This window comes from Novosphingobium profundi (assembly GCF_018491765.1).
Lineage (GTDB): Bacteria > Pseudomonadota > Alphaproteobacteria > Sphingomonadales > Sphingomonadaceae > Novosphingobium > Novosphingobium profundi.
Window position 1 is genome coordinate 1 of record NZ_JABWCU010000010.1, and the last position, 230,686, is coordinate 230,686.

Genomic DNA, 230,686 nt, shown 5'->3' on the forward strand with positions numbered 1-230,686 from the left:
GGGAATGCGCGCTCAAGCACCCCGAACAGGGCGCGGCGCAAGGGGCACCCTTCATCGCGAACCACATCATCCGCGTCACCGACAAGGCCTTCGACGACTTTGCCGGGAGCGGCTCGGACCGCGCGCTGAACGCCCGCCTCATGGGGATCGGGGCATGAGCGGCCCCGCACTGACCCGGCGCGATTTCGCCGGCGGCGCGGCGCTGCTTGCGCTCGCGCTCGGCCTTCCGGCGGCGGGCGTCGCGCTCACCGACCTCGATGCCGCCGACCTTTCCGGCGAGCGCCAGCGTCGCCTGATGGACGTGGTGTGCGAGCGCGTCATTCCCAGGACCGATACGCCCGGCGGCGCAGCCACGCACACCGGCGACTTCGTGCTGCTGGCGTTGGCGCACGGGCTGGCCGGTACGCGAACGCCGCTGGCGAGCGCCGCGGTTACGCCCGCGCTCGCGCCGCACCTTCGTGCCGACGGTTCGCTGCGCCACGCCGACTGGCTCGAACAGGCGCTCGACCGCGCGGCAGGAGGCGATTTCCTGCGCCGCGCGGCCGACGAGCAGACGCGCATCCTCACCCGGATCGACGCCGCCGCTTTCGCCAAGGGCGCGCCCTTCTCGCCCTGGACGGCGATCAAGGGGCTGATCCTCACCGGATACTACACCAGCGAGGCGGGCGGTTCGGTGGAGCTACGCTACGAACTCGATCCCGGCCACTGGAACGGCAACGTGCCGATCGCGCCGGGCGATCGGGCCTTTTCCAGCGACTGGACCGCAGTGGACTTCGGATAATGACAGATCAAAGCAACATGTTCGACGCGATCGTCGTGGGATCGGGCATCACCGGCGGCCTCGCCGCCAAGCAATTGACCGAGGCCGGTCTCACCGTGCTGATGATCGAGCGGGGCCGCAAGATCGAGCACCAGGTCGATTACGAGACCGAGCTCAAGGCCCCCTGGGAAATGCCGTTCCGGGGGCAGGGCGATGCGGCCGAGTACCGGCGCGACTACCCGGTGCAGATGCTCAACCGGCATTTCAACGAGTTCACCCAGAACCATTTCGTCAACGATGCCGAGCAGCCCTACCAGAAGGCGCCGGGCAGCGAGTTCGACTGGTTCCGCTCGTACCAGCTGGGCGGGCGATCGCTGACCTGGGGGCGCCAGTGCTACCGCTGGTCGGACTACGACTTCGGCGCGAACAAGCGCGACGGGTTCGGCACCGACTGGCCGATCCGCTACGCCGACCTTGCCCCGTGGTACGACCTGGCTGAGGAGATCGTCGGCGTTTCGGGAGCGAAGGAGGGGCTGCCCCAGCTTCCCGACGGGCGGTTCCTGCCGCCGATGGAACTCAACGCCGTCGAGCAGGCGATGCGCGAGCGCATCCTGGCGAGCTATCCCGGGCGCGTGGTCACCATCGGGCGCACCGCGAACCTGACCGAGGCGCGCGACGAGCAGGGCCGCGCGCATTGCCAGTATCGCAACATCTGCGCGCGCGGCTGTTCGTACGGCGCCTATTTCTCGACCCAGTCGACCACCTTGCCCGCCGCGATGAAGACCGGGCGCCTCAAGGTCGTCACCGACGCGCAGGTCTCGCGGCTCGAATACGATCCGCAGAGCAAGCGCGTCACCGCGGTCCACTGGATCGACACCAGGACCGGCGAACATGCGCGGGCCGCCTCGCGCGTGGTCTTCCTCAACGCGGGCGCGTTCAACTCGGTCCACGTGCTGCTCAATTCGGCGAGCGAGGCGATGCCGAACGGGCTCGCCAATTCGAGCGGCGTGCTCGGCACCCACATCATGGACCATGCCAACACCCTGGCGGGCCTCGCCGTGGTTCCCGGCTTCGAGGATCGCACCACCTCGGGCAACCGCCCGACCGGGATCGTCGTGCCGCGCTTCCGCAACCTCGACACGCTCGACGGGGAGGGCTTCACGCGCGGCTATTCGTTCCAGGGCGGGGCCTTGCAGGGCACCTGGACGCGCGGCAAGCGCATGGCGGGCATCGGCGCGGCGTTCAAGGACGAGCTGCACCGGATCGGGCCCTGGACGATGGTGCTGACGGTCTTTGCCGACTGCATGCCGCGCGCCACCAACCGCCTGACCCTTTCGAACCAGACCGATCCGCGCGGGGTTCGCCAGCTGGCCGTCGAATTCGCCTTCGGCAAGGAAGAGCACGCCGCGCTCGCCGATGCCAAACGCGAGGCGGCGGCGATGCTCACCGCAGGTGGCGGGCACGTGGTCATGGGCTTCGACCAGCCCGGCCATGGCGGCACTTCGATCCACGAGATGGGCGGGGCGCGCATGGGCCACGATCCGGCGACCTCGGTGCTCGACAAGTGGAGCCGCGCCCACGACGTGCCCAACCTCTTCGTCACCGATGGCGCGCAGATGAGTTCGTCGGCCTGCCAGAACCCCTCGCTCACCTACATGGCCCTGACGGCGCGCGCCTGCGACCATGCCGTCTCGTTGCTCAAGGAGCACAAGCTCTGACACAAGCTGCGTCCCCGGCGCTTCCGGGGGATTCCATCACACCGGCCCCGCTGACCGAGCGGGCCAAGCTGCTCGCCTACCTGACCCTGATCATCGCGCTCGTGCTCGAGATCGTCGACGTCACCATCGTCAACACCGCGCTGCCGGTGATCCGGCGCGATTTCGGGGCGGCGGCGGTCCAGGCGCAGTGGGTGGCGGCGGGCTATTCGCTGGCCTTCGCGCTGTTCCTGATGCTGGGCGGACGGCTGGGCGACCGGTTCGGCTACAAGCGCCTGTTCCTTGGCGGCGTGGCGGGCTTCACGCTGGCTTCGCTCCTTTGCGGGCTATCCGGCACTCCCGCGCAGCTCATCGCCGCGCGCGTGGTGCAGGGCGCGACAGGCGCGATGATGGCGCCCCAGGTCATGGCGCTGGTGCAGGTCCTGTTCGCGCCGCTCGAGCGCGTGGCGAAACTGGCCTGGGTGGGCGTGATCGGCGGGCTCTCCGCAATCTGCGGCCCGATCCTGGGCGGCCTGCTGATCCACGCCGACGTGGCGGGGCTGGGCTGGCGCAGCGTGTTCCTGATCAACGCCCCGGTGGGTCTCTTCGCGATCGTGGTCGGCTGGCGACTGCTGCCCGACGCGCGCTCGCAGCACGTGCGCGGCCTCGACCTCGTGGCGACGGTGCTGTTCTCGGCGGCCGTCGCGGCCTTGCTGGTGCCGCTGGTGCGCGGTGCGGACCTGGGCTGGCAGGCCTGGCATTTCGCGCTGCTCGCGGCCTCGCCGCTGCTCTTCGTGGCGGTCTGGCGGCGCACCCGCGCGCGCGCCGCGGCGGGTGCGGCCACGCTGTTCGCACCCGAACTCTTCGCGCAAGGCCAGTTCACGCTGGGCCTTGCCATCGCGCTGCTGTTCGGGGCGGCGACCGGAGGTTTCCTTTTCGTCTTCGCCTTCGGCGCGCAGAGCCTGCTGGGCTATTCCGCGCTGGAGACGGGCCTGCTGCACATCCCCTTCAGCGCGGGCGTGATGCTGGGCATCGCGTTTCTCGGGCGCAAGCTGGTGGTCGCGCGCGGCAAGGGTGTGCTCGTGCTGGGCATCGCCGTCCTGGCGCTGTTCGCGGCGGGCACGCTGGGGTGGATCGCAAGCGGCACGGGCTGGCTGCTGGCGCTGCCCGTGCTGGCCCTTGCCGGGACAGGGATGGGTACCACCAACGGTCCGCTCACTCCGATCATTCTCGCACGGGTGGACACGGCCCATGCCGGCGCGGCCAGCGGGCTGGTCAAGACCGTGCAGGAACTGGGCATGGCGCTGGGTATCGCGCTGGTGGGCACGGCCTTCTTCGCCGGCGCGCCGCGTGGAGAGGTCGGCAATGTCTGGGCCGCGACCGGCGTGATCGAGGGCCTGCTCGCGCTCTGCCTGGTGTGCGCGGCGTGGATGCCGGCAAGCCTTTTTCCCGAACGGGCGGCCTAGTCCGCCGCCGTTTCGCAGAGCCGGCGCGCGCAAATCCCGGCGGCGATCGAGCTTGCGGCAAACCGGCGGAAGGCGCGAGCTTTCCGCCGGTGGTTCCGTGTCAGTCGAGGCGCACCGTCTTCTCGTCGCTGTTGATCGAGGGGAAGGGCAGGTAGGAGACGCGAAGCTGCTCGCGCAGCGAGAGCGCGTGTTCGCCCTTGGGGAAGCCGCCCGGATAGTCGACGAGGATCGTCGCGGGCGCGCCGAAGGGCCAGCGCCGATCGTAGGCGGTCTCCATCTCGTCAAGCGTCAGGGGGGGCAGTTCCCCTGCGCCGCAGGTCTCGTCGAAGCGCACCGCCTCGCGCGCAAGGGCCTCGCCGTCGATGGCGATGTCGAGCTTTTCGATCATCGAGAGGCCGAGGCCGCGATAGTAGCCGAGCTTGGCCTCGAAGGCGAAGCCGGTGGGGGCGTCGGCCGGGCCGGTGTTGCGCAGCGAGGCGGCATCGATCAGGTACTTGTCGAACATCAAACGGTCTCCAGCCCGGCTTCGGCCTTGGCGATCAGGGTCTTGAACATCTCGTGCTGGCGGCGGACCTGCTCGCGGCTGTCGACCTCCATCACGTCCTGGATCCAGCGGTTGCCCTCGTATTCGCTCGAGAGCGTGCCTTCCCAGCCGCACTTGACGAGCTCGGGGATGACCTCGTCGTAGGCGATGGTGGGGTCCTCACAGTCCTGGGTCATGCCATAGAACTTGGCCTGGATGTGGCGGAAATAGGGCGCGAAGTCCTTGAGCCGCTTCGGATTGGCGTAAGGCGCGTGGCGCAGTGTCTCGGCCATTGCGATCTCGGCCTTGTTGCCGCCCATCTTCACCGCGACTTCGTAGATCGTGTATTCGCACATGATCTTCTGCTCGTGCTGGTCGACGATGAACTGCGCCACTTCAGGGCGCGCGCCCTGGCGTTCGAAGCGAGCGCGGAATTCGGGTGGGTAGTGCTTCATGAAGATGCCCATGTCGGGCAGCACGCCCAGGTGCCTGGTGCCCAGACGATCGGCCACCTCGATGGTGCGCAGGATCCAGGCGTGCTCGAGATGCCAGGGGGCGTGGACCTCGACGCCCATGTGGACGTCCATCTTCTCGGCGAAGGGCACGCATTTTTCGAGGATGTCGGGGCGCACGAAGATGAGCACGCGCATGTTTTGGATGCCCAGCCGATTGCACAACGCGAGGTCGCGCTGGATGCTGGCGACCTGCTCCTCGTCGCTCATCAGCTCGCCCTTGCGCAGCTTGGTGTCGAGGAACATGTCGTAGCAGGTGAAGTGCGCGCCGTGGCGGGCGAGCATGTCCTGCCATTCGCCCACTTGCGCATCGGTGATGTTGGGGAAGGTGGGCATGTTCTGCTCGGGCAGGATCTCCACGCCGGGGGCGCCGATCGAGGCGCCGAAGGCCACGCAATCCTCGACCGACATCTGGCCGAGGAACATTTCCTCCTGGAAACTGTAAAGGCTTACGCCGCGACGTATCTTGGACATGTGATCTCCCTTGCGGACAGGCGTGCCAATTCGTGGGCCCGCCCGGATTGAAACGTGAAGTGCGAAACTAGAGCGCGTTGCGCCGCGCGATCGCGCCCAGCACCCGCGCGCTGGGCTTGGGGGTGCGTTCGAAGGTGGTCCGGTCGAGCGAATGGAGGCCGAACTTGGGTCCGTAGCCGAAGACCCATTCGTAGTTGTCGATCAGCGACCAGTGGATGTAGCCGAGCACGGGCACGCCATCTTCCATCGCCAGCTTGAGGCCCGCGAGCGCGGCGGGGATCAACCTCGCGCGCTTGGTGTCGTCCGCGCTGTTGAGACCGTGCTCGGTCACCAGCACGGGCACGCCCGCGACGGCGTGGGCGTGGCGCACCGCGCCCGCCAGCGAGAGCGGATAGATTTCCGATCCGGCATCGTTGGTCTCGGCGCCCTGCGGGGCGGGCAGGCGGCCCTTGTCGGTCCACACCGCGCGCTCGTAGTTCTGCACGCCCACGAAGTCGTCCTCGCGCGCGGCTTCGAGCCAGGGGCGGTAGAGCTTGGCGCGCATGGCGTCGCGCAGGCTGCCGGACCCGGCGGCCTGGTCGTCGATCACGGCCAGCGTCGCGCCCACCGGCAAGTCGGCGCGCACGGCCTTGATCGCGGCCTTGCCCGCCTTGTGCCCGGCGATCAGATGGGCCTGCACCACCTCGGGATCGGCGACGTAGAGCGGATTGCCGGGCAGGAAGCGGGCGACGCCGTGTTCGCGCGCGGCGGCCTCCTGCATCGCCTTATCGGCGCCCAGCAGGCGCGGCCCGATGTCGCCGGGAAGCACGATGTCGAGACGGCCCGAGAGGTTCGCCTCGTTCAGCGTGGTCGCCCGGCCGATCGCCTCGGCGAGGTGGCGCGCGGCCTTGTCGCAATAGCGTGCGAAGAGCGCGGGCGCGTCGGGGTTGGACCAGCCGCCTTTCGCGGCGAACCAGGCGGGCGTGGCGAAGTGGTTGAACGAGACGATGGGCTCGAGCCCGCGCGCGCGGCAGCCCTCGATCATCGCCTTGTAATGGTCGAGCATGGCGGCCGAGAACAGCCCTTCGGCCGGCTCGATCCGGGCCCATTCAAGGCTGAAGCGATAGGCGTTGAGGCCCATGTCGCGCACCAGGTCGAGGTCGCGGGGCCAGAGCGCGAAGCTGTTGGCCGCATCGCCCGAAGGCTCGGCATAGACGGTGGGGCTGGCGTGCTCCATTGCCCAGATATCGGCGTTGACGTTGTTGCCCTCGACCTGGTGGCCTGCGGTCGCCGCGCCCCAGACGAAGCCCTCGGGAAACGCCTTGGAGGCGGGCGCGTGGTTTGCCGCGAGCGCCTTGGCGCCGCCAGCCGAGGCCACCATCCCCGCCGCCGCTGCCTTCGTGGCGCCTGCCAGCAGGGTACGCCTGTCAACCATCGTGCAATCTCCCGAACGTCTCTTTTATAGAATTAGCATTCTAATATTGGTTCGGGGGGATTGGCAAGCCTAAAGGTACCCGGTGCGACGCCGGGAGGCGACGGACCGGTCGCGCGCTTCGCGTTTTGCGTAAGATGGCGATGGGCGGGATCACCGGGCCGGGCGGCTGGAGAGCGTCCCCGGCCCATGCGTCCCGCCGCCTCGGGTTCAGCCTTGCGCCTTGCGACGGTGCCAGAACCACCAGGAATAGACCGCCGGTACCAGCGCGGCGAGCAGCGTGGCGGAGATGACCAGCCGCGCGTGGAGCGCGGCCGGGATCGGCAGGAGCGCGCCCGCGATCACGACGAGGCCGGCCACGATGAAGGTGCGCGCGCCCAGCCGGTGGGTCGCGATCCAGTTCTCGCTGTCGGTCAGGGTCCAGGGGGTACGGATGCCGACGAAGAAGCCCGGGCGCGACTTGGGCAGCACGTTGCCCAGCGCCACCAGCAGCGCGCCGACACCGACCGAAATCAGCGAGACGGGCAAGTCGATCCCGAAGACGGGACCGGCGACTTTGGCGAAGGTCAGTGCGAGCAACAGGAGCAGCGCAACCCAGGCCACCCGCAGCACCGGCGCGGACTGCGCCATGCGCTCCTGCAGCGGCTCGATCCGAGGCAGCGCCGCGAAGAGCGTGCCCAGCAGCGCCACCAGCGCGGGCGCGACGAAAAGCGCACGGTGCGCGGGCATGGTGCCGTTGGGGGTGCCATCGGCCGCCCAGTGGGTGACCAGCCGGGCGCCTTCGGGCAGGCGCGCGAGAGCCAGCGCACCGATGAGCGCCATGAGCGCGGCCAGCACGAGACTTGCGATCCACAGACCTTTCACTTTCATCTGGCTTCTCCGCGATGGACGTTGCCCGGATCGGCGGCATCGCGTCCCACGCGCACCCGGTTCATGAACCCCATCACGGCTTCCTCGAGCACGGAGAGGTTGAGCGTGTAGACGATCGTCCCGCCGCGATTCTCGCCCAGGATTAGGCCCGCCGCCTTCAACTTGGCGAAGTGGCCCGACATGGTCGGCTTGGAAACCGGAAAATGGTCGGCGAGCTCGCCCGCGGTCATGCCGCCGCGCTTGAGGTGTTCGAGCACCTCGCGGCGAATCGGGTGGGAAAGGGCGTCGAAGACCGTGTTCATCGTTATTTAGCTAATACGCTAAATAGCTAATGGCAAGAGGCTTCCGGCGCAGCTTGGCTGGACGCGCTAATCGAGAGCGTTGAGCACGCGCGCGGCGCCCGAGGGGCCAGAGGGGCCGGAGGGGGCGGGGAAGGCGGTGTCAGTCGGGTCCGGCGGAGCTCTTCATCGCCGGGTAGTCGGGATTGTCGAGCACGCAGGCGAGGATGAAGTCCTCGATCTGTTGCACCAGCTCTCCGTGCAATCCGGCGCGGCGTTGCCAGACCAGCTTGTAGTCTTCCAGCGCAAAGAGCGCGCAGAGCCGGGAGCGCACCTCGGGCGCGATCATCGCCTCGCTGAGGCAGGCAACGCCCATGCCGTGCTCGACGAGGCTGACCATGACGTCGAAGTGGTCCGAATGGCCCACGATGTTGTGCGGGGTGATGCCGAGTTCGGCAAGCCCGGCGATGTGCCCATGCGCCTGGACCGCGCTGGTGCCGGGCAGGATGAAGGGCATCTCGCTGATGGCTGCGGCGGAAAGCGGTCCGCCCCCAGGCGCGGCGCGCTCATGCGTCCCGTAGACCGCGCAGCGCACCCGCGCCAGCTCGCGCGCGCCGGGCGGCAAGGCGATGCGCGCGCCGCAGTGATAGAGCGAAAAATCGACGTCGGCCTGCTCGGGGACATTGTCCCGCGGATTGCCGGGAATGCGGGTGAGAAACTCGATATCGAGCCCGGGGTGACGGCCGAGCAGGTGGTCGAGCCGGGGGCGCACGTAGTGCTCGAAGAGGGCAAGTCCGATCAGGACGCGAAGGCGCGTGGGATGCGCGCGCGCTTCGGGGTCGACCCGGTGCGCGCCCAGCTGGTCGAGCGCGGCGTGGAAGGCGGCGAGGTCGGCCTTGAACGCGGCGCCTTTCGAGGTCAGCGCCAGCGGGCGGCCCTTGCGGCGCACCAGCAGGTCAAAACCCAGCTGCTCTTCGAGAAGCGCGATCTGGCTGCTGACCGAGGCGTGCGAGATGCCCAGTCTCCGGGCGCATTCGCGCACGTTGAGAACCTGTGCCAGCAGGCCGAACAGTTCGAGTTGCCGCAAGGTGAACGGTAGCGGCGTCATTAAGGTCTCTCCCAAAACCCATAAACGTCACGTTGCCACCGGGGTAACGCGTAGAGCCGTTGCGGGCAAGACCGGCGCGCTTCAGGCTGGGCGGCAAAGAACGACAATAGCAAAAATGGGAGAGTACCAATGAACAGGAGCATTGCGGCTGCGCCTGGTGGACCGACGCGCCCGGGCCGGTGGCTGGGCACCACCGCGCTGGGGGTCGCGCTGGCGACCATCGCGCCTGCGGCATTCGCACAGGACGGCGGGGCGCAGGACGATCTGGACGAGAGCGACATCCAGACGATCATCGTCACCGCGCAGTTTCGCGAGCAGAACCTGCAGGACACGCCGATCGCGATCACCGCGATGACCTCGCAGATGCTCGAGGAGCGCAGCCAGCAGAACCTTGCCGACATCGCCAACCAGGCGCCGAGCGTCTCGCTGCGCCAGCAGTCGGCCTCGTTCGGACCCTCGATCAGCGCCTCGATCCGGGGCATGGGGCAGATCGACTTCAACCCGCTGCTCGAGCCGGGCGTCGGGCTCTACATCGACGACGTCTACTTCCCCCGCCTGACCGGCGCGAACTTCGAGCTGGTCGACGTCGAGCGGGTGGAAGTGCTGCGTGGGCCACAGGGCACGCTGACCGGGCGCAATTCGGAAGGCGGGGCGATCCGCTACATCTCGAAGAAGCCCGATGGCACCTGGGGCGGCTATGGCGAGGCGACATACGGCAGCCGCGACCGCGTGAATCTGCGCGGCGCGCTGCAGTTCCCCATCGCGGGCGACCTTTCGGGCCGGGTCTCGGGCGCCTACGGGCGCCAGGACGGCTACGTCACCGGCTACGACTACGGCTGCCTCCATCCCGAAAGCGGGATACCGGCGCAGACCTCGCGGACGAGCTGCAAGAGCGCCGACTACGGCAACACCAACTATTACGCGGGCCGGGTGGCGCTGCGGCTCGATCGGCCGGGCGCCGACATCGAGCTGGTGGCGGACTACACGCACGATTCCACCTTCAACGCGGGCGAGGTCCTGCTTTACGCCGACAACGCCAACCCCAACGTGGCGAGCGTGAACGGCATCCCCTTCGACAGCCGCTTCATCTGCGGGCGCTATTGCAACTATTCGGCGTTCCAGTCGGCGGGCGGGAATTTCGTCGCCGGGGTCATCCCGGGGCTCGAGGGCTATCCGCTGGAAACCTCCACCCACCCCAACCGGGCCTTCTTCGAGGGCTGGGGCGTCTCGCTCCACGGCCGGTTCGAGCTGGCCGACTGGGCGAACCTGACCACGATCACCGCCTATCGCGGCTTCGATTCCGACTTCTCGAACGACACCGACCTCTCGCCCGCGCGCCTCGATGCGCCCGTGGTCGATCTCAGGAGCCGGTTCTTCAGCCACGAGATGCGCCTCAACGCCGAGCTGGGAGAAATGGTCGAGGCGACGCTGGGCAGCTACTTCGCGCACGAAAATACCGACCAGTCGACCCGGACCGACATCCGCTACGTCGCGGCCGCGGGTTCGCCGATCTACCCCTTGCAGTTCCTTGGCGGCGGCCCGGTCAAGGTGCAGTCCTTCGCGCTGTTCAGCACCGTTTTCGTGCGCCCGACCAGCGACCTGACCCTCACGCTGGGCGGGCGCTACACCGACGAGGCGAAGTCGACCACGTACGAGCGGCTGAACTACGACGGGGTCACCCCCAATGCCTTCGTCGATCCGATCGGCGCGGTCTACGGCATCGGCTACCAGGGGCCCGACACCCTCGATGCCAACGCTAACGGCAACACCACCGAGACCGTGGTGGCGCTCAACGGGCTTCGCGGCGGGTACAAGGGCACGCGCTTCGATTACCGCGCCAGCCTGGACTACCGGCTTTCGGACGAAGTGCTGGTCTACGCGACGACCTCGACCGGCTTCAAGGGCGGCGGCATCAGCCCGCGCCCGTTCAACGCCGAGCAAGTCCAGCCTTTCGGTCCGGAAGAGCTGACCGCCTACGAGCTGGGCATCAAGACCGACTTGTTCCACCGCCGCCTGCGGCTCAATGTCTCGGGCTATCTCAACAAGTTCACCGGCGCGCAGCTCGGCCTGCTTTCCTGCCCCCAGTTCGGCGGGCCGGGGCCTTGCGCAATGGTGCAGAACGCGGGCGATGCGACGATCCTGGGGCTCGAGGCCGAGCTCAGCGCCGAGCCGATCGACGGGCTCGATATCAATGCCTCGGGCTCGTACCTCGACTGGTCCTGGGACTGCGTCAACATCCAGGTCGTGCGCGCGCTGGCGGCGGGCGAGGCGAACGCCTGCAGCCGCGATCGTGCGATCGTCGACCGGCTGGTCGCCCCGCCGCGCGGGGTGACCCGCTGGCAATGGTCGCTAGGTGCGCAGTATCGCGTCGAGATCGCGGGCTTCGGCAGCCTCACCCCGCGCCTCGACGTTTCGTACCAGGGCAGGATGGCCGGGGGCGCGCTGGTGCCGGCCGAGGGCTCACCCTCCGCGCTCTACGGCCAGATCCCGAGCTACACGCTCACCAACGCGCGCCTCACCTACCGCACGCCGGATACCAACTGGCAGCTCTCGCTGGCGGTGACCAACCTGTTCGACAGGTACTACTTCAGCCAGAAATTCGACCTCACCGGCGCGGGCGCGGGCCTCATTTCGGGAACGCCCGCACGCCCGCGCGAATGGGCGCTGACCGTCAAGCGCAACTTCTAGCGGCCATGAGGGCGGGGCGGGGAGGGGCCTGGTCTCCTCTCCGGCCTGGGACCCTCCCGCCGCGCTTATCCACCCCGACCCCAGGAGCCCCCGATGAATTCCACTCCCTTGCGCGGCATGACCAGCCGGCGCACCCTCGTAGCCGGTCTCCTTGCGGGCGCGGCGCTGGTCCACGCCGGACGCGGGCTCGGCGCCGCCGCACCGCGCGCCGGGCGCCGCCCCAACATCCTCTTCATCATGGCCGACGACATGGGCTTCGCCGACCTCTCCTGCTACGGACGGCGCGAGTACCGGACCCCGGTGCTCGACCGCCTCGCGCGCGAGGGGGTGCGGTTTACGCAGGCCTACGCCAATTCGGCGGTCTGCACCGCCTCGCGCGTGGCACTCATCACCGGGCGCTACCAGTACCGCCTGCCGATCGGGCTGGAAGAGCCGCTGGGCCTGCGCGACGTGGGCCTGCCGCCGCAGCAGCCCACGCTCCCCTCGCTGCTGCGCGCGCAGGGCTACCACACCAGCCTTGTCGGCAAGTGGCACATGGGCTCGCTGCCCAAGTACGGCCCGCTCAAGAGCGGCTACGACGAATTCTGGGGCATCCGCCAGGGCGGGGTCGACTATTTCACCCACAAGATCGCCGGCCACCCCGACTTGTGGGATGGCGAAACGCCGATCGAGCAGGCGGGCTATCTCACGCAGCTTCTGGCCGAGCGCACGATCGCGGCGCTCGAGGCGCGCAGCCAGGCGAAGGAGCCCTGGCTGATCAGCCTCCACCTCACAGCCCCGCACTGGCCCTGGGAAGGGCCCGAGGACGAGGCGGAATCGGCCCGGCTCGACGCCAAGGCGGGCTTTGCGATCGCGCATTACGACGGCGGCAGCATGGATACTTATGCCGCGATGGTCACCGAGATGGACAGGCAGATCGGCCGGGTGCTTGCCCGTCTTGCCCAGCTCGGGCTCGACAAGGACACCATCGTCGTCTTCACCAGCGACAATGGCGGCGAGCGCTTTTCCGACACCTGGCCCTTTACCGGCAAGAAGACGGAGCTACTCGAGGGGGGGCTGCGCGTGCCCGCGATCGTGCGCTGGCCGGGGGTGGCGCGGCCGGGCACGACGAGCGATGCGCAGATCATGTCGATGGACTGGTTGCCCACTTTCCTGGCTGCCGCGGGCGGGGCGCCCGACCCCGCCAGCCCCACCGACGGGGTCGACTTGCGCGGCGCGATCGCGGGCGCCGCACTGCCCGAGCGCGCCCTGTTCTGGCGCTTTCGCAACCACGACCAGATGGCCGCGCGCAAGGGGCGCTGGAAATACCTCTCGATCGCGGGCAACACCTTCCTGTTCGACGTCGTCGCCGACCCGCTCGAGCGCGCCAACCTCAAGGAGCGCCATCCCGAAATCTACGAGGACTTGCGCCGCGACTGGGCGAAATGGAACGCGCGCATGCTCCCCAATGACCCCGAGGCCGCGTCCTACGGCTTTACCGGAGAGATGCTGGCCGACCATTTCGGCAACGACAGCTAGGCCGGGAGGGTAGCTGGCTGGTGGGCGAGGGGAAGAGCGGGATAGCGGTCGTCCTCGAGGATCGCGCGCACCAGGAAGTCTTCCAGCGCGTCGGCGGCCGGGCCGTGGAGGCTGGGATTGCGGTAAAGCACCAGCTTCCACGGCGTGAGCGGGTAGAGCGCGACCAGCGCGCCGCGCGCCGAGGGCGGCAGGACCGATTCGAGCAGGCAGGCCGCGCCGATGCCGCGTTCGGCGATCGCGACGAGGACGTCGCTGTAGTCGGTCCGGCAGACCACTTCGTGCGCCACCAGGTCCTGCTCGGCAAGGCTGGTCAGCAGCAGCCGTTCCTGCGCCGAACCTTGCTGGGGCAGGATGAAGGGCAGGCGGCTGGCCGCCTCGCGGGTGAGCGGCAGGGGCGCTCCTTTTGCGAGTGCGGGCAGGCCATAGATCGCGGCGCGCACCAGGCCGATGGCGCGGCAATGGGGCGGCGCGGGCCAGTCCTCGCGCAAGTGGAAGAGCGCCAGATCGCTGGCCTCGCGCGCCTGTGCGCTATGCAGTTCCTCGACCGGGTGGGTACAGGCGATCGTGCATTCGGTATCGGGATGGGCCGCGAGAAAGGGGCCGAGCTTGGGCTTCACGTAGCTGTCGAACAGGCCGAGCCCGATGCGCACCCGGAAGGTGCGCTTTTCGGTGCGCGCGCGCTCGGCGATGCGGTGGCTTGCAAGCTTGCGCCCGGCGCGGTCCAGTGCGGCGAGGTCGCCGCGAAAGGCCTCGCCGGGCGCGGTCAGGCTCGGCCGCCGCCCGGCGCGGCGCACGAAGAGCGCGGTGCCAAGGCGCGCCTCCAGGTCGCTGATCTGGCGGCTGACGCAGGCCTGGCTGATCCCGAGCCGCTCGGCGCAGGCGCGCATGGTCTGCGCCTCGCACAAGGCCGCGAAGACTTCGAGTTGCCGCAAGGTGAAGGGGCTTTGCGCCACCTGTCCTCCTGTCCCATGCCGGGCGATCGCGCTCTTGGCATCGCGCGGCGCCTTCTTTCCGGCTGCGAGGATGTCGGCGTCAAGGCGGCAAGGCAATCTCAAAGTGCGCCAAGCGCACCCGGATTTCATGGATTTTTCATGGCCCTCCCCGCGATTGCCCCGCGCTTTTTCACGGGGCGTGAGCGCAGGGAGGCGGCATGGAGACCACCTTTCCTTGCGCCTCGGGCGCAGAGCCTGGCACCGCGCAGCCCTCCCACCGCTCGCGCCTTGCCATCCTGACGCTGGGCGCCATCGGCGTCGTCTACGGCGACATCGGCACCAGCCCGCTTTACGCCTTTCGCGAGGCCTTGGCGCAGATGGACCCCGCGTTCGTCGGACGCGGCGAGATCCTGGGCGTGCTCAGCCTCGCGCTTTGGGCGCTGATCCTGGTCGTGACGCTCAAGTACGTCCTCTTCCTCAGCCGGGCCGACAACCACGGCGAGGGCGGCGTGCTCTCGCTCATGGCGCTTGCCAACCATGGCGGGGCCAGGCCGCTCGCCGCGATCCTCGTGCTGGGCGCGGCGGGGGCGGCGCTGTTCTACGGCGATGCGATCATCACCCCGGCGCTCTCGGTGCTCTCGGCGGTCGAGGGCCTTGGCAGCGTGGGGCCGGTCGCCCCGCTGATCACGCCGGGCGTCGTGCTGGGCCTGACGCTTGCCATCCTCGTCGCGCTTTTCGCCTTCCAGTCGCACGGCACTGCGCGCGTGGCGGGCCTGTTCGGGCCGGTTTGCGTGGTCTGGTTCGTGGTGCTGGCCGGGATGGGTGTGCTCCACATCCTCGATGAGCCCGCGATCCTGGGCGCCTTCAACCCGCTGTGGGGCGTGCGCTTCCTGCTTGCGCACGGCACCGTCGGGCTGTTCGTGCTGGGCGCGGTGTTCCTGACGGTGACCGGGGCCGAGGCGCTGGTGGCGGACATGGGCCACTTCGGGCGCGGCGCGATCCAGGTCGGCTGGCTGGCGCTGGTCTGGCCCGCGCTCAGCCTCAATTACCTCGGCCAAGGCGCGATGGCCTTGAAGGCACTGGCCGCCGCGCACGCCTCGGGCCGGGCCTTCGCCAACGCCGACTGGTTCTTCACGATGCCCCCCGAGGCCTGGCGCGCGCCGCTGGTGGTGCTCGCGACGCTGGCCACGATCATCGCCAGCCAGGCGGTCATCACCGGCGCCTATTCGATCACCAGCCAGGCGATCGCGCTCGGCCTGCTGCCGCGCATGCGCATCTTCCAGACCTCGCACGCGGAGCGCGGGCAGATCTACATGCCCGCGATCAACTGGATGCTGCTGGTGGGCGTGATCGTGCTCGTCCTAGCCTTCCGCTCGAGTTCGGCGCTGGCCGCGGCCTATGGCATCGCGGTGACCGGCACGATGGTGATCACCTCGCTCCTCGCCGCCTTCGTGCTGCGCCGATCGTGGGGCTGGGGCTGGCGCGCGAGCGTGCTGGTGATCGCGCCGCTGCTGGCGATCGATCTCGTCTTCTTCGGCGCGAACGTGCTGCGCGTGGCCGAGGGCGGCTGGGTGCCGCTGCTGGTGGCGGGCTTCGTTGGCCTGCTCATCGCCTGCTGGATGAAGGGCCAGCGCGCCGCCGCGCGCGCCGCCGCGCACCGCGCCGTGCCGCTCGACGGCCTTGCCGCCTCCTGGGCGCTGCGCGCGCCGCCCATCGTCGAGGGCACGGCGGTGTTCCTCAGCAAGGACAACCGCGATGCCCCCTCCGCGCTCCTCCACAGCCTCAAACATGGCCGCGTGCTTCACGCGCGCAATCTGGTACTGAGCGTGGTCATTGCCGAAGTACCCACCATTGCCGAGACCGACCGCTTCACCGTGACCCGCATCGACGAGCACCTCTCCCGCGCGACCATGGCCTACGGCTACATGGACCGCATCGACCTGCCCAGCGACCTGGGGCGCAACTGGGAGGAGATGCAGCGCGGCGGGGGCACCAGCTTCTACCTCGGGCGCAACAGCCTGCGCCGCGCGCGCCGCTCGCGCCTGCCGGGCTGGATGATGCCGATCTACGCCTTCCTCCACCGCAACGCGGCCGACCCTTTCGCCTTCATGGCAATCCCGGCCAACCGGGTGGTCGAGATGGGCGCGCAGGTCGAGCTGTGATGCGCAGCGCGCTTGAACATCCCTGGCGCGACGGGCTGGCCACGCTGGCGATGCTGGGCGCGATCATCGCGCTGGGCGCCTTCGAGGTGGCCGGGCTCAGCCTGACCGGAACCGCGCTGCTGCTCACGCTCCCGGTGCTCTTCGCGGCATCGCGCGGAGATGCGCTCTACGGTGCGATCGTCGCGATCCTCGCGTCGGCGGTGTTCAACTTCTTCCTGCTGCCCCCGCGCTTCACCTTCCACATCGACGGGGCGATCTACCTCGTGACCTTCCTCGTCTTCGTGGTGGTCGCGCTGGTGACCGGGGTCACCACCTCGGGCCTGCGCCTGCGCGAGCGCGAGGCCGCCGCGCAGGCGGCGCAGAGCGATCTCGAAAGCGCCTTTCTCGCCGAGATGGCCCTCGCCGCGAGCCGCGAGGATCTCGACGCGCGCGCGCTCGCCTTCCTCGCGGGCCATTTCGGCCCGCCGCGCCTCTTTCGCGCCGAGGACTTGCAGGCGGGCACCACCGGGCTCGCCCCGCTCGATGCCTCGGCGGCGGTCTGGGCACTCGAGCACGAGGCGGTGACCGGGCACGCCAGCGCGATCATGCCCGCCGCCGATTTCCGCTTCTTCGCCTTCGGGCGCGCCGCGCGCGACGTTCTCGCGCTGCCGGTTGCGGGGCCGCAGGACATCGCCGAGGGCGCCTTCCTCGCCCGGCTGGCACGCGCCTGGGGCCAGGCGCGCGACCATCTCGACATGCTGGCCCAGCGCCAGCGCGGCGAGGAGGCCGAAGCGCGCGAGCGCACGCGCCGGGCGCTGCTCTCCGCGCTCGGCCACGATTTCCGCACCCCGCTGACCGTGCTCAAGGAAGGGCTCGCGCGGATGGAGGGCGCGCAGGCGGCCGAGCTGGGCGAGGAGGTTGAGCGCCTGCGCCGCCTCGGCGAAGACCTGCTGGCCTCGGCCCGGCTCGATGCGGGTCTTGCGCTGGCTTGCGAGCCGGTCGACCTTGTCGATATCTTCGGCGAACTCGAGCGCCAGTTCCCGCCGGCGCGGCGCAAGGTGGCGCTGGCGATGGAGCTGGCGGCGGACTTGCCGCTGGTGCGCGCCGAGCCGGTCATGTTGCTGCATCTGCTGGGCAATGTCCTCGACAACGGCCTGCGCCACGCCGCGGCGCGGCTCACCGTTTCGGCGCGCGCGACCGGGGGCGGCGTGGCGGTGCGCGTGGCCGACGATGGTCCGGGCATTCCCGGGGCACTGGCCGCAAGCGTGTTCGAGCCCTTCGTCTCGGGCGGGCACGATGCGCGCGCGGCGCGTGGCGGCTCGGGTCTCGGGCTTGCCATCGCGCGCGATCTGGCCGAAGCGATGGGCGCCCGGCTTTCGCTCGAGAGTTCGGGCGCGGGCGAGGGGGCGGTGTTCCTGCTCCGTTTGCCCGCGATGGCGATGAGGGGCGATGGCGCATGAGCCGGAAAGTGCTGGTGGTCGACGACGAAGCGGCGATCCGGCGGCTGCTGGTCGCGGTTCTCGCGCGCGGGGGTTTCGAGGCGATCGAGGCGGCAAATGGCCGTGAGGCGCTCGCCGCGCTGGCGGGCGGGGGCGCGGAGGCGATCGGCGCGGCGATCCTCGACTTGCGCCTGCCCGACCTGGACGGGATGGAGTTGATCCCGCGCGTCACCGCGGCGGGCGTCGCGGTGCTGGTGCTCTCCGCGCAGCTCGACGCGCAGGAGAAGGTCGCCGCGCTCGACCTCGGCGCCGAGGACTACGTGACCAAGCCTTTCGACGGCGACGAGCTGCTTGCCCGCTTGCGCGTGCTGCTGCGCCGCTACGGGCGCAGCGCGGGTGCGCGCCTTCACTTCGCCGACATCGCGATCGACCGCGAAGCGCACCGCGTCGAAGTGGCGGGCGTGCAGGTCGCGCTTACCCCGCGCGAATTCGCCCTGCTCGAACGGCTGGTCGAGGGGGGCGGGCGGATCCTCACCCACCGTGCGCTCCTCGAAAGCGTGTGGGGCCCCGCGCACGGCGAGGACCTTGATTACCTGCGCGTGGCGATCCGGGCCCTGCGCCGCAAGATCGAGGACGATCCCGCGCGGCCCCGGCGCATCCTCAACGAGCCGGGAATCGGTTATCGCCTGGCGTCGGACGCCGCCAACGAAGCGACGTGAGGGGCGGCCTGCCTCACACCTTGAGGATGAGCCCCCGGCGGTCGAGCAGCCAGCCCAGCGCCCAGCACACAAGCGTATAGGCGAGCGCGCAAAGCAGCGCACCCACGGCTCCGGGCCAGAGCGCCTGGAAACCGGCGATCCCGATCCAGTCGTAGAGCCCGCCGTAGCCAGGCACGCGCACGAGGTTGAGCGCGACGACGAAGATTTCGGAAAACAGGTAGATGGCGAGCGGGTTGCGCCCCAGGACGAGGAAGAAGCGCTTGCCCCACTCCACCTTGCGGCATTCGTAGAGCCAGATCAGCGCGGCGAGCAGGACGAGGTCGCAGCCGGTGGTGAGCAGCACGAAGGAGCCGGTCCACAGCTTCTTGGCGATCGGGAACCAGGGCGCCCAGGCGAGCCCTGCGACCACGAGCGCCACGCCCGTCGCCACCATCGGCGCGAGTGCGCGGCGCACATTGGCCTTGTGGCGCAGCACCGCAAGGCTGGCGAGATAGCCCGCGAGCACGTTGACGGTGGCGGGCAGCGTGCCGAGCAAGCCCTCCGGGTCGAAACCATGGTCCTTGCGGTAGAGGTGGGCAGGGGGCAGCAGTGCGTTGTCGAGCAGGGTGCCCGCGTTGCCGGTCTTGGAGAAGGCCTCGCCCGGCAGGCCGAAGTGGACGAGGAGGAACCAGTAGCCCACGAGCAGCGCGGCGCAGGCGACCACCAGCGCGCGCGGCCGCAGCCCCCGCACCAGCAGCCCGGCGGCGAGATAGCACAGCGCCAGGCGTTGCAGGACGCCCGGGATGCGGGTCTCGGAGAAGGGGATCCACGATGCGCCGTGCTCGCCCATGCGGAAGAAGGGGAACCAGTACATCAGCACGCCGAGCGCGAAGATGATCGCCGAACGGCGCAGCAGCCGCAGGAGATAGGGCGCGGTGGGGATCGGCCTGGCGAGCGCGAAGGCCATCGCGTTGCCCATCACGAAGAGGAAGGTGGGAAAGACGAGGTCGGCGGCGGTGAAGCCGATCCAGCGCGCATGGACGAGGATCGGGAAGGCCTCCGCGCCTGGCCCCGAGGTGTTGACCAGGATCATCAGGAAGATGGTGAGGCCGCGGAACACGTCGAGCGCGGCAAAGCGCGTGCGGTTCGGGGAGGGGGCCGGGGAAAGGGAGGCCATCAGGGCTGCGTCTCGGCGAGGATCGTGCGCACCAGCGCAAGCGGGTCGGCGGGGCGGGTGCGCGGCCAGGTCCGCCCGTCGGCGACCCAGTCCGTCTCCCAGGTGCGGATCGCGGCAAGCGCGGCGGGCTCGTCGAAGGCGGTGTGCGCGGCGGCCGCCGCGCGCTCGGCGTCGAGGAACTGTTGCCAGCGGGGCAGGTAGTAGCCTGCGTAGAGCCCCTGCCAGGCGCGTGAGGCGTAGTCGGAGAGGTGCCCCTTCCCGCCCCAGATGGTGACCAGGGCCTTGGCGTCCTGCGCGTAGCGATCCTTCTCCTGCGGCGTGTCGCCATAGGCGCGCGCATCCGCGATCCAGCTGCCCAGCGTCTCCTGCTGGTTGCCGGCGAGGCGATCAACCAGCCTGGCAAGGCGCACCAGGCGCGCGCGGCTGGCATCGCCCCGGGCAAGGTCCCCGCTTTGGTAGGCGGCCAGCGTGGCCTTGAGCAGGTCGTCGAGGCGCAGGCTGGCGTAGTGGCGGGTGAGGTCGACGAGGTCGTAGGTGGCGAGTTCGGGCGCCTTGGCGGGCAGGGCCGCGACCATCTGCTCGATTCCCTTGCGCAGCCGCCCCGCATCGCCCGGCTCGGCAGGATACTGCGCGCCCTCGCCGGTCGGGCGCTTGAAGAAGAGATAGGCCCCGGCGCGCTCGTTCCACCAGCGCGGGGTCCAGTAGCGGGTGGTGTAGGCCCCCGCGATCACGTCGTTCCACGCGGCCAGCATCTCGGGCGAAACCGCGCCGTAGCGCGCGCGCAGATGCTCTTCGAGCCATTGTGCCACGCTGCGCTCGGGCTCGCCCCAGGCAAGGTCGTAGGCGTAGTCGTAGACGAGCGAATTGTTGTTGAGGCCTTCGGGAAAAAGGCCGAAGCCGGCAAGGTTGCCGCGTGCGGGGTCGGCTTTCAGCCGGGCGATGTCCTGCCGGTAGAAGTCGAGATCGCCGTAGACCGGGTTGCTGCCCCCGTAATTGTGGACGTAGCCGTAGATCCAGCGCTTGCCGTCGAAAGCCTCGCTCTTCTGCCAGATGCCGGGATAGCGGTCGTTGCCGATGTCGAGCACGAGCATGCGCTCGCGCGGCACCCGGCTGAGGAAGGCGGCGATCGCCTCGGGGGTCCAGAACGCCTTGTCCGAGCCGAACATCCAGCCCTGCATGACCCAGGTCGCCCCGGGCGCGGGGCGCGCGATGGCCTGGTAGAGCCGCTCGCCATAGGCCGCGAGGCGCGCGTCGCGCACGTGGGGGGGCAGGCTGGCGGCGCGCGTGGCGGCGGTGTTGGCGATGGAATCGCCGTACTGGGCCGTGCTCGCGTCGCTGCCGTCCTGCGCGATCGGCGGGACCATCTCGTTGAAGGCGTCGGCAAGGTAGTATTGCCCTTCACCGTAAGTCGCGGTGTAGAGCGCGATGAAACGCGCGGCCAGCCGCTCGAAAAGCGGATCGGACGGATCGAGCCAGTAGGTCGGGGCAAAGCCTTCCCAGGCGCGCATGCGGTAGATCTTCGCCTCGGGGTGCGCCTTGGCGAAGGTCTCGGGCACATAGCCGGCGAAGGCGGGCAGCACCGGCTTCATGCCCAGCGCGCGCATGCGTGCGAGAATGCGGATCTGGAGCTGGTGCTTCTTCTCGATCCAGCCCGGCGAAAGCGGGGCGCGGTATCCGGCCATGTTGCCCATGCGCTGCCAGGGCAGGAACGGGGCGGCCGAAAGCGAGGCGCCGATCGCGCCCTCGTCCATCCCGAATTCGCGCCAGAGTGCGCGCCAGACGAATTCCTGGCCTTCCATCGCCAACGGCGTGTCGACGCCGTGCGCGGCCATCGCGTCGATCTCGCGCTCCCAGCGGGACCAGTCCCACCAGGGGGTGGTGTAGCCGTAAGTGCAGGTGTTCAGATAGGCGCGCTGCGCGAAAGGCGTGGTGACCTCGCCGCTGTCGTAGGCGGGCAGGTCCTTCAGCGAGCCGAGGCGCCGGCCTTCCCAGCTCACCTCGAGGCGGCCGAGCCGGGCCAGCGTCGCCGTGGTCCCGCGCACCAGCGCGACGGGGCTGGTCCCGCGTACCGCGATGTGCCCCTTGGCAATGGTGACGTGGTAGCTCGGCGTACTGTCCGCTCCGGGGGCGCTGAGGCGCAGGGTGAAGCGGTCGGCCGGAATGCCGAGGCGCTGAAGGCTGGCGCGGGCCGAGGCGATCGCGCGCTCGGCGCTGGCGGGGGCCTGGTTCGCCAGCGCCGGGGTGGCGGGCGCTTCGCGAGCGTGGAGGGGAGGGGCGAAGAGCAGCGCCAGGCCGAGCGCGAGGGCGAGCCCGCCGGATCGCAGCGGAACGTTGGCCTGCCCCTTCGGGATCGGGCTTGGTGACGCGTTGGGGCGCAAAGTCGGCATCAGTCCTCGGCACGGGTGAGGGGGCGGGGTGCGGATCGGGCGCCCGATCGCTTCGAGACACCACTACCCCAGGCACTTGCGGGAATAAAACGGAGGCGTTTTCCGACCGGAGCCGGAAAACGCCTCAGGGCGGGATCGAAAATCAGAGTTTCATCGTCGCGGAGACGTAGAAGCTGCGACCGTAGTGGCTCGTTTCCTGCCAGATGGAGGAGTCCTCGTAATAGGCTTCCTCGCTCGAGTTGTTGAGATTGACGACGCCCGCGGTGAAGCTGAGCATGTCGTTGGGGGTGTAGCCGCCGCTGAGGTCGATCTGCGTGCGGCCGCGCACCACGTGCCCGGCATAGGCGAAGAAGCTGTCGGCGTTGGTCTGCTGGTAGCTGCTTCGGTAGTTGATCGAGGCGCGCACGTTGAAGTGCTCGTTCTCCCAGTAGGGCACCAGGTTCCAGGTCACCTTCGAGAGATTGCGCACGGTATAGCCGCTGTCCGGGTCCTCGTTCTGCGGGAAGACGCGGGTGAAGTTGGCCATCAGGCCGAAGCCGTCGATCGGCAGGAAACGGTCGAACGACTGGGTCCAGCTCACCTCGAAGCCCTTGATGCGCACGATGCTGGGATCGTTGAGGGTCTGGGTGATGTCGTAGATGTTGCCCGAGGCATCGACGCAGTCGCTGTCCGAATTGGTGCTGAGCGCGGTGCCATTGTACGAGGCGGGGCAGATCAGCGCCGAATAAGTGCCGTTCTTGATCCACTTGTAGAAGCCGTTGAGCGTGATCGCGCTGCCTTGGTCGAAGTACCATTCGGCGCCAAGATCGAGCTGCTTGGCGGTCAGCGGCTTGAGCGAGGCCTGGCCCAGATCGACGGTGACGGTGTTGGTGCCCGCAGGCTGGGTATTGGCCGAAGTGCTGGTGGTCTCGGCCATCGAGGTGCGCGAGTCCATGAACGGGCGCACCAGCACTTTGGCGGCGGCAAAGCGGATCTGCAGGTTGCGCGCGGGCTCGGCCACGAGGCTCAGGCTCGGCAGCACGTTGCCGTAGTTCTGCGTGACCGTGTAGTCGCCGATCTTCTGCTGGACTTCCTCGTAGCCGTCGTCGCGCGGGGCGGTGATGTTGCCCGTGACCTTCTGGCGGGTGTGCTCGTAGCGCACCCCGACATTGCCGCGGATCGGCAGCGAGCCGATCGCGGTGTCGATGTCCGCCATCGCGTAGACGGCGGGCATGGCGCGGTCGACGTGGTAGCTCGCCTCGGGCGCAAAGATGTCGGGCACGGTGATCCCGGCGGCGGCCAGCGCCGAACCGTAGGAGGCGAGGTTGGGGGCCACCCACGCAGACTGGATCAGCGAGCTGCCATTGAGGAAGCCCGAGACCGCGTAGTTGTCGCTGGTGAGGTCGGGGAAGACGCTGCTGTCGGCCGACGGGGCATCGGCCAGCGCGATCATGTCGTGGCGCGAGACGTAGCGGTTGAAGGTCTCATGCCGGTACTTGGCCCCCGCGCTGATCTTGCTGAACGGTCCGAAGGCGACCTCCTTGCCGAGGTCGAACTGCGCCGATGTCTCGCCCGAACGCATCTTGCGGGTCGCGCCGTTGGGGTATTCGTTGCGGGTCAGCGAGCTTGCGGTGTAGTTCGAGGCGTCCGACAGGTCGGTGCCGACATCGAAGCGGACCGCGTCGGGGTCGGTGAAGTCGATCGTCGCGGAGGGGATGGTGATGCCCACGATCGCGGCGGCCTCGCGCTGGTAGGTCGTGCCCAGCGTGTAGTTGAAGGCCGTGCTCGCACTCCAGCCGTCGTCACCGGTCCACTTGCCCGAAAGCGTGTAGCCCTGGCTGGCGAGGTTCCGGTCCTCGTGCTGGCGGTTGTTCTCCATCGTGAAGTCGGTCGCGGTGACGCTGGTGGCGACCCCGTTGGTGATCGTGTTCACGCTCAGCTTCGAGGTGTCGAACAGGAAGACCTGCTGGTTGACGTCGTAGTCGGTGCGGTCGCGGGCATAGATCGCGGTGGCGTTGATCTCGATCCGGTCGGTGGGCTGCCATTGCAGGCCGCCGCTTGCCATCAGGCGGGTCGTGTCGCGGTCGATGCGCCGGTAGCGCGGGCGGCGCGGGATGGTCACGGTCTCGCCGTCGATCTCGGCGCTCGTCCAGCGATCCATCCAGAAGTAGTCGGCGCGGTCCTTGAGCTTCTGGTAGCCCAGGTTGACGTAGACGCCCAGCGTGTTGTCGAGGAACTTGCCGACGTAGCTGCCGCTTACCTTGGGGGTGATCTTGCCCCCGGCGTATTCCGAATTCTGGCCCTTGACCGATACGATCAGCGAGCGCCCGTTGTAGTCGAGCGGGCGGGGCGTGGTGATGTTGACGGTGCCCGAAAGGCCGCCGGTGTCCATCGCTGCGGTGGGCGACTTGATCACCTCGATCGCGCTGGCGAGCTCGGTCTGGATGATGTCGTAGCGAAAGCCGTCGGTGAAGTCGGCGCTCTTGAAGGTCTGGCCGTTGATCGTGGTCAGCGCGTATTGCGGCCCCAGGCCACGGATCGAGATCGTCGAGCCGCGCCCGTTGATGTTCGACATCTGCACGCCCGAAATGCGCTGGATCGCCTCGGTGATGTTCTCGGCGGGGAACTTGCCGATGTCCTCGGCCGAGATACCGTCGGTGACGCGCACGTCCTGGCGCTTGGACTCGAGCGCGGACTGCAGGCTGGCGCGGATGCCGGTGACGACGATCTCGCCCGCGACCGCCGTATCGGAGGCGGTTTGGGCCTGGACCGGCGAGACCGCGACCAGAGCCGGCAGGGCGCTGGAAAGTAGAAACGACAGGCGCAAGAAGACGCGCCGAGAATCCGGTGAAACACGCATCGAAAACCCCCTCATGGAACAATCGTGTCGCGCCGACCCGAGTGGGTCGCGCCTTTCCCGCAGATTTCTTTTATTTCGCTTATGCGGCAAAATTCGCGCAGATTATTTCCGGAGTCAAGCCCATTGAGATACCTTTGGAAATAATCTGGTATTGATCTGGCTATGGCGCGAATTCTTGGCTTCCGGCGCCCAAATTTCACTTATAACACACTGAATTTACGTCTCTTGTTCGCAATATTCGGGAGCCTGGCGCGCGCAATGCAACGGTACGAGAGGCGCTGCTTTCTGGATGAGTTGGCCAGGAGCGTCCGGTTTCGACCGCGATTCGGGACAGCGCAGGTATTATTTGTCAGCAATGGATTGCAGCGGCCCGCGGCAGGTTTGCCGCAACGAACGCCGCGTGATCCGCAGTGGAGCATGAATCGGAGGCCTGCCGAACGCATTGCGCCGAACTGAGGCAGGCTAATACCAATGGTATGCGTCTGGCAAATGCCTCGCCGGTACCGGCGCTCACCGACAGGCCAGCTGTCCAGGCGGCAGTGCAGCGGGCCGTGAAGAGGCGATTGGCGCCTTGGACGCGCAGGATCGAGGCCCGCGCCCGCTCGGGTCACGGCGCGCGAGCCGCGAGCCGCGAGGCGGTCGCGGGCCTCGTCGTCGAACTGGTCGAAAGGCGGGCCGAGACGGCTGGGGTGCAGGCCCTACAGGACGAGCGCGACTCGCCCCTCGATCGTGCCCGCGCGCATGCGGTCGAGAATCGCGTTGACGTTCTCGAGCGGTTCGGAGGCGACCGTCGCCTTGACCTGGCCTTGCGCGGCGAAGGCGATCGCCTCGTCCAGATCGCGCCGGGTGCCCACGATCGAGCCGCGAATGGTGATGCGCTTGAGCACGACGTCGAAGATCGGGGTGGGGAAATCGCCCGGCGGCAGGCCGACGAGGCTGACCGTCGCACGCCGCCGCGCACAGGCGATGGCTTGCGAGAAGGCGGCCGGGGACACCGCCGTCACCAGTACGCCGTGGGCCCCGCCGCCGGTCTCCCGGACCACTTTGGCAACGAGGTCAGGGTCGCGCGCGTCGAAAGCGAGTTCGGCGCCGAGCTGGCGAGCCAGCGCGAGCTTGGCCTCGCCGATGTCGATGCCGATGACGTGAAGCCCCATGGCCCGGGCGTATTGCACCGCGACGTGACCCAGCCCACCAATGCCCGAGATCAGCACCCACTGGCCGGGGCGGGCCTCGGTTTCCTTGAGGCCCTTGTAGACGGTGACGCCCGCGCACAGGATCGGTGCCATCGAAACCCAGTCGGGATTGGCGGGCAGGCGGCCGACGAAGGGGGCGCTGGCGATGACGTATTCGGCATAGCCGCCATTGACGCCGTAACCGGTGTTGGCCTGCTTTTCGCACAGCGTTTCCCAGCCGGTCTCGCAGTATTCGCAGGCGCGGCAGGCGTGGTGCAGCCAGGGCACGCCGACCGCGTCACCTTCCTTGAGATCCTCCACGCCCGGCCCGAGCGCGGCGACGAGGCCCACGCCCTCGTGCCCCGGGATCAGCGGCAGAGCGGGCTTCACCGGCCAGTCGCCGTCGATGGCGTGGAGGTCGGTGTGGCACACGCCGCTGGCCTTGATCTTGACCAGCACCTCGCCCGGCCCGGGGACCGGGATCGGGACCTCCTCCAGTACGAGCGGCGCCTTGAATTGCCGCGCGACGGCGGCCCGCATCATGCCCATCGAAATGCCTCCGGCTGGTGTCTTCGCGCAAGGGCTTAGCAAAGACTTCGCCGGGCGAGACTACGGGTAATCCATGAGGTCGGCGGTGGATTGGCCGGATGGGGCTAGGCGCCGCCCGCGCCCAGCGCCCAGGTCAGGATCATCGCGGTGAGACCGCGCGCGGCCGGGTTGGTCTCGCCGGGATCGATGACCACGAACTCGATGTCAGGCAGGGCGGGCAGGGTGGCCGCGTGGGGAAGCGGGGCGAGTTCGGGAGGCATCAGCCGCGCCGAATGGGGCAGGAGACCTATGCCCGCCCGCGCGGCGGCGCTCAGGCCACTGAGGCTCGAGCTGGTGAAGGCGACGCGCCAGGGCACTTCGCGGCTTTCGAGCGTCTCGATCGCGAGCGCGCGGGTCATGCTGGGTGGCGGATAAAGCAGCAACGGCAGCGGCGCCCCCGGCACGGCGCGCCAGTCGGGGTGCGCGATCCAGCGCACCGGCTCGCGCCAGGCGAGCTGGCCGCGCCGGTCGCCGCTGCGGCGCTTGACGAAGATGACGTCGAGACGTCCGGCGTCGTAGGCATCGTAAAGGTCGTGGCTGAGCCCGGCGCGCAGCTCCAGGTCGACCTCGGGGTGGCGCCGCGCGAAGGCGGCCAGGATGTGGGGCAGCGCGGAGAGCACGAAGTCTTCCGAGGCGCCCAGGCGCAGGCGTCCGCGCAAGGGCGCGTCGGCAAAGCTGTTGGCGAGCCGGATATGCGCATCGATGAGGGCGCGCGCCTGGTCGAGCAGCCGCTCGCCGTCGACGGTGAGCGCCATGTGGTGCGTGTCGCGGTCGATCAGCCGCCGCCGGGCAAGGGCCTCGAGCCGGGCGACATGCTGGCTCACCGTCGACTGGCGCAAACCCAGCATGCGCGCCGCGCCCGAGAAGCTGCGCGCCTCGACGACGGTGACGAACGTCCGGAGCAGGTCGGCGGGGAAAAGCGGGCTATTCGTCATGTCTATCATGATATGCGATGACTGATATCCATGTCATCGCAATTGTGAATGATGAGGCGCGGTGCGAAGGGCAGGCGCAATTCGTGGAGACCAAACCATGCCCATCCTCACCCGCTTGTGGGCCCGCCTCGGGCTCGACACCTACCTGTTGCTGCTGATCGCGACGGTCTCGCTCGCCGCGCTGCTGCCCGCGCGCGGCGAGGCCGTCGCTCTCGTCGACGGGGTGGTCAAGCTGGCGGTCGCGGTGCTGTTCCTGCTCTATGGCGCCCGGCTCAAGCCCGCGGCGATCTGGCTGGGGGTGTCGCACTGGCGGCTGCAGGCGCTGATTTTCGCCAGCACCTACGCGCTGTTCCCGGTGATCGGGGTCGTCGTGCGCCTCGTCCTGCGCGGGCATTTGCCCGACGAGGTGGTGACCGGGCTCGTCTTCCTGTGCCTGTTGCCCTCGACCGTGCAGTCCTCGATCGCCTTCACCGCGATCGCGCGGGGCAACGTGCCCGGAGCGCTCTGCGCGGCGTCGCTTTCCAATGTCCTGGGCGTGTTCCTGACGCCGATCCTGGTTTCGCAGCTCCTGCCGGGCGCGAGCGGCGGCTTTTCGCTCGACGCGCTCGAGCAGATCGCGGTTCAGATCCTCGCGCCTTTCGTGGCCGGCCAGGCGCTGCGGCCCTGGGTCGGTGACTGGCTGGCCGGGCACAAGCGGCTGACCTCGGTGGTCGATCGCGGCTCGATCCTGCTGGTCGTCTATGCGGCCTTCAGCGCGGGGATGGTGGCGGGGATCTGGACGCGCCTGTCCTGGGACAACCTCGCCTTGGTGTTTCTGGTGGACGCGGTGATCCTGGGCTGTGTCCTCCTGGTCACGACTCTGGCGAGCCGCTTTTGCGGCTTCACGCGCGAGGACGAGATTGCCATCGTGTTCTGCGGCTCGAAGAAGAGCATGGCTGGCGGCCTCCCGATGGCGACGGTGCTCTTCGCCGGGCAGGCGGTGGGGCTGATCGTGCTGCCCTTGATGCTGTTCCACCAGCTCCAGCTCTTCGTCTGCGCGACGCTGGCGCGGCGCTTCGCGCGCGCGGGGGACGCGGTGAGGCTAACGAAGGGAACGCGGCTCGAAAGCGGCCTGTCGCCTGTCCGGCCGTGAGACGCAACTCTCCGTAATTTTTCCGGATTTTCACGCGCGAGCTTCGCGGTATAGACAGGCCGATGGGGCACTTGCATCTGGATGATCGACCGGCGCGCGCAGGCGCGCTGCGCACGTGGCTGCCCCGCCGACCCGACCTTCCCCTCCTCCTGGCCTATGGCGCGGCCTTTGCCGCGCTGCACTGGATGGCGCGGCCCTGGGGCGGCGGTTCGGGCTTCTATTCCTTGTGGTACCCCGCCGCGGGACTGCGCTTCGCGGTGCTGTGGTCGCGCGGCTCGCGGCTGGCCCCGGCACTGATGGTGTGCGAGGTGGTCACCGACTGGCTGACCGGAGCACTCGTGTTCACCGGCCCGCACGCGTTGCACGATACGCTGGGCGTGCTGCGCCCGGGTTTCAGCACCGCCATTGCCATTTCGCTTGTACGCAGTGTGTGCGAGCGCAACGAGCGCACCTTGTGCGTACCCCCGATGCCGTTGGGCCTTGCCGCGCTGGCCGCACCCGTGCTGAGCGGTATCCTGGTCGTGCCGCTCGATGCCCTGCTCGACGCCCGGGCCTTCGCGGCGAGCACACCCTCGGCGCGTTTCCTGTCGCTGACCGGCATGGTGGTGGGCGATCTGCTGGGCATTCTCGTGCTCGCCCCTGCGCTGCTCTGGCTTGCCGGGCTGATCGATACGCCGCGTCGGCCGCGGTTGGGCTGGCCCGCCTGTGTCGCCTGGCCCCCCCGCGTTGCCTGGCAATCGCCACTCGCGTGGCTGACCGACGCGCTCGTGCTGGGGCTGTGCCTCGCGCTGACGCTCGCGCTGTGGAAGACGGGACTGGGCCTGCAGCCTTCGCCCGCCATGCTGGGCGGGGCGTGGATCGGGCTGCGTCATGGGCGGGGCGCCGCCTGGCTGACGATCCTTGCCGACCTTGCGCTGTTCCTGCCCTATTCCGCGCTCGAGCTCGAGGGCGCGGTGCGCATCGAGCTGCATTTGGGGATTGCCGGAGTGGTGATCGTGACCTGGCTCGCGGGCAGCTTCGCCGACGCCCAGGTCGCCGCGCGCCATTCGCTCGACAAGCGCAACCGCCTCCTGTTCCAGGCCGAGCGGCTCAAGACCCTGCGCGCGATGTCGGTGGCGGTGATCCACGAGATCAGCCAGCCGCTCTCCACGCTGGCGATCGAGGCCGGGCATCTCCACCGCGAGGCCGCACGCCACGCCCCCGACATCGCCGAGAGCGCGGCGCTGGTCGATCGCAAGGCGCGCACGCTGTCCGAACTGGTGCGCCGCCTGCGGCGCTTTGGCGGGCGCGATCTTGACGAGCCCTCCGCGCTGCCCGTCGCCATGCTGGTGGCGATGGTGCGCCAGATGGTCGCGCAGGATGTCGCCGCGCGCGGCAAGACGCTGCGGATCGCGCCGATGGCTCCCGATCTCGTCGTCCACGGCCAGGAGATCGAGCTTGCCCAGGCGCTGCTCAACCTCGTGCGCAACGCGCTCGCCCAGACGTGCGACGGGCTGGTCGAGGTGCGTGCGGTACGTGAGGGGAGCCATGTCGCGCTTGGCGTCAGTAATGCCTTCGACCCGGCGGCGGCGCATTCCAATGGGCCGGGCATGGGGGTGGGCCTGATGATCGTGCGCAGCATCGTCGAGGCCCACGATGGCCGCCTCGAGCGCGAGGACGGCGACGGCTTCGTGCGCTTCACACTGCTTCTCCCGGCATTGGAGACCACGCCATGACGAAAGATCTGCAAGGCGCCGAGGCGCATGTTCCGATCGCCGTCCTCGACGACGATGCCGACCTTGCCGCGAGCGTGGCGCGCATGCTCGCGCGCTGCGGGCACCGCGCGCGCGCCTTCACGCAGCCCGCTGACCTGCTGGCGGCGCTCGAAGGGGCGGACTTCGAGTGCGTGGTCAGCGACGTCCAGCTGGGCGCGATGGACGGCTTCGCGCTGGCCGAGGCGGTGCGTGGTCGCGATCCCGACATTGCGCTCGTGTTCATGACCGCCTGGCCGACGACGTCGCATGCGGTCGACGCCGTGCGCCGTCACGGCGGGGTCGACTACCTCGAGAAGCCGCTCGACGAGGAGCGGCTGGTCGCCGCCGTGGGCGAAGGGCGCGCCTGGGCGCAGCGCGCGCGGCAGCGCGGCGCGGCGCTGGCGATGTTCACCCGGCGCGAGCGCGAGGTGCTCGATCTGCTGGTGCTGGGCCACAGCAACAAGGAAGTGGCGGAGATCCTCGCCATCTCGGCGCGCACCGTCGAGGACCATCGCGCCGCGATCATGGGCAAGAGCGGTGCTCGCGGCCTTGCGCAACTCGTCGCGCTCGCGCGCGGCGAGGGGGCGTGATCTGCAATGCATTGCAGTTGAAAAATAGGGAAATTCCCCGTGTTTTTCCCGGATCGACCCGCCGAAGGGACTGGGCCAGGGTGGCCTTGTCGATTGCCGAGGCGGGCACCCACGTTTCCGGCTTTCGACATCAGATGCATGTACCCGTGAGAGCAGCGCAGTCCTGATGGCTGCCCTTGCCGGCCGGCAGATCCCAACCCGGTCTGCCGGCCACCCGGGTACGGCGCGGGGGACCAGGCGGGGAGAACGTGCGAATGGTCGGCGGCGAGAATGTCCAGGTGCGCAAGGTGGCGTCGGTGCCGCGTTCGCTCTACCGCATCGCCAAGCTGGTGGGCGGGCATGGCGAGTGCCCTTGCATCGTCACCCAAGTCTGCGAGCCCGAGGTCACGCTGCGCCTGCTTGCATCGGAGGAACCGGCCGGTTCGCTCGTGCTCGAAATGGGCAACGGCCAGCGCCATGCGCTTGTGCAGGCAGCCGGGGAAGGCGACCAGATGCGGGCCCGTTTCGCCGCGCCGATCGACGTTGCGCAGTTCCTGTCGGGCCAGGGCCCTTTCCCGCGCCGATCGATCCGGGTGAACCTCTCCTGCGCGTTGCGCCTCGTCGTCGACGGCATTGCCGCCAGCGGCGAACTCGTCGACATCTCACGCGAGGGGCTGGGCCTGCGCACCATGGCCTGGGTCACGCCGGGCCAGCGGCTCCTGGTCGAAGCGCCGGGCCTGCCGCGTCTGCGCGGTGTCGCGTGCTGGCGCCATGGCGATCGCTGCGGGATCGCGCTCGATGCGCCGTTCAGCCTCCAGGACCTCGCCACCCGGATTTGCAGCGTGAAGGCGGCGTGCGCGGGAACCGGCCAGGCCCCCTTCGCGCCGCGACGCTTCGTGCGTGGCGCGCCCGCGTTCTGAGCCCGCCCCCGTCGGGAGCGAACAACGCGGCGACCTATGCCGTGCGCTGACCGGCTCGGCTTTAGGAGTTCAGGCGAAGCGGGCGGGTGTACGCGTTGCCCTCGAGACCGGCCTCGGACGGAACGGTCTTGCGTGCGATCTGGTGGAGCTTGCCGACCAGCGCGTGCATCGCATCGGTTGCGCCGATCAGGAGCTGGGTTTTCGCGCCGAGAAGTTCGAGGTCGGTGCTGCCCTCGAGGCTACGCACTTCCTCGAGCAGCCGTTCGACTTCAGCATGCAATTTGCGCCATTCGGCATGCAGGACACACCAATCGCTCACAACGGTCCAATCCCAAGAATGTATCCACCCCTGGGACTCGATTTTCCGATGATTGCGAGCGAATGTCAATTGGCTACTCGAGCGCAAGGGCGCTGCGCCGCGCTTATGGCGTAAGTTCGCTTTGCGGTGTGGCCGGCGCTGCGGCGGGATGAGGCCTACGCCTGCCGTCCCCGTCCCCGTCCTCGCGCAGCAGGCGCGCGATCAACTGGCGGGTGTGGCGCCCGCCCACGTCGCTGGCGATATCGAGCAGGGGTTCATCGGGGCACTGGAGCATGCGCTCCTGCTGCATCTCGAGCACGTCCTGGTCCTCGCGGAAAGTGCGCGCGGTCTGCTCGAAGACTTCATCGGGCACGCCGCCGGTCAGGATATTGGTCGCCATCGACCAGAAGTAGTGCGTCGTCGTCTCGGTCTCGGGGGTGATGCCGTGGAAGCCGCGCATCGAGAAGCCCTGATCGCGCCGACCTTCGTAAGCGCCGGTACCCGCCTCGCAGGCCCCGGTGTGGATGCGGATCAGCACGGGCTCAAACTCGATCTCCTGCCAGCGGTCGATCCGACCCTGGAAGCCGGCGGCGTCGACGTACGTCGGAGGCGGTTCGGAATTGGGCATGTGGCGCGCTACGCGCACGCCGTTGGGAAGCTTGTGCGACTGCGTCCGGGTGCTGAAATGGAGTTCGGGATTGCCGCCGATGGTGCGCGCGTGGATGTAGGGCAGGTGCGAGAGGTCCATGAGGTTGTCGACCAGCAACTGCCAGTTGCCCTTCACCGGGAAATGGGCGCTGCGCCAGGCGTAGGTCGGGTCCTCGTGGATGGGGTAATTGGGCACGCGCGCGGGATCGGCACGTTCGACATCACCCATCCAGATCCACATGATGCCCTGCTTCTCGACCAGCGGGTAGGCGCGGACTTTGGCGGTTTCGGGGATCTTGTCCTGCGCGGGGATGCGCGTGCAGCGCCCGTTGCCGCCGAATTCGAGCCCGTGGTAGGGGCAGCGCAGGGCCTTGCCTTCCACCACGCCCGCCGAAAGCGGCATCGCGCGGTGGACGCAGCGGTCTTCCAGCGCATGGGCCTGGCCATCCATGTCGCGCCAGAGCACGACCGGCTTGTTGAGGTAGAGGCGGCCCACCCGGTCACCCGGCGCCAGATCGGCACTCCAGCCGGCCACGTACCACAGGTTGCGCAGGAAGGGGGTCGTGCCCATCGGTCAAGCTCCTCTCGTTTATTGCCCCGCTTGTAGCGCGGACCGTTGCAATCCGCAGGACTGTTTATCTAGATAAGGCTTATCAGAAATACGGATAAGCTATGGACTACCGCCGCTTCGACCTGAACCTGCTCGTCGTGCTCGACGCCCTGCTCGAACAGGGCGGGGTCAGTGCCGCGGCGCGCAAGCTGGGGATGAGCCAGCCCAACGTCAGTTTTGCGCTGACCAAGCTGCGCGCGCAGTTCGGCGACGAGCTGCTGGTGCGCAGCGGCAACGCGATGAAGCCGACGGCGCTGGGCGAAACGCTGCGTGGACCGATCCGACGCGTTCTCAACGGGGTGCAGGAGGAAGTGCTGGCCGAGCGCAGCTTCGATCCGGCGACGAGCGAGCGGCGCTTCGTCATCAGCACCTCGGACATCGGCGAGCTGGTGTTTCTGCCGCGGCTCATGGCCGAGCTCGCCCGGCGCGCGCCGGGGGTGACGCTGCGCAGCCGTTCGATGACGCCGGGCGAACTGGCCCAGGCGATGGCCGAGGGGGAGGTGGACCTCGCGCTTGGATACTTTCCCGACCTCGACGGCAGCCAGTTCCTGACCCAGAAGCTGTTCGACCATCCCTTCGCCTGCATCGCGCGCGCCGGGCATCCCCTCGTGCGGCCGGGCTGGAGCCTCGCGACCTTTCTCGAACTGGGGCACATCGCGGTCGCGCAGCGCGGGCGCAGCCAGGAACTGTTCGAGGAGTGCCTCAAGGCACGCGGACTGTCGCGCCGGATCGCGTTGCAATCGCCCCATTTCATGAGCGTGCCGCTGCTGGTGGCGGGCTCCGACCTGATCAGCACGGTGCCCGAGGCGGTCGGCGCCATCTTCGCGACGATGGCGCCGCTCCAGCTCATCGATCCGCCGCTGACCTCACCGCGGATCAATCTCCAGCAGTTCTGGCATCGGCGCGTCCACGAGGACCCGGCGGTGCGCTGGCTGCGCAGCCTGATCGCCGAGCTGTTTCTGGGCCGCGACCCCTCGCCCGAACGATGGCCGGGCGAGGGCGGCGGGGGCTGATCAGGCCGGGACCACTTTCTGGTCGATCGCGCCGAAGGGGGCCCAGCCGTCGGCGCTGCGCGCTTCCATGCGCACGGTGTCGCCATAGGCCATGAACGTCGTGCCCGGCGCGCCGTCACGGATCATCTCGATCGCGCGCACTTCGGAGATGCAGCTCGAGCCGACTTCGGCGTAGTTCGGGTTCGAGACGGTGCCCGAGCCGATCACCGTGCCCGCGACCAGATCGCGGGTGCGCGCGGCGTGGGCGATGAGTTCGGGAAAGCCGAAGTCCATGAACGAGCCGTTGGCGTGTCCGAAGGCCGTGCCGTTCCAGGCGACGTGGAGGTCGAGGCCGACGCGTCCGTCCAGCCAGGCCGCGCCCAGTTCCTCAGGCGTGGCCGCAAAGGGAGCCATCGCGCAGGCGGGCTTGGCCTGCACCCAGCCGAAGCCGGTCTTCATCTCGACAGGCGCAATCGCGCGCAGCGACCAGTCGTTGATCTGGACCACGAGCTTGATGTGCGCGAGCGCGTCCTGCGCGCTCGTGCCCATCGGCACGGCGTCGACGATCACCCCGAATTCGCCCTCGAAGTCGATCCCGTCGGCGATCGAGGGGAAGGCGACGTCCTCGTTCGGGCCGTAGAAGCGGTCGGACAGGCCCTGGTACATGAGCGGGGCGTCGGTCTCGACCGGGGGCAGGCCGAAGGCGATCTGCATCAGTTCGCCGTGGGTGTTGAAGGCCGAACCGTCGAGCCACTGCCACGAACGCGGCAGGGGCGCGCGCAAGGATGCGGGATCGAGCGCTTCGCCTTCCCCGGCGTCAAGGTGTTCGGCGAGCGCGCGCAGCGCGGGCTCGGCCTGCGCCCAGTCGTTGATGGCGGTGAGCAGGTTGGGGATTCCCGCAGGCAGGCAGCGGGCCGCGTCGGCGGATACGACCACGAGGCGGCCGTCGGGCGTGCCGTCGGCACGCGTTGCAAGGCGCATTGGCTCAATCCTCGTCGATGATGGCGACGGCGCGCGTCCAGCCAGCCGAGGCGCCCTTGATCTTGTGCGGGAAGCACGAGATCGTGAAGCCGTGGGGGGGCAGCGCCTCGAGGTTGTGCATCTTCTCGAGGTGGCAGTAGCCGATGTCGCGGCCCGCCTTGTGGCCTTCCCAGATCAACGAGGTGTCGCCGGTTTCCTTGACCTTTTCGGCGGTGTAGCTGAACGGCGCGTCCCACGACCAGGCGTCGGTCCCGGTCACGCGCACGCCGCGCTCGGTAAGGTACATGGTCGCCTCGTAGCCCATGCCGCAGCCCACGTTGACGAAGTCGGGACGGCCCAGCGCCATGCCCGCCGCGGTGTTGACGACGACGATGTCGAGCGGCTTCAACTCATGGCCGATGCGCGCCAGTTCGTCCTCGACGTCCTTGGCGGTCACCACGTAGCCATCGGGGAAGTGGCGAAAATCGAGCTTCACGCCGGGCTGGAAGCACCATTCGAGCGGCACTTCGTCGATCGTGATCGAACGCTTGGGTTCGCCGTCCTTGCCGTCCATGGTCGGGTGGAAGTGGTAGGGCGCGTCGAGGTGCGTGCCGTTGTGGGTGGTCAGCTTGATCACCTCGGAGGCGGCGAAGCCGGCGCCATCGGGGGTGTCCTTCGCGGTCACGCCGGGGAAGAACATGTCGAGTTCCCCGGCGGTGTCGGCGTGGGTCTGGTAGGTGATCTCGGGGCGCATGAAAGGCGGGTCGCTGACGACCTCGTTGCACAAGGTGATCGAGAGGTCGATGAAACGGCGGGGCATGGGGGGGGATCCTTCGTGTCAGTTGCGGCGGTACGGCGCTTTTACGCGGCGCGACCTCCCAGGGTCTCGGCGAACCAGTCGGAGAGGAGGTCGCGGCCATAGGCCATGTTGTCGGCTCCGACGTGTTCGACACCGCCTTCGCGGTCGGTGAAGATCACCTTCTCGCGGCGGGGCGAATTGACCAGCTGGTCGTAGAGATCGTCGGCATAGGCCGGGCTGATCTGGCGGTCGTTGGCGCCGTGGGTGACGAGGAAGGGCACCGTGATGCGCTCCATGTGCCCATTGAGGTTCATCGCCTGGGACCTGGCGAGGAAGTCGTCCTGGTCCTTGGCACCGAAGGCCCAGTGGACGTGGGCCCAGTAGTGCGGCACCGGGTTTTCGCCCTCGCGCGCCATGCGCTTGTCCTGCACTTCGCGCCAGTTGTGGTTGGCGCCCCAGACCGCGCCGCTCGCGAAACGGGGCTCGTAGGCGACCGCGCGCGGGGCGAAGTGACCGCCCAGCGAGATGCCGGTCATGCCGATCGCCTTGGGATCGACTTCGCTTTGCCGCTCGAGCCAGTCGACGGCCCTGGAGGCCCAGCTTTCGGAATGCGGATCGACGGGCAGGCCCTGGAGGCGCAGCGCCTCGCCCGAGCCGGGCTGGTCGACGCACAGGGTGGAGATGCCGCGCCGCGCCAGTTCCTCGGGCAGGCGCGTCCAGTAGAGCAGTTCCTTGCAGCTATCGAGACCGTTGCAGAAGACGACGACCGGCCCGGGGCTGGTGTCGCTTCCGGGCGCGCGGGTGAACAGGGCGGGCATCGTGCCGGTTTCGAGCGGGATCTCGACGCGCTCGCGGTTGAGCTTGCCGAGCGTGGTCGAGCGGTCGAAGGCCGCGCGTGCCCTGGCGTAAGTCTCCTGGCGTCCGGGCGCGCCGTGGCCCTGCATGCGCTCGGCGGTGAACAGGTAGAGCGCGGCGCGCTCGAGCTTGTTCGAGGCCGAGAAGGCGCGGCCCCTGGCCTCGTCCTCGCCGGCGAGCTCGAGCAGCTTGTCACCCATCGCCGCCCAGGCCTTCATGAACTGGGGCGTGCCCGCGTCGGCGCCATTGGCGGCGGCGTCGCGGATCGGCTTCACCATGTCGATGATCTCGCCGATCTGGCCGCCGCTTTCCATCGCGATCGCGACCGAGAGGTTCCAGATGTAGTTCGGAAAATATTCAAAGAGGGCCATGGCAATCAGAACTCGGCAGGCTGGAAGAGACGGGCGTCAGGCGCGGGGTGGGGCATCGTCTGCGGACCGCCGACGCCGGTGCCCCACTGGTCCATGACCATCGGCGCGGGGGTGTGGACCTTGTATTCGTGGTGTTCGAAATCGACTTCTTCCAGCTCGGAGGTGTACTCGACTACGAAGCCGCCGGGCGTCACGAAGTAGCTGAAGGTGTTGTTGCCCGCGGTGTGGCGGCCGGGGCCCCAGCGGATGTCGGTGCCGCGCAGCTTGAGGCGGTGCGCGCCGCGGAACATGTCATCAAGGGTCAGCATGTCGTAGGCGACGTGGTTGAGGCAGGGCGGTCCGGGCAGGATGGCGACGCGGTGATGCGCTTCGTTGCAGCGCAGGAAGCACATGAAGTCGCCCAGCCAGTCGGAGACCTTGAAGCCCAGAACATCGCAGAAGAAGGTCACGAGGGCCTGGTGGTCGGGCGAATGCATGACGATGTGGCTGATCTTGACCGGCATGCCTTCCCAGCGCTCCATCGCGCGGCTCTCACCCTTTGCGACCTCGGCCGAGATCTCGAAGGGCAGGCCGTCGGGGCTGAAGAAGCGGAAGCCGTAGCCGCCGCCCGGTGCATCGAGGTCCTTGGGCGCGAACACGACCTTGCAGCCCGCCGCTTCCACCTTGGCGAAGAGCGCGTCGACGTCGGCGCGGGTATCGGCGGCGAAGGCGATCACCTCGACGTGGTTGGTGTCCGCCTTGTGCAGGCGCACGACGTGGTGCTCGTCGTGCCCGTGGGTCTTGAACCAGGCCCTGTCTTCGGTTGCGTCGACTTCCACGTCCACTTCGACGAGGCCCCAGTCGTCCTTGTAGAAGGCGCGTTCGGCCTCGAAGTTCTCGACGCCGTAGCCGACGTAGCGGATTTCGGTAATGCGGCTCATGATGTGGTTGTCCTGTCTCGAGCTATCAGATGGGTTGCGCGACCATGGCGAACATTTCGCCGGTGGCCTTATGGTTGTCGATCTGCGGGCCCTTGCCGATCTGGCCGTGGCAGATCTCGAGCGACTTCTCGACGATGTAGCGGCAGCGCTCGAAGCGGCGGTCGCGGTAGGCGGCGAAGGCCTCCTGCGGCGAGGCATGCGCGCCCAGCTCCTCGGCAAGGACGATCGCGTCCTCGATCGCCATGCCCGCGCCCTGGCCCAGATGCGGGGTGGTGGCGTGGACGGCATCGCCGATGAGCACGACGCGGCCCTTGCTCCAGTCGCCGTAGAGCATCATGCCTTCGAGCGGGCGGTAGACCACGCCCTCGTCACAGGTGATCTGCTCGGCCAGTTCGCGCAGGCGCGGTGCGCACGTGGCCAGCTTGCCGCGCATCGCGGCGGCGAGGCCTTGCGTGGAATAGCGCGGATTCTCGGGCTCGTGCGTGGTCACGTACATGTACATTAGGTCCTGGCTGATCGGCACCAGGCCACAGCCGGTCGGGCCGTTGTAGACCTGGAGCGCGTCAAGATCGTCGGGGCGCGGGAAATTGTAGCGCCACACCGACTGGCCGGTGAACGCGGGCTTCTCGGCCTCGGGCAGGATGGTCTGGCGGGTCTGCGAATAGACCCCGTCGGCGCCGACCACGATGGCGTAGCGATCCGAGGTGCCGTCCGAGAAGGTGACCGAGACGCTCTCGCCGTCGTCCTCGAGCGCGGTGACGGTGAGGCCGAGGCGAATTTCGGCGCCGGCATCGCGGGCGCTGTCGCCCAGCACCTTCTGGAGCGCGCGGCGGCCGATCCCGACATTGGCGGGCTTGCCCTCGACGAGGCTGGGGGTGGGAATGCGCGCAATGCGGCTGCCGTCGGGCAGGAAGATCTCGACCGCGTCGAAGCCGCAGGCCGCGTCGATGAAGGCGTCGAGCACGCCGAGCTGGTCCATCGCGCGCACGACGTTGGCCTGCTGGATGATCCCTACGCCATAGACCGACCAGGTCGGGTCCTTTTCGATCACGGTCACGCGGTGCCCGGCGCGGCTGAGCGCGATCGCGGCGGAAAGTCCGCCGATACCGCCGCCGATCACCAGGGTCTTGAGGTCTTCCATCGTACATTTCCTCTGGGACGAAAATTCAGAACTGATCGAGGTCGTTCGCGATCACGGTGGGCCCGGGGTAGATCCGGGAAATGCGGCCGAGATAGCCGAGCCGGTCCCCGGCGCTGGCACGCGGCGCCACGACGTGGGTGACGACGAGCGCGCGAACTCCGGCCCTTTGCGCCAGATGACCTACCTGTTCGGGGGTCAGGTGGTGGCGCGCGAGGTGTTCCTCGATGCCCGTCAGCGCATCGGCGCTGGCGTTGGGGGTGTTGGCCTGCACGTTGGCAAGGGTGCGCGCGACGTCGATCATCTCGGAGACGAGCAGGTCCGCGCCCTTGGCCAGCTCTTCGACCGCCGGGCTCGGGCCGGTGTCGCCGGTATAGACGATGGTGCGCCCCGGCGCCTCGAAGCGGAAGGCGAGCGACTTGAAACGGGCGTCGGCCGCGCTGCCGGGCTGGAACGAGTAGTGGGTGTTCTGGCGCGCGGTGACCGCGATGTCGCCGAGGCGGAAGGTGGCGCCATCGGACAGCTCGACCACCGAGACGCTGTCGCCCGGCAGGATCGTGCGCGCACCGGGAAGCCCGTAGCCCGCTTCGACGGCGGGCTCCATCGCGGCGAGTAGCCCGGCGACCAGCGCCTTGGTGCCCGGCGGGCCGTAGATGGTCAGCGGCTGGGTGACATTGGTCTGGAAGCGCAGGCCGAGGACCGCGGCCAGCCCGGCGGTGTGGTCGAAATGCAGGTGGCTGAGCACGACGCCGCGCACTTGCTCGAGGCGCACGTGCGCGCCGGTCAGTCGTTCGACCGCCCCGTCGCCGCAGTCGACGAGGAACGCAGCCGGCCCGCGAAGGAGGAGATTCGCGGGCTGGCTGCGTTCGGCAGATGGGATAGGTCCGCCCATCGTGCCAAGGGTGATCCAGTGCGTGGCCATGGGAGCCGGGGCGCCCCCCAGCGCCGCCGGTTCCTGGTCCGCCCGTGCGGGGGCGGATCCAAGCGAAAGGGAAAAGGCCAGGAGGGCAAGGGCGAGGCGGGCGCGCATCAGAACGTCATTCCCGCACGCACGCCGTAAGTGCGCGGCGGCGTGGTCACCACCGTCGCGGCCGAGGCCGCGTTGTAGGTGAGCCCGGCCGAGACGATGCGGTTGTTCTCGATGTTGCGCACGAAGGCGCCGATCGACCAGCGCCCGTCCTCGGGGCCGAAGTCGAGGTTGGCGTTGCTCGTCCAGGTGCTGCCCACCTTCTGTTCGGCGAGGTACTGGAAGGCGACGGTGCGGCTGGTCTTGAACTGGGTATCGCCCGCGATCACCAGCTTGTAGTCACCCAGCGCAAAGGTCTGCTGCGCGCCCAGGTTGATGGTCCACTTGGGGCCCTGGTAGGCGCGGCGGCCCGAGCAGTCGATTTCGTACTGGCCGGCCGTGGTCGTGCTGACCGAATAGGGGCAGCCGGTCAGAGGAGGCGTGGCGCCGATCGGTTCGTTGTAGACGAACGAGGTGTAGCGCGCGTCGAGATACTGGACTTGCGCGGAGAGCAGCGTGGTCTCGGTCAGCAGGACCTGCGCCTCGGCCTCGGCGCCCTTGATCGTCGAACTCCCTGCGTTCTCGGTGAACTGGCCCTGGTTGCCCGCCGCGTCGATGCCGGTGTGGTTGACCTGCTGGTCGCGGTACTTCCAGTAGAAGCCTTCCAGGTTGAGCTGGAGGCGGTTGTTCAGGAAGCGGTTCTTCAGACCCAGCGTATAGGCGGTGATATATTCGGGATCGAAGGTCTCGTAGCCCGCCGAGAGCGAGAAGCCGCCCGAGCGGTAGCCCGTCTCGACGCTGCCGTAGAGCAGCGAGTCCGGGGCGACGTCGTATTCGAACCCGGCGCGCCAGGTCAGCCTGGAGGTGTCGAGCGGCTCGTCGACCCTGGTCTGCGCGCGGATCAGCAGCGCGCCCGAAGTGCCGATCGGGGTGACCCCGCCAGCAGGGGGGACGATGAAAGGGTACTGCAGTTCGTTGAAGCTGTCGCCCACGGGAAGCAGCGTCGCCGTCGGGCAGCTGGGCACGAAGTTCACGCTCTGCGTGCACTTGACGAGGAAGACGTCGGCGGTGCCGTCGAACTGCTTCTCATCGCGCGTCCAGCGCAGGCCGCCGATCAGGCGCAGGCGGTCCGAGAGGTTCGCGGTGAGGCGGCCGAACAGCGCGTAGGAGCGCGTGTCCGAGGTGAACTCCTGGTAGGCGTTCAAGGCCTGCTGCGCGAAAGTATAGTTGCCATCGACGCTCTCGTCGAAAAGGTAGGCGCCCAGGATGTAGTCGAAGATGCCCACGCGCTCGCCGGTGAAGCGCGTCTCGAGGCTGAACTGCTCGTCCTTCTCCTGGATGTAGCCCACGAAAGCCGGCGCGGCGAATTTGTTGTCGAGGCTCGAATAGCGCCAGGCGGGGATGACCGAGAGCGTGCCCGCGCCGGTGTGCCAGGTGATCTCGGCGTTGGCGCCGTAGAAGCTGTTGTTCTGGTAGATGTCGGGATCGAGCGGATCGGCGGTGCGCCCCGAGAGGCCCAGGAACAGCGTCTGGCGATAGGCCTGCGAAGCGGGATCGGTAAGGCCGGTGGACGTGCTCAGGCCCGAGGGCACGAAGGTGTAGCCACCGCTTGCGTAGTCATAGGCGTAGCGGCCCTGGTAGGAAGAGCCTGCGCCCTTGCCGCCGGTGTGCGAATAGTCGCCGCCCACGCGCACGGTGAGGTCGGGGGTCAGTTCGGCCAGGTACTGCAGGCGCAGCGCGTGGGTCTTGTCGTCCGAGGTGCCGTCCGAAAGGTAGCCGTCGTGCCGGGTCAGGCTGCCCGCGATGCGCAGCGCTCCGTCTTCGCCGACCGGCACGTTGATTGCGCCTTGCAGGCTTACCGCGTCGTAGTTGCCGTAGCTGGCCTTGGCGAAGCCCGAAAATTCGCCGATGCGCGGCCTGGCGGGCAGCACGTTGATCGCGCCGCCGGTCGCGTTGCGCCCATAAAGCGTGCCTTGCGGGCCCTTGAGCACCTCGATGCGTTCCAGGTCGTAGAACATGCCCGAAGTCGAGGTCGGGCGGCCAAGGTAGACGCCGTCATAGCTGAAGGCGATCGCCGGATCGGAATAGCCGTTGACGGTGAAGTTGCCTACGCCGCGCAGGAAGAACACCGCGTTGGCGCCGCCGTTCTGCTGGATGTTGAGCGCGGGGACCATCTTGCCCAGGTCCTGCGCGCCGGACACGCCGGCGCGGGTCAGGTCGTCGCCGCCCACGACATCGATGGCGACGCCCGCGCGCTGGGCGCTTTCCGCCTTTCGCTGCGCCGTGACGACGATTTCGTTGAGCCCCACCGCCGCGTTCGGCGAAGCCGCGGCAGTGCTGGTGTCCTGCCCCTCCTGCGCTGCGGCCTGCGCCGCGATCAGCCCTGATGCCAGGGCCAAGGCCAAAGCCGTACCCCCCCGATATACCTGTCGCATCCCGTCTCTCCCCTCGAGCCGCTTTTTGCGGCTTTTCCGGGCGAGGGATGCCTATGGGCTTGCCATATATCAAATCTTTTGTTTTTGTCGTATTCCACAAACAGAATTGATACTATGCGCCTCGACAAGTTTGACCTCAACCTGCTGATTGCCTTCGAACTCCTGCTTGAGGAGCGCAATGTGACGCGCGCGGCACAACGCGCGAATCTGACGCAGTCGGCGATGAGCGCTGCGCTGGCGCGGCTGCGCCAGGCGCTCAACGACGAATTGCTGATCCCGCACGGACGGCGCATGATCGCCACGCCCCACGCGCTGGCGCTGGCACCGCAGGTCTCCGAAGCGGTGCGCAACTTGCGTGTCCTGATATCGGGGGCGACCGCGTTCGACCCGGCGACTGCGGATCGCCGCTTCGAAATCGCGACCTCGGACTACATCACGACCGTGCTGCTCGGCCCCTTGCTGCCCGAGCTCAAGCGCGAGGCCCCTGGAATCGAGTTCAACTTCCAGCTCCCCACGCGCGACACGGGCGCGCAGCTCGAGGACGGCAAGCTCGATTTCCAGATCACGCCCGAGCAGTTCCTCAACAAGGAGCATCCCAGCGAGATCCTTTTCGAGGAACGCCACGTCGTCGTCGGTTGGGAGGGCAATCCGGTCTTCGCGCGCGAGATGGACCTTGCCGCGTTCCATTCGTGCGGGCATGTGGCGGTGCGCATCACCGGCGTGCCGGCGTTCGCCGAAAGGCACTTGCTCGCGGGTGATGACCAGCGCCGGATCGAGGTCATCGCGCCCTCGTTCTCGGCGGTGCCCTGGCTCTTGCCGGGGACCGGGCTCCTTGCCCTCATGCACGAGCGGCTGGCGCGGGTCTATGCGCCCTTGCTGCCGCTCGCGATCCGGCCTTCGCCGATTGCGGTTCCACCCATGCGCGAGATGATCCAGTACCACGCCGCGCGCGCGACCGATGCCGGAATGCTCTGGCTCAAGTCGCGGCTGCACCGCGCCGCCACCGGGTCCTGAGAGCCAGCGGCTAGTCGAAGTTCGGCATCGGTCCGGGATCGACCCCGAAATCGGCGTCCAGATCGGCCAGGGTGCCGTCCGGCGCGGCGCTCTCGAGCAGGCGGGAGAGAAGCGCCACGGCCTGCTCGTTCTGCGGGCAGGGGGGCAGGTGGCGCTGCGCGATCGAGAGCCCGCGCACCGACCAGACCATCAGGCGCATGACTGTCCTCGCCAGCTGACGGTCACCGCCGAAGGCGCCCTGCATGACGTCGAGCGCCTTGGCTTCGACCGCCTCTTGCATCGGGATGACGGCGGCGGCGAGCTCGGCATCGCCGCGGGTGGCCTGGAGGATGTCGAGCACGGCGTGACCCGAAGGGCGGCTGAGCACCTGCCAGAGCAGGCGCGGCCAGTCGCTCAGTCGATTGCCGAGGCCGGTGGCTTGCCGGATCCGTTCGTATTCGTCCATTTCGTGCTCGAAGACGTGCGCGACGACCTGTGCCATGAGCGCGGCGCGCGTGCCGAAGTGGTGGAGCATGGCCCCGCGCGAGACGCCCGCGCGCGCCGCGATCGTGGCGGTGTTGGCGTTGGGATAGCCCATTTCGTGGATCACCGCGATGGCGCTTTCGACGAGCGCGAGGCGCGTGTGTGCGGTGCGCTCTTCCTGCGTGCGCCTGCGCGGCGGCGTGCCGTTCGCCATCGTGATCTCGTTCATCGCATCCCGACCCATTGCTTGTTCGTGTCCCGTGTCCCGACAGAGGTGCGCGCGCCGCCATCCCCCGGCCGCCCCTTCGTGCGCAGCACAACCAGAGACGCGGGTGATTGTCAGCAATCAAAAACATTCATGCTTGACTGTATGTATCTGCGAAACCTATTCGCCGCGTCAAGCCGCCGATGAACGGCGCCGCATATTTGGGAGGGTTCACCATGCACAAGTCCGCATTCCTGCTGGGCGTCAGCCTGTTTGCCACGGCCGCGCCCGCGTGGGCGCAGGAGGCCGCGTCCGACGAGGTCGGCGTTCCCGAGATCGTGGTAAGCGCGCAGCGCCGCACCGAACGCCTGCAGGACGTTCCCGTCAGCGTGACCGCGCTCGGCGCCGATGCGCTCAAGACGCGCAACGTCAACGACCTGACCCAGGTCGTCCAGGCCGCGCCCAGCCTTCAAGTCGGCGCGGACAACACGTTCGCGATCCGCGGGGTGGGCACGCAGGCCTTTGCGACGACGATCGATTCGAGCGTCGCGACCTCGCTCGACGACGTCAACCTGGGCCGCCCCTACCTCGCGCAAGGACTCTTCAACGACGTCCAGCGCGTCGAAGTGCTCAATGGCCCGCAGGGGCTGCTGTTCGGCAAGAACGCCTCGGCGGGCCTGCTCAACGTCGTCACGACCCGCCCCAGGCTGGGGGAATGGGAAAGCACCACCAATCTCGAGCTCGACAACCGCGAGACCCCTGGAAGCGACGCAAAGTCCTGGTCGGTGATCGCGCGCGAGACGGTGAACATCCCGGTCTCCGAAAACTCGGCGCTGCGCATCAACGGCACGTATTCGTACGAGCAGCCGGGCACGACCTACAAGGGCCTTTCGGGCGTGCGCAATGACCTCGATCGCGAACAGTACGGGCTTCGCGGCAAGTACCTGATCGAGCTCACGCCTTCACTCGAACTCTACGTGATCGGCGAATATTCCCAATCGCACGGCATCGCGGGGATTTATGATCGCACCTACCGCTCGGTGGGCGAGGGCAGCGTCAACACCGATGCGCTGGCGGCGACCGGCCTCACGGCGGGGGATGAGAACTTCACCTTCGGGGGCGACGGCGGCTACTGGCGCGACCTGACGCTGGGCGGAGCGCAGGCGGCGCTCTCGTGGACGAGCCCGGGCGGCGTGGTGGTCAGCAACATCGCGGCGTGGAAGACCTACACCTACGACGCGCAGCTCGACACCGACTTCACCAACCTCGACGGCGCGAGCCGCAACTGGACGCACTCGAAGTACGACCAGTTCTCGAACGAACTGCGCATTGCGCTGCCTTCCGAAAACCGTCTCTCGGGCCAGGCCGGTCTTTACTATTTCCACTCGAAGGTGGACCAGCAGAGCCAGATCGCGGGCAACAACTACTTCTCCGACTATGCGCTCGCGAACTTCTTCTGCGTGGGCTCGTCGGCACCCTCCTATTGCGGCACGACCAACAGCTACTTCCTGGGGCGCGACAACCGCTACAGCATGACCACCGACAGCTACGCCGCCTTCGGCCAGCTGACCTACGAGATCGTCGATGGCCTCAAGGCCTTCGCCGGTGGCCGCGTGACGCGCGACGAGATCGCGATCGATCTGGTACAGAACGAGGACGCCTACTTCGCGCCGCTCGCGGTCTCGGGCACGTTTGCCCAGGACTACGGCCACACCAACTTCAGCTGGCGCGCCGGTGGCCAGTACGAGTTTACGCCTGACGCGATGGTCTATGCCTCGTACGGCCACGGCTACAAGGGCCCCGGTTTCAACGACACCGCGGCAACCACCGACGCCAGCCTGCTGGTCAAGGGCGAGACCTCGGAGACGGCGGAGATCGGCTTCAAGACCAGCTGGTTCCACCGCGCACTCGTGTTCAACGTCTCGGCGTTCCACACGAAGTTCAACAACTACCAGGTGCAGTCGCTCGACAGCGAGTTGCAGGCTTTCATCGTCCAGAACGCGGCCTCGGTCATCAGCAAGGGCATCGAGGCATCGATCAACGCGCGCCCGTTCGAGGGGCTTTCGCTCAACGCCTCGGCAACGCTGCTCGATTCCAAGTTCGACAGTTTTGCCGGTGCCGAGTGCTACCCCGGCCAGCCCAACGCCGAGTGCGAGGCGAGCGCTTCGGCCTATTCGAACGGTTCGTTCAACGCCAAGGGTTACCGCACGCCGACTTCGGCCCGGTTCACCTCAAGCGTCCAGGCGATGTACGAATTCCAGACTTCGGGCATGGTCCATCCCTTCCTCGAGGCCAACTGGTACCACCGCTCGCCGATCAACTACCTGATCAACCGGGCTCCCGGCGCCACTGTGCCCACGCTCGACATGATTGGCGCGAGTGCGGGCATCAACCTCGACAACGGCATGCGCTTCACGGTGTTCTGCAAGAACTGCACGAGCGCCTACAACCCGAACTTCATCGGGCTCGATTCGGGCGATTCGATCTCGCACATCGCGACCTACCAGCAGCAGTTCGGCTTCGACTCGGTGCGCACCATCGGCGCCACCGTGCAGTTCCAGTTCTGAGGGGGCGCACGTGATCGACGCGATGACCCGCCGCTCGGTGCTGCAGACGGCGAGCGCGGGGTTCGCCACGGCCTTTTCCGCCGACTTCGCCGCGGGAGCCGCACCGGCCCTCGCGGCTGTCCCGGCGGCGAAGTCGGGACGCGTCCTGCGCCCCGACTTCCTGTGGGGCGCCGCTACCTCGGGCCACCAGGTCGAAGGCGGCAACGTCAATTCCGACAGCTGGGTCACCGAGCACCTCACGCCCAGTGCCTTCCCCGAGCCCTCGGGCGATGCCTGCGACAGCTGGAACCGCTGGCGCGAGGATATCGCACTGGTCAAGCGCCTGGGGCTCAATACCTACCGCTTCGGAATCGAGTGGGCGCGGATCGAGCCCGAACGGGGCGAATGGTCGATGGCCGCGCTGGCGCATTACCGCGCGATGCTCGACGCCTGCGCCGAGGCGGGGCTGAAGCCGCTGGTGACCTACTCGCACTTCACCGTGCCGCGCTGGTTCGCCGGGCTCGGCGGCTGGGAAGTGGCGGCCAACGTCGATCACTTCGTGCGCTTTTGCGAGATGGCGGCCCGCGCGCTGGGCACCGGCTATGCCCACGCGCTCACCTTCAACGAGCCCAATCTCACTGCGCAGCTCCTCTGGCAGCGCGACTTCAAGGCCGCCGCGCCGTTCTTCGCGATGGGCAATGCCGAGGCCGCGAAGCGGATCGGGACCGAACGTTTCTCCTCCACGCTCACCGCGCCGCCCGAGGCGGTCTTCGCGAACATGGCCTCGGCGCACCACCGCGCGATCGCGGCGATCAAGTCGGTTCGTCCCGATGTGCAGCTCGGCCTCAGCCTCGCGGTGGCCGACGAGCAGGCTGCCCCTGGCGAGAGCGCACGCGCGGCCAAGATCGTGCAAGTCTACCAGCCCTGGTTCGAGGTCGTCGCGAGGGACGATTTCGTGGGTGTCCAGACCTATGGGCGCAACGTGGTTGGGCGCGAGGCCGATCTCGCGCCGCCCGAGGGCGTGGAACTGACCGAGACGGGCATGGAATTCTACCCCGAGGCGCTGGGCGCCACGGTGCGCTGGGTGGCGGGCGCCACCGGGCGTCCGATCCTCGTCACCGAGAACGGCGTCGCCACCAGCGACGACACCCGCCGCATCGCCTATATCGACCGCGCGCTGGCGAGCCTTGCCAAGGTAATCGCCGAAGGCGTCGACGTGCGCGGCTACGTCCACTGGTCGTTGCTCGACAATTTCGAGTGGAATCGCGCTTATACCGCGCACTTCGGGCTGGTTGCGGTGGACCGCACGACCTTTGCCCGCACGGTGAAGCCGAGCGCCTTGCACCTGGGCGCCTACGCCAGGGCAAATCGCATCTGAATTAGACGGTTACGCGCGCGCGCCGAGGTCCTAAGGTGCGCGCTACGAACAGGGGGCGAGGCGTGTCGCGGCGCGTCCGAGCGCCGGGTCAGCAGGAAGGAAGCACATGCCCAGGATCGATCGACGCACCGTGCTGGCGGGCAGCACGGGTCTCACGCTCGGCGCGGCAAGCGGGAGCTTTCCGGCCCTCGCGCGCGCTTCGGCGGGGCGCGTCGCGCTGCGCGATCCGCGCACGGCGCAGATGGTCGATCCGATCGGGCTGGGCGACCGTACCCCTTCGCTCTCCTGGCGGCTTGAAGGCGGTGAGGGCACGCAGCAGGCCGCCTGGCGGGTGATCGTGGCCTCCAGCCTGCAGCGCCTCGCGGCCGGGCAGGGCGATGTGTGGGACAGCGGCCGGCAGATGGGCTCGCAGGCGAGCGGCGTCGCCTATGCAGGCACGCCGCTGGTCTCGGGTCAGCGCTGCTTCTGGAAGGTCTGCGCCTGGACCCAGGACGGAACGCGCGTGTGGAGCGAGCCCGCGAGCTGGGAGATGGGCCTGCTCGAGGCCGCCGACTGGTCCGGCGCCTGGCTTGCCGTCGAGGATGCCGACGAACGCGACGACCGCCTCTCGGGCGTCGAATGGGTGGGCGGCGAGGCGGCCTCGCCCGACGTGGTGCGCGCCTTTCGCCTGGCCTTCACCAGTGGGGCGGGGCCCTGCGTGGTCACGCTGGTTGCCGACGGGGTGATTTCGGCCATCGCGCTCGACGGCAAGCCGCTTACGGCGACACCCTATAGCCCGCTCGCCTTCGGCGGTCCGCCGGCTTCGCGCTTCGCGCTCGATCTTGCCGCCGGGGCGCACGAGCTCACCGTCTCGGTCTCGCCCACTCCCGGCTACTTTACCAAGCCCTTCGTGCGCGTTGCGGGCCATGTCCGGATGACCGGCGCGGACGGTGCACGTGTGCGGATCGGGCGCGGGTGGCAGACCCGGCTGGGCGACCTGGAGCCCTGGGCCGCGGCGGCGAAGGCGCCCGAGCAGCCCAATTTCCCCTGGCCGCCGACCCCCGCGCGCCTGCTCGCGCGCCCTTTCGCGCAGGCGGGCAAAGTGGTGCGCGCGCGGCTCCACGTGGCGGCGCTTGGCGGCTACCGCGTCTGGATCAACGGCGCGCGGGTGGGCGCGGACGAATTGCAGGCCGAACCGGCCAACTATACGAGGCACATCCCTTCGCGCAGCTATGACGTGACCGCGCTCGTGCGCGACGGGGCGAACGTGCTCGGCGCGCTGGTCGGCGATGGCCACTTCGCCAGCTATCAGGCGCCTGATGGACGCTACCCCTATCTTCCCGCCCCGCGCCGGGTGCAGATGGTGCTCGAGATCGAGGACGAGGGCGGGACGATCACGCGCGTGGTCACCGATGGGAGCTGGCGCCACGCGGACTCTCCCTTGCGAATGTCCGAGATCTACGCGGGCGAGGACCAGGACTTGCGCCTCTGGCCCGAGGGCTGGAACCGGGCGGGTTTCGACCTTTCGGACTGGGAACGGGTGTGGACCGCGCCCGAACCGCAGGTGCCGATCGTGGCCGCGCTGTGCGAACCGGTGCGGGTCATCCGCGAACGCGCACCCGAAAGCGTGCACAAGCGCGCCGAGCGCCGCTTCGTCGTCGATTTCGGGCAGAATTTCGCCGGGCGCGTGCGGCTGAGGGTCAAGGGCAGGCCGGGGCAGGAAGTCACCGTGCGCATGGCCGAGATCCTGGGCGCGGACGGCGAGATCGACCAGAGCAACTTGCGCGCGGCGCGCGCCACCGATCGCTATGTCCTGGCGGGCAGGCGGGAGGGCGAGGAGCTTTGCCCGATGCTCACCTACCAGGGCTTTCGCTACGCCGAGATTTCCGGGCTCGACACGCTCGAGGCAGGGATGGTGACCGGGCTCGTCCTTTCGAGCGACTTGCGCGAGACGGGCACCTTGCGCGTCGCCGAGCCGCACATCCAGAAGCTCTGGCTCAACACCTTGTGGAGCCAGCGCTCGAACTTCATGGGCATTCCCACCGATTGCCCCCAGCGCGACGAGCGCCTGGGCTGGACCGGCGATGCGCAAGTGTTCTGGGACACCGCCAGCTTCAACATGGCGACGGGGCCGTTCACGCGCGCCTACTGCCGCGATCTGCGCGAGGCGCAAGGCGCCAGGGGGGCCTACCCGCTCTGGGCGCCGTGCCCCTCGGGGCTGGGCTGGGGCACCACCAGCGCGACGCCGGGCTGGGCCGACGTCGGGGTCATGTTGCCCTACACCTCGTATCTCCACGAGGGCGATGCGCGCGTGGTCGACGAGAACTGGTCGGCGATGACCGCCTATCTCGAGGGCATTCTCGCCACCAATCCCGATGGTCTGTGGGCCAAGGATCGCGGTGTCGACCTGGGCGACTGGCTCGCGCTCGACGCCAAGTCGCCGATGGACGAGACCACGCCCAAGGACCTTATCGGCACCGCCATGCTGGCGCGCTCGATCGCGCAAGTGGCGCAGCTCGCGCAGTGGACCGGGCGCAGCGCCGAGGCCGCGACGTGGACGGCGCGGCTGGCGCGGACCCGACAGGCCTTTGCGGCGGCCTTCGTCAAGCCCGACGGCACCGTGGGCAACGCCAGCCAGTGCAGCTACATCCTGGCGCTCGCGCTCGACTTGCTCGACGAACCCGTGCGCGCCCGAGCGGGGGAACGCCTCGCCGCCGACATCCGCCGGCGCGGGACCCTGCTCACGACCGGCTTCCTCGGCACGCCGCTGGCGCTCGACGCGCTGGCGGGCGTGGGCGAGACGCGCCTTGCCTGGGATCTCCTGCTCCGCCGCGAATTCCCCTCGTGGGGCTATATGGCCGATCACGGGGCGACGACGATCTGGGAGCGCTGGAACGGCGATACCGGCGACGTCGCGATGAATTCGTTCAACCACTACGCGCTCGGCGCCGTCTGCGGCTTCCTCTACCGCCGCGTCGCCGGGATCGCGCCGACCGCGCCCGGCTTTGCCACGTTCGACGTCGATCCCTTGCTCGACCCCCGCATCGCTTCGGCGGGCGCCACGCTCGACACGGTGCGTGGGCGCATCGTCGCCGACTGGACGCGGGGCGCGGGCGAAGGCGGCGGCGCGAGCCTTGCGCTGAGCGTCCCCGCCAACACCCGGGCGCGCGTGCGCCTGCCCGGTGGCTGGCGCGAGGTGGCGCCCGGAACGCACCGCTTCACCCTTGCCGGAGCCTAGGGCCGGGGCCGCCCTTGTGGCGACCCCGCAGTCCCTTCAGCGGAACTGGACCGAGACCCCGCCCCAGATCGTGCGCGGAGTGCCCAGGTCATACGAGCCCGACTGGTTGCGCGTGAGGATCGTCTCGTCGGTGAGGTTCTCGCCGCGCAGCAGCAGGGCGACCGGACCCGCCACAGGCACGCGCGCATAGGCGTCGAGCGTGGTCGCGGCGGGCAGGGCCTGGGTATTGGTGTCGTCTTCGTACTGCTTGCCGACGTGGCGCAGCGTGGCGGCAAGGCGCCAGCCTTCGCGCGGCGCCCAGGCGAGCGTCGCCGAGGCGTCGAGCTTGGGCACCTGGGCGGGGCGCATGCCGTCGAAGTCGGCCCCCGCCTGGTGGACCTTGGAATCGGTCCAGGCGAGCGATCCCTCGAGGCTGACGGTGCCCAGCGCGACCTTGGCTTGCGCCTCGATGCCCCTGGCGCGGATTTCATCGACATTCTGGCGCTGGAGCAGGTTGGTCCCGATCGTCACGTTGGCGATCGCGTCCTTGAGCCGGTTGTCGAAGGCGGTCAGCGAAAGCGAGACATGGGGCGCGGGCGTAAGATCGATGCCCGCCTCGTAGCCGCGCAGCCGTTCGGGCTTGAGCGCGGCGTTGGCCTGCGTCGTCACCGGAAAGACGACGTAAGGGCGGTAAAGCTCGTTGAGCGTGGGCAGGCGCAGGCCGGTATAGGCCGCCGCGCGCAGCGTGAGGGCGGGGATCACGTGCCAGGCCGCGCCCGCACGCCCGTTGCCGTTCCAGCCCGAGCGGTCGGCGAAAGTGTCGTCCTGGTAGACGGCGCCGGCCGCCGTCAGCGAACGGTAGAAGCCGTTGCGGATGGTCCAGCGGTCGGCCCGGCCGCTCGCGGTCAGCACCAGCGAACCCAGCGTCCAGTCGTCCTGTGCGTAGAGGCCAAGGTCGGACTGCTCGCCCCCGGCGCGCCGGAAATAGGTGGCGAGGCCGGTCGTGGCCGAATAGGGCATTTCAACCAGATGGCCCTGCGAACTGCGGATGTCGGCGCCCAGGCGCAGGACATGGTCCTCGCCCACCGGCGGGCGCAGTTCGGCCTTGCCCCCGATCGCGAGCGTGGGCGTCTTGGCCTGGTCGAGCGTCTTCTTGTAGCTCGACGAACTGATCACGACGTTCGAGAAGTTCTGCGCCTGGACGTAGCCCAGCACGTCGAACTGCCAGTCACCCCGGCCGACGAGGCGCAGGCTCGCCTGCTGGCCGTCGGAGGTCGAATTCGCGCCCTTGAAGCGCAGCGTGCGCTGGTCGCCGTAGACGAGGCCCGAGGCCTGGATCTCGACGCTGTCGCTCAGCGGCGCGACGGCGCGCAGCGAGGCCGACCAGCTTTCGTAGGCCGCGCGCGCGGTGGCCTCGACGCGCTGGTCCCTGGGCGTGGTCCAGAAGCCCTGGCCCTTGTCCCACTGCGCGCTGGCGATGACGTAGCCCTGGCCCAGGCGCTGCGCGGTGGTGGCCGAGACTTGCGTCTCGCCCCGGTCGTTGACCAGGGCCTCGCCCTGCAACGCACCGATCGCGTCGGGGCCGGCGCTGACAAGGTCGATCGTGCCCGAGATCGCGCCGGTGCCGAAGGCCCCCATGCCGCCGCCGCGCGTCACCTGCACTTCGCCGATGCGCGCGGGCGCGATCGCGGAGAAGGGAATGTAGCCGAAGAAGGGGTTGGCGACGGGGACGCCGTCGAGCAGCACCAGCGCGCGGCTCGAGGCGTTGCCGCCGAGCGCGCGCAGCGTCACCCCTTGCGCCGAGGGGTTGGCCGCGCGGCTGTCGGAACGGCGGTACTGCTGGAAGCCCGCGACCGAGGACAGCACGTCCTCGATCCGCCCCGAGGCGCTGGCGGTCACTTCGTCGCGCCCGATCGTGACGACGTCGTAGGCGGTCGTTCCCTGGCCTTCCTCGAGCCCGCGTCCGGTGACGACGATGGTGCCCGCCTGCGCCGCGGCGTCGGCGCTTTCATCGGCCAGCGCGGGCGCGGCGAAGGCCACGGCGACGGGAAGCGCAAGAGCAAGGCCAAGCGCGCTCGAGAGACGCAGCGTCGAGGCCGATGGGACGGAGGTGTGACGGGTGACGTGCATGGGGCTCCCTGAAATGGCGATGGGACCGGTTTTGCGCGCCGCGAGGGGCGCTTCCGGTGTTCTGGCTATGCTTTCTGGTGTGTCACCTAGCGGCGGTGCGGCTGGAGGAAAACACCAATTCGTGAAAATTCCGCCGACTTGCTGGGCGCTTGTCCAATCCGGGGGCGGGGCGGGCCCGCGCACATCCACATGGCGGAAGGTGTCCTTCTTCGTGCTCACGAACGCGTCCCCGATATGCCTGCGGGGACACCCGCGATGCCCCCTCTCCCTGCTATCCGCCTTCGTGCACGGGTGTCTCGTCAAACGGCCCCGGGCTTTCGGATCGTGCGGGGTCTAGTCGAAGCCGTGCGCTCACGCCATTGTGCATTGGTACCCTTGCGCGGGTCTCGCGCGCTTGCGCAAAGGCCCCGTCCGGGCCCACATGGTGGGGAAATCACACCAGGACCGGCTCCGAGCGGCCGGGCAAGGAAGACACGATGCCACAGCCTGTACCGGCGGACCTCATCCGCGCCCGTTTCTCCGACGCCCTCTCGGCGATGTACGGGTGCGAGGTACCGCTCTATGCGCAGCTTCTCGAGCTCGTCCACGACGTGAACGGCCGCGCGATGGCCGCCGACCCCGCGCTCGGCGCGATGGTCGAGGCGGCTGGCGGGCTCGCCGCGTTCAACCGCGAGCCGCACGGGGCGATTCGCGTCGGCAAGCCGGACGAACTTGCCGCCCTGCGCCGGGTCTTCGCGGTCATGGGCATGTATCCGGTGGGCTATTACGATCTCTCGGTCGCAGGGGTTCCGGTGCATTCGACCGCCTTCCGTCCGGTCGACCGCGCCTCGCTGGGGGTCAATCCCTTGCGCATCTTCTGCTCGCTGCTGCGCCTCGAGCTGATCGAGGACGAGGACTTGCGCGCCACCGCAGCGGACCTGCTCGCCAGCCGCGAGATCCTGACGCCGCGCGCGCACGAACTCGTCGCGCGGGCCGAAGCCGAAGGCGGGCTGGTCGAGGAGGAGGTGGACACTTTCGTCGCCGAGGTGCTCGAGACCTTCCGCTGGCGCGAGAAGGCGCGCGTCACCGCCGCGACCTACCGGCGCCTGCTTGGCGCGCACCGCCTGGTTGCCGACATCGTCGCCTTCCAGGGCCCGCACATCAACCACCTGACCCCGCGCACGCTCGACATCGACGCCGCGCAGGCCGAGATGGTGGCGCGCGCGATCAAGGCCAAGGCGGTGATCGAGGGGCCGCCGCGCCGCCACGTCGACATCCTGCTGCGCCAGACCAGTTTCCAGGCGCTCGAGGAGGAGATCACGTTCCTCGGCGCCGACGGGGGCCCCGAGGAGAAGGGCTCGCACATGGCGCGCTTTGGCGAGATCGAGCAGCGCGGGGCTGCACTCACCCCCAAGGGCCGGGCGCTCTACGATGCGCTGCTGGACGAGGCGCGCGGGCTCGAAGGCTCGTCGGGCGGGGACTACGCCGCGCGGCTCGCGGCGCTCTTCGAGCGCTTTCCCGACGACCTCGACACCCTGCGCCGCGAAGGGCTCGCCTATTTCGACTATGCCCTGAGCGCACAAGGACACGACGCGCTCGCCTCGGGGCATCGCGTGCCCGCCGATCTCGAAGCCTGCATCGCGGCGGGTTTGGTGTCCGCCACGCCGATGGTCTACGAGGATTTCCTGCCGGTGAGTGCGGCGGGCATCTTCCAGTCGAACCTGGGCCTCGAGGAACGCGGGGCCTATGCCGGCCATTCCTCCCAGGCCGCCTTCGAGGAGGCGCTCGGCGCGCGCGTTGCCGACCCCTTCGCGCTTTACGCCGCGCTCGAAGCGCAGGCGCGCGATGCCGTTCTTGCGCGATTGCACGGCGCGCGGGCCTGAGCGGAAGGGGGGAGGCGCCGATGTCCGATGATCTTGCCGGGGACCTCGTGGAAGGCCGCGCGCTGGCGCGGGCCGATCTCGCGACGCTCTCGGGCACGCAGCCCTCGCTGGTGGATTGCGAATTGGCCGAGGGGGATTTCGCCGGCCTCGATCTGGCGGGCTGGTCATTCACCCGCTGTGATCTTCGCCGCGCCGATTTCCGGTCCGCTCGCCTTGAACGCACGCACTGGCGCTCGTGCCGCGGGGCCTTCGCCGTCTTCACCGATGGCGACCTTGCCGAGGCGGTTTTCCAGGGCAGCGATTTCAACAACGCCAGCTTCAAGCGCGCCCATCTCGACGCGGCCCGCTTTTCCGGCTGCAAGCTGACCGGGGCGGACCTCACCGGGGTGCGCGCGCTCGACATCGGCTTTGCCGAAACGCTGCTGATCGATGCCAAGCTGCCAGGGCGGCAGTTCCGCAAGGCTGAGCTCACGCGGGTCGATTTCACCCGCGCCGACCTTGCCCGCTGCGACTTTCGCGAGGCGAGTTTCCACGAATGCAGTTTGCGCGAGGCGGCGCTGGGTTCGGCGCGTTTCGAAGGTGCGGACTTGCGCGGGGCGGACCTTGGCGGGGTGCGGCTCGAGAACGCCGCGCCGTTCCGGGGGGCGACGATCTCGCGCGAGCAGGCGGGCGAACTCCTGCGCGAGCTGGGCCTGAACGTGCGCTGAGGCGCTCGGGGTCTGCGCCACCTCGAAAATGGCCGCTTGACTTAAACCCCACTAGATGGGTAGAGATTTAGTCGCGCCGACGGACCGGTCATCCGCGTGCGCCCAGTCCATGACGACCCGCGGCATTTGATCGGGAAGCAGCTTGCTCCGCGTTACCAACCGCTAAAGCGCGCGACGCTGGGGCGACAACGCCAGGCTTCGTGTTCCCCTCTTCGGATTATGAGGTGATACGATGCACAGAACTTTCGCAAGCGCATTTCGGCCCTGTTCCCCGGGCCGGTCGATCGGTCGGGCACCGGCGCGCACCCGTTAACGGGCGCGTGCGGTGCGGGTACGAACCCGCCCGGCTTCAACCACGGACATAAGGCCACAGCAGGGGCGTCGCAGCCGGGACAAAGGCGGCCGCGCGACGCCCGTTCAGGGGGTAGAATTCATGCAGTTTTCATCACGCGGCGCCCGCTACGGGCGCGTGCGCCGACGCGCGCGCCACCACTTCGCCACCACCGCGGGCGCACTTGCCGCGCTTGGTATCGCGAGCCCCGCGCTTGCCCGGCAGGAGGCGCAGCAGGTGTCTGCGGCACCGCAAGCGGACGAGGGCACTGTGTCTTCGCCGTCCTCGGTCGGCACCGGCGCGCAGGATGCCGGCGACATTCTCGTCACCGCGCGGCGGCGCAAGGAAACCGTGCAGAGCGTGCCGATCGCGATCGCGGTGGTGGGCGGCGAGCACATCGACAGCACCGGCAGCTTCAACGTCGGCCGTCTCCAGCAGCTCGTCCCCACGCTCCAGTACTACAGCTCCAATCCGCGCAACACCGCCGTCAACATCCGCGGCATCGGCGTGCCCTTCGGGCTGACCAACGACGGCATCGAGCAGGGCGTGGGCATCTACGTCGACGACGTCTATTTCGCGCGCGTCGCCTCGGCCACCTTCGACTTCCTCGACGTCGAGCGCATCGAAGTCCTGCGCGGGCCGCAGGGCACGCTCTACGGCAAGAACACGACGGCAGGCGCGATCAACATCAGCACCCGCCAGCCCACCTTCGACTTCGAGGGGCGCGCCGAAGTCTCGATCGGCAACCTTGCCTTCCGCCAGGCCAAGGCGGCGGTCTCGGGGCCGCTCTCGCAGACGGTGGCGGTGCGCCTCGCGCTTTCTTCGACGAGCCGGCGCGGCACGATCTGGAACACCACCAGCCAGCGCTGGATCAACGAGCAGGACAACCTGGGCCTGCGCGCGCAAGTGCTCTGGCAGCCCACCGACACGCTTTCGGTGACGCTGGCGGGCGACTATTCGCAGCAGGACCCGGAATGCTGCGGCACCGTCTACGTGCGCACCGGGGCGACCCAGCGCGCCCTCAATCGCCAGTACGCCGCGCTCGCCGCCGCGCAAGGCTATCAGGTCCCGAGCACCGATCCCTTCGCGCGCGTGACCGATCTCGACGCGTCGCTGAACGCGGGCAACAAGGTGGGCGGCGCCTCGCTGCGCGCGGTGCTCGAGACCGGGCTGGGCACACTGACCTCGATCACCGCCTGGCGCTTTTGGGACTGGAAGCCCGAGAACGACCGCGACTTCACCGGCCTTGCCGTGACCACGCTTTCGCAGAACCCCTCGCAGCAGGACCAGTTCACGCAGGAACTGCGGCTCGCGGGCGGGGGCGAAAGGATCGATTACACGCTCGGCGCCTTCTATTTCCGCCAGAGCGTCGACACCCAGGGCAGCCAACAGCAGGGACCGGCGGCGAGCGCCTGGCTGCTCAGCCCCTCAAGTGCGCTCAGCCAGGACCCGAGCGTGCTCGACGGCCTTACCGCAACCAACAACATCGGGCTCGATAACACCAGCGCGGCGCTTTACGGCCAGCTCAACTGGCACATCGTGCCCGGCCTCACCCTGCGCCCGGGCCTGCGCCTCAACTACGACAGCAAGGACGGCGACTATCTTTCGGTGGTGACCAACGGGGAGGGCGAGCTGGTGACCTACGACAGCACCGACCCGCGCATCGTCGCGCAGCGCGGCGTGCTCGCGCCGCAGGCCTTCGGCGTCAAATACCACGACTGGAACCTCAGCTACGATGCCACGCTGAGTTACGAGGCCGCGCGCGACGTGCTCCTCTACGCGACGTATGCGCGCAGCTTCAAGTCGGGCGGGGTCAACCTCAACGGCGTGCCCAGCGATGCGAGCGGGGCGCCGATCCTGGCCGCCGCGACGGTCGCGCCCGAGAAGGTCAACCACTACGAAATCGGCGTGAAATCGCGGTTATGGGACCATCGCCTGACGATCAACCTCGCCGCGTTCCGCACCGATATCGCCAATTACCAGGCGCTTGTCACCAATGGCAGCCTGGGCGTGCTGCGCGGCTATCTCGCCAACGCCGATGCGGTGCGCACGCAAGGCGTCGAGGCGGACATTTCGCTGCGCCCCAGCGCGCGCTTCAACGCCTATTTCAACGGCGCCTGGACCGACGCCACCTACCGCCGCTTTACCGACGCTCCGTGCCCGCCCGAGCTTTCGGGCGGCACCACCGCCGCCGACGGGCAGGCGGCCAGTGCGCCGGGCACGCCGGGGGGGATCAGCCCGCAGAACTGCGACATCTCGGGCCAGCGCCTGCCGGGCGTTTCGGAGTGGTCGCTGTCCTATGGCGTCGAGGGCAATGCGCCGGTGCGGCTGCTGGGGCAGGAAGGTGCGGTGTTCCTCGGGATCGATGGCAGCACCCGGTCGAACTTCTCCAGCAACCCTTCGCCTTCGGCCTATACCTGGGTCGATGGTTACACGCTCACAAATCTGCGCACGGGGTTTCGCACCGAGGCGGGCTTCGAGATCTACCTGTGGGCGCGCAACCTGTTCGACACCGACTACTTCGAGCAGTTGCAGGTGCCCAGCGGCAACACCGGGCTGATCGTGGGAAATCCGGGCGACCCGCGCACCTACGGTCTCACGCTGCGCACGCAGTTCTGAGCGCTTCGGCGCGAAATGGTAAGATCACTTGCAGGTCGCATGGGCGTGTGACAAGGCTTGTGCCATGACCGAACGTCTCAAGCTCTACCAACGCGTCGCCCAGGAACTGGAAGCCGCGATCCGCAAGGGGGTCTACCAGCCCGGCGCGCGGCTTCCGGCCGAGCGGGTGCTGGCCGAAGACTTCAAAGTCAGCCGGCCGACCATCCGCGAAGCCGTCATCGCGATGGAGATTCGCAAGATCGTGGAAGTGGTGCACGGCTCGGGCGTCTTCGTCGTCGAGCGCCTGCCCGAGGACGGCGCGGGCGGGGAACTCAACGTCGGGGCCTTCGAGCTGATCGAGGCGCGCATCATGTTCGAGGGTGAGGCCGCCGGACTTGCCGCCAGTGTGATCACGCCCGAAGCGCTTGCCACGCTGGCCGATCTCCTCGCGCGTATGGAGAGCCTTTCGCCCGGTTCGGACGAGGAACTCGGCCTCGATCGCCGCTTCCACCTGGCGATCGCCGAGGCGACGCAGAACACGCTGGTGGCGCAGAGCGTCGAGCACATGTGGGACTTGCGCGAGAATTCCGAGCTGTGCCGGCACATGTTCGAGCAGGCGCGCCAGGTGGGTATCGTGCCGCGCCCCGAAGAGCACCGCCAGATCTACGAGGCGATTGCCCGGCGCGACCCGCAGGCCGCGCGCGAGGCGATGCGCGCGCACCTCGTGCGCGTCTCCGAGGATCTCCTGCAGGTGACCGAGCTCGAGATGATCGAGCAGGCCCGCCGCGCGATCAAGGAGCAGCGCCAGCGCATCGGTGGAAGGCACGCCATCCGTCCGGCCACCGCCTGACGCGCGCGCAAGGCCAACACGACTATTTCGCGACGAGATCGAGCGGGATCGCCGCGCCCATCGCCTCCTGCCCTTGCGCGTTGGGGTGGAGCTGGTCGCCCCGGTCGAAGCGCGGGGCAAGGTTGTCGGGATGCGCCGGGTCCGACATCAGCGGCGCAAGATCGATCACCGCGTCGAAGTGGCCTGGCGCGCGGGCCCAGGCATTAATGGCGTGGCGCGCCTCTTGCGCGGCCGGATCGGCGAGGTAGTCCGCGCGCGTCACGCCGCCATAGGGCAGGATCGGGATCACCAGCACGCGCGCCCCGCGCATGTGGGCGCGCAGGACGATCTGGCGATAGCCCTCGATCACCTCGTCGACGACGGCCGCGCGGTTCTGCGGCGTGACCGGCCGCTCGCGCACCATCATGCCGAGGTCGTTGACGCCGATGAAGACGATCAGCGTGCGCAAGTTGGGCAGCGAGAGCACGTCGTGGTCGAGCCGGGACAAGGCCGAGGGACCCGTCCTGTCCCGCGCCACGCGCCCGCCCGAGGTGGCGAGGTTGACGAGGCCCAGCCCGGCGGTGGCGGGATCGGCCTGGAGCCGCCGGGCCAGCACGTCGGTCCAGCGCCCGTGTCCGTCGAACGAGGCGCCGCCCGCATCGGTGATCGAATCGCCCAGCGCCGCCACGGTCCCGGTCACGGTGCCCGGAGCGGGCGAGGGGGCCTTGAGCACGCTCACCGCGTTCAACTGGTAGACGCGGTCGGCGCGGTGCGCGCCCGGCAGGCTGGCCTCGTCGCCGTGCGCGGCGGGGGCGACGAACGTCACCCCCAGCGGCATCACCGCAAGCGTGCGGGTGTCGTCCCCCTCGGGCATGCGGAAGCTGACGGCAAGGCGGTCCAGCCCCGCGACGGCAAACGCGACGGGATCGCTTTCGAGATAGGCGCCGGCCGGGATGGTGACCTGCGCCTTCCCGCCGAACGTCACGGCCGCGCTGCTGGCGGGGTCGATGCGGTCCTCTCCGGGGGCACCGGCCGGACGGGCGACGCGGACCTGCGCAAGTACCAACGGGGCATGGCCGAAGCGGTTGGTGAAGCGTAGGCGGACTTGCGTCCCGCCCGTGCTCAGCGGCACATAAGTGCGGATCACCGAGCCGGCGATGGCCTCGGCCGCGAGCGGTTCGTCCTCGCTGCGCATCGCGCGCGCCCAACTGGCAACCCAGGTCTCGTCCCCGGCCTCGGCCGCGAATGCGCCGGTGCCCCAGAGCGCGGCCACGAGAAGCAGAAGTGCGGCGGCGAACTTTCGCATCGTGGGCTTGGATTGCATCGGCACATCTCCCTTGGTTGCCGCTGTATCAGGGTTACCTGACCACATAGGCATTCCAATTAGCGGTTGGCTTTTTCACATCGTGGGATAAACTGCGAAAAATGGCAAGCGCCACCCGTCACGGGTCGCAAGTGACCTGACCATGAAAAGGAGAGGGACATCCTCAAGCACCATCCGGCCCTCAGGGCTCCGGCTCGCCGCACGGGCGCCGCGTCCGGCACCCGTCGTCTCGCCCTAGGTCTAGCCACCGCGCTCGCGGGGCTGAGCACGCCCGCCACGGCGCGCGAGAGCGTTCCTCTGACCTCCGACTGGCTCTTTCACCTCGGCGACTTGCCCGAGTCCACTGTCCTGGCCTCGCCAGCCGATGGCGGGGGATGGGAGAAGGTCGCGTTGCCGCACAACTGGAATCGCATGGGCGGCACCGCAAAGCGCCGCACCGACTACCAGAACGTGAAGGGGGCAAGCTGGTACCGCCGCCAGTTCGCGACGCCAGCCGATCTGGCCGACCAGCGGTTGTGGATCGAGTTCGATGCGGCCAGCGTCGTCGCCGACGTCTGGGTCAACGGCAAGCATCTGGGGCAACACAAGGGCGCCTTTGCGGGTTTCCGCTTCGATGCGACCCCGGCGCTGGCGGCCGACGGGGTCAACGAACTGGTGGTGAAGGTCGACAACAGCTCCCCGCGCGAGAAGGGATCGCCCACGGCGGACGTCATTCCGATGAACGGCGACTGGCCGATGTACGGCGGGCTCTACCGTCCCGCGCGCCTCGTCGTCACCTCGCCGGTGCGCATCGCGATGGAGGATTTTGGCGGGCCGGGCGTCTACGCCAGCACGCTTTCGGTAACCGACGGGACGGCCCGAATCCGCGTGCTCACGCGGCTCGAGAACGATCGATCCAACGCCGCTTCGGGCACGCTGCGCACGCGCATCGTGGATGCCGCAGGCCAGACCGTCGCGCGCGCGCAGACGCCCTTCGCCCTGGCCGCGGCGAAGGGGGCGACCGCGCAGGCCGAGCGCGAGGCGGTGCTCGAGCTTTCCGGGGCGCACCTCTGGCAGGGGGTGGACGACCCCTATCTCTACACCGTCGAAGTTGATCTGTGCGACGCGCGCGGGCGGGTGCTCGACACCGTCACGCAGCCGCTCGGCGTGCGCACCTTGCGCATCGATCCCGAGACCGGATTCTGGCTCAACGGGCGCCACGTGGCGCTCCACGGCGTCTCGCGCCACCAGGACCGGCCGGGCAAGGGCTGGGCGATCACGCCGGCCGACATCGCACAGGATACCGCCTTCATCCGCGAGATCGGCGCCAACACGGTGCGCCTCGCGCATTACCAGCACGCCCAGGAAGCCTACCGCGAGATGGACGCGGCGGGGATGGTGGTCTGGGCCGAGATCCCGCTCGTCGACCGTTCGGCCCCCTGGTACTCGGACACCACCACCGAGGCCTTCGCCGCCAACGCCGCGCAGCAGCTGCGCGAACTGATCCGGCAGGACTACAACCACCCCTCGATCGCGGTCTGGTCGATCGCCAACGAGGTCAACCTCGAAGCCGCCAAGGGGCGCGGCACCTCGAACGCGCGGCCGCTGCTCGAGCGGCTCCAGGCGATCGTCCACGCCGAGGACCCGCTGCGCCCGGCGACGCTTGCCGATTGCTGCGGGACGATCGCCGAGGAGAACCGCCCCGGGCTCGACAGCGTGGCCGGGATCACCGACGTGATCGGGCTCAACCGCTACCACGGGTGGTACGGCAACAGCGTCGATTTCCTCGGTCCCGACCTCGACCGCACCCACGCGCGCTTTCCCCAGCAGCCCATTTCGATCAGCGAATACGGCGCGGGAGGGGCGCTGAGCCAGCACACCGACGATCCCGCAGGGGGCCCGATCGCGGCCTTCGGGCGGCCGCACCCCGAGGAATTCCAGAGCCAGCTGCTCGAGGACAGCTGGAAGCAGATCGCCGCGCGCCCCTACATCTGGGCAAGCTGGGTGTGGAACCTGTTCGACTTTTCCAACGAACTGCGCCTTGAGGGTGACCTTACCGACACCAACGACAAGGGCCTCGTTACCTTCGACCGCAAGACCCGCAAGGACGCCTTCTACTTCTTCAAGGCGAACTGGTCGAAGGAGGCCACGCTTCACCTGACCGAGCGCCGCCACACCGCGCGGCCCTATCCCGTGGTCGACGTGAAGGCCTATGCCAACACGGGTACGGTGAGCCTCTCGCTCAACGGGCGCGCGCTGGGCGAGGCGACCTGCGAGACCGGCGTATGCCGCTGGCCGGGCGTCACGCTCGCGCCGGGGGAGAACCGGCTCGAGGCGCGCGGGACGCGCGCGGGCGTGGCGGTCTCGGACGCGGTGACCTGGAACTTCGAAGGCCGTGCGGGCGAATACCATATCCGCGCCGGAACGCTGGAGGAAGCGCGCGGGGCAAGCGGTGTCCTGTGGGGTTCGGATGTCTTCTCGAAGGGTGGCGAGGGCCATTGGCGCGACCAGCCCTCGAAGGGGCGCGGCGCCGAGCCGGGCCCGGTGCGCCCGGTCCTGGGAACCGACGACCAGGCCGCTTACGGCAGCTGGCGCGAGGGCGACTTCGCGTACGCGATACCGGTGCCGAGCGGGCGCTACACGTTGCGCCTGCATTTCTTCGAGCCGGACGCGGCCGTCGCGCCCGGCGCGCGCCGCTTCACGGTGCGCAGCGAAGGCCGCGAGGTGGCCAAGGTCGACGTACGCCGCGAAGCGGGTGCGGCCTGGACCGCGCTGACCCGCACGGTGACGACGCGGGTGGAGGACGGTACGCTCGATCTGGAATTCCGCTCGGGCACCGGCAAGGCGATCGTCTCGGGGATCGAAGTGATCCCTGCGCCCTGACAAAAAGGGAGCCGGCCTGGTAGGGCCGGCTCCATGCCTCCTGCCGGGTCGGTCCGGCAGGCCGGACAGGCCGCGCGGGGATGAGATCCGCGCGGCCTGTCCTCTTTGAAAAAGGGTCAGAAATCGTAGCTCAGGCGCACGCCGCCGTAGCGGGCATAGTCGCGCGGCACATAGCCCTGGATCGCGGTCGTGCCGTAGCGGTTGGAGACGTCGTTGATGAGATAGCGATAGTGCTGGTCGAACAGGTTGTTGACGAAGGCCATGACCTGCCACGAGCGGTTCGCGCTGCGCAGGCCCAGCGCGACGTTGACCATGGCATAGTCGCCCTGGACCGTGCGCGGGTTCTGGTCGAGCGGGACGGTCTTGCTCTGCCAGGTGACTGCGCCCTGGCTGACCAGCTCAAGGGGGCCGTCACCCAGCGGCACGGCGTAGTCGAAGCTGCCCGCCATCTTCCAGCGCGGCGAGAGCAGCATGGACTTTCCGGTGAGGTCCTGGCGCGCCGGCGTGCCCACGCAGCCCTCCGCCGCCGTCTGCCCGACGTAGCAGGCGGCGCCTTCGAACTCGATGAATTTGGCATCGAGGTAGGTCATCGAGCCGTTGAGCGTGAGCCCCGCGAGGGGATGCGCCAGGGCTTCCATCTCGACGCCGCGAATGCGCACTTTGCCGACGTTGGTGAGGCGGAAGTTCTGCGTGCCGTCGGCAAGGTTCTCCACCGCCTGCGTCTGGAAGTCGCGGTAGGTGGAGTTGAAGGCGGTCACGTTGAAAGTGAGCGCGCGGTCGAAAAGCTGGGTGCGCAGGCCCAGTTCCCAACTGTCCGACGTCTCGGGCGCGACCGGTCCCGCGTCGGCGCGGGCCTGGTTGAAGCCGGAGGAGATATCGTAGGCCTCGCCCTTGTGGCCGGTGGCATAAGTCGCGAAGAGGTTGATGTCGGGGGTGATTTCCTGCTTCACGCCCAGCTTGTAGGTGCCGGAGGTGTCGCTGCTCCTGCCCGCATAGAGCGCATCGGCGTTGAGGTCCTGGAACACGTAATCGATCTTCTCGCGGCTGATGCGCCCGCCCGCGATGAGCGTGGTGCCCGGGACCGGATCGAATTCGAGCTGGCCGAAGCCGGCGATCTGCTCGCTGCCGTTGGTCGCATCCCAGCTCGAGCTGGCGAAGAGGGGGCCACGGTAGAAGTCACGCGCGATGTCGACATTGCTGTAGTAGAGGCCCAGCGTATAGCGCAGGCGATCCGCGCCCGGCGAGATCAGGCGCAGCTCCTGGCTGAACTGTTCGCTATCGAAATGCCCGTACTGGAAGTTCTGGAACGAGGTGATTGCCGAATCGTCGCTGTCGAACTTGTCGTGCGACTTGTAGTGATCGTGCGCGGTGATCGACATCAGCGTCGGCCCGCCGGTGTCGTAGCTGACGCGCAGCGACTGGGCGAAATCCGTGTAGGTGTTGCCCGTCGGGAAGTCGATCGAGACGTCGGTGTTGCCAGGCCCGATGGCGATGCCCGGCGCGAAGACGTCCTGCGTGTATTCGGGGTGGCCGCGCAGGATCGCCCCGTCGCCCATCGCGATGAAGGGGCGCGTCGAGGTGGTCTTGCCATCGGCGTAGTCGACCCCGAGATCAACTTGCAGGTCGCTCGTCGGAGCCCAGCGCAGCTTGTTGCGGCTGGAGAAATAGCGGCGCCCGTTCAGCGTCTTGCCATCGGCGAGGTTCTTGGTGTTGCCCTTGAAATCGTCGTAGTTGAGGCTGGTGCGAAAGCCCAGCGTATCGGTCAGCGGACCCGAGACGAAGCCGCCGATCTGCTGCTCGTCGTCGGTCGTCGCCATGGCGCGCACTTGCGCGGTGAACGTGTCGCTCGGCCCCTTGGAAACGATGTTGATGAGGCCCGCGGAGGCCGACTTGCCGTAGAGCGTAGTCTGGGGGCCGCGCAGCACTTCGATCCGCTCGATGTCCGACATGTCGGTGAAGGCGCGCGACTGGAACGCGAGCGCGACATCGTCGAGGACGATCGCGACGCTGGGTTCCACCCCGGGGCTGAAGGCGAGCGTTCCGACCCCGCGAATGGCGACGTTGGCGCTGGCCGGGTTCTCGGCCGGGCGGATCGTCAGCGAGGGCGAAAGGCGGCTGACGTCGTTGAAGTCCTGGACCGCGTTGGCCTCGAGCTCCCTGGCGCCGATCACCTGCACCGAAAGCGGCACGTCCTGGACGTTCTGCGCGCGCTTCTGGGCCGTCACGATGATCTCGTTGGGGCCGGCGTCGCCCGCCCCGTCCTGGGCGCAGGCGGTGTTCGGCATCGCGGCGGTGAGGGCAAGGCCCATCGCGGCGGTTCCGGCCAGACGCCGGTGCGTCCTGGCCCGTGACGGTCTCGTGCTTTGCATGGTCAACTCTCCCTTGGTTCTATGCACGTGCTCCAGCGCTGCAGGGCAACGACTTCGGCCATAATATGGGACGTGCGGCCGTTATCTGGGCTTGCCTATCGGTAATATTGGCCTAATGCAATGGTCAAGTCTCTTATGTGATTTTTTGATTGTGTGGTCAGGCAATTGGCTGGGGGCGCTTTCCCGACGCCAGGATGGGAGGAATCGATGATGCGGACGAAACTTGGCACCCTGCTGGCCTTTGCGGCGCTCTCGGGCTCAGCCGCAGGCGCAACCCCGCCCGCTTTGGCCCCCGCAGCCGAGCCGTCGCCACTGCCGCCAGCGACACGGGTCTATGTCCTTGCCGGACAATCGAACATGTCGGGACGTGGATTGCCCGGCGGGCTGACACCTGCCGAACAGGCGAGTGATCCGGCCATCCGTGTCTATGGCAACGACGGTCGCGTCCGGATCGCACGCGAACCGCTCGACAGCGCGCTTGGCCAGATCGATGCGGTTTCGCGCGATACGCGCGCGGGAGTGGGGCCGGGCCTGTTCTTCGCGCGGGCCTTGCGTCGGCAGAGGGACGAACCGGTGTTGCTGGTGCCCTGCGCCAAGGGTGGTTCACGGATCGCGAGCTGGCAGCCGGGCGGCGGGCGCGACACGCTCTACGGCTCGTGCCTTGCCCGGATCCGGGAACTGGGCGGCCATGTCGATGGGGTGCTGTGGTACCAGGGCGAAAGCGATGCCGAGGCCCAAGAAAGTGCGGCGAAATGGGGGGCGGCTTTCGTCGACCTGGTGGGAGCCTTCCGCCACGACCTCGCCCAGCCCACGCTTCCGGTGGTCTTCGTCCAGCTTGCCGACACACCCGATGTGGCAGGTGAGGCGGTTCGCTTTCCCGGCTGGGCGCAAGTTCAGGCGGCGCAAGCCGCGATTAGCGTGCCGTGCACCGCGATGGTGTCGGCCAAGGGGGCGCCGCGCCTGCCTGACCGTCTCCACCTGACCACGGCGGCGCAGCGCAAACTGGGAGGCGAGATGGCCGAAGTGATGGAGCGGCTCAGCCGCTCGCCGTGCGCACCGGGATGAGGCTCAGGTCCCCGCCGGGGGCAGGATCGCGTGCTGGCGCATCCAGGCGACGCACAGCTGCGGCCAGAGCGAGACCGGCAGGCCCGGCGTGTCGAGCGCAAAGCCGTGCGGGGCCTGCGCGAAGACGTGCACTTCGGGGTGCGCACCTTGCGCTTCGAGCGCGCTGGCAAGGCGATGGGCGTTGACGAGGGGCACCACCGGATCGCTCGCGGCGTAGACCACGAAGCAAGGCGGCGGAGCGGGCGCCAGTTGCGCGTCGGGCTGGAGCGCGTCGTAGAAGGCCTGCTTCTCGGGCGGCGCGAGTGGGGGCTTGTCCGGCACGATCTGGCGTCCGGCGGCGTTGGTCGAGATCGGCGCATAGCCGATCACCGCGAAGTCCGGCCGGGTCTCGTCGGCGTTGGTGAGCAGACAGGCGGCGAGGTGGCCGCCCGAGGACAGCCCGACCACGCCGAGCTGCCCGGCTCCCTTTGCGCGCAGGAGCCGCATCGCCGCGCGCGCATCCTCGAGCGGCGCCATGATGCCGTTCTCAGCGTCGGGAAAGCGATGGATCAACACATGCGCGTCGATGCCAAGGGTGTTCAGCCACTGCGCGACCTGGACGCCCTCGCGCCCGGCCATGAGCTCGATATAGCCCCCGCCGCCGATCACCAGTGCCGAGACGCCGCAGGATCGGGGCGCGGGAAAATGGAGCAAAACCCCTTGCGCGACGCGCGCGACGACCGCCTGCCCGGCCGGTGCCTGCGCGTCCGTCACCGCGAAGGCGGGGGCATCGGTGGCGCTCGGGCCCAGTGCGCTTGCTTCCATTGCGGCGAAAGGGCCCGGCAGTTCGACCATCGGTTGCACTACCAGCAGGTCGGCGCGCCGAGCGCGCGCTGCAAGGCGGGATCGGGGGCGTGGACGCGCTTGGCAAGTGGCACGTCGAGCTTGGCGAGCGCGCCCGCGACGAGCGCGGCGGCGCTGCGCGCGCCCAGTTCGTTGAGGTGCGTCGTGTCGCGATGTCCTTCGGGGAAGCGGGCGACCTTGTCGGCGGCATCGTAGATCAGGAAATAGCGGTCCGCGCCGGTCTTGCCGGGGCCCGCCGCGCCCAGCCACTCCCTCGCCAGCGCGTCGAGATCGATCAGTGGGGTCTGCGTTTCCGCCGCGACCCGGCGCACGGCATCGGCCCAGGCGCCGTGCGTCTCGCGGATATGGCCCCCAGCGTCGAACTCGTCGCGCGCGATCGGCGTCAGCAGCACCGGGACGGCCTTGCGCGCACGCACTTCGGCCACGAAGCGAGCCAGGTTCTGCGCGTATTGCGGGGGATCGACGTGGCGGAACATCTTGGTGGTGTCCTCGTCGTTGTGGCCGAACTGGATCAGCACGGTGTCGCCCGGCTCGAGCGCGCCGGTCAGCTGCGCCCAGAACCCGTCCGAGACATAGGTGCCGGTGCTGCGCCCGCCATGCGCCATGTTGACCACCTGCACGTCGCCGGGCAGCGCGCAGCCCAGGAACATGCCCCAGCCCATCTGCGGGAACTGCGCGGCGCCGTAGTGCGCGGCGGTGGAATCGCTGGCGATGAACACGCGCGCGGCGGGCCGGGTGGGCGCGGTGGAGGCGGTGTCGGGCGGAATGTCGTTGGCGGGCGGCGCGGCGGCGAGAAGCAGCGTGGCGGCGATGGCGAGCAGAGACGGGGCGAGCCGGGAAAGAGAAGGACGGATCATTCGGCGGGCTCCTGGCTGCGGGCGAGTTCGACCGCGTAGACGTGGCTTTCTCCGAACATGTTGCCGCGGAAGATCAGCCACTTGCCATCGGGCGAGAACTTGCCGTTGGGCTCGAGCCGATAGTCTTGCCTCGCCATGTCGACGAGCTTTTCGGCGGTGAAGGTGCCGGGCTGGATGAGGTCTTCGGAGTGGGGCGAGGGGATGCCCGCGTCGGGCACGACCGCGTGCGGGGTGAAGAGGTAGAGCCATTTGCCGTCGCGGGCGTGGGCCACCATGTCGGGCCCGCCGCCATCGCCCGAGAACAGGCTGCCGTCGGCGTTGCGATTGAAGTGGACCGACCATTCGTCGCGCGCGAGATGGTAGCGTGTCCGGTGGCCGGTTGCGATGTCGTAGCCCGCGACCCAGAAATCCTGCCCGCGCGGGGTCTGCAGGTCGTACCAGATGGTCTTGCCGTCCTCGCTGAACCACTCGTGCCCGGCGATCTCCATGTTCATCGTGCGGGTGTGGATCTTGACCGGCGCGGCGCCGGGACGGTCGATGCGCAAGAGCCACATGCGGTCGACCTTCTGCCAGGGGCCTTCGTGGCAGAACATCAGGAGGCCGGGATCGGTGGGCGAGAACTGGAGGTGGTTGAGCCAGTCGGTGGAGGCGTGGACCGTGCGGCGCTGGCCGGTCTTCACGTCGATCACGAACATCGACATCGGCACTTTGGCCTCGAGCCGCTCGTCCATGCGCACTTCCTTGGCGTCGGCGTAGTTGAGCGGCTTGCCGTCCTTGCCGAGCGCCTGGTAGTTGGCCTGGTCGAAGCGCTGGTCGGTCTTCTCGAAGGCTTTGAGCGCCGCCGCGCCCCGGTCCCCGTCGACCGAGACACCGCCGAGCAGGGTCTCGTCGGCGTTGATGGTCTGGATGTCGCCGCTGGCGATCGCGGCGATCTTGCGCGGCGTGCCGCCATCGATCGGGACCGCCCAGACCGTCTTGCCGCCGCCCTTCTCGAAAGTCTCGTAGTAGACGTTGCGTGTCGTGTGGCCGGTGAACAGCAGGCGGAAGCGCTCGGCGATGGCGAGCACCGGGGTTTCCCGGAACGTGGCCAGATCGATCGCGGCGATCCCGGCCGGGGTGACGATCGCCATTTTGTCGTTCTGCGGGGTATAGGCGTTGTAGTTGAAATAGAGGCTCGAGCTGTTGCCCTCGTGCGAGAGCTGCACGACGCGGTGGCCGGTACGCGGATCGATCCAGTCGCGCGGAGCGGGGCTCTGGTTCGCAGCGGGAGTTTCGGCCTGTACGGGAGGGGAAAGCGCGCTCGCCGCCGCCAGAAGTGCCAGCCCGAGCCATGCCGGGCCGCGACCTTTCGCCAGAGCCATCACGTTTTCCTTCTCCCATTATCTCATATTATGGTTCTTCGTCCTACATTATGGATGCACTTGTCAAGCTGCGCGGCGAGAGCCTCCAGCTGGTTGCGTCGCGGGGCGACTGCCGGACCCGGTTCTCGGACCAGGCGGACCCTGTCGCGGCCGCCTGGCTCCAGCCGGGCCAATCAGGCGTGCAGGGTGCCCTCGGCGCAGGTCACGCACTGGCCGCCGACCTGGATCGTTCCGGCCGGCGTCACGCCCAGGAGGATGCGGCCATCGCGCCCCACGCAGCCGCCCTGCGTGGCGAGATAGCGCAAGCTCTCGGGCAGCAGGTCGTAGTGCTGGCGAAAGGCCGCGACGCTGCCGTTGCCGCTGCCGCAGACCGGATCCTCGGCGATCCCGCAGGAAGGGGCGAAGGAACGCACCTCGATCTCGGCGGTCGCGTCCGGCGCGTGGGCGCCGAACACGGTGACGCCGGTCGCGCCGACGCGGCGCTCGAAGGTGGCCATGCGCGCGAAGTCCGGGGTGAGGGCAAGGACGGTTTCGGCGTGCGCGACGCGGGCGACCACCCAGACCGCGCCGACATCGACGATCGCGGGCGGGTGGGCGCGGTCGACCTCGCCTCCCAGCACGCTTTCGAGCGCGTCGATCTCGGCGGGGGCAAGCGGCGTGATGCGCGGCTCGGGCAGTTCGAGGTGGACCAACCGTTCGGGCCCCTCGCCTTCGATCGCGATGCGCACCAGCCCCTTGGCGCATTCCTGCACGAGGACGCCGTCGCGTGGCTGCACGCGGCCCGCCGAGAGCAGCGCGTGCGCGCTCCCCAGCGTGGGGTGGCCGGCGAAGGGCAGCTCGGACAGCGGCGTGAAGATGCGCAAGGTGTAGTCGGCCCCGGCCTGCGTTGCGGGCAGGACGAAGGTGGTCTCGGACAAGTTGGTCCAGTTGGCGATCGCCTGCATCTGCGCGGTGTCGAGGCCCTGTGCGTCAAGGATCACGGCAACGGGATTGCCCTTGAACGGTTCGGCGCTGAAGGCATCGACGACAGTGTAGGCGCGCATGGATCGGCTCCGCGGATCTTGGAATCGGGCCCGCATGTATAGGCCCGCCTCGGCAAAGGTCCACTCCGCACGGGCGAAGGAAACAGGCGCCTCAGCGGCGCGCCTCTTCGGCGAGCAGCTTGGTGAAGTTGCGCAAGGGCATCGAGGCGGCGACGCTGCGGCGGGTGAAGGCGAGGGCCTGGCGCTGCGTGACGAGGGCGCTTGCGCCGAGGCGAACCAGCGCGCCCGCCGCGATATCGTGCGCGAGCACTTCGGCGCCGATCAGGCAGACGAAGTCGTCCGCGCGCAGCAGGCCGCGGGCAAGGTCGCTCGATTCGGCGCGCAGCGTGTAGCCCGGCGGGGCAAGCTGGGCACGCGCGAAGACCGCATGGATCATGTCGAGCCGGGCCGAACGGCGTGGAATGATCCAGGGGTAGGCGGCGAGATCGGCCAGGCCGACGTGGACGAGGCGGGTCAGCGGATGGCCGGCGCGCACGACCAGCGCGTCGCTTTCCTGGCCGAGCGGCCGGGCGGTGAGGCGCGGATCGGGCTGGGGAGCGGTTTCGGGCGCGCTGACGACGAGGTCGAGGGTCCCTTCGGCCAGCGTGTCGAGCAGGCTTTCCGACAAGCCGACCTCGACCGAGATCGCCACCTGCGGCCAGCGGCGGCGGAAACGCGCGATGGTGCGCGCGAGCAGCCCTTGGGCAAGGCTGGGGCTGGCGCCGAGCGCAAGGTGCGGGGCCTGCGCCCGGTCGAAGGCGTCGAGTTCGGCCTGGGCGAGCGCGAATTCCGAAAGGATCGCGCGGGCGTGCGGGGCGAGCCGCTCGGCATGGGGCGTAGGCCGCGCCCCGGCGCGCCCGCGCTCGAACAGCGTAACGCCCAACGCGCGCTCAAGCGCCTGGATGCCCTTGCTGATCGCGGGCTGGCTGAGGCCGGTGCGCTGCGCGGCCTGCGCGTAGCTTCCCCCCTCGAGCACGGCGAGGAACTGGCGCAGCCGCGCAGGATCGACGTGGCTGAAATTCATAACCAGAAGTTATCGATAATGCGCGAATTGGCAATGGATGATGCCGCCCCGGCGTGAAATCGTGTTCCCGATCACATTGCACAAGGGAGGAGACGCGCCGCCATGACCAGCGAGGCCACAGACCCGCAGGACCCGCAGCCGATCGGCACCAGCCTGGCCGACCGCAGCTTGCGGATCACCACCGCACTCAGCGCCGAAGTCGTCGTCCTGCGCGAGCGGCTGGCGATCCTCGAGCAGGTGCTGGCCGAAAACGGACTGATCGGGGCCGGTGCGCTCGATGGCTACGTGGCCTCCGACGCGCTTGCGGCCCGCTTCAAGCAGCAGCGCGCGGGGTTCCTCGCGCGCGTCTTCGGCGCCCTGCGCGCCTGACAGGAGGAGATTCGGCATGCCCCCCGCCCCCCACGCCATGATGCTCACAGCCGCCAGCGACCTCGCCACGCGCGAGGCTTTCTGGGGCGAATTGCAGACGTTTCTCGAGGCCGACGTGCGCCCCCGCCTGCGGCCCCATTACGAGCACGTCGTCGCGCCCGCGCTCGGCCCGGCGGCCGATCGCCATGCGATTGCCGGGGCCATGCTCGACTATCCCGCCACGCGCGCCTGGTACGTCGCGCGCACGCAGGCCCAGCGCCAGGCTTTCGATACCTCGCGCGCGATCGTCGACAGCCAGCTCGACGCACTGTCCGCGCAGCTCGAGGCGCTCGGCAATGGCCCCGCAAGGCTCGAACTCGATCCCGACCTCGCCTTTCCCGACTATGTCGAGCGCGAAGCGCACAACATGGCGGGTGGCTATGCCGACGAGGACTGCGGGCATTTCTTCGCGGCAGGCGCGGCCTATGACCGTGCCCTGGCGATCCACCGTGTGGCCGCCATGGGCCCGCTGGTCGACGACGTCGGCCACTCGATCGTCGCGCGGCTTCGCGAGGCTTTCCCCGACTTCGCGCCCCACCGCGTACTCGAAATGGGCTGCACCGTCGGTCACACGCTGTTGCCTTTCAAGCAGGCCTGGCCCGAGGCCGAGGTGATCGGCATCGACGTGGCCGCGCCCGGCCTCGTCTTCGGCGCGGCGCGCGCCTCCGCGCTGGGCGCCGAGGTTACCTTCAGCCAGCGCAACGCCGAGGCGACCGGCTACCCTGCGGGCAGCTTCGATCTCGTCTTCTCGCGTATTCTCCTCCACGAGACCTGCGAGGAGGCGACCCGCGCGATCTTTCGCGAGTGCCACCGCCTGCTGCGTCCGGGCGGGATCATGTTCCACTCCGACGCGCCGCCTTTCGACGAGCTCGATCCCTATACCCAGAGCCTTCGTGACTGGGACATCCGCTTCAACGCCGAACCCTTCATGGAGGGCTATTACGCGATGGACCTCGAGGCGGAATTCGCGCGCGCGGGCTTTGCAGCCGAGGACTGCTTTCGCCTCTACGCGCCCAGTCTGATCGTGGCGCGTGGGTACCGGGCCGAGGAGACCCGCACGCGGGGCGGGCGCTACTTCCTTGCCGGAGCGCGCAAGTCATGACGGCGCAGGCCATCGACCTTTCGGGCAAAGTCGCGCTGGTGACCGGGGCCGGTCGGCCGCGCGGGCTTGGCGCCGGGATTGCGCGCTGCCTGGCTGGCGCCGGTGCGCGGATCGTCGTGTGCGACCGGGACGAGGCCGGGGTTGCCGCGCTCGCCGAAGAGATCGGAGCAAGGGGCGGCGAGGCGCTCGCCTGCCGGGCCGACGTCACCTGCGAGGAGGACGTGGCCGCGCTTGTCGACGCGGCCGTGGCGCACTTCGGCGGGCTCGACATCCTCGTCAACAACGCCGGGATCGGTGATCGGGTGGGCCCGGTCGAGCAGTTCGCCGTCGAGGATTGGGATGCGGTGCTCGCGGTCAACCTCAAGGGCGCGTTCCTGGGCATCAAGCACGCCGCGCGCGCGATGATCGCGCGCGGGACGGGCGGGCGGATCATCTCGATCGGCTCGCAGGCCTCCAAGTCGGGGGTCTCGCTGATGGCGGCCTACGCCGCCTCCAAGCACGGGCTGATCGGGCTCACCCGCTCGGCCGCGATCGAGCTTGGCCGGCACGGCATTACCGTCAACGCGGTCTGCCCCAACCACATTCCCAACGACCTGGGCGACTGGCAGCGCGAAACACTGGCACAGGCGCGCGGGTGGAGCATGGAGGACTACTGGAGCCGTTTTCGCGCGCGCGTCCCTTTGGGGCGCACCGGCTCGGTCGAAGATGCCGCCAGGGCCTGCCTGTTTCTAGCCTCCGACCTTGCGGACTACATCACCGGCGAGGCGCTCAACGTCTCGGGCGGCGAGGAATACCACTGAACCCCAGCCGCAGCGGACGTGGCGGGGTTACTCGTCCTGCCCGGATTCGAGCGAGAGGTGAACGTTGAAGCGGTCCGAGCGGTAGTGCGCGTAAGTGCGTAGGAACGGCACGCCCAGGCGGTCGAACACCGTGCGGGTGACGCGCAGCACCGCGGAAAGCGGCTCGACGCCGAGCGCTTCGACCAGCGAAGCGTCGGCGAGCATCGCGCCGATGGTCTGCTCGGCCCGGTGGGCGACGAAGCCGCTGGCCTTGAGCACGCTCAGCAGTGCGTCGCCCTCGAGCCGGTCGACCGTCATCAGCGAGGCGAGCTCCTCGGTGACATAGCTCACGATCAGCCCGATCGGCAGGTCGTCGAGCAGCCGCACGCGCGTCACGCGCACCACCGGCGATCCGGGAGGCACCTTGAGCGCCTCCGAAATGATGTCGGTGCTGGGGCGGGTTTCCACGCTCATCACCCGCACCTTGGTGCGCGCGTTCAGCGAAAGCAGCGAATCGACCGCGTTGTCGATGTCGGCGCTGACCGGCTTGGCCGGGGTCTGGAACACGACCCGCGCCGCCTTGCTGCGCTGGCGCTGGATGTAGCCGTTCTCGGCGAGGTCCTTCATCACCCGCCGCGCGGTGATGCGCGAGACTTCGAAAAGGTCGGAGATCGCGTTCTCGGTGGGCATGACCGAACCGTAGGGGCGCTGGCCACACAGGATCTCGTCGCGCAAGCGCAGGTAGATCTGGTAGTAGAGGGGCACTGCGCTCTCGCGGTCGAGTACGCCCGCGCCCACCGGGACGTGGAGGGGAAAGGCCACCCGGAAACCCTCGCGCTCCAGCGCACTTGCGGGCTGGCCCATTTGCTGGCCCATTGGCTGGCCGATTGGCTGGATTGCCGAGACGTCGGGCATTGGGCCGACCTCGGCAAATTGCGCGTGCGGCGAGTCCGGCTCGGGATCGAACATCCCCAGGATGATCGACATGTCAGGCTTGGCCGGGTTCTGCATGGGTCGTGCTCCAGATATTCCCCGCGTCGGCGACTGCGGCCGACCGGGCCATGTCGACCGTCGAGATCGGCGACGGGGTTCGCGTGCCTATCCGTTTGCATCGGAATCGACAAATTTCCAGTTCATGTTATCCAAAGGTATATTGTTATACCACTAGGTGATAGCCTCGAGGCCGACAGGGGTCGATTACGGAGGCCGTAAAGCGCCATGAACGCAAGCGAGGCAATTCAGGAGGGCACCACGAACCGGGCGCGCGCGCGGCGCGATCATGGTGGCTGGCCCGACATCCGCTACGCCTGGTACGTCCTTGCGCTGCTGACGCTGGCCTATGCGCTGGCCATTCTCGACCGGGTCTCGATCGCGCTCCTGATCGAGCCGCTGCAGGCTTCGCTGCACATCGACGACACGCAGTTCGGGCTCTTGCAGGGGCTGGCCTTCTCGATGGTCTACAGCCTGCTCGGCCTGCCGCTCGGCCTGCTGAGCGACCGGCGCCGGCGCATGACAATCCTGGTCGCCGGGCTGGCGCTGTGGTCGCTGGCGACGATCGGCTGTTCGCTGGCCACGACTTTCCACGAGCTGTTCTTCGCCCGCATGCTGGTGGGCGTGGGCGAAGCCGCGCTGGTGCCCGTCGCCAGTTCGCTGATCGCGGATTTCTTCGCGCCCGCGATCCGGCCCAAGGCCTATGGCATCTTCGTTACCGGAAGTTCGCTCGGCACGGCTGCCGCGATGGCGCTGGGCGGGCTGTTCCTGGGCTGGGCCGACGGCCTGATCGCGGGGCTTCCCCGCCTGTTCGGCGCGATGGAGCCCTGGCAGATCGTGTTCATCCTGTGCGGCGCGCCCGGCCTCGTGCTGGCGCTGCTGCTTGCGGTGACGGGCCGCGAGCCCGTGCGGCAGGGCGGGCACGCGCCAACGCAGGGGTTGAGCGTGGGGCCATTGCTCGCGCTGTTCCGCCAACGTCCCGCCGCTTTCGGCCTGTTCATGCTCGGCTCGGTGCTCAACCTGGTCTGCGTCTACGCCATCGTCGGATGGTTTCCCGCGCTGTTCATCCGCGCGCACGGGTGGGACGCAGGGTGGACCGGCAAGGTGCTGGGCATGGTCGGGCTGCCGGTCTCGATCTTTGCCGCGCTCAACAGCGGCTGGGTGATCGCCTGGCTGACCCGGCGCGGCCATGCGGATGCGCCGGTGCTCTGCGCGATGGGCTGCGCGCTCTCGATGGTGGTGTTCGGCACGCTTGCCTGCCTCGCGCCGAGCGGGGGCTGGGCGCTGGTGGGCTACGCGCTCAACGCGCTGTTCGTGAACTGGAACACCTCGGCGGTCTATTCGGGCTTCGCGCAAATTACCCCCAATTCCTTGCGCGCGCAGATCATTGCACTGCAGACGATCGCCTCGGGCCTGATCGCGCTGACGCTGGGCAATTTCCTCGTCGGCTATCTCTCCGACACCTTGTTCACGGGCCCCGCCGGCATCGCCTGGTCGCTTGGCTGCGTGTTCTTCGTCTGCGGCCTTGCCGCGCTTGGCGTCCTTGCGGGGGCCCGGCGCGGCTTTCGCGCGGCCGCACGTGATCTCTCCGGAAAGGAAGCCTGATGACCACGGCCGATGTTGCCGCCCTCGTTGCCGACTTGCGCGCACGGCTGGGCGAGACGGAACTGCGCACCGATCCGGAGGCGCTCGCGCTCCACGGCTCGGACCTGCTCGAAGGCGGCGGGGACTGCCGCATGGTCGTGCGCCCGTCCAGCGTCGAGCAGCTGGCGGCGGCGGTGGCACGGATCGGCGCGGCGGGGCTGGCGATGGCCCCGCGCGGCGGCGGCCTTACCTACGTGCGCGGCTATGTCCCGCAGGCGCGCCCCTTCGCCGCGATCGACCTTGCCGGGCTGAACCGCATCGTTTCGATCAGCGAGGAGGACATGGTCATCACCGTCGAGGCGGGGGTGACCTGGCGCCAGATCCACGAGGCGCTGACCCCGCTCGGCCTGCGGCTGCCCTTTTTCGGCACCTTTTCGGGCGCACGCGCGACGGTGGGAGGGGGGCTTTCCAACGGTGCGCTTTTCCTGGGCACCGCGCGCCATGTCTCGGCGGCCGAAACGGTGGTCGGGCTCGAGGTGGTGCTGGCCGACGGTTCGCTCCTCCACACCGGGCAGAAGGCAGTGGCAAACGCGCCGCTGCCCTTCATGCGCACGTTCGGGCCCGACACCACCGGGCTGTTCCTCCACGATGCGGGCGCGCTCGGCATCAAGGCGCGCGCGAGCCTGCGCCTGATCCGCGCGCCGGGCCACACCGACTACCTCTCCTTCGGCTTTGCACGGCAGGCGGATGCGATCGCCACGCTTTGCGAGATCGCGCGCAGCGACCTGGCCGAGGACGCCTTCCTCACCGACCCCGACAAGACCCGCGCGGCCTTGTCCGCGCCCAGCGACCTCGCGCGCGACGCACGCACCCTGGGCAAGGTGATCCGGCAGGAGAAGGGGCTTCTCAAGGGCCTGAAGGCGGGCGCGAAACTGGTCATGGCGGGGCGCGACTTCATCGAGGCGGGCTGCCACTCGGTCCACCTGGTGCTCGCCGGGCGCAGCGCCGAGGCGGTGGCCGCCGACAAGGTGGCCGCGCGCGCGATCGCGGCGCAGCACGGCGCGCGCGAACTGCCCGATTCCATCCCGCGCGCGGGCCGCGCCGAGCTGTTCCAGCCCCTTGCCGGGATGATCGTGGGGCCTCAGGCAGACCGCTGGATCGCGCTCAACGCCAAAGTCCCCCACAGTGAAGCGGCGCGCCTGACCGAGGCGATCGAGGCGCTGCTGGCGCGCCACAAGGGCGCGCTCGAGGCAGCGGGCGTGATCGTCTCGCGCCTGCTGACGGTGATGGGCACGCACGCCTTCAGCTACGAGCCGGTGCTCAACTGGCGCGACGCCTGGCTGCCGCTCCACCACGCGATCCTGGACGGTGAGACCCGGCTGATCGAGCCCGACCCGGCCCCCGATGCGCGCGCGCTGGTGATGCAGGTGCGCGCCGAATTGATCGCGCTTTTTGCCGAGCTGGGCGCGGCCTCGAACCAGATCGGGCGGACCTATCCTTATGCCTCGGTGCTGCGCCCCGAGGCGCGCGGATTGCTGGAGGCGTTGAAGCAGGCGCTCGATCCGCGGGGGGTGATGAACCCCGGCGCGCTCGAACTGGCTTGAGGCCGGGAGAACGACGACCATGGCCCGCGCGCACATTGAATTCGTCCAGACCCAGTCGCTTGCCTGGTCGCCCCGCGCCGATGGGGCCCTCGTCAAGGTGCTGAGCCGCGATCCCGCGACCGGGGAGGAAACCGCACTCGTCCGCTATCGGGCAGGTTTCACGGGCGCGGCCAACCGCGATGAGGCCGGGGCGGAGGAATTCTTCGTTCTTTCAGGAACGCTGGAGATCGACGGGCGCGCGCGCGGACACCACGCCTATGGCTTCCTCCCGCAAGGCAGCGGCCTTGGGGCAAGGCATAGCGCCAGGGGCGCGGACCTGCTGGTGTTCCGCCACGCGCCGGGGGATCGCAACGCGCAAGCCGGGCGCGCCGAGGTCCTTGCGCACGATACCCCGGCGATGGAATGGGACGTCTCGACCTACAACCCGGGCCTCTCGCACTTGCGCCTGGCGCGAAAGGTCCTGCGGCTCGGCCCTGGCGACAGCGGGCGCACGTTCCTCCTTGCGGGCATGCCGCACGGATTGCCCCGCGCCGAGGCACTGCCCGCCGAGTGGCACGACCACGCCGAGGAGATGTTCATGCTCCAGGGCACGATGTGGGCGCCTGAAGGCTGCCAGCGCCCCGGCGCCTACTTCTACCGGCCGCCGCGCATCGTCCACGGTCCCCACGTCTCGCGCGACGGCTTCTTCCAGATCATGCGCTCGCCCGGAGCGAACGAGATCGTCACCCACTGGACGAACGAGGCCTACCCGCTGCCGCTGGAGCCCGCCTTTCGGCCGATCCTGCCCGAGGGTAGTCCCGAAGAATGGGCGAGGTCGTTCGAAGGGGAAGTAAGCTGGTAGCAAGCTGATTTTCAAGGGGTTTACCACCCCTTGACCCCGTATACCGTCCAGCTTTGCACATGGGACGAGGTGTCACTCGGCAACGGCCCATATTGGGAATGGGAGCTCGAGGGGCGATGCCCCTCGAAATTACCTTCCTCGATACCCCCTTAGCGGCTGAGTTCGACCAGCTCGTACCAGGTCTGCATGTAGCCGCCCACGCCCGCCTGGACGAGCAGCGCGTCCTCGTCCGCCGTCACCCAGACCTCGTAGGGCGGGTGCGACTTGCCGTTGAGCGCGATCATCGTGCCGTCGTCGTCGCTGAAGCGGAACTTGTGGCAGTCGAATGTACCGGCGGGCACGGTCACGCGCTCGTCGCCCACGTAGCCCAGGTTGATGTTGGACTCGGTGATGAGCGGCGGGCTGGCGCCGCGATGGTCGAGCGAGGGCATGAAGCAGCGCAAGTTGCGCGTGTGGATCCCGCGTGAGCGATCGATCCGGCGCGTCACGTAGGCATCGCCCGCGATCGGGTGCGTGCCGAAGCCGTCGAAGGCCCCGCCGATGGGCACGCTCTGCGAAACGCGCCCGATGCTCGGGCCATAGCTCTCGCACTCCACGGTATCGTCGGTGAAGCGGAAGAAGCCTGCGCCCATGAAGGCATCGCCCACCGTCAGGCGCACGAAGCAGTCCATCGGCCGGTCGTTCTCGTCCAGGCTGTAGACCACGTCGCGCAGCACTGTGGGATCGGGCTCGTCGATCTCGCAGCGCGCGCGCAGGGTCTTCTTGCCGTCGCCGTGGTGGGTGAAGGTGAATTCTTCGCGGCCGCGCTCCTCGCCCTCGCGGCCGGGCTTGCGCGAGGTGTAGAGGATCGTGCCGCTGATCGTGCGGTGCTTCTGCATGGCGGTGGTCTCTCCTGTGTGAAAGGCGCTTCGGTTCAGGCCGTGAAGCCGGTGATGGCGGCGTGGCGCGCGGCGCGGAAATCGGGCGCGTCGAGGCGCGGCAGTTCGCAGAAGGTGCCCGTCGGCATGGCCGCGCAAAGCGTTTCGCTGACCGCGCGCAAGGGGTCGTTGACCGCCGCCGTCACCAGCGTTGGCACCGTGACGAGCGGCAGGCGCGTGTCGGCGCGCCACTTGAACGAGGCGTGGTAGTTGCGCTGGTAGGTGGTCGAGGCCTTCATCACCTCGAGCATCCAGGCGTGCAGGTCCTGCGCGCTGCCAAGACCGTTCTCGCGGCGGCCCTCGCGCGTGCGCTTGTACCAGGGGAAGAACAGGTACTGGTCGCGGCAGAACATGAACATGCGCAGAAGGTAGGCGCCGTCGAGATCGGGCTCGAAGGGGAAGGCGTACGTCGAAAGCACCTCGTCGAGCTGCTCGCCTTCCATCAGGCTGACCCCGTCGAGCACGAGCGCGCCGATCCGCTCGGGCGCGAGGATCGCGAGTTCGGCGGCGATCGAGGCGCCGGTGTGCGAGCCGTAGACATCGACCCTGTCGAGCCCCATCGCGTCGAGGAAGCCGAGCATGGCGGTCGCCAGTTCGGGCATCGTCGGTTCGCGGTCGAACAGCGCCGGGCTATCGCCGTTGCCCGGCGTATCGGGGGCGTAGACGCGGCGCTCGCCCGCGAAATCCTCGATCGTGCGCACCTGCTGGCGCGAACTGCCGGGCGAGGCGTGGAGGATGAGCAGCGCACGGCCGGGGTTACCCTCGCCTGCGTGGCGATAGTGCATCTGGCCGTGGGGCAGGTCGGCAAAGCCGCGGCGGATCGAAACGGGGGTCACCAGATGTCTCCGGAAGGTAAGAGGAGGTAAAAAAGGGCGGGAACGGCGTGGTCGGCCGCTCCCGCCATGCCTGCGAAGGGATGGTGCAGGTCAGGTGCCGGGGCTGGCTGGACGACAGCCCGGGATGGTGGATCAGATCTTGAACTTCACGCGCACGGTGAAGCGGCGCGGATCGCCCGGGAACAGCGAGAGGAAGTTCGCGGTCACGGTCTTGTCGTCGAACAGGTTGGTCACCTCGAAGGAGACCTTGTAGCTGTCGTCGTCCTGCGTGAAGCTGACCCCCGCATCGACGAAGTCCTCGGTCGTGGTGGTGGTCGAGTTGGCGACGGCCACCCAGTAGGGCGAGTTGTGGCGCCAGGTCACGTTGCCCCCGAAGTATCCGCCGAGCGAGGCCACGGGCACTTCATAGGCCGCGCCGCCGCTGAACTGGAACTTGGGCACGCGCACCGGCACGAGATCGGTGGAGAGCGTGGTCGCCTCGGGCGAGATGTAGGAATAGCGCCCGTGCATGTAGGACGGGTTGGCGAAGAGCGAGAGATTGCCGAACTTGGCCGAAGTCTCCAGCTCGAGGCCGTAGGTCTCCAGCGTGCCTGCGTTGAAGGGCAGGCTGGCGATCACGCCCAGCGAATTGACCACGCCGGCCGTAACCTGCAGGTCCTTGGTCTCGGCGTAGTAGCCGGTGAGGTTGAAGCGCAAGTGCCGGTCGAACAGCTCGGACTTGACGCCTGCCTCGTAGGACCAGGTCTTCTCGGGGCGGAACGTCACCGCGTTCTGCGCGAGGCTGGCGGTGCCGTTCCAGCCACCCGACTTGAAGCCGTTGGTGGCGGACGCGAACAGCATCACGTCGGGATTGACCTTGTAGTTGACCGCGAGGCGCGGAGTGAAGCGCTTGACCGTCTGGCTGAGCGGAATGCCGTAGGAGGTTACCGCCGCATCGTCGTAGGACAGGGTCGGGAACTGGGTGGACTTGATGTAGTGGAGGTTCTTCTCCTCCCAGGTGTAGCGCCCGCCCGCCGTCAGCGTCAGCGCGTCGGTCACGTGGACGTCGGCCTGCGCGTAGGCGGCGGCGGTCTTCACCTCGTGCTTGTAGTGCGCGTCCTGGATCGGATTGAAGTCGGTGGTGCCGCCCGAGAAGCTGGTCTGGCGGTCATTCGCGGTCTCGCGCAAGTAGAACAGGCCCGCGACGAGATCGACCGCCGAGCCGAATTTCTTGTTGAGCTTCAACTCGTGGCTTTGCTGCTCGTACGTGCCGTTGTCGACGATCAGGTAGCCGGCGTACTTGTTGGTCTGGCTGTTGTTGTATTCGTTGATGTAGCCCTGATCCATGTGGCGGTAGCCGAAGATGTAGGTGATCGAGGCATCGCCGTCGAACTCGTAGTTGACGTTGGCGCTGGTCGCGAAGGTCTGCGAGAGGTTGCAGCTGCCCTTGCCGGTGGTCAGCAGCGTGTTGACGTTGTCGTCGGTGCAATCGGTCTTGGCGAGGCCGGTCGCGCTTTCGTAGAACACCGGCTTGCGGGTCGAGCCCGGAACATAGGGGTTGCCGCCCTGCCCATCGACATAGCGCAGGCCCGTGTAGGTGCTGGCGTTGCTGGTGTACTCGGCCGAAAGGTCGACCGTCAGGCGGTCGGTCGGCAGCAGGCGCACGTCGCCGCGCACGCCGTAGCTCTTCTCGCCGTTGAGCCATTCGTTGGTGGTCACGTTCTTCAGGTAGCCGCGATCCTGCACCGCAAAGCCCGAGATCTTGGTCAGGATCTTGTCAGTGATCGGCAGGTCCGCGGTGGCCTTGACGGTGTAGCGTTCGTACGAGCCGCCGGTCACCTCGAACTTCATGCCCGCGGTGTCGGAAGGCTTGCGCATGATCACCGCGATCGCGCCGCCGGTGGTGTTGCGCCCGAACAGCGTGCCCTGCGGCCCGCGCATCACCTCGACGCGCTCGGTATCGAAGAAGGCGTAGTTGTTGGCGTTCTGGCGCGCGATGTAGATGTCGTCGACATACGTCGTGACCGGCGCGTCGAAGGTCGCGGTCGACTGGCTGTTGCCCAGCCCGCGCATGTAGTAGGCGTTTGCCGAAGCGAGGCCTGCGTTGTGCTGCGAGATCATGCCCGGCACGAACTTCGAGGTGCTCAGCGTGTCGGTGACGTTGAGGCGCTCGAGCATGGCCTCGTTGAAGGCGGTCACCGAGACCGGGACGTCCTGCAGCTTCTCCTGGCGGCGCTGCGAGGTGACGACGATTTCCTCGAGGCCTCCCGTGGAGGCTTGGGTGGGCTGGGCCGGCGCGGTGTCCGCGCTCTGGGCCGCAGCCGAGGTTGCCAGCAAGCCGGCTGGCAGGATCATGGCGGACAGCAGGTAACGGTGATCGATCATTTTAACCCCTCATGATGGCATCGTTGGCCTGGGTCTATTGTGATAACGATATACCTTTATGTCAAAGACCTTTGGGGTTGCTCATGAAGTCCATATTAATCGTTCTAAAACAGATCATTATCCAGAAACTCTGGTGAGCTGCGTGGTCTCTGTCCGATCGCTTCCGGGCCAGGAGAACGGCGAGGGGCGGCCTGTGCGCCGGTTGCACGAGCCGATTCGAAGGGAGCTGGAAATCCGCAAGACGGCCATTCTCTATCCGGGCATCGGATAAAGGCGCGCGCTGGCGGAGGGTGATCCGACCCGCAGCGGTGCCGGAAAGAGGGACCGACCGCCCGCAGTGACGCGGCCGCGCCGCACGCGATCTTCAACGGGCCGCCCGGGCGTGGTACCCTGCACGTTCCGGATTTCGGTGTCTGTAAAGCTATCGGATCATAGGGGAGAGGCGGGATGCGGGCTCTTTATGGTGCTGGCCTGATGATCGTTGCGGCGGGCGGCGTTCCCGCGGCGATGCCGCTCGAGGGGGCGGTCGCGACCGGCCCCGCTCTCTCCGGGCAACCCGACCCGACGCTGGCCGGGCGGCTTGCCTGCGGGGGCGGCAATCGCAACGCGCTGACGTTGCGCCGTCGTCTCGAACTGGCGGGGCGGCTGGCGCCCGCAAGCCCCGACGGAGCGGGAGGGATCGCGCTCTATCCGGGAATACCCGCGAGCGACCTGCCCGCGCCCGAGCTTCAAGGGCTTGCCGCGCGCTACTTCGCGCAAGGGCTGGCGCTGTCCTACGGCTTCAACCACGCGGCGGCGATCCGCTCGTTCCGCAAGGCGCAGCAAGCCGATCCGGACTGTGCCTTGTGCTACTGGGGCGAGGCGATGGCGCATGGCCCCAACATCAACGCGGCCATGGGCGCCGGGGATGGGGAGGCGGCCCTGCGTGCGCTTGCCCGGGCACGCGCGCTGGCCCCTGCGGCTTCGCCCGTCGTGCGCGGCCTCATTGCCGCGCAGGCGGCGCGCTACGAAACGCTGGGGCATGGCGGGGCAGGACAGGGGCAGGGACAGGGGCAGGCCGGCCGGGCGGACCTCGACCGCGCCTACGCCGGTGCGATGCAGGATCTTGCCACGCGCTTTGCGCAAAGCGACGACCTGGCCGTGCTCGCAGCGGAAGCGGCGATGAACACGCGGCCTTGGGACTACTGGCAGGCGCCCGGCACGCCCTATCCCGAGATCGCCTGGGCGATCGGGCGGGTCGAGGAGGTCATGCGGCGCAATCCCCGGCACGCGCAGGCCGGGCACCTCTACATCCACCTGATGGAGGCGAGCGCGCCCGAGAAGGCGCAGGATGCGGCGGACCGCCTGGCGACGGGCGCGGCCCCGGCGCAGCTCGGCCACCTCGTCCACATGCCCTCGCACATCTACTATCGCGTCGGGCGCTACGCCGATTCGCTGCGCGCCAACATCGCCGCCGTGCGGGCGGACGAGGCCTATCTCGCCCAGGCGGGCGACGACGGGCTCTATCGCTACGGCTACTACCCGCACAACGTCCATTTCCTGCTGACTTCGGCGCAGATGGTCGGCGACATGGGGCGGGTGATGACCGAGGCGGCGCGGCTGACCCGGTTGCTCGACGTCGAGACCGCGCGGCGCGTGCCCTGGGTCCAGGCGATCCATGCCGCGCCGGCTTTCGCGATCGCCCAGTTCGGGAGCGTGGAGGCGATCCTGGCGTCCACCGAGACACCCTCGCCGCTGCCCTATCCCGAGGCGATGCGCCACTACGCGCGGGCCACCGCGGCGGCGCAGGCGGGCGACCGCGTGGCCTTCGCTGGGCACCTCGCGGCCTTGCAGGAGGCGGGCCGCTCGCCGCCGATCGCGCAGATGGCGGGGGAGGGCTTTCCCGCTCCCGACCTGCTGCGACTGGCGGCGCTGGTGGCCGAGGCGCGCTGGCAGCACTGGCAGGGCAGCCTTGCGCGCGCGGTGACGCTCTACGACGAGGCCGAGGTGGTCGAGGCGAGGATCGCCTACAACGAGCCGCCTTACTGGTATTACCCGGTCGCCCAGTCGCGCGGCGCGGCGCTCTACGCTTCCGGGCAGTTCGCCGCCGCGCGCGAGGCATTCCGCAAGGCGCTGTTCATGGCGCCCAACGACGGCTGGGCGCTCTACGGCCTTGCCCGGAGCGAGGCCAGCCTCGGAAACCGGCGCGAGGCCGAGGCGGCGGGCGCCGCGCTGGCGCGCAACTGGCTGGGCGACCCGCAGTGGCTGACGATGGCGCGGCTCTAGGCCGGGGTCACGGGGCGCGGGGCGCTTCGGGGGCGGTTTCGCGCAGCAGGAGCAGCGCCAACGCGCCCAGCAGCGAGCCGCTGGCCATGATCACCGCCACGCCTGCAAGGCCTATGCCCGCGGTGAACAGGATACCCGCCACGATCGGGCCGAGCGCCGCTCCGCCGCGTCCCAGGCCGATCACGAAGCCGGTCCCGCCCGCGCGCACTTCGGTCGGGAAGGCCTTGGCGAAGATGGCGTAGAGGCCGACGACGCCGGCGTTGGTGAAGAAGCCCGCTGCCCCCGCGACCGTCGCCAGCCCCGCCAGCGATTGCTGCCCCTGGCCGAACACGATGACCATGACGGTCGAGACGAGCATGGCCCCGATCACCAGACGGCGCACCGCCACCCGGTAGGTCAGGAAGCTGAGCAGGCTGGCGCCGAGCAGGCCGCCCACGTTGGCCCAGACCAGCACGCCGCCCGCCTGCGCGGCGGGGTAGCCCATGTCGACCACGATCTTGGGGATCCACTTCAGGATGAAGTAGAAGGTCATGATGTGGCAGAAGTAGGCGATCGTCAGGAGCACCGTGCTGCGCGCGAGCGTGGGCGCGAAGAGGGCGGCGAAGGAGGCCTTGGGGGCGTCTTCGCGGTGGGGAGGAAGCCCGCTCGCGGGAGCATGGCCGAGCCGCGCGAGGATCGCGTTGATCCGCGCGAGCGCGTCTGCCCGGCGGCGATGGACATGGAAGCCGATCGATTCCGGCAGCAGGAAGAAGGCCAGCGGCAGGAAGGCCGCGCTGACCGCCGCGCCGAACAGGAAGACGTCGCGCCAGTTGCCGCTCGCCAGCAGAGAACTGGCAATCGAACCGCCCAGGATCGCGCCCATCGGATAGCCCGAGGCCATGATTGCGACCGCGAGGTTGCGGTGCCGGGCGTTCGCGAATTCGGCGACGATGGCGTTGGTGCAGGCCAGCATGCCGCCGATGCCAAGGCCCGTGACGAGGCGGATCAGGCCGAGCTCGACGACCGAGTGCGCCAGCGTTGCCAGCGCCATGCCGCCCGCCATGACGACGAGGCAGCCCAGCACGGTGGGGCGTCGCCCGATGCGGTCGGCGAGGTTGCCGAGCAGGATCGAGCCGATCGCCATGCCGATCAGTTCCATCGAGAGCACCACGCCCAGCGCGGCGCGGTCGATGCCCCATTCGCTGGCGATGCCGGGCGAGGCGAAGCTGATCGCCAACACGTCGAAGCCGTCGAGCGCGTTGAGCGCGATGGAGAGCGCGACGACGACGATCTGGAGCGGCTTCATCGGGCTTGCCGAGAGCAGTTCCTGCGGGTCGGTGCCGGGGGCGGCGGTGGCGGATGGGGGGGAAGCCATGTGCGAGGGGTCTTTCAGTGCGAGGGGGGGCCGCCGCGATCGATGCGACCGTAGCGGCGGTCCAGCCAGACGGGGACCAGGATGAGGACGAGGAGCGGGAGGGGCAGAAAAACGGACAGCCAGTCAGCCTGCGCGCCAAGGCCGAGCAGCAAGGGACCCGCCGCGGCGCCGATCCGCCCGACCCCCAGCGCCCAGCCCAGGCCCGTGCTGCGGATCGCGGGCGGGTAGAACTGCGCGGCGGCCGAGGTCATGCCTTTCTGGCTGGCGCCGATGCCGATGCCCGCCAGCAGCGCAGCCGCGAGCAGCATCCGGGGGGCAAGGCTCAGGCTGAGGACGAGCAGGGCGATCCCCGCGAGGCTGACCAGCCCCATGACGGCGAGCGCCCGCAACGGACCCCAGCGGTCCGCGCACCAGATCATCGGCAGCGCGCCGATCATGTTGCCCAGGGTGAAGGCGCCGGTCACCGCGACGGCGCCCGTGAACGTGGCGCCGCCGCGCGTCGCCAGCAGCGGCAGCCAGGACTGGAGCGTGTAGAAAAGGGCAAGGCCGACCGGGAAGAGTACCCAGAACAGCACGGTGCCAAGCCGCCGCGAACCGGCCAGGAGCGCGCGTGGACCCTCGATGGGGGGGCGTTCGTCGCGCCGGTGCGTGGGGCGGGTGGTCGTGGGGCTGTCGGGAAGCCGCCGCGCGCCCAGCGCGCTGGCGAGGGCGAGGACGACGTTGATGGTCCAGGGTGCGCGCCAGCCGGCGAGCGGGATCAGCCAGAGCGAGACCAGCGCGGCGGTGAGGAACCCCAGCGAATAGGCGGTGTAGACCGCGACGACACGCGGCCCCTGCCAGCGCGTATCGCCCTGCTGGCTGGCGATCGAGACCGCCGGGGGGATCGCGCCGCCGCTTGCCGCGCCGATCGCGACGCGCCAGGCGCCCAGGGCAAGGACGTCGCGCGCGAGGAGGCTGGCGAGGCTGGCGAAGGCCAGTGCGGCCATGCTTGCGGCGATCACCCGGCGCGCCCCGAAGCGGTCGGCGAGCGGCGCGACGAGGACGTAGCCGGCCATCAGCCCGAACATGGCGCAGGCGAGTAAAGGGCCGACCAGACGGTCCGCGAGCGCCCAGTCGTGCACGAGCCCGGGCATCGAGAAGGCGAAGGCCTGCAGGCTGTAACCTGCGGCCAGGAGCACGGCGGCGCAGCACGCCGTCACCCCGTGTTCGCTTTGGCCCTTGGCCATCCCTTGCAACTCCTCACCCCATCGGCGACCGCCCCGTTCGGGCGCGGCAGCGGCGCCGCACCCGGCCAGGCGCAGCCCCGGATCCGGAGCCTGCGGCCAAGGGCAGGCACGCGCCATCAGAACCGCAGCAGCAACCGGGTCTGGAGAAAGAGGTTATCGCCGTAACCGCTTCGTGTCAGGACCTTTCCGGAATCGACGTAGTTGGCGATGCCCGAGAGCACGACGTGCGGATCGGGAACCCAGTCGAGCCGCGCGCGCGCGATGTTGGCGACGTGCTTGCCGGCCACGTTCTGCGTGCCGGCGTAGACGACCGCGTTGCCGCGGTAGACCGCGTCGTTCTCGTCGGGTCGCCAGTAGAAGCCGGTCTCTCCGGTGAACTTGAGCTTCTTCGACAGTGGTACCAGCAGCGTGGGGGCAACGCCCATCATGTTGCTGGCGCCGATGTAGTTGTCGTCGCTGAACATGATCGTGGCGTTGTAGAGGATGTTGAAGGCGCCAACCTTGCCCGAACTGTCGTAGCTGCCGCCGCCCGAGGCATAGTCGGCGTGGAAACCGAGGCGGGGTGCCCGCGCGCCGCTTCCCAGTGCCACCGACTGGGTTGCCGAGGCGGCCCAGGCATCGACCGTGCGCCCGGCGAAGCGGCCGTCCTGCTTCATCCCCGTCCAGTCGAAGGCGAGCGGGCCCCAGTGGCCCCACAGGCGTGCGCCCCAGGTCTCGCGCCGGTCCGAGCCGGAGAGCAGGCCGCTCGTGCGCTGCTCGCGGGTGTAGTGATAGTAGAAGGGATCGAGATAGATCGCGGAAGCCTTTGCGGCCTTTGCGCCCTGGCCACTGCGGGCGAGGACGAAGCTGGCAAGTCCGCCCGAAAACGTCTCGCCATTGCCGATCCCGTCGTCGAGCACGCCCTTGCCCTGCTCGGTGGGAACGAAGTCGAAGACGGTGAAGCGAAAGCGCGACCAGTCCATCGAAAGCCGCGCACCGTTCATCGAGACGCGGATATTGGGGTTCTCGCGCGGGCTGATGACCAGCCGCGGGCCGTCGAAGAACTCCTGCCGGCCGATCGTCACGCGCGCGACGCCGGACGCGATCGGCGCGGCGATCTCGGCGAAGAGCTGCTGGACGATGAGGTCGTTTTCCCAGACCGCGACGTGGCTGGTCTCGTTGGTGCCGAAGATGTGGCCCGAGGCGAGTTCGCCGTAGACGCGAAACGCCGGGCCGATGCGCAAGTCGCCCGCGAGCGTGGTGCGCGAGAGCCACTCGGTGCGCGCCTGCGTCCCGTTGAGCATGGGACGGGTCGAATGGCTGACGCTGAACCGCTGATCGCCGCTGAGCGAGAACGTCACGTCGCCATCGCCGTCGAGCGCGATGGCCTTGAGCGGGGCCGACCAGTCCTTGGGGCGGGTCCCCGAGCGCCAGTCCTCGGCCCCGCGCAGGAGCCGGTAGTTGGGGCCGACGCGCGGGCCCAGGCCGTCGGCCTCGGCCGGATAGGGCGAGGCGAGCGGATCGCGCGGCAGGGCCGGGGGCGACGGGGTGGCGGGGCTGGCGCCGGTCTCGGCCTCGGCGGATTGCGGTGCGGCGGTGTCGGCGTTGGCGGCGTCGGTCGTTTCCGCGGCGTACGCGGCTCCGGGCACGACGGTGGGCGCGATCATTCCCAGCGTCAGGCATCCGGCGAACCCACCCACGCGCCATCCCTTGCGGTGGCTGCGCATCAGGTCTCTCCCAATTCGTGGTTTATCCGAGCGTGATGCTCTGGAGGTCGTGGCCGACGACGATCTCGCCGGAATAGTTGGTGGCGGCGGCGTCGTGCCACATCTGGTCGGTGATCCAGTCCATGTCGCCGGGCACGAAATGCGTGAGCACGAGCTTCTTGGCGCGCGCCATCGTCGCGATCTTGCCCACGTCCTGCGCCGAGGTGTGCGAGGAGAGCAGGTGGTTGCGGAATTCCGCACCCTGGTGGGCCCGCTTGACGAGCGCGTCGACCCCGGGGACGTAGAGCGTTTCGTGGACGAGCACGTCGCAGTCGCGCGCGAACTCGGCCAGCGCGGGGTTGAACGCGGTATCGCCCGAGATGACGATCGTCCCGTAGGCGGTTTCGAAGCGGTAGGCGAGGTCCTTGAGCGGGGGATGCGGCGTGGTGAAGGCGGTCACCTTGACGACGCCGTCGTCCATCACCGGACCCGTGGCCGCGTCGAATTCGTGGACCTTAAGCAGCGTGGCGGGATCGACGCGTCCCTCGTCGGCGATGCGGGTGTGGATGTCCGCGCTGTTCGAGGCCCAGTAGTCGCGCGCCATGTCGGCGAGCCCCTTGGGCCCGTAGGCGTTGACCGGCTGGCGCAACTGGCCTGCGGCCCAGGTGTTGTAGACGAGGTTGCCGAATTCCAGCTCGTGGTCGGAATGCATGTGCGAGATGAAGATGTCGCGCAGCTTGGAGAGGTCGAGACCGGCCTTCACCGCCTGTGCGGTCACCCCCATGCCGCAGTCGATGATGTAAAGGTTGCCGTCGACGACGAGGGCGTTCGCCGGGTTTGAACGGGCGCCGCCCACGCGCGGGCCGCCCTTGGTGCCGAGCAGGATCAGGCGCGCGCCCTTTTCGGGACTGGTCCCTGCGGGCGCACCGGCGCCGTCCTGGGCCAGCAACCGCGAGGCGGGCAGGGTGCCGATCAGGCCGGCGGCCGCACCGGCGACAGCGCCGCCAAGCAGCGTGCGGCGCGCGAGGACGGAGGAACGGAAGGGGGGATTCATCGAGGCCTCTCCAGATGGTTCTTGTGCAAGTCCGTTGCCCGGACGTCTTGACGGTGTGCCTATCGGGCGATCTGGAAGGAGTCAATACGAATACGAATCGCGTTCGGTTTTTGGGAATGAGCCCTGGGTGGAGCATGGACAAGGTTTGCGAGATCGGCGAAAGCGGAGCGATGAACACGCAGCTGTCCGACCTCGAAGCCGACTTCGAAAGGGCGGGGGTTCCCCCGGCGCAGCAGGCCCGCAGCCGCACGCTGCGCGACGAACTTATCCGCCTTTCGCTCGAGATCGCCCGGCGCCGCTCCTTCGACGATGTCGGCATCGTCGAGATCTGCCGCGAGGCGGGCTGCTCGACCGGTGCGTTCTATTCGCGCTTCCCCGACAAGCTCACGCTGTTCAAGGCGGTCATGGTGAAAGCGGCGGCCGAATCGCGCCCGATGCTCGAGGCGATCGTGCGCGAGACGCCCTTCGAGCAGGTTCTCACCCGGCTCGTCGCCGAACAGGTCCGGCGCTTCCACGAGCAGGAGACCTTCTTCCGCTCCGCCTTTCGCGTGAGCCTGGCCGACAGCGAGGCCTGGCAGCCGTTCCGCCGCAACGCGCACGACCTTGCCTCGGCTTATGTCGAACGTGTGCGCGAGGAACCTTCGTTTGCGTCCGGCGCCTTCGACGAGGGGCGCATCCGCTTTGCGTTCCAGGTCATGTACGGCGTGCTCAACAATACGGTCAGCCAGAAGCCGGGCCCATATCATCTGACCGATCCCGAGTTTCCCGGCCTTCTCGAAGTCGCGATGCGCGCGACGATGGGGCTGGGCGTCTAGGTCGAAGCGGCCTGACCCGCTGCGGCGCGTAGGGGTAGCGCCAAGGCTGGCCGCCCTTCGGGGAAATCGGGTGTGGAACCCGGCGCACGGCCCCAGGGGCTGAAAGCCGTGGTCGGGTGCCACGGGTTCCATGACTAACGCACCTGGCGCAAAGGGGGCATAGGGTGAAACCCCTATTTCGATCGCGTCGCGCGCTTCCGCTGGGGCAAATCTTGGCGGAGTTCCCGCCGTCGTGCCCGGGGGACCTGCATCCCACGGGTGCGCTTTGCGAACCGGCCCCGGACCACCCGCCCTGAACCACCGGCCCTTGTCGCACGGCTGTCACGAAAGCCGTGCCCTGCGCCCGTCGGAGGCCCTGTGCCTTCTATAATGGCGGGCAGAAGCCATCAAGACAGGGAATGGGGATTGCCATTGTGACCATCTTTCAGAATTTGCGGATTGCGACCAAGGTGGCAGGGCTGCTGCTCTTCCTCGGCGCGCTCCTGCTGGTGATCGCGCTGCTCGGCAATCGCACGGCCGAGGGTATCAGCCTCGACTACCGCCAGCTTGTCGAGCGCACGCTGCCCGGTACCACGCATCTGGCCCGCGCCAACCGCCGCGCCATCGAACTGGTCTACATCGGCGCGCAATCCCTGGCCTTCGAGCGCAGTGGTCGCGGCAAGGAACTGCGCGCGGCGCTCGACAAGGCGCATGAGCGCGGGGGCGACAACCTGTCCGAGGCGCTCAAGACCGACGAGGCCTTCCGCGAAACCGTGCCCCAACTGCGCCAGCAGTACGATGAAACCTACCGACTTGCGGGCGAGGTGCTCGACCTGGCGGCCGCGGGCCGCGACGGGGAGGCGCGCGGCAAGCTTGACCAGGCCAACCGCGAACTCGACAAATTCGCCGATGCGGTCTCGCAGATCACCTACAAGCGCGTCGACGAAGGCGATGCCCGCACCGCTGCGATCGAAGCGCGGGTGGCACGCGATGCGCGCAGCCTGCTGCTTTACAGCGTCCTGGCCGTCGCCTTGGGGCTGGGGGTGGCGATCCCGCTCGCGCGGATCGGCGTCTCGCGCCCGCTCGGGCGCCTACAGGGGGTGATGGGCGATCTCGTCGCCGGGCGTAACCATGTCGAGGTCGCGGGCACCGAGCGGCGCGACGAGGTGGGCGACATGGCCCGTGCGGTCCTGGTCTTTCGTGACAACGCAATCGCGCAGGAAGCCGCCGAGGCGGCCAAACGCCGCGGCGCGGCCGAGCAGAAGCTCGTCGTGGAGACGCTGGGCACGCACCTGGGCAGTCTGGCCGAGGGTGACCTGACGGCGACCATCCATGCCGAATTCCCGGCCGACTACGCCGCGCTGCGCGCCAATTTCAACCGTGCACTCGAGGCGCTGCGCGAACTCATCGGCGCGGTGGTGACAGGGGCGGTCGAGATTCGCAACGGATCGACCGAAATCGCCAGCGCGTCCGAAGACCTCGCCACCCGCACCCAGAGCAACGCCGCCAGCCTCGAGCAGACTTCGGCCTCGGTGAGCGAGATGAACACCCGCCTCAAGCAGAGCGCGGGGGCTGCGAGCGACACCGCCGCGCGCGCCGGGCAGGCGATGGCGACGATCGGCGACGGGCGCCAGGTCGTCGACCAGGTGGTCCAGGCGATGGGGCGCGTGGCCGAGAGCGCGGAAGGGATCGACACGGTCATCGAGGGCCTCGACAAGGTGGCCTTCCAGACCCGGGTCCTGGCCATGAACGCGGCGGTCGAGGCGGGCCGTGCGGGCGAGGCGGGGCGCGGCTTCGCGGTCGTCGCCGATCTCGTCTCCGCGCTTGCCATGCGCGCCGAGGAGGAAGCCAAGCGCGCGCGCGAACAGCTCACCGTCACCCAGTCCGAAGTGGGCGTCGCGGTCGAGGCGGTGCGCAAGGTCGACAATGCGCTTTCGGCGATCACCTCGGACGTTTCGAGCGTCACCGACCTCTTGTCCTCGCTGGCCGAGGACAACCGCGCGCAGTCGGTGGCGATCGGGGAAGTCTCGGTGGCGGTCGAGACGATGGACGATTCGACCCAGCGCAACGCCGCGATGGTCGAGGAAATGTCCGCCGCGGCCCGCCACTTGGACGAGGAAGTCAGCGCGCTGGCCCGCCGCGCCGGGACGTTCCGCATCGGCAGCGGACAGGCGCAGCCCACGCGCAAGGCGCCTCTCGCGCCGAGTGCGGTTGCGCGGCCAGTCGCAAAGCCCGTCGCAAAGCCCCTCGCGCGGCCGGTTGCCCGGGTCCCCGAACCGGTCCTGGCCGAAGACGAGGACTGGCAGGCGTTTTAAGCTGCGCGAAACGAACAGAGCCCCCGTCCGGGTCCGGACGGGGGCTCTGTTCGCGCGTTCGCAGCGCTCAGCAGCACTTGCCGCCGCCGGCTCCGCCGAAGCGGGCCTGCTCGCGGTTGCGGAAGAACTCGATGCGGGTCATCGGCGTGGCCTCGGGGTGCTGGCGAGCCATGTGCTCGAGGTAGGCCTCGTAAGGCGGTTGGCCCACCATCAGGCGCAGCATCGCGCGCAGCGAGCGCAGGGGCCGGTTCATTCGGCGGGGACCATCTGCGCGGGCGTCTCGTTGACGCTGACCTCGTCGCGGCGCAGCGCCGCGCGGCAGGTGCGCCAGGTGAAGCCGAGCAGCGAGATCACCACCGCGAGGAACACCACGCAAAGGCCCGCATCGATACGGTCGTTGAAGACGATCGCGTCCATTTCGGCCATCGACTTGGCCGGAGCCAGCACGGTCCCGGCCGCGCGCGCGGCGTCGAACTTGGCCGCGTGCGCGAGGAAACCGACCGCCGGATCGGCCGAGAACAGCTTGAGGAAGCCCGCGCTCAGCGTGCAGATCAGCAGCCAGATGGTCGGCAGCACGGTCACCCAGGCGTAGCGCTGCTGCTTCATGCGGAAGAGCACCGTGGTCGCCAGCATCAGGGCGACCGCGGCCAGCATCTGGTTGGAAATGCCGAACACCGGCCACAGCGTGTTCACCCCGCCCAGCGGATCGGTCACCCCCTGGTAGAGGAAGAAGCCCCAGCTCGCCACGCACAGCGCCGTTGCCACCACGCCCGGCACCCACGAGGTCCCGGCGCGGAACGAGGGTACGGCAAGCCCGATCAGGTCCTGCAGCATGAAGCGGCCCGCGCGCGTGCCCGCATCGACCGCGGTGAGGATGAACAGGGCTTCGAACAGGATCGCGAAGTGGTACCAGAAGGCCTTCATCGCAGCGCCGCCCGCGACGTGGCTGAAGATCTCGGCCATCGCCACCGCCAGCGTCGGCGCGCCGCCGGTGCGCGAGATGATGGTGTGCTCGCCCACGTCGCGCGCGGTCTGCGCGAGGAGTTCAGGGCCGATCGGATAGCCCATCGCGCTGACGGCGTGCGCGGCGCTTGCCGGATCGGTGCCGAGCACGGCGGCCGGGCTGTTCATCGCGAAGTAGATGCCGGGATCGAGGATCGAGGCGCCGACCAGCGCCATGATCGCGACGAAGGCCTCCATCAGCATCGCGCCGTAGCCGATGAAGGGCGCGTCGGTCTCGGCGGCGATCAGCTTGGGCGTCGTGCCGCTGGCGATCAGGGCGTGGAAACCCGAGACCGCGCCGCAGGCGATGGTGATGAACAGGAACGGGAACAGCGCGCCCGACCAGGCCGGACCGCCGCCGCCCACGAACTGGGTCAGCGCGGGCATGCGCAGCGGCGGGGCCATGACCACGATGCCCACCGCCAGCGCGCTGATCGCGCCGATCTTGAGAAAGGTGGAAAGATAGTCGCGCGGGGCGAGCAGCAGCCAGACCGGCAGCACCGAGGCGAGCGCGCCATAGCCGATCAGGATCCAGCACAGGCTCTGCGGGGTGAAGGTGAAGAGCGGGCCCCAGAAGGCGGAGGCGGCGACGTTCTGCCCGAACACGATCGCCGCGATCAGCCCGACGAAGCCGAGCACCGAGACCTCGCCGATGCGGCCCGGGCGGATCCAGCGGGTGTAGACGCCCATCGCCAGCGCGAGCGGGATGGTGGCCGCGACGGTGAACATGCCCCAGGGGCTCTCGGCCAGCGCGCGCACCACGATCAGCGCCAGCACGGCGAGGATGATGACCATGATGAGGAAGGCCCCGGCGAGCGCGATCGTGCCCGCCACCGGACCCATCTCGAGGCGCACCAGCTCGCCCAGCGACTTGCCGTCGCGGCGCATCGAGATGAACAGCACCATGAAGTCCTGCACCGCGCCGGCCAGCACGACGCCGAAGATGATCCACAAGGTTCCCGGCAGATAGCCCATCTGCGCGGCGAGGACCGGGCCGACGAGAGGTCCCGCCCCGGCGATGGCCGCGAAGTGGTGTCCGAACAGTACGCGCTTGTCGGTCGCGACGTAGTCGAGCCCGTCGGCGCGGGTCAGCGCGGGCGTCGCGCGCAGGGGATCGAGCCGCATGACGTGGCGCGCGATGTAGAGCGCGTAGTAGCGGTAGGCGACGAGGAAGCAGCTGACCGCCGCGACCACGATCCACAGCGCGTTGACGGGTTCGCCGCGCGAGATCGCGAGGACCGCGAGGCATCCCGCCCCGACGAGCGCGAGAAGGAGCCAGGGCAGATGCTTGAGCAGGGGCGTAGATGTCATGCTCGCTGGTATCACGGTCTTCGCGCCGTCTGGCAATGCTCAAGTCACCGATAGGTGCACGATCCGTTTACGCCGTGCTGCGCGCTCGTCCGTCGGCGCGCAGGCGTGGGCGAACCCGTTTCGTCGAAGGGCATTGTCCTGCATTTTTGATTCGACGCCGCCTGCGGCCTCGTGGAAGGAACGCAGCAATGACCAAAAGCCTGCAAAGGGGGAGATCCGGCATGGTATATTCGTTCCACCCGTGTCGGGACAGCCGGCGTGTCTGATCGCCTCGCAGGGCGCATCGCCGTCGTGACGGGCGCAGCCAATGGCATCGGCGCGGGCATCGCCGCGATCTTCCGGAAGGAAGGGGCCTGCGTGATCGGTGTTGATCGCGCCGGGGCGGACGAGACGGCCGACCTTACCGACGAAGCCGAAGTCACCGCGCTTTTCGCGCGCATCGGCCAGCGTCATGGCCGGATCGACGTTCTCGTCAACGCCGCGGCCTTTGCCGTGTTCGACTGGCTGGAGGACATGACGTACGCCGATTGGAAGCGCACGCTCACCGGGGAACTGGACATCGTCTTCCTGCCGACCCGCGCGGCCTGGCCCTGGCTCAAGCAGAGCGCAGCGCAGGGCATGGGCGGGGCCAGCATCGTCAACTTCGCCTCGGCCAACGCGCACCACGCGCTGGAGGGCTCCCCCGCCCTCGCGCATTGTGCGGGCAAGGGTGGGGTGCTGGCCATGACGCGCCAGCTCGCGATGGAGGGCGCTCCACACGCGATACGGGCCAACACGATTGCACCGGGCTTCATCCGGACGGCGGCGACCGCCCGGCATCTCGCGGCCGATCCCGAATTCGAGAGACAGGTCCTCGCCAAGAACATGCTCAAGCTCCTGGGCGAGCCGGAGGACATCGCGTGGTGCGCGACGTGGCTTGCCAGCCGCGAGGCCCGTTACGTGACGGGTGCCGATTTTCGGATCGATGCGGGCGCGACGGCCTGGTGACCGGCCCCGGACGTGCCCGGAGCCTGGCCTTCGGATCAGCACGCGGCCTTGTACCGCTCGCAGGCTGAAACCGGCAGGAAGGCGGGCGCGCCGTGGCCGGTGTAGACCTCGGCCTTGAGCCAGGCTTCTTCCGCCGCGCGCTCGGTCTCGGGGATTTCGCGCGACCAGAAGCGCAGCGCCGCGTTCCAGCGATAGCCGTGCGCCTTGAGGCGGTCCTTGGCCTCGAACGGCGCGTCCACGGCGTTCACGCGAAAGCTGGGGCGCTGCGAGCGCGCCAGCAGATCACCCAGGACGGTCCGGCCGTCGGGCAAGGCGTGGGCCAGCAGGTAGATCAGCGCGAGGATGTCGTTCTCGGCGCGGTGACCCTCGTAGAACCACCCACATTGCGCGACGAGGTGGGCCAGCGCGCGCCCGTCGAAGCCCAGGTCGAGCCAGTCGGGCTCGGCCAGCGAGCAGGCCCAGGCCTTGCCCGCGATCGCGGGGAGGCGCTTGTCGACGAAGGGGCGGTCGAAGGCGGCGTTGTGGGCGACGATCAGGTCGGCCGAGGCGAGAATCTCGACGGCTGTGTCCGCATCGATGCTCTGCCCCTTCAGCACCTCGTCGGTCAGCCCGGTCAGCTGCGTGATACGTGGATCGAGTTCGCGCCCCGGATCCTCGCGCCAGACGCGGGGCTGGCCGACCTGGACGATGTGCCCGGCCTCGTCGAAGCGGAAGCGCTGGATGGCCAGTTCGATGATCGCGTCGGTTTCGTGGTCGAGCCCCGTCGTCTCGACGTCGACGGCCACGCCGATCCGGTTCTGGGCTCCCGGCGTCGGTGCATGAAAGCGCGTGACCGGCCGCAACTTGCGCAGGACGCGGTAGTCGGCGCTGGCTTCGAGATACTGCGCGGCCCGTTCGTAAGGGGTGTCGGAAGGGGAGGACATGGCCAGCGGATAGGCGTGCATGACGTTCGAGGGAAGGTGGGACCTTACAATTCTGCAAGCCGGGTCGATCTTCGTGGCCCAAGGCCTACCAGGTCTAGGTGATCGTGCGGGTATCGCGGCAGGTCAGGCGGGCTTGCGCACGACGAGCAGCGCCACGATCGCGCCGGCCGCCAGCGCCAGGTGCCCGGTCCAGGTGAGGAGCCCGAGGGCGAGGCCGAAGGCACGGCTGTCGAGGACCAGCGCAAAGGTCAGGAGCGCCGCGCCACCCGTGCGCGCGGCGCGGATTTCGCGTGCGGTGAGGGTGCGGCGTACAAGGTCGCGCTGGTGGCGCTTCTGGGCGGCGGCGAGGGCAAGGAAGCCCATCGCGCACACGGCGATGACGAGAACGTGGATCATGTGGACCTCGCGTGTCGATGCGGGAGGGCGCGCGATGGCGTGGTGCGCGCGGCGCGGGCGCGGCGATGGAGCGTGCGTGCCGCCAGCAGCAGGCCGAGGCCCGTCGCCAGCAGGACGAGATCGAACCCGGCGAAAAGCAGGTCGCCGTGGGCAAGGCTGGCGGGCAGTCCGCGCTCGCTCGTCAGCGCGTTGACGAGGGGCAGGAGGAGATAGGCGGTCCCGGTTGCCGCGAGGGGCTCGATCCAGATGCGCGCGGCGGGGCGAAGGATGGCCCAGGCGAGGGTCGCGGCCCAGGCGAGGAAGAAGGCGTGGATTTCCGCCTCGGCGTGGCCGGGCAGGTCCACCGGAAGCAGCCGATTGGCGAGAAAGTAGGCGGCGATCGCGGCGGGCACGCCGACGACGGCGGCCACGTTGAGCCGCTCGACCAGCCGGAAGCCGAAGTGCGGGCGGGCCGGATCGGCCAGGCGCTGGCGGCGCTTGACGGTCCACAGGACGAGGCCGGTGCCGACCATTGCGGTTCCGGTGAGGCCGAACAGGAAGTAGATCCAGCGCAGCGCCAGGTCTGCAAAACGCCCCGCGTGCAGGCCGACCATCACGCTCTGCGTGGTGAGGCCCGGGCCCTTGGCCTTGCTCGCGCCGAGCAGCGCGCCATCGCGCGCGGCAAGCACGAGCGTCTCGCCCGCCGTGCCGATGGCGGCGTGGGCAGCGCGGCGCAGCGAGATCGTGGCGGTGGCATCGCCCGGATTGGTGATGCGCACCACGCCGACCGCCTTGCCGTCCCAGCGCTGGCGGGCGTGCTCCATGAGCGGGGCGATCGCGGGCACGGGGAGGGCCTCGCCGCTGCGCGCGACGGTCTTGTCGGGCCCGTTGACGGCCTCGAAGAACGCGGACGTCTGCGGGTAATTGGCGAGGATCCCGAAGGGCATGTAGAGGCTTGCCAGGGTGACGAGGCCGGTGAAGGTGATCATGGCGTGGAAGGGCAGCGCGAGCACCGCGCTGACGTTGTGCGCATCGAGCCAGCTCCTTTGCCCCTTGCCCAGGCGCAACGTGAAGAAATCGGTGAAGATCTTCTTGTGCGTGATGACGCCCGAGAGGATCGCGACGAGCATCGCCATCGCCGCGATGCCCACGAGGTAGCGCGCCCAGATCACCGGCAGGGCGTAAAGATCGAAGTGGAAGCGGTAGAGGAAGCGGCCGCCCTGCGTCTCGCGCACGGCAAGAGGATGGCCCGCCGCGTCGAGCAGGGCCTGCGTCTCGGCGCGCGCGCGCGGCGGGGCGCCTTCGCCCGGTTGCCAGAACACCTCGGTCGTCGCCCCGCGCGGTCCGGGCAATCCGATGTACCAGCTGCGCGCGTCGGGCGCGACTTTGCTCAGGTAGTCGATTGCGCCCTGTGCGGCGCGCTCCGGATCGGAGCCGGCGCGCACTTCGGGTTGCATCCAGAGCGTGATCTCGTCCTGGAAGTAGGAGACGGTGCCGGTGGCGAACATGGCGAAGAGCAGCCAGCCGAGCGCAAGCCCGCTCCAGGTGTGCAGCCAGGCCATCGATTGGCGCAGACCCTGTTTCATGCAAGGCCTCCGGCGCCGGGCAGGTCCAGCCACAGGAGCGCGCCGAGCCCCGCGGCGAGAGCGCCGAGAACGAGGCAGAGCCGTGCCAGCGCGTGCGTCGCGAAGACGACGAGGACGAGCGTGGCGAACAGCGCGAAGGAGAACAGCGTGGCGAGCACGCTGGCCTCGGCAGGGTCGATCGCGCAGGCGAGCAGGCGGGCAAGCCACGCCGTGGCCAACGCGCTTACGACGTAGTTGCCCAAGGTCGCGGCCAGTGTGCGCGCGGCGACCTGCAGGCGCGCCGCGCGGGGCGACGGGGCCCTTTCGGCCGGCGCGGGAAGCGGGCGGGCCATCCGCTCAGAACCCGTAGCGCAAGGTCAGCGTGGCGCTGCGCGGCTGGCCATAGGCGTACTGGGTGTAGAAGCCGATCTGCGAATAGTAGGTCGTGTCGAACAGGTTCTCGAGATTGAGCTGCGCCGAGAGGCCGTTCGCCATGCGGTAGCGCGCCATCAGGTTGACGAGGGCATAGCTCGGATTGCCGAGCCGCTCGGTCGCCTTGGTCACGGGATTGGTGGCGTCGGTATACGTGAAGCCTTGCCAGCTCACCCCGCCACCCAGCGCGAGCCCTTCGAGCGCGTCGGTGAAGGCGTAAGTGGTGAACAGGCGGGCGAGCCGCTGCGGGCTCTGCGTGTTGATGCGAGTCCCGTCCGCGTCGCGCGCCTTGAAGCCGGTGTAGCTCGCCGAGATGTCCCACCCGGGCAGGAGCCGCCCGTTGGCCTCGAGCTCGAAACCCTTGCTGTGCGCGCCTGGCGCGGCGTAGTAGGCCTGGTTGGTGGTTCCGGGCACCATGTTGTCCGCATCGGCCTGCCCCAGGTTGTCCTGCTCGATGCGGAACACCGCGAGCGAGGTCGTCAGCGCGCCCTCGAAGTAGCTGCTCTTGAGACCTGCCTCGTAGTTGACGCCGTTCACCGGGGGCAGGAAATCGCCGTTGCGGTCCTGGTATTCCTGCGGGCTGAAGATCTTGGTGTAGCTGGCATAAAGCGTCTGGCCCGGCACGATGTCGAAGAGCACCCCGGCGTAGGGCAGCAGGCGGTTGCGGTCGCCGTAGTCCTGATCCTTGCCATAGTACGCGCCCTCGCGGGTCCAGGACGACAGGCGTGCACCCAGCACGACATGGAGCGGATCGGCGAGCGAGAGGCGGGTGGCGGCGTAGTAGCCCCACTGCTTCGTCGTCCGGTCGATGACTTGCGAGCGCGCGCCCCATTCGGGCTCGGCGAAGGAGCCGTCCCATTCGAAGAAGTTGCCGGTGCTCGCCACGGTGCCCTTGGCGAAGCTGTAGTAGTCGAAGTCCTGCTGCGCAAAACTGGTGCCCAGCGTCAGCTCGTGTCGCCGCCCGAACAGCGCGAAGGTGCCGTTGACGCGCAGGCCGAGATCGATCTGGTCGGCCTTGCTCTGGTAGCGCGAAGCCGAGGGCGAGAGGCCTTCGCCGGTCTCGCGGTCGACCGTTCCGGACAGGTAGAGCAGGCGCAGCTGGCCCGAATTGCGGGTGTGGTTGAGATAGCCGCGCACGGTCCAGTCCGAACCGATTGCCTGCGTCAGGTTGAGGAACTGCGTCGCGTTGGTCGAGGCCCAGGAAGACCATTTCGCGGCCGTGGTCTTCGAGCGGCGCCAGTTCGTGCGCGTGCCGTCGGAATACCAGACCGGCAGGCCGCCCCACTGGCTGCCGCTGGGATCGTTGTGCTGGTAGGAGGCCCCGACCGAGAGCAGGGTGGTGGGCGAGAGATCCGCGTCGATGACGCCATAGGCAATGCCGGTCCGGTCGTGCAGGTAGTCGACGAAGCTGTCGCCTTCCTCGTAGCGGCCCACCAGCCGCAGGCGCACCGCGCCATTGGACGTCAGCGGTGTGGCGACGTCGCCGGTTGCCGACCAGCGGTTCCAGCTACCGTACGCGGCCGAGACCGAGCCGGTCAGCTCCTTGCTCGTCGCGTGCTTGCGGATGAGGTTGATCGAGGCGGAGGGGTTGCCTGCGCCGGTCATCAGGCCCGTGGCGCCGCGCACGATTTCGACGCGGTCGTAAAGCGCAAGGTCGAGCATCGATTCCCCGGCGCTGAAGCCCACGCTCCATTGCACGGGGATGCCGTCCACCTGGTAGCTGTCGATCGTGAACCCGCGCGCGGAAAAGCCGCTGCGCGAACTGTCGTAGGCCTGCGAGGAGATACCGGCGGCATTGTTGACGACTTCAGTCAGGGTGTGGAGCCCCTGGTCTTCGAGCATCTGCGCGGTGATGACGGTGACCGACTGCGGGGTCTCCTGGATGGTCAGGCCAAGTCCGGTGGCCGATGCTACGTTCTCGTCGGTGGTGTAGGCCCCGGTGACGACGATTTCCTCACCGCGCGCAGGCGCGGGCGCGGCCCCGGCGTCGTCGGCGCGGGCGCTTCCCGCGCCCAGCGCACAGGCCAGCGCGCAGAGCGAGGCGCTCGCCTTGTGGAAGGTGCGTGAGCTGAGTGAATGAATTCGAATAGTCAAAATGGCCCCCGTCGAAAATTGCCTGCGCATTCATGCAAATGAGAATCACTCGCAGTTAGGGGTCCGGGTAGGTTCTCATCGGGGGGGCGTCAAGAGCGCGATGTCCTTCCGGGGATCGATCGGCGCGGGATGAAGGCGCAGTTGACCCGGTAGCCGGTCGACCTGGTCGACCGGCCGGAACGGCGCACCGCGGAAATGCGGTTCAAGGTGTCGTGCGGATCGCAAGCCCGCGCGGGGGGGCTCAGGCTTCGGCGTCGATCGCGTGGAGGTCGATTTCGGTCCGTTCCTCGGCCGTGAAATCAAGCTGTTCGAGCGCACCGAGCGAATTGTCGAGCTGTTCGACGGTGCGCGCGCCGACCAGCGCCGAGGTGACTCGCGGATCGCGCAGGACCCAGGCGAGCGCCATCTGCGCCAGCGTCTGGCCCCGGCGCTGCGCGATCGCGTTCAGGGCGCGCACCCGCGCCAGTGTCTCCTCGTTGAGCATCGCGGTCGGGAACGATCCGCCTCGCCCGGCGCGGGTGCCCTCGGGCACGCCCTCGAGGTAGCGCCCGGTCAGCAGGCCCTGCGCCAGCGGCGAAAAGGCGATGCACCCCGCGCCCAGATCCTCGAGCGTATCGAGCAGGCCGTGTTCGATCCACCGGCTGAACATGTTGTAGTGGGGCTGATGGATGAACAGCGGTACGCGCTCTTCGGCGAGGATCGCGGCGGCCTTGCGGGTGAGCTCGGGCGAATAGCTCGAGATGCCGACGTAGAGCGCCTTGCCCTGGCGGTGCATGTGGGCGAGCGCGCCCATCGTCTCCTCGAGCGGTGTGGTCGGGTCGACCCGGTGCGAATAGAAGATGTCGACGTAGTCGAGACCCATGCGCCGGAGCGACTGGTCGAGGCTGGCGATCAGGTACTTGCGGCTGCCGCCGATGCCACCGTAGGGCCCGGGCCACATGTCCCAGCCGGCCTTGGTCGAAATGATCATCTCGTCGCGGTAGGGCGCGAAGTCGTTCGCCATCATGCGCCCGAAGGTCTCTTCCGCAGAGCCGTAGGGCGGACCGTAATTGTTGGCGAGGTCGAAATGGGTGATGCCGCGATCGAACGCCCGGCGCAGGATCGCGCGGCCGGTCTCGAAGACGTCGATCCCGCCGAAATTCTGCCAGAGGCCAAGCGAGATCGCGGGAAGGTCGATGCCGCTGCGCCCGACCCGGCGGTAAGGCATGCCCGCCTCGTAGCGGCCGGCGGCGGGCAGGTAGGGCGGCGTGATCATGGGATACCTCGGGTTGGGTTCGGACGGAAGGGCAAGCGTCTACATGGCCTTCCGGGGGGACCGCAATCGCATCCTTCTTCGCCTTGTGATCCGGATCATCATGGAGCGGGAGCCTCACGCCGCCAAGGCGTGCTCCGCGAGAACCGCGATCGGTGGAGACGTGACGCAATCTAAGATGTCGAAGTCGAGCGCGAACGCGGCGAATTCGGAGGCCAGCAGACGAGCGGCCTCCTCGCGATGGCGCGGTGCGATGCGCAGCGCAAGCGTGCAGTGCGGCGTCCAACGGCCCGGGCGATAGGCCGGCCTGCACGCGAGGGGATCGATCTGCGCATGGAGGCGCGCGTGCAGCTCGGCGAGGCCGGGATGCGGCGCAGGCGAGGCCCAGAGGATGAGTGATCCGGCGTCGAAGGATGCGAGCCGGTCGAACGTCATCCGCAAGCGGGGTATTCCAGCCAACTCGGCGACGGTTCGGGCGAGCAGGTCGGAATCGATCGCGTCGTACTTGGCAAGCGTGATGTGCGGCGGATAGCCGAGCGCGCGCATCGAGGGCTGGTCCTCCAGCGCGGCCGCGCTGTCGACGAGGTTCCAGTAAGGCGAGGCATCGCCACCGACGCGAAGGTTGATCCCGTAAGGTTTCCTATGGAATCCGGGCTAAGTCCATTCACCAGCGCAGGCGCACCGTGCTTGCCAGCCATCCTTCCAGCTACAGCACGCACGACGGCGTGCTGGGCCAGACGCTGGTCACCACCAGCACTCCGATCGACGCCGGAAGCGAGATCCGAGCGCCCAATCTGGCGCGCCGCGGGTCGTGACCGGTGTCCTTCGGGCCCTGCCGCACGGCATCCGAGGGAAGGCGCGCGAGCTATGCGCATTTCGCATCGCGTTATGCATCTGTATAGAGAATCGATCTTTTTCAACATGTTAATCTGTAAGGAATAGGGCCTGGTGTGGCCACTTCGCGCCCGAAGGTGGGCGCGGTGCTCTCCGCCAGTCAGATAAAGAACCCGGTTCGGCACCGACCTCCTGCCGATGCCACCTAGGCAACCGGGGCATTGCGAAGAGGTAATGTCGCAAGAATTCGAGAGGTTTCGGCCTGATCCGGCACCACGCCGTCATCGCCGGATTTCAGCTCGCGCTCAGAACAATATCACGACAGGGGATGAAGTTGTCCAAGTTGAACTGCGCATATTCGTCGTGCGCCCGCATCGCTATTGCCGCCACCCTGGTCCTGGGCGGCGCCCAGGCCGCTTTCGCGCAGGACGCGGCCGCCTCGCGCCCCGCCGCCGAGACCGAATCCTCGGGTACGGCCATCGTGGTGACGGCGCGCAAGCGCGAGGAGAACCTGCTCGAGACGCCGCTTGCGATCACCGCCTATTCGGGCGAGGGTCTCGAGGCGCGCGGCATGGACACGCTCTCGCAGATGGCCGAGGGCACGCCCGGCATCAACGTCAACCAGAACGGTTCGGGCCGTAACGACCGTTCCTACCAGCAGTTCATCCTGCGCGGCTTCACCCCCTCGTCCACCAAGCAGTCGACCGCCTCGATGTTCATCGACGGCGCGCCGGTCTCGTCGAGCTCGGCCTTGAGCTCGATCTCGGACCCTGCGCGCATCGAGATCCTCAAGGGGCCGCAGGCCGCCTATTTCGGGCGCAGCACCTTCGCCGGCGCGATCAACGTGGTGAACAAGGTGCCGGGCAACGAATGGCACGGCTCGCTCAAGGGCATGCTGGGCACGCGCAACAACTACTCGGCGCACGCCGACATCGAGGGGCCGATCGTCGAGGACCTGCTCGCCTTCCGCGTCAGCGGCGATGCCTCGGGCAAGGACGGCTCCTACAAGAACGCGTTCAATCCGGGCGAGACGCTGGGCGACCAGTCGAGCCGAAGCGTCTCGGCGATGCTCTCGTTCACACCCTCGTCCGATCTCAAGATCAAGGCCTTCGGGCTCTACTCGCGCGACGACGATGGTCCCTCGGCGCAAGGGCAGCTCAGCGCCTACGAAGTGCGCGGCGCCGACGGGTCGCTGGTCTCGGCGAACCAGTCGAACTGCACACTGACGGGCTCGAGCTCGGGCGTGGCGGGCGACCCTTCGGCGACGAGCGTGCTCAACCCCTCGTTCTGCGGCACCACCCCGCGCCTTGCCACCGGACCTTCGGCCAACACCCAGTATTCGGGCGTCGTCGAGGACTGGCTGAAGTCGCAATCGGACTCGCGCCTTTTCGGCAACGACGGGGTCGACCATTACGGTCTCCTGCGCAATTACTACCACGGTCACGTCAACGTGGATTGGGACGTGGGCGATACCGGCGTCACGCTCTCGAGCCTGACCGCGTACAATCGCGAGGAAAGCTCGGTCCTCACCGACCTCGACAACCAGGGCACGACCGCGGTGCCCAACAGCTACTACCCGGCGGCGGGCCAGAGCTATTTCGACTACCCCTACCTCGTCGAGGCGATGCGCCAGGACTTCTCGCAGGAACTGCGCGCGGCCTATGACGACGGCGGTCCGCTCCAGGCGATGCTGGGCGCGAGCTACCTCAACGCCACCATGCGCAGCGCGCTCGGCGGCGGCCTGTTGCCCAGTGCCTCGGTCAGCGAGATCGGCAAGACCCGTTCGCGCACGTTCGGTCTCTTCGGTGCGCTGACGTACGAGTTCTTCGATGGCTTCTCGGTCAGCGCCGAAGGCCGTTACCAGATCGACAAGCTCTACGCCTATTCGCAGCCCTCGGGCACGACGGTGACCAACTCGGCGATCGTCGATCCGGGCTACTACGAAGGCGGGTCGCTGCTGCTCTCGAAGTCGTACAAGAACTTCCTGCCGCGCGTCATCGTCAAGTACGAGACCCCCTCGGGCCTGATGGGCTATGCCTCCTGGTCGAAGGGCGTCAATCCGGGCCTGTTCAACACCGAGTTCCTCTCGCTGTCCGACGCGGTCGTCGAGCAGGCGATCAACGAGGGCGTGCGCGTGGCGGTCGACCCCGAAAAGGTCACCAACTACGAAGTGGGCCTCAAGGGCGGGCTGCTCAACAACCGCCTGACTTTCTCGCTGGCGCTCTACTACGCGCAGTGGCGCAACCAGATCAACGCGATCTCGCTGTGGACGACCGACCCCACGACCGGCCTTCCCGCCGTGCTCCAGGGCAGTGCCAACAGCGGCAGCGTCGACATGCGCGGCGTCGAGCTGGAGACCAACTGGCGGGTCAACTCGATCCTCTCGATCAACGCGGCCGGGTCGATCAACGACACCGACATCCAGAGCTACACCAACCCTTCGGTCAGCCGCCTGACCGGTGTCTTCGACTACAGCGGCAACGAGCTGCCGCAGACCTCGAAGTACTCGGGAACGGTGGGCTTCGAGCTGCGCGATTACTACAGCAGCGCCAGCGACGGCCAGTGGTTCGCCCGCGCCGACTACAACTTCAAGTCGGGCATGTGGTCGAACGCGGCCAATGTCGTGAAGACGCAGGACAGCCACAAGGTCAACGTGCGCCTGGGGGTCGACATCGACCGATTCTCGTTCGAGGTCTTCGGCACCAACATCTTCAACAATCGGGCCTACACCTCGATCGCCGATTTCAGCGTCTTGACCAACGGCTTCCCGTACAGCAGCACCTATTCGGCGCTGGTGGTGGGCCTGCCCGACCTCAGGACCCTGGGGGCGAAGGTCAGCTACAAGTTCTGAAGACATGAGCGGGCAGGGCAGGGCGCGTTTTCGGTTAGGACGCGGGCCGAGCCCTGCCCGGTTCAGGGGCCGGACCAGGGGATGGTCCAGGAGGAAGTGACCACATGAATACGGATGCGCCGGCCCGGGGGCCGATCGGTATCGCGCTCGTCGGCTGCGGCCGGATCGCGCCGCTTCATCTCAAGGGGATTGCCCGGCTGGGCGACTGGGTCCGGCTGGTGGCCGTGGTCGATCCCGATCCGGCCCTCGCCGCGCGCGTCGCCGAGGAATTCGGCGCCGCTCGCGCGCTGGCCACGCTCGAGGACGCGCTCGCCGATCCCGAGGTCGAGGCGGTTGTGCTGTGCACTCCCAACGCGCTCCACGCCCAGCAGGCGATGGCCGCGCTGAGGGCCGGGCGCCAGGTGCTGGTCGAGAAGCCCTTCTCCGAGACGGTCGAGGAGGCGCAGGCGCTTGCCGCGCTGGCCGAGGAGACCGGTCTCGTGCTGGCGGCGGGGCACACCTTCCGCCACGTCGAGGCGGTGCGCCAGCTTCAGGACCGCGCAGCGTCATTCGGCCGCCTGCGCGCCGTCAGCATCTCGATGTGCGTGCACTGGGACGGGCCGCAGGCGCCCTGGTGGGCGACCCGCACGCGCGAGGAGGGGCTGATCCTCTCGCTCTTCGCGCCGCATGCGATCGACTTCGTCCAGCTCGTGGTGGGCGATGTCGACCCTGTGCGTCTCCACGTCGAGGCGGCGCGCCACCAGTCGGGCTGGCAGGCCGAGGACGAGGCGATGATCCTGATGCGCTATCCCGAGGATGTGCTGGTCTCGATCCACGTCTCCTACAACCAGGCGACGACGATGAACCGCAAGGTCGTGCACTTCGAGAACGCGACCGTGCGGATCGAGAACGGCGACGAACTGTGGATCGACGACGTCCCGGTGGTCGTGCCCGAACGGGCCCCGAGCGACGACACCGCCTTGTTCAACGACGGTATCGCCCACTATTTCGAAACCCAGATGCGCGAATTCGCCCGCGCGGTGCAGGGCCTGCCCAACCGCAGCGTGCGTCATGACGCGGCGCTGCGCCAGTCACGCCTCAACCACGCCATCATCGCCGCCGCCCGGCACGCCTGAGCGCGCGGCCCCCTCCACACCGGGCCACTGGAGAGTGTCCATGGCCCCCGCTCGTGCCGCTGCCGACGCGGACCAAGGCGTTCTATTCGCTCGGCAACATCGGCAACCAGCTGTTCCGCGACGCGCCGATGATGCTTCTCTTGTTCTACCTAACCAGCAGCATCGGCATCGCACCGGCGGCACGCTCGTCGTCAGTTCGATCCTGGCGGCGCTGATCATCCGGCGCTGCGTGCTCGTCGGCCGCGATGCAAAACTCTCATAGCGGGTTGCGAGCAGGCAATTTTCGGAGAAATCTTCGGGGTTTGAGCTTCCCAGGCGTGCTCTTCGGGGCAAGTCCCATGGGCAAGCCGCGTCCGACAGGCGGACAGGGCAGGGAGAACTCGGCCCGCCGCGCCGATCCCGGACCTTAGAACGGGATGCACCGGGACGCCGCCGGAGACCGGGCGAGCCGATCATTCGACATCGACAGATCTTGGGGAGCTGCCACGATGAAATTCCGAGCCTTCATGCTACTTGCCCTCCTGGCGGCATGGCCGTCTGCGAGGGGGCGCGCGCAGGATACGCCGCCTGAGCCGTCGCCCCCGGAGCTTTCCGCGTTCCGGGTTGGATCCGCCTTCGCCGATTGCCGCGATTGCCCCGAGATGGTGGTGGTGCCCGCGGGCGAATTCGTCATGGGCTCGAGCCAGGAAGAGCGCGATGCGCTGGGCGTGGTGGCCAAGTTCGACACGATGGAATCGCCCCGGCACCGGGTCCGGATTGGCTACCGCTTTGCCGTCAGCCGCTATGAGATCACTTTCGATCAATGGGATGCCTGCGTCGCCGAGGGTGGCTGCGAGGGCTATCGCCCCTCGGACGAGGGGTGGGGCCGCGGCCGCCGTCCGGTGATCCACGTCGATTACGCCAAGGCGCGCAGCTACGTCGCCTGGCTGGCCCGCAAGACCGGGCAGCCCTATCGCCTGCTGAGCGAGGCGGAATGGGAATACGCCGCGCGTGCGGGGACGACGACCTGGTTCCTCTATGGCAACAAGGCCGATCCCGAGAAGGCCAACTTTGGCCACAACGTGGGCCGCACGCTTCCTGTCGGCAGCTATCCGCCCAATGCCTTTGGTCTTTACGACATGACCGGCAACGTGGCCGAATGGACCGACGACTGCCACCACGAAAGCTTCGTGGGCGCGCCCGATGACGGCTCCGCATGGGATGCCGCAAAGGCGTGCAAGGAGCGCAACGTGCGGGGCAGCGGGTGGAGCCTGCTGGACTGGACCACCCGCGCCGCGCAGCGGATCAACGACCCGATCGGGCAGGAGAACAGCCACCTGGGACTGCGCATCGCCCGCGATCTGCCGCAGGTCGAAAGCCGCTGATCGCCCCGGCCCGGAAGGCCAGTCCGACAGGCCGCAATCTGCGCGCGAAATTCCCTCTTCAAGGACCATCGCCATGAGCCACCCGCGCAAGCTCCATCTTGGCGCCTTCATCAAGCCTGTCAGCCTGCACCAGGCGTCGTGGCGCTTTCCAGGCGCCTTCAAGGACGCGAACCTCAACATCGGGCACATGATGCGCTTTGCCCGCACGCTCGAACGCGGGTGTTTCGACGCGCTCTTCACCGCCGACCACCTGGCACTGCTGAACATGGCGATGCCCGCGCTCAGGCGCAGCCCGACCGTGTCGACTTTCGAGCCGACGACACTGCTCGCGGTCCTTTCCGCGGTGACGCGGCACATCGGGCTCGTCGGAACCGCCTCGACGAGCTATGAGGAACCCTACCATGTCGCCCGGCGCTTCGCCTCGCTCGATCACCTGAGCGGGGGCCGCGCGGGCTGGAACATGGTCACTTCCTACAACCCCGAGGCCGCACTGAACTTCAGCCTGGCCGAGCAGCCCGAACACGACGCGCGCTATGCCCGTGCCCGCGAATTCCACGATGTGGTGCGTGGGCTGTGGGACAGCTGGGCCGACGACGCCTTCGTCGAGGACAGCGACAGCGGCCTCTATTTCGACCCCGAACGCCTGCACGTGCTGGACCACAAGGGCGCGCATTTCGCGGTGCGCGGCCCGCTCAACATCGCGCGTCCGGTCCAGGGCGCGCCGGTCATCTTCCAGGCGGGCGCCTCGCCGGCGGGACGCCAGCTCGCGACCGAGACCGCGGACGTGATCTTCGGTTCGGCCGCCACGCTCGAGGACGCGCGCAGCTTTTACGCCGACATGCAGCGACGGCTGCGCGGCGCGGGCCGACGCGGCGATGCCCTGCGCATCCTGCCGGGCGCCATGGTGATCCTCGGCGACACGCACGAGGAGGCGCAGGCGCGCCGCGCGCTTCTGGACAGCCTGGTCGATGACGATATCTGCATTCCGGCTCTCTCGCGCCTGCTGGGCTGCGATGCCTCCGGGTTCGATCCCGACCAGCCCCTCCCGCACGTGCCCGAGACCAACGACAGCCAGAGCACGCGCGCCTTCGTGATCGAACTGGGCGTGCGCGAGGGGCTCACGGTTCGCCAGTTGGCGCAGCGGCTCGGCGGCTATGGTGGCCTGACGTTCGTGGGCACCGCCGCGACGATTGCCGACGAGATGGAGCGCTGGCTGCTGGAAGGCGGCGCGGATGGCTTCAACATCATCTTCCCCTACCTGCCGATGGGGCTCGATGACGTCGTCGATAAGCTGGTCCCGGAATTGCAGCGACGCGGGCTTTTCCGCAAGCAATATGAAGGCACGACATTGCGCGAGCACCTGGGGCTGGCCCGTCCGGAAAATCGCTTCTTTCCGGCGTCGAACCGTCCAGGCGAAACGCAGGGCAGGGCGCCGTCGCCCGCGCCTTGCGGGACTGGACGCGCTTGCGATTGACGTCGATAGAGGGCCCTGATGGATCTGCGCCGCCTCAAACACTTCCTGGCCGTTGCCGAGCTCGGCAACTTCTCGCGCGCGGCCGAGCGCGTGTGCCTGACCCAATCGGCACTTACGCGCAGCGTCCGCTCGCTTGAGGACGAGCTGGGCGCGACGCTGTTCGAGCGCCGCGCGCAAGGGGCCGAGCTGACCCAGGCCGGATCGGTCCTGATGGACCACGCGCATCGCTTGCTCAACGAGTTCGAACGTGCGCAGCAGAACATCGCGCTGGTCAAGCACGGCGTGGGCGAGCAGGTCGTGCTGGGGGTCTGTCCGTTCCTCCCCAAGGGGCCCTTGCAGGAGCTGTGCGGCGCGTTTTCCCGAAACAATCCCGAGATCGCGCTCAATCTGGTCGAAGGCTTCGTCGACGAGACCATTCCGGCGCTGATGAACCGCAAGCTCGATTTCGTCTTTACCTCGGTTCCCACGCCGGTGCTCGCGGAGAAAGTCACGTTCGAGCGACTGGGCAAGCTGCCCTCTTCGGTCTTCGCCGCGCCCGACCATCCCCTGGCGCGGCTGCGCAAGGTCACGATCCGCGAGCTTTCGACGCATTCGTGGGTCTCGCTGGGCCAGGCCTATTCGCAGGTCGCCCTGCGCAGCTTCTTCGGACAGGCCAATTGCGGCATTCCGTCCAATTGCGTGACCACGAATTCGATGGCCTTCATGTCTTCCCTCATCAACGAGCAGGGCATGCTCGGCATCCTGCCCGACGCGCTGATCGCGGACAGCGGGCCGGTCAAGGTGGACGTGGCGAGCCAGCCCAAGGCAATCCGGGCCGGGCTGGTCTTTCGTCCGGGCTCGAAGATCAAGCCATCGGTGCGGCGGCTGGCCGAGGGCCTTCGCGAAAAATACGCCTTCCTGGCGGAGGCCTGAGCCCGGAACAGGCCCCCGCGGGCAATCGTCCATCAAGCGCCCCAAGCAGTGCCAATGCCGCCGCCGACCGCGCACGACGTCACGACGGGCTTCACCGTGCGCACGCGCGCCGCAACGACGCCGCGCGCACCGGGCGCCATGTTCGCCAGGCAGCTTGCGCCAGTTCGCGGGCTCGACCATGAGGTGTCATGCGCTGTCGATCCGCCACCGCCCGATGAGCCGCCGCCGCAACGATCCCGGCGCGGTGACGCTCCATGCCGTGGCGGCGCGCGCGGGCGTCTCGGCGATGACCGTCTCGAACGTCATCAACCGGACCGGGCGCGCGAGCGCCGATACCCGCGCGCGGGTCCTCTCGGCCATCGAGGCGCTGGGCTATGTGCCCAACCCGTCGGCGCGGCGGCTGACCGGGGCACAAGTCGCCTGCGTCGGCCTGATCTGCCCCGACGTCGACAGCGTCTTTCTCGAGCGGATGCTGGCCGGAGTCGCCTTCGTCGCGGCCGAGTGTGGCGTGCAGTTGAAGATCGAGGCGGCGGCCAACCTTTCGCACGACAAGACCTACGAGATCGCGCAGGGCCTTGTCGGCAAAGGCGCGCAGGCGCTGCTGCTGGTCCCGCCTTTCGCCGAGATTCTGGGAGGCGATCCGCACGTGAGCCGGCTCGAGGTTCCGATCGCCGCCATCGCCACGGCACACGCCTTGCCGCACATCGCGACGATCCGGATCGACAACCGCTCGGCGGCCCGCGCCGTCACCGAGCGCGTTCTCGCACAAGGGCGTCGCCGGATCGCGGTTCTGAGCGGTCCGCTGCGCCATTCCGACAGCGTGGCACGCCTCGAGGGTTACCGCGACGCGCTGCTCGAACGCGAGGTCCCGGTCGATCCTGCGCTGTGCATCGCGTGCGATTTCACCTTCGCGTCGGGGCTGGCTGCGGCGCGGCATTTGCTGGGCCTTCCCGATCGGCCCGACGCCATCGTGGCCGGTAACGACGACATGGCCGCGGCGGTGCTGTGGACCGCGCATCAAAGCGGCCTCGCGCTGCCGCGCGACCTGTCGGTGACGGGCTTTGACGATACCGCTCTGGCGACGCGGGTCTGGCCACCGTTGACGACCGTGCGCCAGCCGGTGCGCGCGATGGCGGCGGCGGCCATGGAATATCTCGCGCGCGCGCTGCGCGATCCCGGGTGCGCGCGCGAGGGGCACGACACGGTGCTGCCCTTCGAGGTCATCGACCGCGCGTCGGTGTGACGATTAGCGCTTGTGGTTTAACGTTAAATCATTCAGGCCTTGCCTCTGAAGAAGCGGGAGCGGATGCGTGGATCAGGATTTGGAGGCCGACAGGACGGCGTGTGGCAAGCCGCATTTCGAGGTCCTCGACGGCCTTCGCGGGACGGCCGCCATGCGGGTGGTGCTGTTCCATATCCAGGGGATCACCGCCGCCTGGACCGCCGCCCGGTTCCGGGACGAACTCCTCCGCCGTCGGCTGCGCGCCACTTTCCCCTCGCGCCGGCTAGACCATGCCGCGCTTTCGCCGCTCCTTCTCACTTTCCAAGCAAACAGGGATGCCCGATGACATCGATACACACTTTCCGGCGCAAGGCGCTCATGGGCGCGGCACTGGCGGCGACGCTGGCTGCATCGGGCATGGCGGTGGCGCGCGACGCGGCGCCAAACGCAACGCCGCCGAGCGAGGCGGCAGTGCGCGCGCGCGCCGACGCGCTGATCGCGCAGATGACGCCGGAGGAAAAGGCCGGCCAGATCACGCAGTACTTCGATTTCCCCGATTCGCCCGAGGAAGCCAAGCGCGTCACCGAGGAAATGGCGGCGGGCCGGGCGGGTTCGCTCCTGTTCGTGCACGATCCGGCCGAGCTCAACCGCCTGCAGCGCATCGCGGTCGAGAAGACCCGGCTCAAGATCCCGCTGCTGTTCGGCTACGACGTGATCCACGGGTTGCGCACGATCATGCCCGTGCCGATCGCCATGGCCGCGAGCTGGGACCCCAAGCTGGCCGAAGAGGGCCAGGCCGTCGCCGCCACCGAAGCGCGCGCGGTGGGCCTGCACTGGGCCTTCGCGCCGATGGTCGACATCGCACGCGATCCGCGCTGGGGGCGTATCGTCGAGGGGGCGGGCGAGGATCCGTACCTGGGCAGCGCCATGGCTGCGGCGCAAGTGCGCGGCTTTCAGGGCGCCTACATCGGCAGCGCGGGCCACGTGATTTCCGGCCCCAAGCATTTTGCCGGATATGGCGCGGCGATCGGCGGACGCGACTACGACGAAGTCAACTTGTCCGACAGCGAGCTGTGGAACGTCTACTTGAAGCCCTTCAAGGCGGCCGTCGATGCGGGCGCAGGCAATATCATGAGCGCCTACATGGGCCTCAACGGAGTGCCCGCCACCGGCAACCGCTGGCTTCTGACCGAAGTCCTGCGCAAGGATTGGGGTTTCAAGGGCTTCGTCGTCACCGACGCGGGCGCGGCCTATGACCTCAAGACCCATGGCTATGCCGCCAGCACCGAGGACGCGGGCGTGCGGGCGCTGAGCGCGGGCGTCGACATGGAGATGGCGCCGCCCTTCGGCACCTCGGCGTTCAAGACCCTGCCCGGCTCGCTCGCGGCGGGCAAGATTACCACCGCCCAGCTCGACGATGCGGTGCGTCACGTGCTCGAAGCCAAGATCCGGATGGGCCTGTTCGAGAAGCCCTTCGTCGACCTTGCCAAGGCGAAGCGCGTGCTGGCCGATCCGGCGCACCGCGAGGTGGCCCGGATCGCGGCCGAGCGTTCGGCCGTCCTCCTGCGCAACGAAGCGGGCACGCTGCCTCTCCAGCGAAGCAGCCTGTCCTCGATCGCGGTGATCGGCCCGCTCGCCGATTCCGCGCGCGACACGGTCGGACCCTGGGTGTTCGACCAGGATGACGGCGAGACCGTCACCGTGCTGGCGGGGATCAAGGCCGAAGTCGGCAGCGGGGTGAAAGTCTCCTATTCGCCCGGCGTGACGATGCCCGCGCGCGTCAACAAGTCGATCTTCCAGTCGGACGAGCAGTTCGCGGCCGGCAAGGCGCAGGTCGTCGACGATACGGACGAGATCGCGCACGCGGTGGCCTTGGCCAAGGCCTCGGACGTCGCGGTGCTGGTGCTGGGCGAGGGCCAGATCATGATCGGCGAGAACGCTTCGCGCTCCTCGCTCGATCTGCCCGGCCGTCAGCAGGACCTGCTCGACGCGGTCATCGCCACCGGCAAGCCCGTGGTGGTGCTCCTGATGAGCGCGCGTCCGCTCGACCTCAAGGGCAGCAAGCCGGCCGCGCTGATGGACGTCTGGTATCCCGGTACGCAAGGCGGCACGGCCATCGCCAACCTGCTGTTCGGCAAAGTCTCGCCCGGCGGCAAGTTGCCCTACACCTGGCCGCGCGACATCGGTCAGGTGCCGCTAACTTACGCGCACCTCGCCACGCACCAGCCCAAGACGGTCGAGGAGCGCTACTGGAACGAATCCAACGCGCCGCTCTACCCCTTCGGCTATGGCCTGAGCTATTCGACCTTCGCGTTCTCGAACCTCAAGGTGGACAAGGCCAGTGTCGCGCGCGGCGAGGCCGTTCCGGTTTCGGTCGAGGTGCGCAACACCGGGTCGGTCAAGGCCGACGAAGTGGCGCAGCTCTACATCCACCAGCGCCACGGCACGGCCGCGCGCCCGGTGCGCGAGCTCAAGGGCTTCGAGCGCGTGACGCTGGCGCCGGGCGAGAGCCGCACCGTGCACTTCACGCTGCGCCCCGAGGACCTGAGCTACTGGGCCGCCTCGACCCGCTCCTTCGTCGAGGATGCGACCACCTTCGACCTCTATGCCGGGGACAGCTCGCGCGCCGAACTGACAACCTCGTTCGAGGTGACCGGCTGACGCCCGGCCCGGGCATACCCGCCGGGCGTGTCGCATGGGGCACTTTCCCCTCAGGTGGTAGCACTTGACGGGAAAGTGCGTCAAAACAGAGGCCTGGAGCGGTCGATCGGATGCAATCTGATCGCAGACCGCGCTAGTCGGCGAGTTCGCTGCGCACGATCGCCGCGCCCGCGGCCAGCGCGGCGAGCTTCGCTCGCGCGACGTGGCGCGGCAAGGGCGCCATGCCGCAATTGGTGGAGGGATAGAGCTTGTCGGCATCGACGAAGCGCAGCGCCGCGCGCAAGGTGCGGGCGACTTCCTCGGGCGTCTCGATCGTGTGGGAGGCCACGTCGATCGCGCCCACCATCACCTTCTTGCCGCGAACGAGCTCGAGCAGGTCGATCGGCACGTGCGCGTTGTGGCATTCGAGCGAAACGATATCGAGCCGGGAGGCCTGCAGCCTGGGGAAGCTCTCCTCGTATTGCCGCCATTCGCGACCCAGCGTCTGCTTCCAGTCGGTATTGGCCTTGATGCCGTAGCCATAGCAGATGTGCACGGCGGTCTCGCAGCTCAGGCCCTCGATCGCGCGTTCGAGCGCGGCCACGCCCCAGTCATTGACCTCGTCGAAGAAGACGTTGAAGGCGGGCTCGTCGAACTGGATGATGTCGACCCCGGCGGCTTCGAGATCGCGGGCTTCCTGATTGAGGATCGCGGCGAATTCCCAGGCCAGCTTCTCGCGGCTGCGGTAGTGCGCGTCGTGCAGCGTATCGACCATCGTCATCGGGCCGGGCAGGGCCCACTTGATCGGCTGGTCGGTCAGCGCGCGCAAGTACCGTGCATCCCGCGCAAAGACCGGCGCGGGACGCGCCACCGCGCCGACGACCGTGGGCACGCTCGCCTCGTAGCGATCGCGGATCCTGACCTGCGCGCGTCTGGCGAAGTCGACGCCGCTCAGGTGCTCGAGGAAGGTGGTGACGAAATGCTGGCGCGTCTGTTCGCCATCGCTCACGATGTCGATGCTGGCCCGGCGCTGTTCGTCGAGGGCGAGCCGCAAGGCGTCCCGCCGCGCCTCGGCAAGTTCGTCGCCCTCCAGCTTCCAGGGGGACCAAAGCGTTTCGGGCTCGGCGAGCCAGGAGGGCTTGGGCAGGCTGCCCGCGGTCGAGGTGGGGAGAAGTCTGGTCATGTCGGAATGCCTCGTATGGTGATGGGTCATGGCGCGCAGGGGCCCGGGCGCTGTTCAAGGAGCGCCTGGAAGGGTTTGATGAAGTGCTCTTCGGCGAACCGGCCTTGCGCGAGGCCAAGGTGGCTGCGCTCCTCGCGGTCGTAGTCGATCCGGGTCGAGGAATAGTCCGTGTGCGACAGGCTGGGCCGGAAGCACGCGCCCGCCGCCGCGTTGGCGTTGTAGATCTCGGGGCGGTAGATCTTCTGGAAGGTCTCCATCGTGGCGATGGCGCCGATCAGTTCGAGAGGGGTGTAGTCGCTCGCCAGGTCGCCCCGGACGTAGAAGGCGAGGGGCGCAACGCTGCCTTCGGGCATGAAGAAACGCGCGCCAAGGCCCATCTTCGCGAAATAGCGGTCCGTGCGGGAGAGTTCGTCCTGGCGGTATTCGACGCCCAGCACCGGGTGGCGATTTCCCGTCCGGCGATAGGTCTGGCTGGTCGAGGCGCTGAGGCAGATCACCGGCGGCTTGGCGAACGCTTCGGTGTAGCTGCGCGACTGGACGAAGCGTTGGAAGAGGGTTCCATGCAAGGCGCCGAAATCCTCTGAGCCCTCGCGTCCGGTCCCGCTCGCCGCGAGCCGGGGAAGCAGGATGCTGAAATCGTAGTCGCGCACATAGGACGAGAAGCTGTTTCCGGTGATGCCCTCCAGGCAGGTGCCGCTGGCGGTGTCGCGGATCTGCGTGCTCAGCAGCTCCATGATGGGAAGAGCCTTGCCCTCGAAGATGGGAAGGCCCGCGATCTCGACCGAGACGATCCGCGTCGCCAGCGCGTAGCGGGCCGCCTCGGGATTGTCCCAATGGGCGAGCGCATTGAAGCGATTGTCGATCATCTTCAGCGTCTTGCGCAAGTTTTCGCGTCGCTTCGCTCCGCGCGCGAGATTGGCGAAGTTGGTGGTGAGACGCGTCGCCTGCGCGGGCCGATAGTCTTCGTCGAAAGGGATGGTCTTGATGCGGAATTCGAGAGCTTCATCAATCACGGTGTGAAATCCTGATTGGGCCGGATCGAGGGCGCACGACGGCGCCTTCGGGCCGGCCATGCGAAAGGTCGGTCCGTCCGGAGGGATGGAGACGTGCTGGGGTGGGGACGCGCGCCGCGTCAGGCGGGGAGAATACCCCGCCGCACGGCGCGCGGGCGCATTCGTCGCTGCGGGGCGGTGGGCATCGGAAGGAAGAGCATCGGCCGGTTTACCTGCATCTGGCGGGCGGGAGGGCCGAAGAAGGAGCGCGCAAGACCACGAAAGACCCGAATGGCGCTGACGCCACGGGCCTTGCTTCAAGCGCGATCCACCGGAGGAACCCCCGTCCGAGGAACGTCATGCGTCGAAGGCAGGTCTCCTGGCTTGCGGGTCGTCATGGCGGCTCCGGCCTTCCCGCGCCTTTTGCAAAGGCCCAGTGACACGAAATGGAGCCACCACTCACCGCTTACAGTTGCGGGGGCAGCGCCGGATTCTGCCCCAGGGGGCACCACCGGCTTCCCGTCTTAGCCCCGCCGTCATGCCTGAGGCGGGGAACCTCGACAGGTTGCTTCAACACCAGCTGCGCGCGCCTGTCAAGAAGGATATAAAGATATCTTTATATCTTGTATCCGTCATGTGTCCCCGGCAGCGGCGACACGTTCGGCGGCTTCCATTACGCGCAGCACGTTGCCTCCGGCCAGTTTGGCGATGTCCGCATCGCTCCAGCCCCGGCGCATCAGTTCGCCCAGGAGCGCCGGATAAGTCGAGACATCGCCGAGCCCGATCGGAAGCTCGTTGCCCACGCCGTCGTAGTCCGAACCGATGCCGACATGCTCGATCCCGGCAACCTCCACGATGTGCGCGATATGATCGGCCACTTCGCCAAGCTGGACCTGGGGCTTGGGGTGCGCTTCGAGCCATGCGGCGTAATCGCGCGCAGCCTTTTCGGGCTGCCCGATGTCCAGCCCGCCATAGGGAGGCGCGTTGAGGCGGATCTTCTCCGCGTCCGCATCCGCCGACCAGTGCCGATAGGCGTCCGAAACGTAGAGCGAGGCGTAGTTGACCATGACCACGCCGCCGTGCGCGGCGATCAGGCGCAGCACGTCGTCGGAGACGTTGCGGGGGTGGTCGTTGATCGCGCGGGCACTCGAATGCGAGAAGATCACCGGCGCCTTGGACGTGGCGATGGCATCGCGCATCACCGCCTCGCTCACGTGGCTGACGTCGACCAGCATGCCGAGCCGGTTGAGTTCGCGCACCACATCCTTGCCGAAAGGTGTCAGGCCGTTGTGCTCGGGGTTGTCGGTCGCCGAATCCGCCCAGGCGATGTTGCGCGAATGGGTAAGCGTCAGGTAGCCCGCGCCAAGCGCGGCATAGGCGCGCAGGACCGAGAGGCTGTTGTCGATCTGGCCACCGCCCTCGACCCCGATCATCGAGGCGATGCGGCCCGCCGCATGGGCCTTGCGCACGTCGGCGGCGGTGCGGGCGAGCGCGAAGGTCTCGGGATAGCGCGCCACGATCGAGCGCACCAGATCGATCTGTTCGAGCGTTTCGACCACCTGCTTGTCGCCCGGCAGATCGGGCGAGACCCAGACCGACCAGAACTGCCCCCCGACCCGGCCCCGGCGCAGGCGGGCAATGTCGGTGTTGTAGTGCGCCGGGCTGGCCGACAGGTCGCGCAAGTCGATCGTCCAGCGGGCATCGCCTTCGGTTTCGCGCAGCATCTCGGGCCAGTCGTTATGGCCATCGATCAAGGGTGTCGCCTTGAGCGCGCGTTCGACGCGCGCGGCGTAGTCGGTGACGCCCGGCGTTCCGGGCGCACCCGACGCGTCCGTCTTGGCGGCGGCCGGGGCCAGCGACGTCGAGGCCAGCAGCACGCCCGAGAGCAGCGCCGGGAACAGGAACGGGGCCTTGCGCATCACTTCGCCTTTGCCTTTGCCGTGCTTGCGGATCGCGAGGGCGCCCCCTGCTGGCGCTGCTCTTCGTGGATATGGAGCATGGCCTCCATCAGCGTCTCGTCCGAGCTGGACATGACGCCAAGCACCTCGGCTTCCTCGCAGCCTTGCGCCGCGAGATAGGCGTGGCCCATGCTCGAATCGATGTAGAGCGATTGTCCGGCCTCGAGCGTGATGGGGTCGTAGAATTCGGTTTCCACCACGATCCGGCCACTCAGGACGTAGACGAACTCCTCGCCCGAATGGCGCACCAGATCGCCGAACTGCTCGGCGGAGCGCGCGCGGATCTTGGTGATCACCGGGACCATCCGCTTGCGGCGCAATTCGGTGCACAGATAGTAGTAATCGTAGTTGTCGGTCTCGACGCGGACCGAATGCGCGATGTCGCCGATGCTGCGCCGCGCGGTCACGGGCTGGGCGGTATCCTCGCCGTCCTCCGCGAAGAGCTCGGACATGCGCATGCCCAGCCGTTGCCCCAGCAACTGGAGCTTGTCGTAAGTCAGCGTCAGCCGGTCATGCTCGACCTTGGACAGGGTGGAGACCGGAATTCCGCTGCGCGCGCTCATTTCCTTCAGCGTCCATCCCTCGCGCGCGCGCAAGCCGCGCAGCAAGGCTCCCAGGGTCGGCGGCACATCGGACAAACTGGATTCCTTTCAGCCCATTGACGAAATTTCCATTAGGGATATTGTTGTCCCAATCAGAAAATCTTTCCCCAACTGTATCGATGCATCGTGTCGGGCGCAACGGGGATGCGAAAGGGGTGGGGCAATGACCCGTGGACGTACGAAGGGATTACTCGCAGCGGGCCTGATCGCCACGCTGGCCGCTGGCGGTTCGATAGGCCTGGCGCAGGCGCCGGAGGGCAGCGGACCGCCGCGCGCCGACGCCGCCAGCGCCGCCGAGGCGCCCGCGCCCGGCGCCGCGCGGATCGTCTTGCCGCCGTCCACCCCGGCGGGGGCACACGCGCTCGAGGCGGCCGACGTGGATGCCTGGCTCGATGGCTACATGCCCTTTGCGCTTCACAGCAAGGACATCGCCGGTGCGGTGGTGACCGTGGTCAAGGACGGGCAGATCGTGGCGGCGCGCGGCTATGGGTATGCCGATATCGTCAAACGCACGCCGGTCGATCCCGCCACGACGCTGTTTCGCCCCGGCTCGGTTTCCAAGCTGGTGACCTGGACCGCGGTGATGCAGCAGGTCGAAGCGGGCAAGATCGACCTCGACGCGGACGTCAACACCTACCTCGATTTCACGATTCCGCCGCGCAACGGCCAGCCCATCACCATGCAGCAGATCATGACGCATACCGCCGGGTTCGAGGAGGCGATGAAGGACCTCATCACCGACAGGCAGGACGGGCTGATCCCGCTCGGGACGTATCTGAAGCGCTGGACGCCGACGCGGATCTTCGATGCGGGAACGACACCGGCCTATTCGAACTGGGCCACGTCGCTCGCGGGTTACGTGGTCGAGCGGACGTCGGGGATGTCCTTCGACGCCTACGTCGAGGCGCATATCTTCAGGCCGCTCGACATGACGACGGCAAGCTTCCGGCAGCCGCTTCCGGCAAACCTCAAGCCGCTCGTGGCGACGGGCTATCCGCGCGCGTCGCAAGACGCGCAGCCGTTCGAGGTGGTCATTCCGGCACCGGCGGGTTCGCTCTCCGCCTCCGGGCTGGACATGGCCAAGTTCATGATCGCGCATCTTGAAAATGGCCGGGGCCTGCTGAGGCCGCAAACCGCGGCGATGATGCACGACAGTCCGCTCGCCAAGGTGAACCCCGCCTCGCTGGTGCCGCCGCTCAACCGCATGGAACTGGGCTTCTTCGAGACCAATATCAACGGACGCGACGTCATCGCGCACCTGGGTGACACGAACAACTTCCACACCTCCCTGCACCTGTTCCGCAAGGAAGGCGTGGGCTTCTACGTCTCGTTCAACAGCGCGGGCAAGGAGGGCGGCGCCCATACCGTGCGCCAGCAGCTGTTCCAGGATTTCGCGGACCGCTATTTCCCGGCACTCGCGCCGGCAAGCGCGAAGAAGGTGGATGCCAGCACGGCCGCCGCGCACGCCCGGATGATCTCGGGGCTGTGGGATTCGAGCCGTCGCGGCCATTCCAACTTCGTGGACATCCTCAACCTGTTCGACCAGACCGAAGTCGGTGTCGACAAGGACGGGGGCCTGCGCGTGCCGGCGCTGACCTCGCCGGGCGGCGGCGTGGAGACCTGGGACGAGGTCGAACCCTTCGTCTGGCACGAGCGCGGCGGACACGACCGGCTGGCCGCGCAAGTCGTGGATGGCCGTGTGGTGCGCTGGAGCTTCGATCTCGTTGCGCCCTTCACCGTGTTCGACCGCGTTTCCGTGTGGCGCTCGTCGGCCTGGTTGCTGCCGGCGATCTACGCGAGCCTGGCGATCCTGCTCCTGACCTTCCTGTCCTGGCCGGTGAGCGCCTTCGCGCGCTGGCGCTTCGGTGCACCGCTCAAGGTCGAGGGCAAGGCGCGCACGGCCTATCGCGCCACGCGCCTCGGCGCCTTGCTGACCCTGGCCGCGGCGGGGGGATGGACCGCGTTCATCATCAGCGCGTTTTCCAACCTCTCGGTGCTCAGCGCGGCGAGCGATGGCCTGCTCTGGTTCCTGAAGGGCGCGAGCGGCCTTGCCTTCGTCGGCATGGTCGTGGTGGCGGTGTGGAACGCGGCACTGACCTGGCGCGACGGACGCGGTTGGCTGGCGAGAAGCTGGAGCGGGCTGGTCGTGCTGGCCGCGTTGGTGCCGCTTTACGTGGCGCTGGTCTTCCACCTCCTCGTGCCCTCGGTGATGTACTGATGCTTCGCCTTGAGGTCACCACCGAGACGCTGCGTCTTGCCGAACCGTTCCGGATCTCGGGCTATGTCTTCGAAACCGCCGACGTGCTTGTTGCCACGCTTGACGATGGCACGTTTCGGGGGCGGGGCGAGGCGGCCGGGGTCTATTACCTGGGCGATGACCTCGCGCACATGCGCGCCGCGATCGAGGGCGCGCGCGCGGCGATCGAAGCGGGTCCCAGCCGCGAGGACCTGCGCGCGATCCTGCCTCCCGGCGGCGCGCGCAACGCTCTTGATGCCGCGCTGTGGGATCTGGAAGCCGCGCGCGCCGGCAAGCCCGTCTGGGCCTTGGCCGGGCTGACGCAGGCCCCCGTGCCGATCGTCACCACTTTCACGCTGGGCGCCGACACGCCCGAGGCGATGGCGGCCAAGGCGCGCGGCTACTTCGGCGCGCGCGCGATCAAGATCAAGCTGACCGGGGAGCTTGAACTCGACCTCGCCCGCGTCGCCGCCATCCGCGCGGCGCGGCCCGACGTCTGGCTTGGCGTGGACGGCAATCAGGGCTTTGCGCGCGCCGATCTCGATGCGCTGGTGGACGGGCTCGCGCAAAGCGACGTTGCGCTGCTGGAACAACCGCTTGCGCGCGGCTGCGAGGCGCAACTGGAGGGCTTCGCCGCGCGCGTGCCGATCGCGGGGGACGAGAGCCTGCTCAGCCTGGCCGACCTGGCCAGCGCGAAGGGACGTTTCGACATCGTCAACATCAAGCTCGACAAGTGCGGGGGGCTAACCGAGGGGCTGCTGATGGTTGCGCAGGCGCGTCGGCTTGGCCTCGGGGTCATGGTCGGGACCATGGTCGGCACCAGTCTTTCCACCGCGCCCGGCTTCGTGCTGGGCCAGTTCGCCGACTACGTCGATCTCGATGGGCCGACGTTCCTGAAGGAGGACCGCCGCCCCTCGGTGACATATGCGGAGGGAACCCTGTTCGCGGGCGACGAGGTCTGGGGCACGGGGGCGGCATGACCACGCGCGCTGCGGGCACATGGTTCGGTCAGCCGCGCGGCCTGACGGTGCTGTTCCTCACCAACATGTGGGAGCAGTTTTCCTACTACGGCATGCGCGCGCTGCTGGTCTACTACATGACCCGCGAATTGCTGCTGGCCCAGGAGAAGGCCTCGATCATCTACGGGGTCTATACCGCCTGTGCCTACTTCACGCCGATCGTGGGCGGGGTGGTCGCGGATCGGTATCTCGGCAAGCGGCGGGCGATCGTCCTGGGCGGTTCGATCATGGCGCTGGGCCATTTCATGATGACCTTCGAGCCCTTGTTCTATCCCGCGCTTGCCACCATCGCGCTGGGCAACGGCCTGTTCCTGCCCAGCCTGCCGAGCCAGATCGATGACCTCTACGAGCCGGGCGATCCGCGTGTGGGATGGGCCTACAACGTCTACTACGTGGGTGTGAACATCGGCGGCTTCCTCGCGCCGCTGATCTGCGGGACGCTGGGTGAGGTCTACGGATGGCACTGGGGCTTTGGAGCGGCCGGGATCGGCATGGTGCTGGGGCTTGGCATCTACCTGTGGGGGCAGCGCCATCTGCCCGAACAGGCCCGCCGGACCGTCGTGCGCGAAGGCGCCGGTGCGGCAGGCGGGCGCCGCCTGGCCCGCTCCACCGCGCTCCTGCTTGCCTGCATCGCGCTGTCGGTCACCGTGTTTCGCGGGGCCTACGAGCAAGTGGGCAATACCGTCGCGCTCTGGGCCGAGAGCGGGGTCGATCGCGACCTTGGCGGGTGGACCATTCCGATGACCTGGTTCCAGTCGCTCAACCCCTTGCTGGTCATGGCGATGACCCCCTCCCTGCTCGCTTTCTGGCGCCGCCGCGCCGAGGAAGGACGCGTACAGCGCCCCCTCGCGCGCATGGCCCGGGGGGCGCTGATCGTGGCGGGCGCCTATCTCCTGCTGGCCGCCGTCGCGTCGCTGGGAAGCGGGGCGAGCTGGCTCTGGCTGGTCCTCTTCTTCGGCATCCTGACGCTGGGTGAACTCTTCATCCTGCCCACCGGACTTGGCCTGTTCGCGCGCCTGGCGCCGGAGGGACTGAGGGCGACGACGGTGGCCGCCTGGTATCTCGCGACGTTCGCGGGAAGCCTCTTTGCGGGGCTTGTCGGCACGCTCTGGAGCGCCCTGCCGCAGGCGGTCTACTTCCTTGCGCTGGCAGGCCTCGCGGGCGTCTCGGCCCTTCTGCTGACGGCGATCGATCGCCGCGCGCGCGATTTTCTCGAATCCGTTTGACAATTTTCTGATTAGGACAATAGATTTCCAAATAAGATATTTTGCGCCGGTTCGGCCGTGCAGGGACACCAGGGTTTAGGGGGACACAGGAAATGAAGACGGTTCGGCTCGCAATGACGGTGTCGTGCAGCGTTGCGGCGCTGCTGGCCTCGGGGGTTGCCCGCGCAGAGGGCGATGCAGGCACCAGCGAGGATCCTTCCGAGATCATCGTCACCGCGCAAAAGCGCGCGCAGACCCTCGTTGATGTTCCCCAGTCGGTGTCGGTCGTGACGGGGGCCGCACTCGAGCGCAATTCCGCGCTGACCTTCCAGGACTACCTCAAGCTCGTTCCCGGACTGCAGGTTTCGCAGAGCAATCCCGGCGAGGCGCGCGTCGTCCTGCGCGGCATCAACACCGGGGGCGCCACCGCCACTGTCGCCACCTATGTCGACGAGACGCCCTTCGGCTCGTCGAGCGGACTGGTCAATTCGGCGATCCTCTCGGGCGAACTCGACACCTTCGACGTTGCGCGGATCGAGGTCCTGCGCGGACCGCAAGGCACGCTCTATGGCGCCAGTTCGCTGGGTGGGGTGATGAAGTTCGTCACCACCGAGCCGCAGACCGAGGGCCTTGCCGCGCGAGCGCGCGGCAGCGTCGAGACGACCGATGGCGGCAAGGCCTCCTACATGGGGTCTGCCATGGTGAACGTTCCGCTGTCGCAGGACCTCGCGGTGCGCGCCTCGGGTTTCTATCGCAGCTACGGCGGTTTCATCGATTCGATCGGCACCGGCGGATCGGACATGGCCCGCAACATCAACGATACGCTGAGCTATGGTGGGCGTATCTCGGCGCTCTACAAGCCGAGCGCGGGCTTTTCGGTGCGCCTGACCGCCATTCTCCAGAACCTCGACAGCGACGCGGCCAGCGTGGTGGAGGCGGATCCCGCCCGGCTCTCCCCGCTTTACGGGCAGCTGACCCAGTCGCAGTTCGTGCCCGAATACACCGATATCGCCTATCGCCTCTACAACGGCACGGTGAACCTGGATCTCGGCTTTGCGGACCTCGTTTCGACGACGAGCTACAGCACGCTGAAAGAACATCTGCGCGACGACTATACGGTGGCCTACGGGTCGCTGCTCGGGCTCTACGACCCGGTCACCGGCACGGCCGCCGCCGATATCGGCCTGACGCAGCAGACCAACGTCGAGCGCGTGACCCAGGAATTGCGCCTGTCTTCCCGGGGCGAAGGCTTGTTCGAATGGATGGTGGGCGGCTACTACAACCACGAAAAGGGCGCGATCCTCCAGCGCCTCGACGTCTACGACGCGGGTACGACCACGCCGATGACCGGCTTCCCGCTGCTGGCCGACATCTTCCTGACCTCGCGCTACGAAGAATTTGCGGGCTTCGCGAATGGAACGCTGCACCTGGGCGACCGGTTCGACCTCACGTTCGGCGGGCGCTACAGCCACAACGACCAGAGTGCGGAGCAGGGCGGTGAAGGTCTCCTCGCGGCGGACGCGCTGAGCGCCTCCTCGAAGGAGGACGTCTTCACCTGGTCGGTCGCCCCCAAGCTCAAGCTGGCCCAGACCACCTCGATCTACGCGCGCGTTGCCAAGGGTTTCCGCCCCGGTGGGCCGAACCTCGTTCCCCCGGGCGCGCCGCAGGGCACTCCGGCCACGTACGCCTCGGACTCGCTCGTCAGCTACGAACTGGGCGTGAAGGCCGAAACGGCGGATCGCACGTTCGCCATCGATGTCGCCGCCTTCCACATCGACTGGAAGGACATCCAGTTGCTTGCCGTGGTCAACGACTATGGCGTCAACACCAATGGCGGCACCGCCAAGAGCGACGGGGTCGAATTCAGCGCCAGCCTTCGTCCGGAACGCGGGCTTACCTTTGCGCTCAACGGGGCCTATACCCATGCCCGCCTGACGGCGGACACCGACCCGCTGCTGGTGGGCGGGAGCAAGGGCGATGCCCTTCCGTTCGTTCCCAAGTGGAGCGTGAGCGTGAATGGCGATTACGAATGGTCGCTGGGGGGCGGGGCCTCGGCCTACGTCGGAGGATCGATCCGCATGATAAGCCGCCAGAGCGGCAATTACGATCCCTCCTACCTGGCGACGTATGCGCGCCAGATGACACTGCCCGGCTACGAGGTGGTCGACGTGCGCGCGGGCATCGATTTCGAGCGGGTCTCGCTCGGCCTCTATGCGAAGAACCTGGGCAACAGCCAGGGCGTGGTCAGCGCGGACTATTCGGGGGCCTATCCCGAAGGGGCGGCGGGGATCGGCGTGATCCGGCCGCGCAGCTTTGGCGTGACGCTCGATGCCAAGCTCTGAGTTCACGGCGACATGGTGAATTCGACAATGTCCGACCCTGCGTCCGACCCTGCGTCCGACCTGACGCCTGACACCGCGTCCAGCGCGGCTCCCGACGCGCCTCCGGGGCTCACGCATGTGCTTCCCGCGCCCTATCTCCTGTTCCTGGGCGACACCACCGTCGCGGGCTTTGCAAAGACCGCATTCGGCCTGCGCGACTGGGCGGGGGAGCGCTGCATCGGCGAATATGCCTTGCCCGAGGCGAGCGTCAGCACCGGCCTGCCGCGTCTCACGCCTCGGGAGGCGGCGCTGGGCGGGGCGCGCGCCATGGTGATCGGCGTCGCCAACCAGGGCGGGATCATTCCGCAGGGCTGGATGCCCGCCTTGCTCGAGGCGCTCGAAGCGGGGCTCGATCTCGTCGCCGGAATGCATGTCCGCCTGGCCGATATTCCGCGCTTGCGCGAGGCGGCGCAGCGCCATGGCCGCCGCTTGCACGACGTGCGCACGCCGCCGGCGGGCCTGCCGATCGCGAGCGGCCGCAAGCGCAGCGGGCGCCGTATCCTGACGGTGGGCACCGACTGCGCGCTGGGCAAGAAATATACCGCGCTCGCCATCGCACGGGGTCTTGCCGGACGGGGGCGCGATGCGTGCTTCCGGGCGAGCGGCCAGACCGGGATCATGATTGCGGGGGTGGGGCTGGCGCTCGACGCGGTCGTCGCCGACTTCGCCGCGGGAGCGGCCGAACTCATCAGCCCCGACGCTGCCCCCGACCACATCGACGTGATCGAGGGGCAGGGCTCGCTCTTCCACCCCGCCTACGCGCCGGTCTCGCTGGCACTGCTGCTGGGCAGTCAACCCGATCTCTTCGTGGTCTGCCACGAGCCGGGGCGCACCGCGATACTGGGCCATGCGCACTATCCGGTTCCCTCGATCGCGCAAGTGATCGAGCAGACCGTCCTGGCGGGCAAGCTCACCAATCCGGCGATCCGCTGCGCCGGGGTCAGCCTCAATACATCCGCCTTCACGAGCGAGGAGGCCGCCCGGATCCTGGCGGAAACGTCGCAGGCGCTGGGGCTTCCCGCCGCGGACCCGATGCGCGGTGGCCTTGCTTTCGAGCGCTTGCTCGACGCGTGCCAGTGATGGAGATGCAGGCGTGAGCCGGGCCACCGATCGCTTTCGCCGCTTCCTCCTGCCCGGCCTTGCCTTCAAGGCGGTCATCATCGGCGGCGGCTATGCGACCGGGCGCGAGATCGCCGAGTTCTTCCTGCCTTCGGGCCCCTGGGGCGGGTTGGCCGCGATGGCGCTGGCGACGGCGATCTGGTCGCTGGTGGCGGCCGCGACGTTCTGGTTTGCGCACGTTCTGGGCGCGCGGGACTACCGCCACTTCTTCGAGGCGCTGCTGGGCCGGGGCTGGGTCCTGTTCGAGCTGACCTACGCGGTGTTCATCGTGCTGATCCTGGCGGTGTTCGGCGCTGCGGCCGGGGCGATCGTGGCGGCCACGCTGGGGGTGCCGGTGCTTGTGGGCACGCTGGCGCTGATGGTCGCGATCATCGGCTGCGTGGCCTTCGGCAACCGGGGTGTCGAGCGCATGTTCGTGGGGGTCTCGATCCTGCTCTACGCCACCTATGCGCTGTTCGCGGCGCTGGCCCTGTCGCGGGTGGGGGACGGCATCGGCAAGGCCTTCCTCGCCGCTCCCGCCCCTTCGGGCGACTGGGCACGCGGCGGCGTGATCTATGCCGGGTACAACATCATCGGAGCCGTCATCGTCCTGCCGGTGACGCGCCATTTCCGCAAGGCGCGCGATGCCGTGGTGGCCGGCGCGCTGGCGGGGCCACTGGCGATGCTTCCCGCGCTGATCTTCTTTCTCGCGATGACCGCGTACCTGCCCGGCATCGCCGATGCAGTCCTGCCCTCCGACTACATGCTGAGCCGGATCGGCGTGCCGATCTTTCACGTCGTCTTCCAGGTCATGATCTTCGCCGCCTTGCTGGAGAGCGGCACCGGCGCGATCCACGCTGTCAACGAGCGCGTCGCGCGCACCGGCCTCGTGCTGGGGCCGTGGCGGCGCGCGGGGCTGGCGCTCGCCGTCCTGGCGCCCTGCATGCTGATCGCGGACCGGGTCGGGCTGGTGACCCTGATCGGCTCAGGATATTCCACGATCGCCTGGGTCATGATCGCCCTTTACGTCCTCCCGCTGCTGCTGGTCGTCCTCTTTCGACCTCGGCCAGCCTCTCTTTCGGAGACCACCACGTGACACGTCGTTTTGCCGCCGCGTGGGGCGCCGCGCTGCTTCTTGCCGCGCCGCCCGCACTTGCCGCCCCGCCGGCGAACCTCGACACGCGCATCGAGGAGATCCGCAAGGCGTCGGGCACGCCGGGAATGTCGGTGGCGATCGTCGAGAAGGGGGAAGTCGTCTTCGCCAAGGGGTTTGGCGTGCGCGCGCTGGGATCGCCCGAAAAGGTGGATGCCGATACCCTCTTCATGATCGGCTCCACCGGCAAGGCCTTCACCAGCGCCGCGCTGGCCAGGCTCGTCGATGCCGGCAAGCTGAACTGGGACGACAAGGTGATCGACCACTTGCCCGATTTCCGCATGTACGATGCGTGGGTCACGCGCGAGATGACCGTGCGCGACCTGCTGGTCCACCGCAGCGGGCTGGGTCTGGGGGCAGGGGACCTGCTGATGGTGCCGCGCGGCACGCTCTCGCGCCTGGAGATCGTCAAGCGGCTGCGCTTCCTCAAGCCCGCGACCAGCTTCCGTTCGGCCTATGCCTACGACAATATCCTCTACATCGTCGCGGGCGCGGTGATCGAGGCGGTCAGTGGCCAGAGCTATGAGGACTTCATGCGCGACGAGGTCTTCACCCCCGCCGGCATGCCCGATGCCACCGCCGACATGGCGATCCAGCTGTCGGCGCCCGACCGCGCCCGGCCCCATGCCCGCTATGGCGAGAAAGTGCGCGGCTCCGGGCCGATGAAGCGGCTCGACGAGCGCGACAGGCTCGGGCAGGCGGGGGCTCCGGCGGGCCTGCTGGCGGCCAGCGCCAACGACCTTGCCCGCTGGCTGCAGATCCAGCTCGCCCACGGCGCGCTGCCCGAGGGCACGGGGCGCCTGTTCAGCGAGGCGGCCGGCAAGGAGATGTGGGCGCCGGTAACCCCGATCCCGGTCGCCGCGATGCCCGAGCCCATCGCGGGCATCACGCCGGGTTACGATGCCTATGCGCTGGGATGGGAGGTGCGCGACTACAAGGGGGCCCGCCTCGTCTGGCACGCCGGGGGTCTGTTCGGTTTCACCAGCGTGGTCGTGATGCTGCCCGAGCGCGACGTGGGCTTTGCCATTACCGTCAACAGCGAGGAACCCGAGCCCCGCATGGGCCTGATGTACGAACTGATCGATCATTACATCGGCCGGCCAAGGCAGGACTGGCCACGCCGCTTCGGCGAATTCCGGCGTACCCGCATCGCCGAGGCTGAGGCGGCCGTGGCGCGCAAGAGCGCGGCGCCCGCGAAAGTCGGCCCCTCGCTGGCGCTTGGCCGCTATGCCGGCAGTTATGCCGATCCCTGGTACGGAACGCTCAAGGTGGTGCCTACGGGAGAAGGCCTGTCGGTCGATTTCACGACGACACCGGGCATGACCGGCAAGCTGCACCATTACCAATACGACACGTTCATCGCGACATTCGACGATGCGGGGATCGAACCGGCCTTCCTGACCTTCAACCTCGATGCGGATGGCCGTGTCGCGCAGATCACGGCCCGGCCGGTCTCGCCGATCGCTGATTTCAGTTTCGACTATCAGGACCTGCTCTTCACGCCGGCCGCCGCGCGGTGATTTCTTCAAGGCAGTGCGGGAGGCCGGGAGCTGCGTCAGGGCAGGTCCCGGCGCCATGGTTCAGGGCTTGCGAAGCGCAACTTCGTCGAGGAGCGCGCCGTTTGCGGAGTAGGCCCGGTAGCGCAGTTCCTCGGGGGCCACGTCGATGATCTGGTAGGCCTGCGTGCGTTCGGCCGTCTTGCGCGCCCAATCGAGCTTGCCGACCGGATACATCTTGGGGCCCGCGACCGAGACGACGTACGTCGCACCGGCGTCGTCGGCGGCGGGGCCCTGGGGGCCCACCGCACCTCGGGCATAGCCGTGATCGTGCCCCTGGAGCACCAGATCCACCTTGTACCTGTCGATCAGGGGCTTGAGGGCCGAGCGCACCTTGGGATTGTCGCGGTCGGGATCGCTGGAAAAGAGCGGGAAGTGCAGGAAGATGACGGTCCAGCGGTTGGGATTGTCCTTCAGGAGCTGTGCGAGCCAGGCGATGGTTTGCGCGCGCGCCTGGGCGTTGCGGTCGAGCTGGGGGGAGTCGATCGAGATCAGCCGCAGCCCCTGGTAGTCGGTGTACCAGTGCGTCTCGGTCGCCTCGGGAACGCCTGTGGGGCCATTTTCGGGAAGCGTGAACTGGTGGCGCCACTGGCCGGTCACCGAGGAGCCGGCGCGGGCAGCGCCGTCCTTGCCGTATTCGTGGTTCCCGGGCGTGGGCATCTGCGGGGTCTGGGCATAGAGAAAGCCCCCCGCCGCGAACCACTCGCCCCATTCCCGGTCGGAGTTGTGGTGGTTGATGAGATCGCCCGCATGGATCGTGAAGGCGACATCGCCCGCGGTGCGAAAGCCCATGCGCAGTGTGCGCGAGGCTTGCGAGAGCACCTGGTTCTGCATGTCGCCGAGATAGAGGAAGCGGAAGGGCCGGGCTTCCTGCGCGGCCGTGCGGAACTGGAACCACTCCGACCAGCGCGTGCCGTCGCCCACGCGATAGGCATAGACGGTGTCGGGGACGAGCCCTTTCAGGACCGCCGAATGGTAGGCGGCGTGAAATTCGGGATCTTCCTCGGTCGCGATCGTCGCGTCCTCGCTTTTCGCCTCGAGCCGCATCGGAGCCTGGACGAAATCGGGGCCGGGCGTCGCCACGGCGTATTCGACGATCCCGGCAAGGCCGGGCGCGGTGCGCCAGGTGACGGCCATTTCGTGCGCGGTGTCGGCGGTGAGATTGAGAATGATCCGTTCGGGGCTCGCGGTGGCGGGGGCCAGTTGCGGGGTCTGCTCCTGGGCCCGTGCCGCCGGGATGGCGGCACAGGTTCCGGCAAGCAGGGCGGCGAGCAGGGCGGTGGATAGCGTCTTCATCGTCGGTAAGTCCTGCCTTCAGAAAATGGCGTTGAAGCCGAGCGAGATCGAGCGCCCGTTCTTGATGTAGGCGCGGCTCGCCCCGTCGCCCGACGAGACCGTCTGCCAGTAGGTGTGGGAATCGAAGAGGTTCTGCACCTGGAGCTGGATCGACGAGGTCTCGAGGAAGGTCTTGCGAAAGGTCAGGTCGACGAAGCTATAGGCCTGTTCGTAGGGATCGTTGCCGAAGTCGTTGATGCCGGCGAGGAACCGCGACTGGTAGTTCCAGGCGCCGTAGATTTCCCAGCCCTTGTGCTGCCAGAACAGCTGGAGATTGGCGATCGTCTCGGGGGTTTCCATCAAGGGCAGGGTGTAGCCCTCGGGGTGCCAGGACAGACCGGTCACCGCCTTTGAGCGCTGCAAGGTAAGGTTGCCGCCGACACCCAGTGAGCCGAGCGCGCCGGGCAACCAGTGCAGGAGCTGCTGCGCGCTCACTTCCAGGCCGTAGACTTCGGCCCATTTGCCGTTGTTGGGCATGGTGATGGCGACGCCCTCGGGGTTGACGTTCGCGCCGGCGGTTCCGTCGCGGATGTTGCTGGACGAGGAGCGGAACAGGAAATTCTCGATGTGCTTGTAGAACAGCGCTAGCGAATAGGCCCCGGTGCGCCCGGCGTAGTGCTCGAGCGACATGTCGAGGTTGGTCGAACGCAGCGGCTTGAGATCGGGATTGCCCATCTCGATGCCGGTCAGGATCCATTCGCTGGTGTCGTTCTCGAGGCCGTCGCCGTCGGGATCGCGGTCGTAGCTGTACTCGCGCGCCGAACTCATGCGCGCGATGTCGGGGCGGGCGAAGCTGGTCCAGACCGCACCGCGCAGCTTGGTGCGTGTGTCGAGATCGTAGTTGACGTGGATCGAGGGCAGGACGTTGGTGAAGCTGCTGCGGTCGGTTGTGTAGCGCTCGCCCTGAACCGGATCGATGTTCCAGGCCTCGATGGTGTTGCGGGTGTGCTCCACGCGCAGGCCGCCGATCACCTGGGCAGCGCCAAAGCGCGCGGTCGCCATGGCGTAGCCGGAAAGCACGCGCTCGTCGAACCGGAAGCTGTCCTCGTCCGACAGTTGTGCGTTCGCCGGGTCGACCGCAAAGCCGTCGAACAGGCTGCTTTCCCCGCATTCCGCACGCTGCAGTTCGGCGAGCATGGCTTCGTTGTCGATCGTCGTGCCAAGCTGGTAGAGGCCCGAGTAGGCGCCGCCGAACAGGCTGGTGACGGTATCGCCGAAGAGCGCCGAGAAGTCGGCCATCGTCCCGTCGGCATCGAGGTCGAGGAATTCACCCTCATAAGTGCGGCGGCGCGAATTGTAGAACTTGGCGCCGGTCTTGACCGCTTCGAGCCAGCTGTCTTGCGGGCGCCAGGTCAGGTTGAACTGCGCTTGCCACAGCTTTTCGCGGCTGTTGCCGACCTCGCCCGAGAGGCCGCTGAAGGCGTATTGCGCCGGGTCCTGCACCGCCTCCATCGCGGCGTCGGTCAGGAGCCACTTGGGGAAGCGGGAATCGCCCGAGGAGGAGAACAGGACCCCGGTGTTGCCCAGCCAGCCGTACTTGTCGCTGCGGAACTCCAGTTCGTAGCCGTCGTCGAGCTTGTCCTCGGATTGCGAATAGGAGACGTCGTAGTCGATCGTGACGGTTCCCAGGCGCGAGACGCCGCCGACATTGGCCGAAGCCAGGTTGCCCGATTCGTTGCTCGCTTCCCAGAAGCGGCGCAGGCGGAAGCCTTGCGGGTCCCAGGTGCCCGATCCGCCGTAGAGGCTGTAGAACGACTTGGTCTTGCGGTCGGCGTCGGTGATGATCCCGTCGCCGTCCTGGTCGACGATCTGATCGGTCGAATACCCGTAGATGCGGCCGAGATCATCGTCGTAGCCCACGACGGTATCGTCGGGCTGGGTCAGGCTGGCGTCGTTGCTGTCCACCTGGACCAGACGCGTCGAATTCTTGCCGGTGTCGTTGCGGAAGTTCAGCCGGTTGAGAAATTCCGTCTTGCGGTACTTGTTGTACTGCCCGCGCACGTGGAGGTCATGGTTGTCCGAGCGGTAGTCGATGCTCGAATTGACGCCCCAGCGCTCGACCTCGGTTTCGCCGAAACCCAGGTCCATGCCCCGCAGCACGAAGCGGTTGGGATCCCAGCCCAGCGTCTCGCTGTCCTCGTACCAGGTGTCGGGCTGGTTGTCGCCATCGACGCCGTTCTGCTCGAACTGCGACTTGCGTCGGCTCCAGCTGCCCGAGACGAAGACGCCGAAGCTGTCGGAGAACTGGCGCGAGGCCGCCGCCGAGATCTGCGCCGATTTGCGGTGGTCGAACTTGTCGAGCATCCCGCCTTCGGCCGAGAGGCGCAGGTACTTGGGCGTCTGGTCGAAGGCGGTCGGCGTGGAAATGTCGACCGAACCGCCCAGCGCATCGCCGTCGCGGTCGGGGGTCAGCGTCTTGTAGACGGTGATCTCCTTGATCCCGTCGGGCGGCAGCACCGACAAACGCACGCCGCGGTAGAACACGTCGTCGCGCGAGCCCGCGCCGCCCAGCCTCACCCCGTTGATCGAGTAGTTGTTCAGTTCGGTCGAAAGGCCGCGTACGGTGATGCGGTCACCTTCGCCGGTGGTGGCGCTGCGCACCGCGTTCACGCCCGGCATGCGCGCCAGCGCTTCGGAAACGTTGTTGGCGGGCAGCTTGCCCATGTCGTCGGCGCTGATCGTGTCGGAAACAACGTCGCTCTTGCGCTTCTTTTCGAGCGATTCCTGCACCGCTTCGAAGTAGCCGGTCACGACGATTTCGCTCGGTTCGGGGGCAAGCGCCGCGCCCTGGGCGGTTGCTACCGGCGCTCGAGCGGTCTTGGCGACCGGGCTTTGCGTGACGATGATAGCCGAACCCTGGCGGCGCGTTTCGACCCCGGCACCGGCAATCAGGCGCGTGAGCGCCTCCTCGCGGCTCATGCGTCCCGACACGCCAGGGCTGAGCCGGCCCCGCAAGACATCGGCGGGCGCCGCGATCTGGAGCCCGGTAACACGCGAGAACTGCCGCAACGCTCCGGAGAGGCCCTGTGCCGGAATGGCGAAATCGTACGTCTGCGCCTGTGCCGCGTGGGACGATGCAGGTGCCAATGGCGCCGAAAGGCAGGCAAGCGCAAGAGCCAGCGCCGAAGTATCGGCGCCCGGCGAAAATCTACCAAACATGAAATATGCCCCTAATCGATTGAACGATGTTCGGGAGCTAAGACGGGCCTTAATCGAAAAACCCGACACTATTTTTTCTAATTATTTTAATGACATAAATATAAAATTTTGCGACGGTCGTTTGACGCTGGTCTCAACGTGCCAGCACGATCGCACCGCCTTTGCGGTAGTGCCGCAAGCCCTGGCTCGCACATATGACGTCGATGGCGTCCTGCGTCGAGGACAAGCGCAATCGGCCGCTTATGCGCAATTCGCCCAATTCGGGATGCGCCAGCATTACGGGTACCGGGGAGGTGCGATTGATCCGTTCCAGGAGCTGGGCCAGCGGCGTGTCCTGGGCATCGAACCAACCCTGCATCCAGTCCGGCCCCTGGCCTTCAATCCCCGTGAGGCGCTTCGCCAGTTGGCCCGACACGAACAGTCCACTGCCAGCGGGCAAGGTCCAGGAATTGCCCGCGTGGCCGACCCGGACCCGTCCGCGATAGACGCGCACCTGTTGCGCATCGTCGTCCAGCAATTCGACATCGAAGGCGGTGCCGAGAACCTGGACCCGCGTTTCTCCTGCCGAGACTGCGAAGGTGCGCGTGCGTTCGTGGGCGACGTCGAAGAAGGCAAGGCCGCGGGCCATCGTGACATGGCGCGACCAGGGCGTGATCCGGACATGAAGACGCGTGGCCCCGCCGAGCCGGATGCGCGTTCCGTCCTGCAGCGCGACGAGGCGGGACTGGCCGATGCGCGTCGCGTAGTCGACGTCCTCGAAGAAGTGGTCGTGCAAGGCAGGATAGGCCAGCATGAGGACAAGGGCTGCGGCCAGGCCGGCGACAGCCCGGGCCCAGGTCTTGGGCCGAAATGTCAGGTTCGCCAGGCGCCCGGGCCGAGGCGGGCGCGCGGCGCGCGGGGTCTGTTCGCGATCGGTGCTTTCGGGCTGATCCTGCGTCTCGGAGCGGGCCGGGGGCTCGGCTCCCTCGTTGTCGTTGCGCGCCATGCAGGTGGCCAAGGCCCGGGTCAGCGCGCCTGCTTCCCACAGCGCCGACATGTGCGCGAAGGCATCGACGTGGCGGGGGTCGGCCTCGATCCAGCGATCGAAGCGCGCGGCCGTCTCGGTGTCGTGCACGTGGCCGTGGATCCACTCGACCCAGCCGGCAGCCTGCTGTTCGATTTCGGCTTTGCCCTGGGCCATCATCCGTTCCATCCCGTCAGGTCGATGCCTTCGCGGTTCATCGCGCGGCGCAAGTCGCAAAGGGCTCGGGTGATGTGCTTCTCCACGGCCTTGCTGCTCAAGGTCAGGTCCTCGCCGATCTTGCGGCAACTTTCATGATGGACACGGCGGCGCAGGAGGACCTCGCGCCGCAGGTGCGGCATGCGGCTGAGGCAGCGCTGGAAGACGTCGAAGGCCCTTTGGGAATCGAGAATGCGATCCAGCGACGGGGCGTCGCAGACGAAGTCCTCGTCGGGCGGCGGGGCCTTGCGGGTTTCCAGGCGGACATGATCGACCAGCAGGTTGCTGGCGATGCGGAAGGCAAGCGCGTAGACGCTGCTGATCGCCTGCGATCGCGCGACCACGAGAATGCGCGCGAGGGTTTCCTGTGCAATGTCTTCGGCGAGGTCAGGGCTGAGCCTGCGGGCCAGCAGGTAGCGGAGCAGCGCGCGCTGCGTGGCCTCCCAGTCGACCGGAGCAATCGCGCGTTCTTCCTGTCCATGCGTGTCGCAAAGTTGCTCCATGCCCACTCCTCGACTTGGCGAGGCCGGGCACATAATTGCCGATCATGACAATCGTATGGAGGATTTTCCGGCCCGCTTGAACGCGCAAGCGGCCAGAGTGCACTTGCGCGATGACGGCGCGAGGCTTGCCGACTTCAGTCGGCGCCGCATAGGCCCAGCCGACGGCCGCTGAGCTCGGACGTCGTCGTCGCGAATTTCCCCCTGCCGCCGCCGCCGATGAATTTCTTCACGCGCGATATCTCGAGGCTCTCGTCGTCCAACGCGCCCGTCAGCTTGCCATGGAATGTCGCCCCCGAGGGGAGCGTGCAACTCAGTGTGCCGGTGAGCGATTTGCCACTCCGGCGCACTTTCCAGGCGCGGCAGGCGTGCGGAACGGGATCGTTGGCCCAATAGCGCCGGAATTCGAGGGCCCGCGCAAGCGCCTTCTCGCGATCACCGTCGGACACGCACGCCTGCCAGTGATCGGCAAGGGGTGGTGCGTTCCGATCGGTGCTCGATACGTGGATCGTCAGCTCGGTGAAATCCCATAGGCCGGAGGAGAGCTCGGCCCGTTTTGCGCTTACGACGATTTCAAGCGCGGGAGATGGGGATGGCGTGGTCACCGGTCCGGGTGGTGCCATCGCGCCCGCGGGCGGGGCCTCTTGCCAAGGTGCAGGGCCTGCCGGTTCGGGTGTCCCGCCTTGGGCGAGTGCGTGGATGCGGCCGTTGAGGCATGCCTTGGCGCGCTTGGTCCCCGTCTGACCTTCCCTCAGGCATTGGGCGAGCAAGACGCATATCATGCGATCGGCGGCGGGGGAGCCTGTCGACTGGCGGGGGGCGCACTGCACCAGCCAATTGCCGCGCACTGCGTACTCCACCTCAATGAGCTGCATGCGCCTGGCCATGACCACGATCTCGGGATCGCCACCTTGCGGCGGATCGGCAAGGGCGTGAACGCCCAGCAGCGCCCCGGAAACGAAAAGGCCAAGAAGACAGGTCGCCACCTTTGCCCGGCCATGAACCACGCCGCTCTCCTCTCGGTCGGTTGGTCGCAATGGCCATCCTGACCGATCGAACGACAAATGTCCAAATCGCAGGAGGCAAACCGAAAGGCCTGGGGATCAGCTCTCGGATGGGCCCTCAGATGGGAACGTCCCGGCGGTCGGGTACATCGAAGCCATATGTGCGGTACGTGGCGGTCACGGATTGTCCGTCGACGTCGATCTCGCAATAGCCCTCGGGCGTTCCCAGGAACGTGCCGCGCCAGTCGGCCCCGGCCACCGCGCCCGTCGTAATGAAATGCAGGCCATTGAGGCTGATCTGCTCGAAGACGTGGCTGTGCCCTTGCAGCACGGCGATCACGTTGTGCCCCCGCAGGATCCGGAGCACTTCGCGGCAATTGACCACGAAAGTCCAGTTGTGCGGTGTATCCAGCCACGACACCGGCTCGTAACAGCCCAGCGCGGTTACCAGCGGGATGTGCGTGACGACGATCACGCGCCGGCCTTGTGGCAAGGCGGCGAGATCGGCGGCGAGCCATTCGAGCTGGGCCTCGTCGACGCGGCCTTCATAGTTGCGATCGTCGGTGAGGCCGATCGAATCCAGCACCACGAAATGCACGCCCTTGTGGTCGAAGGCGTAGTAGCGGGGGCCGAAGCGCTCGGTGTAGAACGCCTTGCCGTAGCCCGGCTCCTCGGGCGCGATCCCGCTCTCGGGGAAGACGCCGAGGCAATCGTGGTTGCCGATCACGTGGTGGACCTTCTTGCGAAGGTGGGCGCGCTCGGTGCGCTGGTAGAGGTCCATCAGCATCGTGGCGCGCGCACGGGTTCCTTCCAGCGCGTCCTCGACGTGGTCACCGCCGTGGATCACGAATTCGCAGTCGCTGTCCGAAATCTGCTCGAAGCATAGTGCGCAGGCCCGGTCCGCATCGCCTTCGGGGCGGATGTGGGTGTCGCTGAGGAACGCGAAGCGAAAGGCCTGGGCACTGATGTCCGAACGGGCCCGGGCGAGCGCCGGACCGGTGGCGAGCGAAAGCCCGGGCGCGACGAGGGCGGCCTGGAGGAGATGGCGACGGTGCATGGCAGGAGAGCCTCTTCGGGAACGCAAAAGGGCCTGCGGTCCGATGCCCGGCAGGATCGGACCGCAGGCGGGGAGGGGGAGGTCAGAAATGCAGGCGCACGGTGCCGAAGACCTGGCGCGGCGCGGCAGGCTGAAGCGTCGTATAGGTTCCTTCCGGATCCGAGGTCACGAAGCCCGCGGTGCCGGTCGAGGCGATGTAGCGCTTGTCGAAGACGTTGTTGACGTTGAGTTGCACCTCGATGCCGCCTGCAAAGCGGTAACCGGCCGAGGCGTTGACGTTGACCGCGCCGGGCAGGACTGCATCGTTGAGATAGCTGTAGTAGCGCTTGCTGCGGTAATGCGCGGAGACTTGTCCCCACAGCTGGCCATCGTCGTAGTCGAATTCGAGGTTGCCGACATTCTTGGGCGAGGCCACGACCTGCTTGCCCTTGGTCGCGACGACGTCGCCGCCCAGCGGCTGCACGTCATCGTCGTAAGTCGCGTCGTTGTAGGCCCAGCTGCCATAGACCGACCAGTTCGGCGCGAACTTCCAGCTGGCGGCGGCCTCGAGCCCGCGCGAGGTCACGCTGCCCACGTTCTGGAGAACGTTCTGGTTGCCCACGATCGTCGCGCTGATCGAGGAGGCCAGCAGGCGATTGGTGAACTTGACGTAGTAGCCGGTGAGCGAGAGCTGGAGGGCGGCATCGTGGTAGCGGTAGCCGGCCTCGAAGGTGTTGGTCATCTCGGGCTTCAGGTCGCTGCGGATGTAGTCGAAGCCGGCCTGCGAACTGCTCGAGAACGGCCCGCTCGAGGCCGAGGCGACGAAGGCGGCCATGTTGCGGGTATAGTCGGCGAAGAACTCGCTCGAACCGTCAAGATCATAGAGCAGGCCGGCGGTAGGCAGAAACCAGTTCTCGGCCTTGATCGAACCGTCGATCGGCTTGGAACTGGTGATGGTTTCGCCCGAATTCTTCGAGACGACGCCCTTGACGCCGGCGTTGACGCGCAGACGGTCGGTGGCCTGCCAGGTGTCGCCGATGTCCAGCTGCAGCGTGTCGGTGGTGAAGATGTAGTGCCAGTTGGTCTGGAAGGGGTCGGTGTAGAACTGCTGGATGTCCTTGGGCGTCACGCCTTCTTCGAGGCCGTAGAGATAGGACCCCTGCTCGAAGACATTGTGCTCGTACCAGACGCCGCCCGCGAGGGTGTGGTTGCCCGCCGTGAACGAGAGGCGCGAGATGACGCCCTTGCGGTTCACGTCATAGCGCAGCGCCGAAACCGAAACGGGCGATCCGCCATAGGCTTCGGGCGTGGGATCGTAAGGGTCGGCCCAGGTTCCGATGCCGTGATCGAGATGGATATAGCCGGTGGTCGAGCCCGACAGCCGCGCGCCGATGTCGTAGTCGAGCCGCTCGTAGGCCAGCAGGTCGCGCCGCACGCCGCCGCCGTTGTAGACGGCATCATCCGCGTTGACGTAAGGCGCGGGCACCGCGGTGCCATTCTGCACCGCGCGCGCCAGTTCTTCGGCGAGTGCGAAAGTCGGGACGTTGTCGAAGTTCCAGCCATACTGCTTGATCTTCGCCAGCGAGAGGTCGTTGTAGTCGTCCTCGCGGCGGTCGATCAGGTCGAGAAAGGTGGTCGAGGTCACGCTGTCACCCAGCGGCTGCACGTACTTGGCGTTGATCTGGTCCTGGACCTGTTCGCCCCATCCGCGCCACTTGCCCTGCCGATCGTGGGCATAGGCCAGCATGAGGCGGCCGCCCCAGGGAAGCTCGCCCGAATTCACGCGCACGAAGCTGTGCCAGGAATTCTCGCTGCCATAGCTCTGGGCAAGATCGATGCCGAAGTCGCGGGTCGCCTCGATCGAGGTGAAGTCGATCGTGCCGCCGATGTTGCTGGTGGAGGCGGTGCCGAGCGCGCCGCTGCCCTGCGACAACGTTGCTCCCCCGTTGTTCTCGCTCAGCAGCGCGCGGTTGATCGAAAGGCCGTTGTTGTTGCGGTACTGCATGTTGCCGAGCGGCACGCCATCGAGCGTATAGCCCATCTGGTCGGTGACGAAGCCGCGGATCGAGACCTGGGTGGCGGCTTCGTAAGTACCGTTGGCGTCGGAGGAATCGAAGTTCACCCCCGGCAGCCGGTTGAGCGAGCGTAGCGGCGAGGCACCCGCCGTGCTCTTGCTCATGGCCTTGGGGGCAACTGTCTGGACTTGGCGCGAATTGCCATAGCCCAGCACGACGATTTCCTCCTGCGGTTCGGCGGCGGCGAGCGGGGCCTTGTCCGGCGAGGGCGAGGGAGGGGCGGCCTTGAGCGAGACGAGCGTGGCGCTTTCGCTGGCGATGTCCAGCCCTTGTCCGGCGATCAGGCGGCGCAGGGCCTCGCTGCGGGTGTAGCGTCCGCGCAAGGCCGCGACGCGGCGGCCCTCCACGGCGTCGTAGGGAAAGGAAACGTGCACCCCGGCCTGACGGGCAAAGGCGTTGAGCGCATCCGCGGTGTCGGACGCCTTGATGTCGAATGCGATTTCACGCGACCTGTCCTGCGCGTGGGCAGCCGTCGGCAACACGGCCGCCAGCATGGCGGTCGTCGTCAGGTACTTGAACATGGAAAGAACCCCACAAAGTGCAATTGTCGGGGTAGGGATGGATGACGCGGCCGAAACCGCTACTCGCCGCGCGAAAAAAATCAGGCGCGGGTCAAGACGATCCCGCCGGCGGCGTCGCGGTGGGTGCGAATGGCGAAGGACGTGCGCAGGGCCTCGAGGAATTCCTCCGGGTTCGCGGTGGCGAATGTCCCGCCAATGCGCAGGCGCGAGAGGCCGGGGTCGCCGATCACGATCTTGTGCTCGAGATAGCGGTTCATTTCCGAGAGCGCGTAGTCGAGGCTTTCCCCGGTGAGGATCAGCGTGCCGTTGCGCCACGCGGTGACCCGGTCAAGCTCGTCGGCATCCTTGCGCAGGCTCGCCTTACCGGCGGTCGCGAGCGCGGTCACGCCGGGGGGCAGCGCGCGGCCTTGCGCGCCGAACCGGCCACTTCCCGCAAGGACCGTCAGCTCGCAGCTCGCGTTGCGTATCCGCGCGTTGTAGTAACCGGGTGCGAGCTGGAACGTGCCGCTCTGGGTGATGAGCGAAAGGCGGTGTGCGCTGGCCAGATGGATGGCAACTTCCCCGCGCTCGAGCCAGAGGCGAAGCGGCTCGCCCTCCTTCCAGTAGATCCGGCTGTCGGTGTTGAGGTCGATCGCCATCGCCGATCCACAGGCGACCTTTCCGCTTTCGCCCACGCCCGTGCTGGCGCTGTCGCGCGCGGCGGCGCGATAGGTCACGCCGGCCCCGCCCAGCGCCACGGCGCCAAGCGCGAGCCCGGTCCGCAGGAACCGGCGCCGGCTGTTACGGGTGGTCGGCGAGAATTCGGGGCCGTCATCCGTACCTGCCTCGGGCGCTGGCGCGGCAAGACCCGAGAGGCCCAAGGGCGCAGGGGCAGCCCCATCCGGCAGGTGCCGCAGTTCGCCAAGATCGCTCCAGGTTCCCGCCACTTGCGCGAATGCGGCGGCATGGCGCGCATCGGCCTCGCGCCACGCCTCGAAGGCGCGCACGTCCGCCGTGCCGGCATCGAGGCCAGCAAGCCACTTCGCGGCGACTTCGATCAGGTCGACGCGCGGCGTGTCGGGACGGGAATTTTCGGGCACGTTACCTCCGGACGTGCACTATCGTCACGCCGAGCCCGCGTTACAAGGGCAAGGCCCTTGGCGATATGCTTTTCGACCGTGGAAAGCGAGATCGAGAGTGCCTCGGCGATCTGGACCGGAGACATTCCCTGGATCTTGCGCATGTGCAGCACCCGTCCGCATTGCGGGGGCAGTTGCTCGATCAGCAGCAGGAGCTGGCGCAGCTCGGAGCGGTCCGAGGAGACCGTGAAGGCATCGGGAGAGGGGTCCACCAAGTCCAGCACCTCGAGCGAGGCGAGATAATCGATGCGCACCACGTTGGCGCGGCGCAGCCGTTCCAGCGCGAGGTTGCGCACGATCGTGAGAACGAAGCCACGCGGAGACTGGATCGATCGGAAATCGTTCGAATCGAGCACCCGCGCATAGGCCTCCTGGACGAGATCATCGGCCTCGTCGCGGCCGCAGAAGCGAGCAGCCCTGGCCCGGTACGCCGAGGCATGGGGCAGGACTTCGGATAGAAACCACCGGTCGATGTCGCGTAGCCAGCTCAAGGCGCACTCCTGATCGCTCGGGGTCGCCTAGGCTTTCATTCTTACAACTTAGGGACATCGATCGCGGCGCGCCCAGTTCGCGGCGTGGACGCGGTGGCAGGAGCGGCGCGATGCCGCCCCCTACCGCCGGCTGCAACTAGGCGCTGCGCGCGTTGTCGCCGTAGACGGGAAAGACGCTGGCCTCGCCGTAATCGGCGATCGGGACCACGCCGCGCAGTGTTTCCATGTCCGCGGCCGCGATGGTGAAGTCCACTTGCGCATTGCTGCGCATGTGCGCGGGATTGGCGGTCTTGGGCAGGGGCAGCATGCCGAGCTGCAGGCAATAGCGGATGGCAAGCTGGGCCACGCTCACGCCATAGGAGGCCGCCATCGTGACGAGCCCCTCGTCGCGCAGGATCTCACCATGGCCAAAGGGCGAATAGGCTTCGACCAGGATGCCGCGGTCCTGGATGTCGCGGATCAGCTCGAACGGCGTGTTGCCGACATGGGCGAGGATCTGGTTGACTGCGGGGCGCACCGAGCCGTTCTCGAGGATATTGTCGATATCGACCGTCTCGAAATTCGACACGCCGATCGCGCGCAGCTTGCCGGCGGCAAGCGCTTCCTCGAGCGCGCGCCACGCCAGCCGATTGCCTTCGAAGTAGTGCTCGCCCTTGCGGAACTCGTTCCAGGGCTGCGGACTGTGGATGATCATCATGTCGATCGTGTCCAGGCCCAGCGCCTGCAGCGAACTGTCGATGGAGCGGCGCGCCGCGTCGAGGGTCTTGATTTCGGCGGCCAGCTTGGTGGTGACGAACAGTTCCTCGCGCGCGAGGCCGCAAGTGCGAATGCCTTCGCCCACACCGCGCTCGTTGCCGTAAGCCTGCGCGGTGTCGAAATGGCGGTAGCCGATGGCGGAGGCGTCGCGCACCGCCTGCGCGGCGTCCTTGTCCTCGATGAACCAGGTTCCGAGGCCAAGGCTGGGGATGGTGACCCCGTTGTTGAGGGTATAGGTTTCGTTCAGCATGGATTGTTTCTCAGTTTTCTCCGGGGGCACTTGGGGCGGGGCCGGGGCCGTAACCGGGCTGTTTGGCGAGGCTGGACCACTTCGCGGCGATGTCCGCCGCATAGACCCGGGTCATCCATTCGCCGGACGGGACCTCCTCGATGCCGATGGACACCGAGTCCGGCCCATAGCCGAGGATGTCGGCCGCGCTGGCGGCGATGGCGTCGGTCAGCCGGCGCTTCTGGCTATCGGATTTACCCGGCCAGACCTTGACGATGACATGGGGCATGCCCTCAGTCCTTTGCGAGGGGCGCGAGATATTCCGCGTCGGTGACTTTCTCCATCCAGGTGACGTTCGTGCCCTCGCGCATCTCCTGCAGCGCGATATGGGTCATGCCCTCATGGGGCGTCGCACCGTGCCAGTGCTTGGTGTCGGCCGGGCACCACAGGATGTCGCCTTCGTGGAACTCGTACTTTCCACCGCCCTCGATCTGCGTCCAGCCCACGCCCTGGGTCACGATCAGCGTCTGGCCCATGGGGTGCGCGTGCCAAGCGGTGCGCGCGCCAGGCTCGAAGTGGACGATCGCGCCGGTCAGGCGCGAGGGCTCGTCACGCGTGAACTGGCCGGTGATGGTGGCCTTGCCGGTGAAGTACGCCTCGGGCCCCTCGACGGTGACGAGGTCCTCTTTGCGGGTGATATTCATATCGTGTGCTCCTTTGTCCACCGGGGCGGCGCCGATCGCGAACGTGGCCGCCGACGCCAGGGCGACAAGTTTGATGGCGAGGTCCATGGAACGGCTCCCGGTCGGGCATCCCGTGCGGGTGCCTTGTGAGCTTCAATCTAGTGCGATCGGACGTGCGCGATTAGATGCCTCGCCGGCAATGAACTGATGAACTGTGCTCATCGATATGCTAGGGTAAGACATGCAAATCAGCCGCGCAGACCTGGCCGACTTCGTCTATTTCATGGCCATTTCCCGGCATCGCAGCTTTCGCCGGGCGGCGCTGGAATTGGGCGTGACACCCTCGGCGCTGAGCCATGCCATGACCGCCCTCGAAACGCGGCGCGGCGTGCGATTGTTGAACAGAACCACGCGCAGCGTGACGCTCACCGCAGCGGGCGAGGACCTGCACGCGATGATCGAGGGACCGCTGGAGCGGATCACGCAAGCCTCCGCGACGCTCGACCGGTTTCGCGATGCACCTGCGGGCCGGGTGCGGATCAACCTGCTGGAGGATGCCGTGCCGCTTCTCCTCGATCCGGTGATGCCCCGCTTCGTCGACCGTTATCCCGAGGTCACCATCGACATCAGCGTCAGCAACCGCATGGTCGATGTGATCGCCGAAGGTTTCGATGCCGGTATCCGCTACGGGGGCACAGTGCCCGAAGACATGGTGGCCCGGCGACTGTCGCCGGAAATCCGCTGGATGGCCGCCGCTGCCCCCGCCTACCTGGAGCGGTTTGGTACACCCTCGCACCCGCTCGACCTCCAGGACCATCGCTGCATTGGCATCCGGCTCGGCAACGACCATCTCTACAAGTGGGAGTTCGAGCGTGACGGGCAATCGATAGAGGTCGCAACCCCCGGTCCCCTGACGGTGAACGAAAGCCATGCTGCGCTCGGCTTTGGCCGGGCGGGGGTGGGCATCATCTACGGGGCCGAGCCGATCCTGCGCGCGGATCTCGCCAGCGGCGCACTGGTACCCGTCCTGCCGGAGTGGACTTCGATGGGCGAAGGTTTCCACGTCTACTACCCCGGTCGTCGCCAAGTGCCGACCGCCTTGCGGTTGCTGATCGACCTGATCCGGGAAGTGCGGCCGCTCGGCTTGTAGGCACGTTCCACCCGAACAAGCGGGATGGATCTCATTGGGGACCTGATAGTGCCGGGTCTCGCGAGGCTTGGGCAGGCGGGTTTCGAAGACAAGGGCGATCGCACGAGGCGGGGACAAGCCTCGCTCGTCCTTGCCTTGTGCGATCGCCTGCTGGCGGCGCTTTGGGGATTGCGGGCCGCAGGTGGCCGGTCCGGCCGTCAGGCGCCGAAGCCGCCGTCGATCGTCTGCATCGATCCCGTTATCATCGCGCCGTGGGGGCCTGCGACATAGGCGGTGAGTTCGGCGACTTCATCGGGCCGCGCGTGACGCTTGATCGCCATGAAACCGTGCATGGTTTGCGCCATCGGCCCGTCGGCGGGGTTCATGTCGCTGTCGGTGGGCCCGGGCTGGATCGAATTGACCGTGATCCCGCGTGCACCAAAGTCGCGGGCAAGACCGCGGACCATGCCTTGTACGGCCGATTTGGTCAGGGCATAGGCCGTCGCTCCGGCAATCGGCATGCGATCGCCGTTGACCGATCCGATGACGATGATGCGCCCGTTCGCGTTCATGCGCCGGGCGGCTTCGACGGCTGCGTGGTAAGGGGCGCGGACATTGACGTCGATCATGTGGTCGATGGCGTCGGCCTCGATCTCGAGCGGGTCTCCCATGACCAGCGTTCCAGCGGCGATGACGAGGATGTCGAGCGCGCCGCGCCCGGCGACCGTGGCAACGAGTTCGCTGCGGTCGGCGCTGTCGGCCTGGATGGCGCTGGCGCCGGTCTCGGCCGCGAGCTTTTCCGCAGCCGGACGTGAACCGGCATAGGTGAAGGCAACCTGGCCGCCACCGGCGGCGAAGCGGCGCACGATGGCCGCGCCGATGCCGCGGCTTCCCCCCAGGACGAGGATGTTCTTGTCGGTGAAATCGTTCATGACGTATCTCCTTGGTTCAGGGCGGGAGGCGATGCCGCGTGATTGCGACTGGGGCTCTCGACCTCTGGACCTGATCATGAACCTGGAGCATTGTTCGGACTAGCCAGCGAAACATGGTTCTAGTTGACGGGAAATCCGAACGATGATGAAGCTCGATGGGGTCGTCGCCTTTGTCATGGCCACCGAGGCCGGCTCGATCAGTCTGGCCGCCCGGCGGCTTGGGCTGGCCAAGTCGGTCGTGAGCGAACGTCTCGCCGAACTCGAACGCACGCTGGGAACGACACTGATCCAGCGCTCCACCCGCCGGCTTTCGCTTACCGGGAGCGGCGAGACCTTCCTGCCCCGCGCCCGGCGGATTCTGCGCGAAGTCGAGGAGGCGACCTCCGAACTGGCCGTGCGCAGCGGCAAGCTTGCCGGACCGTTGCGCATTTCAGCGCCTGTCGGGTTTGGCGTTCTCCATCTCGGGCCCGCTGTTGCGCGCTTCCTGAGCGACTATCCCGAGATCGACCTTTCGCTCGAACTCGACGACAACTTCGTGGATGCGGCCAGCGGCGGCTTTGATGCCGTCCTGCGGCATGGCGCGGTGGGGGACGGGCGCCTGATCGCCCGGCGGCTGGCGCGCAGCCAGCGCCTGCTGGTCGCCTCGCCGCGCTACCTGGAGCGGCATGGAACGCCGGCCGCGCCCGTCGACCTCGAGCGTCACCGCGCGATCCTCTATTCGAACCGGGCCAGCGACTGGCGGTTCTCGGCGGCGCAGGACCACGCGGGACGCGCGCAACACGGCTGGACGGTAATCCGTCCTCCGGCCGCGCTGCGCGTCAACAGCGGCCTCATCATGCGCGACATGGCCATCGAAGGTCTTGGCATCGCCCTTTTGCCGACCTTCTTCATTCACGAGGCCCTTGCCGAGGGCGCGCTCGTCGAAGTCGACGTCGGGATGCAGGCCGAACAGGCCGAACTGTTCCTCGCCTATCCCAAGGACCACGGCGCCGCCGCCAAGATCCGTGCCTTTGGCGACAGCCTGCAGCGCACTTTCGGCACGCCGCCCTATTGGGAGCGAGGGGAGGCAGGCCATGCGCCGGACGGCTCTCAGCCTGCCTGACCCGGCCCGGACCCGTGCGTCAGGCGGCGGGGCCGGGTTCGCCAGGTTCGGAAACGAGCGAGGCCGAGATCGCGTCCGAGGCTTCGCGGGCCTGCGCGGCGAGCTCGTCCAGGGTCTTGGCGGTGTCGCGCAGCAGGCCGTCGCTGATCTCGCGCTCGCCGTTGACGAAGCGGCGGATGGCGCGTTCGTCGATCCGCAGGCGGCGGGCAAAGGCGGTCGTCCCCCCAAGGAGCTGGACGCAGTAGGCGAAGTGGTCCTGTCGATCTTGCATGGGGGCGATCATAGCCTGTCCAGCGGCCGAGGCAATGCACCCGGCGCATGGATGCGGTTCACGCGGCGGCCATTTGCCCCAGCGTCACGTAGTCGACCTTGCCGGTTCCCAGGACCGGGAGTTCGTCCAGCACCCGGATTTCGCGCGGGATCATCAGCTCGCTCACGCCATGCGCCTTGCCCCAGTTCAGGAGGGCCTTGGGCTCGGCGTCACGGGCGGTGGTGAACAGCACCATCTGCTCGCCCTTGCGGAGATCGGGGCGGGTAACGAGCGCGTGTTCGGCCCCGGGCCAGACCTGGGCCGCGTAACCCTCGACCGCCGGCAGCGAGACCATTTCCCCGCCGATCTTGGCAAAGCGCTTGGCGCGGCCGCGAATGGTCACGTAACCCGCCTCGTCGAGACTGACGATGTCGCCGGTGTCGTGCCAGCCTTCGCCGGGGGCCTGGAGCGTGCCGGGGTCGGTGGCCAGCATGTAGCCGGCCATCACGTTGGGCCCCCGGATGTGCAGGCGGCCCCCTTCCGCAATGCCGGGGACGTCTTCGAGCCGTGCCTCGATTCCGGGCAGCAGGCGCCCGACGGTCCCGGCGCGAAAGTGCATCGGGGTATTCACCGCGATCACCGGAGCGGCCTCGGTCGCGCCGTAGCCCTCGAGGATGCGCAGGCCGAACTTTTCGGCATATGTGCGCCGGGTTTCCTCGCGCACCCGCTCGGCGCCCGCGAAGATGTAGCGCAGCGAATAGAAGTCGTAGGAATGCGCCATGCGCGCATAGCCCGAAAGGAAGGTATCGGTTCCGAACAGGATCGTCGCATTGGCATCGTAGGCCAGCGCGGGGACGATCCGGTAGTGCAGCGGGCTGGGATAGAGCACGGTGCGGATGCCGTTCAGCAGCGGGAGCAGGGTGCCGCCGGTGAGCCCGAAGCTGTGGAAGGCGGGCAGGGCGTTGAGCACGACGTCGCTCGAGTTGAAGTCGATCCGCGCGGCGAGCTGCGCGCAATTGGCAAGCAGGTTGCGGTGGCTGAGGACGACGCCCTTGGGGGTTCCTTCCGAGCCGCTGGTGAACAGGATCACCGCCGGATCCGAAGGGCGGATGCCCTGGCGGCGATGGCGCGCGGCGGCGCGCGGGCTGGTGATGAGAGCCCACAGCTTCTCGCCCGCGCGGATGCTCGCGGCGAGGTCTTCGAGATGGACGATCCGCACGCCGTCCTCTTCCAGTGCCGCCGTCAGAGGTTCCAGCCCGGCCTGCTCGACGAAAGCGCGCGCGGTGACCACGGTGCGGACTTGCGCGGTCGTGCAGGCCGATCGCACGCTGGCCGGGCCGACCGTGAAGTTGAGCATGGCCGGAACGCGGCCGATCGCCTGGAGCGCGAAGAACGTGACGGCAACGCCCGTGACGTTGGGCAGGAGCACGCCGATTGCCTCGCCCTTGTCGCTCAGGCGTGCGAGCCGCTTGCCGAGCAGGGCGGAGGCGGTGATCAGGCGCCGGTAGCTCAGCGGCTCGCGCTTGACGTCCTCGACCACGAGGGTGCCCGCGCCATGCAGCGCGCGCGCGTCGCACAGCGTCTCGAACAGCGTACGCTCGATCCGCGAGGTGTCGAAGATCATCCGGCTCATCTCGTCGTAGAGGCGGCGCCCGGCAATGGCGCGGCGTTCGCGCGCGCTCATCTCGCCTTCGATGGCGAAGCGGCGCGGCGGCAGGACGGTGAGCGTCACCTTGGGCAGCCAGTGCCGGCGCACTTTGCCGCGCAGACGCGAGAAGGGGGTATATTGCGGTCCGTCGAGACGCACCGGGATGATCGGCGCGTTGGCCTTGTCGGCCACCATGCCCGGGCCGTCGAAGACTTTCATCAACGATCCGGTCACGGTGATGCGCCCTTCGGGGAAGATCACCAGCGTGCGGCCCTCGCGCACCGCCTTGACCATCGCCTTGGCCGCCATCGGGTTGGTCGGGTCGACCGGGAAGGCGTCGAACAGGCCGAGGAACGGCTTGATCCACCAGGCCCGGGCGATGTGGGTGTTGACCGCGAAGGTGGGCTTGCCCGGCAGGAAGGCGCCGAGCAGCACGCCGTCGAGGAAGCTGACGTGGTTGACCACGACGACGCAGCCTTCGCCGGGGGCGGGCATGTTCGCGATGCCGCTCACCTCGACCCGGTAGAGCAGCTTCAAGGTCAGCTTGATGACCGACTTGAACACGGTGTCGGGCAGCAGCCACATGCTGGCGAACGCCACCCCGAGCGTCGCGAAGCCGAGCACGCCGATGAGGCCGGGCACGCCGGTCCCGGCGGCCAGCAGGCCGGTCAGGGCGAGCACCACGAGAACGGTGATCCCGGCGTTGACGATGTTGTTGGCCGCGATGATTTGCGAGCGTTCCTCAGGGGGGCTCTCGACTTGCAGAAGCGCGTAGAGCGGCACGATGAACATGCCCCCCGCAACGGCGATCACGAAAAGCGCAAAAAGGATGTGCCAGGCGCCGGGCGTTGCAAGGAACTGGCCGATCGTGGCTCCGGCGGTGCGGACCTCGAAGCCGCTGGTGGCCAGCCACAGGTCGAGCAGCCCGGCGGCGAGGACGAGTGCGGAGACGGGGACGTAGCGCGCCGAGACCTCGCCGCCCAGCAGCCGGTTGACGAGCATCGAGCCCAGCGCGATCGCCAGCGAGAACACGATCAGGAACAGCGTCGCCACCTCCTGGCGCGCGGCAAGCGTGCCGCTGACCAGCGGGGCGAATTCCGAAACGAGCACGGCACCGGCCGCGAAGAACCAGCTGATGCCCAGGATGCACAGCCAGACGCCGCGCCCGCCACGCGCCGTGCGCAGGATGTCCCAGGTGCCCTTGAACAGGTTCCAGTCGAGGTGGTGGTGGTCGCGGATCGGCGGTGCCGCCGGGATCAGCAGGCTGGCGAGGAACCCCGCGCCCGCAATCGCCATGGCCGCCAGGCCCGCCTCCCAGGCCGGGATCGCGCCCGCCAGCAATTGCCCGCCCAGGATCGCGAGGAAGGTGCCGCTCTCGATCAGTCCCGTGCCGCCCAGGATCTCGTGCGTGCGCAAGTGCTGGGGCAGGATCGAGTACTTGACCGGGCCGAACAGCGTCGAGTGCAGGCCCATCAGGAACAGCGCGCAGAGCAGCGCCGGGATCGACTGGAACCAGAAGCCGGCAAGGCCGAGCGCCATGATGACCACCTCGGCCAGCTTGATCGCGCGGATCAGGCGCGCCTTGTCGATCATGTCCGCAAGCTGTCCCGCGAGTGCCGAGAACAGGAAGTAGGGCAGGATGAACAGGCCCGTCGCGACGGCCGCGAGCATTTCCGCCTTTTCGGGCTGGGTCGCGAAGAGTCCGAAGTTGGCCAGGAACAGCATGGCGAACTTGAGCAGGTTGTCGTTGAAGGCGCCCAGGAACTGGACGAGGAACATCGGTCCGAAGCGGCGCCTGGCAAGAAGCGAAAAATCGGGAGCGGACATGTTCGGATCCTTGCGTTGCGCGGTGCGGGCGGCCAGCGGCGGGCACGTCTTGGCCCGGGTGCGGCATTGGTAGCAGATCGGGCCGCGCAGCCCATCCTCGATCGCGGTCGGCGAGAACCTGGCTTTGCGGATCGAGAGGATTCGTAACCCAACAAATGAGCATTGTACAATTTTTATTTGAACGCCGGTCATTTTTGGTTAGGTTGCGGGGGAGAGAGCTATCCAGTCGAGCCGTCGGCCTCGCAGATCGAAGGGAATTTGAAGGTGTTTGCCACGCAATTCGCGAGCATCGCGTTGTGGACCTCGGCGCTCGCCGCGGCCCCCTCGCCCCAGATCCCGGAAGGGGTTTCCACGTGGATGGCGCCAGAGCCTTATCCCGCCAATTCGGAGCAAGTCGACGCCGCCGTCGCGCGGCTCGGCGCGGTGATGGAGCAGGCCCAGGCGCTGGAAAAGCAGGGCAGGTATCCCGAGGCCGAAGCGTATTGGCGCGAGGCTTTGCGCCAGCGGCGTTGGCTGCTGGGCGAGCGCGACCCGTTGGTGGCGCAAGGGCTTGCCCGCCTTGCCGGCAATCTGGAGCAGCAGGGCCGCTATGAGGACGCGGAATTGTTGCGGCACCAGGCGACGAGGCTGCTGCAGCTGGCCTCGCCCCGGAAGACCGATACCCGCCTCGCGTTGGCCGATGCCTATTCGGCGCTCAGCTACAATCTCACCAAGCAGGGGCGTGCGCGCGATGGCGTTGCGGCCGCCAACGCGGCGCTCGAGGAACTGCGCCAGGCCCATAAGAAGCATGGCCTCGAGGCGGCGCAGGCCTATTCGTCCCTCGCTCTGGCGCTCAATGCGCAGGGCTACGCGGACGCGGCCGAGACGGCTTATCGCGAGTGCCTTGCGATCCGGCTCAAGAAGCTGGGCAAGGACGACCTCGATACCGGCACCGCCTACAACAACCTCGCCGTCGCGCTGAGCGGTTACCAGCGCTACGACGAGGCGCACATGATGTTCGTGAAGGCCCTCGACATACGCCGCAAGAACGGCACCGTGCCGGACCTCGTGGCCGAGACCGAAGTCAATACCGCGCTCAATCTCGACGCGCAGAAACAGTTCGACCGCGCCGAGGTGCTCTACAACCGGGCGATCGCGACCTGGACCTCGCTCTACGGCGCTGAGGACGTGCACACGGCCACGGGGTACAACGGCCTTGGCATGAACTATTTCCGGCGAGGTCGGTTCGAGGAGGCGCGCGGGCAGTTCGCCCATGCGGTGCGCCTGCGCGAAGCGGCGCTGGGACACGACAATGCCCTCACGGGCGAAAGCTACGGCAACCTCGGCCTTGCCGAAAAGGGCCTCGGGCGCGACGCGGACGCGCAGCGCGACCTTGAAACCGCGCTCACCATCAACGAGCGCACGCTCGGCCTGTTTCACCCCGACAGCAAGGCGCTTCGCGAATTGCTGGGCCTTCCCGAGCCCGTGATGGTCAATGTTCCGCCGGTTTCGACCCCGCGCTGACGCCTTCGGGCGCCCTTCCCATTCTTTTCCGGCTCGAAAGGAGCATGGTATGATGCGTTCGAAGATTTTGCGCGGAGCGGTCCCGGCGCTGCTTGCCGTGCTTGCCGCGTCCCCGGCGCTGGCCGCTCCCGCGCACTCGAAGGCAGCCGGAGCGCCTCTGGCCAAGGACGATCCGGCCTGGCTGGACCAATGCGTAAAGCAGGCCGAGGCCGAGGGCGACAACGATACCTTCGGGTGGGGGCGCTGCATGCTCGCGCACCGCGAAGCGCTCGAAGCGACGCAAACGGCGCTTCTGGCGCGGATCGACGCGCACCTGGCGAGCAAAGGACCGCCGGGAACCGACTACAAGGCCGGGGCTGCTTCGCTCGCCACCGCACAGCGCAACTGGCAGGCGTTCGTCGCGGCCGATTGCGGGCTCATCGCCAATGTTTTCGGCGACGGCACCGCCGAGGGGCTTGCCGAGGAGGAGTGCGTCGTCCTGCACGCCCGCGCGCGCAACGCGCAACTGCGCACGTTTCTCGACAACTACTTCGGGAATTGAAGCTCTTTCGCACCCGTTCAGGGGCGGGGGATGTGGGGACCCTCAAGCCGTTCCTGGCCCTCGGGCGGTAGCGCGATGTGCACTTCGAGCAGGCAGCTCGTCGCCATTTCTTCGGCCGTGGGCAGGCCGTTTTTCTGGTGTTGCAGGCGCATCGTGAGGATGCGTCCGTCGGCGCCGTGGAACAGGGGGTAGCCAGCCCCTCCGTCGGTTACGTACATCTGCGAGATCGAGGTCTCGTCCTCCCACCCCGCCGCCTTGGCCGCTTCGGCGAGCGGTGCGGCGGTAATGCAGGTGCCGGGCTGGCCATCGCCCGCGTCCGGGAACAGGGTGAGCCAGATGCTCACGTCGAGCTTCTCGATCGGCAGGAGCCGTTCGGGAAAGAGCCCCGGCTCGAAGGCCGGGGGCAGTGCGTCGTCGAGCGGAAATGCGGCTTCCTTGATCCAGAGGCGCGCCTTGAGCCCGTTGGCCCCGCGGATCCCCATGCCGTAGTCGGCGATACGTGTGGCGTCGTAGGACGTCGTCAGGGCCGGCAGTCCGAATTGAAGCGCGAGGCTTGCAGCCTGCTCGCGCGTGGTTGCGGCGTGTTCGATCAGGTGGATGATCTTCTGCTCAAGTTCGTTGGCGTTGTAAGGACAGGTCGCGGTGCGGCCGGGCCGCAACAACTCGGAATTGCGGGGTTCGTCGGGGCCGGGCTGGCAGAGCGTCGCGCGCGCGGGCGAGGATGACGAGCGTTGGGGGGCGTCACCGGTCTGTGCCAAGGCGGGGGAAACGGCGCCGAGCAGGGCGGCCGCGGTGACGGCAAAGGAAGCAAGATGACGCATCGGGATGAAACTCCTGGGCGAACGGGGCCGGATCACGGCGCGGTGAAATCCGTGCAAGCGGGAAGCGGCGCATCGGGCACATATCGCCCGGCTGCCGCGTCGAAGCGGTAGTTGCGCACGTACGAGCAGGTCGGATCGGTGACCTCGATGAGATCGTCTTCGCCGAGCGGCGCCATGGCGAGCGAATCCGAGGAGCGGCTGACCCCGCGCGGGAAGGATGTCGCCAGCACGGCCAGTTGCAGGTCGGGCAGGCCGCCGGACGTGCCCGCGCCGACCTTGAGATCGCTCTCGAGCGAATATTCGTCATGGCAGGCCCCGCGCCGCCGCTGCGCGTCCTTGTCGTCGAAGCAGGCGCGGATCGCGATGTCGCTTGAATAAGGCGCCTCGAGAACCGCGACCGGCTTCTGCCCGGGGCGTATCAGCATGAGGCGCCGCGACACGACTTCGGCATTGCCGCCCGAATACATCCGTGTCCGGCGCAGGCCCACTTCAACGAGAAGGCCGGTGCCGCCGCGAAGGCGCAGGAGCCGGGGCAGCACGCGGAAGCTGGCACGCTCGTCGGCATCGGTCGCCTGCCACTGCGCCAGGGGCTGGCCGTGCAAGGTCACCGCGAAGGCGCCTTCGCGCGATCCCGAGACGCATACCGCGCCGTCGGCGGTGCAGGAAGGGGCCTGCGCGCCGGTCTCTGACAGCGGTTCGAATGCGGGCTGGTCCGCTTTTGGGGTGGTGGTCGCCAGCGCGGCGGCGATGATCAACAGGCTGGGCAAGGCGCGGTCCTCGATGGCTGGAGCTTGAAAACGGCGATCGCCGCGTTGCGGGTGAAGGCGCAGGCCATGGGTCCCTCAGCTTGCCGACTGGAGGAAGGCGCGCCAGGACTGGGCCCAATGGCGGCGCTGCGCGTCGCTTGCCGAGCGCACGCCGCAGGCCATCAGGCCCCCTGCGGCGTCATCCGCGAACACAGGCTGGCAGTCCCAGAGCGAGGCCGGCAAGCGGTCCGGCCAGGCGGTCACCACGCTGACGATGTGCGCCTGGTCTATGCCCAGCAGCATGTCGAAGTCGTCGTCGGCCTCGCGCGCCGACCACATGCACGAACGCTCGAAATCGAGGACGTCGCTTTCGTTCGGACCGCAGGCCTCGGGGTGGCCGGGATGGAGCAGATCGAGAAAGGCCTTGCCGCGCGGCGACGTCACGCCGAGGTCGGCGGCGGACAATGCGCCAAGGGCAACGACGGCGCGGTCCGGCGCACCGTGTGGCCCGTTGCCGGCCGCCAGGGCCGGCTGAGCGGGCAGAACAGCCAGGGCGATCAGCGCCGCGATGGGTCGTGCGAACATAGGCGAATATCCTTTGGGCAGGTGGCTGCAGCGCAATTGTCTCGGGTGGAGACGTCGCTCCCGACCCGCACAAGCTCTCTCTTGGACCAAGGCATAAAGTGAAATTGATCATCGATCAATTAAAAACCTGTGCTGTACATTTCGACGCCTTGTGTTAACTATGCACACTATGGGACGTCGATCCGATCACAGCCGCAAAGAGCTGGAACAGATGTTCATCGTCGAAGGGCACAAGCACATGGCGGACGTGGGCTTTGCGCGCTTCTCGGCTCGGGAAGTCTCGAAACGGATCGGTTACTCGATCGGCACGCTTTACAATGTCTTCGGCACCTACGATCACCTCATCATCGCGATCAACACGCGCACGTTTACGCTTTGGACCGACTATCTGCGCGAGGCGCTCGGACGGGGCGAGGAGGACCGGATCCGCACTCTGGTCGAGGCCTATTTCGGTTTCGCGCGCGCGAATCGCCACGCCTGGATGGCAATCTACGACCACCATCTCCCGCCCGACCTCGAATTTCCGCCCGAGGATCATGCCCTGCGCGGCCTGTTGACCGACATCGTCGTCGACGAAGTGCGCGCCTTCCTGCCGCCCAGCTGTCACGAGGAGGCGGCGCGCCTCGCGCGCTCGCTGGTGGCCACGGTGCATGGCCATTGCATGTTCGAACTCAATGGCTCGTTCGCTCTCATGGGCGAGAGCGAGGGCATGGCGCTGGCTCTCGCGCGCGTCCGCGAAAATCTGGAAGCCGCCCGGGCAAATTGCTGAGGCGCCGCCGCCTGGAAAAATTGAGCGCCGTCCAGAATTATATTGAACGATGATCATAATGTTGGCATTCAGGGCCCTCCACCCGTCCGTCGAGACCTTGGGGAGTCCGCGCAATGCGTGCCTACATCACCGGATCGGGCCAGTTCCTGCCCGGAGAGCCGGTCCCTAACACCCGGATGGCCGACCATATCGGCCGTCTTTCGGCGCAGGCGGAGCGGCTCGGTCGCCTGACCCTGCGGCGCAACGGCATCCGTACACGGCACTATGCGATGACGCCCGAGGGGACGACCGACTGGACCCTCGCCAGGCTCGGCGCCGCCGCGCTCGACGATCTTTTCACGCGCGCGCCGCGCGACCGGCGCGAGATCGGCTACCTGGCGACGGCGACCACCCAGAACGACCTGCTGGTGCCCGGTTTCGCCAGCGGCCTTCACGCGGCCTCGGGCCTTCCGCCGCTCGAGATTGCGAGCCACCAGAGCGTCTGCGCCAGCGCGATGATGGCGCTCAAATCCGCCGCGCTCCAGATTGCCGCCGGCGAACATGCGGCCGCGCTCGCGCTCGGTGCGGAATTCTCGAGCCGGTACTTCCGTCCGGGTCATTACCGGGAAACCGCGAGCCTGGCGCCGGACGACACCTTGCCCGGCGATGCCGAATTCCTGCGCTGGACCTTGAGCGACGGGGCCGCCGGCGTGCTCCTTGAGGACAGCCCTGCCAAGTGCGGGCTGTCGCTGCGGATCGAGTGGATTTCGCTGCGCTCCTTCGCCGACCGTTTCGCGCCCTGCATGACCGGCGGCGCGGTCGCGGACGGGCAGGGCGGCCTCGTACCCTGGAGCCATTTCGCCAGCATCGGCGAGGCCGCGCGTGCCGGCGCCTTCCAGTTGCGCCAGGACGTCGAGGCGCTCCACCGCATGTTGCCGGTGTGGCTTGGCGAACTCATGCGCCTGGTCGACGAGGGGCGCGTCGATCCCGCGCGGGTCGATCACTTCCTGTGTCATTTCTCGGCGCGCAGCCTGCGCGACGAGATGATCGCGCTCGCCCGGCGGGCCGGATGCCTGATCCCCGAGGAGCGCTGGTTCACCAATCTCTTCGACAAGGGCAATGTCGGCGCCGCCTCGCTGTTCCTGCTGCTCGACGATCTCTTGCGTTCGGACCGTCTGGAGCCGGGGCAGACCGTGCTATGCGCGGTCCCCGAGAGCGGGCAATGCGTGATGGCCTATGCCTTGATGACCGTGGTCGAAGGCGAGGGCGGGTGAGCGGCACCGGGGCGATGCAGTCGGCGTCCCTCGATAAAGCCACCGACACGGCGTCCTGCGCACGCTTTGGCGAGCCCGGCGGCAGGCTGCTGCGGCTCCTCACCTGGACCGACACGCCGCAATTCTACCCGAACGGGATCACGGCGAGCCCGCGGACCTGGCCCTGGATCAGCGGCGGCTCATGTAGAAGCCGGTGCGGTCGAAGTCGTCGCTCCGCGTGGCGAGATAGGCCGCCTCGGCCGCGTTCTCCAGATCGCGTATCGAAATCCGGTCCGGCAGGTCTATGAGGCGCTCGCGCCAGGCGGCAAATCCGGCCGGGTCCCGGGCATTCGCCGAAGCGGAGAACTGAAGGGGCAGGCGGTAGACCGGTATCCGGACGCCCGCATCGACAGGCTGCATGTATTGCGCGCGCAGGCGCCGTTCGGAGGCGTCGAGTGGGCGGCTGCCCGAAGGCTGCGCGGCAAAGAACTCGACGCGGGCGACGATCGTCGAGGCGGTCTGCGCGGTGCGCAGCGCCGGATCGACCACATCGATGCGAACCGCCTCCTCGTCGATTTCGCAGGTCAAGGTCTCGGGTGGGCGCAGCGCAACGCCGATCGCGAGGACCTCGTCCGCAAGCGCCCGGCGCCGTCGCTCGTCGCGCTGAGCCACGGCCTGCGGGCGGCCCCGTTGCAGAAGGGCCAGCGCGCCCGCAGTGCCGAGCAGGACCGCGCCGAGGCCGATCAACCCTTGCACGTCACGCCATAGTCCGAAACGGTGGGCCATTCGCCGTCGCCCACGGTCGTCACCGAAAGGTCGCCGGCCGGGCCTGTGTATTCGAAGCTGCAATAGGCCATGCCCGTGCCCGAGCAGCTGTCGACCTCGACGACGCCCTGCTGGACCAGGTCGTAGGCGCGGCCATCCTCGATCTGCGAGACGGGTTCGGACCTGGGGCGCGGATTCCAGCCCGCCTTGAGCAGCAGGGTGCGCGCCTTGTCGATCGGCAGGTCCTGGATCTTGGGCACGGCGGCCGTGCCGGTGCACACCGCCTCTTTCGCGGGCATGGGGGCGATGCGGATGGCGCCGTTCGCGCCGATCGAGATGATCGCCGCGTTCTGGTGCAGGACATCGCCATCGCGGATGCGCAGCCCGCTCTCGCCCGCTTCGACCAGGCCGATCGCGAGGTCGTCTTCCTTGCGGCCATAGGCGATCGCCTGGATCTTGCCGTCCTTGAAGAACGCGAGGTTGCCCTTCTCGAGCGTGCAGGTGCCGCTGGTGCCCGGCTCCATCGCGCCGGCAAAGCTGACGAGCTCGTAGCCGCCCTGGCTGGCCTCCCCGGTGACCGCCCAGCCCGCGTCGCGCACCGCCCTGGCGGCTGCACTCGCGGGCTTTTTCACGAACTGGCTGCAGAATTCCTGTCCGCTCGCGCCGCCCTTGTGGACGGGCACCTCGGGGACGGCGGCAAGGCGGATAGCGGGTGCGGTGGACGTCAGCGAGAGTGCGGGCGAGGCTTGCGCTTCGACGGCGGGGCTGTCCGTCGCCTCCACGGGTGGTGTGCCGCTGTCGTCCGGTGTGGGTGCCTGCGAGGAGCACGCGCCCAGCGCCAGCAGCAAGGGCAGCGTGAGGTGAGGAGGGGCCAGGCGGGAAGGGGCAACGCGCAAGGGTCATTCTCCAGCAGGGGGACGTGTTAAATCAACATCGCTCAATTTATAATTTGACAACGATCAATTAGCTTGTCAACTTCGGAAAATCGAACGATGCGCAATGTCCGGAAGATCGCTTTTGCCCATCCGCAGGGCCAGGCGGTCGCGATCATCGATTGCATATGGGCGGACCTTCGTGAACCGGCCGTCGGTTCGGGGGAAGAATGGAGACGTGCCGATGAAAGCCGGATTGGCCACAGTGTTGACCTTGCCGCTTGCCGCGAGCCTGTTCCTGGCAACACCGGCCGATGCGGCTTCGGGCGCGCTCGCGACGGTGGCGGACGTCCGCGCGGCGCTGGAGGCCCTCAAGCCCGAGGACACGGCGGCCAGCGCGCCCGAACTCGACGCCCTGATGTCGCGGCTGTTCCCGGTTGCACCCGAAGGCCTGCCCTGTGGTGCGCCGGGGTCGCTGCTGTCTTCGCTCGCGCTGTGCGAGTGGCATGCGCGCGCTGCGCAAGAGGAGGCGTTGCCCGACCTGTTCGTCAGCGTTTCGGCCGAGACACTGGACAGCGTCGTGTTCTGGGGGCGCGAACCGCTGCGCTCCTCCACCTGGGCCTGCACGCAAGTGACAGGCCGCAAGGCGGCGGTGGTGTGCTTGCCCCGCACGCTCCCTGCGGCGCGGCGCGAGACACTTGTGCGCGAATGGACGCAGACGCTCGAACGGTTCACCCGCCCCGCGGACGGGCCTGCGCAGACACAACCATGAAGAGGGCCTTTCCCCGATGAGACGCACGCATTGGGCCATTGGGGCCATGCTCTTGGCGGCCACTTCGGCCTGTTCGTCCGAACCGCAAGGCGCGGCGGCCGTCCAGACCAGCACGGCCGCGAGCGAGGCGAGTGAGGGCGCTGCGGCGGCAGAGGCGCGAGCACCGGCGGCATCGGCGTGGCCACAGGGCCGTGAACGCGCTGCGGCTCCCGCGCCGGAACCCACGCCGGTGGTCGGCCCGCCGGTTCCCGATCTTGCGCGCTATCTTGGCAAGAACCCGTTCGAGGCGGTGGACGGCACGGACTTCCTGCACCACCCACGGGTGCAGGATGCCGTCAGGGCGGTGGTGAAGGATGCCGCCATCCGCAAATGGGTCCTCACCGCCGGGGCCAACCCCTGGAAACCGGTCTGGCGCCACGGCGCGGCGCTGGTTACGGCGGGCTGCCAGCAACATGGCTGCGAGCAGCGCTCGTGGACGATCGTCATGGATCCGGCGACGGGATCGGCGCGGGTCTGCTTCGAACGCGATGGCACCAGCCGCTGGTATGACGCTGAGGGTGTCGCGGTCGCCACCGGTTCGTGCCCGTTCGAGGAGGATGACCTGGTTGACTGACGCGCGTCGCACCTGGCCTGCTCTCGTCGCGGCGGCTTCGATGCTGTTGCTGCCGGCCGGGACACCGGCAAGCGCCGCACAGGTATCGGTGCCGACCGAATCCATGCCGTGCGCCTTGACGGCCTGGCTATCGTATCGCGCGAAGGCACCAGTGGCGCTCCACGCGACGCCATCTCGGGGGGGCGAGGTGCTTGGCCACCTCCCGGTCTGGACGCGCGCGCAGGAAGAGCGCCCCAACGTCGAGTTCGACGTGGTCGCGGCCCGCTCTGGCTGGCTCAGGATTGCGCATGTCACCGATGAGCAGGCGCTCGATGCGGATGGAAAGCCCGTCCCGCCACGCGCCATTCCCACGACCGGAGGCTGGATCGAGGCCGACGCGGCCCAGGTCGGCATCCAGTCGTCGATCGGCTACGCCCGGCCCGACCCGGCGGGCGAGGTAGTCGTCGACCTCGGCGAGGACTGGCTGACCGACATGGGCGAAGTGACGGCCATTCGGGGGTGCGCGGGTCCCTGGTTGCTGATCGAATACCGCATCCATCACGAGCGCGCCGCCACAGGTGTGCTGCGCGAACGGCCCGAAGAAGCGCGCAAGCGCGAGATGGCCTGGTTTCGCGGAGTGTGCAGCAATCAGCTAACGACGTGCGACCAGGCCTCGGTCGACGTGCGAAAGTAATGCCGAACCCTCGAGGAACGATCCGATGAAGACGCCCTGCCTACCGATTGCCTTTGCCGCGCTAGCTCTGTCGGTCTCGCTTCCCGCGATTGCGGCCGAGCCTGCGGTGGCCTCCGAACCCGAGGTGACCGCTCTGGATGCGCGCATTGCGGCCGAACTGCACCGGCTCGACTTGGGCCTCGATCCGCAATCACGCACGCTGCTGCGCGACAACCAGGACATGTGGTCCGCCTGGACGCGCGAGGCGATGGCAAAGGCGCAGACGATGGTTGCGGACGGCGAAGGCACGGACGCGGATCGCGCGGAGCTTGCCCAAGCCCTGCGCGCGCAGCGGCTGTCCTTCCTGCACGCGCTCAAGACCGAAGGTCCAGAGGGGCTGAGCGGCGGGTGGGGCAACGGTCTCACCGAAGTGCTCGTGGACCGCGAAAACGACCCTCGCGCCAAGCTGGTGTCGATCACGAACGTTATGGGCGCGCGCGACGCGGTGTGCGCGCTCGAAGGCGCCGTTCGCGAAGATGCCACGGGCATCACGATCACGCCCGCGTCCGATCCCCGGCACCCGGTCCACCTGCACCGTCAGGGCATCGCCCTGGTGATCGAGGGCGCCGTCGTACCCAAGGATGACGCGACGCGCGGTTGCAGGTTCGATGGCGCCTACTTTCCTATCGAAGGGGCGGACAAGATCATGCCCTGGCTCGTTAACTAGCCCGACCACGCGCCAGGGCCGGTCCCACGATCTCTATTCGAAGTCGTCGCCCACGGGAACGCCGTTGATGAAGACCTGCCGGCGCTCGACCTTGCGCACTTCGATGTTGCCCTCGCTGAGGCCGCGGCCGATCGTGTCCAGTTCGGCCTTGTCGCGGGTGCGAAAGCGATCCTGGTAGCGCCATTGACCCGCCTCCAGGCGATAGAGGTTGGTGCCGCTCGAGGTCACGATGATGGCCTCGCCGTGCGCCCGGTCGTAGCGTACCAGGCATCTGAGGTTGGTGTCGCAGGCGCTGAACTCGCTCAGCTTGCGATAGAGGTCTTCAGGCAGCTTCGCGCCGTGCGGCAGGATCGTGACCAGGCTGGGGTCGACCGGGGGGCGGCGCGGCGGGGCGATCGCCGCTTCGAGATTCCAGCGGTTGCGCTCCTTCAGCGCATAGCCGGCCGCTTCGCGGATTTCCGGCGTGCTTCCCTCCTTGGCCAGACGGCGCACGGCTGCCTCGCCGGGAGGGCCGAAATCGAAGCGCAGGGCGCCCCAGTCGAACCGGTCCGCTGCCACGCGCCCCTGCTCGAGCCGGGCAACCTGGTCGCGGGCCGAAATCGCGCCGAAATTAAGCAGCGGGCTCGCCAGCAGGAGCGAAAGCACGGCAAGGCCGATCGCCAGGCGACGGTTGTCCTCGCGCAGAGTGGCGCCCGCCTGCAGCCGGCGGCGAAGCACCGTGACGAAATAGGCAAGGCCATAGGCGCTGAGGATCGCGGTCAGGGTGACCGCCCATAGCCGGTCGGGCGTCAGGCCATGTTGCTGGATGCGCACGGCGACCGAGATCGCGGCGATGAGGCTGAGCGGCAGGATCGCGAGGCACAGGACCGCAGCGCTTGCCCGCAAGGCCGGATGGCGCGCTGCGGCCGGCTCGCTCTCCCCGATCACCGCGTTGGCCAGAACCAGGGCTGCCAGGATACTGCCGAGCACGATCCCGCTGGTCGAGCGGGTGGCGGCCCAGATCGCTCCAAGACCGGTCACCGGGACCGCCAGCAGGAAGATCAGCAGGCCCAGCGCGAGCAAGGGCGCTAGCAGCGCGAGGATCGTCGTGACCGCCTGGACGGCCGTGGCGAGCAAGGCGTAGCGCTCGCGCAGGATGCCGATGCCGGCCCCGAGCGCCGCGCCGGTCAATGTCAGCATGACCCAGTTCTCGCCCAGCAGATCGGCAAGAAGGCCAATCCCGATCAGCTCGAAGAGCTGGCCGAGCAGGTAGAGCACGATCCAGACCACCGTGGTGAACACGCAGGCCGCCGCCGAGACGATCGCATCGGACCAGGCGCAGCGGTAGGCGCGTTCATAGGGCATCGCGAACGAGGGCGCGCCGGAAGCGGGCTGGGACGCGCGCCAGGACTGGAACAAGGGTGTCGCAATGGCCACGCCAAGTGCGGCATAGGCCACCTTCCAGGGCTCCCCGCCGCTGTCGAACGGGCCGCAACCATATGTCGTAAGCCCCACGATCAGGGCCCCGACCAGCGCAAAGGCCACGGTTCCGACACGTCTGGCGGGCTCGTCGAGAAGGGTCAGCAGCAGCGCGAAGACGGCGACGAAGACCCCACCGGCCGAACGGATCGCCAACTGATCGGGCAGGTAGCGATCGGGCCGCACGATGCCGAAGATCAGCAGTCCGGCAAGGGCTCCCAGGACGGTGAATGCCCAGGGGCGCAGCGGCGAGGCGGCGAGGGCAGGGGCATCGCTGTGCGGGGACGGGGACGTGTCGGCCACGGATGACCTCCTCTTTTGGCAATTCTGCAGGCGCGAAAGCGACGTGCCTTGCGCACCTCCTTCGCGGGCAGGGTCACGAATAGAACGGTATCCGGCTCAGGACATAAGTCCCGTCCTTGGGCGTGAACACCAGCTGGTCGGCGAAGTTGGGCGCGTCGAGGAGGAATTCGCCCTTGTCGAGCGGCCCGGGCGCCTCGCCGTCGTCGCCACCCGGCACGAAGCCGCGCGTGCGATTGGCGCGGATCGCGGCGATCACGCCGGGGGTGAAGATCGCGTCGTAATGCGCGAGGAACTGCGCGCGGGTCGTTGCGCTGCGATCCACCTCGCCGCCGGCGTAATCGCGAAACGGCAAGCCGACCATGCTCGCCACCCGGGCCTTGTCCCCGGAGAGGACCGCCTTGCGGAACGCGGCAAAGAACGCGTCGAATGCAGCCGGCAGCCGGGCGGAAGCGGCGAGGGCCGGACCTCCGGGAAGAGCGGGGCCCACGGCGGGCGAGACGGCGACGACGAGCGAAAGCGCGATGGCGCGGGCGGGTGCGGGCATCAGGACCGGCTCCTCACATCGACTCGTCGGCCAGCGCTACCAGTTCCCAGCAGCTTCCGGCCGCCCGGAACTGGTAGCGCAACTGGTAGCCGGTATCGGGCGCGGCCAGCAGGACCTCGAAGGCGCCGCCGCCCTTGGGGGTGCTGCGCATCTCGAGGCCACCGTGCTTGCGCTCGGCGGCGAGCGGCATGATCGGGAAATCGATCGATCCGCCGGGCTGGTTCGTGGTGACCATGCGCGGTTCGGGATCGGCGTCGGGGTCGATCTGCCCGATGGAGACGACCTTGGCGACGTGGGCGCGCTGCACGTCCGCACTGGCGCCAAAGGCCGACAGGAACGCGGCGAAGGTCTTGCCGGGGCAGGCGGGCGCCGCGGCCATGGCCGGTCCGGCGTACGCGGCGGCGCCGAGCATGAGAGCGCAAACGAGCAGACAACGGCTGGGAGGGTTCATCACTATTGCTCCGTCGTGGGCATCTCGCGGTCTTCGCGTCCGAGTCGCTGCGCCACGCCGAAACCCGAGATTTCATCGACAGGGCTAATCACCAATTGATCGTTGATCAATTAAAAATTCGACGCTGTACATTTTGGCGCGGATTTCCTAGGGTGACCGGATATGGGTCGTCGATCGGATCACAGCCGCAAAGAGCTGGAACACATGCTCATCGTTGAAGGGCACAAGCACATGGCGGATGTCGGCTTTGCGCGGTTTTCCGCGCGCGAAGTCGCCAAACGGATCGGCTATTCGATCGGAACCATGTACAACGTGTTCGGGACTTACGACCAGCTCGTCATCGCCATCAACACGCGCACGTTCGTGCTGTGGGCAGCCTATCTTCGCAAGGCGCTGGAAACGAGCGGCGAGGATCGCATCCGGACGCTGGTCGAGGGCTATTTCGGCTTCGCGCGCACCAACCGCAACGCCTGGATGGCGATTTACGACCATCACTTGCCGCCCGACGTGACCCTGCCGCCCGAACACGACCTGCTGCGCGGGCAATTGACCGACGTGGTGGTCGAGGAAGTGCGCGCCGTGCTTCCGCCCGGCCGCGAGGACGAGGCACCGCGCCTTGCCCGCTCGCTGGTGGCGACGGTCCACGGCCATTGCATGTTTGACCTCAACGGTTCCTTCGCGCTGATGGGCGAGCACGAACCGATGGCGCTGGCACTTTCGCGCGTTCGCGAGAGCCTTGCCGCCGCCGGGGCGCGCGCCTGAATTTCCTACCGCCAGCCAGAATTGATCGCTGTACAGAATTTTATTGAACGGCGATCATAATTTTGCCATGACCTGTCTGCCGAAGGTCCGGAGAGGGCCTTGGGATCATGACGGCACGAACGATGGCGGACGGAGCAGGCGCATGACGAAGCTGATGGAAGCAGCGCATCTCGAAGCGGCCCATCGCGGCATTGCGCGGGTGTGGATCGAGTTCGAAAGCGCCCTGGCGCAAGTCCCGGTGATCGCCCGCCTGCTTTCAGGGCGGTTGCGGATCGAGGACTATCGCAGCCTCTTGTTCAACGTGCGCCAGCAGGTCGTCGATGGCGGGCGCTGGATCAGCCGGGCGGCCTCGAACCTCGAGCACGAGGAACTGCGCTCGCTGTTCATCCGCCACGCCGCCGCCGAGCACCGCGACTATCGCATGCTCGAGGACAACTACGTGGCGGCCGGCGGCTCGCGCGAGGCGATCCGGGGCGGGATCAAGAACATCGGTTCCGAGGCGCTCTCGGCCTTCATGTTTCACGCGGCCTCGCAGGCCAATCCGGTCGGCCTGCTCGGCGCCATGTTCGTGATCGAGGGGCTGGGCAATCGCATGGCGGGCACCTGGGCACAGGCGATCCGCAGCCAGTTGGGGCTGGGCGAGGAGGCGGTCAGCTTCCTCGCCTATCATGGCGAGAACGACGAGGATCACCTCGCGATGTTCGACCGGGCGCTGGCGATTGCGGTGACCGACGAGGCCACGGCCAGCGCGGTGGCGCGCCACGCCAAGGTCGTGGCGCGCCTCTACCGGCTGCAACTGGAAGAACTCGACAATGTCTGAGGCAGGGAGTTGCAAGGCGCCAGCGGCCGAAATTCCGGGCCTGGACGCCTGGGATCCCGAGGATCCCGACCCGTGGCTGGCCCTGATGATGGACCGCTCGCTGCCGATCGCGCCCGAGGCCAAGGTCGCGCTGATCCGCGACCAGCGCTCGCGCAGCCGCCAGTTCCTGCTGCCGATCGTGCGGCCTTTTGCGCGGCTGTGGATCATCGTCGCGCAATTGGTCCACACCGTGACCCCGCGCTGGCCCCATGCCCCGCGTTTCCTGCACGCCAGCATCGCCTTCGGGATGAAGCATTTCCTCACCCCCGACGCGAACCGCCTGATCCTGCGCCATTTCCATCTGGGCGCGCAGATCCTGCGCTTCATCTCGGACAATGCGACGCCCGGTTTTCATCCCTCGTTGAAGCCGATGACGCCGCGCCGCATCGACGACGTACGCGCCAATCTCTTCCTCAACCACGACCTCAACATCTACAATTACCTGATCGGCCTCAACGCGGAGCTGGATCGTCGCGGGACGGAGATCGGAAAGGTCGAGCGGCTCGATTTTTCCGCGATCACCGAGGATCTCGAACTGGAGGAGCTGCCGCAAGGGCGCTTCAACGTGATCGACCTGCAGACCGCGATCGAGTGCTACACGCCGGCTTATGCGATGCTGCTGACCGACCGCGATTTCTGGCGCGCGACCAACTCGCTGCAACTCGACGAGACGATCGGCCTCTACGCCGCGCGCCTGACGGGCGAGGAGAAGCACCTGGCGATGATCGTCAACGGCCATCCGCTGGTGCCGCACTCGACCTTGCGCGCCGGCTTCCGACTGATGCTGCACGGTCTTTCCACCGAGCTGCTCCATGGCTTTTTGCTGCACATGAAGCGGCACCAGTCGGCGTAACCTGCCGACGTAACCTGCCGACTGGGCCTTACCCGGCAACGATCTGCGCGGCCGGATAGTCCTCTGCGTCGGAGGGGCATTTGCCCTGCTTCATCACGCTGGGCTGGCCCGGTTCGAACCATTGCGAGGCGGCGCTATCGTCTTCGTAGCCGAGCCCGTCGTAGATGCAGACCTGGGGCGCAGAGCCATCGGGCGCAAGCACGACCGACCAGTTGTAGCGGTCCTCGGCGTGGTTGGCGCCGCCCCAGGCGAGGATGCGGCCACCCTGCACCTGCTTGATCGGCAGGCCGAGGCCGCCCTTTTCGAACACGACGGCGGCGCGCTTCTCGGCGTCCGGCACGGCGGCAAGGATCGCGGCCTTGACCTCCGGATTGTCGAGGAAGCGATGGCCGTTGACGACATCGAAGGGATACTTGCCGACATAGGCCGTGAGGTCGACGTGGTGGGCGCCTGCGGCGTGTGCCGCACGCTGGGGGGCAGCCTCGGGCGCGAGCCGGGCTTCGGGAGCACCCGTTGCCGTGGTCTCGCCGGCCGGTTGCCGGTCGAGCGAATTCGCCGCCTGGCCGCAACCCGAAATGCCCGCGAAGGCCAGCACCGTCAAAGCAAGAACTTTCATGTCACGTCCTTTGGAGAGGAAGGGCCCTTGGCCGTTTCTGGCCGACTTCACTTGGTTCGCGCGACCGGAGCGGAGGCGGCGGTGTGGAAGTAGCTTCCGGCAAGCGAACCGTTGAGGCCGCAATTGGGGTTGGGGACGCCGGCCGGTTCCGAGACCTCGAGCGTTGCTCCCGAGCGGGCGAAGGAAAGGCGGGCCTCCGGATCACCACCGAGGGTGTTCCAGCCCGAGACGCTGGTGGTCGCCAGCTTGCCGCTTTCTTCGCAGACCCAGCGCGCGTTCGTCGGCTCGACCGCATTGGCGGAGAACACGAGGCTTCCGTCGGGGCCGCGCGAGACGATGATTTCGCCGGCAAGATTGCTCCAGACCCCTTCGATCCCGGCCGGCGGGGACCAGTCGATCGCGTTGAGGAAGGTCAGCCGGTCCTTGAGGATCGGGATGCGGGCCTGCGCATCGCCAAACGCGCTGTCGCGCCGGGCGATGAACCACTGCTGGTCCTTCTTCAGCTTTTCCGCCGAGGACGTGTCCAGGCCCCGGCGCAAGGCGGCATAACGCATGCCGATCTGCCCATCGAGCGAGGACAGCGGCTTGCTTGCGCAGATGGCCCTTTCGGCTTCGGATGCGGCGCGCGTGCAATCGAAGGACGGGCCATTGCGCTCGGGGTCGGCGGCCGAGGCAGGGGGCGCGCTGAAGGCCGCAAGGCCCGCGCCCAGGATGGCCAGGGCGCCAAGGGGAAGGTGGGACATGATGTTCGATCCTTGCACCGTTTCCAGCTGACGTGGGTGTCTCCCCACGCGCTGTCGATTCGGATAGACACCAAAATTGTACATTGATCAATTAAAAACGGGAGGTAGCCCCGTTTCGCTGTCGGCTAGGGATCGATCAGGCCAGGCGAACGGGCGATGGCGGCCGCTTCGCCGCGGGGCCTGTCCGATCCTTGCCACGGCCGGGGGCGACGTCCTGACCCGGGCTGCAGGGGGCGCCGAGCCATCCGCGGCGGACTATAGCGCCGATGCGCAGGCGCTGGAGGCTCTGATCCGCAAAAATTGCGCCTATCTCGACGACCCGCCCGGCGCCAACCTGCCCCATTCGCCGCAGCTCGCTGCCCGCCGCGATGCCGATACGCTGCTGCACTAAGCCGAGGACGTGCTGACCACGCTGGCCGATCATCACGAGATGACGGGGCGCTCGTTCGAGGACGACCGGGCGATCGTGCCGAGCTTTGCGGACTTGTGGATCGTTCGGAGCCAGGGCGCCTACCGGATCGATGCGGTCCGTGCCGAGAGTCCCGCCTCCCAGGCCGGGCGCGGCGCGGGCGGGGCCACTTCACCGCTGAGGCAGATGGAGAACAGGCGTTGCGGCCGAAGCGGGGCGGTGGCACGCTCGGGTCATGCAGAAAGCCTCCTTCGACACCTCGCCCGAAGATCTGACCGCGGCCTACCGACTGAACCTCAAGGCAAGGCTCACGGCACGGCGGGCGCGGAGGAACTATTTCGTGAGCACGGTGGCGATCGGCATGCTGGCTGCGGTTTCGACGTCGATCTGGCCCTTCGGCTCCCCCGTGTTTGCGGCGGTGATCGCCATGATCTACTGGTTGCTGTTTCTAGCCTTCGTTTTCGCCACGGCCTATCTGAGGCTTCCCCGCCAGTCGCGCGCGATTTACACGCAGCAAAAGTCGCTGCACGTGACGACAACCGTCGAATGGAACGATGCGGGCATCGCGTTCACCTCGGCGAAGGGGCAGACGCATTTCGTCTGGGATGACTTTACCAGGATAGATGCGGACGAAAAGGTCGTCCTCCTGTGGCAAAGCGATGCGGTCATGAATTTCATCCCCACGCGTGTCCTCACCCCAGTCCAGCTCGGCGATATTACCGGCCGTTGACCGAGTTGCTTCCAGCCAGGAAAGCCGTCTGGAAACCCTTTTGGTAATCACCTGACGGAAATAGAGGTGTAATGAGGGCATATTGCCTATAACCGTTATATTCGAATAAATTCAGCAATCGAAATAGAAAATTTCGCACAGGCCAGATCACAGGCTTGACCCTTTCCCCATAACGCGGGACACAGCACCGGTCGGGGCAATTCAAAAGGCAGACCTCGGAGCACTTCGCGGGTGCGATTGAATTGGAGGGGAGGGGATCCATGCGTATCGCACATGTGGGCATAGCCGCATTCCTGCTGCTGGGGGCCGCTGCACCGGGGCGCGGGCCCGAGGACGAGGCTCCCGAGGCCCGCTGCGCGGCTTTCGCGAAGGCGTCGTTCGGTGGCGACGTCCGGCTCACTTCGGTCCGGCATGTCGGCGTTACCGAGGCCGGAACGGCGCAGCCGGGCGGTTCGCCACTGGCTGTCGCTCTCCCTGCCCATTGCCGGGTCGAGGGCGTGATCGGTGAGCGCACGGGGGCAGGTGGCAAGCCATTCGGCATCGGTTTCGCGATTGCGCTGCCCGATGACTGGAACGGCCGCTTCCTCCTGCAAGGCGGCGGCGGGCTCAACGGCAGCGTCGGATTCCCGGCTGGCCCCGTCGCAGCGGGTGACAGGCCGGCGCTGGCGCGCGGTTTTGCGGTCATCTCGCACGACAGCGGCCACAAGGGCGCGGTCTTCGACCAGAGCTTCTTGGTCGACCAGCGCGCGACTTTGGACTTCGCCGAGACCTCGGTGCTGACCGTCGCAACGCTCGGAAAGAAGATCACCGCGGCCTATTACGGCAAGCCGATCGGGCACAGCTACATGACCGGCTGCTCGACGGGTGGGCGCGAGGGCATGCTGGCAACGCAGCGCTATCCCGAATTGTTCGACGGCGTGATCATCGGTGCGCCCGCGATGCGCACGGGCGATTCCAACCTGGGCCAGGAATATACGCAGGTCCTGTTCAACCAGGCCGCGCCCAAGGGGCCGGACGGCACGCCGATCATGAGCGAAGTGCTCAACCCCGCCGACCGCAAGACGATCGTCGAGGGCATTCTCGCGCAGTGCGACGGTCTCGACGGGCTCAAGGACGGCATGATCGAGAACGTGGCGCAATGCCATTTCCAGCCCGCAAAGCTGCTCTGCAAGGGCGGTCGCAAGACCGAAGGGTGCCTGGGTGCCGGGCAGGTCAAGGCGCTCGAACTGGGTCTTGCCGGTCCCAGGGACAAGGCCGGTTATCCCATCTATGCACCGATGAGCGCGGACACGGGCATCGCGGCGACGCCGATCGGCTACCTTCCGACAGGTGGTCCGGGGCCGTTCGGCCCGCCCAACAGCGCAACCAGCATCGACCTCGACGCGCGCATCCACGCGATCCGCAACACGCCCTGGCAGCGGCTTACCGACACCAATTACTGGACGAACCTCAACACCTATCTCGATCGGGGCGGCAAGATCATGTTCTACCACGGCGTGTCGGACTTCTGGTTCTCGCCGCTGGCGACCTGGGACTATTACCAGCGCGCCGAAAAGGACAACGGGAAAGCGTTCACCCAGGCCAGCCGTTTCTACATGGTGCCCGGCATGCTCCATTGCGGCGGCGGCAACAGCTTCGAGCGGTTCGACATGCTCTCGAAGATGGTCGACTGGGTCGAGAAGGGCGAGGCGCCCCAGGAAATCATCGCCCAGCGCCGGGCGCCGTCGAGCGAGACGCGGCCGCTATGCCCCTATCCTGCCCACGCGCAATACCGCGGGGGAGAGGCCGGGAACGCCGCAAGCTTCACCTGCACGCCGCCCAGCGAGGCCGGACCGAATACCTGAGGCCGAACGGTCACAGCTCGCTGGCCCTCGCCCTAGACTTCGGACCAGGAGCGCAGCAGGTTGTGGTAGACGCCGGTCAGTTGCACCACCGCGTCGCGGTCGGCGCCGTCCTGCGTCAGTTTCTGGATCGCGGTGTCGAGTTCGAACAACGTGCGCCGCTGTCCATCCTCGCGGATGAGGCTCTGGATCCAGAAGAACGAGGCCAGCCGTGCCCCGCGCGTCACCGGCTCGACCCGGTGGAGGCTGCTAGAGGGGTAGATCACCGCATCGCCCGCGCGCTTGGCCACGGCGTGTTCGCCATACGTGTCGCTGACGATGAGACGGCCGCCTTCGTACTCCTCGGGGTCGTTGAGGAACAGCGTGCACGAGACGTCCGAGCGCAGTTGCTCGCCATCCTCGAGCATCATCACCGCGCCATCGACGTGGAAACCGTATTCGCCGCCGCCTGCATAGCGGTTGAAGCGCGGGGGCAGGATGCGGCGGGGCAGCGCGGCGGCGAAGAACAGCGGGCAGCGCTTGAGCGCGCGCAGCACCGCCTGCCCGAGCTCGGCCTTGAGCGGCGAGGTATCGGGCAATTGCTCGTTGCGCTTCACGTGCGCACCCTGCGCGCCCACCGTCTCGCGCCCGTCGGTCCAGTCCGCACCGTCGAGGCGGCGGCGGAAGACCGCGACTTCGTCACGGGTCAGCACGTCGGGAATGTGAAGCAGCATCAGCCAGGGTCCGTGTGAAAGGTGGAAAGACGGCCGATGGCGGAAAGGCCGCAAGAGCCCTTCCGCCATCGTCTTCGGGGTATCCCGGTTCGGCTCAGAACGAAAAGTCCGCGCTGAACAGGAAGGTCTGCGGCGTGCCGCGGTTGTAGCGATAGCCGCTCTTATTGATGCCCACCACGTAGTTCTTGTCGAACAGGTTGTAGGCGTTGACGCGAAGCTTGGCGTAAGGCGTGAGTGCGTAGCTGGCGGTGGCGTCGAAGACGACGTAGCCCTTGGTCGTCTTGGGCGTGCCCGCCGCGCCGTCGGTGCCGCGGTGGAGGCCGTCGCTGTACTTGAGGCCGCCACCCAGTTCGAGCCCCATGGGCAGCAGGTATGTGGTCCAGAGCGTCGCCGCGTCGCCCGGCGTGTAGGTCAGGTTCTCGGTGCCGTCGCTGGTGACGACCGGGCCTTCGAGGACCTTGCTGTCCTGGATCGTGTAGCCCGCCGAGATCGACCAGGGCTCGGTGATGTGGCCCACCGTCGAAAGTTCGATGCCGCGCACGCGGCGCTTGCCGGTCTGCGTGGGATTGCCCGCATCGTCGAGCACCTGGCTGTTGATCTCGTTGCTGACGGTGGTCTGGTAGGCCGCCGCGTTGACTGCCAGCCGTCCATCGAACGCGTTCCACTTGGCGCCCACCTCGAAGGTATCGGCCTTCTGCGGCTTCATGTTGGGGTTCGCCGCGCTCGACGAGGAGGAACTGAGCGTGAAGTTGTCGCCGCCCGGAGGCTGCTGCGACAGCGCGTAGTTGGCGTAAAGGCTGAGGCTCTCGATCGGCTTGAAGACGGCGCCCAGCTTCCAGTTGAACAGCGTGCCCTTGTCGCTGAGGTTCGCCGTCTCGATGATCGTGCCGGTCGGGTTGTCGCCGCAGGCCACCGCGCCGCGTCCGGTGCCGCCGCAGACCGCATTGGCGAAGTAGCTCGTCTTGTAGTGGTCGACGCGGATGCCGCCGGTCACCAGCAGGGCGCCGTCGAGGAACTTGGCGGTATCGAAGGCATAGAACGACTGGGTGTCGGTCTTGCCCCGGTTCTGCGCGCCGTTCAGCCAATAGGCGTAAGTGCCAACGTCGTTCCAGTCCGGGTCGTAGAGGCTCGCGACCGCCAGCGAGCCCGAGCTGCTGTAGGCAAGTTGCACCTGCTTTTCGCCGGTGATCTCGATGCCGGTGCTGAGCGCGTGCTCGACGGGGCCGGTCGCGAAGTCCCAGCGCAGGTTGAGCTGGTCGGTGATGATGCGGTTGCTGACGTTGCGCGTGGTCGGGTTGCTGCGCGCGGTGGTGTAGGTGGAGAGATCGTCCGCGTCGGTATAGGTGATGTTGCTGTTGGTCGTCATGAACGCGGTCAGCAGGTAGTCCTGGTGCGTCTTGCCCCAGCGCGCGGTGTTGGTGAGCTTGAGGTTGTCGGCGAGGTCGTGCTCGAGGATGAAGGTCGCCATCTTGGCGGTGACATCGTCGTGGTCGAGCCGGGTGCCATAGAAGTTCGAGGGATCGACCGGATGGCCGACGAGCTGCTCCAGGCCTGACTGCGGCTCCCAGCCCGAAATGCCGACGGTGGGTACGTAGCCGTCGGGGACATTGTCCTGGTTGACGTAGAGGAAGTTGAGGTAGGCGCGGGTGGCGGTGCCGAGGCCAAAGGCGAACGAGGGCGCAACGCCCACGCGGCTGTTGTTGACGTGGTCGCGGCCGGGAACGTCGCTGTCCTGCCACACCGCGTTGAGGCGCACCGCCGCGTTGGGAATGGCGCCGAGCGGTTGGTTGACGTCCATCGTCGCGCGCTTCTGGCCGTCGGTGCCGATCATCACGCTGGCGAGCGCCGCGGCCTCGGGGCCGGCGCGCTTGGAGACCATGTTGATCGCGCCCGAGGGCGCCGTGCGGCCGTTGTCGGTGCCCGCCGGGCCCTTGGCCACTTCGACCTGCTCGGTGTTGAAGATGTCGCGCGAGATCGCGCCGAGATCGCGGATGCCATCGACGAAGATGCTGCTCGAGGTGTCGAAACCGCGCATGTAGAGCGCGTCGCCGCTGGTGGTGTTGCCGTTTTCACCGGCGTAGAAGGTGCCGACGCCCGGGCTGTTGCGCAGCGCCTCGGTCAGCGTCGTCGCGCCCTGCGCGTGGAAGGTCTCCTCCCCGATGATCTGGATGGTCTGCGGGGTGTCCTGCAGCGGCTGGGTGAACTTGGGCGAGGCCACGCGGTCGATCTTGACCCCGTCCTCATCCTCGAGCGCGGTGCTCGAGACGGTCATCCCGCCAAGGTTGGTCGACGGCGATGCGGTGGCCGCGTCCTGTGCGGACTGGGCGTGCACCGGGCTCGCGGCCATGCCGAAGGCGCCGAGCGCGAGATAGGCTGGCGACGCCGATGCGATCGACGCGCGCAAACGTGAAATGGACATCAATTTCCCCCCTGACGCGAGCAAGCAAAGATCTTGCTACAATGATGCGAATGATTCGCGATAGCGACGGGCGATAGTCACGATTCCGCTTAATTGCAAATAGTTCTTAGTTGCATTTCGAGAATATTGCAGCGCGCCCAGGAGGTTGCAGCGGCGCGCACGGCAAGAGCTTGGCCTCGCGATCGGGTTTGCGGCGCAGGCGTCGTGTCCAGACGCGTCCGAACCGCACGAACTCGGGGACCCGGCGCGGCAATTCCGGCGACGATGGCCGAACCGATGCCGCCAGTGCTCCCCGTCACGACGCCCGTCTGATCTGCGAAACCCCGTTCAACCACGCTATAAGGGGCTTCTTTGAATACCTGCGGGCATTTCTCCGCGCGCCTGCTCCGAATTGCGGCGAAAGAGTGTTTGGCGCCGCGCTCTATCCGATATGCGAAGAGCCGCGAGCGTAGTCATGACAATTCGACGCAACTTCAACAGCAAGCCGACGCGGCCGCTGACGCGCGAAGAGACACATTCGATATCTCACGCCTGCACGCGTGCATCTCGACAATTTTATCAAAAGGTTCAGGGAAAAATGAGCAATTCTTTCGGCAAGCTGCTGCTTGCGGCCACGGCGCTGACCGCGGTCCCCGGGCTGGCCTTCGCGCAGGACGGCAAATCGGACGACGGGCAGGCTGGCGGTTTCAACGAGATCGTCGTCACCTCGCAGCGCACCGAGCAACGCTTGCAGGACGTGCCGCTCAGCGTCACGGCGATCACGCCCGAGGAGATCGCGACCCGTCAGATCCTCGCGCCGACGGACGTGGCGCGCCTCGTACCCAACCTCAAGCTTGACGGCGTGACCGGTGGTTCGGCGGGGCTCAAGGCCTATATCCGTGGCGGCGGCGGCACCGACGGCGGCTACGTGATGTCGGAAGCCGAAGTCGCGCTCTACGTCAACGACGTCTACAACGCGCGCATGCAGGGCGCGCTGATGGACTTCGCCGAGATCGAGCGGATCGAGGTCCTGCGCGGCCCGCAGGGCGTGCTCTACGGCCGCAACGCCTCGGCCGGCGCCATCAACATCATCACCAAGCAACCCGCCGATGTGCTGACCGGCACCGCGCAAGTGGGCTACGGCACCTGGAACGAGCGCCGCGTCAAGGGCTACCTCTCGGTGCCGCTGAGCGAAGACGGTAAGTGGGCCGCCTCGATCAACGGCATCGCGCGCAAGCGCGACGGTGGCCGCCAGTACAACGCGACGCTCGACAAGAAGGTCGGGGCCGAGGATTTCCAGGGCGGCATGTTCGACCTTGCCTACAAGGGCAGCGACGTCACCGCGCGCCTGAACCTCTACTACATGGACCTCGATTCCGACGGCCAGTGGTCGGTCAACACCGTCACCGATGCCGACGGCAAGATCACCCCGCTCTCGGGCTCCTACCGCACCGTGCTCTCGCCGGTCGAATCCTACACCGCCGTGACCCAGAAGGGCGGATCGCTCAAGCTGACCGCGAACTATCCGGGCGGCACGCTGACCTCGATCACCGCCTATTCCGAGCTCGACGACGCCTGGCGCCAGGATTTTTCAGGCGGCGTCTACCCCTCGATGCTGGGCATGTCCGGCGATACCCCGCTCGCGCTCATGGACCGCGAGAGCATTTCGCAGCAGTGGCAGTTCAGCCAGGAAACCAACGCCACCGGCTCGCTTGCCGATGACTTCATCGACTACGTGATCGGGGTCTATTATTTCCACGAGAACGGCGATCAGGTGATCAACACCACGACCTTCTTCGTCCCCTCGGTCACCAACTTCCACGCCAAGACCGACGCCTGGGCCGGGTACGGCCAGTTCACCTTCAACCTGACCGACCAGCTCGCCTTCATAGCGGGCGGTCGCTACACGCTGGAGGACAAGGCGCTGAACGCGGACATCGACGGGGATCCCGCGATCAGCCGCGACCACTATGAGAAGTTCACGCCCAAGCTGGGCGTCAACTTCAAGCCGCTGCCCGATCTGCTGGTCTATGGTTCGTATTCGGTCGGCTTCAAGTCGGGCGGCTACAACGGCCTCGCCTCGACCGCGCAGCAGCTTGCCGCCGCCTTCAAGCCGCAGACCACCGACGCCTTCGAAGTGGGCGTCAAGACCGACCTTGGCCGCACGCTGCGCCTTGCCGTCTCGGGCTTCGTCAACAAGGTCCAGGACCGTCAGGAATCGGTCAACCTGGGCGATGGCGGCTTCCTGATCGAGAACTACGATCTCACCATCAAGGGCATTGAGGCGGAAATCGCCTGGAAGCCGGTGCGCGGCCTGCAGATCTGGGGCAACGGCGCGCTCAACGACGGCAAGTACCGCAACGTTCCGGAAGGCGCCTCGCTTACGGGTAACGTGCCGCCTTTCCTGCCCGATTACCAGGCGACGGTGGGCTTCGACTACAACTTCGATCTCGGCGATGGCACGGTCAAGTTCGGCGCGGACGGCAACTTCCGCGATGCCTACTACTCGACCGCCGACAACGCCGGCATCGGCGCTGTGGATTCGACGCAGATCTTCAACGGCTACGTCGGCTACGACATCGGCCCCTGGAACTTCCAGATCGCGGGCAAGAACCTGTTTAACCAGATCAACTGGCAGACCGGTTTCGGCTTCTCGGTCGTCAACCCGCGCTTCATGACCGATCCGCGCACGGTGCTGGGCACGATCCGCTACAGCTTCTAAGCGGGGCTTATACCAAGCAGCGATGAGTGAAGCTCAACGCTGCTTGGCGGGTAACACCAAGCGCCGCGGCACGGGGCCGATGGAACGATTGGGCTCGTGCCGCGCGCGGCAACGCGCATCGGATGGCGCTGCCACCCTTGGCGCCGACTATTGGCGCAGGTGCGCGTCGAAGAAGCCGAGCACGCGCCTTTGCACGTCCTCCTGGTGCGCGGGTTCGTGGAACCAGTGCGGTTCGCGCGGGTAGCGGACCATCTGCGCGGGCTTGTCCAGCAGGCGCAGCCCCCGGTAGAACTGGAGCGCCATGGTCGGCGGGACGCGGGTGTCCTCGGCTCCGCTGAGGATCAGCACTGGGGTCTCGACCTTGTCGAGCAGGCGCACCGAGGAAGTTGCGTCGAGATCGGCAAGGTGCGCCTGCGGCTCGCCGAAATAGCCGGTGGTGAAATCGGGCGTGTCGGTGGCGCGCGCCATGACTGCCATGTCGACCGGGGCGGCCCCCATCACGCCCGCCTTGAAGCGCTTGGTGTGGGTCACGCTCCAGGCGGTCATGAAGCCGCCGTAGCTCCACCCGCCGATGCCCAGGCGCTTGGGATCGGCGATGCCCTGCGCCTCGAGGCTGTCGAGCCCGTCGAGCATGTCCTGGTAGTCCCCGCCACCCCAGTCCTTGCCGACGGCGCGGGCGAAGTCGGTGCCCTGGCCGTCCGAGCCCCGGATATTGGGCAGCAGGACCGCATAGCCGTGCGTCGCCAACATCTGCGCCCATTCGTGCCACGAGCCCAGCCAGCCCGACCACCAGGCCCATTCCGGCCCGCCATGGATCTGCACGATGGTGGGCAGCCTCCGGGACTTGTCGTAGCCCGGAGGGGTTACCAGCACGCCGTAGATCGTGCGGGCATCGACACTGCTCTTCCAGGATATCTCCTCGACTTTGCCGAGCGACCACCTGGCGACCTCGGGATTGATCTGGGTGATCGGCCGGGACGTGCCCTTGCGCACCGTCCAGACGTCGGCCGGCCGGTCCGGGCTGGAAAGCGAGACCGCCATGAGCTGATCGCGCGGCCCCACTTCGAGGTCGCTCGCTTCCCCGTCGAGGTCGGCGAGCGTGGTGACCGTGCCGTCGAGGGCCAGGCGCACGATGTGCGAACGCGTCTTCTCGAAGGTCGTCGCCAGGATCGCCTTGCCGTCGCGGGTCCAGGTCATGTGCGTGAACAGCCCGGCGTAATCGTCGGCCAGCGCGTGGGTCTCGCCGCTCGCCAGGTCATGGACGCGCACGCCAAGCCCGATGAAGCCGGGTGTGCGCAGGATGCCCGAGAGGATCTTGGTGCCATCGGGCGAGAAGTGGATCTCGCCTTCGCTGTGCGCGATCAGGGTCTTGCCCAGGGCGCCGGTCGCCGGATCGAGCAAGGCGACGTTGCCGAAATAGAAGTAGGTGTTGATGTCCGTCTTGTCGGTGGTGCGCACGGCGATGCGCGTGCCATCGGGCGACCAGGCGAGCTGCGAGATGGTCACGCCCTCGGGCGAGACGCGGCGGGCACGGCCAGTCGCCAGGTCGAGTAGCCAGAGCCGCGTGAAATGCCCGGTCGCATCCATGACCTGTTCGTCGCGTCCGGCTTCCTTGTCGGCCTTTTCCGCCGCGCTTGGCGGATCGGTGGCGAGGAAGGCGATCGTCTTTCCATCGGGAGAGAAGGCAAAGTCGCTCACGCTGCCGGCAAAGGCCGTAAGCGGAACGGCTTCGCCCCCATCGCTCGGCATCATCCAGATCTGTAGCGTTGCCTTGCCGGCACCGACTTCGGCGCGCGTGCCGGGAACATCGGTGGTAAAGGCGAAGCGGAGGTCCGCCGTGCCGGTAAGTGGGTTCGCCCGGTCCGACAGGAACGCCACATGCGCGCCGTCGGGCGCGAAGCGCGGGGTGTTGTTGATCCCCGCGCTCGTGGCAAGTCGGCGCGGCGGGGCGCTGCCGTCGGCGGGTACCTGCCAGATCGTCTGCAGCGGCGCGTTGAACGTCGCCATCTGGCGGGTGACCGTATAGAGGATGCGCGTGCCGTCGGGCGACATGGCAATGTCGCGCATGTCGTCGAGGCGCATGATGTCCTCGGGAGCGATCGCCCCGCCCTTTGCCGCGGAAATGGCGGTATCTGCCGCCAGCACCGGGCATGGCGCCAGCGCGCTTCCCAGCACGGCCAGGAGAGGGAGGGCGGAGCGGATCGCGGTCTTCATATCATGTCCCTGTTGGCGATGGGTCTCAGAGCCCGAAGTCGAGGCGCAGGCCGATCGTGCGCGGGCGCGTGACCGAGTAGGCCGGCGCCGTCATCGAGGTGAAGGGCGCGTTGAGCACCCCGCGCTCGTTGAACACGTTGTTGGCAAAGACCATCGCCTTGACGTGATCGCCCAGCGTGAGCGAGGCACGCAGGTCGAACAGGTTGTAGTCGCCGCGCGTCGCCGTGCTGCCGAAGGCGACTGGCGCCGAGGAGAGGTAGCGGTGCGCCACTTCGAACGTGGGCGCCATCGCGCTGCCCGGAATCGTCAGGCGCAGGTTGTTGGCGACCGACCACTTCGACGAGCCGGGAAGGGTGGTCCCGGAGGCATAGCCGCCGCCCGCGGCGAAGCTGTCGGGCAGCAAGGCGGTGAGCTTCGCGTCCTGGTAGGTCACGTTGCTCGAGAAGCTGATCGCCTTGCTGAGGTTCACCGTGCCCGAGAACTCGACACCCGCGACGTTCGCGCCGCCCGCGTTGACGACATAGGAATAGTACGTCGGGGCCGGGCCGAAGAGGCGCGCCTGGATGTTCTTCCAGTCAAGGTTGAAGACGCTCGTCTCGATGTAGATGCGGTCCTCGAGCGCGCTGAACTTGACGCCCATCTCGTAGTTGTCGACCTCGTCGCTGCCGTAGGTCTGCGGCAGCGAATCGAGGAACCCGGCGTTGGGGTTGATGCCCCCCACGCGGTAGCCCTTCGAATACGTGGCGTACCACATGAAGTCGTCGCTGGGGTGCAGCGCCAGCGTCACCTTGGGGGTGAAGCCGTCCTCCGAGTTCGAGACCGTTGCCGAGCTGCCCGTGGTGCTGCCGCTGATCGCGCCCGGTTCGTTGATCACCGTGCCCGAATACTTGTTGGAATAGTAGCGTCCGCCCAGGGTCAGTTCCACGCCGTTGACCGGCGTGAGGGTCACTTCGCCGAACAGCCCGAAGTCCTCGTTCACCGAGTTCGAACGGTAGCCGTAGACGACGTCGGCCGGTGCCAGCGTCGAGCCGTAGATGTCCTCGGCCCCCGGCGCGATGATCTGGTCGTAGCTTGCCTTCTTCGCGTGAAGGTAGCTGGTGCCGATGAGCCAGGTGACCGGCCCTTCGTCCTTCGAGGCCAGGCGCGCCTCGACCTGCTTCAGGTTGGAATCGGCCGTGCCCAGCGAATAAGGCGCGTCCTCGCCCTCGTAGACGCCGTTGAGGTAGCCATACGTGGGGTAGGACAGGACCGTGGTGTTGGTCTTCTTGTCGATCGAGCCGAAGGCGGTGAAGTCGGCGAAGCCCAGGTCCTGCTCGAGCTTGAGGCTGTTGAGGAAGAAGCTTGTTTCCTGTGGCTCGTTGCGGGCGATGCCGCTGCGGGTAAGCGCGTCGAGCGAGGTGATGTAGGTCTGGTCGTCGAGGCGCGTGTCCTGGTAGGCCGTCATCCAGGTGACCTTGGTGTCGACCGAGGGGGTCAGCACGATCGAGCCGCGCAGCCCGCGCGTGCGGAAGTTGTTGCTGCCCTCGTCGCCCGTCGCCAGGTTGTCGATGTAGCCGGCATCGTAGCGTTGCAGCGCCATGCCGCGCACCGCCAGAACGTCCTGGATGATCGGCACGTTGACCATCGCCTTGGCGGCGTAGTTGGCCTCCTGCGCGTTGTCGGTATAGCCGATCAGCGCTTCGCCTGCGGCATCGAACGCGCTCGTGTCGGCGGTCTTGACCACGTAGTTCACCGCGCCGCCCAGCGACGAGGAACCGAACAGCGTGCCCTGGGGCCCGCGCAGCACCTCGACGCGGTCGAGATCGAAGGTGTCGACGTCGGGAATGCCGATCGGCCAGCCCGGCTCCACCAGCGGGATCTCGTTCATGTAGTAGCCGGTCGTCGTCTGGCCCTGCTCGTGGTAGGTGGTGGCCGCGATGCCACGGATGACGACTTCGGAGATGCCGGGCTGGTAGTCGTTGAAAGTGACGCCGGGCAGGCGCGTGATGTAGTCGGACAGGCTATTGGCATTCGCCGCGGCCAGGTCCTCGCCGGTCACCGCGCTGATCGGCAGGGCCACGTCGCGCAGCGTCTCGTCGCGCTTGGTCGCGGTCACGACGATCTCGCCGGGCTTGGTCGCGCCCGTATCGGCCGCGTCCCGCGCGAAGGACGGCATCGCGAGCACCATCGCGCCCAGCGCTGCACTGCAAAATACCCCGTTCCGGATAAGACTGTTTTTCATCACGCAAAGCCCCCTTTGGTTCACTCGAAATATCCGACACGTCCGGATCGGACACGCCCCTCATGGATCGGGCCGTCTGTGGTGCAGCCCCGTCGGCGTATAGATTTGAACTGCCTTGGTTCCTCAAAAACATCCAGATTATGGAAAAGCAGGGGGCCAACTGGCGGCGGCCCCTGCCAGCCGCCGTCGGGGTCAGGCGCCCACGCACCGGAAACCGCGCGAGACAGCGGCTTCGCGCGGGTGGAATAGGCCTTGGCACCTTCGCATTTGCAGAATTGGGCCTTGGGGCCGCCGCTCAGGCAATTAGTCTGGCCCCATCGATGCGCAAGGTTTGCAGCGCGAAGAGGGGCCATGAGAGGGCAAGATGAAGTTTGATCGCAGAACTGTTCTGGCCGGTAGCGGGCTATGGCTTCTGGCCGGACGGGCACTGGCCGCGGAGCGTCGGCTCGACACCGTTCTCATCAACGCGAATGTCTGGACCGGTGACCCCCGCCTGCCCCGCACCGACGCGGTCGGCCTGGCGGGCAATCGCATCATGGCGCTCGGGCGCGAGGCTGTCGATGCGGCGCGCGGGCCCGCGACCCGCGTCATCGACCTGCAGGGGGCCTTCGTCTGCCCCGGCTTCATGGACAACCACACGCATTTCATGATCGGCTCGAGCACGCTTGGCCAGCCCGACCTGCTCGGCGCGGTCAGCCGCTCCGATTTCGCCGACCGGCTCGGCAGGGCCGCCAAGGCGCGTCCGGGCAAGTGGATCCTGGGCGGAAGCTGGGACGAGCAGCGACTGGGCGGTGAACTGCCGACGCGCGACTGGATCGACGCGGCGACGGGCGATACCCCCGTTGCGGTGCCGCGCACCGACTTGCACATGTACCTGCTCAACAGCGCCGCGCTGAAAGCCGCCGGGATCACCCGCGACACGCCCGATATCGCAGGCGGCGTGATCGGGCGCGATGCCAGGGGTGAGCCCACCGGCATCCTCAAGGACAACGCCAAGACGCTCGTCGAACGCGTCATCCCGACGCCCAGTGACGCCGAACGCGAAGCGACCATGCGCGCCGGGATCGCGCACGGGCTCGCGCGCGGGTTCACCCAGGTCCACTGCCCCGAGCCCTTCGACTGGGTGACCTACGACACCGCCCGGCGCCTGCGCCTCAAGGGCGAGACCGACATGCGCTTCTACTGCATGGTCCCGGCGCGCGACTGGGAGAAGATGGCCGCCATCGTCAAGGCCGAAGGGCGCGGCGACGACTGGGTGCGCTGGGGGGCGGTGAAGGCGCTGGCGGACGGTTCGCTGGGATCGCGCACCGCGCTCTTCCACGAACACTACACCGATGCGCCCGAGCAGGTCGGCATGCGTGTCACGGGCCTTGCCGACCTTGCCGAACAGATCGACGGAGCCGATGCGGCGGGGCTGCAACTGGCAATCCACGCCATTGGCGATCGCAGCAACGACGACGTGCTCGACATCATCGCCAACGTCACCGCGCGGCGTCCGGGGCGCGACCGGCGCATGCGCATCGAGCACGCCCAGCACCTGACCTCGTTCGCGGTGCCGCGTTTCGCCGAACTGGGCGTCATCGCCTCGTGCCAGCCCTACCACGCGATCGACGACGGGCGCTGGGCGGTCAAGCGCATCGGCGAGGAGCGGCTCGAAGGGACCTACGCATTGCATTCGCTGATCGCCGCCGGCGCGACGGTCACCTTCGGGTCCGACTGGCCGGTCGCCCCCTTCGACGCAATCACCGGCATCCAGGCTGCCGTGACGCGCGAGACGATCGACGGAAAGAACCCCGACGGTTGGCTCCCCGAGCAGAAGATCAAGGCCGAGCAGGCGCTGCGCTGCTATACCCGCAACAACGCCTTCGCCGGATTCCAGGAAGACCGCCTGGGTCTAGTGGCACCGGGCTACATCGCCGACCTTACCGTCCTCGACGGCGATCCGACACGCGTGCCCGAGCATGCGATCAAGGCGATCAAGCCGCTGCGAACGATCGTGAACGGCACCACCCGCTGGCAAGCCGCCTAAGGGTAAAATCGGGCGCCGGTCCGATGGGCTCGAGCCCGCCGCAGGAGCGGGAGGTATAACCTTCCCGCCTGGCGCATCGAACTTGTCCTGCTTGTCGAGCGGGATGATCAACGCCCGACCGGCCCGCATGTCGTGTTCCAGGGTGCCGCCGCGCCGTCCTCGCTTTCAGCGAGAACGAGCCGGTGCCGGCGCACGATCTTGAGCTCACCGGCCTGGATAGCGGGATGCCGGGCCTTGAGACGGATCGAAGTGATCGGCCCGATCGACCGGCCCCGCGCACCTGGCGCGGGGCCGGAACGATCCGCAGCATCTGCCCGCGAGGCTCCTTTTGGTTGGTTGCGCCGCCACAGGTCATGGCGGCGCCCGCAATCTGCAATGAACTGGTATATAACGCCAATATTGCCAATGCGTCTCAATAGCGCTACCAGCCCCAATTATTGAGATTGAGTCGCAAATAGGGGTGCATATGATTTCCGCTCGTTCGATCGTTCTATGCGGCGTGGCCGCCTGTGCCGTGATGGCGCCGGGTGCCCATGCCCAGGATACGCGTGCCGAAACCCAGACCGAGGCCGGGCATGGAGAGGAGATCGTCGTGACAGGCGCGATTTCCGGTACCAAGACCGAAACGCCCCTGATCGAAGTCCCGCAGCCGCTCACCGTCGTACCGGCCGAGCAATACCTCTCGCAGGGTGCGATCAGCATCAGCGACACCGTGAAGTATGCCGCCGGCGTCCTCGCAAATGCCTATGGACGTGATACGCGCGTTGACGGTTTTCGCGTGCGCGGCATCAACGCGCTCCAGTTCCGCGACGGCATGCGCGATATCTTCTCGTACTACGCGAGCATCACGTCGGACCCCTACAACTTCGAGCGGGTCGAGATCGTGCGCGGGCCAGCCTCGGTGCTGTTCGGCCAGGGCTCGATCGGCGGTATCGTCAACCTCGTCTCCAAGACGCCGGATTTCGAGACGCGCGGCGAAGTCAACCTCGTCTACGGCAGCTACGAGCGCAAGGAGGCGATGGCCGACGTCAACGTCGCGCTCGCCGACAATCTGGCGATCCGCACCGTCGCGCGTGTCCGGGATGCCGACACTTACGTCGATCACGTGCCCGATGACCGTGTGCTCTTCGCGCCCTCGCTGCGCTGGCAGCCCACGCCGGACACGAACGTCGTCCTGACCGGGGTCTACCAGGAGGACGATACCGGCTCGACCTCGCAGTTCCTGCCGATCGTCGGCACGTTCCGTCCCAATCCGGGCAATCCGGACGGGCGGCTCGATCCCTACACGTTTGTGGGCAAGGCGGGCTGGGACCGCTATGCGGGGCGCTCGCTGCAAGGGGGCGCCGCCGTCAGCCACGATTTCTCGGACACGGTCCGGATCAGCCTCAAGGCGCGCTACATCGACAGCGACCTCGAGTACAACACGCACTACGCCGACAGCTACTCCAACCCGACCGATCCCTATTCGGTCTACGGCAGCGACGGGCGGACGATCGGGCTGACGGCCGATGCCAGCGATGCCCGGATGAACGTCTTCTCCACCGACAACAACGTCCGCTTCAGCTTCAACACCGGCGCCAACTTCGAGCACACGCTGCTGGTCGGCATCGACTACAGCTGGAACAAGGTGGGCAAGCGCTACGCCGGCGGTACGGAGATCGTGGATCTCTACGACATCGACTACGCATCGCTCCAGACTTACGACCCCACCGGCCCGTTCACCAGCGAGTCGCAAAAGCAGCTTGGCATCTACGTGCAGGACCAGATCCGCGCGTTCGATCGCGTGTCGCTGGTGCTGGGCGGTCGCCGGGACCGGGTGACGTCCTCGTCGGGCGCCAAGGACAACGCCACAACCTTCCGTGCAGGCATCATCGGCGAGCTGGGGGCCGGTTTCTCGCCGTTCTTCAGCTATACCGAGAGCTTCCTGCCGCAGGCCGGTTCGATCCAGAACGCCGACGGCACTTACGGCTCGCCCTACAAGCCGCTGACCGGAACCCAGTTCGAAGCGGGCATCAAGTGGCAGCCGCAGCCCGAAACGCTCGTCACCGTTACCGCCTTCAAGATCAAGGAAGAGAACCGCGTGCTCTACCTTGCGGGCAATGCGACGACCCAGTCGGGCGTGCTGAACACCAAGGGCATCGAGGTCGAGGCGAGCCACACGCTTCCGGGCGATTTCCAGTTGCTGCTCAACTATGGCTACAACAAGCTGAAGTCGGAAACCGACACCAATCTCGACTACATGCCGCGCCATGTCGCCTCGGCCTGGACGACGAAGACCTTCGGCGTCGCGGACGACGCGCACCTGCGCCTGGGTGCGGGCGTGACGTATAACGGGAAGAGCCGCTCGACCAGCGCGATCTGGTCGATCGTCACGCCATCGCGCACCAACGTCGATGCCCTGGCGGAAGTGACCTGGGAGAACTGGCGCTTCGCGGTCAACGCGACGAACCTGTTCAACGAAATCCAGTACGCCTCCTGCCTCGCGCGCGGCGACTGCTTCGTGGCGGCCCCGCGCAACGTGATGGCCTCGATCGGCTATCGCTTCTGATCCGGGCGCGGCACAGTGCGCCAAGGCTGCACACTGTGCCGCGACGCCCTCCAACGTGAACCACGCATCTTTGAGGTCATCTCGTCACGTGCCATGTGTCTCGCCTGCGCAGGCGCGAACCTTTGCAGGAGAGGGCAGGGGGCGTGGCAGGGCCCGGAGCTTTCAAGCAAAAGGCGTGGCGAATTCCAGGCGAATGCCGCCGGGAATGAAGACGAGGAAATGGCGCGTGGAGACTCCCGGCCCGATGGGGCCCGGCGGCGAATCGATGACCACCCCCGGGTGCGCCGTCACTGCGGCCCAGGCGGCCTCCAGCGCCGCATCGTCGGCGACCGCAAGCGAGAGATGATGCAGGCCGATGTTGATGCGCCGGTCGAAGGCGCGGGCCGTTTGGGGGTCCTCGGCACGCCACAAGGTCAGCAGGATCGCTCCGTCCGATACGAAGATCGAGGGATAATCGGGTACACCGCCCACTTCGGCGAAGCCCAGCGTGCCGCAGAAGAAGGCGCGCGCCTGCTCGAGGTCGGGGACGGTGAGGCCGACATGATGGACGCCCTGGGTGAACGTGCGGGTCATGATGGTGCTCCTTCCAATTGGGTGATCCGGACCCGCAGCGCGGCGATCTCGTCGAGCAGGGGTTGCGATGCACGGCGCACCTGAGCCTCGGTGAAGCGCGGCGTGATGTGCTGCGGGCAGTTCCAGTCGAATCCGACGACGTCGATCAGTAGGGCTCGCTCGGGCTCGGCGGGATAGTCGGCGGGCATCAGTGCCGCGATGGCCGCCGGGTCGTCCGTGAGCCGGGCGTGACCGATGATCTTGAGGCGGCGGCGGCTGGGATAGTCCATCAGCAAGAGGGCGACCCGCTCGTCCGCTGCAAGGTGGGCTGCGGAGAGATATTGCCGGTTGCCGCGATAGTCCGCAAATCCGATGCGATTGCCCTCGAGGTGCCGGAGGAACCCTGCCGGGCCGCCGCGATGCTGCACATAGGGCCAGCCGTCCTCCGAGACGCTTGCCATGTAGAAGCTGTCGCGCGCGACGATGAAGTCCACTTCGCGCGGCGTCAGAACGTCGACCGGCCCCGCGTCCGCTTCCATGCGCGCGTAGGAGGCCCGCGAACCCGCCGCCGCCTGCAAGGCGCGGGCGCCGGGTCCGAACAGGGTATGGAGAAATGTCTGGGCCATGCCTGGAGAGATAGTACGTTGCCCGCTATGGGATAATCAGCAATTATCGACGTTCACTATTTCAATTCGAGGAATAATGGACCGCTTCGAAAGTCTTTCCGTCTTCGTCGCCGTGGCCGAGCAACGTGGTTTCGCCGCCGCGGCACGGGCGCTGAATCTCTCTGCGCCCGCCGTCACCCGCGCGGTGGCGGCGCTCGAGCGGCATCTGGGCGTGACCTTGTTGCATCGCTCGACACGGGCCGTGTCGCTGACCGACGAGGGGGCGGCCCTGCTCGACCGCGCGCGGCGACTGCTTGCGGACCTGCGCGAGGCGGAGCAGGTCGCGATGGGCGGCCGATCCGTACCGCGCGGGCAGCTTTACGTGACGGCGCCGGTGGTGTTCGGCCGCCTGCATGTGCTGCCGGTCATCAATGCGCTCCTCGCCCGCCACGCGGGCCTGAACGTGCGGATGATGCTGCTCGATCGCAATGTCCGCATCATCGAGGAGGGTATCGACGTGGCGGTGCGGATCGGGGCGCTGGCGGACAGTTCCCTGCGCGCGGTGACGATCGGCTCCGTTCGGCAGACGATCGTGGCTAGCCCGGCCTACCTGGCCGAACATGGCGTGCCCGACGATCCCGCCGAACTTGCCAGCCACCATTGCATCGTGGGCAGCGCGGTGCGCGCCGGTCCCAAATGGTCGTTCGGTGCACGCGGCGACCGGACCGTGGAAGTGCCCTCCCGCCTGACGGTGAACAGCATTGACGCGGCCATCGCTGCCGCCAGGGACGGCGTGGGGCTCGCCAATGTGCTGAGCTATCAGTCGGCCGCGCATATTGCGCAGGGGCACCTGGTGGAAGTGCTGAGAGACCATGCCCCGGATCCCATGCCGGTAAGCCTGCTCTACGATCCCGGCCGGGCGGCCATGCCCGCCATCCGGGTATTCCTTGAGGCTATGCGGGACCACGCGAAGCAGGGGGCGTGGTCCTGATCAAGCGCCTTGGGAAGGTGCCCGCGATCGAGACGACCATACCCAGGGGAGCACGTATGCCGACTTGCGTTGAGCTTGAATCATCGCGGGTTGGTCAAGCCCTGCAGCACCTGAGCGTTCCAAGCGGCTGATGCGCCAACATCCCTGCGGCCTGGTATAAGGTCTGCATACCTTACTCAGCTTGCAGGTGGCTTCGTACGCGCCAAAACAGCGGGAGCATCGGATGGGAAATAGCGCATTGGAGAATTCTTCAAGTAATAAGTATAATTCAGATTGCGCGCATTGAATGCTATAATCTGCCCGATTCTAATTTGTCTCCCCGATATTCTTATAGGCGCATTATTTGCGTCCAGATATCTGGAAGGGGCGAATTAGTTCGTCCAGAAAGTCCAGCGATGGAGGCCGCCGTGCCCGCACTCGAGACCGATACGGTAGTGCTGGAAGCCGAAGCAAATGCAGCGGTCATCGCGCACTTCAACATGGTGCAGGCGGTGATCGCGCGGCTGAACGGGAACAGCTCGTCATGCAAGACCTGGGCGATCGCCGTGGTGGGTGCCCTGATCGGCCTTGCGGGGTCGGCCAAGGCGCCCGCGATCGCGTTATTCGCCTTGGCGCCAGCGCTGATCCTGAGCGGGATCGACGCGTATTATCTCGCTCTCGAAAGGGCCTTTCGCCACCTTTTCAACGCCAAGGCAGTCCGCTTGCGGGAAGGTAGCTATCGTCGCGCGGACCTGTTCGACCTGAAACCGGCCAGCGTTGCGGGCAAACCGTTTTGGGAGGCGGTGGCCTCCCCATCGGTCGCCTCGGTCTACGGTCTCCTGCTTGTCGCGAGTGTCCTCGCCTACGTCGGATTACGCATGACCGTGTGCTCGTGACACCATGACGGACGCATCTGCCGCCCAAAAATAGGGAAATGCAGCCAGAGAAACGAGGGGAAGTTGATTGGCGTCACATCCGCTTGAGCCGCAGCACGGCCCCTCGGCGCTCTGGGACGATGTGCTCTGGGAACCGCTGCTCGCCTCGCTCGATCGCGGCCAGGTTGTGCCGATCATCGGGCCGGAACTCTCGGTGGTCGAGATCGATGGCAACACGCAATCGGTCCGCACGTATGTAGCCTGCCGCCTGGCCGAGCAACTCGGGCTTGATCTGGCCGCCTTGCCACATGCCGAACTGAGCGACGTGATCGGTCTTGCCATGCGGCACAAGGTTCGCCCCATGGATGTATATCCGCGAATTCACGCGATATTGCGAGATGCCGCCATCAAGCCGGGCCCTACCCTGAAACGTCTTGCGGCCATCAGAAGCTTCGGGCTCTATGTCAGCTTGTCGTTCGACACGCTGCTGGAGCAGGCCCTGGCTGACGAGCGCGGCACGACGACCGGCCCCAGCGGTTATAACTCGTACCATCCCAGGCGCATGCCGGATTGCGACCTGGTGAGCAGCGTGGCCGACGGGCCGCCGCTGGTCTATTATCTGTTCGGTCGCTGCAGCGTGCTACCCGAATATGCGGTGAGCGACAGCGATCTGCTGGAATATCTTTTCGGCATGCAGTCCGCGGCCGCCCCTCGCAATCTCCTCGACGTGCTCAAAGGCAAAAGCCTGCTCTTTCTGGGTGGTGCGTTTCCGGACTGGCTAATCCGCATCGTGCTGCGCCTGACCCGTCAAAAGCCGCTTTCCTCGCCCCGCGAGCTTGATGGCGCGGTTGAAATCCTCGCCGACAGCCTGTCCTACCAGGATCCCAAGCTTGTTGGCTTTCTAAGCGATTTCAGCGTCGAAACGCGTGTCTTTCATGCAGGTGCGGACGACTTCGTCGACCAGCTCTGGACCCGTTGGTCCGAGCGAAGCGGCATAGTCCCACCGATCGCGCAACCGAAGGCAGAGGACGCTTTCGTGTTTCTCAGTTACGCGCGGGAGGATTCCGACGCGGCCGCTGCAATCAGCCGCGCGCTCAGGGCGGCCGGCGTGTCCTGCTGGATGGACACCGAACGCATGGAGGGCGGCCAGAACTTCCGATCGGAGATCGTGGGCCGCATCGCGCGATGCGAACTTTTCCTGCCGCTGATCTCGCGCAACACCGAGGTGCGATTGCGAGACACCTATTTCCGGCGTGAGTGGCGCCATGCCGAGGATCGACGCCAGGGAACCTCCGATAGCGTCATCTTCACGGTCCCGATCATAGTCGATGACCTCGATCCCGGCGCGCTGCGGGAAATTCCCGAGCACTGGAAACGTGACCTGAATATGTGCCGCGCGCCTTGCGGAGTCCTGGATCCGCGCGGTCTGCGCCATATCCAGCAGCTCATGAGCCGCGGATCATGAGCGATCCGTTATCGACACCGATCGATCCCGAGCATCCCTGGCCCGGGCTTGTTGCCTTCGACGAGCCGTCACAAGACCTGTTCTTCGGTCGGGACGATCCCGCCGAAGAGCTGATGCGGTTCGTGCAAAGGGACATCGTCACGCTGCTTTTCGGCCGGTCCGGGCTGGGCAAGACCTCACTGCTTCAAGCCGGGCTCTTCCCCCGCTTGCGGCAGAGCGGCTTTCTGCCCGTGCCGATCCGTCTCGACCACGGTGCGGATGCACCGCCGCTGGTAGACCAGGCCTCTGCGCGCCTTTACGAGGCCATTGACGCGCAAGGCCTTGCCCGGCCCGATCCACGTCAGAAGGAAGACCTCTGGAGCTACCTGCATCGTTGCGATCTGCAGCTGGGAAGTGACGGGAATAGTGTTCCCGTGCTCGTCTTCGACCAGTTCGAGGAATTGTTTTCGCTCGGCTTCACCAATCCGCAGCGCCAGCCTCACTGCGCCGAGTTCGTGGAGCTGCTGGCCGACCTGATCGAGGATCGTCTCCCGGCATGGCTGCGCGACAGCTGCGAAAGCGATCCGGCGCGATTCGCCGAGCTTCGCCTCGACGGCGCGCGGTATCGCATCATCGTCAGCCTGCGCGAAGATTATCTTCCCGCGCTTGAGGTTCTGACCGCACGTTCGCCAAGCTTCGGGCAAAACCGTCTGCGGTTGCTCGCGATGACATGGCGCGAGGGAATGGCTGCGGTGGTTGGGCCCGGCCGCGCGCTGCTCGAAGACGATGTGGCCGAAAAGATCGTCGACGAGCTGTCGGGCGCGGACACCAAGGCGCGCCGGGCGACGGCGGAGATCGACCCGGCGATCCTCAGTCTTTTCTGCCGCGAGCTGAACGAGCGGCGACTGCAAGCCGGAGCGGACAAGATCGACGAGACGGCGTTCACGACCGCTGCCGATGAGATACTGAACGAATTTTACGAACGCTCGATGGACGGAATCGCGCGGTCGGTTCGCCGTTTCGTCGAGGATGATCTGGTCGTCGAGCCGGGCGTGCGCGTCGATATGCCAATTGATCGTGCCCGCAAGCTTGTCGATCCCGCCGATGTCCGGGACATCGAGGAACTCGTGCGCAGGCGCATCCTGAAGCTGGAAGAGCGCCAGTCGACCGTCAGGGTCGAGCTTGTCCACGATGTGCTTCTCGAACCGCTGCGGATCAGCCGGGATGCCCGGATCCAGCAAGAACTCGTGGACGCGGCGCTTGCGGACATGGCCGAGCGGCGCCGGACCAAAGCGCGCCGGATACGGCGGCGGATCATGGTCGCGTCCGGTGCAATCGCGGCTCTCGTGGCCCTCGTCGCGATCGTCAAGGTTCAGAAGGATAGCGAAGTACGCACCGCCGCCGACAAGGCGATTTTCGGCTGCGCCTATTCCCTCCTTGCCTCAACGGACCCGGTGGCAATAGCGGACAAGCTTCCGACGCCCGGGCCAAATGGGATCAAGGGCCTGGCGCCCCACCTGACGGATCGGCGCAGATGCGGAACCAGCTTGCCCAAGCTGTTACAACGCGCCGACAAGAATGCGGCGGAAGCGATCAGTTGGGCCACATCACTTTCGTCGCTGCCGTCGGGCGAGGGCGTCAAGGAACGCGTGGCGAGGATCGATGCGGTCGTTGACGCTTATGCGATCGCCGATCGCGACGATCTGAGGCTCGAGCTTGCCTCGGCCAGGCTTTTCGAGGCGCAGGCCCTGCTGGGCGCTGGTCACGACCTGAAAGCGGCGGCGGCGACGCAAAGCGCAATCGATGCGCTGAAAACGGACACCAATTCTGCGACGAATGGCGCCACAGCGAACCCTTCGCAGCTTGCCGATCTTTATAGCCGCGTCGGCGAAATCGAACTGATCGCCGACCGTCCGGCGCACGCGCTTGCACCGCTCAGGACGGCGCTGGACCTGCGCCGGAAGGCCGCGCCGAAGGATGGCCTCGGGTCTGGCCAGGTTTCGAGCGAAGCGCGTCAGCGCCTCGCCCAAGGCTACGCGGATCTCGGGCGCGCCTATCTCAAGATGATACCGCATCGACCCGCCGAGCGGGCCGCACTGCTCAAGCAGAGCGAGGACATGTATGCCTTGTGTTGGCCCAATTCCGAAGGGGCCGCGGCCGGCCTGGATAAAACGGACGAGCTTTGGGTCGCGCTTGCCCAGCGTTGCCTTTCCGATCAGGCCAAGTCGCTGCGCGGCATCGATGATGATGCTTCGGACCGTGTGTTTCGAAGAATTTTAGGCAACTACGAACCCGATCTGGCCCGCACGCCCGAAAATGAGCGCGCTGCCTTCTACGACGTGCTTCGCGCCGTGGCCGAAAATCGCGAAGAGGTGTTCTTCACGAGTCCTCGAAACAAATCGGCGGGTACTCGCGCGCTAACCTTCCGCCGCTGGCTTGTCCTTGCTCAACGAGACGTCTTCGCCATGAGTGCGACCGCGGAACACCGCGACGCTCTCGTCCAGGCTTTGATCGCCGAAACCCGTCTGTATCTTGCGCTTGGCCGCCAGCAGCGGGGGATGGCGGAGATCTATGCCGCGCACACGCTCGACAGCCGTAATCCCGACATCAAGCGTCTGCGCGGCATAGGCTCGATCCTCGGTGGAAACGCTTGCCTCGCAAAGACAATGTTCAATGAAGCCGCCTATCTGGAAGGAGAGGGGCGTACAGTCGAACGGCTGCGACACGATGCCGAACTCCTGATACGCGCCGGGCAGGCCCGCGCGCGAGGGATAGAGCCGCTGCTCTCCAGGATTGCGCCGCGCGATCCGGGGTTCGGAATCCCGGCAAGATGCGACACCAACGCGGGTGAGGTTTGAGCCTGATCCTGGCTGTTGCGAACGTTTGGCCGCGCACTCCCGGCCAGGAGCAGGTCCTCTCCTTGAGGTCGGACTTGCGCGGGCGGTAATGGGGCGCGGGCCTCCCGGCACAGGACGCAGCGGCCCAGTCCCGGTCGCGAGAGACGGGCATTCCGGAGCTGGGAATCGGACCAAGGGTACCCGGATCGCTCGGGTACGAGCACGCGCCATGGCTGCGATGGCAGGTGGCGGGTCAGCGTTCGCGAGAAACCGATGTGTGAGCCTGGTCGATCGCCGCGCGGGTGCGGGGACGTAAAACGCCGCTTCTACGCCTGCGCGTTAGCACGATTTAGCGTGTGATCCCGCTTCCTTGTAACAAGAGTGGGCGAAGAACCGATACTCGTTGGTTCGAAAAGCACAGCTTTCGCGATCCTTGCGCAATCTGTTGGGCATCCGATTGGTTCGACCCTGCCTCGTTACCCGTTGGCCCCCAAATTCTCTATTTCGAGGGGAGCTCATCGGGAGTGTATGGCCCTAATTCCTTAACCTGACACCTGTCCAATATTTGACGGGGAAGTCGCCATTTTTACCTCTCTCCGCGGCTTCTTGGAGGCGCAAGAAGACCTGTGCGTGTCTTCGTGGAGGAGTGCTCACCTTGTCCGAATTGTTGCGATAGCGAAAATCCAGAAAGGTTCTTTTTCGCGTTTTGATCGACGCCTGCACGACGCCGTTTTGGTGTGTTCGTACGTTTTTCGGCGAATGTTGCATTCGTGCAACATGAATCGTTCGCAATTGAAATATGGGCGAAATTTTCCTCGAAACCGGTGCAAAATGCCCGCAAAGGAACGCCATTGGCGCTCCAGGGTGAGCGCTAACGTGTGTGACTTAGATCACACAGCAGCCCGGTCCGGTCACGTCTCGGGCGCACCAAATGGACAAGGAACCACATTTTGAAAGCTCTTCACCTGAAGGCTGCATTGTGCACTGCAACAAGCCTGTCGGCCTTTGCAATGCTGTGCGGCACGGCCAGCGCCCAGGATGCCAACGCCCCGACCGCCGCAGACACCAAGGGCGGCGACGATGTCATCATCGTGACCGGTTCGATCACGCGCAATCCGGCTGCCGCCACGGCCTCGCCGGTGGTCTCGATCACTTCGGACGACCTCGAGAAGCGCGGCATCAAGACCGTCGCCGACACGTTGCAGACGTTGACCGCCAACAACGCCGGCACCATCCCGGCAAGCTGGTCGGGCAATGGCTTCACCACGGGTGCGACCGCCCCTTCGCTGCGCGGTTTCAACAACGCCTACACGCTGACGCTGTTCGACGGCATGCGCACCGCCTACTACCCGCTTGCCGACGATGGCCAGCGCAACATCGTCGACATCAACTCGATGCCCGGCTCGATCGTGTCGCGCGTCGACACGCTGCTTGACGGCGCGTCGGCGACGTACGGTTCGGACGCGATCGCCGGCGTGGTCAACGTGATCACCAAGCGCCAGATCCAGGGCCTCCACCTCGACGGCTCGATGGGTATTTCGCAGCGCGGCGATGGCGCCGAGCAGCGCATCAACGGCACCTACGGCTATGGCGACCTCGACGACCAGGGCTTCAACGTCTACGCGAACTTCGAATACCAGAAGAACGCCGGGATGGACCTGTCGGCCCGCAACGGCCCGTGGAGCACGGCGGATCAGTCCTCGATCTGCGGCAGCGCGAGCGATGGCTGCCTCACCAACAACGTGCGCAACGGCATCCAGGCCGACGGCGGGTTCAACGGCATCCAGTCGACGATCGTACCTTTCGTGCAGCCCTACGCGCAGGACGCGGACGGCAACTGGGTTTCCCAGGGCAACTACCAGATGCTCAACCCCGGCGCGGGCTGCGGCAACTTGACCGCCGTTACGCTGACGCCCGAACAGCAGGCGGGCGGCGTTGCCGGCACCCCCTCGGTGGTGTGCCAGCAGGACCTCATCAACGACTATGAGGCCTACACCGCGCGCACCAAGCGCATCGGTGGCACGCTGCGCGGCACGGTCCGTCTGAACGACGTCACCGAAGCCTATCTGATGTTCAACTACTACAACGTGACCACCGCGAACCGCGCGGCGCCGATCGGCTGGACCGGCCGTACGGCTGCGGGTGGAGAGCGCGTCACGGTCAGCCAGATCCTCCTGCCGACGTATGTCTGCTCGAGCGGCACGGGTTCGCTTTCGGGCGGCATCCTCACCGGCTCGGGCTGCGATGCCTCGAACGGCGTGCTCAACCCCAACAACCCGTTCGCCGCGCAGGGCCAGTCGGCGCGTCTGCTGGGCATGCCCGACATCCCGACCTGGACCTACACCAACGCCAAGACCTACCGCGTCTCGGGCGGCGTCAATGGCTCGTTCGGCGATGGTTGGGACTACTCGGTCGGCGCCACCGCCTCGGAAGTCACGCTTGACGTCACCAACACCGGCTACATCAACGTCCAGGGTCTGATGGACGCCGTGGCGCAGGGCACCTACAATTTCGTGGATCCCTCGCAGAACTCGCTGGAAGCCACCCAGGGCGTCTTCCCCGACCAGCACAAGCGCGCGACCTCGAAGCTGGCGCAGATCATCGGCACACTCAGCAAGGACGTGTTCGAACTGCCCGGCGGCATGGTCAACATCGCGGTTGCGGGCCAGTATCGCTACGAGTCGATCAACAACCCGAGCTCGAACCCGGCCAACGACGCCAACCCGGCCGATCGCTACTACTCGATCAACGCGATCGGCGTGAAGGGCCACCGCGACGTGTGGTCGGCCTCGTATGAAATCTCGGTGCCGATCGTGGACTCGTTCCGCGTCAAGGCCGATGGTTCCTACGACCACTACTCGACCGGCCAGGAAAACTTCGCGCCCAAGTTCGAAGCCGAATTCCAGCCGATCGAGCAGGTCAAGCTGCGCGGTACTTTCTCGAAGGGCTTCCGTGCGCCGAACCTGAACGAATCGTTCCAGGATCCCTCGACCGGTTACATCACCTCGACCATCAACTGCTCGAATGCGGCCTATGCGGACTTCTGCGCCGCGCACGCCAGCAACCCGGCCTACTACGAGGGCGGCTACAGCCTGGGCATCACCGCCTCGGGCAACCCGAAGCTGAAGTCGGAAAAGTCGACCTCGTACACCTTCGGCACGGTGATCCAGCCGACCCGCAACATCACGCTGACGGTCGACTACTGGCGCACCAAGATCAAGAACCTGATCACCTCGGTCAACCCGACCGCGGAAGTCTACGAGCAGTACTACAGCAATAACGGCGTCGTCACGATTCCGGGCTTCACGGTCACCCAGGGCGCTCCGGATCCGGAAAACCTCTCGGCTCTGCCGCTGCTGGGCGAGGTCGTGGCTCCGTTCCAGAACGCGAACTCGATGCTGGGCAAGGGGATCGACGTTTCGGCTTCGGGCATCTTCGACCTCAACGACTCGATCACCTACAGCACCAACGCCACCGCTTCGTACCTGATCCGTCTGGAGCAGGACATCGACGGCCAGATCAACCGCTTCGACGGTTCGCTGGGTGGCTGCAACTGGACCTCGTGCTCGGGCGCACCGCGCTTCCGCGCTGCGTGGCAGAACACGCTGGCCTTCAACAACAAGACCAGCCTGACGCTTACCGCGTACTACACCAGCGGCTACTCGAGCACCGCCTCGGATGCCGGTGGCACCTACAAGGATTGCGCCGCCAGCGCCGAATCGGGTCAGCTCGTGACGTACCCGGACAGCGGCAATCCGGTGCAGTGCCATGGCCACAGCACCTTCGATCTCGACGGTCACGTCGAAACGAAGATCGCCGAAGGCAAGTTCACGCTTTACGCCGATGTTCTCAACATCCTCGACGGCAAGCCGAACTACGACCCCAACGCGGCTTACGGTGTCTACCAGTTCAACGCTGCATGGCAGGACCGCCTGTTCATGGGCCGTTACATGCGCATCGGCGCGAAGGTCGATTTCTAAGCCCTCCTGACGAGGTGACCGCTTCCGACTGTCCGGCATGGCCGGGCAGCCGGAAGCGCGAGGCGGGATCAGGGAAGGGTGTCCCTTGTCTCTGATCCCGCCTTGCAACCTGCCCTGCGCGCTCGAAGCGCAGGAATTCAATTACATGCCTGTTCCTGCGCCGGGTCGCGGAGCATGGCGACATAGGCCTTGGTTCCAGGCACACTTTTGCGCCGTCACCCTGGCGTCCGCCCGACAGGACTTGCCGAGGAAGTCGGGGGGGGGGCGGTCGATCACGGCGCCCGATTCTCGCGTGTGCGATCCTTTCCTGAACCAAATGCTCACGGCAGGTGCACGGCGCGATCGGCGCCGAGGGCACCAAACCATCGCTTGCGCGCAACACCGCCATTGACCCCGCCGCGCGAACTGCGAATATCGTATGTCTTGTTGGAATCGGGCACCCCGAGCGAATTTGTCGACGCAGCCTAGTCGCCAAGGCGCGATTCCGCTGCTATCGGCTTTCGTCTTGCACCCCTGAACGGGGTCTGCGGCCTTGCGTGCTACGTTCACTCGCGAGGACAGGTTTTATCGGACGTAGCATAAGGTATCTGAGAAATGACATTCGACAGGGGAAATCGCGGGTATGGTCGCGATCGTTTCGGCGGTGGTGATGATCGCTGGGGCGGCGGAAACGATCGCTTTGGCGGTGGTGACCGCTTCGGTGGCGGCCAGCGCGGTGGCTTCGGTGGCTCGCGTGGCGGCGGTTTTGGCGGCGGCGGTTCGCGCGGCGGCCCGGGCCAGGTCGTGGGGCAGGGCCGTGGTACGGTCAAGTTCTTCAACCCCGACAAGGGCTTCGGCTTCATTCAGCTTGACGATGGCGGCGACGATGCCTTCGTGCACATCAGCGCCGTGCAGTCCGCCGGCCTCGAAACGCTGGCGGAAGGCCAGCAGCTGGAATTCCAGCTGGTCGAGCGCAACGGAAAGATTTCCGCATCGGACCTCACCGTCGTCGGCGAAGTCATTGTCGCTGAACGTCGCGAGCGGTCGCCCGCTCCCGCCCAGCGTCAGCTAACGGGCGAAAAGGCCACCGGCACGGTCAAGTTCTTCAACGGCACGAAGGGCTTCGGCTTCATCGTGCGCGACGACGGCCAGCCGGATGCCTTCGTGCACATCAGCGCGGTCGAGCGCTCGGGCCTGCAGGGCCTGGCGGAAGGCGACCAGCTCGAATTCGAGATCGAGATCGATCGCCGCGGCAAGGCCTCGGCCGTCAATCTGGTCCAGCGCTGATGGATCTGGCCATGGCTGCCGCAGGTGGCCATGGCTTCGACCCGCGCTTCGCCCGATCGCGTTACGATCGGCGAGGGCAGGCAGGCGCCGATTGGCGAAGGTTCGGATCAGGGCCGGCCTTCGACAGGCAGGTTGCGGGAAAAGGGCCTGCGGCCCCGAGCCGATTGCGCCGCGCGTGGATTGATCCGCTTCCTTGCGGAGGCGATGTCTGGCACCATTTGATGAGTCCCTCGGCACGGAGGGCTCATACCCGCCTGCACGGAGGCCTTTCGCCGGCCTCAACAGGCTGATGATCTGAGAACCTGGCCATGTCCTGGCGACACCATCGTCGTGACTGGGCCGATAAGATGACAACGGATTGCATGACCAACGACGATCGCAGCGGCGACAACGATTCTCCTCTTCTCGACCTGGACAAGGGTTCGGTCCAGCGCTTCATCGCGCGCGCCAAACGCCAGGGTGTCATCACCGTCAAGGAGTTGAATGCCGCTCTCCCTCAGGACCAGATGACCACCGATCAGATCGAGGACATCATGGCCGCGATCTCGGAAATGGGCGTCAAGATCATCGAGAACGACGATGATGACGATGACGAGGGTGAACAGGAAGACGGCGTCGAGGCCGTCGATGATCGCGATGACGATTCGGGCTCGGATTCCGATTTCGACGAAGGCAATTCGCGGCGCCGTCCCGGCGAAAGCCGCAAGGCCGACAGTCACGCGCGTTCGGACGACCCGGTCCGCATGTACCTGCAGGAAATGGGCGCCGCCGAGATGCTCAGCCGCGAGGGTGAAGCGGCCATCGCCAAGCGCATCGAGGCCGGCCGCGACATGATGATCATGGGGCTTTGCGAAAGCCCCTTGACCTTCCACGCGATCATCGGATGGTCGCAGGCGCTCAACAACGGCGACATGCAGCTGCGCGAGATCCTCGATCTCGAAGCCATGCTTTCCAAGGAGCCGCAGGCCGAGAACCTGGGCGAGGATGGCGAGGGCGACGGCGAGATTTCCGCGGCCACCGCCGGTCCCACCTTCAAGGAAGACGACGACGCCGACGAGGACAACTCGGAGGAGGTCGACGAGGACGGCAACCCGATCGCCAAGCGCCGGGTCGAGGACGACGAGGAAGAGGACAACACCCTCTCGCTCGGCCAGATGGAAGCCGCGCTGACGCCCGAAGCGCTCGAGAAATTCGCGCTCATCACCGATCTGTTCCACACCTTCGAACGCGTCCAGAACGACCGGCTCGAGGCGCTGGCCCTGGGCATCGACTTCCCGCAGGCCAAGGAAGACCAGTACCAGCAGCTTCGTGAAGATCTGACCGCGCAAGTGGAATCGGTGCAGTTCCACGCGACCAAGATCGAGTACCTGATCGAAAGCCTCTATTCCTTCAATCGCCGCCTGACGACGCTGGGCGGCCAGATGCTGCGCCTGGCCGAGCGCCACAAGGTCAAGCGTGCCGATTTCCTCGAGGCCTACACGGGCCGCGAACTGGACGACACCTGGGTCGCCGAAGTGGCAGGCAGGGACAAGAAGTGGGCCGCCTTTGCCGCAAACGAGGCGGATGCGGCCGAGCGCATCCGACAGGAGATTTCGGACATCGCCGCATCCACCGGCATGGCCCTGTCCGAGTTCCGCCGCATCGTGACCATGGTCCAGAAGGCCGAGCGCGAGGCGCGCATCGCCAAGAAGGAAATGGTCGAGGCGAACCTGCGCCTGGTGATCTCGATCGCCAAGAAGTACACCAACCGTGGACTTCAGTTCCTCGACCTCATCCAGGAAGGCAACATCGGCCTGATGAAGGCGGTCGACAAGTTCCAGTATCGCCGCGGCTACAAGTTCTCGACTTATGCCACCTGGTGGATCAGGCAGGCGATCACGCGTTCGATCGCGGATCAGGCCCGCACGATCCGTATCCCGGTCCACATGATCGAAACGATCAACAAGCTCGTGCGCACCAGCCGCCAGTTCCTCCACGATCAGGGCCGCGAGCCCACGCCCGAGGAAATGGCCGAGAAGCTCTCGATGCCGCTTGAAAAGGTGAAGCGGGTCCTGAAGATCGCCAAGGAGCCGATCTCCCTCGAGACGCCGATCGGCGACGAGGAAGACAGCAGCCTGGGCAACTTCATCCAGGACGAGAACGCCGTCATCCCGGTGGACGCCGCGATCCAGTCCAACCTGAAGGAAATGATCACGCGCACGCTGGCCTCGCTCACCCCGCGCGAGGAGCGCGTGCTGCGCATGCGCTTCGGCATCGGCATGCCGACCGATCACACGCTCGAGGAAGTCGGTCAGCAGTTCTCAGTGACGCGCGAACGCATCCGCCAGATCGAGGCCAAGGCCCTGCGCAAGCTCAAGCATCCGAGCCGTTCGCGCATCATGCGCGCGTTCCTCGACTAAGCGCAGGCCGCCGGAAAATCGTTCCGATCGGGAGCGGCCATGTCCACCTCCGGGGACACGCCGCGGTGTGGTCTTTGCCACCTCGCTCGGGTCGGGGGAGGCCGCTCTTATGCATTGGGGCACTAGTCCGGCAGGGACTTGCCGCAGCTAGGAGGCCTCGCCGATGTGTTCGCGCAGCCAGGTGGCCTCGTCGCTGGGATTGCGATGGAAGTGACGCTTGAAGTCGCGGCTGAACTGCGCGGGGCTGGCATAGCCAACCTGCAGCGCGACCGCGGCTATGGACGCTTCGCGCCGCGCGATCATCAGGCGCGCCTCGTGCAGGCGCATCGCCTTGATGTACTGCATGGGCGAACTGCCGGTGAGAGCCTTGAATCCCGCGTGGTACGAGGCCACGCTCATCCCGGCGGCCTGGGCGAGGGCGGGTACGGTGAGCTTTTCGTGATAGCTTGCGCGGATCACGGATAGGCTCCTGACCACCCGGTCGGCCCCTCCGTCGCGCTGCAGGGCAGTCAGAAGGGGGCGTGCCTGCGGCCCCGTCATCACGCGAAAATGCAATTCGCGCAGGAGGCCAGGCCCCAGGATCGAGGTTTCCTGCGAGGTCTGGAGAGCCACCAGCAAACGTCGCAGCGCATCGCGAATGGTCGGTTCCGTCGGGCTGGAGACGAGACCGCGTGCGGGCTCGCGGGCGTGCGAGGCGTCCGGCATCATCCTGTCCGAGGCCATCATGGCGGCGATCTCGGCCGCGAGTTGCAGGTCGAAGTCGAGATAGATGGCGAGCAGGGGGTAACCCGGGTGGGCCTGCGAAGCCATGCGAAAGGGCACCGGCACCGCGATCGCGAGGTAGTGATCGGCATCGTAGCGATAGACGTCTCCATCGAGAAAGCCCTGCTTCGAGCCTTGCAGGACAAAGACGGCACCGGGCCGGTAGAGCACCGGCACGTCCTCGAGCATGGCTTCCGAACGCAGGATGCGCAGGCCGGGAAGGCGGGTCGAATTGTACCCGTGCCGGGGCGCAAGAGCGGCGGCCAGGTCCACGAGACAGGGCATTTCACGTGCAAGTGTCATAGGATCGAGCAAGAATTTCAGAGAAATGGCCGTTTTCCGGACCAGAGGATTGTACCATTTGGCAAGGCATAAAGGCAACCAGCAGGAACACCGCCATGTCACGACGCACCTTCTTCATCACCGGGGCGAATTCGGGCTTCGGATTTGCCATCGCCGAGGCCGCGCTTGAAGCCGGCCACCGCGTCATCGGCACGGTCCGATCCGAGGCCGCGCGGGCACGCCTGATCGAACGCCTGCCTGAAGCGATAGCGGTCCTATGCGATGTCACGCAGTTCGAGACGGTGGAGGCTATCGTCGCGCAAGCGGACCGCGAACATGGCCCGATCGATGTCCTGATCAACAACGCGGGCTATGGCCACGAAGGCATTCTCGAGGAATCTCCGCTCGAGGAAATGCGCCGCCAGTTCGACGTCAATGTGTTCGGAGCGGTCGCGGTCGCCAAGGCGCTTCTGCCCCGCTTTCGCGAACGTCGCCGTGGCTTCATCGTCAATGTGACCTCGATGGGCGGAATGATCACCATGCCCGGAATCGCCTACTACTGCGGCAGCAAGTTTGCGCTGCAGGGCATTTCGGAGGTGATGCGCGCGGAAATGGCGCCTTTCGGCGTCCACGTCACGGCGCTGTGCCCGGGTTCCTTCCGCACCGACTGGGCGGGACGATCGATGGTCCGCAGCGCGCGCGTGATCGCCGACTACGACGCCCAGTTCGATCCGATCCGGGCTGCGCGCAAGGCGAAGAACGGCAAGCAGGCCGGCGATCCCGCCCGGCTCGCCCAGGCCGTCCTCACCCTGATCGACGCCGAAGCGCCGCCACCGCAGTTGCTGCTGGGGAGCGATGCCCTGCGCCTCGTGCGCGAGCGCTACGAGGACATGGCTCGCGAGATCGAGGCATGGGAGAGCCTGACCTTGTCCACGGATGGATGAGCCGAACGCACGTGCACCCGCGCCGCGATGGATCGGGGCCTGTTCGGACGACAAAGGTCAGGCTGCGTCATCGCGGCCATGGCGCTTATCCATGTCCCGTCGCCAACGCAGGCGAAGGGTCCCGGGGCGGATGGCGTACCTCTCTTCCAAAAAGCGGGCGCCCACGATCCGGTCTGCACGAAAGTGGCGGAAATCCTCCCGCAACTCGCACCAGGCCGCAAGCATGCGTGCCTCGTCGAGAAAGCCGAGGATGATCGGCCAGATGACCCGCACCGTGGGGGCCTCGTGTTGATCGAGATACTCGATCTCGATCTTGCGGCCCTCTCGGATCCACTGGCGGGTCCGCGCCAGGTCGATCCGATCGGCGACATTCGCTATCGGGGGCCGCGTGCCGATGGCGGGATGGGCAATCACCGGGCGCAGGCGCTCGGGTACCACCCGGGTGATCTTGGCGATCAGGTCACGGGCGGCGTTGGCGAGAGCCGGGTCCCCGCGCCCGGCGACCCACTGCGCGCCCAGCACGGCGGCCTCGATCTCGTCGGCTGTCAGCATCAACGGTGGCATGTCGAAGGAATCGTCGAGGATATATCCGAATCCCGCCTCTCCTTGCACGGGTACGCGCTGGGCGATCAGGTCCGCGACATCGCGATAGACCGTGCGCCTGGATACCTCCAATTCGCGGGCGATCTCATCCGCCGTCACGGGCCGAGACGAGCGACGCAATATCTGGATTATCTGGAACAATCTGTCTGCACGGCGCACGGCTTGGTCTCCTGCTGACAGAATGCTGTCAGCAGGCCCTGGATACAAGCGGGAATGCCTTGCGACACCGGTCGCAGAGCGAAAACCCATCGAGGAAATTCCCCATGATCACCTTGTTCCACGCTCCGCAATCTCGCTCTTCCCGCATTATCTGGCTGCTGGAGGAACTGGGGGCTACGTACGAAATCCGGCCTGTCTCGATCTTCCGGCCGATGACCGGCAAGGGACTTCCCGATCCGGCGAACCCGCATCCAGACGGGCGGGTCCCGGCCATTCTCGATGACGATAGGCTCGTCACCGAATCCGTGGGTATCGTGCTTTATCTGGCCGATGCGTTTGCGGCGGCCGGGCTGGCGCCTGTGCCGGGCGATCGGCGCCGGGGGGAGTATCTTGGCTGGATTGCCTGGTATGCGACCGAACTTGAGCAGGCCATGTTCGCGGGCCTGTCCGGCGCATTGGCGCAGTCGCCCGGCAAGCAGCGCGATCATGCTGCCGTGCTGGCACGGCTGCGCAACGCGCTTGTTGAAGGGCCCTATGTAATGGGTGCCGAGTTCACGGCTGCCGACGTGCTCATCGCCAGCGCGCTGGGCTTTGGACGAAGCGCATTTCCGGACGATGAGGTGCTGGATGCCTATGTCGCGCGATGCCGCGCCCGTCCTGCGGCCATCCGCAGCCTGGCTCGGGACGATCAATCCGGTTTGCAAGTGGCCGCCTGACTGGCGCGCAGGCGATCCGGACTGGGCTTTGATCCGGATCGCCTGCGCCCCGCTCAAAACTCAAAAATTTAACATAAGAAATATTATCGGATTTGGCGGGTATGAGCTCCAAATGAATATGATAACGCCTGGAACATCGCCGGACCCGGATAGCGCGCCCGCCTAGCCCTTCGCGCGACGCGTATCGCCGCTGTTCTCGCCTGCGGCATCATGCCCGCTGATCTGGGCGCCGGCGTCGCGGGCAAAGCGCACGTTCCAGATCGTGGCGCCCAGCGAAATCGCCGTCACCACCCAGAACGCGGCGGAAAAATCGCCAAGGGTGGCATGCTCGCTGCCATGGACCAGCATGGCGAGGTGCAGCGCCAAGGCGGCAACGCAGATGCCGAGCGAGAGCATAAGCTGCTGGAAGGTCGAGTAGAACGCGGTCGCGCTGCTCATCTGGCGCGGCGCGATGCCGTCATAGGCGATGGTGTTGTAGGCGGTGAACTGCAAGGACATGAAGAAGCCGGAGAACACGAGGATGGCGAACATCGCCCAGGTCGGCCAGTTCGGGCTGAACAGTCCGCAGGTGGCGTAGCCGGCCGTTGCGATCACGCCGTTCCAGATCAGCGTGCGCCGGAACCCGAAGCGGCGCAGAACGCGCGGGGCGACCGCCTTCATCGCGAGCGAACCGACCGCGGTGGCAACAGTGATCGTCCCGCTGCGCGCGGCGGTAAAGCCGAAGCCCACCTGCATCATCAGCGGGAGCAGAAAGGGCTGCGCGCCTTGCGTGATGCGGGTGACAGAGCCGGCGATCACCGAGAGACGGAACGTGGGGTCCCGGAGCAGCGTCAGGTCGAGGATCGCGCCTTCGCGGCCTCTGGCGCGGCGGATGTAGAGCACGCCCGCCACCGTGCCGATCGCGATCAGTCCCAGCGCCAGCGATCCCTTGCCCGCCCGGCTCGCCATCTCGAACCCGAACAGCAGGCAACCGAGCGAGACACCGCTCAGCACGAAGCCGGACAGGTCGAACGGCGCGACCTCGTCCTCCTTGAAATTGGCGATGTAGCGGCTCACCAGCCACAGCCCGACGAGGCCGATCGGCAGGTTGATGTAGAAGATCCAGCGCCAGTCGAGGTAGGTCACGATGAATCCGCCGAGCGGTGGTCCGGCGATTGGGCCGATCAGGGCCGGCACCAAGAGCCAGGACATCGCGTTGACCATGTCCTGCTTGGCGACCGAGCGCAGCAGCACGAGGCGTCCGACCGGGATCATCATTGCCCCGCCCATCCCCTGCACGAACCGCGCGAGCACGATCAGTTCGAGCGTCGGTGCCTGTCCGCAGGCAAGGCTGCCCACCATGAACAGCGCGATCGCGGCGCGGAATACCGTGCGCGAGCCGAACCTGTCGGCAAGCAGGCCCGAAGCCGGAATGAAGATCGCCAGGGCCAGCAGGTAGGACGTGAGCGCGATGCTCATGTCCTGTGCCCGCACCGCGAAATCGCGCGCCATCGTGGGAAGGGCCGTCGCCAGCACGGTCGCGTCGACGAATTCCATGAACAGCGCCGAGGCCACGATCAGCGCCACTAGGCGGTAGTTCTGCCCGGACGTCTGCGGCCCACCGGAATCGCGCGCCGGGGCGAGCGCACCGGCGGCGGGAACGATCCCGTCGCGCACCTCGGCGTTGACCGAGGCGATGCCACGGCGTCTCGGCGTCAGCATGGAAGCGCGAGAGGCAGAGCGGTGGAGGTCATGATCGATCAGCTTTCCGGTGGCGCGAAGGCGCCCGATGATGGCGACAAGGCGCCCGCGAAACGGTGCAGGACGCGCTTTCGTCGGCCGCGCGCCTTTGGATTGTTCCTATAGGCGAGGTTGCGTGTTTGGGAACCTTGCGCCGCCCGCAAGGGATGCAATGATTGCAACTGGTTTGGCGCGGTCGGACGCGGGCATGCATTTCCGCCAGTTGCATCAGGACTTTCGGCGCGAATTTGCCTTACGCGCCCTCCTCGATCGTTTCAAAGTGTTTCCGGGCCTGCGGCTTCATTGACCCTTCTTGAGTGGCGTGGAACGCATCTTTCGACGGAGTTCGAAGTCAAATCGGACCAATCCTTGAGAGGTGCCCCATCGTGCGACGTCCCCACAAGCCCAAGCTTGTCGCTCTCGTCATGTTGCTGTTCGTGTTCCTGGCCGCCGTGCAGCTGGGTGCCAGTCTCGCCTTCTACCAGGCCATAGACCGCCAGGCGGTTCGCGAAGATCATGCCCGCCGCATTGCGGAACTGCTGGTGGTGAGCGATCGCGTCCACACCTTGTCACCGGAACGGACGTCAGGCGCGATGAGCACCCGCCATCTGGTCGCGACGGTTACCCCGCAGCCGGAAATCGACACGCAGGCCTCCTCGCCCGATACACGCGACATCGCCGGCAAGATCGTCACCTGGGAACCGAGCTTGGCCGATCGTGCGCTGCGTCTGGCCAAAGTGCCGGGCGCGAACGAGACTTCGGACCTCGTCGGCTCCATCCGCCTTGGCGACGGAAACTGGCTGAACTTTCGCTCGCTGGACATCAACTCGATGTGGCCGATCGCCAACCGGGCGATCGTGATGACCCTCGTGGGCGCCGCCAGCCTTCTCGCGCTGGGACTGGGCCTGCTCCACCTCCTGACCCGGCCGCTGCGCCGGCTGACCACGGCTGCAGACCGCATCGGCCACGGACGCGACGTCGATATTCGCGAAAGCGGCCCGCGCGACATCCGCGAGCTTGCCCATGCCATGAACCAGATGCAGGCGCGCATCGCCCGGCTGATCCGGGATCAGGCAAAGTCCTTCGAGGCGATAAGCCATGACTTGCGCACGCCGCTCGCGCGCCAGAAGATCGCGGCCGAACTTGTCGACGACGCGGAAATGTCGGCGCTCATGCTTGCCAACGTGGACGAGATGGAGGGCCTTCTCGCCTCGCTCCAGACGTTCCTGAAAGCAAACCGGATGCAGGCGAGACCCGAGACGCTGGAGCTCGAGGCTTTCGTCCGCGATGTCCTGTCGACCTTTGGTGACCACGTCGAAGTCCGCGCCAGCGAGAACATGCCGCTCAGCACGTATCGCGAACCGCTGGCGATGACCCTGTTCGCCCTTGCCGAAAATGCCATCCACTATGGCGAAAAAGCCTTGGTCGACATCGGCCGCGACGCCCAGGGCCGGGCGGCGATCGTCGTGCACGACAGCGGTCCCGGCATTCCCGAACAGTACTTCGAAGACATACTCGACCCCTTCTTCCGGCTCGATACGGCCCGAAGCCGCGATACGCCCGGCTTCGGACTGGGCATCCCCACCGCGTACTGCCTGATGACCCGCTTCAACGGGGAGCTCCACTTCGCCACCTCGGATGCAGGGGGCCTTGCCGTTCATGTGCGGGTGCCGAGCCCGGATAGCTAGAACCCGCCCGAGCGACCCGCCCGCTTGCGGGAGTGCGACGCGGTCACTGCGAAGCCTTGATCTCCGTCACGCTCTTCATGTCCCGGTCGAGGAAGAAGCCGAGAAAGGTGCGAATTGCGGCAATTGCCGCCAGTTTGCCGATATCGTCCCAGGTGGGGGCTATCGCCGTGCGGATGATGTCCGCACCGAGCGCGAATTCCAGCGAGATGAGGATCCACGCGGCGAAGCGTTGCCACACGCTCCGCACGAACGCGGGCATGGGGAGCGTGCGCGCGAAAAGGCCCTTGGCGATGTTGAGGGCCGCCATGAAGGCACCGATGAACACGGTGAGCACGGCCAGTGTCTCGACCACCAGCGCCGCCCCCTCAGCGAGTGTCTTGAAACTCTCTTCCATCGCGGCTTCGCCTCCTGACGGCTTTGTGGGCGCGTTGCCCGTCCTGCAACATCTGCCTGTACGACCTCGGCACTATACCTGATGGGCCCGCCTGCGGGGCCGCGCTAGATTCCGCAAGTTCCCAAGGAACCTGTCCTGCCCACGCACCGCACGGGAGCGGGGTGGATGCGAGACGAGGAGAGAACGAACATGGCGCCCCCGATCCGCGAAAGTGCACCACTTCGGCCCGAGCGGGTGGACCCGCGCGAGGTCCCTCCCCTGCCCGAGATTGCGCCGGGCGAGGAAGGCAAGGCCGCGACCATCCTGTCGCGCTTTCGCACCACGCTTTCGCGTCGGCGCACCGGTCTTTCCGAGCACCGCACCGACCTTTCCGAATTCCGCACCGACTTGTCGCAGCACCGTACCGAACTCGGCATGCGCCGCACTGGCATGGCCATCCAGCGCACCCGCATGGCGGCAGACCGGACCCTCATGGCCGAAGTGCGCACTTCGCTCTCGATGATCGGGTTCGGCTTCACGCTCTACCAGACCTTTCGCAAGCTGAGCGATGCCGAGATGATCGCGGCCTCGCACGCGCCCGGCAATTTCGGCCTCAGCCTGATCGTGCTGGGACTGATCATTCTTCTGGGCGGCATCGTGCGTCACATCCAGTTTGCCAACGAACTGCGCGCGCGGCGCAAGGAACTGGTGGCCCAGTCGCTCGTGCACGGCGACGCGCGCTATCCCTTTTCGGTCACCTTGCTGGTTGCCATCGGCCTGCTGATCGTGGGCATTCTGGCCGTGCTCAACGTGGGCTTCGGGCTGCAGGTGTTCGGGTGACGGTACCGGCCACCCGCAAGGGTGGCCGGCCGATCGGCGCAGGCGCCGTCAATCCTGCGCCGCGTGTTCCTTGAACTTGTCGATGAGCTTGGAGAAGTCGCCCGACATCGCCTCCTGGCGCGGCGGGAAGTCCTTGAAGGTCATCACGTGCTTGGTCATGAAGTCGATGATCGGAAGCAGCACCCAGCCCTTGTGCTCGGCCAGCTTGCGATTGACGTCGCCCCATTGGCGCTCGAACGGGTCCATCAGGATGTTGGTGATCATCGGGCGCCCGAGGTGGACCAGCGGGTTGTCCCACTTGCCTTCCATCTTGGCCGCGATCGTCACCTTCCAGGGGCCATAGCGCACCGCCGCCAGGTTGGTTTCGTCGTAGTAGAAGTAGTGCTTTCGGGTCGAGGGCCCGGTACCGGTGAACAGCGCGGTCTGGTCATAGCCATCGAGGTGGACCTTGTAGCTCTTGCCCTCGTGCTCGAGGCCTTCCTTCAGCTTCTCGTCGAGCTTGGGCATGCCCGCGAGCGCGGCGAAGGTCATGAAGAAGTCCTCCATCGCGACGATTTCGGAACTGACCTGCCCGGCCGGAATCTTGTCCGGGTAACGGATCACGCACGGCACGCGCACGCCGCCTTCCCAGGTCGTGCCCTTGTCGCCGCGGAACGGCGAAGTGCCGCCCTCGGGCCACATGTACTGGTAGGCGCCGTTGTCCGAGGTATAGACGACGATGGTGTCCTGTGCGATGCCCAGTTCGTCGAGCTTGTCGAGAAGCTGGCCGACATGGCCGTCGTGCTCGGCAAGGCCATCGCCGTAGATGTCCGCTTCCGAAGCGCGCGAGACGCCCCTGCGCTCGTCGAGCATATGCGTGAAGACGTGCATGCGGCTGGCGCAATGCCAGATGAAGAAGGGCGTGTCCGCGGCAACCTGGCGCTCCATGAAATCGCACGACTTGGCGACGATCTCATCGTCGATGGTCTTCATGCGCTCGGTGTCGAGCACGCCTTCGTCCTTGGTCTCGCCCGTCGCGGTTCCCGAAATGATGCCGCGCACGTTCCAACGCTCGGCGAATTCCTTGGTCTGCGGGCGATCGGGGTCCTCCGGGTCCTCGTTGGCGTTGAGGTGGTAGAGGTTGCCGAAGAATTCGTCGAAGCCGTGGCGGTGGGGCAAGTGCTCCTCGCGGTCGCCCAGGTGGTTCTTGCCGAACTGGGCGGTGGCGTAGCCGTCGATCTTGAGGATCTGGGCGATCGTCGGGTCCTTGTCCGACATGCCTTGCGGGGCGCCCGCGCAGCCCACCGTCGTCAACCCGGTCCGCGCCGGCATCTGCCCGGTGATGAACGCCGCCCGGCCCGCCGTGCAGGAGGGCTGCGCGTAGAACGAGGTGAGGCGAATGCCCTCCTTGCCGATGCGGTCGATGTTCGGTGTTGCCACCCCCATGGTATCGCCGCCGTAGGAGCTGATGTTCCAGTAACCGATGTCGTCGCCGAAGATTACGAGGATATTGGGCTTTGCCCTTGGCATGGCACTCTCCTGTGCTTGGGAAGCTTGTTCCCTCGGACGTAGGAGCGTCGGTCGGGCCGCGGCATCAGGGTCAACCCCTATCGGCTCGGCGGTTAGGTCGTACCAAGCGCGCTTCGTCGCAGGGACCACTTCATGTGCAAGGCGCTTTCGCGTCGCCTTTCGTCAGCACCAGCGTTGCGATCGCGCGCGCGGGCACCCTCGTACCCGCCAGGCACGCCGCGTGACGGGAAGCGTCGGTGACGATCATGCTCACCCGCCAGCCTTTCGGCACGACCAGGTTTCGCGGCGAGAGCCCGGCGTTGACGTGGACCATGACCAGCCGTTCGCCATCGGCCGAAAGCGCACCGGCGGTGTCCATGTCATCGACCGGAACCAGGCGATCGCCAGGGCGGATATAGCGGCTGAACTGCGCCATCGCCCAGTATTTGCCGGTCACATGGATCGGGTGCGGCCCGCGCGCCGAAGAGGCCATGTCGGCCTTCACCAGCCCCCAGTTCGAGCTGGGCTTGCCATTGCCCCCGCTCAGCGTCTCTACCGCCTGCCAGAACACCCAGGCGGTCGGTTCCAGTCGCTTGAGATCGAGCACCACGTGTTCGGCGAAAGCCAGTGGCGAGGCCATGCCGGTAAAGGTCTCGGGATCGCCCGGGAGCGGGGTGTCGTTCTCGCTCATCCACAGGGGGATGCCGCTGGCGGTGGCGATGTCGCGCACGGCGGTCTGGTGCACCGTGCCGTAGGAGTGGACGTTGAGCTGCCCCACTTTCGCGCGCGCCGCCGGGCTCCAACCGGCCCAGTCGCGCAGGAAGAGGTGCGAGTTCGTCTCGTCACTGGCCGCCACTTTGGTCGCCAGGCCATGACGACGCAGCGCCGCGTCGCTCGCCTCGATCATCGTGGATTGGCGCTGCGGGCTCCAGTGCGATCCCTCCTGCGTGTTCGTCGCATGCCAGTAATCGGTGTTGGGCTCGTTCATGGGCGAAAGCGTGCGGAACACGATGTGATGGCGCTTCTGCAATTCGTCCACCACGCGCGCAAGATATTCGGCAAACGCGCCTTCCATGCCGGGGCGCAGATTGTCGTCGGTGGCCTTGTCCGCGCCGGAGACGCGGCCCGAGACGGTCATGAACCACGGTGGGGAATTGGAGAACGCCTCGAAGATCGGGGCCTTTACCCGCTGGCGGATCGCATCGAGCCACCAGCGCTGGTTGGCATCGGCTTGCCAGTTCCACTGCGCCGGATCTTCCGGGTTCCACCAGTCGCGCCCGGTCGCGCCTTTGGGCTTCGCCCAGAAGCCGGGAACCGCCGCGCCGGTGCGCAAATAGGGCGCGCTGTCCTGGGCGTTCCCCCCGCCGATATTGTAGCGCGCGATGGTCCAGCCAAGCCCCTCCTCGCCCCCATCCGCTCGACCATAGAACAGATCGGCCAGCCGGTTGCGCTCGGCATCGGGCCAGCCGCCGGTGACATTGGCAAACCAGGCCAGCGCCGTGCCCCAGCCTTCAAAGGCCCCGCGGCGGTTTCCGGCCGCCTGCGCAAGATCCGGGCGCAGGGTGATCGTCACCGCAGGTTCGCCCCCCAAGCGCTCGTCCGGCACGCCATCCTGGGCCAGTGCGGGCGTGACCATCGCGGTGCATAGCAACAAGGGGCCCAGCTTGCGGATCGTCCCAAGCGCCACCCCCGCCCTCCTCATTCGCACGAACACCGACAGGGCGCGGCGGCTTGCGGTACCTTTGCATGGTGCACGGCGCCTCTTGCCGTCGCCATGATGCCGGCTCATCTCGCCGGTTGCACCCCGATCCTGCGCCCTGGTGTCGTCGTGCGCCATTGCGGCCCCTTTCCCGAATTTCTTATTTGTCTGACAATATTGCCAAGACGCAAGAGGTCAAGCCCGGAGCGGGGACTAGGCTTTTGCCGGCAGGAAGAAGACGTTTTCCGGGCGATCTAGGGCATCCGTGTCGCGCGAGGCCGGCCTTTGCCCGACTTCGGCTTCGTTTCCGTCCGCTGGGGCTCCTGCAAGACCGCCTGGGTGTCCTGCTCTGCCAATTGGATCAGTTCGATCGTCGCGGCGCGGGCCTTCGCGCCGTCGCCTTCGACGATGGCTTCGAACAGGCGGCGATGTTCCCCGATGGGATCGCGCGGGCGCCCGGTCTTGCGGATCTTGAAAAGCGTTGTCCAACGGACCGCCGCGCCGATGATCGCGGCCAGGTTGATGATGAGGTCGTTGTCGGTCGCCTCCAGGATCGCGGCGTGGAACTGTTGGTCCGCCACCTGGCCCTCGGCGCTCTGGAGAGAGTGCAGGGCCATTCGCTCAAGTGCATGACCCATCACCGAAATCTGCCCCGCAGATCGCTTGGTCGCGGCCAGCTCAGCGGCAGCGGGCTCGACCATGAGCCTCAGTTCGAACAGGTTCTTGACGAAAGTGGCGGGGGGTTCGCCTTCGAACATCCATTCGAGGACGTCGGGGTCCAACGTGTTCCACGCGCGCCGATCGCGTACCCGCGTCCCCAGCTTGGGTTTGCTTTCCACAAGGCCCTTGGCGGCCAGCATGCGCAACGCCTCTCGCACGACGGATCGTGAGACACCCTGCTGTTCGACGATCTCGAACTCACCGGGCAACACGCTGCCGGGCGGATAGACCCCGGTGACGATCGCCACGCCAAGTTTTCGCGATACCATCGTGTGCGCCGGCTGCCGCCGCTCCCGCGCTACGCTCACCATCTTTGCCCCTGCAAGTTGTACATTTGTATTTGTCAGCCAAGTAAAAGTCAGATTTTCGAACCAGGCAATGGATTTCCATTCATCCTGTCGGTTGATTTATCGCATCATAAATATAATGTCGGACAAGAAACGCATCGTCGGCAGGGCGATCACAATACCATCGGGGGAGAGGACCATGCGGATACGCACCGCCGCCATATCCATCATAGCGCTTTGCGGAGCGCTCGCCAGCGCTCTGGCAGCAGCGGCGCCGGACGCCCCCCGGGTCGAGCCGGTCCAGGTCGACCCGGCACGACCCGATTGGGAAAACCCCTTGGTTCAGGCCTGGGGTAAACTTCCTGCGACAAGCACCGGATTTCCCTTTGAAAGCAGAAATCTTGCCTTGGCCGGGGATCGGGGTGCGTCCGCGCGCCATATCTCGCTGGACGGCACGTGGAAGTTCGCTCTCGCCTTCGCCGACAACCTGCCGCAAGGTTTCGCAGCGCCCGGCTTCGACGCGTCGGGCTGGAAGGATATTCCGGTGCCCGCCGACTGGCAGGCGCATGGCTTCGACCAACCGCGTTACAACAATATCGCTTATCCCTTCCCCGCCGATCGCCCCTTGATCCCCCATGCGACCAATCCGGTTGGCTCCTACCGCCGCGAGGTCGCGGTTCCGGCGAATTGGCAAGGGCAAGACCTCGTTCTCCACATCGGCGCGGCGGGCTCGGCCTACTATGTCTGGGTCAATGGCGAGAAGGTTGGTTTTTCGAAGGATTCCAAGCTCCCAAGCAAGTTCGACGTCACCCGCTTCCTGAAGCCCGGCACCCGCAATACGATCGCTATCCAGGTGTTTCGCTGGTCGGATGGCAGCTATCTGGAAGATCAGGATTTCTGGCGGGTTTCCGGGATCGAACGCTCGGTCTATCTCTTTGCGCGCCCGCAGACGCATATCGACGACGTGTTCATCCATGCCGGGCTGGACGGGAGCTACCGCGAGGGCACGCTTGCCGTCGACTTCGCGGTCAGTCCGGGCACTTCGGCCGCCGTGCGGATGGTGCTGCTCGATGGCGACACGCCGGTGCTGACAAAGCAGGCCCCGCTTGCTCCCGCGGACAAGGCGCGCGGCGTGACACTGCGCGCCGACGTCCCCGCCGTGCGGACCTGGTCCGCCGAAACGCCCAACCTCTACACGCTCGTCACCGAACTGGTGGATGCGAAGGGACAGGTCCTCCAGTCCACCGCGCGCGACGTGGGCTTTCGCAAGGTCGAGATCGTGAACGGCCTCGTCAGCGTCAACGGCAAGCCCATCACCATTCGCGGCGTCAACCGCCACGAACATGATCCCGAAACTTTCCATGTCATCTCGCACGCATCGATGGAACGCGACATCGCCTTGATGAAGCGCAACAACATCAACGCGATACGCACCTCGCACTACCCCAACGATCCCTACCTCTATACGCTGGCCGACCGCTATGGGCTCTACGTCATGGACGAGGCGAACATCGAGAGCCACGCCTACATGGACTACGCCAACAAGCATCCCGCCGAGCGCGCGAAATATCAGCTCGGCTTCGATCCGGCCTGGCGCGCGGCGCATGTCAGCCGCGTTGCCAACATGATCGAGCGCGACAAGAACCATCCCTCGGTAATCTTCTGGTCGCTGGGGAACGAGGCGGGCATAGGCCCCAATTTCGAGGCGGCCGCGAGGGCCGCGAAGGCGCGCGATCCGGACCGGCTGGTCAGCTACCTGGGCTGGGGCACGTGGGACGGGATCGGCGATCACCGCCCCAACTGGTACGCCGACATCTATGCCCCGATGTACGATCCCGCGGTCAAGATGGCCGATTACGCCACCAACTGGAACTTCCGGCAACCGATGATCCAGTGCGAATACGCGCACATGATGGGCAATTCCGGCGGCGATCTCCAGGACTACTGGGATGTCGTCCACGCCCATCCGGACAAGCTGCAGGGCGGCTTCGTCTGGGACTGGGTGGACCAGTCGATGTACCGTTATGCCAAGGATGGCCGCCGCTATTGGGGCGATGGCGGCGAATATGGCCCGAACCCGGGCGGGGATATCGAGTTCGGCGACGGTCTGCTTCAGTCCGATCGCACGCCCAATCCCGCGCTCTACGAGTTGCGCAAGGTCTATGCCCCGGTCACCTTCGCCCGGTTCGATCCGGCCACCGGCACGGCAAGCCTCACCAACCGGCAGGATTTTCGCGACACGTCGCTTTTCGATTTCGAATGGGAGCTGGACGAGGATGGCGTGCGGGTGGCCGGAGGTACCCTCGATGTGGTGCCCGTCGCAGCGCATGCGACCGGAGAGCTCGCGGTGCCGCTGGCGGGAATCGCCAGGCGCGCGGGCCGCGAGTATTTCGTGACGGTGCGGGCGAAGGCGAAAGCCGGCGCGATTGCACTGGTGAAGGCCGGGACGGTCCTTGGTTGGGAGCAATTTGCACTCGCGGCGCCCGCAGACCGACTGGCAGATCCTGTAGCCGGTCCGGTCACCCTGGCAACGGTGAATGGGGCAGTCACGCTTTCCGCGCGCGGGACGACGCTCTCGGTCGATCGCACGACCGGATTGGTGAAGAGTTACGCGGCGCACGGCACCCCGTTGCTGTCCGGCGGCAGACCCAATTTCTGGCGCGCCGTCACCGACAACGACATCGGCATCGGCACTGACAAGCAACTGGCCGTCTGGAAGACGTTGAGCAGCTCGCGCAAGGTGCGCAGCGTCACCCCTCGCCAGCTTGCCGACGGTCGGGGCGAAATCGCTGTCGTCTTTGATCTGGGAGCAGACGAAGCGCGCTTCACCACCACCTACACGATGGCCGGCGACGGCTCCGTGGACGTGGCCGGGGCGTTGGAGCCGGTCGCGACGGATCTGCCGCCACCCTTCCGGGTGGGCCTGTGGTTCGACATGCCGCAGGACTACCGCAACCTCGAGTGGTACGGGCGCGGCCCCCATGAAAGCTATGTCGACCGCAAGACCTCGGCTCCGATCGGTCTGTGGCGCGGGTCGCTCGCCGATCAGGCGCACGACTACATCCGCCCGCAGGAGACCGGCAACAAGGTGGATGTGCGCTGGATGGAAGTGGGCACCGATACCGGTGCGAACGCGCGGGGTGTGCGGGTCGAGGGGCCCCAGCCGCTGATGATGAACGCGCTTGCCTTCCCTTATTCCGACTTGTTTCGACGCGCGCCGGGCACCTGGAAGTCCACCGATGTCGTGCCGCACGGCAATGGCTCCTTGCTGATCGACAGTGCGCAGTGGGGCCTGGGGGGCGATACCCAGTGGAGCGAGTTCGGCAAGCCACTGGAAAAATACCGCACCACGGCCGAGCCGAGGCAGGTGCATTTCCGGCTGACGCCGTACGAAGGGGCCGGAACGACCCCGAGCAAGGCGCGCGATGCGCGCGAAACGGAAGCGGAAAGCGAAAACGACTGAGCCGGGCCGAGTGGCGCAGGAGGCGTGAGTCGTGGTTGCATCGAGATCGCCCTCTCCTGGCGCCATTGAAGCCGGCGAACTTATAATTTGTCCTACTAGTCTTAATCATGAGCTCGCCTGGAAAGCCAGTTCAGCATGTCACCACTCCAAATCGCTGTTCGATTCATGGCGTATAGGACTAAAGATCATTAACTTAACTCGCGCACTTCCATTAAGTTGTCAGTTCTGGAAATGAACGAGCAATATTATACTTGTCTGACAATATATCGAACATTAGGTTCTCTCATAACGAATCAGGTCGGCAAAACCGGCCACATGGGAGAGAGGTCTATGGAAAGGCGCTGCAATCGCTTTCTTTTTGGCGCGTCCACTTTGGCTGCCGGTGCGGCCGCCTTCGCGCTGCCCGCCATCGCCCAGGCACAGGATGGCGCCGGGCCCGCCGAGGCTTCGGTCACGACACAGCCGGGCGATGCGTCGACCTCGCCCTCGGCGGGTGAGATCATCGTCACCGGCGTGCGCGCCAGCCTTCAGAACGCCCAGGCGAACAAGCGCAATTCGCAGCAAATCGTGGATTCGGTCGAAGCCCAGGATATCGGCAAGTTGCCCGACGCCAACACCGTCGAGGCGCTTCAGCGTATCACCGGCGTGCAGATACAGCGCCGCTACGGCGAAGGCGCGACCGATTTCGACCACCGCACCCAGCCCGCGATCACCGTGCGCGGCCTGACGCAAGTGAGCAACTTCATCGACGGACGCGCGGCGATTTCCGCCTCGGGTGGTCGCTCGCTCGATCTCGAAGCCCTGCCCCCGGAAATGCTTTCCGGGATCGACGTGTTCAAGAACCCGCCCGCGGACACGATCGAGGGCGACATTGCCGGTGTGGTCAACATCCGCACGCGCCTGCCCTTCGATTCGCCCGGGCAGGTCATCAGCACCACGCTCAAAGGCAACTACTACGACCGTGCGGACAAGTTCGGCGGCTCGGCCTCGGCGCTCTACAGCAACCGCTTCGACACCGCGATCGGCGAAATCGGCGTCCTGCTGAACGCGAGCTACGCCAAGAGCGCGTATCGTCAGGATGCGATCCTGATCGGGCAATACGCCCCGATCCCGGACGGCGTGACCATCCCCGGCGCCCCCGACAACGCGCAAGTTCCCCTCGGTGAACAGATCTACGACGATGGCGGCAACCGCAAGCGTCTGGGCGTTGCCGGAGCGCTGCAATGGCAGGCCACGCCCGACCTGCTGCTCACCGTGCAGGCGCTCTATTCGCGCTACAGGTTCTACCGGCAGGGCAAATACTACTACTTCAACAACAACGGCAACGTCGATGCCGACGGCAATCCCATCTCGACCCCGCTCGACGGTGCGGACTTCACGTTCGACGAGAACGGCTATGCCACCTCGGGCACGCTGGCGAACCAGGTCTTCGAGTCCGCCCGCTACGACCAGGACCTGACCGACACCACCGGCAACTACACCTTCAACGCGCAGTGGAAGGCCAGCGACCGGCTGACGATGACCTTTGATGCGCAGTACCTGAAATCCAGTTATGACGCCGATCGCAACGGCTTCGTGATCTCGCAGTACGACAAGTCGGGCGAGACGCCGTACACCGCCCTGCACCAGAACATCGTGACCTTCGACCTGCGCGGCAAATACCCGACCTGGAACGTCGCCGATCCGGCCGCGCTCGCCGATCCGTCGAACTATGCCTTCACCTACATGGCCGATGCGCTCCAGCGCAACGACGCCGACCAGCTGGCCTTGCGTTATGACCTCGCGTACGAGGCAGACGGCAGCTTCCTGCAGAAACTTCGCGCGGGCGTACGGTTCTCGAAAAGCACGGTGGACTTGCGCGGCACCTGGAATGCCTTCTGCCTGGTCCCCAGCGGCGCCAATCCGGCCTGCGACGCTCCGGCCGGAACGACGTTCATCCCGGTTTCCGAGCATCCCGAACTGGTTATGTCCGGTCCTTCGAGCAACTTCTTCGATGGCAACACGCTGGCCGGCGGGATCCTCTATCCCAACTTCGCGTCGGGCTCGAGCCTGTGGGACAGCATCACCAAGACCGAGGCCCTGTTCAACACCAGCCCGAAGGACTACTTCGCCGCGTCCGATCTCAACCACCAGACCGAGCGCACCTGGGCCGGGTTCGTGATGGCCGATTACGGCTCGAGCCTGTTCGGGCTGGATTTCGACGGCACCGCCGGGCTTCGCCTCGTGAATACGACCACGGGATCGGCCGGCACGGTCTTCAACGAGGATGACACCACCAGTCCTCTGAGTGTCGATCGCCGCTACACCAAGCTGCTGCCCACCTTCAATTTGCGCGCGCACCTTACCGACCAGTTGCAGGCCCGCTTCGCGTTCTCCAAGTCGTTCGCACGGCCGAACTTCGACGTGATGTCGACCAACGTCACGCTCAATCCGATCGCGCAACTCAACCCGGATACGGGACGGCCGACGGGCTCCTCCGGCAATCCCTATCTCAAGCCGATCACCTCGACCAATTTCGACGCGACGCTGGAGTGGTATTTTGCCCGCACCGGGTCGCTGACCGGAGGCCTGTTCTACAAGAAGGTCGACGGTTTCCTGGCGAGCGGCACGGTGGTGCGCACGTACAACGGCACTGCGTACGACATCAGCACCACGGTCAATTCCGGCAAGGGCACGATCAAGGGCTTCGAAGTGGCCTACCAGCAATTCTTCGATTTCCTGCCCGGACTGCTCGGTGGCCTCGGCCTCCAGGCGAACTACACCTTCGTCGACAGCAACGTGACGAACCCCTTCGCCACCAGCGGCAGCGACATTCCCGAACAGGTGCCGCTCGAGAAGCTGTCCAAGCACAGCTACAACCTCGTCGGCCTCTACGAGAAGGGGCCGGTCACGGCCCGCCTCGCCTGGAGCTGGCGCGGCAAGTACCTCGACACTACCTATGGCAGCGGGGCCAACGGCATCCCGCAGTTCCAGGCGCCTTACGCCTCGCTCGATGCCTCGGTCAGTTTCGACGTGACCCGCCAGATCGCGCTCTCGTTCGACGCGGTGAACCTCACCAACCGGATGAACATGACCTACATCGGCACCCCCAGCCAGCCCTTGCAATATACCCTGAACGACCGCCGGTTCGGCTTCTCGATCCGCGCGACCTACTGAACCCTCCCTGCGCCGGAGCATGTCGCGGACATGCCCGGTGCCCTTTTGCCCGGGGCTCCAATGCGACGATCGCCCGGCGCGCTCTTGAAAGGACTTGCCCCCGTTCAGCCCGCAAAGCGCGAATACCCATGGCCCGTTTAACGGAGATTAAAGCGCGCACTCCAAGAATGCCGACGGTGTCTTTCGTGGTCCAGGCCGAGCGCTTGGGCTCTACAGGCGGATGGCGTCCGTCCGGGCGGAGCGAAACGAAGCATGACGAAAGGGCAAGCTGGCGTTGCGCAGCCCATCGGGCTCAGACGGTCCTTGCGCGGCCGGATATATGCCCTGGGTGTCTTCATCTGCCTGTCGACCAGCGGCGCGTTGATCATCTCGAATTTCATCAGCAATCAGGACGCACTTAGACAGGCCGCCGAGCGCGACGTGGCCTTCGAAAGTCGCTTGCTCGCGCGGCAGCTGCTGGAGGACTACGACCAGCTCCAGAACGACGCCTTCACACTCTCGAAAGTCGAGGCGGTCCAGGGCCTGCTGCGCGCGCTGCGCAACGATGACGTGGACCCGGTCGACGGATCGACGCGCGCCCAACTCGAATATCGCGCCAGGGTGCTGTTCCGTGCGATCATGCAGGCCCGCTCGGCCTACACGCAAGTGCGCCTGATCGGCCTGGACGACTGCGGCCGCGAACGCATCCGGGTGAACCGCATAGCGGGCCGCCTGGTGGATGTGGCGACGGCGAAGCTCCAGCGAAAGTGCGCGCGCGACTACTTCCAGAAAGGCATCCGGCTGAAGGAAGGCGAATATTTCTTCACGGCCATCACCTATAACCGCGAACATGGCCGCATCGAGGAACCGCGCGTCCCGACCCTGCGCGTGATCGTGCCGGTCTACGATGTACGCGCCCGCATCGTCGGGCTGATCGTGATCAACGAGGACTACGGCGCCCTCCTGAGCCGATTTGCGCGCTCGGTCGCGATCGGCCATGCGATGACGATCGCAACTCTCCAGGGCGACTTCATCACCCGCTCGGCGCGCGGACGCGTCGCGCCTTTCATGTTTCACGAGGACCCCGCCTATTCGGGCTTGCCGCTGCCCCCCGGCCTGCTCGCCGACCGGCGCGCGGTATGGACGTCGAACCGCGATGGAAGCCTGTTTGCGAGCGCCCGCCTGCCCGCCCCCGACGGCGACAACGCCTCCCCCGTGGTGGTGACGCTGCGCGTACCGAACGCGACGCTTTATGCCCCCGCGCAGCAGACCTTGCGCAACGGCCTCCTGCTTTCCATTCCCCTGATGCTGCTTGCGATTGTCATCACGCTGGCCGTCAGCGTACGGGTGATGAAGCCGCTCACCAGCATGACCCGCTCCATCGACCATGCGATGCGAACCGGAAGCGAACCCGATCTGCCCACCGCGCGCGAGGACGAGGCCGGGCTGCTGGCCCGGGCCTTCGCGGCGTTGCTGGAAATCCGGCGCAGCCAGCAGGCCCGCCAGGTCGCGATCATCGGCAACGTGTGCGACGCGATCGTGTCGGTCGATCAGGACGGGTGCATCCTCGACTTCAATCCCGCAGCCGAACGCCTTTTCGGCTATGGGTACGCCGAGGCGGCCGGGCAGCCCTTGTCCATGCTGATGTCCCCCACCGGCGACGAGGCGGACCTGGGCGAAGTGATCGAACGCGAGGCGCGCCGGGCCGACGGAACGCTGTTTCCGATCGAGCTTTCGATGAGCGAGATCCGCATGCCGGACGGGGCTTCGATCCTGACCTGCGTCCTGCGCGACATCTCCCCGCGCAAGGAGATGGAGGCCCTGCAAAACGAGTTCATCTCGACGGTCAACCACGAGCTGCGCACCCCCCTCACCGCGATCCGCGCGGCGCTGACCATGTTGCACCACCGCATGGCCGGCAAGGGCGACGCCAAGGCCGACCACCTGCTCGCTTCCGCGTGCCAGGGCAGCGAACGGCTGCACGAACTGGTGAACGACATTCTCGACCTGCAAAGGCTTCAGGCGGGCCGGATGAACTACACCACGGTGCCGTGCGACCTCGCCGCGCTGGTCGGGGAAACGGTGGAGCGCTACCAGGCGCTGGGCGAAAGCGTGGCGGTGAAGCTCGTTCTCGACACCGCGCCGACGCGGCTCGCCTGCGCGGTCGATCCGGTGCGCTTCGGGCAGGCTCTGGGCAACCTGCTCTCGAACGCGATCAAGTTCTCGCCTCCGGGCGGACGCGTGCGCATCACGGTGCGGCCCACGGGCAAGGGAACGGTGCAAGTTCGCGTGGCCGATCAGGGACCGGGTATCCCGCTCTCGTTCCGGGACAAGATCTTCACCCGCTTTGCCCAGGCCGACGGTTCGGACGCGCGCGCCAAGAGCGGATCGGGACTTGGCCTTAGTATCACGAAGGCGATTGTTGAGAATTTCTCTGGCACGATCGGCTTCGAGAGCGTGGAGGGGCGAGGCGCGACCTTCGTGATCGAAATTCCGCTTCAGGGTGCTGCGAGGCAAGAGGTGTGGAGAGATGCCGAACAAGCTCGAACGGGTCCTTTATGTCGAGGATGATCCGGTCATCTATCCCCTCGCCATCATGGCGATCGAGGATTTCGGTGCGGGTGTGGTCGAACATTGCGCGTCCGGTGCGCAAGCCATCGAAAAGGCGCCGGACTTCGCGCCCGAAATCCTGCTGCTCGACGTGATGATGCCAGGCATGGACGGTATCGAGACACTGGCGCGACTGCGCCAGATTGAAAGTCTGGCCCATGTTCCTGCGGTATTCATGACCGCCAAGGCCCAAACCCTCGAACCGCAGGTCCTGCGCGCGGCCGGGGCCGCAGCCGTCATCGCCAAGCCGTTCGATCCGCTGACGCTATGGGACCATCTCAACGCCATCTGGAACGCGGCCCGCGAGGCCCGCTGCGCAGAGCCACTGAGCCAGGCGGTGGACGCGGACGCCGCCCTGAAGGTCCTGCCGCCCCACGGCGGGAAACGTTTCGGGCTCGAACTGGACGACCTCGAAAACGCCTATGAGGAGCGGCGCAACCGGGTGCTCGCGACGATCCGTACGCTCGAAGGGGGGCGCGAATTCACCTGCGCGCAGCGAACCGACTTCCGGCGCGAACTGCATCAGCTGGCCGGATCCGCCGGCTTCTTCGCGCAAGATGCGCTCGGCAAGGCGGCCGCGCGGCTCGAGCGGGATCTCGGGGAAATGAGCATGGAGCAGGCATGGCTCGCCCTGCAGGAGCGCGGCGATGGGGCGTTGCTGGGAATGACCCCGAGGACATCGAACAACTGACGGAGGATGCCGACAATGGCTCGAATCGTTATGGCCGAGGACGACCCCATCGTTGGAAGCATCGTGACGCGTTGCCTCGAAGCGGTTGACCATCGCGTGCTGTGGCTCAGGGATGGCGATGAGGCTCTCGAAAGCATTCGCCAGACCCTGCCGCACCTGGTCATTCTCGATGAGCAGATGCCGCGCATGTGCGGGCATGAAGTCCTTGCCCAGATGCGCGGCGACCCGGAATTGGCTGGCATTCCCGTGCTCGTCCTGATGGCCAGCATCCATCCGGGCAACGAGATCCTGGCCTACCGCAGCGGAGCCAGCGACTTCATGACCAAGCCCTTTGCCTGCGAGGAACTCCAACGGCGCGTCGAGGCACTTCTCGCCGCGCAGCCGGCGGTGCCGGGCGGGATCGTGGCGCCCTGAGCAACTTGCCCAGGGGGGCCATCGGGCGCGCTTCGAAGCACGAACGACGACAATTCACGAGGCCTTGACGGCCCTCAGACCCTTCGGGACGGATCGGCGTGTTCCCACAAGGACAGCGCCGAGGCCGATCGCCGATGTCGCCGCACCGGCCAGGGCGACCGCAGGCATGCCAAGGCCCAGGGCGATCACCCCGCCGCCCAGCGCCGCGCCCAGCGCATTGCCAAGGTTGAAGGCTCCGATATTGACCGCCGAAGCCAGGTTGGGTGCATCGCCCGCCGCGTTCATCACCCGCACCTGAAGCGGGGGCACCAACGCGAAGCTGGCAATGCCCCACGCGAAGATCAGAACGGCGCTTGGCCAGGCGTGCCCCATGAGCGCCGCGAAGGCCACCAGCACCGCGCTCAGGCCCGCCAGGGTCACGATCAGCGTTCGGTCGACCGACCTGTCGGCAAACTTGCCCCCGAGCCAGTTGCCCACGCTCAGGCCTATTCCGTAAACGACCAGCATGGCGGTGACGAAGCCGAGCGAGGCATGGGTCTTGGTGCGCAGGATCGGCACGATGTAAGTGAAAACCGTGAACATCGCGCTCGACCCCACCACGGTGAGGCCCAATGCGGTGAGCACCGGCTTGCGCCCGAGCACGCGCAATTCGGCCATCGGATTGCCTCCCTGGGGTGCGGGAAACGAAGGAAGGGTGAAGCGCAGCGCCGCCATCGTGACGAGGCCGAGGCCGGCGATGCCCCAGAACGAAGCGCGCCAGCCCAGGTGCTCGCCCGCCCAGGTCGCCAGCGGAACGCCTACGACATTGGCCAGGGTCAGTCCTGCGAACATCGCGGCGACGGCGCTGGCCCGGCGGTCCTCGCGCACGAGCCCCGCGGCCACGATGGACCCCACGCCGAAGAAGGCCCCATGGTTGAGCGAAGTCAGCACCCGCGCCCCCAGCAGCATCGCGTAACTGCCCGAGACCGCCGCCAGCAGGTTGCCGAGCGTGAAGATCGCGGCAAGGCCCATCAGCAAACGCCGACGCGGCACGCGTCCTGTCGTCAGCGTCATCAGCGGGGCGCCCAGCATCACGCCAAGCGCATAGGCGCTGATGAGCAGTCCTGCGGTGGGGACCGAAACGCCAAGGTCGGTCGCGATCACCGGCAGGAGACCCATCGGGGCAAATTCGGTCACGCCGATGCCGAAGGCACCGACGGCAAGGGCCAGAAGGCCCGGATTGAGTTTCACGGCAAATCCCTCGGGCAATGGCGTCAGATAAAGGCGGGAGCGAGGCGGGCGAAGCCCTCCTGCTGGCGATAAGGGGTGTGGGGATAAGGGGGCAGGACATGACTGGCCGCATCGAGCGTGGCGATTTGCGCCTCGCTCAGCGTCCAGCCCACTGCGCCGAGGTTCTGGCGCAATTGCCCTTCGTTGCGTGCACCGATGATGACCGAGGACACGGTCGGGCGCTGCAACAACCAGTTGATCGCGACTTGCGGCACGGTCTTGCCGGTCTCGCCGGCCACCTCTTCGAGCGCGTCGATCACCCGGTAGAGCAATTCGGTTTCCACCGGCGGGGCGAACGGCTCGGTCGCGTGAAGCCGGCTGCCTGCGGGAACGGGCCGACCGCGCCCGAACGTGCCGGTGAGCCGCCCCAGCCCAGCGGGCTCCAGACGATGGCGCCCAGGCCCTGATCCGCGCCCAATGGCATCAGCTCGGCTTCGTAGTCGCGGCCGATCAGCGAGTAATAGACCTGGTGCGCGGCAAGACGCGGCCAACCATGGCGCTCGGCCAGGCCCAGGGCCTTCATGATTTGCCAGCCCGGGTAGTTGGACAGGCCCGCGTAACGGATCTTGCCCGCCCGAACGAGGTCGGCCAGCGTGGCCATCACTTCCTCTGCCGGCGTCGAAGCGTCGAAGGCGTGAAGCTGGAGCAGGTCGATCCGGTCGGTGCCGAGCCGGCGAAGGGCATCCTCCACAGCGCGGATCAGCCGAGCGCGCGACGCGCCCCAGTCCTGCGGCCCGTCGCCCATCGGCAGACCGGTCTTGGTTGAGACAAGGACCTCCGCGCGGCGCGACCGGATGGCCTGGCCCAGGATTTCCTCCGCGGCCCCGCCCGAATAGACGTCCGCAGTATCGAACAGCGTCACGCCCGCCTCGAGGCAGATGTCGATCAGGCGCCGCGCCTGCGTGACATCGCTGTTTCCCCAGGCGCTGAACAGTGGTCCCTGCCCGCCGAACGTGCCCGTGCCGAAACTCAGCGCAGGGACGCGCAGGCCCGAAGATCCCAGTTGTCTGTATTCCATGATGGCAATTGCACCTTCGCAAATCTGTTTCCCTGGCGCATAGATGGATTCGCAAATCGGCCCCGTGTAGCGCCTTGGAACGCGAAGGATTTATGCAGTGAACGCAAAGATGGGCGCAGGTTCGGATCGCGCCCGCGCTCTGGCCCTGTTCGCCACGGTCATCGAACAGGGCAGCTTCTCCGGCGCCGGGCGGCTGCTGTCGATGAGCCCCTCGACGGTGGCGCGCGCGATCGACCGGATCGAGGAGCGGCTTGGTGTCCGCCTGCTGCTGCGCTCGACCCGCGTGCTGACGCTCACCGCCGAAGGCCAGGCCTATCTCAACGCGGCGCGCCGCATCCTTGCCGACCTCGACGAAGCCGAGCAGCGGATCGCCGACCAGGGCGTGCCTCGCGGACGCCTCAGGATCAGCGCGGCCCTTTCGCATGGTCGCCTATGCGTCGTGCCCCTGCTGGGCCGGTTCACCGCCCTCTACCCCCACATCCTGGTCGACATCGTTCTCACCGACGCCTTGGTCGACGTGGCCTCCGGCGAGGCGGACGTCGCCATCCGCTTCGGCAAGTTGCCCGACAGCGCCCTCACCGCGCGCAAGATCGGGGAGACGGGCCGCGTGATCGTGGCATCGCCGGCCTTTCTTGCCGAACATGGCCGCCCGCGGGTTCCCGAGGACCTCCATCGGTTCAATTGCCTCAACTTCAACTTCCGCCGCGCCGAACCGGTCTGGCCGTTCCGTCACGAGGGCGAAGATTTCGCCTTGTCCGTGCAGGGCAACATGGAAGCGAACAACGGCGAGACATTGGGCCAGCTCGCCATGGCGGGTGCGGGCATCGCGCGGGTCGGGCGGTTCAGCGTGCGCAACGAGCTGGAGAGCGGCCAGCTTGTCCCCTTGCTCGAAGAGTTCAACCCCGGCGACGTCGAGGTGATCCACGCGCTGTTCGTCGGTGGTTCCAGCATACCCGCCCGCGTGCGCGTATTCGTCGACTTCCTGGCCGAGCATTTGCGCTAGCGCGGCAAGCGCGGACTTGACCCTGACATAATGTCAGGCCTTATAGACAGCATCGGCCAAGGAGTTACGCCGATGCACGAAGATCATCATTGCCAGCACGGTCACGAACATGCCCCTGCATCGACGACAGTCGATCCGGTTTGCGGCATGCAGGTCGATCCCGACGCGGCCAAGCACCATGCCGCCCACGGCGGCCAGGATTTCCATTTCTGCAGCGCGCGGTGCCGCGCCCGCTTCGTGGAGGATCCGGAGCGCTGGCTGAGCGGTTCGGGAGAGGAACAGGTGGTGCCGGAAGGGGCCGTCTGGACCTGTCCGATGCACCCCGAGGTGCGTCAGGACCACCCCGGCGCCTGCCCCATCTGCGGCATGGCGCTCGAGCCGGAGATGTTCGATCCCGACACCGGGCCCAACGCGGAGCTGGTGGACATGAGCCGCCGCTTCCGGATTGCGCTGGTGCTCGCGCTGCCCGTGTTCCTGCTGGAAATGGGCGGGCATCTCGTGCCGGCCCTGCACAGCCTCGTGCCCATGCGGATATCCGGCTGGATCCAGATGGTCCTGGCGACCCCGGTGGTGCTGTGGGCCGGCTGGCCCTTCTTCACGCGCGCGGCCGCTTCCGTGCGCACCCGCAATCTCAACATGTTCACCCTCATCGCGCTGGGAACGGGCGTGGCCTGGAGCTATTCCCTGGTCGCCACGCTGGCGCCGGGCCTGTTTCCGCCCGCCTTGCGCCGGGCGGACGGAACGGTTGCGGTCTATTTCGAGGCCGCGGCGGTGATCACCGTGCTCGTCCTGCTGGGGCAGGTGCTCGAACTGCGCGCGCGCGAACGCACCTCGGGCGCGCTCAAGGCGCTGCTCGGACTGGCACCGCGAACGGCCCGCCGCATCACCGATCAGGGCGAGGAGGACGTGGAGCTCGATGCGCTGCAGATCGGCGATCGTCTGCGCATTCGCCCGGGAGAAAAGATCCCCGTCGACGGCACGGTGGTGGAAGGTACGTCCTCGGTCGACGAAGCG

General features: G+C 67.3%; 176 protein-coding genes, 1 pseudogene and 1 riboswitch (1 of these 178 cut by a window edge). Of the genes and pseudogenes, 86 read left to right on the forward strand and 91 right to left on the reverse strand.

Going from position 1 to position 230,686, the window contains the following annotated elements; genetic code table 11:
- Window positions 1-154 precede the first annotated feature (154 nt).
- The 3 genes from HT136_RS12460 to HT136_RS12470 all read left to right on the forward strand — a co-directional run bounded on the left by HT136_RS12460 (window position 155) and on the right by HT136_RS12470 (window position 3,920).
- Window positions 155-781, forward strand: a complete 627-nt coding sequence (locus HT136_RS12460) for a gluconate 2-dehydrogenase subunit 3 family protein (RefSeq protein ID WP_214200104.1) — start codon at window positions 155-157, stop codon at window positions 779-781.
- The gene (locus tag HT136_RS12465) at window positions 781-2,478 is read left to right on the forward strand and encodes a GMC oxidoreductase (protein ID WP_214200105.1); all 1,698 of its coding nucleotides are present in this window, start codon (window positions 781-783) and stop codon (window positions 2,476-2,478) included. The genes HT136_RS12460 and HT136_RS12465 overlap by 1 nt, the downstream gene beginning before the upstream one ends.
- A gap of 89 nt (window positions 2,479-2,567) precedes the next feature.
- On the forward strand, window positions 2,568-3,920 hold the full coding sequence (locus tag HT136_RS12470; protein ID WP_214200292.1) for an MFS transporter: 1,353 nt from the start codon (window positions 2,568-2,570) through the stop codon (window positions 3,918-3,920).
- Window positions 3,921-4,020: 100 nt separating this feature from the next.
- Here the strand turns inward: HT136_RS12470 and HT136_RS12475 are convergent, their stop codons facing one another.
- The 6 genes from HT136_RS12475 to HT136_RS12500 all read right to left on the reverse strand — a co-directional run bounded on the left by HT136_RS12475 (window position 4,021) and on the right by HT136_RS12500 (window position 9,096).
- A complete protein-coding gene (locus HT136_RS12475) occupies window positions 4,021-4,425 on the reverse strand; it encodes a C-glycoside deglycosidase beta subunit domain-containing protein (RefSeq protein WP_214200106.1) in 405 nt (134 codons plus the stop codon).
- A complete protein-coding gene (locus HT136_RS12480) occupies window positions 4,425-5,429 on the reverse strand; it encodes a sugar phosphate isomerase/epimerase family protein (protein ID WP_214200107.1) in 1,005 nt (334 codons plus the stop codon). The genes HT136_RS12475 and HT136_RS12480 overlap by 1 nt, the downstream gene beginning before the upstream one ends.
- Window positions 5,430-5,496: 67 nt before the next feature.
- A complete protein-coding gene (locus tag HT136_RS12485) occupies window positions 5,497-6,843 on the reverse strand; it encodes a family 1 glycosylhydrolase (protein ID WP_214200108.1) in 1,347 nt (448 codons plus the stop codon).
- A gap of 207 nt (window positions 6,844-7,050) precedes the next feature.
- The gene (locus HT136_RS12490) at window positions 7,051-7,710 is read right to left on the reverse strand and encodes an SdpI family protein (protein WP_214200109.1); all 660 of its coding nucleotides are present in this window, start codon (window positions 7,708-7,710) and stop codon (window positions 7,051-7,053) included.
- Window positions 7,707-8,012: a metalloregulator ArsR/SmtB family transcription factor gene (locus tag HT136_RS12495; protein ID WP_214200110.1), complete on the reverse strand. Its 306-nt coding sequence runs from the start codon at window positions 8,010-8,012 to the stop codon at window positions 7,707-7,709. The genes HT136_RS12490 and HT136_RS12495 overlap by 4 nt, the downstream gene beginning before the upstream one ends.
- 139 nt (window positions 8,013-8,151) lie before the next feature.
- The gene (locus HT136_RS12500; protein ID WP_214200111.1) at window positions 8,152-9,096 is read right to left on the reverse strand and encodes a LysR family transcriptional regulator; all 945 of its coding nucleotides are present in this window, start codon (window positions 9,094-9,096) and stop codon (window positions 8,152-8,154) included.
- Between the two features lie 129 nt (window positions 9,097-9,225).
- On the opposite strand from HT136_RS12500, the gene HT136_RS12505 reads away from it, so the two are divergent.
- Entirely contained in the window at window positions 9,226-11,784 is a 2,559-nt protein-coding gene (locus HT136_RS12505) for a TonB-dependent receptor (RefSeq protein WP_214200112.1), read from the forward strand.
- A gap of 93 nt (window positions 11,785-11,877) precedes the next feature.
- Entirely contained in the window at window positions 11,878-13,302 is a 1,425-nt protein-coding gene (locus HT136_RS12510; protein ID WP_214200113.1) for a sulfatase family protein, read from the forward strand.
- Here the strand turns inward: HT136_RS12510 and HT136_RS12515 are convergent.
- A complete protein-coding gene (locus HT136_RS12515; RefSeq protein WP_246543660.1) occupies window positions 13,299-14,351 on the reverse strand; it encodes a LysR family transcriptional regulator in 1,053 nt (350 codons plus the stop codon). The genes HT136_RS12510 and HT136_RS12515 overlap by 4 nt on opposite strands.
- 101 nt (window positions 14,352-14,452) lie before the next feature.
- Between HT136_RS12515 and HT136_RS12520 the strand changes: the two genes are divergently transcribed.
- The 3 genes from HT136_RS12520 to HT136_RS12530 are packed head-to-tail and all read left to right on the forward strand — an operon-like array spanning window position 14,453 to window position 18,533.
- Window positions 14,453-16,396 carry a potassium transporter Kup gene (locus HT136_RS12520; protein WP_214200115.1) on the forward strand — a complete coding sequence of 648 codons (1,944 nt, stop codon included), beginning with the start codon at window positions 14,453-14,455 and terminating at the stop codon, window positions 16,394-16,396.
- Window positions 16,396-17,835, forward strand: a complete 1,440-nt coding sequence (locus HT136_RS12525; RefSeq protein WP_214200116.1) for a sensor histidine kinase — start codon at window positions 16,396-16,398, stop codon at window positions 17,833-17,835. Before HT136_RS12520 ends, HT136_RS12525 begins: the two co-directional genes overlap by 1 nt.
- Complete coding sequence (locus HT136_RS12530) at window positions 17,832-18,533, forward strand: response regulator (protein WP_214200117.1); 702 nt, start codon at window positions 17,832-17,834, stop codon at window positions 18,531-18,533. The genes HT136_RS12525 and HT136_RS12530 overlap by 4 nt, the downstream gene beginning before the upstream one ends.
- Before the next feature lie 13 nt (window positions 18,534-18,546).
- On the opposite strand, the gene HT136_RS12535 is transcribed toward HT136_RS12530, so the two are convergent.
- From HT136_RS12535 to HT136_RS12555, 5 genes are all read right to left on the reverse strand, one after another.
- Entirely contained in the window at window positions 18,547-19,689 is a 1,143-nt protein-coding gene (locus HT136_RS12535; RefSeq protein WP_214200118.1) for an acyltransferase family protein, read from the reverse strand.
- Entirely contained in the window at window positions 19,689-22,076 is a 2,388-nt protein-coding gene (locus HT136_RS12540) for an alpha-N-acetylglucosaminidase (protein WP_214200119.1), read from the reverse strand. Before HT136_RS12540 ends, HT136_RS12535 begins: the two co-directional genes overlap by 1 nt.
- Window positions 22,077-22,218: 142 nt before the next feature.
- Window positions 22,219-24,915, reverse strand: coding sequence for a TonB-dependent receptor (locus HT136_RS12545; protein WP_214200120.1), 2,697 nt, complete (start codon window positions 24,913-24,915; stop codon window positions 22,219-22,221).
- Between the two features lie 698 nt (window positions 24,916-25,613).
- The gene (locus HT136_RS12550; protein WP_425516894.1) at window positions 25,614-26,627 is read right to left on the reverse strand and encodes a zinc-dependent alcohol dehydrogenase; all 1,014 of its coding nucleotides are present in this window, start codon (window positions 26,625-26,627) and stop codon (window positions 25,614-25,616) included.
- A 113-nt stretch (window positions 26,628-26,740) separates the two neighbouring features.
- Entirely contained in the window at window positions 26,741-27,610 is an 870-nt protein-coding gene (locus tag HT136_RS12555) for a LysR family transcriptional regulator (RefSeq protein ID WP_214200122.1), read from the reverse strand.
- 97 nt (window positions 27,611-27,707) lie between these two features.
- Here HT136_RS12555 and HT136_RS12560 point away from each other — a divergent pair, with 97 nt between their 5' ends.
- The 4 genes from HT136_RS12560 to HT136_RS12575 all read left to right on the forward strand — a co-directional run bounded on the left by HT136_RS12560 (window position 27,708) and on the right by HT136_RS12575 (window position 31,964).
- The gene (locus HT136_RS12560; protein ID WP_214200123.1) at window positions 27,708-28,742 is read left to right on the forward strand and encodes a bile acid:sodium symporter family protein; all 1,035 of its coding nucleotides are present in this window, start codon (window positions 27,708-27,710) and stop codon (window positions 28,740-28,742) included.
- Between the two features lie 62 nt (window positions 28,743-28,804).
- Window positions 28,805-30,457 (forward strand): sensor histidine kinase, encoded by a 1,653-nt coding sequence (locus HT136_RS12565; RefSeq protein ID WP_214200124.1) that lies wholly within the window; start codon window positions 28,805-28,807, stop codon window positions 30,455-30,457.
- Window positions 30,454-31,065 carry a response regulator transcription factor gene (locus HT136_RS12570; protein WP_214200125.1) on the forward strand — a complete coding sequence of 204 codons (612 nt, stop codon included), beginning with the start codon at window positions 30,454-30,456 and terminating at the stop codon, window positions 31,063-31,065. The genes HT136_RS12565 and HT136_RS12570 overlap by 4 nt, the downstream gene beginning before the upstream one ends.
- A 254-nt stretch (window positions 31,066-31,319) precedes the next feature.
- Complete coding sequence (locus HT136_RS12575) at window positions 31,320-31,964, forward strand: PilZ domain-containing protein (protein ID WP_214200126.1); 645 nt, start codon at window positions 31,320-31,322, stop codon at window positions 31,962-31,964.
- A gap of 61 nt (window positions 31,965-32,025) precedes the next feature.
- On the opposite strand, the gene HT136_RS12580 is transcribed toward HT136_RS12575, so the two are convergent.
- Both HT136_RS12580 and HT136_RS12585 read right to left on the reverse strand, forming a co-directional pair.
- Window positions 32,026-32,283: a hypothetical protein gene (locus tag HT136_RS12580; RefSeq protein WP_214200127.1), complete on the reverse strand. Its 258-nt coding sequence runs from the start codon at window positions 32,281-32,283 to the stop codon at window positions 32,026-32,028.
- Between the two features lie 103 nt (window positions 32,284-32,386).
- Window positions 32,387-33,481 (reverse strand): aromatic ring-hydroxylating oxygenase subunit alpha, encoded by a 1,095-nt coding sequence (locus HT136_RS12585; RefSeq protein WP_214200128.1) that lies wholly within the window; start codon window positions 33,479-33,481, stop codon window positions 32,387-32,389.
- Window positions 33,482-33,582: 101 nt separating this feature from the next.
- Between HT136_RS12585 and HT136_RS12590 the strand changes: the two genes are divergently transcribed.
- Window positions 33,583-34,533: a LysR family transcriptional regulator gene (locus HT136_RS12590; RefSeq protein WP_214200129.1), complete on the forward strand. Its 951-nt coding sequence runs from the start codon at window positions 33,583-33,585 to the stop codon at window positions 34,531-34,533.
- Here HT136_RS12590 and HT136_RS12595 read toward each other — a convergent pair whose 3' ends face one another.
- Genes HT136_RS12595 through HT136_RS12625 form a run of 7 tightly spaced genes read right to left on the reverse strand, consistent with a single transcriptional unit; the run spans window position 34,534 to window position 42,960 of the window.
- Entirely contained in the window at window positions 34,534-35,493 is a 960-nt protein-coding gene (locus HT136_RS12595; protein ID WP_214200130.1) for a fumarylacetoacetate hydrolase family protein, read from the reverse strand.
- A 4-nt stretch (window positions 35,494-35,497) separates the two neighbouring features.
- Window positions 35,498-36,292 carry a cyclase family protein gene (locus HT136_RS12600; RefSeq protein ID WP_214200131.1) on the reverse strand — a complete coding sequence of 265 codons (795 nt, stop codon included), beginning with the start codon at window positions 36,290-36,292 and terminating at the stop codon, window positions 35,498-35,500.
- Window positions 36,293-36,333: 41 nt separating this feature from the next.
- On the reverse strand, window positions 36,334-37,497 hold the full coding sequence (locus tag HT136_RS12605) for an alpha/beta hydrolase family protein (RefSeq protein ID WP_214200132.1): 1,164 nt from the start codon (window positions 37,495-37,497) through the stop codon (window positions 36,334-36,336).
- Window positions 37,498-37,502: 5 nt separating this feature from the next.
- The gene (locus HT136_RS12610; protein WP_214200133.1) at window positions 37,503-38,417 is read right to left on the reverse strand and encodes a VOC family protein; all 915 of its coding nucleotides are present in this window, start codon (window positions 38,415-38,417) and stop codon (window positions 37,503-37,505) included.
- 25 nt (window positions 38,418-38,442) lie between these two features.
- On the reverse strand, window positions 38,443-39,558 hold the full coding sequence (locus HT136_RS12615; protein ID WP_214200134.1) for an FAD-dependent oxidoreductase: 1,116 nt from the start codon (window positions 39,556-39,558) through the stop codon (window positions 38,443-38,445).
- A 25-nt stretch (window positions 39,559-39,583) separates the two neighbouring features.
- The gene (locus tag HT136_RS12620; protein ID WP_214200135.1) at window positions 39,584-40,585 is read right to left on the reverse strand and encodes an MBL fold metallo-hydrolase; all 1,002 of its coding nucleotides are present in this window, start codon (window positions 40,583-40,585) and stop codon (window positions 39,584-39,586) included.
- On the reverse strand, window positions 40,585-42,960 hold the full coding sequence (locus HT136_RS12625) for a TonB-dependent receptor (RefSeq protein ID WP_246543661.1): 2,376 nt from the start codon (window positions 42,958-42,960) through the stop codon (window positions 40,585-40,587). Before HT136_RS12625 ends, HT136_RS12620 begins: the two co-directional genes overlap by 1 nt.
- 150 nt (window positions 42,961-43,110) lie before the next feature.
- On the opposite strand from HT136_RS12625, the gene HT136_RS12630 reads away from it, so the two are divergent.
- A complete protein-coding gene (locus HT136_RS12630) occupies window positions 43,111-44,010 on the forward strand; it encodes a LysR family transcriptional regulator (protein WP_214200137.1) in 900 nt (299 codons plus the stop codon).
- 10 nt (window positions 44,011-44,020) lie between these two features.
- Here HT136_RS12630 and HT136_RS12635 read toward each other — a convergent pair whose 3' ends face one another.
- A complete protein-coding gene (locus tag HT136_RS12635; protein ID WP_246543662.1) occupies window positions 44,021-44,701 on the reverse strand; it encodes a TetR/AcrR family transcriptional regulator in 681 nt (226 codons plus the stop codon).
- A 212-nt stretch (window positions 44,702-44,913) separates the two neighbouring features.
- Here HT136_RS12635 and HT136_RS12640 point away from each other — a divergent pair, with 212 nt between their 5' ends.
- The 3 genes from HT136_RS12640 to HT136_RS12650 all read left to right on the forward strand — a co-directional run bounded on the left by HT136_RS12640 (window position 44,914) and on the right by HT136_RS12650 (window position 51,818).
- Window positions 44,914-47,244: a TonB-dependent receptor gene (locus HT136_RS12640; RefSeq protein WP_214200138.1), complete on the forward strand. Its 2,331-nt coding sequence runs from the start codon at window positions 44,914-44,916 to the stop codon at window positions 47,242-47,244.
- A 10-nt stretch (window positions 47,245-47,254) separates the two neighbouring features.
- Complete coding sequence (locus HT136_RS12645; RefSeq protein ID WP_343222177.1) at window positions 47,255-48,601, forward strand: glycoside hydrolase family 1 protein; 1,347 nt, start codon at window positions 47,255-47,257, stop codon at window positions 48,599-48,601.
- 106 nt (window positions 48,602-48,707) lie between these two features.
- The gene (locus HT136_RS12650; protein ID WP_214200139.1) at window positions 48,708-51,818 is read left to right on the forward strand and encodes an alpha-L-rhamnosidase; all 3,111 of its coding nucleotides are present in this window, start codon (window positions 48,708-48,710) and stop codon (window positions 51,816-51,818) included.
- 36 nt (window positions 51,819-51,854) lie between these two features.
- On the opposite strand, the gene HT136_RS12655 is transcribed toward HT136_RS12650, so the two are convergent.
- Entirely contained in the window at window positions 51,855-53,927 is a 2,073-nt protein-coding gene (locus tag HT136_RS12655) for a TonB-dependent receptor plug domain-containing protein (protein WP_214200140.1), read from the reverse strand.
- Between the two features lie 476 nt (window positions 53,928-54,403).
- Here HT136_RS12655 and hglS point away from each other — a divergent pair, with 476 nt between their 5' ends.
- The 4 genes from hglS to HT136_RS12675 all read left to right on the forward strand — a co-directional run bounded on the left by hglS (window position 54,404) and on the right by HT136_RS12675 (window position 60,275).
- The gene (hglS, locus tag HT136_RS12660; RefSeq protein WP_214200141.1) at window positions 54,404-55,789 is read left to right on the forward strand and encodes a 2-oxoadipate dioxygenase/decarboxylase HglS; all 1,386 of its coding nucleotides are present in this window, start codon (window positions 54,404-54,406) and stop codon (window positions 55,787-55,789) included.
- Between the two features lie 20 nt (window positions 55,790-55,809).
- Window positions 55,810-56,496 (forward strand): pentapeptide repeat-containing protein, encoded by a 687-nt coding sequence (locus HT136_RS12665; RefSeq protein WP_214200142.1) that lies wholly within the window; start codon window positions 55,810-55,812, stop codon window positions 56,494-56,496.
- Window positions 56,497-56,929: 433 nt separating this feature from the next.
- On the forward strand, window positions 56,930-59,446 hold the full coding sequence (locus HT136_RS12670; RefSeq protein WP_214200143.1) for a TonB-dependent receptor: 2,517 nt from the start codon (window positions 56,930-56,932) through the stop codon (window positions 59,444-59,446).
- A 64-nt stretch (window positions 59,447-59,510) separates the two neighbouring features.
- Complete coding sequence (locus HT136_RS12675; protein WP_214200144.1) at window positions 59,511-60,275, forward strand: FadR/GntR family transcriptional regulator; 765 nt, start codon at window positions 59,511-59,513, stop codon at window positions 60,273-60,275.
- Window positions 60,276-60,297: 22 nt separating this feature from the next.
- Here the strand turns inward: HT136_RS12675 and HT136_RS12680 are convergent, their stop codons facing one another.
- Window positions 60,298-61,578 (reverse strand): GDSL-type esterase/lipase family protein, encoded by a 1,281-nt coding sequence (locus HT136_RS12680; protein WP_214200145.1) that lies wholly within the window; start codon window positions 61,576-61,578, stop codon window positions 60,298-60,300.
- 330 nt (window positions 61,579-61,908) lie between these two features.
- On the opposite strand from HT136_RS12680, the gene HT136_RS12685 reads away from it, so the two are divergent.
- Window positions 61,909-64,440 (forward strand): glycoside hydrolase family 2 TIM barrel-domain containing protein, encoded by a 2,532-nt coding sequence (locus HT136_RS12685; RefSeq protein WP_246543663.1) that lies wholly within the window; start codon window positions 61,909-61,911, stop codon window positions 64,438-64,440.
- A 116-nt stretch (window positions 64,441-64,556) separates the two neighbouring features.
- On the opposite strand, the gene HT136_RS12690 is transcribed toward HT136_RS12685, so the two are convergent.
- Window positions 64,557-66,809, reverse strand: coding sequence for a TonB-dependent receptor (locus tag HT136_RS12690; RefSeq protein WP_246543664.1), 2,253 nt, complete (start codon window positions 66,807-66,809; stop codon window positions 64,557-64,559).
- Window positions 66,810-67,016: 207 nt separating this feature from the next.
- Here HT136_RS12690 and HT136_RS12695 point away from each other — a divergent pair, with 207 nt between their 5' ends.
- Window positions 67,017-67,874, forward strand: coding sequence for a sialate O-acetylesterase (locus tag HT136_RS12695; protein ID WP_214200146.1), 858 nt, complete (start codon window positions 67,017-67,019; stop codon window positions 67,872-67,874).
- A gap of 3 nt (window positions 67,875-67,877) precedes the next feature.
- On the opposite strand, the gene HT136_RS12700 is transcribed toward HT136_RS12695, so the two are convergent.
- The 5 genes from HT136_RS12700 to HT136_RS12720 form a co-directional block, all read right to left on the reverse strand.
- Window positions 67,878-68,708 (reverse strand): alpha/beta hydrolase, encoded by an 831-nt coding sequence (locus HT136_RS12700; protein WP_246543665.1) that lies wholly within the window; start codon window positions 68,706-68,708, stop codon window positions 67,878-67,880.
- 8 nt (window positions 68,709-68,716) lie between these two features.
- Window positions 68,717-69,574 (reverse strand): rhamnogalacturonan acetylesterase, encoded by an 858-nt coding sequence (locus HT136_RS12705; RefSeq protein ID WP_214200147.1) that lies wholly within the window; start codon window positions 69,572-69,574, stop codon window positions 68,717-68,719.
- A complete protein-coding gene (locus HT136_RS12710) occupies window positions 69,571-70,935 on the reverse strand; it encodes an oligogalacturonate lyase family protein (protein WP_214200148.1) in 1,365 nt (454 codons plus the stop codon). The genes HT136_RS12705 and HT136_RS12710 overlap by 4 nt, the downstream gene beginning before the upstream one ends.
- A gap of 173 nt (window positions 70,936-71,108) precedes the next feature.
- Entirely contained in the window at window positions 71,109-71,978 is an 870-nt protein-coding gene (locus tag HT136_RS12715; protein ID WP_214200149.1) for a PhzF family phenazine biosynthesis protein, read from the reverse strand.
- A gap of 91 nt (window positions 71,979-72,069) precedes the next feature.
- On the reverse strand, window positions 72,070-72,981 hold the full coding sequence (locus HT136_RS12720) for a LysR family transcriptional regulator (RefSeq protein ID WP_214200150.1): 912 nt from the start codon (window positions 72,979-72,981) through the stop codon (window positions 72,070-72,072).
- 102 nt (window positions 72,982-73,083) lie between these two features.
- Here HT136_RS12720 and HT136_RS12725 point away from each other — a divergent pair, with 102 nt between their 5' ends.
- From HT136_RS12725 to HT136_RS12735, 3 genes are read left to right on the forward strand one after another with little or no spacing between them, the layout of a single operon-like run.
- Window positions 73,084-73,350, forward strand: coding sequence for a hypothetical protein (locus HT136_RS12725; RefSeq protein WP_214200151.1), 267 nt, complete (start codon window positions 73,084-73,086; stop codon window positions 73,348-73,350).
- A gap of 16 nt (window positions 73,351-73,366) precedes the next feature.
- Window positions 73,367-74,491 carry a class I SAM-dependent methyltransferase gene (locus HT136_RS12730; protein ID WP_214200152.1) on the forward strand — a complete coding sequence of 375 codons (1,125 nt, stop codon included), beginning with the start codon at window positions 73,367-73,369 and terminating at the stop codon, window positions 74,489-74,491.
- Entirely contained in the window at window positions 74,488-75,291 is an 804-nt protein-coding gene (locus tag HT136_RS12735; protein WP_214200153.1) for an SDR family NAD(P)-dependent oxidoreductase, read from the forward strand. Before HT136_RS12730 ends, HT136_RS12735 begins: the two co-directional genes overlap by 4 nt.
- A gap of 27 nt (window positions 75,292-75,318) precedes the next feature.
- On the opposite strand, the gene HT136_RS12740 is transcribed toward HT136_RS12735, so the two are convergent.
- Entirely contained in the window at window positions 75,319-76,281 is a 963-nt protein-coding gene (locus HT136_RS12740) for a GntR family transcriptional regulator (RefSeq protein WP_214200154.1), read from the reverse strand.
- A gap of 207 nt (window positions 76,282-76,488) precedes the next feature.
- On the opposite strand from HT136_RS12740, the gene HT136_RS12745 reads away from it, so the two are divergent.
- From HT136_RS12745 to HT136_RS12755, 3 genes are read left to right on the forward strand one after another with little or no spacing between them, the layout of a single operon-like run.
- The gene (locus HT136_RS12745) at window positions 76,489-77,865 is read left to right on the forward strand and encodes an MFS transporter (RefSeq protein WP_214200155.1); all 1,377 of its coding nucleotides are present in this window, start codon (window positions 76,489-76,491) and stop codon (window positions 77,863-77,865) included.
- On the forward strand, window positions 77,865-79,448 hold the full coding sequence (locus HT136_RS12750) for an FAD-binding oxidoreductase (protein ID WP_214200156.1): 1,584 nt from the start codon (window positions 77,865-77,867) through the stop codon (window positions 79,446-79,448). The genes HT136_RS12745 and HT136_RS12750 overlap by 1 nt, the downstream gene beginning before the upstream one ends.
- A 19-nt stretch (window positions 79,449-79,467) precedes the next feature.
- Window positions 79,468-80,289, forward strand: coding sequence for a cupin domain-containing protein (locus HT136_RS12755; RefSeq protein ID WP_214200157.1), 822 nt, complete (start codon window positions 79,468-79,470; stop codon window positions 80,287-80,289).
- A gap of 149 nt (window positions 80,290-80,438) precedes the next feature.
- On the opposite strand, the gene HT136_RS12765 is transcribed toward HT136_RS12755, so the two are convergent.
- The 3 genes from HT136_RS12765 to HT136_RS12775 all read right to left on the reverse strand — a co-directional run bounded on the left by HT136_RS12765 (window position 80,439) and on the right by HT136_RS12775 (window position 84,406).
- Window positions 80,439-81,167 (reverse strand): DUF3108 domain-containing protein, encoded by a 729-nt coding sequence (locus HT136_RS12765; protein ID WP_214200158.1) that lies wholly within the window; start codon window positions 81,165-81,167, stop codon window positions 80,439-80,441.
- Window positions 81,168-81,202: 35 nt separating this feature from the next.
- Window positions 81,203-82,042 carry an alpha/beta fold hydrolase gene (locus HT136_RS12770; protein WP_343222178.1) on the reverse strand — a complete coding sequence of 280 codons (840 nt, stop codon included), beginning with the start codon at window positions 82,040-82,042 and terminating at the stop codon, window positions 81,203-81,205.
- A gap of 132 nt (window positions 82,043-82,174) precedes the next feature.
- Entirely contained in the window at window positions 82,175-84,406 is a 2,232-nt protein-coding gene (locus HT136_RS12775; RefSeq protein WP_214200159.1) for a TonB-dependent receptor, read from the reverse strand.
- A 447-nt stretch (window positions 84,407-84,853) separates the two neighbouring features.
- On the opposite strand from HT136_RS12775, the gene HT136_RS12780 reads away from it, so the two are divergent.
- Window positions 84,854-86,671, forward strand: coding sequence for a tetratricopeptide repeat protein (locus HT136_RS12780; protein WP_214200160.1), 1,818 nt, complete (start codon window positions 84,854-84,856; stop codon window positions 86,669-86,671).
- 7 nt (window positions 86,672-86,678) lie between these two features.
- Here the strand turns inward: HT136_RS12780 and HT136_RS12785 are convergent, their stop codons facing one another.
- The 4 genes from HT136_RS12785 to HT136_RS12800 all read right to left on the reverse strand — a co-directional run bounded on the left by HT136_RS12785 (window position 86,679) and on the right by HT136_RS12800 (window position 91,990).
- The gene (locus HT136_RS12785) at window positions 86,679-88,025 is read right to left on the reverse strand and encodes an MFS transporter (protein ID WP_425516893.1); all 1,347 of its coding nucleotides are present in this window, start codon (window positions 88,023-88,025) and stop codon (window positions 86,679-86,681) included.
- A 14-nt stretch (window positions 88,026-88,039) separates the two neighbouring features.
- Window positions 88,040-89,251, reverse strand: coding sequence for an MFS transporter (locus HT136_RS12790; protein ID WP_214200161.1), 1,212 nt, complete (start codon window positions 89,249-89,251; stop codon window positions 88,040-88,042).
- Window positions 89,252-89,367: 116 nt separating this feature from the next.
- The gene (locus HT136_RS12795; protein WP_246543666.1) at window positions 89,368-90,957 is read right to left on the reverse strand and encodes an alginate export family protein; all 1,590 of its coding nucleotides are present in this window, start codon (window positions 90,955-90,957) and stop codon (window positions 89,368-89,370) included.
- Window positions 90,958-90,979: 22 nt separating this feature from the next.
- Window positions 90,980-91,990 carry an MBL fold metallo-hydrolase gene (locus tag HT136_RS12800; protein ID WP_214200162.1) on the reverse strand — a complete coding sequence of 337 codons (1,011 nt, stop codon included), beginning with the start codon at window positions 91,988-91,990 and terminating at the stop codon, window positions 90,980-90,982.
- 134 nt (window positions 91,991-92,124) lie between these two features.
- Between HT136_RS12800 and HT136_RS12805 the strand changes: the two genes are divergently transcribed.
- Both HT136_RS12805 and HT136_RS26515 read left to right on the forward strand, forming a co-directional pair.
- Window positions 92,125-92,805 (forward strand): TetR/AcrR family transcriptional regulator, encoded by a 681-nt coding sequence (locus HT136_RS12805; protein ID WP_246543667.1) that lies wholly within the window; start codon window positions 92,125-92,127, stop codon window positions 92,803-92,805.
- Between the two features lie 413 nt (window positions 92,806-93,218).
- Window positions 93,219-95,099, forward strand: a complete 1,881-nt coding sequence (locus tag HT136_RS26515; RefSeq protein WP_214200163.1) for a methyl-accepting chemotaxis protein — start codon at window positions 93,219-93,221, stop codon at window positions 95,097-95,099.
- Window positions 95,100-95,166: 67 nt separating this feature from the next.
- Here the strand turns inward: HT136_RS26515 and HT136_RS12815 are convergent, their stop codons facing one another.
- Window positions 95,167-95,352: a YbdD/YjiX family protein gene (locus HT136_RS12815; protein ID WP_214200164.1), complete on the reverse strand. Its 186-nt coding sequence runs from the start codon at window positions 95,350-95,352 to the stop codon at window positions 95,167-95,169.
- Window positions 95,349-97,397, reverse strand: coding sequence for a carbon starvation CstA family protein (locus tag HT136_RS12820; RefSeq protein WP_214200303.1), 2,049 nt, complete (start codon window positions 97,395-97,397; stop codon window positions 95,349-95,351). Before HT136_RS12820 ends, HT136_RS12815 begins: the two co-directional genes overlap by 4 nt.
- A 273-nt stretch (window positions 97,398-97,670) precedes the next feature.
- On the opposite strand from HT136_RS12820, the gene HT136_RS12825 reads away from it, so the two are divergent.
- On the forward strand, window positions 97,671-98,399 hold the full coding sequence (locus tag HT136_RS12825; protein ID WP_214200165.1) for an SDR family NAD(P)-dependent oxidoreductase: 729 nt from the start codon (window positions 97,671-97,673) through the stop codon (window positions 98,397-98,399).
- Window positions 98,400-98,434: 35 nt separating this feature from the next.
- On the opposite strand, the gene HT136_RS12830 is transcribed toward HT136_RS12825, so the two are convergent.
- From HT136_RS12830 to HT136_RS12860, 7 genes are all read right to left on the reverse strand, one after another.
- On the reverse strand, window positions 98,435-99,343 hold the full coding sequence (locus HT136_RS12830; RefSeq protein ID WP_246543669.1) for a 3'-5' exonuclease: 909 nt from the start codon (window positions 99,341-99,343) through the stop codon (window positions 98,435-98,437).
- Between the two features lie 102 nt (window positions 99,344-99,445).
- Window positions 99,446-99,718 carry a DUF3325 family protein gene (locus HT136_RS12835; protein WP_214200166.1) on the reverse strand — a complete coding sequence of 91 codons (273 nt, stop codon included), beginning with the start codon at window positions 99,716-99,718 and terminating at the stop codon, window positions 99,446-99,448.
- Entirely contained in the window at window positions 99,715-101,283 is a 1,569-nt protein-coding gene (locus tag HT136_RS12840; RefSeq protein WP_214200167.1) for a PepSY-associated TM helix domain-containing protein, read from the reverse strand. The genes HT136_RS12835 and HT136_RS12840 overlap by 4 nt, the downstream gene beginning before the upstream one ends.
- A complete protein-coding gene (locus HT136_RS12845) occupies window positions 101,280-101,615 on the reverse strand; it encodes a hypothetical protein (RefSeq protein WP_214200168.1) in 336 nt (111 codons plus the stop codon). The genes HT136_RS12840 and HT136_RS12845 overlap by 4 nt, the downstream gene beginning before the upstream one ends.
- 4 nt (window positions 101,616-101,619) lie before the next feature.
- On the reverse strand, window positions 101,620-103,788 hold the full coding sequence (locus tag HT136_RS12850) for a TonB-dependent siderophore receptor (protein WP_246543670.1): 2,169 nt from the start codon (window positions 103,786-103,788) through the stop codon (window positions 101,620-101,622).
- Between the two features lie 241 nt (window positions 103,789-104,029).
- Complete coding sequence (gene mgrA, locus HT136_RS12855; protein WP_214200170.1) at window positions 104,030-105,043, reverse strand: L-glyceraldehyde 3-phosphate reductase; 1,014 nt, start codon at window positions 105,041-105,043, stop codon at window positions 104,030-104,032.
- 114 nt (window positions 105,044-105,157) lie between these two features.
- Complete coding sequence (locus HT136_RS12860) at window positions 105,158-105,667, reverse strand: 2'-5' RNA ligase family protein (protein ID WP_343222184.1); 510 nt, start codon at window positions 105,665-105,667, stop codon at window positions 105,158-105,160.
- Window positions 105,668-105,723: 56 nt separating this feature from the next.
- On the opposite strand from HT136_RS12860, the gene HT136_RS26520 reads away from it, so the two are divergent.
- From HT136_RS26520 to bglX, 10 genes are all read left to right on the forward strand, one after another.
- Window positions 105,724-105,855 (forward strand): hypothetical protein, encoded by a 132-nt coding sequence (locus HT136_RS26520; RefSeq protein WP_281423415.1) that lies wholly within the window; start codon window positions 105,724-105,726, stop codon window positions 105,853-105,855.
- Window positions 105,856-106,208: 353 nt separating this feature from the next.
- A complete protein-coding gene (locus tag HT136_RS12865; protein ID WP_214200172.1) occupies window positions 106,209-108,725 on the forward strand; it encodes a TonB-dependent receptor in 2,517 nt (838 codons plus the stop codon).
- Window positions 108,726-108,829: 104 nt separating this feature from the next.
- Complete coding sequence (locus HT136_RS12870) at window positions 108,830-109,840, forward strand: Gfo/Idh/MocA family protein (protein ID WP_214200173.1); 1,011 nt, start codon at window positions 108,830-108,832, stop codon at window positions 109,838-109,840.
- A 53-nt stretch (window positions 109,841-109,893) separates the two neighbouring features.
- Entirely contained in the window at window positions 109,894-110,055 is a 162-nt protein-coding gene (locus HT136_RS12875; RefSeq protein WP_214200174.1) for a hypothetical protein, read from the forward strand.
- Between the two features lie 273 nt (window positions 110,056-110,328).
- The gene (locus HT136_RS12880) at window positions 110,329-111,204 is read left to right on the forward strand and encodes a formylglycine-generating enzyme family protein (RefSeq protein WP_214200175.1); all 876 of its coding nucleotides are present in this window, start codon (window positions 110,329-110,331) and stop codon (window positions 111,202-111,204) included.
- 73 nt (window positions 111,205-111,277) lie between these two features.
- A complete protein-coding gene (locus HT136_RS12885) occupies window positions 111,278-112,678 on the forward strand; it encodes an LLM class flavin-dependent oxidoreductase (RefSeq protein ID WP_214200176.1) in 1,401 nt (466 codons plus the stop codon).
- Between the two features lie 18 nt (window positions 112,679-112,696).
- On the forward strand, window positions 112,697-113,590 hold the full coding sequence (locus tag HT136_RS12890; RefSeq protein WP_214200177.1) for a LysR family transcriptional regulator: 894 nt from the start codon (window positions 112,697-112,699) through the stop codon (window positions 113,588-113,590).
- A 178-nt stretch (window positions 113,591-113,768) separates the two neighbouring features.
- Window positions 113,769-114,833 (forward strand): LacI family DNA-binding transcriptional regulator, encoded by a 1,065-nt coding sequence (locus HT136_RS12895; RefSeq protein ID WP_246543671.1) that lies wholly within the window; start codon window positions 113,769-113,771, stop codon window positions 114,831-114,833.
- A 67-nt stretch (window positions 114,834-114,900) separates the two neighbouring features.
- The gene (locus tag HT136_RS12900) at window positions 114,901-115,158 is read left to right on the forward strand and encodes a hypothetical protein (protein ID WP_214200178.1); all 258 of its coding nucleotides are present in this window, start codon (window positions 114,901-114,903) and stop codon (window positions 115,156-115,158) included.
- Window positions 115,155-117,473, forward strand: a complete 2,319-nt coding sequence (gene bglX, locus HT136_RS12905; protein ID WP_246543672.1) for a beta-glucosidase BglX — start codon at window positions 115,155-115,157, stop codon at window positions 117,471-117,473. Before HT136_RS12900 ends, bglX begins: the two co-directional genes overlap by 4 nt.
- Before the next feature lie 133 nt (window positions 117,474-117,606).
- Here the strand turns inward: bglX and HT136_RS12910 are convergent, their stop codons facing one another.
- The 4 genes from HT136_RS12910 to HT136_RS12925 form a co-directional block, all read right to left on the reverse strand.
- Window positions 117,607-118,635 (reverse strand): methionine synthase, encoded by a 1,029-nt coding sequence (locus HT136_RS12910; RefSeq protein ID WP_214200179.1) that lies wholly within the window; start codon window positions 118,633-118,635, stop codon window positions 117,607-117,609.
- A 26-nt stretch (window positions 118,636-118,661) separates the two neighbouring features.
- Complete coding sequence (locus HT136_RS12915) at window positions 118,662-119,648, reverse strand: putative oxygenase MesX (RefSeq protein WP_343222179.1); 987 nt, start codon at window positions 119,646-119,648, stop codon at window positions 118,662-118,664.
- A gap of 331 nt (window positions 119,649-119,979) precedes the next feature.
- Window positions 119,980-120,201: riboswitch (cobalamin riboswitch) on the reverse strand.
- Window positions 120,202-120,259: 58 nt separating this feature from the next.
- The gene (locus HT136_RS12920) at window positions 120,260-121,546 is read right to left on the reverse strand and encodes a dipeptidase (protein WP_214200181.1); all 1,287 of its coding nucleotides are present in this window, start codon (window positions 121,544-121,546) and stop codon (window positions 120,260-120,262) included.
- A complete protein-coding gene (locus HT136_RS12925) occupies window positions 121,546-122,223 on the reverse strand; it encodes a helix-turn-helix domain-containing protein (RefSeq protein WP_214200182.1) in 678 nt (225 codons plus the stop codon). Before HT136_RS12925 ends, HT136_RS12920 begins: the two co-directional genes overlap by 1 nt.
- A gap of 127 nt (window positions 122,224-122,350) precedes the next feature.
- Between HT136_RS12925 and HT136_RS12930 the strand changes: the two genes are divergently transcribed.
- The 7 genes from HT136_RS12930 to HT136_RS12960 all read left to right on the forward strand — a co-directional run bounded on the left by HT136_RS12930 (window position 122,351) and on the right by HT136_RS12960 (window position 132,799).
- The gene (locus tag HT136_RS12930) at window positions 122,351-124,405 is read left to right on the forward strand and encodes a serine hydrolase domain-containing protein (protein ID WP_214200183.1); all 2,055 of its coding nucleotides are present in this window, start codon (window positions 122,351-122,353) and stop codon (window positions 124,403-124,405) included.
- Window positions 124,405-125,403, forward strand: a complete 999-nt coding sequence (locus HT136_RS12935) for a dipeptide epimerase (protein WP_214200184.1) — start codon at window positions 124,405-124,407, stop codon at window positions 125,401-125,403. The genes HT136_RS12930 and HT136_RS12935 overlap by 1 nt, the downstream gene beginning before the upstream one ends.
- Complete coding sequence (locus HT136_RS12940; RefSeq protein ID WP_214200185.1) at window positions 125,400-126,668, forward strand: peptide MFS transporter; 1,269 nt, start codon at window positions 125,400-125,402, stop codon at window positions 126,666-126,668. The genes HT136_RS12935 and HT136_RS12940 overlap by 4 nt, the downstream gene beginning before the upstream one ends.
- Window positions 126,669-126,760: 92 nt before the next feature.
- Window positions 126,761-128,989, forward strand: coding sequence for a TonB-dependent receptor (locus HT136_RS12945; protein WP_214200186.1), 2,229 nt, complete (start codon window positions 126,761-126,763; stop codon window positions 128,987-128,989).
- A gap of 27 nt (window positions 128,990-129,016) precedes the next feature.
- Window positions 129,017-130,108 carry an N-acetyltransferase DgcN family protein gene (locus HT136_RS12950; protein ID WP_214200187.1) on the forward strand — a complete coding sequence of 364 codons (1,092 nt, stop codon included), beginning with the start codon at window positions 129,017-129,019 and terminating at the stop codon, window positions 130,106-130,108.
- A gap of 13 nt (window positions 130,109-130,121) precedes the next feature.
- Complete coding sequence (locus HT136_RS12955; RefSeq protein ID WP_214200188.1) at window positions 130,122-131,222, forward strand: YkvI family membrane protein; 1,101 nt, start codon at window positions 130,122-130,124, stop codon at window positions 131,220-131,222.
- Window positions 131,219-132,799 (forward strand): serine hydrolase, encoded by a 1,581-nt coding sequence (locus HT136_RS12960; RefSeq protein ID WP_343222180.1) that lies wholly within the window; start codon window positions 131,219-131,221, stop codon window positions 132,797-132,799. Before HT136_RS12955 ends, HT136_RS12960 begins: the two co-directional genes overlap by 4 nt.
- A 60-nt stretch (window positions 132,800-132,859) precedes the next feature.
- Here HT136_RS12960 and HT136_RS12965 read toward each other — a convergent pair whose 3' ends face one another.
- The 12 genes from HT136_RS12965 to HT136_RS13020 all read right to left on the reverse strand — a co-directional run bounded on the left by HT136_RS12965 (window position 132,860) and on the right by HT136_RS13020 (window position 146,982).
- Window positions 132,860-134,131 (reverse strand): purple acid phosphatase family protein, encoded by a 1,272-nt coding sequence (locus HT136_RS12965; protein ID WP_214200189.1) that lies wholly within the window; start codon window positions 134,129-134,131, stop codon window positions 132,860-132,862.
- An 18-nt stretch (window positions 134,132-134,149) separates the two neighbouring features.
- A complete protein-coding gene (locus tag HT136_RS12970) occupies window positions 134,150-137,329 on the reverse strand; it encodes a TonB-dependent receptor (protein WP_214200190.1) in 3,180 nt (1,059 codons plus the stop codon).
- 133 nt (window positions 137,330-137,462) lie between these two features.
- Window positions 137,463-138,521 (reverse strand): FecR family protein, encoded by a 1,059-nt coding sequence (locus tag HT136_RS12975; protein WP_214200191.1) that lies wholly within the window; start codon window positions 138,519-138,521, stop codon window positions 137,463-137,465.
- Window positions 138,509-139,051 carry an RNA polymerase sigma factor gene (locus HT136_RS12980; RefSeq protein WP_214200192.1) on the reverse strand — a complete coding sequence of 181 codons (543 nt, stop codon included), beginning with the start codon at window positions 139,049-139,051 and terminating at the stop codon, window positions 138,509-138,511. The genes HT136_RS12975 and HT136_RS12980 overlap by 13 nt, the downstream gene beginning before the upstream one ends.
- Before the next feature lie 134 nt (window positions 139,052-139,185).
- Entirely contained in the window at window positions 139,186-140,034 is an 849-nt protein-coding gene (locus HT136_RS12985) for a DUF3617 domain-containing protein (RefSeq protein WP_214200193.1), read from the reverse strand.
- A gap of 136 nt (window positions 140,035-140,170) precedes the next feature.
- Window positions 140,171-141,109 carry a metallophosphoesterase family protein gene (locus tag HT136_RS12990; protein WP_214200194.1) on the reverse strand — a complete coding sequence of 313 codons (939 nt, stop codon included), beginning with the start codon at window positions 141,107-141,109 and terminating at the stop codon, window positions 140,171-140,173.
- Between the two features lie 82 nt (window positions 141,110-141,191).
- Window positions 141,192-143,684: a TonB-dependent receptor gene (locus HT136_RS12995; protein WP_214200195.1), complete on the reverse strand. Its 2,493-nt coding sequence runs from the start codon at window positions 143,682-143,684 to the stop codon at window positions 141,192-141,194.
- A gap of 80 nt (window positions 143,685-143,764) precedes the next feature.
- The gene (locus HT136_RS13000) at window positions 143,765-144,763 is read right to left on the reverse strand and encodes a FecR family protein (RefSeq protein ID WP_214200196.1); all 999 of its coding nucleotides are present in this window, start codon (window positions 144,761-144,763) and stop codon (window positions 143,765-143,767) included.
- Complete coding sequence (locus HT136_RS13005) at window positions 144,721-145,293, reverse strand: RNA polymerase sigma factor (protein ID WP_214200197.1); 573 nt, start codon at window positions 145,291-145,293, stop codon at window positions 144,721-144,723. The genes HT136_RS13000 and HT136_RS13005 overlap by 43 nt, the downstream gene beginning before the upstream one ends.
- Window positions 145,294-145,429: 136 nt before the next feature.
- Window positions 145,430-146,299, reverse strand: coding sequence for an aldo/keto reductase (locus tag HT136_RS13010; protein ID WP_214200198.1), 870 nt, complete (start codon window positions 146,297-146,299; stop codon window positions 145,430-145,432).
- Window positions 146,300-146,309: 10 nt separating this feature from the next.
- Window positions 146,310-146,567, reverse strand: a complete 258-nt coding sequence (locus tag HT136_RS13015) for a tautomerase family protein (RefSeq protein ID WP_214200199.1) — start codon at window positions 146,565-146,567, stop codon at window positions 146,310-146,312.
- A 4-nt stretch (window positions 146,568-146,571) separates the two neighbouring features.
- Entirely contained in the window at window positions 146,572-146,982 is a 411-nt protein-coding gene (locus HT136_RS13020; protein ID WP_214200200.1) for a (R)-mandelonitrile lyase, read from the reverse strand.
- A 220-nt stretch (window positions 146,983-147,202) separates the two neighbouring features.
- Here HT136_RS13020 and HT136_RS13025 point away from each other — a divergent pair, with 220 nt between their 5' ends.
- Entirely contained in the window at window positions 147,203-148,111 is a 909-nt protein-coding gene (locus tag HT136_RS13025; RefSeq protein ID WP_214200201.1) for a LysR family transcriptional regulator, read from the forward strand.
- A 197-nt stretch (window positions 148,112-148,308) separates the two neighbouring features.
- On the opposite strand, the gene bdcA is transcribed toward HT136_RS13025, so the two are convergent.
- On the reverse strand, window positions 148,309-149,022 hold the full coding sequence (gene bdcA / locus HT136_RS13030) for an SDR family oxidoreductase (protein ID WP_214200202.1): 714 nt from the start codon (window positions 149,020-149,022) through the stop codon (window positions 148,309-148,311).
- A 142-nt stretch (window positions 149,023-149,164) separates the two neighbouring features.
- On the opposite strand from bdcA, the gene HT136_RS13035 reads away from it, so the two are divergent.
- The gene (locus HT136_RS13035; protein ID WP_214200203.1) at window positions 149,165-150,124 is read left to right on the forward strand and encodes a LysR family transcriptional regulator; all 960 of its coding nucleotides are present in this window, start codon (window positions 149,165-149,167) and stop codon (window positions 150,122-150,124) included.
- Window positions 150,125-150,143: 19 nt separating this feature from the next.
- Here the strand turns inward: HT136_RS13035 and HT136_RS13040 are convergent, their stop codons facing one another.
- Both HT136_RS13040 and HT136_RS13045 read right to left on the reverse strand, forming a co-directional pair.
- Window positions 150,144-150,395 carry a hypothetical protein gene (locus tag HT136_RS13040; protein WP_246543673.1) on the reverse strand — a complete coding sequence of 84 codons (252 nt, stop codon included), beginning with the start codon at window positions 150,393-150,395 and terminating at the stop codon, window positions 150,144-150,146.
- A 58-nt stretch (window positions 150,396-150,453) separates the two neighbouring features.
- On the reverse strand, window positions 150,454-153,849 hold the full coding sequence (locus HT136_RS13045; protein WP_214200205.1) for an acyl-[ACP]--phospholipid O-acyltransferase: 3,396 nt from the start codon (window positions 153,847-153,849) through the stop codon (window positions 150,454-150,456).
- 264 nt (window positions 153,850-154,113) lie between these two features.
- Here HT136_RS13045 and HT136_RS13050 point away from each other — a divergent pair, with 264 nt between their 5' ends.
- Both HT136_RS13050 and HT136_RS13055 read left to right on the forward strand, forming a co-directional pair.
- Window positions 154,114-155,352: a tetratricopeptide repeat protein gene (locus HT136_RS13050; RefSeq protein WP_214200206.1), complete on the forward strand. Its 1,239-nt coding sequence runs from the start codon at window positions 154,114-154,116 to the stop codon at window positions 155,350-155,352.
- Between the two features lie 49 nt (window positions 155,353-155,401).
- Window positions 155,402-155,893 (forward strand): lysozyme inhibitor LprI family protein, encoded by a 492-nt coding sequence (locus tag HT136_RS13055; protein WP_214200207.1) that lies wholly within the window; start codon window positions 155,402-155,404, stop codon window positions 155,891-155,893.
- 17 nt (window positions 155,894-155,910) lie between these two features.
- Here the strand turns inward: HT136_RS13055 and HT136_RS13060 are convergent, their stop codons facing one another.
- From HT136_RS13060 to HT136_RS13070, 3 genes are all read right to left on the reverse strand, one after another.
- Window positions 155,911-156,714, reverse strand: coding sequence for a hypothetical protein (locus tag HT136_RS13060; RefSeq protein ID WP_214200208.1), 804 nt, complete (start codon window positions 156,712-156,714; stop codon window positions 155,911-155,913).
- A 32-nt stretch (window positions 156,715-156,746) separates the two neighbouring features.
- Window positions 156,747-157,481, reverse strand: a complete 735-nt coding sequence (locus tag HT136_RS13065; RefSeq protein ID WP_214200209.1) for a hypothetical protein — start codon at window positions 157,479-157,481, stop codon at window positions 156,747-156,749.
- Between the two features lie 75 nt (window positions 157,482-157,556).
- Window positions 157,557-158,045: a hypothetical protein gene (locus HT136_RS13070; protein WP_214200210.1), complete on the reverse strand. Its 489-nt coding sequence runs from the start codon at window positions 158,043-158,045 to the stop codon at window positions 157,557-157,559.
- A gap of 211 nt (window positions 158,046-158,256) precedes the next feature.
- Between HT136_RS13070 and HT136_RS13075 the strand changes: the two genes are divergently transcribed.
- Together HT136_RS13075 and HT136_RS13080 are read left to right on the forward strand one after the other, a co-directional pair.
- A complete protein-coding gene (locus HT136_RS13075) occupies window positions 158,257-158,814 on the forward strand; it encodes a TetR/AcrR family transcriptional regulator (RefSeq protein WP_246543674.1) in 558 nt (185 codons plus the stop codon).
- 113 nt (window positions 158,815-158,927) lie between these two features.
- The gene (locus HT136_RS13080; RefSeq protein ID WP_214200212.1) at window positions 158,928-160,067 is read left to right on the forward strand and encodes a 3-oxoacyl-[acyl-carrier-protein] synthase III C-terminal domain-containing protein; all 1,140 of its coding nucleotides are present in this window, start codon (window positions 158,928-158,930) and stop codon (window positions 160,065-160,067) included.
- Window positions 160,068-160,235: 168 nt separating this feature from the next.
- On the opposite strand, the gene HT136_RS13085 is transcribed toward HT136_RS13080, so the two are convergent.
- Together HT136_RS13085 and HT136_RS13090 are read right to left on the reverse strand one after the other, a co-directional pair.
- Window positions 160,236-160,832: a hypothetical protein gene (locus HT136_RS13085; protein ID WP_214200213.1), complete on the reverse strand. Its 597-nt coding sequence runs from the start codon at window positions 160,830-160,832 to the stop codon at window positions 160,236-160,238.
- Window positions 160,790-161,707, reverse strand: coding sequence for a hypothetical protein (locus HT136_RS13090; protein WP_214200214.1), 918 nt, complete (start codon window positions 161,705-161,707; stop codon window positions 160,790-160,792). The genes HT136_RS13085 and HT136_RS13090 overlap by 43 nt, the downstream gene beginning before the upstream one ends.
- A 220-nt stretch (window positions 161,708-161,927) precedes the next feature.
- Here HT136_RS13090 and HT136_RS13095 point away from each other — a divergent pair, with 220 nt between their 5' ends.
- From HT136_RS13095 to HT136_RS13110, 4 genes are read left to right on the forward strand one after another with little or no spacing between them, the layout of a single operon-like run.
- Entirely contained in the window at window positions 161,928-162,455 is a 528-nt protein-coding gene (locus tag HT136_RS13095) for a hypothetical protein (RefSeq protein ID WP_214200215.1), read from the forward strand.
- A 16-nt stretch (window positions 162,456-162,471) separates the two neighbouring features.
- A complete protein-coding gene (locus tag HT136_RS13100; protein WP_214200216.1) occupies window positions 162,472-163,068 on the forward strand; it encodes a hypothetical protein in 597 nt (198 codons plus the stop codon).
- Window positions 163,061-163,741 (forward strand): hypothetical protein, encoded by a 681-nt coding sequence (locus HT136_RS13105; RefSeq protein WP_214200217.1) that lies wholly within the window; start codon window positions 163,061-163,063, stop codon window positions 163,739-163,741. The genes HT136_RS13100 and HT136_RS13105 overlap by 8 nt, the downstream gene beginning before the upstream one ends.
- Before the next feature lie 25 nt (window positions 163,742-163,766).
- Window positions 163,767-164,447, forward strand: coding sequence for a hypothetical protein (locus HT136_RS13110; RefSeq protein ID WP_214200219.1), 681 nt, complete (start codon window positions 163,767-163,769; stop codon window positions 164,445-164,447).
- A gap of 33 nt (window positions 164,448-164,480) precedes the next feature.
- Here the strand turns inward: HT136_RS13110 and HT136_RS13115 are convergent, their stop codons facing one another.
- The 3 genes from HT136_RS13115 to HT136_RS13125 all read right to left on the reverse strand — a co-directional run bounded on the left by HT136_RS13115 (window position 164,481) and on the right by HT136_RS13125 (window position 167,203).
- Entirely contained in the window at window positions 164,481-166,208 is a 1,728-nt protein-coding gene (locus HT136_RS13115) for a DUF4153 domain-containing protein (protein ID WP_214200220.1), read from the reverse strand.
- Window positions 166,209-166,281: 73 nt separating this feature from the next.
- Entirely contained in the window at window positions 166,282-166,752 is a 471-nt protein-coding gene (locus HT136_RS13120; protein WP_214200222.1) for a hypothetical protein, read from the reverse strand.
- 13 nt (window positions 166,753-166,765) lie between these two features.
- On the reverse strand, window positions 166,766-167,203 hold the full coding sequence (locus tag HT136_RS13125) for a hypothetical protein (protein WP_214200224.1): 438 nt from the start codon (window positions 167,201-167,203) through the stop codon (window positions 166,766-166,768).
- A 204-nt stretch (window positions 167,204-167,407) separates the two neighbouring features.
- Here HT136_RS13125 and HT136_RS13130 point away from each other — a divergent pair, with 204 nt between their 5' ends.
- From HT136_RS13130 to HT136_RS13140, 3 genes are all read left to right on the forward strand, one after another.
- Entirely contained in the window at window positions 167,408-167,965 is a 558-nt protein-coding gene (locus HT136_RS13130) for a TetR/AcrR family transcriptional regulator (protein ID WP_246543675.1), read from the forward strand.
- A gap of 142 nt (window positions 167,966-168,107) precedes the next feature.
- A complete protein-coding gene (locus tag HT136_RS13135) occupies window positions 168,108-168,785 on the forward strand; it encodes an iron-containing redox enzyme family protein (RefSeq protein WP_214200226.1) in 678 nt (225 codons plus the stop codon).
- Window positions 168,778-169,677, forward strand: coding sequence for a DUF6999 family protein (locus tag HT136_RS13140; RefSeq protein ID WP_214200227.1), 900 nt, complete (start codon window positions 168,778-168,780; stop codon window positions 169,675-169,677). The genes HT136_RS13135 and HT136_RS13140 overlap by 8 nt, the downstream gene beginning before the upstream one ends.
- A 28-nt stretch (window positions 169,678-169,705) precedes the next feature.
- On the opposite strand, the gene HT136_RS13145 is transcribed toward HT136_RS13140, so the two are convergent.
- On the reverse strand, window positions 169,706-170,293 hold the full coding sequence (locus HT136_RS13145) for a hypothetical protein (RefSeq protein WP_214200228.1): 588 nt from the start codon (window positions 170,291-170,293) through the stop codon (window positions 169,706-169,708).
- 47 nt (window positions 170,294-170,340) lie between these two features.
- Window positions 170,341-171,036, reverse strand: a complete 696-nt coding sequence (locus HT136_RS13150) for a lysozyme inhibitor LprI family protein (RefSeq protein WP_214200229.1) — start codon at window positions 171,034-171,036, stop codon at window positions 170,341-170,343.
- A 644-nt stretch (window positions 171,037-171,680) separates the two neighbouring features.
- Between HT136_RS13150 and HT136_RS13155 the strand changes: the two genes are divergently transcribed.
- Both HT136_RS13155 and HT136_RS13160 read left to right on the forward strand, forming a co-directional pair.
- Window positions 171,681-172,175, forward strand: a complete 495-nt coding sequence (locus HT136_RS13155) for a YcxB family protein (RefSeq protein WP_214200230.1) — start codon at window positions 171,681-171,683, stop codon at window positions 172,173-172,175.
- 260 nt (window positions 172,176-172,435) lie between these two features.
- A complete protein-coding gene (locus HT136_RS13160) occupies window positions 172,436-174,019 on the forward strand; it encodes a tannase/feruloyl esterase family alpha/beta hydrolase (RefSeq protein ID WP_214200231.1) in 1,584 nt (527 codons plus the stop codon).
- Window positions 174,020-174,051: 32 nt separating this feature from the next.
- Here the strand turns inward: HT136_RS13160 and HT136_RS13165 are convergent, their stop codons facing one another.
- Together HT136_RS13165 and HT136_RS13170 are read right to left on the reverse strand one after the other, a co-directional pair.
- Window positions 174,052-174,729, reverse strand: a complete 678-nt coding sequence (locus HT136_RS13165) for a Fe2+-dependent dioxygenase (protein ID WP_214200232.1) — start codon at window positions 174,727-174,729, stop codon at window positions 174,052-174,054.
- Between the two features lie 94 nt (window positions 174,730-174,823).
- Window positions 174,824-177,148, reverse strand: a complete 2,325-nt coding sequence (locus HT136_RS13170) for a catecholate siderophore receptor Fiu (RefSeq protein ID WP_214200233.1) — start codon at window positions 177,146-177,148, stop codon at window positions 174,824-174,826.
- A gap of 577 nt (window positions 177,149-177,725) precedes the next feature.
- Between HT136_RS13170 and HT136_RS13175 the strand changes: the two genes are divergently transcribed.
- Complete coding sequence (locus tag HT136_RS13175; RefSeq protein WP_214200234.1) at window positions 177,726-179,849, forward strand: TonB-dependent receptor; 2,124 nt, start codon at window positions 177,726-177,728, stop codon at window positions 179,847-179,849.
- A 147-nt stretch (window positions 179,850-179,996) separates the two neighbouring features.
- Here HT136_RS13175 and HT136_RS13180 read toward each other — a convergent pair whose 3' ends face one another.
- Both HT136_RS13180 and HT136_RS13185 read right to left on the reverse strand, forming a co-directional pair.
- Window positions 179,997-182,063: a S9 family peptidase gene (locus HT136_RS13180; protein ID WP_214200235.1), complete on the reverse strand. Its 2,067-nt coding sequence runs from the start codon at window positions 182,061-182,063 to the stop codon at window positions 179,997-179,999.
- A gap of 25 nt (window positions 182,064-182,088) precedes the next feature.
- Window positions 182,089-184,284, reverse strand: coding sequence for a TonB-dependent receptor (locus HT136_RS13185; RefSeq protein ID WP_246543676.1), 2,196 nt, complete (start codon window positions 184,282-184,284; stop codon window positions 182,089-182,091).
- A gap of 364 nt (window positions 184,285-184,648) precedes the next feature.
- On the opposite strand from HT136_RS13185, the gene HT136_RS13190 reads away from it, so the two are divergent.
- Entirely contained in the window at window positions 184,649-186,313 is a 1,665-nt protein-coding gene (locus tag HT136_RS13190; protein WP_214200236.1) for an amidohydrolase, read from the forward strand.
- A gap of 466 nt (window positions 186,314-186,779) precedes the next feature.
- Window positions 186,780-188,861, forward strand: a complete 2,082-nt coding sequence (locus tag HT136_RS13195) for a TonB-dependent siderophore receptor (protein ID WP_214200237.1) — start codon at window positions 186,780-186,782, stop codon at window positions 188,859-188,861.
- A 162-nt stretch (window positions 188,862-189,023) separates the two neighbouring features.
- On the opposite strand, the gene HT136_RS13200 is transcribed toward HT136_RS13195, so the two are convergent.
- Window positions 189,024-189,434 carry a VOC family protein gene (locus HT136_RS13200; protein WP_214200238.1) on the reverse strand — a complete coding sequence of 137 codons (411 nt, stop codon included), beginning with the start codon at window positions 189,432-189,434 and terminating at the stop codon, window positions 189,024-189,026.
- Entirely contained in the window at window positions 189,431-190,039 is a 609-nt protein-coding gene (locus HT136_RS13205; RefSeq protein ID WP_214200239.1) for a pyridoxamine 5'-phosphate oxidase family protein, read from the reverse strand. The genes HT136_RS13200 and HT136_RS13205 overlap by 4 nt, the downstream gene beginning before the upstream one ends.
- 76 nt (window positions 190,040-190,115) lie before the next feature.
- On the opposite strand from HT136_RS13205, the gene HT136_RS13210 reads away from it, so the two are divergent.
- The 7 genes from HT136_RS13210 (at window position 190,116) to rpoD (ending at window position 203,789) form a co-directional block, all read left to right on the forward strand.
- Window positions 190,116-191,009: a LysR family transcriptional regulator gene (locus HT136_RS13210; RefSeq protein ID WP_214200240.1), complete on the forward strand. Its 894-nt coding sequence runs from the start codon at window positions 190,116-190,118 to the stop codon at window positions 191,007-191,009.
- Window positions 191,010-191,416: 407 nt separating this feature from the next.
- On the forward strand, window positions 191,417-191,884 hold the full coding sequence (locus HT136_RS13215; protein WP_214200241.1) for a hypothetical protein: 468 nt from the start codon (window positions 191,417-191,419) through the stop codon (window positions 191,882-191,884).
- Window positions 191,885-191,951: 67 nt separating this feature from the next.
- Window positions 191,952-193,328, forward strand: a complete 1,377-nt coding sequence (locus tag HT136_RS13220; protein WP_214200242.1) for a toll/interleukin-1 receptor domain-containing protein — start codon at window positions 191,952-191,954, stop codon at window positions 193,326-193,328.
- On the forward strand, window positions 193,325-196,165 hold the full coding sequence (locus HT136_RS13225) for an nSTAND1 domain-containing NTPase (protein WP_214200243.1): 2,841 nt from the start codon (window positions 193,325-193,327) through the stop codon (window positions 196,163-196,165). The genes HT136_RS13220 and HT136_RS13225 overlap by 4 nt, the downstream gene beginning before the upstream one ends.
- Before the next feature lie 929 nt (window positions 196,166-197,094).
- Complete coding sequence (locus tag HT136_RS13230) at window positions 197,095-200,124, forward strand: TonB-dependent receptor plug domain-containing protein (RefSeq protein WP_246543677.1); 3,030 nt, start codon at window positions 197,095-197,097, stop codon at window positions 200,122-200,124.
- A gap of 594 nt (window positions 200,125-200,718) precedes the next feature.
- Window positions 200,719-201,390, forward strand: a complete 672-nt coding sequence (locus tag HT136_RS13235; protein WP_214200245.1) for a cold-shock protein — start codon at window positions 200,719-200,721, stop codon at window positions 201,388-201,390.
- Window positions 201,391-201,752: 362 nt separating this feature from the next.
- The gene (gene rpoD / locus HT136_RS13240) at window positions 201,753-203,789 is read left to right on the forward strand and encodes an RNA polymerase sigma factor RpoD (protein WP_214200247.1); all 2,037 of its coding nucleotides are present in this window, start codon (window positions 201,753-201,755) and stop codon (window positions 203,787-203,789) included.
- Window positions 203,790-203,936: 147 nt separating this feature from the next.
- Here the strand turns inward: rpoD and HT136_RS13245 are convergent, their stop codons facing one another.
- The gene (locus tag HT136_RS13245; RefSeq protein WP_214200248.1) at window positions 203,937-204,836 is read right to left on the reverse strand and encodes an AraC family transcriptional regulator; all 900 of its coding nucleotides are present in this window, start codon (window positions 204,834-204,836) and stop codon (window positions 203,937-203,939) included.
- Between the two features lie 113 nt (window positions 204,837-204,949).
- Between HT136_RS13245 and HT136_RS13250 the strand changes: the two genes are divergently transcribed.
- Window positions 204,950-205,777 carry an oxidoreductase gene (locus tag HT136_RS13250; protein ID WP_214200249.1) on the forward strand — a complete coding sequence of 276 codons (828 nt, stop codon included), beginning with the start codon at window positions 204,950-204,952 and terminating at the stop codon, window positions 205,775-205,777.
- 57 nt (window positions 205,778-205,834) lie between these two features.
- Here HT136_RS13250 and HT136_RS13255 read toward each other — a convergent pair whose 3' ends face one another.
- A complete protein-coding gene (locus tag HT136_RS13255) occupies window positions 205,835-206,539 on the reverse strand; it encodes a helix-turn-helix transcriptional regulator (protein WP_214200250.1) in 705 nt (234 codons plus the stop codon).
- A 104-nt stretch (window positions 206,540-206,643) separates the two neighbouring features.
- On the opposite strand from HT136_RS13255, the gene HT136_RS13260 reads away from it, so the two are divergent.
- The gene (locus HT136_RS13260) at window positions 206,644-207,255 is read left to right on the forward strand and encodes a glutathione S-transferase family protein (RefSeq protein WP_214200252.1); all 612 of its coding nucleotides are present in this window, start codon (window positions 206,644-206,646) and stop codon (window positions 207,253-207,255) included.
- A 162-nt stretch (window positions 207,256-207,417) separates the two neighbouring features.
- Here the strand turns inward: HT136_RS13260 and HT136_RS13265 are convergent, their stop codons facing one another.
- Entirely contained in the window at window positions 207,418-208,956 is a 1,539-nt protein-coding gene (locus HT136_RS13265) for an MFS transporter (RefSeq protein WP_214200253.1), read from the reverse strand.
- A gap of 404 nt (window positions 208,957-209,360) precedes the next feature.
- On the opposite strand from HT136_RS13265, the gene HT136_RS13270 reads away from it, so the two are divergent.
- Window positions 209,361-210,662 carry an ATP-binding protein gene (locus tag HT136_RS13270; protein WP_343222181.1) on the forward strand — a complete coding sequence of 434 codons (1,302 nt, stop codon included), beginning with the start codon at window positions 209,361-209,363 and terminating at the stop codon, window positions 210,660-210,662.
- A 43-nt stretch (window positions 210,663-210,705) separates the two neighbouring features.
- On the opposite strand, the gene HT136_RS13275 is transcribed toward HT136_RS13270, so the two are convergent.
- Window positions 210,706-211,056 (reverse strand): DUF1622 domain-containing protein, encoded by a 351-nt coding sequence (locus HT136_RS13275; protein WP_214200254.1) that lies wholly within the window; start codon window positions 211,054-211,056, stop codon window positions 210,706-210,708.
- 189 nt (window positions 211,057-211,245) lie between these two features.
- Here HT136_RS13275 and HT136_RS13280 point away from each other — a divergent pair, with 189 nt between their 5' ends.
- Complete coding sequence (locus HT136_RS13280) at window positions 211,246-211,875, forward strand: YidH family protein (RefSeq protein ID WP_214200255.1); 630 nt, start codon at window positions 211,246-211,248, stop codon at window positions 211,873-211,875.
- Between the two features lie 48 nt (window positions 211,876-211,923).
- On the opposite strand, the gene HT136_RS13285 is transcribed toward HT136_RS13280, so the two are convergent.
- The 3 genes from HT136_RS13285 to HT136_RS13295 all read right to left on the reverse strand — a co-directional run bounded on the left by HT136_RS13285 (window position 211,924) and on the right by HT136_RS13295 (window position 216,093).
- The gene (locus HT136_RS13285; RefSeq protein ID WP_214200256.1) at window positions 211,924-213,384 is read right to left on the reverse strand and encodes an arylsulfatase; all 1,461 of its coding nucleotides are present in this window, start codon (window positions 213,382-213,384) and stop codon (window positions 211,924-211,926) included.
- A gap of 130 nt (window positions 213,385-213,514) precedes the next feature.
- Complete coding sequence (locus tag HT136_RS13290; RefSeq protein WP_343222182.1) at window positions 213,515-215,050, reverse strand: glycoside hydrolase; 1,536 nt, start codon at window positions 215,048-215,050, stop codon at window positions 213,515-213,517.
- Window positions 215,051-215,316: 266 nt separating this feature from the next.
- Entirely contained in the window at window positions 215,317-216,093 is a 777-nt protein-coding gene (locus HT136_RS13295) for a FadR/GntR family transcriptional regulator (RefSeq protein WP_214200258.1), read from the reverse strand.
- A 175-nt stretch (window positions 216,094-216,268) separates the two neighbouring features.
- Here HT136_RS13295 and HT136_RS13300 point away from each other — a divergent pair, with 175 nt between their 5' ends.
- From HT136_RS13300 to HT136_RS13320, 5 genes are all read left to right on the forward strand, one after another.
- The gene (locus HT136_RS13300; protein WP_214200260.1) at window positions 216,269-219,532 is read left to right on the forward strand and encodes a glycoside hydrolase family 2 TIM barrel-domain containing protein; all 3,264 of its coding nucleotides are present in this window, start codon (window positions 216,269-216,271) and stop codon (window positions 219,530-219,532) included.
- Between the two features lie 330 nt (window positions 219,533-219,862).
- The gene (locus tag HT136_RS13305) at window positions 219,863-222,688 is read left to right on the forward strand and encodes a TonB-dependent receptor (protein WP_214200261.1); all 2,826 of its coding nucleotides are present in this window, start codon (window positions 219,863-219,865) and stop codon (window positions 222,686-222,688) included.
- 252 nt (window positions 222,689-222,940) lie between these two features.
- Window positions 222,941-225,238, forward strand: coding sequence for an ATP-binding protein (locus tag HT136_RS13310; protein WP_214200262.1), 2,298 nt, complete (start codon window positions 222,941-222,943; stop codon window positions 225,236-225,238).
- Window positions 225,198-225,968 carry a response regulator gene (locus HT136_RS13315; RefSeq protein ID WP_214200264.1) on the forward strand — a complete coding sequence of 257 codons (771 nt, stop codon included), beginning with the start codon at window positions 225,198-225,200 and terminating at the stop codon, window positions 225,966-225,968. Before HT136_RS13310 ends, HT136_RS13315 begins: the two co-directional genes overlap by 41 nt.
- A 15-nt stretch (window positions 225,969-225,983) precedes the next feature.
- The gene (locus HT136_RS13320; protein ID WP_214200266.1) at window positions 225,984-226,382 is read left to right on the forward strand and encodes a response regulator transcription factor; all 399 of its coding nucleotides are present in this window, start codon (window positions 225,984-225,986) and stop codon (window positions 226,380-226,382) included.
- A 54-nt stretch (window positions 226,383-226,436) separates the two neighbouring features.
- Here HT136_RS13320 and HT136_RS13325 read toward each other — a convergent pair whose 3' ends face one another.
- Entirely contained in the window at window positions 226,437-227,612 is a 1,176-nt protein-coding gene (locus tag HT136_RS13325; RefSeq protein ID WP_214200267.1) for an MFS transporter, read from the reverse strand.
- 23 nt (window positions 227,613-227,635) lie between these two features.
- Window positions 227,636-228,669, reverse strand: a pseudogene (locus HT136_RS13330) (aldo/keto reductase).
- A gap of 109 nt (window positions 228,670-228,778) precedes the next feature.
- Between HT136_RS13330 and HT136_RS13335 the strand changes: the two are divergent.
- Both HT136_RS13335 and HT136_RS13340 read left to right on the forward strand, forming a co-directional pair.
- Window positions 228,779-229,672, forward strand: a complete 894-nt coding sequence (locus tag HT136_RS13335) for a LysR family transcriptional regulator (RefSeq protein WP_246543692.1) — start codon at window positions 228,779-228,781, stop codon at window positions 229,670-229,672.
- Window positions 229,673-229,744: 72 nt separating this feature from the next.
- Window positions 229,745-230,686 carry the beginning of a heavy metal translocating P-type ATPase gene (locus HT136_RS13340; RefSeq protein WP_214200269.1) on the forward strand. The gene runs 1,392 nt beyond the window's last position, so 942 of the gene's 2,334 nt are visible here — the first part of the coding sequence; its start codon is at window positions 229,745-229,747; the stop codon falls past the right edge of the window.

Coding starts and splice junctions, on each gene's coding strand:
- HT136_RS12730 (WP_214200152.1), top strand. CDS start 73,367: ATGCCCCCCGCCCCCCACGCCATGATGCTCACAGCCGCCAGCGACCTC.
- HT136_RS13110 (WP_214200219.1), top strand. CDS start 163,767: ATGAAGACGCCCTGCCTACCGATTGCCTTTGCCGCGCTAGCTCTGTCG.
- HT136_RS12970 (WP_214200190.1), bottom strand. CDS start 137,329: ATGTTTGGTAGATTTTCGCCGGGCGCCGATACTTCGGCGCTGGCTCTT.
- HT136_RS13300 (WP_214200260.1), top strand. CDS start 216,269: ATGCGGATACGCACCGCCGCCATATCCATCATAGCGCTTTGCGGAGCG.
- HT136_RS12995 (WP_214200195.1), bottom strand. CDS start 143,684: ATGTTCAAGTACCTGACGACGACCGCCATGCTGGCGGCCGTGTTGCCG.
- HT136_RS12880 (WP_214200175.1), top strand. CDS start 110,329: ATGAAATTCCGAGCCTTCATGCTACTTGCCCTCCTGGCGGCATGGCCG.
- HT136_RS12535 (WP_214200118.1), bottom strand. CDS start 19,689: ATGGCCTCCCTTTCCCCGGCCCCCTCCCCGAACCGCACGCGCTTTGCC.
- HT136_RS12870 (WP_214200173.1), top strand. CDS start 108,830: ATGAATACGGATGCGCCGGCCCGGGGGCCGATCGGTATCGCGCTCGTC.
- HT136_RS13015 (WP_214200199.1), bottom strand. CDS start 146,567: ATGCCCCATGTCATCGTCAAGGTCTGGCCGGGTAAATCCGATAGCCAG.
- HT136_RS12500 (WP_214200111.1), bottom strand. CDS start 9,096: ATGACGCCGCTACCGTTCACCTTGCGGCAACTCGAACTGTTCGGCCTG.
- rpoD (WP_214200247.1), top strand. CDS start 201,753: ATGACCAACGACGATCGCAGCGGCGACAACGATTCTCCTCTTCTCGAC.
- HT136_RS12490 (WP_214200109.1), bottom strand. CDS start 7,710: ATGAAAGTGAAAGGTCTGTGGATCGCAAGTCTCGTGCTGGCCGCGCTC.
- HT136_RS12805 (WP_246543667.1), top strand. CDS start 92,125: ATGGACAAGGTTTGCGAGATCGGCGAAAGCGGAGCGATGAACACGCAG.
- HT136_RS13055 (WP_214200207.1), top strand. CDS start 155,402: ATGATGCGTTCGAAGATTTTGCGCGGAGCGGTCCCGGCGCTGCTTGCC.
- HT136_RS13080 (WP_214200212.1), top strand. CDS start 158,928: ATGCGTGCCTACATCACCGGATCGGGCCAGTTCCTGCCCGGAGAGCCG.
- HT136_RS13225 (WP_214200243.1), top strand. CDS start 193,325: ATGAGCGATCCGTTATCGACACCGATCGATCCCGAGCATCCCTGGCCC.
- HT136_RS12965 (WP_214200189.1), bottom strand. CDS start 134,131: ATGAAGACGCTATCCACCGCCCTGCTCGCCGCCCTGCTTGCCGGAACC.
- HT136_RS13285 (WP_214200256.1), bottom strand. CDS start 213,384: ATGCCAAGGGCAAAGCCCAATATCCTCGTAATCTTCGGCGACGACATC.
- HT136_RS12550 (WP_425516894.1), bottom strand. CDS start 26,627: ATGCGGGCCGCCGTCGCGCGGCAATTCAAGGCGCCGCTCGTACTGGAG.
- HT136_RS13130 (WP_246543675.1), top strand. CDS start 167,408: ATGCTCATCGTTGAAGGGCACAAGCACATGGCGGATGTCGGCTTTGCG.
- HT136_RS12890 (WP_214200177.1), top strand. CDS start 112,697: ATGGATCTGCGCCGCCTCAAACACTTCCTGGCCGTTGCCGAGCTCGGC.
- HT136_RS13315 (WP_214200264.1), top strand. CDS start 225,198: ATGCCGAACAAGCTCGAACGGGTCCTTTATGTCGAGGATGATCCGGTC.
- HT136_RS12665 (WP_214200142.1), top strand. CDS start 55,810: ATGTCCGATGATCTTGCCGGGGACCTCGTGGAAGGCCGCGCGCTGGCG.
- HT136_RS13060 (WP_214200208.1), bottom strand. CDS start 156,714: ATGCGTCATCTTGCTTCCTTTGCCGTCACCGCGGCCGCCCTGCTCGGC.
- HT136_RS12655 (WP_214200140.1), bottom strand. CDS start 53,927: ATGCACGTCACCCGTCACACCTCCGTCCCATCGGCCTCGACGCTGCGT.
- HT136_RS12475 (WP_214200106.1), bottom strand. CDS start 4,425: ATGTTCGACAAGTACCTGATCGATGCCGCCTCGCTGCGCAACACCGGC.
- HT136_RS12505 (WP_214200112.1), top strand. CDS start 9,226: ATGAACAGGAGCATTGCGGCTGCGCCTGGTGGACCGACGCGCCCGGGC.
- HT136_RS12465 (WP_214200105.1), top strand. CDS start 781: ATGACAGATCAAAGCAACATGTTCGACGCGATCGTCGTGGGATCGGGC.
- HT136_RS12885 (WP_214200176.1), top strand. CDS start 111,278: ATGAGCCACCCGCGCAAGCTCCATCTTGGCGCCTTCATCAAGCCTGTC.
- HT136_RS12785 (WP_425516893.1), bottom strand. CDS start 88,025: ATGGCTTCCCCCCCATCCGCCACCGCCGCCCCCGGCACCGACCCGCAG.
- HT136_RS13155 (WP_214200230.1), top strand. CDS start 171,681: ATGCAGAAAGCCTCCTTCGACACCTCGCCCGAAGATCTGACCGCGGCC.
- HT136_RS13160 (WP_214200231.1), top strand. CDS start 172,436: ATGCGTATCGCACATGTGGGCATAGCCGCATTCCTGCTGCTGGGGGCC.
- HT136_RS12630 (WP_214200137.1), top strand. CDS start 43,111: ATGCGCCTCGACAAGTTTGACCTCAACCTGCTGATTGCCTTCGAACTC.
- HT136_RS12945 (WP_214200186.1), top strand. CDS start 126,761: ATGAAGACGGTTCGGCTCGCAATGACGGTGTCGTGCAGCGTTGCGGCG.
- HT136_RS13075 (WP_246543674.1), top strand. CDS start 158,257: ATGTTCATCGTCGAAGGGCACAAGCACATGGCGGACGTGGGCTTTGCG.
- HT136_RS12595 (WP_214200130.1), bottom strand. CDS start 35,493: ATGCGCCTTGCAACGCGTGCCGACGGCACGCCCGACGGCCGCCTCGTG.
- HT136_RS12540 (WP_214200119.1), bottom strand. CDS start 22,076: ATGCCGACTTTGCGCCCCAACGCGTCACCAAGCCCGATCCCGAAGGGG.
- HT136_RS13335 (WP_246543692.1), top strand. CDS start 228,779: ATGGGCGCAGGTTCGGATCGCGCCCGCGCTCTGGCCCTGTTCGCCACG.
- hglS (WP_214200141.1), top strand. CDS start 54,404: ATGCCACAGCCTGTACCGGCGGACCTCATCCGCGCCCGTTTCTCCGAC.
- HT136_RS12775 (WP_214200159.1), bottom strand. CDS start 84,406: ATGATCGATCACCGTTACCTGCTGTCCGCCATGATCCTGCCAGCCGGC.
- HT136_RS13025 (WP_214200201.1), top strand. CDS start 147,203: ATGCAAATCAGCCGCGCAGACCTGGCCGACTTCGTCTATTTCATGGCC.
- HT136_RS13195 (WP_214200237.1), top strand. CDS start 186,780: ATGATTTCCGCTCGTTCGATCGTTCTATGCGGCGTGGCCGCCTGTGCC.
- HT136_RS12835 (WP_214200166.1), bottom strand. CDS start 99,718: ATGATCCACGTTCTCGTCATCGCCGTGTGCGCGATGGGCTTCCTTGCC.
- HT136_RS12790 (WP_214200161.1), bottom strand. CDS start 89,251: ATGGCCAAGGGCCAAAGCGAACACGGGGTGACGGCGTGCTGCGCCGCC.
- HT136_RS12545 (WP_214200120.1), bottom strand. CDS start 24,915: ATGCGTGTTTCACCGGATTCTCGGCGCGTCTTCTTGCGCCTGTCGTTT.
- HT136_RS13040 (WP_246543673.1), bottom strand. CDS start 150,395: ATGCAAGATCGACAGGACCACTTCGCCTACTGCGTCCAGCTCCTTGGG.
- HT136_RS12565 (WP_214200124.1), top strand. CDS start 28,805: ATGGGGCACTTGCATCTGGATGATCGACCGGCGCGCGCAGGCGCGCTG.
- HT136_RS13190 (WP_214200236.1), top strand. CDS start 184,649: ATGAAGTTTGATCGCAGAACTGTTCTGGCCGGTAGCGGGCTATGGCTT.
- HT136_RS12555 (WP_214200122.1), bottom strand. CDS start 27,610: ATGACGAATAGCCCGCTTTTCCCCGCCGACCTGCTCCGGACGTTCGTC.
- HT136_RS13140 (WP_214200227.1), top strand. CDS start 168,778: ATGTCTGAGGCAGGGAGTTGCAAGGCGCCAGCGGCCGAAATTCCGGGC.
- HT136_RS12795 (WP_246543666.1), bottom strand. CDS start 90,957: ATGCGCAGCCACCGCAAGGGATGGCGCGTGGGTGGGTTCGCCGGATGC.
- HT136_RS13135 (WP_214200226.1), top strand. CDS start 168,108: ATGACGAAGCTGATGGAAGCAGCGCATCTCGAAGCGGCCCATCGCGGC.
- HT136_RS13310 (WP_214200262.1), top strand. CDS start 222,941: ATGACGAAAGGGCAAGCTGGCGTTGCGCAGCCCATCGGGCTCAGACGG.
- HT136_RS12745 (WP_214200155.1), top strand. CDS start 76,489: ATGAACGCAAGCGAGGCAATTCAGGAGGGCACCACGAACCGGGCGCGC.
- HT136_RS13320 (WP_214200266.1), top strand. CDS start 225,984: ATGGCTCGAATCGTTATGGCCGAGGACGACCCCATCGTTGGAAGCATC.
- bglX (WP_246543672.1), top strand. CDS start 115,155: ATGACATCGATACACACTTTCCGGCGCAAGGCGCTCATGGGCGCGGCA.
- HT136_RS12635 (WP_246543662.1), bottom strand. CDS start 44,701: ATGAACGAGATCACGATGGCGAACGGCACGCCGCCGCGCAGGCGCACG.
- HT136_RS13085 (WP_214200213.1), bottom strand. CDS start 160,832: ATGGCCCACCGTTTCGGACTATGGCGTGACGTGCAAGGGTTGATCGGC.
- HT136_RS13020 (WP_214200200.1), bottom strand. CDS start 146,982: ATGAATATCACCCGCAAAGAGGACCTCGTCACCGTCGAGGGGCCCGAG.
- HT136_RS12575 (WP_214200126.1), top strand. CDS start 31,320: ATGGTCGGCGGCGAGAATGTCCAGGTGCGCAAGGTGGCGTCGGTGCCG.
- HT136_RS13070 (WP_214200210.1), bottom strand. CDS start 158,045: ATGTTCGCACGACCCATCGCGGCGCTGATCGCCCTGGCTGTTCTGCCC.
- HT136_RS12840 (WP_214200167.1), bottom strand. CDS start 101,283: ATGAAACAGGGTCTGCGCCAATCGATGGCCTGGCTGCACACCTGGAGC.
- HT136_RS12735 (WP_214200153.1), top strand. CDS start 74,488: ATGACGGCGCAGGCCATCGACCTTTCGGGCAAAGTCGCGCTGGTGACC.
- HT136_RS13200 (WP_214200238.1), bottom strand. CDS start 189,434: ATGACCCGCACGTTCACCCAGGGCGTCCATCATGTCGGCCTCACCGTC.
- HT136_RS12670 (WP_214200143.1), top strand. CDS start 56,930: ATGCAGTTTTCATCACGCGGCGCCCGCTACGGGCGCGTGCGCCGACGC.
- HT136_RS12830 (WP_246543669.1), bottom strand. CDS start 99,343: ATGCACGCCTATCCGCTGGCCATGTCCTCCCCTTCCGACACCCCTTAC.
- mgrA (WP_214200170.1), bottom strand. CDS start 105,043: ATGATCACGCCGCCCTACCTGCCCGCCGCCGGCCGCTACGAGGCGGGC.
- HT136_RS12710 (WP_214200148.1), bottom strand. CDS start 70,935: ATGGCTCTGGCGAAAGGTCGCGGCCCGGCATGGCTCGGGCTGGCACTT.
- HT136_RS12650 (WP_214200139.1), top strand. CDS start 48,708: ATGCCCAGGATCGATCGACGCACCGTGCTGGCGGGCAGCACGGGTCTC.
- HT136_RS13010 (WP_214200198.1), bottom strand. CDS start 146,299: ATGCTGAACGAAACCTATACCCTCAACAACGGGGTCACCATCCCCAGC.
- HT136_RS13205 (WP_214200239.1), bottom strand. CDS start 190,039: ATGGCCCAGACATTTCTCCATACCCTGTTCGGACCCGGCGCCCGCGCC.
- HT136_RS12680 (WP_214200145.1), bottom strand. CDS start 61,578: ATGCAATCCAAGCCCACGATGCGAAAGTTCGCCGCCGCACTTCTGCTT.
- HT136_RS12495 (WP_214200110.1), bottom strand. CDS start 8,012: ATGAACACGGTCTTCGACGCCCTTTCCCACCCGATTCGCCGCGAGGTG.
- HT136_RS13265 (WP_214200253.1), bottom strand. CDS start 208,956: ATGCTGACGCCGAGACGCCGTGGCATCGCCTCGGTCAACGCCGAGGTG.
- HT136_RS13295 (WP_214200258.1), bottom strand. CDS start 216,093: ATGGTGAGCGTAGCGCGGGAGCGGCGGCAGCCGGCGCACACGATGGTA.
- HT136_RS13275 (WP_214200254.1), bottom strand. CDS start 211,056: ATGGAAGAGAGTTTCAAGACACTCGCTGAGGGGGCGGCGCTGGTGGTC.
- HT136_RS12800 (WP_214200162.1), bottom strand. CDS start 91,990: ATGAATCCCCCCTTCCGTTCCTCCGTCCTCGCGCGCCGCACGCTGCTT.
- HT136_RS12980 (WP_214200192.1), bottom strand. CDS start 139,051: ATGGAGCAACTTTGCGACACGCATGGACAGGAAGAACGCGCGATTGCT.
- HT136_RS12570 (WP_214200125.1), top strand. CDS start 30,454: ATGACGAAAGATCTGCAAGGCGCCGAGGCGCATGTTCCGATCGCCGTC.
- HT136_RS13260 (WP_214200252.1), top strand. CDS start 206,644: ATGATCACCTTGTTCCACGCTCCGCAATCTCGCTCTTCCCGCATTATC.
- HT136_RS13210 (WP_214200240.1), top strand. CDS start 190,116: ATGGACCGCTTCGAAAGTCTTTCCGTCTTCGTCGCCGTGGCCGAGCAA.
- HT136_RS13245 (WP_214200248.1), bottom strand. CDS start 204,836: ATGCCCTGTCTCGTGGACCTGGCCGCCGCTCTTGCGCCCCGGCACGGG.
- HT136_RS12510 (WP_214200113.1), top strand. CDS start 11,878: ATGAATTCCACTCCCTTGCGCGGCATGACCAGCCGGCGCACCCTCGTA.
- HT136_RS12815 (WP_214200164.1), bottom strand. CDS start 95,352: ATGAACCGGCCCCTGCGCTCGCTGCGCGCGATGCTGCGCCTGATGGTG.
- HT136_RS12920 (WP_214200181.1), bottom strand. CDS start 121,546: ATGCGCAAGGCCCCGTTCCTGTTCCCGGCGCTGCTCTCGGGCGTGCTG.
- HT136_RS12615 (WP_214200134.1), bottom strand. CDS start 39,558: ATGGAAGACCTCAAGACCCTGGTGATCGGCGGCGGTATCGGCGGACTT.
- HT136_RS13125 (WP_214200224.1), bottom strand. CDS start 167,203: ATGAACCCTCCCAGCCGTTGTCTGCTCGTTTGCGCTCTCATGCTCGGC.
- HT136_RS12620 (WP_214200135.1), bottom strand. CDS start 40,585: ATGCGCGCCCGCCTCGCCCTTGCCCTCCTGGCCTTTTCCCTTTCGCTT.
- HT136_RS13170 (WP_214200233.1), bottom strand. CDS start 177,148: ATGTCCATTTCACGTTTGCGCGCGTCGATCGCATCGGCGTCGCCAGCC.
- HT136_RS12530 (WP_214200117.1), top strand. CDS start 17,832: ATGAGCCGGAAAGTGCTGGTGGTCGACGACGAAGCGGCGATCCGGCGG.
- HT136_RS12585 (WP_214200128.1), bottom strand. CDS start 33,481: ATGGGCACGACCCCCTTCCTGCGCAACCTGTGGTACGTGGCCGGCTGG.
- HT136_RS12695 (WP_214200146.1), top strand. CDS start 67,017: ATGATGCGGACGAAACTTGGCACCCTGCTGGCCTTTGCGGCGCTCTCG.
- HT136_RS12605 (WP_214200132.1), bottom strand. CDS start 37,497: ATGGCCCTCTTTGAATATTTTCCGAACTACATCTGGAACCTCTCGGTC.
- bdcA (WP_214200202.1), bottom strand. CDS start 149,022: ATGAACGATTTCACCGACAAGAACATCCTCGTCCTGGGGGGAAGCCGC.
- HT136_RS12750 (WP_214200156.1), top strand. CDS start 77,865: ATGACCACGGCCGATGTTGCCGCCCTCGTTGCCGACTTGCGCGCACGG.
- HT136_RS12675 (WP_214200144.1), top strand. CDS start 59,511: ATGACCGAACGTCTCAAGCTCTACCAACGCGTCGCCCAGGAACTGGAA.
- HT136_RS13185 (WP_246543676.1), bottom strand. CDS start 184,284: ATGAAAAACAGTCTTATCCGGAACGGGGTATTTTGCAGTGCAGCGCTG.
- HT136_RS13120 (WP_214200222.1), bottom strand. CDS start 166,752: ATGCCCGCACCCGCCCGCGCCATCGCGCTTTCGCTCGTCGTCGCCGTC.
- HT136_RS12950 (WP_214200187.1), top strand. CDS start 129,017: ATGTCCGACCCTGCGTCCGACCCTGCGTCCGACCTGACGCCTGACACC.
- HT136_RS12600 (WP_214200131.1), bottom strand. CDS start 36,292: ATGCCCCGCCGTTTCATCGACCTCTCGATCACCTTGTGCAACGAGGTC.
- HT136_RS12780 (WP_214200160.1), top strand. CDS start 84,854: ATGCGGGCTCTTTATGGTGCTGGCCTGATGATCGTTGCGGCGGGCGGC.
- HT136_RS12640 (WP_214200138.1), top strand. CDS start 44,914: ATGCACAAGTCCGCATTCCTGCTGGGCGTCAGCCTGTTTGCCACGGCC.
- HT136_RS13100 (WP_214200216.1), top strand. CDS start 162,472: ATGAGACGCACGCATTGGGCCATTGGGGCCATGCTCTTGGCGGCCACT.
- HT136_RS12700 (WP_246543665.1), bottom strand. CDS start 68,708: ATGGTCGAACTGCCGGGCCCTTTCGCCGCAATGGAAGCAAGCGCACTG.
- HT136_RS12910 (WP_214200179.1), bottom strand. CDS start 118,635: ATGACCAGACTTCTCCCCACCTCGACCGCGGGCAGCCTGCCCAAGCCC.
- HT136_RS12715 (WP_214200149.1), bottom strand. CDS start 71,978: ATGCGCGCCTACACTGTCGTCGATGCCTTCAGCGCCGAACCGTTCAAG.
- HT136_RS13280 (WP_214200255.1), top strand. CDS start 211,246: ATGGCGCCCCCGATCCGCGAAAGTGCACCACTTCGGCCCGAGCGGGTG.
- HT136_RS13305 (WP_214200261.1), top strand. CDS start 219,863: ATGGAAAGGCGCTGCAATCGCTTTCTTTTTGGCGCGTCCACTTTGGCT.
- HT136_RS12520 (WP_214200115.1), top strand. CDS start 14,453: ATGGAGACCACCTTTCCTTGCGCCTCGGGCGCAGAGCCTGGCACCGCG.
- HT136_RS13045 (WP_214200205.1), bottom strand. CDS start 153,849: ATGTCCGCTCCCGATTTTTCGCTTCTTGCCAGGCGCCGCTTCGGACCG.
- HT136_RS12755 (WP_214200157.1), top strand. CDS start 79,468: ATGGCCCGCGCGCACATTGAATTCGTCCAGACCCAGTCGCTTGCCTGG.
- HT136_RS12895 (WP_246543671.1), top strand. CDS start 113,769: ATGAGGTGTCATGCGCTGTCGATCCGCCACCGCCCGATGAGCCGCCGC.
- HT136_RS13095 (WP_214200215.1), top strand. CDS start 161,928: ATGAAAGCCGGATTGGCCACAGTGTTGACCTTGCCGCTTGCCGCGAGC.
- HT136_RS12975 (WP_214200191.1), bottom strand. CDS start 138,521: ATGGAACGGATGATGGCCCAGGGCAAAGCCGAAATCGAACAGCAGGCT.
- HT136_RS12725 (WP_214200151.1), top strand. CDS start 73,084: ATGACCAGCGAGGCCACAGACCCGCAGGACCCGCAGCCGATCGGCACC.
- HT136_RS13235 (WP_214200245.1), top strand. CDS start 200,719: ATGACATTCGACAGGGGAAATCGCGGGTATGGTCGCGATCGTTTCGGC.
- HT136_RS12740 (WP_214200154.1), bottom strand. CDS start 76,281: ATGCAGAACCCGGCCAAGCCTGACATGTCGATCATCCTGGGGATGTTC.
- HT136_RS12940 (WP_214200185.1), top strand. CDS start 125,400: ATGACCACGCGCGCTGCGGGCACATGGTTCGGTCAGCCGCGCGGCCTG.
- HT136_RS12990 (WP_214200194.1), bottom strand. CDS start 141,109: ATGCACCGTCGCCATCTCCTCCAGGCCGCCCTCGTCGCGCCCGGGCTT.
- HT136_RS12460 (WP_214200104.1), top strand. CDS start 155: ATGAGCGGCCCCGCACTGACCCGGCGCGATTTCGCCGGCGGCGCGGCG.
- HT136_RS12935 (WP_214200184.1), top strand. CDS start 124,405: ATGCTTCGCCTTGAGGTCACCACCGAGACGCTGCGTCTTGCCGAACCG.
- HT136_RS12480 (WP_214200107.1), bottom strand. CDS start 5,429: ATGTCCAAGATACGTCGCGGCGTAAGCCTTTACAGTTTCCAGGAGGAA.
- HT136_RS13150 (WP_214200229.1), bottom strand. CDS start 171,036: ATGTCCCACCTTCCCCTTGGCGCCCTGGCCATCCTGGGCGCGGGCCTT.
- HT136_RS12845 (WP_214200168.1), bottom strand. CDS start 101,615: ATGGCCCGCCCGCTTCCCGCGCCGGCCGAAAGGGCCCCGTCGCCCCGC.
- HT136_RS12485 (WP_214200108.1), bottom strand. CDS start 6,843: ATGGTTGACAGGCGTACCCTGCTGGCAGGCGCCACGAAGGCAGCGGCG.
- HT136_RS13145 (WP_214200228.1), bottom strand. CDS start 170,293: ATGAAAGTTCTTGCTTTGACGGTGCTGGCCTTCGCGGGCATTTCGGGT.
- HT136_RS13175 (WP_214200234.1), top strand. CDS start 177,726: ATGAGCAATTCTTTCGGCAAGCTGCTGCTTGCGGCCACGGCGCTGACC.
- HT136_RS13165 (WP_214200232.1), bottom strand. CDS start 174,729: ATGCTGCTTCACATTCCCGACGTGCTGACCCGTGACGAAGTCGCGGTC.
- HT136_RS12560 (WP_214200123.1), top strand. CDS start 27,708: ATGCCCATCCTCACCCGCTTGTGGGCCCGCCTCGGGCTCGACACCTAC.
- HT136_RS12705 (WP_214200147.1), bottom strand. CDS start 69,574: ATGATCCGTCCTTCTCTTTCCCGGCTCGCCCCGTCTCTGCTCGCCATC.
- HT136_RS12690 (WP_246543664.1), bottom strand. CDS start 66,809: ATGCAAAGCACGAGACCGTCACGGGCCAGGACGCACCGGCGTCTGGCC.
- HT136_RS12525 (WP_214200116.1), top strand. CDS start 16,396: ATGCGCAGCGCGCTTGAACATCCCTGGCGCGACGGGCTGGCCACGCTG.
- HT136_RS12720 (WP_214200150.1), bottom strand. CDS start 72,981: ATGAATTTCAGCCACGTCGATCCTGCGCGGCTGCGCCAGTTCCTCGCC.
- HT136_RS13035 (WP_214200203.1), top strand. CDS start 149,165: ATGATGAAGCTCGATGGGGTCGTCGCCTTTGTCATGGCCACCGAGGCC.
- HT136_RS12610 (WP_214200133.1), bottom strand. CDS start 38,417: ATGAGCCGCATTACCGAAATCCGCTACGTCGGCTACGGCGTCGAGAAC.
- HT136_RS12765 (WP_214200158.1), bottom strand. CDS start 81,167: ATGCAGAAGCACCGCACGATCAGCGGCACGATCCTCTACACCTCGCGC.
- HT136_RS13180 (WP_214200235.1), bottom strand. CDS start 182,063: ATGAAGACCGCGATCCGCTCCGCCCTCCCTCTCCTGGCCGTGCTGGGA.
- HT136_RS13250 (WP_214200249.1), top strand. CDS start 204,950: ATGTCACGACGCACCTTCTTCATCACCGGGGCGAATTCGGGCTTCGGA.
- HT136_RS12590 (WP_214200129.1), top strand. CDS start 33,583: ATGGACTACCGCCGCTTCGACCTGAACCTGCTCGTCGTGCTCGACGCC.
- HT136_RS12930 (WP_214200183.1), top strand. CDS start 122,351: ATGACCCGTGGACGTACGAAGGGATTACTCGCAGCGGGCCTGATCGCC.